Below are 223,652 nucleotides of genomic sequence, written 5' to 3' on the forward strand. Positions count from 1 at the left end.
GTGTCCACCGCCCACGATGCCCTCCTCGGCAAGGTTCGACTCCAGGAACGGCTGGACAGGACCACCCGTCTGAGCAAGTTCGCCCTGCTCGGCCTCCCCTTCGGTTTCGTCATGTACCACATGGGCGGGGCCGGTGAGTTCTTCGGCAACCTGGCGATGTGGGTGGGGCTGATCGCGGTCCCGGTCCTGCTCGGCGCCATCGCCACCAACGTGGTGATCTGCGGCCGGGCCGCCCGCCGACGTCAGCGGGCCATGGAACTGCACAACACCGTTCATCAGCTGCCGCAGCTCACCTCCGGAGTGAAACGCATCCGCGCGGACCTGGCCCAGGCGCGCAGACTCACCGCCGGCTGAGGTCAGCGCTCAGCTCCGGAACACGAAGACAAGAGAAGAAGGAAGGGTGGGCTCGTGGACGAGACCACGGACGTGGCCCCCTCCCCCCGGAGGGTCGGTCCGTACCGCCTGACGCGTTCGCTGGGCAAGGGCGGTTTCGGTGAGGTCTTCCTCGGTGAGGCCGAGGACGGGACCAGGGCGGCGGTCAAGATCCTGCACGCCACCTGGGCGCGTGACACGGACATGCGGCGGCGGTTCGCGGCGGAGGTCGAGCAGGCCCGGCGGGTGAGCGGCTTCTGTATCGCGGCGATCCTGGACGCCGAACCCGAGGCGGACGAACCCTGGATCGCCACCGAGTACATCGACGGCCCCACCCTCCAGCGCGCTGTCGCCGAGGACGGCCCCCGCACCGGCGCCGAGCTCCAGCGCCTCGCGGTTTCCACCGCGACCGCGTTGGCGGCCATCCACGCGGCGGAGGTGGTGCACCGGGATCTGAAGCCGGACAACATCATGCTGGCCCAGGACGGGCCGCGGGTGATCGACTTCGGGATCGCCCGTGCGGTGGAGTCCACCTCGGTGACGGCCAGCGGCATCGTGGGGACGGTCGGGTACATGGCCCCCGAGCAGCTGGAGGGCATGCGCCTGACCGCGGCGGTGGACGTGTTCGCCTGGGCTTCGGTGATGGTGTTCGCCGCGACTGGTCGGGAGGCCTTCCACGGCCCCACCCAGGCCTCCCGGATCGCCAGGGTACTGTCCGGGGAACCCGACACCGGGGACCTGGCCGGTCCGCTGCTGGAGAGTGTCCTGGCTTGCCTGGACAAGGACCCGAAGCGGCGTCCGGACGCCGCTTCGCTCTTGCACCATCTGGTCGCGGGCACCGCGGCGAAGCCTGTGGAGACCGCGGATCCGGATCCGGGTTCGTCGGTGGCGCCCACTCGGGTGGCGGGGGCACCGGTTCCGCCCACCCGCCAGCACACCAAGGTCGCTCCGAACCCCGCTCCGCGGCGCCCGGCTCCAGAACCCGCCCCACCGCCCACGCAGAGCTCCTACGCCGCCCCGCTCTCGCCCCCTGCCCGCACAAGCGGGGGAGGGGCTCCGCCGTACAGCTTCGTCGGGGTCCGCTTCACCCGGATCGAGGAGTTGGCCGCCGCCATGCAGCAGCACTGGCCGGCCGCGGTGATGGTCCTGGGCGACCCCGCCGAGCGCGCCATGCTCGGCTCCTGGGTCATGAACGACATCAACGACACCAAGGTGGACCGCTCGCTGTTCCGCCGGGAGGTCCGGGACGCGAACCTGGCGGTGGCCTCCTTTGTCGCGCAGGCCTGTCCGGAGCTGCCGCCCCGCTTCCGCGGCCACGAACTGACGGTCGAGGGACTTCGCCAGCTGTTCCGTGACCCCCGGCCGCTCATCACCGGCGGCCATCAGGCCAACGAACTCATGCTGCTGGCCCGGCCGCAGCTGCTGCGGCTGATGGCCCAGCACCGGAGCGACGACGCCCCGCGACTGCACCAGCTGGCCCAGGACATCGAGGAGGCCGAACGGGCCGGTGCCGCCTTCCACCGGGAACTCGCTCACCACCTGAACGGCTGGCGCGGGTTCGAGTGCAGGGTGGAGCCCGCCCTCGTACTGGCCTTCCTGCTCAACCCGGAACTCGTGGTGCCCCCGGACCCGGGCGGCCTGCCCGGGGTGGCGGACTGGACGGGGGCGCTCTGGCCGCGCGTGGACCTGTCCTCGGGAGCTCAGAAGGTGGGGTCGGCCGTGGTCGTCTACGCCTCCCTGCCCAACATCGTCACCCTGGTCCAGCAGCGCGACGCCTGGAAGCGACGGCACGAGGCGCTGCACAACGAGCACAACGCGCTGGTCGCCACGGCCAAAGCGGAAGGGGAGAACACGTCCCTGAGGGCGTGGCTCGGGAGCGGGGCGGTCTTCTGCTTCATCGCGTCTATTCCCGCCGCCGCGGCTGCGTCGGGCTCGGGTTTGGGCATGATGCTCTTCCTGATGTCCTGTGCTCTGGGCGCGGCCTGGCTGGCCGTGAGCCTTCAGGAGACCAACCGCTACGGGAACGCGCGCGTGCGCCATGCGCGGAACCACCGGATGCGGAATCTCCCTGACCAGGGATGGAATCTGATCCAGGTGCTCCGCAGGATGGACACCGACATGCAGAGGGCCCGCCAGATCTGTTCTCACCCGCCCCAGCAGCGGTACTGAACAGCTGAACCGCTGAAACGACGGAGCCGCCGTGGTCGGGTGACCACGGCGGCTCCGTGCGATCGGTCAACTGGCTAGTACGTGTACGGCGTCCCCGGGCCGAGGGGGATGCCCAGACCCCACCAGAGGAAGAAGAACAGCGTCCACGAGACGAACACGGTGATGCTGATCGGCAGCGTCAGCGAGATCATCGTGCCCACACCCGCGTCCTTGCGGTACTTCTGGAGCAGACCGAGCACCATGATGAAGTAGGCGCTCATCGGGCTGATGATGTTGGTCGCCGAGTCCGCGATGCGGTAGAGCGCCTGGGTGGTCTCGGGGCTGATACCCATCAGCATGAACATGGGGATGAAGACGGGCGCGATGAGGGCCCACTGGGCCGAGCCGCTGGTGATGAAGACGTTCAGGATCGCGGCGAGAACCAGGAAACCGACGAAGAGCAGCGCGGGGGGAACCCCCGTGGACTCCAGGAAGTTCGCTCCGCTGATCGCGATCACGTCGGCCATGCCGGACCAGGAGAAGTAGGCGATGAACTGGGCGGCGGCGAAGAAGAGCACCAGGACGGGGGCCAGCTCGCGGACACCGACGGCCATCGCGGGCGGCACCGAGGCCATGGTCGGCAGTGAGCCGGTGGTTCGTCCGTAGACGATGCCGACGAGGAGGAAGGCGATGGCCAGGACGAAGGCGACACCGCTCAGCAGCGGGGAGCTGAGGAGGCCGCCGTCCTCTCCGCGCAGCGGCGACGCCGGGGGAGCCAGCATGGCAGCGATCAGGCCGAAGTACACCAGCAGCGTCAGGCCCGCGCGGCGCATGCCCTTGCGCTCGCTGTCGGTCAGGAGCATCGACCCGAGGTCGCCGATCTCGGCGTCCTCGTCCTCCCGGGCGTTGCCGGACAGCTTCACCAGGACCAGTTCGGTCAGCAGGGTGATCACGATCGCGAGGAAGATCGCCGAGACGAAGGTGAAGAAGAAGTTCGCCAGCGGGTTGACCACGTAGCCGGGGTCGATGATCTGGGCGGCGCTGGTGCTCAGGCCTGACATGAGCGCGTCGGTCAGGGTGATGGTGAGGGCCGCGTTGTATCCGGCGCTGACCGATCCGAAGCCGACGACCAACCCGAGGATCGGGCTGCGCCCGACGGCCTTGAAGACCATGGCTGCCAGCGGGATGTACACCACGTAGGCGGCGTCCGAGGCAACACTGGCGCTGATACCGGTGAGGACGACGGCGAAGGTCAGCCACTTCTTCGGTACCCGGGTGACACTGCCACGCAGAGCCGCGGTGATCAGCCCGCTCTGCTCGGCGACCGAGACACCGATCATGACGGCCACGATCAGCGGAAGCGGCGGGAACGCCGCGAAGTTGCTGATCGCGTCGCCGATGATGAAGTGGATGCCCTCGGTGCTCAGGAGGCTGGTGACCGAGACGGTCTCACCGTCGGCCGGTGAGACGACCGAGACGTTCAGCGCGCTGAGCGCGGCACTGGCGAGGATCACCAGCCCGGCCATGATGACGAACAGCCAGAACGGGTGCGGCAGCTTGTTGCCGACGCGTTCGATGGCGGAGAGGGCGCCGATGGTCAGGCGCATCCTGCGGGTGGGGGTCTTCGCCGACCCGTCCTGCGTCGTAGTCAAGATGTACATCCTTGGAAAACCAGCGGCCCCGAAGGTCACGGGAGCGGGTTCAGGAGGGTGAGTGAACCCGACAAACAGCAGCTTTACGGTCAATTGGCTCAAAACTGCACTTGTGGTGCAGGTGACAGTGAACCATGACTCTCAGAGTGGTGTGACCATGACACGGCTCTGTGTCTGCGAGCGGTTTGTGGCCCCGCCTCAGCCGTTGTCCAACCGCAGGTCGGCGCGCTCGCGGGGCGGATCCACGGAGTGCAGGGCGTCCTCCTGACGGGCCCACCGATCCCGGTGGGGCGCGTACAGGGCGGCGTCCTCCCGTTGGTCCAGCCGCTCGGAACGCGTCTCCTCGGATACCTCCACCCACACCAGGAGGTCCACCAGGTCGCGTACCGGTGCGGCTCCCGAACCGCACCCCTCCACAATCAGCGTTCCGCCGCCTTCGACCAGTTCGGCGGGCAGGCCCTCCCACTCCGTTCCGAAGCAGCCGCGCTCCCAGTCGTAGCGGCGCCAGGCCGCCGCACCTCCCCGGGAAAGTGGAAGCAGCACCCACTCCGCGAGCAGCACCGAGGATTCGGCCAGACCGCCCCAGCCCGGGTAGAGATCCTCCATCGTCAGCAGTGCCACCGGTTCACCTCGCCCGGCCAGAGCCAGGCGCAGCTGCTCGGCCACCGTGCTCTTGCCCGAACCCGAACGCCCTTCCACCGCCACCACCCGCACCGCGGGGCCGCGCCGGGGCGCGGCCAGCACGGCCCCGGCCACGCGCTCCGCCCACCCGGGCCGGTCGGTACTCACCTCGGCATGCTCCCTTGACATGTCCGAGATCCTAGGGCGTGTTACCACGGGTACCGAGGTCCTGAACTCCGTTCAATGCTTGTAGCATTCCTCCAAACAAGGCCAGTGCGCGAAGAGCGAAGAACTGCGGACGAAGGGGAACGTGGTGACCGACACCGGCACGACCCCCGGGTCCCAGTCCGCGCTGCGGCAGGCCAACGAGCGGCGGGTCGTGGACGTGCTGCGCCAGGACGGCACCCAGACGCAGGCCGAACTGGCCCGTGCCACCGGCCTGTCCGCGGCCAGTGTCTCCAACATCGTGCGCGGTCTGCGCTCGGCCGGGACCGTGTCGGTCCGCAACACCTCCTCCAACGGGCGCCGGGCGCGGGCCGTCACTCTGCTGCGCCCGCCGGGAACGGTCGTGGCCGTCGACTTCGCGGTCGACCAGATCAGGGTGGCGGTCGGAGACAGCGACGGCAACATGCTGGCCCGCGAGAGCATCGCCTACGAGGTCACCGCCGATGCCGGACGCTCGATCCGCCGGGCCGCGTGGCTGACCGAGACGACCCTGCTGGGGGCCCGGATCGATCTGGGCACGGTGGCCTCTGTGGTGGCCTCCGTCCCCGGCCCCATCGCGCCCGATACCGGTGAGGTCGGTGCCATCTCCTGTCTGCCCCGCTGGGCGGGCTTCCGTCCGGCCGCGGCGCTGGAGCAGCGGCTGGGCCTGCCGGTGCTGGCCGAGAACGACGCCAACCTCGCGGTGGTGGCCGAACGCAGGGCGGGCGCCGCGCAGGGCGCCGAGCACGTCATCCAGGTGGTGCTGGGGGAGGGGGTCGGCTCGGGCATCGTGATGTCCGGTCAGCTCTTCCGGGGCGCGGGCGGTACCGCCGGCGAGATCGGGCACATCGGGCTCGACCCGCGCGGGCAGGTGTGCCGCTGCGGTAACCGCGGTTGCCTGGAGACCTTCGTCGGCACCGGTTACCTGCTGAACATGCTGCCCAGGAACTATGACCTGGCCCCCGGGACGGATCGGGCCCGGTTGAAGGGTGTGGTCGCCTCGGCCCTGGGGGAGGACCCGGGCAGCCGGCGCATCATCGCCGAGGCCGGGACGGCTCTGGGGCAGGGTGTGGCGATCATGGCCAACCTGTTCAACCCGGACCGCGTGGTGGTCAGCGGCGACCTGGCCGAGGCCGGTGCCCTCCTGCTGGAGCCCATGCGCCGTGCGATGGAGCTGGGGACCCTGGGCGGTGCCCTGGCCCAGCTCGAACTGGTGACCAGCGACCTGGGTGAGGACGCCGCGATCCGTGGCGCGCTGCTCACGGCCGCTCACAGTATGCGCTGAACCCGGTCCGCGGCGGGGTCGAGCCCGTGCTGAACGCGGAGTGAGCCGTCGGGTCGTGAAAGTAACACTGAACCTTTACCCGTGTGCTTCACACGAGGTCACATCCGCATGCAAGCGCTCTGACCTGCGGTTTTTATGTGTTTATGTTGTGAAGCTAACACTCGTGATGTTTCAGTTATGTGTTCATGAGTTGACGGCAAGGCGGCGTCGGGGTTCTACTTCACATCATCACTCGCGAGTTCCCACCCGCGCAGGTTCCGTAAGAGAGGTCCCCCGCGTTGACTACCAAGCGCCCCTACTCCCGACGTTCGGCCGCCTTCGGCATCGCCGCCGCCAGCACCGCGCTCGCGCTGTTCACCAGCGCCTGCGGTTCGCTCACCACCGGTACCGAGGACGGAGAAACCCAGACTCACAGCCTCGACGAGGGCTTCCACGTCGGTCTGCTGCTCCCCGAGCTCCAGACGGCCCGCTACGAGGCCTTCGACCGGCCCTACTTCGAAGAGGCCCTCGAGAACCTGTGCCCCGAGTGTGAGTTCTCGTACGCCAACGCCGACCAGGACGTCGACGAGCAGCAGACCCAGGCCCAGGCGATGCTGACCGACGGCGTCGACGTGCTCGTGCTCGGCGCGGTCGACTCCGAGGCCGCCGCCGGTACCGTGAACGAGGCGCGCAGCCAGGGCGTTCCGGTCGTGGCCTACGACCGTCTCGCCCAGGGCGGCGTGGACATGTACGTCTCCTTCGACAACCACCGGGTCGGCCAGGTCCAGGCCGAGGCGCTGCTGGGCGCCCTCGACCAGGCGGGCACCGCGGGCGACGGCCAGATCGTTATGATCAACGGCTCGCCCACCGACCCCAACGCGGGCAGCTTCAAGGCCGGCGCCCACGAGATCTTCGAGGGCCAGGTCGAGATCGGCCAGGAGTTCGACACCCCGGACTGGTCGCCGGACGAGGCCAACAGCCAGATGGAGGGCGCCATCACCTCTCTCGGCCTGGACGAGATCACCGGTGTCTACTCGGCCAACGACGGCATGGCCGCGGGTATCATCTCGGCGCTGCGCAGCGCCGGTCTCTCGGCGGAGGACCTCCCCCCGGTCACCGGTCAGGACGCCGAGCTCCACGGCATCCAGCGCATCGTCGCCGGTGAGCAGTACATGACCGTCTACAAGGCCATCCGCCCCCAGGCCGAGGTCGCCGCCGCCATGGCCGTCTCCCTGGCCACCGGCGAGGACCTGGACGCGGGCGAGTACTCCGTCACCGACGTCGAGGACGCCAACGGTGAGACGGTCAGCGCCGTCCTGCTCGACCCCATCGCGGTCACCGAGGACAACATCGGTGACACGGTGGTCTCCGACGGCTTCTACACCATCGAGCAGATCTGCACCGACGACTACGCCGACTTCGACTTCTGCCAGGAAGCCCTCTAACCAGGTCCGGTGTAGGGCGTGTGACACGGATGCTCTCGGTTGGTGGTCATCCGCGGAACACGCCCTAAGGGCCGCCCCGCCCGCTGGGGGCGGCCCGGGCGCGACGCCCCCTGGGGACGGGAGCGAGTCGGACCGTCCCCAAGGGACGAGAAAGAGAAACAAGCACATGAGCACACCCGTCCTGGAACTGTCCGGGATCTCCAAGACCTTCGGGGCCGTCAAGGCCCTCACCGAGGTCGACTTCCAGGTCGATCCTGGAGAGGTCGTCGCCCTGCTCGGTGACAACGGCGCGGGCAAGTCGACCCTCGTCAAGGTCATCGCCGGCGCCCACCCCGCGGACAGCGGCGGCGTCATCTACTGGGACGGCGAGCCGGTCACCATCGGAGCGCCCGCCGACGCCCAGCGCCTCGGGATCGCCACGATCTACCAGGACCTCGCGCTTTGCGACAACCTGGACATCGTCGGCAACCTCTTCCTGGGAAATGAGCGCCTGCACTTCCCTGGCACCCTCGACGAGGTCGAGATGGAGCGCCGGGCTGTGGAACTCCTCGACTCGCTGTCGGTGAGCATCCCCAGCCTGCGGGTCCCCGTCGCCGCCCTGTCCGGCGGTCAGCGCCAGATCATCGCGATCGCCCGGTCCCTGCTGGGACAGCCCCGCGTGGTCATGCTCGACGAGCCCACCGCCGCGCTGGGCGTCGCCCAGACCGCCCAGGTCCTGGACCTCATCGAGCGCCTGCGCGACCAAGGGCTGGGCGTGGTCCTGATCAGCCACAACATGGCCGATGTCCGTGCCGTCGCGGACCGGGCGGCCGTGCTCCGCCTGGGCCGCAACGCGGGGGACTTCCCCATCGCCTCGACCAGCTACGAGGAGATCGTGGCTGCCATCACCGGCGCCTCGGACAACCCGGTGACCCGTCGGTCCACCCGTACCGGCTCATCGGCCACGGCCACGAAGGACAAGGAATGAGCCAGCAGACACACGTTTCCCACGACGCCGACGGGGCCCAGCCGCAGAACGGCCCCCGGCGCGACCCCCGCCTGCTGGCCACCGCCGCCTCACCCAGCGGCTGGCTCCAGGCCCTGCGCCGCAACCTCAAGGGCGGCGAACTGGGCGCGGTGCCGGTCATCGTCGGCCTGCTGCTGATCGCCATCGTCTTCCAGTCGATGAACGACCGGTTCCTGTCCCCGCAGAACCTGTCGAACCTGACAGTGCAGATCGCCGCCGTCGGCCTGATGACCACCGGTGTCATCATGGTCCTGCTGCTCGGCGAGATCGACCTGTCCATCGGTTCGGTGGCCGGCCTGTCCGCCGGTGTCCTGGCGGTCCTCGCGGTCCGGCACGGCTGGTCCGAATGGGCCGCCATCGGTGCGGCCCTGACCATCGGGCTCCTGGTGGGCCTGATCCACGGCGTCATCTTCGCGAAGATGGGCGTACCGGCCTTCGTGGTCACCCTCGCCGGCCTGCTCGGCTGGCAGGGCGTGCACCTGTACCTCATGGGCGGCGACGGGAGCATCAACACCAGCGCCAACGGTCCGATCGCGATGCTCACCCAGACCTACTTCGTCCCGGTCGTGGGCTGGTTCCTGGTCGCGGTAGCCCTGGTTCTCTACCTGCTGTCGGTGCTGACGGCCGAGCGCAGGCGGCGCATCGCCGGTCTGCCCTACAAGCCGCTCAGTGAGGTGCTCTTCCGCACCTTCCTGCTGTCCCTGCCGCTGGTCGGCGGCGTGTGGATCCTCAACCAGTTCAAGGGTGTGCCGCTCGCCTTCCTGATCTTCGTGGGCTTCGTGGTCGTGCTGGACCTGGTACTGCGCAAGACCCGTTACGGCCGCATGGTCTACGCCGTGGGCGGCAGCTCCGAGGCTGCCCGGCGCGCCGGTATCAACGTGGACCTGATCCGGATCTCCGTCTTCGGTATCGCCTCCACGCTCGCGGCGCTGGGCGGCATCATGCTCGTCTCCCGTAACTTCGCGGCGAGCGTCTCCACCGGCGGCGGCGCCGAGCTGATGATGGCCATCGCGGCCGCGGTCATCGGCGGCACCAGCCTGTTCGGCGGTCGCGGCAACGCCTACTCCGCCCTGCTGGGCGGGCTGGTGCTGGGCGCCATCACCTCGGGCCTGCTGCTGCTCCAGATGGACACCTCCGTGCGGTTCATGATCACGGCGGCCGTCCTGCTGATCGCCGTCGTCCTGGACGCGGTCTCCCGCCGCGGTCGCAAGACCCACGCCAGAGGCGGTGCCTAGCACCTGACAGAGACGGTGCCCGGCACCCCTCCCTGTTCCCTCCCGGAGGAGAGCGGCGGTTCACCCCGGACCGTCGCTGGACCCGGGCCGGTTTCCACTCCCACCGGCCCGGGTCCTTTTCTTGTTCCTGTGTGAGGTGTGTCGCTTTCCCCGCGCCTTGAGTAAGGAGCACCGGCGTTCGGAACCCCGCCCTGGGGCGCATCGGGGTCCTTCGCGTCGCCCGGATTCTGGCCGAACCACCGGTCTCCGGGCTGACCTGGGCGGACGGTACCGAGGCTGCCGGAAGGTCGCCTTCGATGCCGAACGGTCGCTGTGAGCTGGGGCACTCGGCTGCGCCAGGGCCTTGGCCCCTGACCCCGTAGGGCCGAAAGTCCCAAGGTCAGGGGCGGAATCGGCGCTTTCGGGGGTGCTGTTAGTTTCGCCGCGTCACGACAGCCACCCCCTGTTAACGCAGCCAGGAGAACCATGCGCAAGATCCTCGTCGTCGGTGCTGGGCAGTCCGGACTCCAGCTCGCTCTCGGCCTGCTCGCGGAGGACTACGACGTCACCCTGATCAACCCGCAGGGGCCCGAGGAGATCCGTGCTGGACGGGTGCTGTCCACGCAGTGCCTGTTCGGTCCGGCCCTGCGCCGCGAACGCCGCCACGGCCTGGACCTGTGGGGTGAGCGGGCCCCGCGGATCACCGGGGTGGGCGTCCGTGTGGTCGGCCAGGGCGGGGGAGCGGCCCCGGACCTGGACTGGGTCGGGAGCCTTGACGAGCCCGCCCGGTCCGTGGACCAGCGGCTGAAACTGGCCGCCTGGATGGAGCTGTTCGTGCAGGGCGGTGGTCGCCTGCTGCGGCGCCGGGTCGCGGCCGGGGAACTGGCAGAGCTCGGCTCCGACCACGACCTGGTCATCGTCGCGGCCGGCCGTGGGGAGCTGGCCGAACTCTTCCCCCGGGACGAGAGCCGATCGCCCTTCAGGGAGCCCCAGCGCACCCTGTCCCTGGCCTACGTCGCCGGGGCCGAGCCGCACCCCGGCGGCGGTGTCCTGGGGCGCACGGCCGTTCCTGGGGCGGGCGAGCTGTTCACCCTGCCCACCCTGTCCCTGAACGGTGTCTGCCAGGCCCTGATGGTGGAGGCCGTGTCGGGCGGGCCGCTGGACCGGCCCCTGGGTCGCGGGGCGACCGGCGAGGACGTCCTGGCCGGGCTGCTCGACGTCCTGCGCGTACACGCTCCCTGGGAGTACGAGCGCTTCTCCCGGGCCCGGCTGGCCGACCCCATGGCCGCCCTGTACGGCGGTTACACGCCGGTGGTGCGCGAGCCCGTCGCCCGGCTGGCCGACGGCACCCTGGTCCTGGGCATGGCCGACTCGGTGGTCAGCAACGACCCCGTCACCGCGCAGGGCGCCAACATGGCCTCGCTGTGCGCCGACGTCTACCGGCGGGCCATCGTCGACCACGGCGGGCGCCCCTTCGATGAGAACTTCATGCGCGCGGCCTTCGCCGCCTACTGGCGGCACGCCCGCCAGGTCACCGCGTGGAGCAGGGTCATGCTCTCCGGTCCGCACCACGTGTGGGAGCTGTACCGGCTGGCGCAGCGGCACCAGCCCACCGCGGACCGGTTCGCCAACTCCTTCAGCGAGCCCACCGGGCTGATCGACTGGTTCCTGCACCCCGAGCGGGCGATGGAGTACGTCGACTCCGTCCGTCGCACCCTGCCGGACGGGTCATCCTATGTCCCTATCTCCTAATCCCGACCGGGGTCGGGGAGTTATAGCGTCGTGCTCCTCATGTTCGCTGATCTCCTCACACCCACCGCCCACGGACTGTTCGGCCAGATCGACGCGTGGGTCTTCCTCCTCGTCGCGGCGGCCGCGGTCCTTGCCGGGGCCGCCGTCCAGAGCATGGTCGGCCTCGGCCTCGGGCTCGTCGCCGCCCCGGTGATCTCCTTCCTCGACCCCACGCTCATGCCCGGATCACTGCTGATCGCCGTGATCATCCTCCCGATGCTCACGCTCCTCCAGGAGCGGCGGCACGTGGACTGGCGGGGCTTGGCCTGGGGGCTGCCCGCCCGCGTCCCCGGAACCGTGCTGGGGGTGTGGGTCGTGGCCGTCCTCGAACCCCGCGCCCTGGCCGGGGTCGTGGGGGTGATGGTCCTGCTGGCCGTCATCCTGTCCGTGTGGGCCTTCCGGGTGCGCATCACCCCCCTCTCGCTGGTCGCGGCGGGCTCCCTATCCGGCTTCGCGGGCACCGCCACCTCGGTGGGCGGTCCACCCATGGCCCTGCTCTACCAGTACGAACCCCCCGAGCGGGTGCGCGCCACCCTGGCCGCGTTCTTCCTGTTCGGAGGGGCCTTCTCACTGCTGGCCCTGGGGGTCGGCGGCCAGCTCGACGAACGCACGATCGCCGCCGGGGTGGCCGCGATCCCCTTCGTGGGCATCGGCTTCCTCGTCGGCAGCCGGGTCCGCCGCTGGGTCGACCCGGGCAAACTCCGGCTCGCGCTGCTGTGCGTGGTGACCGTCTCCGCGATCGGCCTACTGCTCCAGGCCGCCCTGGGATAGCCTCAGCAGCCGGGTGGCCAGCGGTAACCGCGCTCCCAAAAGGGAGTAACCTACGCCGAAACACCTGTGGCGGGAGGTGCCTCCCGTGGTTTTTGGCCCAGGAGGGTCAACCGCTTCTACCGGGGTACCGTCAAGGCCGTGGCCTCGGGGGCCATTCGGGTATGAACCGTGGACGCAGGCCCATAAAATCGGGTATGTATACCTGCCGGTAGCCAACACTGGCCCACGTCAGGGGCCGGGTACGGCAAACGTAAGCGGACACGCTGGACGAGGGGACTGACGAGACAGTGACACTGTTCGAGTCGATACACAATCCGGAAGCGCTCAAGAAGCTCCCGGCCGACCAGCTCCCTGCGCTGGCTCAGGAGATCAGGGACTTCCTGGTCGACTCCTGCTCCCAGACCGGTGGGCACCTGGGTCCCAGCCTCGGCGTCGTCGAGCTGAGCATCGCGCTGCACCGGGTCTTCGACTCACCGAAGGACCCGATCCTCTTCGACACCGGCCACCAGGCCTACGCGCACAAGGTCCTCACCGGCCGCCACGACTTCAGCAACCTGAAGTCCGAGGGCGGCCTGTCCGGCTACCCCTCCCGCGCCGAGTCCGAGCACGACTTCATCGAGAACTCTCACGCCTCCACCGCCCTGTCCTACGCCGACGGCATGGCCAAGGCCAACGAGGTCCAGCGGCGTACCGACCGGACCGTGGTCGCCGTCATCGGTGACGGCGCCCTCACCGGTGGTATGGCCTGGGAGGCCCTCAACAACATCGCCGAGAAGAAGAACCGGCGCCTGGTCGTGGTCGTCAACGACAACGGCCGCTCCTACTCGCCCACCATGGGCGGCCTGGCCGACCACCTGGCCTCGCTGCGCATGACCCCCGGCTACGAGCAGGCCCTGGACCTGGCCAAGACCACCCTCAACCGCACCCCCGTGGTCGGCCAGCCCCTCTACGAGGCCCTGCACGGCCTCAAGAAGGGCCTGAAGGACACCATCCAGCCGCAGATCATGTTCGAAGACCTGGGCCTGAAGTACCTCGGTCCCATCGACGGGCATGACGAGCCCGCGGTAGAGAAGGCACTGCGCCGCGCCCGCGACTTCGGCGGCCCGGCGATCGTCCACGTCATCACCCAGAAGGGCAAGGGCTACGCCCCGGCCGAGAACCACGACGAGGACCAGTTCCACGCCCCCGGCCCCTTCGACATCGACACCGGCAAGGCCAAGCCCGGCCCCAAGGTGGAGAAGTGGACCGGCGTGTTCGCCGACACCATGGTCGAGCTCGGCGCCGAGCGCGAGGACATCGTGGGCATCACCGCCGCGATGCTCCACCCCACCGGCCTGAACAAGTTCGCCGACGCCTACCCGGACCGGATCTTCGACGTCGGCATCGCCGAGCAGCACGCCGCCACCGCCGCCACCGGCATGGCGATGAACGGCCTGCACCCGGTGGTCGCCGTCTACGCGACCTTCCTCAACCGCTGTTTCGACCAGGTGCTCATGGACGCTGCCCTGCACCGCCAGGGCGTCACCTTCTGCCTGGACCGCGCGGGCGTCACCGGCAACGACGGCGCCAGCCACAACGGCATGTGGGACATGTCCATCCTCCAGGTCGTCCCCGGCCTGCGCCTGGCCGCTCCGCGTGACGCCGCCCGGCTGCGCACCCTGCTGCGCGAGGCCGTCGTCGTCGAGGACGCCCCCACCGTCGTGCGCTACCCCAAGGGCGCCGTCGCTGAGGAGCTGCCCGAGATCGGCAAGGTCGGCTCCATGGACCTGCTGCGCCGCGCCACCGACGGCGGCCACGCCAAGGACCTGCTCATCGTCGGCGTGGGCACCATGGCCCAGGTCGCCGTCGAGGTGGCCGACCGCATGGCCGACCAGGGCATCGGCGTCACCGTTATCGACCCGCGCTGGGTCAAGCCCCTGGACGAGGCCCTGGTGGCCGAGGCCGCCGAGCACTCGGTGGTCGCGGTCGTGGAGGACAACGGCCGCACCGGCGCCGTCGGCGACGCCGTGGCCCGCCTGCTGCGCGACCACGAGGTGGACGTGCCCGTGCGGACCTTCGGCATCGCCCAGGAGTTCCTTGACCACGCCAAACGCGACCGCATCCTCCAGCAGCAGGGCCTGACCCCGCAGGAGCTGTCCCGCAAGCTCACCGAGACGGTTTCCCGTCGTGGTGAGGGCGGCAAGGCCCACCGCGAACTGGCTGACGAAACCGCCTGACTCGGGCTTTTCGGTCATACTTCTGGCAGCACTGGGTCAGCCCCGGTGCTGCCAGAATGGGTTCATGGCCTCTCCCGAACCCGAGCACCCCAGTTCTAAGCAGCCCGCCGCCGAAGACGTGACTCCGCTCCGGGTGGCCGTGATCGGCTCCGGCCCGGCCGGGGTCTACGCCGCCGACGCCCTCATCCGCCAGCGCCGCGTGCCGGTCCGGGTGGACATCATGGACCGGCTGCCCACCCCCTACGGGCTGGTGCGTTACGGCGTCGCCCCCGACCACACCAAGATCAAGGGTGTGGCGCTCACTCTGCGCAGGATCCTGGAACACCCGCACGTGCGGTTCGTCGGCGGGGTCGAGTTCGGCACCGACCTGACCCGCGCGGACCTGGCCCGCACCCACCACGCCGTGGTCTACGCGACCGGTGCCAGTGTCGACCGGCGCATGGGGATCCCGGGAGAGGACCTGCCAGGCAGCCTCGCCGCCACGGACTTCGTCAACTGGTACTGCGGCCACCCCGACAACGAGTGGGATCGGTTCGCGCTGGACGCCGAGGAGGTCGCGGTGGTCGGGGCGGGCAACGTCGCCCTCGATGTCGTCCGGATCCTGGCCAAGACCGCCAACGAACTCCGGCACACCGACATCCCGCAGGCCGCCCTGGAGGTGCTTGCCGAGAGCCGGGTACGCACCGTTCACGTGCTGGCCCGCCGCGGCCCGCTCCAGGCCAAGTTCACCGCCCCCGAGCTGCGCGACCTGCTCGCCCTGCCCGGTGTAGACGTGGTCGTGCGCCCGGACCAGGTGGACATCGACCCCACCGTGGTGGGCACCGACAGCGCGGGCCGCCCCGAGCTGCGCGAGGTCTCCCGGGCGGCGCGCACCAACCTCAGACTTCTGCGCGAACAGGCCGAGCGGGCCCCCGAGGGGCGTCCCCGCCGGGTCGAACTGCACTTCTGGACCCGCCCCGAGGAGATCCTGGGCGGGGCCGCGGAGGGTGAGGCGGCACGGGTTGAGGGCCTGCGGGTGGAGCACACCCGGCTGGACGCCGACGGCCGTCTGAAGGGGACCGGCGAGCACAGCGTTCTGGACGTGGGCATGGTGTTGCGCTCGGTCGGCTACGCGGGGGTGCCGCTGGCCGGTGTGCCCTTCGACCGGGGCGGGCACACGGTTCCGCACGAGGCGGGCCGGGTCCTGGATGCCGAAGGCCGGGCGGTGCCCGGGGACTACGTGGCCGGGTGGATTAAGCGGGGCGCCACCGGCGTGATCGGCACCAACAAGTCCGACGCCGCCGGGACCGTCCGGGCCCTGCTGGAGGATGCTCCACGACTGCGCGAGGCGGTGCCGAAGCCCGTCGAGCTGGAACGGGTCCTGGACGAACGGGGACTGGCGCACAGCGACTACGAGGGCTGGCTGCGCATCGACACCGCCGAGGCCGGACACGCCGAAGATCTGGGCCGGGGTGAGCGGGTCAAGCTGCGCGGCTGGGACGCCTACCGGAAGGCCCTGGAAGAGGGCTGAGGGGACCAGGCAGGGGCGGGATGCGGGAGGTTGGTCAGGTGACCTCGTTCTCGTCGGCCCCGTAGGTGTTGCACCCGCCCACGGTCGGACTGGAGTAGCCCGACTCCAACCACAGGGCGCGGTTGGCCGCGGTGCCGTGGGTGTCTAGGTCACCGCCGCCGTTGAAGTGCAGGTTGACCACGTCCAGGGCGTCGCCGTCGGGGTCGGTCAGCCCGCGCAGCCCCACCCCCGCCATGCACTCGGCCTGGAGCTCGGTCCGGCGCAGGGTGTCCAGCTCGTCGTCCTCGCTGCCCGCGGTCCGGCGCAGGTCGTGGGAGACGCTCAGGATGCCGGTGGCGTACTGCACGTGGTGGGCGTACTCGTGGCCCATCAGCGCCAACCACACGTCCTCCTGGTGTGCGTCCGGGATCTGTTCACCGACCTGGCGCACGTTGGGCAGGACCACGGTGATCAGCCCCCGGTCGCTCTCGTAGTAGGCCAGTGTGAAGGAGTCCTCGGTGTCGGTGTCCAGGGGCTCGTCGGTGACCGTAATCTCGGGGAGGTCGGGGACCAGGCCGAGCTCGTCCATCACCGGCGCCCACAGCTCGTTCAGGCAGACCCCGGCCTCGTTGGCGAACGCCTCCCAGGAGTCGTCGGAGCCGGTCTGCAGTGCGGGCAGGGGGCAGTCGATCGGCTCGGGCATGGCGACGTCGTAGAGCGGGTGGTCGACGAGGTCGATCTCGGCCGGGTTGGGTCGGGCGTACAGGCCGCTGTCGTAGAAGGCGGACACGTCCGCGCCGCCGGTGGGCGCTTCCTGTTGCGGGGTGTTCACCACGATGGCGACGCTGGCGATGAGCGCGACCAGGGCGACGGAGGCGGCGGCCAACGCCCCAGCCAGCACGGCCCGGCCCTTGTTGCGCCGCGGCCGCGGAGCGGGGTACCAGGGCTGGTGTGCCCACTGCTGCCCCCACTGCTGGGGCGGTGGCCAATGGTACTGGCCCGGTTGCGGACCCCAGTGTTGTCGGGGAACCGGTTGCTGGGGAACGGGCTGCTGCGGAACGGGGCGCTGGTGCACCGGGTGCAGCGGCATCGGGTGCGGCTGTGGCTGTGGCTGCTGCCCCCACTGCTGGGACGGCGGAGGCCCCGGCTGCGGAGATGGCTGCTGTGGAGCGGGGGCGGGCCGCGGAGGTGCACCCGGAGCCACCCAGCCCTGCGACTCGGTGGGGTCGGGGTGTGCCGGAGTGCGCGGCGGTTGCGGAGCCTGTGCAGGATGCGGAGACTGCGGCGGCCAGCCGTGCGGGGGAGGGGAGCCGTGCCGGAAGGTTCCCGTGTGCTCTGGTGGTCGCTGGTGGGTGCCGGTCCGGTCCGGCCGGGGAGCGTTCTCCCCGGGCTGCTCAGCGCCGGTTCGGTTCGCCACGGGCTCGTCCTCGTCTTCGCGCCAACACGGGTACGGCATGCCGGATTCGTACCCACGAATCCGGCAAGTGCCGCAGACCTCCATTATGGGGCTTAAACGGTCAAGCCGGTGTTAGGCGCCCTCCACCTTCCGGGGCGGGGAGTAGCGCACCCCGAGGTCCTTCGCCATGTTCTGAAGCTCGGACTCGAAGAATGGTTCCATGTCACCCACGACAAAGTTCAGGTGTTGGAACACTTCCATGCAGACCACCCCGTAAAGGCGCACCCAGCAGGCGGTGAGCACCATCACGGCGCCCTCGGAGATGTCGGGCGAGGTGAAGCCGACGGTGTCCGCGAAGGAGCGCAGCTCGGGGCGGAGCGCCTGCGGGATGTCCTCGTCCACGGGGAGCGGGAAGCGCTCCTCGGAGACCAGGCGGTCGAAGAGCGTGAAGAACGTGGACCCGAACCGGCGTCCCGATTCCAGGGCGACGCCGATGTCGGCCGACGGGTCCAGCCGGGTGCGCGGCCCGAACATCACCGAGTACTCGGTCCGGTGGGTGATGGCCCAGTTCCGGAAGGCGCGCAACGACGCGAGGATGCGTCCGTCGGTGTCCTCCACAGGCATCCCGGCGTCGGCGGCAGCCACCGCGTCCGCCAGTTCTTCGTACATGTCCGCTGTGATCGCCACCAAGAGGGCGTCGATCCCCTCCACGTAGCGGTAGAGGCCCGGGGCGGTCATGCCCATCTCCCGGGCGATCGCGCGCAGGGAGACTCCGACGACCCCGTGTTCCACGAGGTGTCTGCGGGCGATCGCCTTGATCTCGGTGAGTGTGGCTTCGCGCACACGTTCGCGGCGGCTCAGGGTTCCCCCGGTCCGTTGGTCGCTTGTGACCGGCGGTTTCGTCATGTGCTGCGGTACACCCCGTCTCACGCGCCAGGGTCGTGGCGCTCTGGTTTCACTCGGCGATATTGACATCGTAACGCCTGCACGCTTAAGTAAACACCGTTAGCAAACAGTGTTCACGAATATGACGACCGTTCGCTTCAAGGGGGCGCCCATGCCGACACACACGGGGTTCTTCGGCCGACTCGGGCTCGGTGCCCACCGGGGCAGATGGTGGATCCTGGCCTTCACAGGGCTCTTCACCGCCTTCTCCGTGGTGTGGGGGCTCGGGGTCTTCTCGGACGTCAGCGAAAGCGGCTTCGAGGATCCGGAATCCGAGTCCTCCCAGGCCATGGGCGTGCTCCAGGATGGGCTCGGCCACTCCGACATCGACATCATCGCGGTCTACCGCAGCGACGAGATGCGGGTGGACAATCCGACCTTCGCCCAGGCCGTGCAGCGGATCGCCGACGACCTGCCTGAGGACCTGGTCGCCGACTACGACGTCTACCTCGACGAGGAACTCGAGGACATCGAGCGCGGCATCCTCGTCTCCGAGGACATGCACGCCACCTACATGCCGATCACCCTCACCGGGCAGACGCACGAGGAGCGCCTACACCAGTTCGAGGCGGCCGCCGAGGCCCTGGAGTCCGGCCCGCTGGAGAGCCACCTGGGCGGCCCGATCGCGGTCGAGCACGAACTCTCGGAGACCGCGGAGAGCGACATCATCCGCGCCGAGCTCATCACGCTCCCGCTCCTGCTCCTCCTCCTGGTCCTGATCTTCGGCGGTCTGATCGCCGGACTGGTCCCCCTCGCCGTCGGCGGCCTGGCCATCCTCGGTTCCCTCACCGTTCTGCGCGCCCTCACCTCAGTCACCGAGGTATCGGTCTTCGCCATCAACGTCGCCACCCTGCTGGGTCTGGGTTTGGCGATCGACTACGGCCTGTTTATGGTCAGCCGCTTCCGTGAGGAGCTGAACAAGGGCCGCGCGGTCCCCGACGCCGTCCGCCGCACCGTCGACACCGCCGGGCGCACCGTCGCCTTCTCCGGCGTCATCGTCGGCATCGCCTTCGCCGGTCTGCTGTTCTTCCCCCAGCCCATCCTGAAGTCCATCGGCTTCGGCGGCATCGCCGTGGTCGCCCTCGACCTCATCGCGGCCCTGGTCTTCCTGCCCGCCCTGATGTCGGTGGTGGGCCGCCGCATCGACCAGCTCAAGCTGCCCCTGCCGCGCCGGACCGTCACCGGCGCGATCGACGAGAACGCCGGGGCCTGGGCCAAAATGGCCCGCGCTGTGATGCGCGGACCCGCGGTCTCGCTGGTCGCGGTCGGCTGCGTCCTGGCGGCGTTCACCTCCGGCCTGGCCTCGACCGAGCTCGGCTCCACCGACCAGCGCTACCTGCCGGTCGACGCCTCCAGCCGGATCGGCACCGAGGCCATGGGCGACGACTTCCCCGCCGGTCAGGTCGGACGGCTGCACGTGGCGGTGGTCGGTGACAGCACCGAGGAACAGCTCGACGAGTACGTCGAACGCCTCGACGCGCTGCCCGGCGCGGTCCGCACCGAACTCGCCCGCACGGGGGAGGGCATCGCGCACGTGGAGGTGGTCTACCAGGGCGCCACCGACGACCCCGGGATCAAGGAGCTGGTGCGCGACGTGCGCGCCGAACCCGGGCCGGAGGGTTCGCAGGAGACCCTCGTGGGTGGGGCGGCCCCCATGCAGTTGGACAACCTGGACGCCATCGTCAAGGAGGCGCCCAAGACGGTCGGTTTCATCATCGGCTCCACGCTGCTGCTGCTCTTCCTCGCCTTCGGCTCCATCGTGCTGCCGATCAAGGCTGTGCTCATGGGCGCGCTGTCCCTGGGCGCGTCGCTGGGCGTGGTGATCTGGGGCTTCCAGGAGGGGCACTTCGCCGGTCTGCTCGGTTTCGAGGCGGTCGGCACGATCGACCCCACGTACCTGGTGCTGATCATGATCGTGTCCTTCGGTCTGGCGATGGACTACGAGTTGTTCCTGCTCAGCCGGGTGCGGGAGGAGTATCTGCGCAGCGGGGACAACACCCGTTCCGTGGCGCTGGGGTTGCAGCGCACCGGCCAGATCATCACCAGCGCCGCCCTGCTGCTGGGTGTGGTGCTGGTGGCGATGGGCACCTCGGGGCTGCTCTTCCTGAAGATCATCGGCATCGGGCTCGCGCTCGCGGTCCTGGTGGACGCCACCTTGGTCCGGGCGATCATGGTGCCCGCCACCATGCGCCTGCTCGGCGACTGGAATTGGTGGCTGCCGCGCCCGCTGCGCTGGGTACACGATCGGATCGGCATCTCCGAGGGCGGTGACGACGAGGAGGAGCCCCTTCCCGTCGCCAAGGAGAGCGAACAGCGGGAGAAGGTCCCCGCGGGGGTCTGACCGCTCTCCGGCCTCGCGCTGGCCCCACCGGTCTCCTGCCGGCCTCCCCCCCCGACCGAGTTCCAAGCCCTCCAGGCCCCGTCCGGCTACCCGCCGGGCGGGGCCTCTGTGATGGGTACCTCTCATTATCGATCTTCTTAATCATATGTAAAACATACGATATGTTGGCAGTATCGATTTGGGAACGGTGCACCTGCCCCGGCGCCACACGCACCCTCCAGGAGATGCCATGGCCACCACACCCACCACGACCCCGCCACCGGGCCGGCCGGGCCCCACGGCCCCCGAACCACCCCCGCCGCCCCTGCTGGCCCGGCTCGGCAGGGGAGTGGCCCGCCGCCCCGGCCGCATCCTCCTCCTCGCCGCGCTGGTCACCCTCACCGCCCTCGTCCTGGCCGCGGGCACCCTGGACCGGCTCCAGCTCAGCCGCTTCGAGAGCCCCGGATCGGAGTCTCTTCAGGTCGAGCAGGCCCTGGAAGAGAACTTCGGCACCGGAAAACACCACTTCCTGCTCCTGGTCACCGCACAGCAGGGCACCGTCGACGACCCCGGGGTGGTCGAGGCCGCCACCGACCTGGAACAGGAGCTGGCCGCCCGCGACGAGGTCGCCGAGACCGCCTCCTACTGGTCCCGTGAGGGCTCACCGGCCATGCGCTCCGACGACACCACCCAGGCCCTGATCACCGTGCGCATGGCGGGCACCGTCACCGAGGCCCGCACCGCCCTGGCCGAGATCTCCCCGGACTTCACCCGCGCCGACGGCGAGATCCGCGTGGAGGTCGGTGGCGGCGACGAGATCTTCCGCCAAGCGGCCGCGCAGGCCCAGAGCGACTTCGTGCGCGCCGAGGTCATCATCCTGCCGTTGGTCTTCGCCCTGCTCCTGCTGCTCTACCGGCGGGCGTCGATCGCCGGGCTGACACTGGCCATGGGCGTGTACTCGGTGATCACCACCCTGGCCATGCTGCGCGGGGCGGCCGCCCTCACCGAGGTCTCCACCTTCGCGGCCAACCTCACCCTGGTCATGGGCATCGGGCTCGGCGTGGACTACAGCTTGTTCGTGATCACCCGCTTCCGCGAGGAACTGGCCCGGGGCCTCAGCGTGCCCGAGGCGGTGGAGCTCGCGGTGGCCCGTGCGGGGCGCACGGTGGTCTTCAGCGGGCTCACCGTGGCCATCGCGCTGTCCTGCCTGATGCTCTTCCCGTTCCCGTTCCTGCAATCCTTCGCCTACGCCGGGGTGGGCGTGGTCCTGACCTCGGTGATCGCCGCCCTGGTGATCCTGCCCGCCGCGCTGGTCAAGGTGGGGCACCGCGTGCGTCCCCGCCGCGAACCCCGCGGGGACAGCGGCTGGTGGCACACCAACTCGCTGCGGATGATGCGCCGCCCGCTGCTGTACGGGGTGCCCGCCCTCGGCCTGGTCCTGGTTCTGGCCGCCCCGGTGGCCGGGCTCAACTTCGGCCTGCCCGACGCCCGCGTCCTGCCCGAGGGGCATTCCAGCCGCGACGTCCAGGAGAAGATCGAAGCGGGCTTCGGCCAGGAGGAGATGGACGCCGTCCACGTCCTGGTCTCCTCCGCCACCACACCGGACGAGACCGACGCCTACGCGGCCGCCCTGTCCCGTGTCTCCGGGGTCTCCCAGGTCGACGCGCACACCGGCACCTACCAGGACGGACAGCTCACGATCCCGCCCCGAGCCGCCGCGGAGCGCTACGTCGCCGACGAGGCCACCTGGTTCTCGGTGGTGCCCACCATGGCCGCCCTGGAGGACGCCTCGGGGCTCATCGACGACCTCCGCGACGTTCCGGCCCCCGCCGACACCGCCATCGGCGGCTACCCGGCCGACCTCACCGACTTCAGCGACGCGCTGCTGGACCGGGTGCCCCTGGTCTTCGGGATGGTCCTGGCGGTCACCTTCGTCCTGCTGTTCCTGATGACCGGGAGCCTGCTGCTGCCGCTCAAGGCGATCGTGCTCAACATGCTGAGCCTGGCGGTGATGTTCGGGGTGATCGTCTGGGTGTTCCAGGAGGGCAACCTGTCCGGTCTCCTCGGTTTCACCGCCAACGGCACCCTGGAGGTGACCTTCCCGATCCTGATGTTCTGCGTGGCCTTCGGGCTGTCCATGGACTACGAGGTGTTCATGCTGGCCCGGATCAAGGAGGAGTACGACCTGACCGGTGACACTGCCTCAGCCGTGGCCGCCGGACTCCAGCGCAGCGGGCCCCTGGTCACCGCGGCCGCAGTGGTGCTCGCGGCGTCCTTCGCGGTCTACGCGACCTCCAGTGTGTTCTACCTGATCATGCTGGCCGTCGGTATGGCCGCGGTCATCCTGGTCGACGCCACCCTGATCCGCGGCGTCCTGGTCCCGGTCACCATGCGCCTCGCGGGCCGCGCCAACTGGTGGGCGCCCCCGCCCCCTGCGCCGCGTGCACGCCAGGCTCGGCCTGACCCACTGACCTACTCGGTCTTGGTCACCCGGGGGTGCTGGCCGATCAACCGGCCGGACAGCTCGTGCAGGACCCGGCGTTCCTCCTCGGAGACCCCGGCGAAGAACTCCCGCTCGGTCCGCTCCACCGCAGAACGGGCCTCGGCCAGTACCTCCCGGGCCCGCGCCGTCGGCGTCACGATGTACCGCCGCCGGTCATTGGGGTTGCGCACCCGCTCCACCAGCTCCAGCCGTTCCAACTCGTCCACGACCCCCACCATGACGTTGGGATCGATCCCCAGAGCGCGGCTCAGCTCTCGCTGCGAGGGCTCGGCCATCGTCGCCGCGGTCGCCAACACGTGGAACTGCCGCGCGTTGAGCTCCATAGCCTCGAACACCGACGCCGTGGCCGCCTGCACCAGCTCACCCAACTTGATCAGCCGGAACCCGGTCAGGTGCCACAGGGGGGAGCCCCCCTCATTCGCCTCGCTCATACAGACATCCTACGTCCGGCCGACCATAGGTTCAGGGGATGGTCAGCCGGACGTAGGAATTCAGTCCTCGAAGAGCTCGTCAATGCGGGTGATGTTCTTGCTCCGGATCGCCCAGGTCTTGAGCTGGGTGGAATCGGTGCAGCCGAGGATGCGTTCACGAGCCTCTTCGGTCACCTCGATGTCTTGGACCTCCAGCATCAGCAAGAGCATGTTCGCCTCGCCCTCGGCCTTGCCTTCGGTCCTGCCCTCGGCCTTCAAGCTCTCGGTCCAGGCACTGGTGTACTCGTAGGTTTCCGTCATCATCAGCTCCTCCAGGGCTCGCTGGCCGTTGCTGTCGGTGAGCAGGTGTAGCGCGTATCCAATGTACTTCGTTGCCATTTCCTGGTCGATGGAATCCAGGCCGGTGTGCAGGGCCTTGACCACGTCCGGGTCGGCCGGGCCGTGGGCGGCGGCCGACAGTACACCCAGGGTCGGGTGCCGACCCACTTCGGCTGGGTCGGTGATGACCGGGATCCGTTCCAGGCCCAGCACGAGGGGATGGAGCACGAACCCCGGGTGCCCCAGTGGGATGGGCGCGTTGTACGCGTCGGCCACGTTCTGCCGGGGGCAGATGACCAACAGCGTCACCGGGCACTCGTGTTTTGAGCGCATCGCCGCGACGTACTCGGGCCAGGTGAAGCGTTTGCGTTCCTTATCGTCTCGTTGGACCTCCACGACGATGCCCATGAGCTTGCCGAGGGGGTCTTCGTGAACTTTGCCCCGCAGCATGATCGTCACGTCGGACCGGCGCTCCACCGGGTCGACGTGGCCGAGGTCGCAGGAGGTCAGTTCGCTGCGGTCGTAGTCCGGGACCTTCACCCCGAGGTCGCGCAGGAAGCCCACCGCCATGTCGGGTGCGTCGGCGAACAACTCGGAGTAGATCTGGTGTTCGGGAGAGATTGCCACGAGGCATAAGTTACACAGGGTTACTAGTAAGTATGTTCCCGTAGTCGGAATGCATGGATAAGTCGTTTACGTGGGGAAACGCGAAAAGGGCCCGAACTTCCTTCCCGGAAGTTCGGGCCCTCAAAGGGCTAGCTCGGGCCTAGAAGGCCTTCGGGTCGCCCTCGTGGAACGGCTTGCCGTTCACCGCGGTGGAGACGCCGACCTTGTCCAGGTACGGGGTGATACCACCGGTGTGGAAGGGCCAGCCGGCGCCCGTGATCAGGCACAGGTCGATGTCGGCGGCCTCGGCCACGACACCCTCGTCCAGCATGATCTGGATCTCCTTGGCCAGGGCGCGCAGGGCCCGGTCCAGGATCTCCTTCTCCTCGGACGGGCTGTCGCCGCCCTTGAGGAGCTCCTTGACCTCGGGGTCGATGGTCAGGTCCGGGGCGAAGATCGCCGTCTTGCCCGCCTTGACCACGGCCTCCAGCTGCGGCGAGACCGCGAAGCGCTCGGGGAACGCGCTGTTCAGGGTCTCGGCGACGTGCAGACCGACCGCCGGGCCGACCAGCTGGAGCAGCATGAGCGGCGACATCGGCAGACCCAGGGGCGCGACCGCGCGGTCGGCGACCTCGGGCTCGGTGCCCTCGCTCACGGCGCCCAGGACCTCACCCATGAACAGGGTGAGCAGGCGGTTGACGACGAACGCCGGAGCGTCCTTGCACAGCACCGAGGTCTTCTTCAGCTTCTTGGCGGTGGCGAAGGCCGTGGCCAGCGAAGCGTCGTCGGTCCTGTCGCCGCGGACGATCTCCAGCAGCGGCAGGACGGCGACCGGGTTGAAGAAGTGGAAGCCCACGACCCGCTCGGGGTGCTTCAGCTTCGACGCCATCTCGGTGATCGAGAGGGAGGAGGTGTTGGTCGCGAGGATCGCCTCGGGGGAGACCACGGCCTCCACCTCGGCGAACACCTGCTGCTTGACCTCCATCTTCTCGAAGACGGCCTCGATGACGAAGTCGGCGTCCGAGAAGGCGTCCTTGGTCAGCGAACCGGTGACCAGGGCCTTGAGGTGGTTGGCCTTGTCCTGGTTGACGCGCCCCTTCTTGAGGAGCTTGTCGATCTCACCGTGGACGTAGTCGACACCCTTGTTCAGGCGGTCCTGGTCCAGGTCGGTCATGACGACCGGCACGTCCAGGCGGCGCGCGAACAGCAGAGCCAGCTGACCGGCCATCAGACCGGCGCCGACGACGCCGACCTTGGTGACCTTGCGGGCCAGCGACTTGTCCGGGGCGCCGGCGGGGCGCTTGGCGCGCTTCTGCACGAGGTCGAAGGCGTACAGACCGGCCTTGAGCTCGTCGCTCATGATCAGGTCGGCGAGCGCCTGGTCCTCGGCGTCGAAGCCCTCGTCGCGGGTGGCGGTCTTGGCGGCCGCGACCAGCTCGACGGCGCGGGCCGGGGCCGGGGCGGCGCCGTGCAGCTTGCCCTCGACCACGAAGCGGGCCATGTTGACCGCGTTGTCCCAGGCCTCGCCCTTGTCGACCTCGGGGCGCTGCACCTGGATGTCACCCTTGACCACCTGGGCGGTCCAGCGCAGGGACTCCTCGACGAAGTCGGCGGGCTCGAAGATCGCGTCGGCGATCCCCATCTCGAAGACCTGCTTGCCCTTGATCATCTTGTTCTGGGCGAGCGGGTTGTCGACGATGAGCTTGAGGGCCTTCTCGGCGCCGATCAGGTTCGGCAGCAGGTAGGTGCCGCCCCAGCCGGGGACGAGCCCGAGGAAGGCCTCGGGGAGCGCGAAGGCCGGGACACCGGCGGAGACGGTGCGGTAGGTGCAGTGCAGCGCCACCTCGACGCCGCCGCCCATGGCCGCGCCGTTGACCAGCGCGAAGGTGGGTACGTCCAGCTCGCCGAGCTTGCGGAACACGTCGTGTCCCAGCTTGCCGATGGCCTCGGCCTGCTCGCGGTTCTGGAGCGCGGGGACGCCGGTCAGGTCGGCGCCGACCGCGAAGATGAACGGCTTGCCGGTGACGGCCACGGCCACGATGTCGGTGCGCGCCTTGGCGGCCTCGATCGCGGCGTCCAGGCTGAGCAGACCGCCGGGGCCGAAGGTGTTCGGCTTGGTGTGGTCGTGCCCGTTGTCCAGGGTGATCAGGACAGCGGTGCCCGCGCCGTAGGGGAGCTCGACATCGCGGGAGATCGCTTTGGTGACGACCTCGTCCTTGAACAGCTCTCGTGCCTGCTCGATGGCGGTGCTCACTTGCCCCCCTCGTAGTTGGTGTTCTCCCACAGGATGGTCCCGCCCATGCCCAGGCCCACGCACATGGTGGTGATGCCGTAACGGACGTCGGGACGCTCGGCGAACTGGCGCGCGAGCTGCATCATCAGACGACCGCCGGAGGAGGCCAGCGGGTGGCCGATGGCGATCGCGCCGCCCCACGGGTTGACGCGGGCGTCGTCGTCGGCGATGCCGAAGTGCTCCAGGAAGGCGAGCACCTGGACGGCGAAGGCCTCGTTGATCTCGATCAGACCGACGTCGTCGATCGTGATGCCCTGGCGGGCGAAGAGCTTCTCGGTGGCCGGGACCGGACCGACACCCATGACCTCGGGCTCGACACCGGTGAAGGAGAAGTCGACCAGGCGCATCTTGGCGTCCAGGCCCAGCTCCTCGGCGACCTCCTCGGCCATCAGCAGGGTGCCGGTGGCGCCGTCGTTGAGACCGGCGGCGTTACCGGGCGTCACGTTGCCGTGCGCGCGGAACGGGGTCTTGAGACCGGCGAGCGACTCCATGCTGGTGCCGGGGCGAGGCGGCTCGTCCTGGGTGGCCAGACCGAAGCCCTTCTCCGCGGAGCGGACCAGGGTCTCGACCAGGTCGGGCTGGATCTTGCCGTCGGCGTAGGCCTTGGCGACCTTCTCCTGGCTGCGCACCGCGTAGGCGTCGGCGCGCTCCTTGGTGATGGTTGGGTACCGGTCGTGCAGGTTCTCGGCGGTGTTGCCCATGACCAGCGCGGACGGGTCGACCAGCTTCTCGGAGATGATCCGGGGGTTGGGGTCGACGCCCTCACCCATGGGGTGGCGGCCCATGTGCTCGACGCCACCGGCGATCACGACGTCGTAGGCACCGAAGGAGATGCCCGCGCCCGCGGTGGTCGCGGCGGTGAGCGCGCCGGCGCACATGCGGTCGATGGAGTAACCGGGGACGCTCTTGGGCAGCCCGGCGAGGATCGCGGCGGTGCGCCCGAGGGTCAGGCCCTGGTCGCCGATCTGGGTGGTGGCGGCGATGGCGACCTCGTCGACGCGCTCCGGGGGCAGGCCCGGGTTACGGCGCATCAGTTCGCGGATGACGCGGACGATCAGGTCGTCGGCGCGCGTCTCGGCGTAGAGGCCCTTGCCTGACTTGCCGAACGGGGTGCGGACCCCATCGACAAACACGACATCGCGGGCAGTTCGCGACACGATGGCCCCTCCTTCTCCAAGCGTTGGTGGACTGTATGGGAACCATGCTACTCGCCAGTAACAAATAGTGCGAGCGGCGGGGCCGGTCACTTCCCAAGAAGGGGGCATCCCCTACTTTCGGCGGTTGTGGCCGCTACCACCAACACGGTTGGCTGAAGGGAGATTCCGTGCGTAGGAGATGAAAGAGGCCAAGATGCCGCGACCGGACCTGGAGCACGCAGCGCTGCTCAGACAGGCGCCCAAAGCACCACTGCGCCGCCTGTGGGAGTACGCCCGGGTGCACTGGCGGATGCTGGTCCTGGGCGGAGTGCTCACCTTCCTCGGCGGGATCACCGGCCTGGCGCAGCCGCTCATGGCGAAGTACGTCATCGACGCCCTGAGCGAGGGCGGTTCCGTCTCCGGCCCGATCTTGGCACTGCTGGCAGTGGTGCTCCTCGGCGCCGTCATCGGTGCCCTGGGCGCCTTCGTCCTGGAGCGCACCGGCCAGAGCGTCGTGCTCGGGGTCCGCCGCAACCTGGTCGGCAGACTGGTCCGGCTGCGCGTGGGAGAACTCGACCGGCTCAAACCGGGCGACCTGGTCTCCCGGCTGACCGCCGACACCACCCTGCTCCGCTCCGTCGCCACCAGCGGCATCACCAACCTCTTCACCAGCACGGTCCTGCTGGTCGGCGCCATCGTCATCATGGCGTTCCTGAGCCCGACGCTGCTCCTGATCACCCTGGGGATGATCGTCGTGGTCGGTGTCCTCATGGGGGTGATCCTGCCGAGGATCGGCCGGGCCACCCAGGCCGCCCAGGCCTCGCTCGGTGAGATGGGCTCGCTCCTGGAGCGGATCTTCGGCGCCTTCCGCACGGTCAAGGCCTCCTCGGCCGAGCGCGCCGAGATCGAACGCCTGGACACCGCCGCCGTGGAGTCCTGGCGCAAGGGCGTGGCCGTGGCCGGGTGGACCGCGCTCTCGGGCACCCTGGCCTCGCTCACCATCAACGTCTCGTTCCTCGTGGTCCTGGGCGTGGGCGGCGGCATGGTGGCCGCGGGGACGATGAACGTCTCCACCCTCATCGCCTTCCTGCTGCTCCTCTTCTACCTGATGGAACCCATCATCACCCTGGTGAACTCGGCCACCGAGCTCCAGACCGGCCTGGCCGCCGTCCGCCGCATCGACGAGGTCGCCGACCTGGACCAGGAGAACCCCGAAGGCAACCGCACCGAACCCCTCTCCGCCCGCCCGGCCGAGCTCTCCCTCACCGACGTCACCTTCCGTTACCACCCCGACCTGCCGCTGGTGCACCACGGAGTGAGCTTTGAGGCCTCGGGTGCGGGCCTGACCGCCCTGGTCGGACCCTCGGGTTCGGGCAAAACCACCGTCTTCTCGCTCATCGAGCGCTTCTACGACACCACCTCCGGCAGCGTGCGCCTGGACGGCACCGACGTCCGCGACTGGCCCCTGGAGGCGCTGCGCGCCCAGATCGGCTACGTCGAACAGGACGCCCCGGTCCTGGACGGGACCCTGCGCGCCAACCTCACCATGGCCGCGCCGCACGCCACCGAGGCCGAACTCCAGGAGGTCGTCCGAACGGCCCGTCTCACGGACCTGGTCGACCGCCTGCCCGAGGGCCTGGAGAACCCGATCGGCCACCGGGGCGTCACCATCTCTGGCGGCGAGCGTCAGCGCGTGGCCATCGCCCGGGCGCTGCTCCGCCGCCCCCGCCTGCTGCTGATGGACGAGGCCACCTCCCAGCTGGACGCCGCCAACGAGGGCGCCCTCAAGGCGGTCATGCTGGAGGCGGCCCGCAGCACCAACGTGATCGTGGTGGCGCACCGCCTGTCCACGGTCACCAGCGCCGACCGGATCGTGGTCATGGAGACCGGCACGGTCCGCGCGGTGGGCACCCACGCCGAACTGGTCGAGGGCGACAACCTCTACCGCGACCTCGCCGCCGGCCAGCTCCTCACCCCCGAAACCCCCGATACCCGGGAGGCCGCCGGGATCAGCCCTCGGGGCTGAGGCCTGGTCAGCTCTCGTGGCCCAGAAAGGTGGTCGCGAAGCGGTCGACGTTGATGCGCAGGCGCTGGATGCGCTCCTCGCGGGTGATGGTCTCCGCGGGCTGGATCAGCGGGGACTCGCGCTTGCCCCGCACATAGAGCGGGCAGGCGAGGTCGGCGCACACGTACAGGCCGACCGTGTCGCCCTGCTTCCCGGCCTTGCCGGGCTTGGGAGCGCTGAACAGCCGCACGCCCCCTGCGGGGTGCACGGTCACGCAGAACGAGCAGGTCATCGACTTAAAGAAGTTCGCCTTGCGGTTGCCCGTCGGCAGCCGCAGGGCGACCCCGAGCGGGTCCTCACCGGAGTCGATCACGAGGTAGGCACGGTTCGGAGCCTTGGGATCGGTCCAGCCGAGGAAGTCCATGTCTTCCCAGTCCAGCAGCGGCATGTTCGACGGGAAGTGCATCCGCTTGGTCTCGCCCTTGGGACAGTTGACGAACGAGGAGCGGATCTCCTCGGTACTGAGCTCGCGCATCGCTCTCTCCGGTCAATGTGTGCGACCAACGGACGGATCCTGCCAGGCCGGGGCGGCTCGCGCGAATGGTTTTCGCGCCTGGCCACCTTGTTCCCCCGAACCTTCCGTGCACACGCGTGAGGGCCGGGAACCCCGGTGGGGAGTCCCGGCCCTCAGCGCGCCTCGGGTGTGCCGCGCCTTGTCAGAGCAGCGCGTCGGCCTCGCGGTGGCGCCCGGCGGCGTTGTAGGCGCCCGCCAGGTCCCGACGCAGCCGCATGGTGAGCCGGCGCACCTCCGGATCTCCGGAGGAGTTCAGCGCCACGCGGTAGGCCTCGCGGAGGACCTCGACGGCCTCGTCGGCCCGGCCCGCCTGCGTGTAGGCGCGGCCCAGCCGGTGGTGCACCGCGAGGGTGTTCAGGTGCCCCTTGCCCAGGCGACGGCGGCGCCCGGCCAGCACCATCCGCAGCTGCGAGATGGCCTCCTCGTAGCGTCCGGCCATGCTCTGCGCCGCGCTCATGCCCAGCCGGAGCTCCTCGCGGCGCTCGGTGGAGGCAACGTCCTCGATGGCCCGCGCGTAGTGGGCCACCGCGGCGTCCACCCGGCCGCTGCGCCGGTAGCACACAGCCAGGCGCATGCGCGCCTCCACCGTGTCCTCGTCGGCCGGGCCGAACTGGTTTTCCCGCTGGCTGAGCAGGGTCTCCCACTGCGCGGCGGCGTCGGCGGGGCAGCCCACGTCCTCCAGCGCCCAGGCCAGGTTCTCCCGGATGATCTCGGTGCGGGGGTGATCCTCGCCGTAGACCGCCACGGCTTCGCCCAGGGCCAGCTCGAACTGCTGCACGGCGGCCTGGCGCCGACCCATCTGCGCGTACTTGGTGGCCAGGTTGTTGCGGGCGGTGATGGTGTCCGGGTGTTCGGTCCCCAGCCGCTCCACGAGCGACTGGAGGGTGCGCTCCAGGGCCGCCGCGCGCATCCCGGCGGTGGGGACCTTGGTTCCGGAGACCTTGGTGCCGGCGGCAGAGGACACGGGGCGCTGGGGCAGCGCCCGGTGCGAGGCGCCGGTGGGCACCCCGCCCGCGGCGGTCGGTACCTGCTGGGGCAGGGGCGCGGTCCGCTCCGCCAGGAGCTCTTCTCGCTCCTGGGGAGTGGGTATGGCGGCCTCGGTCGCCTTGACCTTGGCAGAACGCGTCAACCCCGTCTCACGCAGCAGCGCACGCCAGAACGACAAGCAGACTCACCACATTTCCCTGATCACACGTACCGGGGCCTTGTGGGCCCGCGGTTCGGTACATACCCGTAGAAGAAGCCGAACGGCCCCGAGATTCCAGGGCACGTTTCTATAACTTAATCGGACAACGGGCTACGGAACAGGCATGAACCGCCTCTGTGGGTGTGTGACTTCAGTCACCTTTGGATTCAAAATGACTGAAGGGGGTATTGATCAGCTTTTTTCCGCGTCCCGCAGGGCTGTGGCCAGCGGTTCCGCGGTCAACCCGACCTGCCAGTTCCGTGCGCCACGCGTGCGTAGGAAATCGCCCACGGAATCCGGGTCCACGGTCTTCGGGGGTGCCCACGCCAACCTTCTGACGGTGTCCGGCAGCAGAAGGTTCTCGGTCGGCATCACGACGTCCTCCGCGATACCCGTCACCGTCGCCCTGGCGGCCTCCAACCGGCGCGCCGCCTCAGGGGCGCGGTCGGCCCAGCGGTTGACCGGGGGCGGCCCGTCTCCGGGTGCGTTGGGCCGCGGCAGCTCGGCCTGGGCCATGTCGCGGGCCCGGTTCACCGCCTTGATCCACGTGGTCAGGTAACGGCGGGCCAGTTTGATCCCGTACTGCCGGATCTTGGCCAGCTCCGTGGTGCTGCGCGGCATCGCCGTCGCCGCCTCCACGATCGCCGCGTCCGGCAGCACCCGGCCCGGGGAGATATCCCGTTCCTGGGCGATGCGGTCGCGCTCGTACCAGAGCTCGCGGACGGCGGCCAGGGCGCGCTGGTTGCGGACCTTGTGGATGCCCGAGGTGCGCCGCCAGGGATCGGCGCGCGGCTCCTTGGGCGGGGCGGCCAGCACGGAGGAGAACTCCTCCTGGGCCCACTCCAGCTTGCCGGTCTCGGTGAGCTCGGTCTCCAGGGAATCGCGCAGCTCGATGAGGATCTCCACGTCCAGCGCTGCGTACCGCAGCCAGTCCTCGGGCAGTGGCCGCTGCGACCAGTCCACCGCCGAGTGCTCCTTGGCCAGGCGCACGTCCAGCAGCCGCTCCACCATGAACCCGAGCCCGACCCGCTGGTAGCCCAGCAGCCGCCCGGCGAGCTCGGTGTCGAACAGCAGGGACGGGCGCAGGTTGACCTCGGACAGGCACGGCAGGTCCTGGTGCGCGGCGTGCAGCACCACCTCGGCTCCGTCGACCACGGAGTTGAGGTCGCTCAGGTCGGGGCAGGCGATCGGATCGATCAGCGCCGATCCGGCACCCTCCCGCCGCAGCTGCACCAGGTACGCGCGCTGCCCGTACCGATAGCCCGAGGCGCGCTCGGCGTCCACGGCGACGGGGCCCGAGCCGGCGCTCAGGGCCGCGATGACACCGGCGAGGGCGTCGGCGTCCGCGGTGACCTCAGGCAGGCCCTCGCGTGGTTCCCGAAGTAGAGGCGCCCTCTCCGCGTCGTCGTTGTCTGGTTCGCGGGGTTCTGTCTTGGAGTTCAACGCGTTCGCCACACCACTACGGTATGCGCTGTCGCCACCGAACGCAGATACGGGCCGTTTCGGCATCGGTGGGCGTTACGGGTTCGCCGGGCCCCGAGCCGTCCCCGCGGGGCCGCCCGATCCCAGCTCAGAGGGTGTGGATTGGTACGACTCAAGGCACAATTCAACGCCCGCACCCTGGCTCAGGGTCGCGACCGCTGTCGGGCGATGTCGGTGACGTCCAGCGGGGGAAGCCCCGACGCCGAGGCCAGCAGCGCCAGCCAGGCGCTCATGTGTCCGGACAGGTCCGCCGACTCCGGGGTCCACGAGGCGCGCATCTCGACCTCGGTGGTGGCGCCCTCGTGCGCCTTGGTGCCGAACCCCTCGGTGGTGGCACGGGTGACCGTGCCGCTCAGCGTGTGGTGGGTGGCACCGTTGGTCTCCAGGGCGTCGGTGAGCCAGCTCCAGGCGACCGGGCCGAGCAGGGGATCGGTGGCGATCTCCGACTCCAGCTCGGAGTTGGCCTGGCAGACCACTCGGAAGGGGCCGGGCCAGTCACGGGTGCCCTCGGGGTCGTACAGGACGATCAGCCGGCCCCAGGCGATCTCCTCGCCCTGAACCGTGACCTCAGCCGACACGGCCGAGGAATGGGGAGCCAGCCGCTGGGGAGAGGGGATCTCCTGGACGGTGATCTCGGGGCGGATGTGAGGAGAGCGCAGGGCCTCGACCGCTCGCCGGAACGTTTCCTGAGCGTTCTCGGCGCTACCGACATCGGGCATGGTGGAAACGTCAGCCTTCATATTGTGGTGATCACGTCCTGGCGGGGGTCGCCGGGACGTGTCCCGCCGATGGTGTGATGGTGGGCACGGATTCGACCGTGGCACGAGTCACCGGCGGGCTGTCGTAGTTCCCCCGGCGTGTCGGGCTTTTGTGATGATCTTGGGACCGCGGAGCCGTCAGCGGCGCCGGTTCAGGGTCTGCGCGCCCCCGGCCAGCCCCGCCGGAAGGACCCCACTCTGGCGATCCGAGTGAGACCACCGGGATGGGCATGGCACGATTCAAGGGTGACGCTTCAAGACTCTCCATTCCTCCGCGCCTGCCGGCGCCTCCCGGTGTCCCACACACCGGTGTGGTTCATGCGCCAGGCCGGGCGTTCCCTGCCCGAGTACCGACGGGTCCGCGCTGACGTGCCGATGCTTGAGGCGTGTGCGCGACCCGACATGATCACCGAGATCACGATGCAGCCGGTCCGCCGGTACGACACCGACGCCGCGATCTTCTTCAGCGACATCGTTGTGCCGCTCAAAGCCATCGGGATCGACCTGGACATCAAGCCGGGTGTCGGCCCCGTGGTCGACGACCCGATCCGGGACGCCGACGGGATCAAGCGCCTGCGTGATCTCGAGCCCGGCGACATCCCGTACGTCACCGAGGCGGTCGGTCAGCTCGTGGGAGAGCTCGGCGACAAGCCGCTGATCGGTTTCGCGGGCGCTCCGTTCACGCTGGCCTCCTACCTCATCGAGGGAGGGCCGTCGAAGAACCACGAGCACACCAAGGCGCTGATGTACGGCGAGCCCGAGCTGTGGGACGAGCTCATGCGCCGCCTGGCCAACATCACCCTGGGCTTCCTGCGCACCCAGATCGAGGCGGGGGCCAGCGCGGTCCAGCTCTTCGACTCCTGGGTCGGCGCGCTGAGCGCTGAGGACTACCGCGCCTCAGTGCTGCCCTACACCTCGTGGATCTTCGGTCAGCTGACCGAGTACGAGGTGCCGCGCATCCACTTCGGTGTGGGCACCGGCGAGCTGCTGAGCCTGCTCAGCGAGGCCGGGGCCGACGTCGTGGGCGTGGACTGGCGGGTGCCGCTGGACAAGGCCGCTCAGCGGGTTCAGCCGGGCACGGCGCTCCAGGGCAACCTGGACCCCGCGACGCTGTTCGCGCCCTGGGAGGTCGTCGCTGACCGTACGCGCGACATCCTGTCGCGGGGTCGCGCCGCCGACGGCCACATCTTCAACCTTGGCCACGGTGTGCTGCCCAGCACCGACCCGACCATGCTCGAACGCCTCACCGCTTTCGTGCACGAGGAGACCGCCAACTAGGCGCTCCGAACGACAGGCACGACACACGACGCGCCGGTGCCCGGCCCCCGCAGCGGGAGCCGGGCACCGGCGCGTTCTGCCAACGCGGGTCGACGGTGTCGGCGGTGGTCAGCACTGGTCGCCGGGGCGGTCCTCGTCGGTGTACGGGGAACCGCTCTCGGAGCCTTCGGAACCCTCAGCCGTGGTGCCCTGAGCCGTGGCGCCCGCGGGCACGGCCATGGTCGCGTTCTGCTCCCGCTGCTTGCGGTGGGCCCTGCGGCGCTGACGCCACAGCCACAGCGGCCAGGCGCCGAGCACCACGGCCACCACGGCGAAGGGCAGCAGCCAGCCGACGATCACGGACAGTCCCTGACCCAGCGCGACCAGGGCCAGCCAGCCGCGCTCCAGCCCGCCGAGGAAGCCGACGGAGTCCTGGGAGGGCTCCTCGATGTAGGTCGCCGGGGGCATGAGCTGCAGGTGCACCGTCGAGTAACTGGTCTGGTTCTCCAGCGATTTCAGCCTGGCCTGGAACGCCTCCAGGTCCGCCTGCCGCCGCTGGATCTCGCCCTCCACGCGCAGCAGGTCGTCGACGTCCTGGGCCTCCTCCAGGTACCCGCGCAGGGTCTCCAGGGCGGCCTCGGAGGACTCGATCCGGCTCTCGACGTCGGCGACCTCCTCGGTGACGTCCTCCACCGACCGCTCCAGCGTGGAGCGGTCGCCCAGCTCGGCCAGCGCGTCCAGGGAGCTCTCGTAGTCCTCGTTGGGGATGCGCAGGGTCAGGTAGGCCTCGGGTGTGCCCGTCGCGGGCGTGGACAGGCTCTCGTCGGCCACGTAGCCGCCCACCTCGACCGCCAGGGCCTTGGCCAGGTCGGAGGCCTCGGCGACGTCCTCCACACGCACGGTCATGTCGGCGATGTGGATCAGCTGCCGGTCCGTGATCTCCACGTCCGAACCGACGTTGCCGTCCGCGCCGCGCTCGGCGCTCTCGGTGCCCTCCTCCGTGTACTCGGCCTCGGCGTCGGCCTGCTGCTCGGGCACGGCCATGTCGGCGGTCTCCGAGGAGCTTCCGGCGGAGCCGCTGTCCGTCATGTTGTGGGAGGCGCCGCAGGCAGCGAGCAACAGGGCGGCCAGGCCGGTGGCGACGGTCACGCGGGCCACACGGCCCGCACGGGGGAGGGCTGGAGTGTCCATGCTGCTTCGACGCGACCCTGAACCCGGGCGTTTCGTCCGGGCGGTAACGAGAGCGCAACGGATCGAACCTCTCCCGGATCCGCACCGCGCCCGGGCGCCGGACCTGGACCCTCGGGACCTCCGACCGAAACCTCACCGGCGGAGGTCCCGCTTCGGGTACGGCGGATCACTGTGACCCGCGGCATCTGGGAAGCTGGTGGCATGCCGCAAGCACCGCATGTCGTCGTGATCGGCGGCGGGGTCTCCGGACTCACCGCCGCGCACCGCCTCAACGGCCGGGGGGTCACCACCACGGTGGTCGAGGCCGCCGACGCCCCGGGAGGAAAGCTCCGCGCCTCGCCCGTGGCGGGTGTGTCCGTCGACGCCGGTGCCGAGGCGGTGCTCGCCCGCCGTCCCGAGGCCCTCGACCTCTTCGCCGAGCTCGGCCTGGACGACCAGGTGGTGCACCCGGGCCCGGGTGCCGCCGCCATCTACAGCCGGGGCCGGATCCGTCCCCTGCCCAAGGGCCAGCTCATGGGGGTGCCCGGCGACCTGCGCTCCCTGGCCCGCAGCGGGGTGCTCTCACCGGCCGGGACCCTGCGCGCCGCACTCGACCTGGTCTGGCCGCGCACACCGGTGCGCTCCGACGTGCCGGTGGCCGCCTACGTGGGCACCCGCATGGGGCGCGAGGTGGTGGAGCGGCTGGTCGAACCCCTGCTGGGCGGCGTGTACGCGGGCCGGGCCGACGAGCTCTCCCTGGACTCCACCCTGCCGCAGATCGCCCCGATGGCCCGGCGCGACCGCTCCCTGATGAACGCCGTGCACACCAGCCTGAGCGGCCGGGGCGCCACGCCCACCAAGGCAGGACCCGTCTTCGCCTCCCTGCGTGGCGGGGTCGCCTCGCTCGTGGACGCCCTGGCGTCCCGCCAGAAGGATCTGCGCACCGGTACCCGAGCCGAGGCCCTGGAGCGGCTCTCCGAGGGCTGGAGAGTACGCCTGGAGGGCGCACAGGGGGCCCGAGCGGAGACGCTCGACTGCGACGCAGTGCTGCTCGCATGCCCCGCCCCCGAGGCCGCCCGCCTGCTCGCCGACACCGAACCCGCCGCCGCGCGGGAGCTGCGCCGGACCGAGTACGCGAGCATGGCGCTGGTGACCTTCGCCCTGCCCGCCTCGGCCTTCCCCGCGACGCTCACCAGCACCGGCTTCCTGGTTCCGGCCGGAGAGGGCCTGACCATCAAGGCCGCCACCTTCTCCAGCAACAAGTGGCCCTGGCTGGCCCGGGAGCTGGATAGGGTCAACCCGGGGGAGGACCTGGTCGCCCTGCGCTGCTCCATCGGCCGGTTCCGGGACGAGAACGCCCTGCGCCGCTCCGATGAGGAGCTGGCCGAAGCGGCCCTGGCCGACCTCGCCCGCGTCACTGGACTGCGCGGATCCCCGGTCGAGACCCGCGTCACCCGGTGGACCGACGGGCTGCCCCAGTACGCCGTCGGCCACGCCGCCCGGGTGGAGCGCGTCCGCTCGGCCGTGGACGGCCACCCCGGACTCGGGGTGTGCGGCGCCGCCTACGGGGGAGTGGGCATCCCGGCCTGCATCGCCGACGCCGGGCGCGAGGCCGAGCGCTTGGCCGACGCGCTCACCGACCACAACCGCACCGACCGCGGCGCCCCGGGCGCCGCCGGACCGAACCAGCCCGGACCGAACCAGCAAGGAGTCAACCCGTGACGGGGCAGCAGAACAACGAGGCCGTCGCCCAGGACGGCACCGACCTCAACAAACTCATCCGCTACACCATGTGGTCGGTCTTCAAGGTCGACAGCCTGGAGGGTGTGGACCGCGGCGCGGCCGCCGAGGAGCTCCAGAGCCTGCTCGACAAAGCCGCCGAACAGGGCGTGACCACGCGCGGCAGCTACGACGTCCAGGGCTTCCGGGCCGACGCCGACATCATGTTCTGGTGGGTGGCTGACACCCCCGAGCAGGTCCAGGGCATCTACTCCGAGTTCCGCCGCACCCGCGTGGGCCGCGCCAGCACCCCGGTGTGGTCGGTCGTGGGCCTGCACCGCCCGGCCGAGTTCAACCGCGGCCACGTGCCCGCCTTCCTGGCCGGGGAGGAGCCGCGGGACAACATCTGCGTGTACCCGTTCGTTCGCTCCTACGAGTGGTACCTGCTGCCCGACGACGAGCGCCGCGCCATGCTCGCCGAGCACGGCCGCATGGCCGCCCCGTACCCGGACGTGCGCGCCAACACGGTCTCCTCGTTCGGTCTCAACGACTACGAGTGGCTGTTGGCCTTCGAGGCCGACGAGCTGCACCGCATCGTGGACCTGATGCGCCACCTGCGTGCCGCCAAGGCCCGCCTGCACACCCGTGAGGAGCTGCCCTTCTACACCGGGCGGCGCAAGAGCGTGGCCGAGCTGGTCGACTCCCTGCCGTAACCGGGCGCCTGCCAGAAGGGGCGGCCCCGCGCTCGGTTCGAGTGCGGGGCCGCCCCTTGTCCGTCCGGAGCTCCTACTCGGCGGGTCGCTCGACGGTCTGCCCGACGAGGGAGGTCGAGCGCCGGGTCGCGATCACGTAGAAGGGGAGCGAGAGGATCGTGAGCAGCACCAGGGCGCTCATCAGGTAGATGAGGGCCTCACCGGCGGGCAGTCCCAAGCCCCAGGCGGCGATGAAGGCCACGCCCGTGGCGAGCATGCCCAGCACGACGTAGGCCTTCTTGCCGCGCGGCTTGGGGTACTCCATCCGGCTCACCATCAGCCAGGCGACGAGCAGCACCGCGGCGACCCCGGCCAGAACCGGCGGGTCGAGCAGTACGATCGTCACCACCGCCATGGCCCCGAACGGGCACGGCAGACCGGTGAAGTAGTTGGAGTCCGGCGCCTGGCAGGAGAACCTGGCCAGTCGCACGATCACCGCGAGCAGCACCGCGCCGCCCGCCACTACCGGCAGCACCGAACCGCCCAATAGCACACCGGTACCGCCCGCGATGGTGCCCCACACCACGAAGAAGAACGCCGGGGCGAACCCGAAGCTGATCACGTCGGCGAGGTTGTCCAGCTCGGCACCCATCCCGCTGCCGCCCAGCTTGCGGGCGACCCGGCCGTCGAGCACGTCGAGGGCGGCCGCGACCATCATCAGTCCCACGGCCGTGGCCATGGCCGACTTCGGCAGCGCTCCGGCGGCGCCCCCGGCCATGTGAGCGGCCTGGGCCGTGGCCAGCGCCCACACGGCGAGGAAGCCGCACAGGGCGTTGCCCAGGGTCAGGTAGTCGGCCACGCCCAGACGGAGCCTGGGCGCCTCCCCGGGGGCGAAGGGGGCGGACCGCTCGGCGGCGGGGGCCACCTCAGTCGGCGTCAAGACGGGTTTCTCCGGCGCGGACCTTCTGGCCGACCTCCACCGCCGGGGTGACCCCGAGCGGAAGGTAGACGTCGACACGTGACCCGAACCGGATGAGGCCGATCCTCTCGCCTTGTTCGACCTTCTGCCCCGCAGCGAGATACGGGACGATACGCCGGACCAACGCGCCGGCGATTTGAACGACCGTGATCTCACCGATCTCGGTTTCAAGGGTCCAGATGACGCGCTCATTACGCTCGCTGTCCTTGTCGAATGCGGGGCGGAAACCCCCGGGGCGGTGTTCGACGCCGGTCACCACACCGGCGAGGGGGGCACGGTTAACGTGCACGTTGAGGGGGTTCATGAACACCGCGACCCGGATCCGCCCGTCGGGCTGGGGGTCGAGGCTCTGTACGACGCCGTCGGCCGCGGACAGCACCCGTCCGGTCGCCGGTCCCCGGTTCGGGTCCCGGAAGAACCAGGTCATTCCCGCCGCGAGGGCGATCACCGGGGCGGCCGTGACGGCCCCGACCGGGGAGCGCCGGGCCAGGAACGCGGCGGCTCCGGCCGCGCCGAGCGCCGGTACCAGCCAAGGGGCCGATCCCTGGGCCATGCCGAAGCGCGGTCTGGCCGCGGGCCGCGGGGAGACGGAGGAGGAAGGTGAGTCGTCGGTCATCGAGCGCTTTCGTTGCGGGTCGGTCTGGTCGCCCGCACATCGGTTACCGCTGTGAGGGGTGAACTCGGCGCTGGCCGGGTTCTCTTGTGCGCGGTCACCGGGTGGGGCACCCTCGCCGCGCGCGCCCGTCCGGTCGGCACTGGGGCCGAACTTCGGTGCGCTGGTGAGATTATCCCTGATCCCGCGGGCACGGGGGTCAGGCTGGCTCCGGATATGGCCCGTTCGGGTGGAACGGCGGGGACCCGGAACCAGGATGCTATGCCACCTACTCCCCGGGCTCCAGGGTGAGAGCGACCGAGTTGATGCAGTAACGGGCGTCTGTAGGGGTGTTGTACCCCTCTCCGTAGAAGACGTGACCCAGGTGGGAGTGGCAGGTGGCGCATCGCACCTCGGTTCGCACCATTCCGAGCGATGCGTCCTCGTGCAGAGTGACCGCGTCGGAGTCGGCCGGGTCGAAGAAACTCGGCCACCCGCAGTGGGAATCGAACTTCTCGTCGGAGCGGAACAGCTCGGTGTCGCATCCCCGGCAACGGTAGACGCCGGTGGTCTTGGTGTCGACATACGCCCCGGACCAGGGGCGTTCCGTGCCTGCCTGGCGGAGCACCGCGTACTCCTGCTCGTCGAGGCGCTCGCGCCACTCCTGGTCGGTCCGGGGAAGGCCCTTGGGCGCCCCGGCGTTGCTCTTCGGGGTCTGGTCCGCTGCGTCAGCCATGGTGACGACGCTACCTGGAAACGTGCTCGGATGCTGACCGGGGGCCACAAGGCCAGGAAAGCTCCTTATCCGCCTTGGTTAGGTAAATCCTCCCTAAAGGCCACATACGCCTAACTTCACTCTTGATGACGTTCGGTGCACAGATGTGCGGGTACGGGCACTGACAGGGGTCAGTGGTCGAAGTGCACTGAGGCAGGTGGCATGGCTGTTACAGCTCAACAGGCACTCGGAGTGAGCAGGCGACCTCTGCGCGTGGGCAGAATTCGATACGGACTGTGGTGGCTCGACCAGGCCACTGCGGGGGCCCGTTCGCGGGCCCGCGCCGTCACCGGCGGCGCGGCCACTGTGGGCCGGGAGCTGCGTTGGGCCGTGGAGCTCAGCGCCCGATCCACTCTGGCCGGGATCGACCACGCGCGGCCGGAGCCCTGGAACGACCGCAAACTGCTGGTGTTCGTCACGGTGATCGCCGTCGGCGCGCTGGCAGTGGCGCTCGTCCTGGGGGTGGGGATGGCGCACTGGGCGATGACCTCGTCCAACGCCATGCTCTTCGCGGCGGCCGGGGCCGTGGCGGTGGGACTCGCCTTCCTGCCGCTGGCGTACCTGGTCTTCGCCTCCAAACAGAGGCGTCGCCTGAGCACGGTCAGCCCGAGTGCGGACGATCGGTAGGAAACAGCCGGACGACGAGTCCGGACACGAGGGATACGAGAAGGAGGGGCGTCCCCCAGGGGCGCTCCTCCTTCTCGTGCGGCTGTGGAGCGGAGAGCGGTGCGGGGATCCGGGCTGGCTCAGGGCCCGGCGTCGGGGTGCGGGGCTCAGGCGTCGAAGTCGTACTGCAGCACGTAGGCGGAACCGTCCATGGTGATCTCGTTGAACTCCACGGGCCGGTGGTCGGCGGTGAGGGCGGTGCGGGCCACCTCCAGAACGGGTGTCCCCGGGGACAGAGCCAGCTCCTGCGTCTCCTCGGGGGTGGGCATGCGGACCCGGATCTCCTCGGTGAAGTGGGCCGGGGCGTGCCCGAGTTCGGCTAGTCGCGCGTAGATGCCTCCGGGGCCGCTGTCAGGGGCCCGGACTCGTTGGGCGGCGGGGGAGTCCTCCCGGCCCACCCACAGCTGCGGGGGCAGGTGGGAGACCGCGTTCTGCACCGGTCTGCCGTCCACGAGGTAGCGCCGGGAGCGGCGCACCACCGTGGCTCCCTCGTCTAACTCCAACGCCCGCAGGATGTGGCCCTCGGGGGCGATCTCATCGATGACCAGCCCCTCCACCTCGTATCCCCGGGTGTCGCTGTCGGTCTGCCAGATGGCCCGCCCGTTGCCCCACAGGTCGCGGGACAGGCGCCGGGCGCCGTGTCTTCGCAGGGGACGGAAGGCGCGTACGTAGATGCCCGAGCCGCGTACGGCCACGGCCAGGCCCTCGTTGATGAGCACGGACAGCGCCTGCCGGGCGGTCGCCCGCGCGACGCCGTGGCGCTCCATGAGGGTGTTCTCCCCGGGAAGGCGGTCGCCGTCGGCGTACCGTCCGGAGCGGATCTGTCCTCGTAGTTCCTCGGCTATCTCCCGGTAGACCGGAGGGGACCCGTTTTCGGACGTCGGCACTACGTTCATCCTCTCGCCCAGGGGACCACACCGGTGAGCCCCGTTGACACGGTGTGTCCAGTCACAGCGTTTTCCGTGGGTGACACACAACGGGTATGTCCGGTTGCGGGATGGTTCATGCGTCATTGTGGGGTGGCCGAAACCGACCGGTTATGGGTGCTGCCCGTGCGACGCCCTATTCCCTCAGGTAACGCGTGAACAGGTTGCCCTCCGCCTCTAGAAGGTGCGCCATCCGCACGGGTGTGCTCTTGGTCGAGACGTGTTCGGGCGTCCCGGGGGTCCCCGGGCTGCCGGTGACGATCCGGGGCGATCCGGAACCCAACAGGTGCGGACTCACCGTCAGGCACAGCTCGTCCAACAGGCCCGCCCCCACGAACTCGGCCAGCAGGTGCGGCCCTCCCTCGGTCAGCACCCGGTACAGACCTCTCTCGGACAGGGCGTTCACGATGTGCCCGGGGCCGACCGAGACCCCCTCGACCACCACCAGGTCGGCGTGCTCGGCCACGAACGCGCGACGTTCGGCGGGGGAGTCCGCCACGGTGAACACGATGGTGCGCGCCTCCTCGGGCGCCGTGGTGAGCAGTTCGTCGTCGATCTCCAGTGACCGCGAGACCACCGCGATCCGCGGTGTGGCCGGGCGCCCTTCGCGCAGCTTCGCCCACACCTCGCGCGGCCGCACCGGCCGGTAACCCTCCTGCCGGGCGGTGGCCGCGCCGACCACGACGACGTCGCACAGCCCGCGCAGCACGCCCATGACCCTGCGGTCGGGGTCCGAGGACAGGTCGCGGCTGCGTCCCGAGGGGCCGACCGCGCCGCCGTCGGCGCTGGCGACCATGTTGGCGCGCACCCAGGGCCGGTCCAGGGCCAGCGGGTAGGCGTAGGCCTCGGCCAGGTCCACGTCAGTGCGGCCGGGGACGGGAAGGAGTTCGCGGAAGTTCGACATGGTCACCCAGGTTAGGGCGTGTCCCGGGACACCGCGAAGGGCCGGGAACCCCGCGGGTCCCCGGCCCCCTCACGTCGGCTCGGCGCCCTCCCCGAACGCCTCCGCGGTCAGCCCCGTCAGCCGTCGGCGGTCAGCCGTCAGCTGCCAGGTCGTCAGCCGTGCCGGTGCGAGACGCGCCGCAGTAGCACCAGGGCGCGGTCGATCACCCGTACCGGGCCGCCCGCCGTCACGAACGGCCGACCTCTCACGTCGGGCTCGGCGGTGTCCAGCACGGTCTCCCAGGCCATGCCGCACTCGGTGCCCGGAAGCTTGAACTCCACCGACTCCGGGCCGCTGTTGAGCAGCAGCACGAAGGAGCTGTCGCGGATGCGGCGCCCGCGCGGATCGGGTTCGGTGATCGCGTCCCCGTTGAGGAACACCCCCAGCGCGCGGTCGCCGCTGTTCCAGTCGTCGCCCTCCATAGACGACCCGTCCCGGCGCAGCCACGAGATGTCGGGCAACCCGTCCGAACCGGACGTGCCTGTGCTTCCCGAGGCATTTCCCGCCGGGCTCTCCACCGGGCTGCCGTGGAAGAAGCGGCGGCGTCGGAAGACCGGGTGCTCGCGCCGTAGCCGGGCCAGCTCGCGCACGTAGTCCAGGAGGTCGTTGTCGGGGTAGTCGCCGGTGAGCCCCGCGCCCTCCCAGTCGATCCAGGCGATCTCGTTGTCCTGGCAGTAGGCGTTGTTGTTGCCGCCCTGGGTGCGTCCGATCTCGTCGCCGTGCGAGAGCATCACCACCCCCTGTGACAGGTACAGGGTGGTGAGGTAGTTCCGGATCTGTCTGCGGCGCAGGGTGAGGATCGCGGGGTCCTCGGTGGGGCCCTCCACCCCGTGGTTCCAGGAGCGGTTGTCGTCGGTGCCGTCCCGGTTGTTCTCGCCGTTGGCCTCGTTGTGCTTGTCGTTGTAGGAGACCAGGTCGGCCATGGTGAAGCCGTCGTGGCAGGTGATGAAGTTGATCGAGGCCACAGGGCGGCGCCCGTCGTTCTGGTACAGGTCGCTGGAGCCGGCCAGCCGCGAGGCCAGCTCGCCCTTGACCGGTTCCCCCCGCCAGAAGTCGCGTACGGTGTCGCGGTACTTGCCGTTCCACTCGGTCCACAACGGTGGGAAGTTGCCCACCTGGTAACCGCCCGGGCCCACGTCCCAGGGTTCGGCGATCAGTTTTACCTGGGAGATCACCGGGTCCTGCTGGACGATGTCGAAGAACGTGCTCAGCCGGTCCACGTCGTGGAACTCGCGGGCCAGTGCCGAGGCGAGGTCGAAGCGGAACCCGTCCACGTGCATCTCCAGGACCCAGTACCGCAGCGAGTCCATGATGAGCTGCAACGAGTGCGGGTGGCGCACGTTCAGGCTGTTGCCGCAGCCGGTGTAGTCGAGGTAGTAGCGCTGGTCCTCGTCGCTGACCCGGTAGTAGCCGAGGTTGTCGATGCCCCGCCAGGACAGGGTGGGGCCCATGTGGTCGCCCTCGGCGGTGTGGTTGTAGACCACGTCGAGGAGTACCTCGATGCCCGCCTCGTGCAGCGACTTCACCATCGCCTTGAACTCCTGCACCTGCTGGCCGCGCGAGCCGAGTGCGGCGTACCCGCTGTGCGGGGCCAGGAAGGCCAGGGTGTTGTACCCCCAGTAGTTGGTCAGCCCGCGCGCCACCATCGCGTGTTCGGGCACGAAGTGGTGCACCGGCATTAGCTCGACCGCGGTCACCCCCAGGGAGGTGAGGTAGTCGATCATCGCCGGGTGGGCCAGCCCCGAGTAGGTCCCTCTCTGGTGTTCGGGGATCTCCGGGTGGCGCATGGTCAGCCCGCGCACGTGGGTCTCGTAGATCACCGTCTGCGAGTAGGGCGTGCGGGGACGGGACTCGTTTCCCCAGTCGAAGAACGGGCTGACCACCACGCACTTGGGCACGTACTTCGCACTGTCGGCCGTGTTCTTGCGGTCCGGGTCGGCGAAGTGGTAGCTGAACAGCGACTCGTGCCAGGTGAGGTTGCCGTTGAGCGCCTTCGCGTAGGGGTCGGTGAGTAGTTTGTTCGGATTGCAGCGCAAGCCGTGCTCGGGAGCGTAGGGCCCGTGCACGCGGTACCCGTACTGCTGCCCCGGGCCGATCCCGGGCAGGTAACCGTGCCAGACGAAACCGTCGTATTCGGTCAGGGGTATTCGGGTCTCCTCGCCGTCGTCGTCGAACAGGCACAGGTCCACCTGTTCGGCCGCCTCCGAGAAGAGGGAGAAATTGGTGCCGGACCCGTCGTAGGTCGCACCGAGCGGATAGGAACTACCTGGCCAGACTTCCACCATAGGCGTCGTCAGTCTCTTGGTGTCGGGCCCAGTAGGGCGTTTTTGTTGGTGACGACTTCTTTCTTCCGCTTCGGTAGCAGAAGTATGCCGAACTGGGCCGATGATCATTCATCGGCCCAGTTTTCAGGGGGTTCTGATGCTGTTATCGCCAGAGTTGCGGATGTTGTTGTGATGTGGTGCGCAAAAGGATGGTTTCAACCGCGCGGTCGGGCCCGGTCCAGGATCAGTCCGGTGTCCACGCCCCTGGGCAGCGTTCCGAACACGTGGCCCCACTCCCCGCCCAGCCGCGAGGCCGTGAAGGCTTCGGCCACCGGGGTCGGCGCGTAGCGCAGCAGCACCGAGGCCTGGAGGACGAGCGCCATCAGCTCCACGACCGACCGCGCCCGGTACTGGACCTCGTCCAGATCGCCCAGGGCCTGCCCCAACCGCTTCAGCGCGGCGTCGTAGTGGTCGTCGGAGCCCGCCGCGGTGTTCAGCTCGCCCATGAAGGCCTCCACCGACTCCGGCGACTTCGCCATCGCCCGCAGCACATCCAGCGCCGCCACGTTGCCCGAGCCCTCCCAGATGGAGTTGAGCGGGGAGTCCCGGAACAGCCGGGGCATACCCGACTCCTCCACGTACCCGTTGCCGCCCAGGCACTCCAGCGCCTCGGCGGCGTGCACCGGCTGGCGCTTGGTCACCCAGAACTTGCCCACGGCCACGCCCAGGCGCCGGAAGGCGGCCTCGGCCTCGTCACCGCGCACCGCACGGTCCACCGCACCCGCTAGCCGCGTCATGAGCGCCGTGGCGGCCTCCGACTCCAGTGCGAGGTCGGCCAGGACGTTGCGCATCAGCGGCTGCTCCACGAGCGGCTTGCCGAACGCGCTGCGCGACCCGGCGTGGTTGAGCGCGTGCACCACGGCGGCGCGCATTCCCGCCGAGGAGCCGATCACGCAGTCCAGACGGGTGCTGTTGACCATCTCGATGATGGTGGGCACGCCCCGGCCCGGCTCGCCGACCATGTGCGCGACGGCGCCGTCGTACTCCAGCTCCCCGGAGGCGTTGGACTTGTTGCCGAGTTTGTCCTTGAGCCGCTGGATGTAGAGCCGGTTGCGACTGCCGTCGGGCAGGACCCGAGGCACCAGGAAGCAGGTCAGGCCCTCGGGCGCCTGCGCCAGGGTCAGGAAGACGTCGCTCATCGGGGCGGAGGTGAACCACTTGTGCCCGGTGAGCAGGTAGTGGCCCTCGCTGGTGGGCACGGCGCGCGTGGTGTTGGCGCGCACGTCCGAACCGCCCTGCTTCTCGGTCATCGACATGCCCGCGATCAGCCCGCGCTTGGTCAGCGGCGGACGCAGCCCGAAGTCGTAGGTGCGCGCGGTCAGCAGCGGCTCGTACTGTTCGGCCAGGCCGGGGGAGTGGCGCAGCGCGGGGACCGAGGCGTAGGTCATCGAGATCGGACAGCCGTGGCCGCTCTCGGCCTGCGACCACAGGAAGAACTTGGCCGCGCGGGCCACGTGGGCGCCCTCGCGTTCGTCGGCCCAGGGGGCGGCGTGCAGGCCGTGCTCCACCGCCTGGTCCATGAGCACGTGGTAGGCGGGCTGGAAGTCGATCTCGTCGACGCGGTGGCCGTAGCGGTCGTGGGTGCGCAGGACCGGGGGGTAGGTGTTGGCGGACTCACCCCAGGCGCGCACCCGCTCCGAGCCGGCGGCGTCGCCGATCTCGCGCACGTCGGCCTCGGCCCAGGCCGCTCCCTCGCGGCGCAGGCCCTCCAACAGGGCGGGGTCGTCGGCGGCGCTGTAGTCACCGAGCGGAGTGGCCTGGTTGAACACCTCGTGTGTGGCGGGCATACCGGCTCCGTTCCTGGGTCGGGGGCGTTGGTTGGAGGCCTGGTCGGCTGGCCGGCGGGTGCGGGAATCCTACCCCCGCCCCGCACACCGAACAGAACCAGATTCGGTAATGCCGACGCAAGAGCCAACTGTCGCTTAACGCCTGTTCAGGGCCGCAAGGGCCAGGGCCTGATTCAGGGCCACAGGAGTTCGCGTCCCCAGGGCGCGGCGGTGTCCTCGCGGCGGTAGCGCAGCCGGGTGTGCCGCCGGTCGGGGTCGGCCTGCCAGAACTCGATCTCGGTCGGCGCCAGCCGGTACAGGCCCCAGTTGTCGGGCACCAGGTCCGGCTCGGCCTCCAACCGGGCGCGGCTCTCCTCGGCCGTGGAGTGGATGCTCTCCAGGCTGTCCAGCGGCTGGCTCTGCCGCCCGTGAAACCCGGCCACCCGCCCCTCCAGCGGGCGCGCGGTGAAGTCGGCGGCGCGCTCCTCGGGCCCGGCCAGCTCGACCGGTCCCCGCAGCCGCACCTGACGGCCCTGCGGACCCCAGAAGAACAGCAGCGCGGCCTGCGGGTTCACCGCGAGCTCCAGCCCCTTCACCGACGTCGTGGTGGTCGCGAACCACCAGCCCTCGGGGGTGAGGTCCTTCAGGATGAGGATGCGCGCCGAGGGCATGCCGTCGGCGTCCGCCGTCGCCACCGTCATCGCGTGCGGCTCGTGCACCCCGGCCTCGATCGCCTCGCCCAGCCACTCCACGAACAGACCCACCGGGTCTTGCGGAGCCTTGGCCGGATCGAACTCGGCGATCGGCCCCGCGAACACCCGCAGCCCCCGCAACATGTCCCGGATCCCGCTCTGCTCGGTCATCACACACTCCCCGTCATGTCACAGCCAGTGCCCCGAACCTACCGACCGCGATCCCGGGCTCCCCGGCCCGGGCTCAATCTTCTGCTTTCGGAGCCTCGGACTTCCCGGTGGGCAGCCCTTTCCGACGCCGTCGGCGAGGCCACCGCAGGCGCAGCCGGGGCGCGTCCGGGGAGAAGGGCGGCGCGGGCGGGGCGGGGAGATCCAGACGCTGGGAGACGCCCTCGCCCACGGCGGAGCTGATCTGTCCGTCGAAGGGGATCCCCAGGCGCCGGGTGAGGTCACCCAGGTGAATCCGGACGCACGCCTCCAACAGCACGGCGTAGGTGCGGGTCGCGGTGCGGGTGCGCCACCAGCCGACCGCGCCCACCGCGACGGAGACGAGGGTGGCCGGCCACCACACCAGGCCGAGCAGCAGATAGAGCACCGCCCACGCTGACAGGACGGTGGCATGGGTGAGGTTCTCGCGGGCGGTCGCGACCTTTTTCTGCACGGTCTCCGGTAGTACCAGCCATAGGTGCGGCCACAGCCTCGGCAGCTCCAGCGAGTGCTCGCGACGCAACCGCTCGGTGACCGAACCGATCCGGTCACCGCACCAGGTCGGGCGGTGCGGCCACTCCTCGGAGATCCGGGACAGCCGAAGGTAGGCCTGGGTGGGGGAGGGCTGTTTCGGTCCGGTGGCCCCGACCCCAGTCTCAGCCTCACGGGTTCCGGTCGCTCCGTGCAGCCGTTTGTGGAGGGCCGCGGTCACGGCTCGCTCCTGGGCCTCGGCGAGCTCGGTGTACCGTTCGGACCACTCGGCCTGCCGTTCCCTGACCCTCCACTCGGCGAGGCCGTGGAAAGGGCCGGGCCAGGACTCCCAGGACTCGGCCAGCCACAGACGTTCGACGGCCCCTCCCAGGGTCCGCGCGGTCAGTCCCACCGCCACCCCCGTCAGAAGCACGGCCACCCCGACGAGTACCTGTCCGCCGAGCGACGTGAGGAAGGCCCCCTCCGCGGCATGGGAGGCGCGGTCCGCGAGGCCTTCGAAGTCCCAGGGGGCGCTGTGGTCCAGACCGAAGGCCACTGCGGCCACGGCCAGGTAGAGGACGCCGGACAGGGTGAGGAGCGCCAGCCACCGCTCCGCGACGTGTTTGCCCAGGTCGGTTACGAGGTCGTCCACGACTACACGCTCCGGTAGGCCAGGGGGTCGCCCTTGATGTGGCAGGTCGGCACGTCACGGTGACCGGGTCGGCCGGTCCACGCGCGGGCGCACTGGTCCTCCGGGCAGCCGTAGTAGCCCAGACGGGGGATGCTCGGCCCGGCCCCGGCAGGCTCCAACCCCCTGTCACCCGTGGGCGAATCAGGGTCCTTGGTGGCATACCTCGTGGCTTTTCGGAAGTCGTATCCGGAATTTCTCATAAACTTCCACAGGATTGACAGATCGGGTGATATGTCCTTTTTCTCGCGAGCCCCTTTGAGGACCTTCTCCAGTTGATCGGTCCCCCTTGTGTGGGGAAGCAGTGCCAGTCGGGAACGGATCGTTTCGTGGTCGGCGCACACCACCGCGAGGAGTTCGTGATCGGGCACGGGGGTCCTTCCCGAAAAGGGGGGGGCAGCGGGTTCGAATGATGTCAGCCTATCTCCGAAAACCCCGCGCATAGCGGTGATTCGACCTAGTATCGGCCTTGGTGGCAGGCACTCGAAGGGGCTGCGGATGCGGGAACAGTGGTGGTCGGACCTGGCCAGGTGGATCCGGGAGTGCACGGAAGAAGCGAACCCCTCCCTCCTCCTGCGGCCGGAGGTTCAGGAGACGGCCAGGCTGCTCACCGAGAACCCCACCGAGGAACAGAGCGACCAGAGGACCCCCTACCTTCTCGGATGGTTCCATTTCCTTCGGTCTGACGCCGTCTCCGACCTTCGGGAGCGGGAGGAGGAATGGCAGGCCGCCGTGGACCACTTCTCCCACATCCTCTTCTACTCCTCCGAGGAACACCCCCACCACCGGACCATCCCGGAGGAGGTGTTGCCGGAGGTCGCGGAAGCCACCGTCCCGGCCGCCGAGGACCTGTTGGAACGCGCCGCGGCCGGTGACGCCGCCCTTCTCGACCTCGCTGTCGGCCTCTGGGAACGCGTGGTCGAGGCTCTTCCCCCGGGGCGGTCCTCCCGTCTCCGTGCGCTGAGCAACCTGGGCGCCGCTCTGGGCACACGGTTCGGTCTCACCGCTGTCCGGAGCGACGCAGACCGGGGGATCGCCTCTCTGGAGGAGGCCCTGGGCGGGTTGGCCGCGCGGTCGGGGGACAGGCGCGCCCTGTACCTGAGGAACCTCGCCACCGCCTACCAGACGCGGTTCGAGGTGTTCGGTACGGAGGAGGACCTTCGGCGGGCGGTCACCGGGTTCGATGACGCGGTCAGCGCTGCGGAGGGGGACACCGAGCGGCTGAGCGCGCGGATCCGCCTCGGAGCCTCGCTCGGAGCACGTTTCTCCCTGCGGGGGGACCGGAACGACCTGGACCGGGCCCTTGCCGAGCTGGAGGAGGTGAATCGGGACATGCCCGGAGACCACCCGGAGCGGGACCTGGCGCTGAGCCACCTCGGCATCCTGCTGACCGGTCGCTTCGATCACCGGGGAGACATCGATGACCTGAACCGGGCCGTGCCCCTACTCGAGGAAGTCGCGGTGCTCTCCGCAGGGGCCGGGGGAGGGGCGGACGGTTCGATGCACCTGACCAACCTCGGGACGGCCTACCGGACGCGGGCTGACCGGTCCGGGTCGCTCACCGACCTCGACCGGGCGGTCGATGCCTACGAACGGGCTGTCCAGGGCCTGCCCCCGGGGCACCGCGGTCGGCCCTCCTGCCTGATCAACCTGGGAACCTGTCTCTTTTCCCGGTTCGAGCAGCGGGGCGGGCGGAGTGACCTGCGCCGGGCCGTGGACTTGCTGGAGGAGGCCGACCGAACCTGTCCCGAGGACCACCTGGACCGGATCGAGGCCACACTCAGTCTCGCTCTGGCCCGGTGGATCCGTTTCGAGGGACACCCCGACGACGCCGAGGAGCACACCGGGAACCCGGTCGACATGGACCTGGCCATCAGCGGCTGGGCGGAGGCGCTGGACTCCGGACAGCTGACCCCCGGAGCACGGATCATGTGCCTGAGCAACCTGGCCGGGGCCCTGGCCCGAAGAGCCGATCGTCCTGACACGCAGGACGCGGGCCTGGCGGACCTGCACCGGGCTGCCATGCTCGTCGAGGAGGTACTGGGGCTCCTTCCCCCGGACCACCCCGAACGAGCCCTCGACCTGGGAAACCTCGGCTCCCTGTTCCACGGCATCCACGAGAGGGGCGGAGAGAACGCGGGCCCGGAGTACCTGGGCCGGGCTGTCAGCGTGTACGAGAGCGCCTTGGGCGTGGCCGGATCCCCGGTCCTCCTCCGTCTGCGCGCCGGCCGGATTGCCGGTGAGCTTCTCTTCGACACCGATCCCGGGCGTGCCGCCCGGATCCTCTCCGACACGGTGGCCCTGCTGCCGCACGTCTCCCCCCGGGCCTTGGAGCGGACCGACCGCCAGCACGTGGTTGGGCAGTCCTTCGGCCTCGCCAGCCTGGCTGCCGCGGCGGCCCTGGCCGACCCCGGCCGGGACGAACAGGCGCGTGCACTGGCCGCGCTCCAGGTCCTGGAGACCGGGCGGGGGGTCCTGCTCAGCCAACGGATCTCCAACCACGGCGAACTGGCCGAGCTGCGTGAGGTCAGCCCCGAGCTCGCCGAGCGGTTCCTCACCCTGAGGGAGGAGCTGGACCGGGCCGATGCCGACCTGGAGACCGCGCCCCCTCGTGCCACCGCGGGCAACACGACCTCTCTCCTGAACGACTTGAACGCGCGGTGGGGCAAGAAGCGTGATAGCTCTGTGCGCGACCGGCACGCCCTGGCCCGGGCACTCGACGAGGTGACCGCGCTGATCCGCTCCGTCGACGGCTTCGCTTCCTTTGGTCGGGCCCCGAGCCCGGAGGAACTGACGGGGGCAGCGTCCGAGGGGCCGGTGGTGGTCTTCAGCACCAGCCCCAAGCGCTGCGACGCACTTCTTCTGACCGGGGACGGGATCACCCACTGCCCGCTTCCCCGCCTCGATTTCGACGATTTGATGGACCGGGCCGTCCGGCTGACCAATCTCCTGCACGGGCACGATGACCCCGACGCGGGCGAGGCCGAACAGAACCCCAACGACGTGCTGGTCGATGTCCAGGAGTGGCTGTGGGAGCGAGTCACCGAGCCCGTTCTCCTCGCTCTTGGGTTCGACCGGGAGCCCGCTCAGGGCCAGGCGCGACCCCGGGTGTGGTGGGTCCCGGACGGCCTGCTGGGGTTGCTGCCCCTGCACGCCTCGGGCCGCCACACCGAACGGGCCGGGCACACGGTGATGGACCGGGTCGTCTCCTCCTACACCCCCACGGTGCGGGCTCTGCGCCACACGCGCACACGGGCGGCGGGGCCGGGAGAGGACGTGGACACCGCCACCGGTGCGGACAGTACCCTGGTCGTGGCGATGCCCACCACACCCGGGGCCACCGACCTGGCCTATGTCCGGCCGGAGCGGGAGGCGCTGGAGAAACACCTGCCCGGAGCGGTCGTGCTCGCGACCCACGCCCCCGGCGGACGGCCGGAGGAACACACCGATCCGCTGCCGACCAGGGAAGCGGTCCTGCGCCACCTGGAAGGGGCCTCGATCGCGCACTTCGCCTGCCACGGGTACGACCACCGGCAGGACCCCGCACTGAGCGGCCTGCTCCTGCACGACCACGCGCGGGCCCCCTTCACCGCCGCCGTCCTGAGCGGAGCCAGTCTCGGCCGGGCCCGACTGGCTTACCTGTCGGCGTGCAACACCTCGCTGATCACGGCAGTCCCCTTGTTGGACGAGGTGCTCCACCTGGCCTCGGCCTTCCAGATCGCGGGCTTTCCCCAGGTGGTCGGCACGTTGTGGAGGGTTAACGACGAGGTCTCCGCCCAGGTCGCCGACCTGTTCTACGGGTACCTGCGCGATGAGGAAGGTCGCCTGGAACCCGAAGGCTCCGCACGAGCGCTGCACGCTGCCGTGCGGGACGTCCGGGATGGCAGGGGAGATCCGGAGGAGGACTTCGGTGACCTGGTACGGGCTCCGACACTGTGGGCTCCCTACCTCCACACGGGCTGCTGAGGGGCCTGAGCCCCGGCCCGTTGGTCCCGGGCACGAGGGAACGTCGTCACCGCACGCCAGGATGGTTCCGAACACCCGCCCTTCTCCAGACCCAAGGAGCCCCTGTGCCCGAGGCCACCGCCCGACTGGACGAGAGCGCACTGCTCTGTGAGATGTCCGCCGACCCCTACTTCCCCGACCACCTCGTGGCCAAGGGCAAAGCGATCCTGCTGCGGCTGAGCGCACGCATCGAGGCCGAGCGCCCCGCTGACCTCGCCGCGCTGTACCTCCTCACCCACGCGGCCACCGAGGAGTTCAACGCCTTGGGGGAGGAGTTCGACGCCGCGGGCAGCGAGATCGAGACCATGGCTCGGGACGACATCGGCGGGGGCTTCTGGATCGTGGCCACCGCCCACGGGTTCGACGACGCCGACCACGAGGAGCTCATCGCCACCCGCGAGTGGTGACACCACCGGCCCCGCCGTGCCCTCGTGACATGCCCCCTCGATACGATGCCCGACGCCGCACGGCAGTCGCGCACTCCAGTGATCCCGTCACCGGACCACCCACGGGCCGCCCGGCGGGACAGTTGCCCGATCGCCTGGCGACGCCACCCTGAGCGGCCCAAGAACGCGGGTCTGAGCTCGGGTCGCGGATCAGAGGCAGGGGATTCTTGGGCGAGGGGCCGGGCCGCTGAGGGGCCCGGGGCGAGTCCTCCGAGACTTCTCCCTCCCCGGTCGCGTATCCGCTGCCGCTGCGCTCCCCCTGCGCCTGTCCTGTGGCCATGAGGGCGGAACGATCCAGGAAAAGGGACGAGGGAGAGCATGACGGACGCGGAACCGGCCGCACGCGGGCGGTGGCTCTGGGCGCTGCTGGGCAGCGTGGTCCTCACCCACACCGCGCTCAACCTCATCCGGCCGCTCATCTCCTACCGCACCATCGCAGTGGGCGGTGACGCAGTCGAGGTCGGCCTGGTCACCGCCGCCTACGCCCTGCTGCCCCTGGTCATCGCGGTGTCCCTGGGCCGCTTCACCGACCGTGCGGCGCGCATCGCCTGGCTCGCCGGGCTGGGTTCGCTCATCCTGGCCGTCGGCAGCCTGGTCCTGGCCGCCTCCGGAGGACTGCTCGCTCTGGCCCTGGCCAGCACCGTCGTGGGCGTGGGCCACCTGTTGTGCATGGTCGCGGCGCAGGGCCTCATCGCCCGCTACTCGCGTCCCGAGCACCTGGACCGCGACTTCGGCTGGTTCACCGCCGCAGCCTCCCTGGGGCAGCTCATTGGACCGCTGATCTCCGGCGCGGTCCTCGCTGAAGCCTCGGGCCCGGCCCTGCTCTCGGCCACCTCCACCGCCCTGGTCGCCGCCGGGGTTATCGCAGCTCTGGGTGTGTTGCCCTTGCTGCCGCTGTTTCGGCTGAGCCCGTTGCGGCGCACCGCCGAGCAGAAGGCGGCGCCCCCGGTGCCCACCCGGGATCTGCTGCGCCGCCCCCGGATGCCCGCGGCCCTGCTCACCAGCCTGGCGTTGCTGACCGCTGTGGACATCCTCACCGCCTACCTACCGCTCATCGCCGAGAGCCGCGGCATCTCCCCGATGCTGGTCGGCGTCCTGCTGAGCCTGCGCGCCGGGGCCTCCCTGCTCTCCCGGCTGATCCTGCCGTGGATGCTGCGCCGCTGGTCCCGCAGGTCGCTGATCATCACCAGCACCGCGGTGGCCGCGGTCGCGCTCACCCTGGTGGCGCTGCCCCTGGGCGGTTTCACCGCCTTGGCGGCGGTCCTGGTCGTGGGGGGTTTCCTCCTCGGCATGGGCCAGCCCTTGACGATGGCCCAGGTGACCACCCTGGCCCCCGAGGGCGCCCGCGGCGCGGCCCTGGCCCTGCGCATCTGGGGCAACCGGCTGGGCCAGGTCGCCATCCCGGCCGCGGCGGCCGGGATGGCCGGAGCGGTCGGCGCCCCGGGCGCGCTGCTGTTCTCCGCGGCGGTCCTGCTCACCGCCGCCGTCACCAACGGCTGACCCCTCTTCGGCCGGTCCCAGGCGCGCGACCGGTTCCCGTGACATGAGGAAGGGCGCCCCGCGCGGGGCGCCCTCGAAGGTGACGGGTCAGGACCTGATCGCGCTCTTCTCCTGGTCGGGGATGACGGTCTGGCCCTGGTCAGGGGTGCTGTGGTCGACCGTGATCTTGCGGGCCTTGGACTGCTCCGCCACGGGGATGCGCAGAGTGAGGACCCCGTCGGCGTAGTTGGCCCGGATCCGTTCGGTGTCCAGGGTCTCGCCGAGGAACACCTGTCGGGTGAAGGACCCGGTCTGGCGCTCGTTGACCAGCAGCTCCAGGTCCTCCTTCCGCAGTTCCGCGCGCTCGGCCCGAACCGTCAGCACGTTGCGCTCGACCTCCAGGTCGATGCTCTCGCGGTTGACGCCGGGCAGATCGAAGTGGATCACGAACTCGTCGCCGTCGCGGTAGGCGTCCATCGCCACCGCGGTCGGGCGGCTGTTCTCCATCAGCCGCTGGGCGATCCGGTCGAATTCACGGAAGTGGTCGTTGCGCATCAACATCACTGTCGTCACCTCCACCTGTCTACTTCAGAGCCAATGACTTGATGCGAGTACGCTCAATTTTATTGCCCCTCATTCGTGTGGTCAAGCCGATCCTCAACAGTGCCCGGGAGTGACAGCTGGTGCTGTCTTGTGCCCTCGGCCCGGCCAGTCGGATCGTGTGCGCGCTCCGGAACAGGGTGGTCATCTGAACCCCCAAATCCCCGATGATCTTGCTACCAGGAGCAAGTTCGGCGCCGAACTTGCTCCTGGTAGCAAGATCATCCCTGGACAGGGGGCCTTCGCTGGGTCTCCGGGCCCGGACACACGAAGAGGCGGCCCCGGGGGAGGGCCGCCTCTTCGTGTTCTGCCGTTGCCGTTGTCCGCTACACGGCGGCGTGCCGGGCCGCGACCGCCGCGTCGTAGCGCTCCAGGACCACACGGGCGAGCTCGGGTACGTCCCCGAGCGCGTCGGCGACCACCCAAGCGCCCGCGGCCGTCGACTGCTCGCGCACCCGGTCGGAGAAGAACCCGGGCGCCAGCAGATAGCCGCTGACCGCCACCCGGGCGTGGCCGCGCTCCAGCAGGGACCGCACCGCCTCGCCGGGGGTCGGCTCGGCAGCCGAGGCGTAGGCTGCCACGACCTCACCCCACGGACCCCGCTCGGCCAGCTGGCGGGCCATCGACTCGATCACCGCGTTGGCCTCGGCGTCACTGGACCCCGCCGACACCAGCACCAGCGCGGTCCCCGCTTCGGCGTGCGCTCCGGCCTCGGCCAGGCGCCGCTCCACCGCGTCCAGCAGCAGCGGGTGCGGGCCCAGTGTGGCGGCGTAGTGCACCCGCAGCCACGGGCTGCGCTCACGGGCCCCGGTGAGCACCGCGGGCAGGTCCACCTTGCTGTGGAAGGCCGCGGTCAGCAGCGTCGGCAGCACCACGACCTCACCGGCGCCGCCCGCAGCCAGTTCTTCCAGGGCGTCCTCGGCGCTGGGCGCCACGTGGTCCAGGTAGGACAGCCGCACGTCCATTTCGGGGCGTAGCGCGCGCACCCGATCGAAGACCGCCGAGACCGCCTCGGCCGACCTCGGGTCCCGGCTTCCATGAGCCACCGCGAGGAGCGGGACCGACGGACGCCCTCCCGGCGCCCGCACGCCCGCGTGCACGGCGCTCATGTGTGAATTCCGCACTCGGTCTTGCCACTGCCCGCCCAACGGCCGCTGCGGGGGTCCTCGCCCGGCGCCACCCGGCGGGTGCACGGCTCGCAGCCGATCGAGGGGTAGCCGTCGTACTGGAGCGGGTTCACGATCACGCCGTTCTCGGTCATGTAGGTGTCCACCTCCTGCTGGGTCCACCGGGCGATCGGGTTGATCTTGGTCATCTGACGCCGCCGGTCCCACTGCACGATCGGGGTGTCGCGGCGGGTCACCGAGTCCTCGCGGCGCAGCCCGGTCAGCCACGCCGAGTACGGCTCCAGCGCCCGCTGGAGGGGCTCCACCTTGCGCAGGTGGCAGCAGATGCCGGGGTCGCGGCCGTGCAGCCGCGGGCCCAGGGCCAGGTCCTGCTCGACCACGGTGCGCTTGGGCTCCACGGTGATCAGGTTGATGTCGTAAATCGAGGCCACGGCGTCGCGGGTGCCGATGGTCTCGGGGAAGTGGTAGCCGGTGTCCAGGAAGATCACGTCGATCCCCGGAGCGGTCTTCGAGGCCAGATCCACCATGAGCGCGTCCGCCATGGAGGAGGTCATGCACAGTTCGGAACCGAAGGTCTCTGCCGCCCAGGCGATGATCTCCTGGGCCGAGGCCTCCTCCAGCTCCAAGGCGGCTCGCTCGGCCAGCTCGGGGCCGCCGGTCTGGGTGATCGTGGCGTTCATTCGTTGCCTTCCGTCGGTCTGGAGGGGGCGCCGCCCGCGGAGAACGAGGCGGAGCGCAGGCCCACGTACTTGACCCGGAACACCCGGGCGCAGGACAGGCAGGCCCAGGGGTAGCCCTCACCCTTGACGGCGGCGCCCTCCTCGGGCATCAGGTCCTCGTCGCCGCAGTAGGGGCAGTAGTAAGGCGCGGCCCTTTCGGACATGGCGCACCGCTTTCTTCAGGTAGGGGCCCGGCCCCCGTGGCGCCGGGGGCCGGGCGGACTTCACGGGCCCTGGGTTCGGGTCGTCACTTCAGGTCGGCGTCGTCGGCGCGGCCGACCCAGGCGGCGAAGTTCTCGCCTTCCTCACGCTGTTCCTGGAAGCGCAGGAGCACCCGTTCGACGTAGTCCGGCAGGTCGTCGGCGGTGGTCTTGAGCCCGCGGATCTTCTTGCCGAAGGCCTGGGTCAGACCCATTCCGCCGCCCAGGTGGATCTGGTAGCCCTCCACCTGCTCGCCCTGGTCGTTCATGACCAGCTGGCCCTTGAGCCCGATGTCGGCGACCTGGATGCGCGCGCAGGAGTTCGGGCAACCGTTGACGTTGATGGTCACCGGCTCCTCGAAGTCGGGGAGCCGCTTCTCCAGCTCGTCGATGAGGGTGGCGGCCCGGCCCTTGGTCTCCACGATCGCCAGCTTGCAGAACTCGATGCCGGTGCAGGCCATCGTCTGGCGGCGGAAGACACTCGGGTTGACCTGGAAGTCCTCGGATTCCAGCGCCGCTGTGATCGACGGGACCCGGTCCTCCTCGATGTCGAGGATGACCAGCTTCTGGTCGGCGGTGGTGCGGATGCGGTCCGAACCGTGCTCCTCGGCGATCTCGGCGATCCTCAGCAGGGAGGTGCCCGAGACGCGGCCCACCTTGGGCGCGAAGCCGACGTAGAACTTCCCGTCCCGCTGGCGGTGCACGCCCACGTGGTCGCGGCGCACCCCCGGGTCCAGCACCGGAGCGGGGCCGTCGGGCAGCGCGTAGCCGAGGTACTTCTCCTCGAGGACCTCGCGGAACTTCTCCGGACCCCACTCCTTGATCAGGAACTTGATCCGGGCGCGGGTGCGCAGCCGGCGGAAGCCGTAATCGCGGAAGATCGAGCAGACCCCGGCCCAGACCTCGCTCACCTGGTCGGGGCGCACGAACGTGCCCAGACGCTTGGCGAACATCGGGTTGGTGGACAGGCCACCGCCCACGAACAGGTCGTACCCGGCCTCACCGGCCTCGTTGTGCACACCCACGAAGGCCACGTCGTTGATCTCGTGGTTGACGCAGTGCACGGAGCAGCCGGACATCGACGACTTGAACTTGCGCGGCAGGTTCGAGTACAGCGGGCTGCCGATGTGCTCCTCGTAGACCTGCTCGATCTGCGCAGTGGGGTCCAGGACCTCTTCCTCGGCGACCCCGGCCAGCGGGCAGCCCAGGATCACGCGCGGGGTGTCACCGCAGGCCTCCATGGTGGACAGCCCCACCGACTCCAGCTTGTCCCAGATCGCAGGCACGTCCTCGACCCGGATCCAGTGGTACTGCACGTTCTGCCGGTCGGTGATGTCGGCGGTGTCGCGCCCGTAGTCACGGGAGATCTCCGCGACGGCGCGCAGCTGGGCGGCCGTGAGCTGGCCGCCGTCGATGCGCACGCGCAGCATGAAGTAGCGGTCGTCGAGCTCCTCGGGCTCCAGCACGGCGGTCTTGCCGCCGTCGATGCCCGGGGCGCGCTGGGTGTAGAGGCCGAACCAGCGGAAGCGTCCACGGAGATCGGCGGGGTCGATCGAGTCGAACCCGGCCTTCGAGTAGACGTTGACGATCCGATCGCGGACGTTGAGTCCGTCGTCGTTCTTCTTGTTCTCCTCGTTCTTGTTCAGCGGCTCACGGTAGCCGAGGGCCCATTGGCCCTCGCCACGGCGTCGCCGTGGCTTGGCTGCCGTCGCGGCCTTGCCGGGCTGCGCGGAAGAGGGAGGCATCGCGGGTGTCTCCGATGGGGTCGCGGGGTGCTCACGGTCCCGGCGCCCGCACCGCTGGCCCGTATGCACCGCACGTCATCGTGGCTGGTGATACGGGTGAAGTCCGCGTGTGTGGGAGTTCAGAAGAGGGAGAGCGCCGGGGCCGCGCGCACCCCTGTGTCACGGGTGCGTCATAAAGGCGGCGAGGAGTTATCCGACGCTGCAACAGATGGCGCTGCTGACCCGAAGAAAGTCCACGTGGCGGCGCACGCGGAGCATGGGGTCAAGAACAGCGGTCATGTTTCGAGAATGGCACGGGGATCCGGTCCTTGTCCAGGTGTGCCCATCCAGGCGAGATGTGAGTCACGTCATGCTCGGGGCGTGCCCGCTGCTCACCGGACCGATAACGTTCTCCTGTGGTGGGTTTCTGGGAGGGCCTGTGGCGGATGTGCGACGCCTGGCTCCGTCGTCATCCCGTTTTCCACAACGGGATGCTCCTCGTGCTGCGCACCACCAGGGCGTTCTCCCGTGACCGGGTGATCGGCCTGGCCGCCGAATCGGCCTTCTTCGCCCTGATCTCCCTGCCCGCGCTGCTGCTCTGCCTCCTGGGCGCCCTGGGGCCGCTGGCCATGGTGTTCGGCGAGGAGCTCGTGGTGGAGATCCGCGAGTGGATGCTGGACCTGGCGGCGCGCGTGCTCACCCCCGCCACGGTCGAGAGCGTGGTGGAGCCCCTGGTGGACGACTTCCTCGGCGGTGTGCCGGGCGGGGTCCTGTCAGTGACCTTCCTGGTGTCACTATGGTCGGGTTCGCGGGCGATGAACGTCTTCATCCGCTCCATCACCATCTCCTACGGCCTGGACGAGCTGCGCACCTGGCTGGGCCAGCGGGTGCTCGCCTTCTTCGCCTACCTCGGCGGGCTGCTGTTCGCCGTCCTGGTACTGCCGGTGATGGTGGCCGGGCCCAACATCATCCACGAACTCCTGCCGCTCACGGTGGGCCGTCTCAACCTCTTCTACTGGCCGATCGTGGGCCTGCTGGTGATCGCGGCGGTCACGCTGCTCTACGCGCTCAGCATCCCGGTGCGCACCCCGCTCTGGCGCCACCTGCCCGGCGCCGTGCTGGCCACCCTGGTGCTCCTGGCCGGCTCGGCGGGTCTGCGCGCCTACCTGGACGCCTCCTTCGGCCAGGTCACCATCTACGGATCCTTGGCCGCGCCGATCGCCATCCTGGCCTGGCTTTACGTCATGGCGATCGCCGTGCTGGCGGGTTCGTCCCTCAACTCCGAGATCGACGCCATGTGGCCCACCGTGCGCACCGCGGCGGCCCGCGCCGAACTCGCCAACCGCCGCTTCGAACGCGCCGACCGGATCGCCCAGCGCCGCGAGCAGGCGGTCATCGAAACCCTCAACGGCCGCTGACCGCAAACGGCCAGAGTCCCTGCTGTGTCGGTTTTGTCGGTATTTTTGCGGTGTCCGGCGGGAAGCCGCGAACCCGCGGCCCCGAGCCCGGACCGCCCCCTGAAAGGCCCCCGTGCGCTCCCCCTCCGGGCCCCCGATCCACCCGCCGACACTCCTCGGCGTCTGCTCCGTGACGGCCGCCTGCCTCGGCACGCTGCTGCTGGTCACCCTCACCGCGGGCCACCCTTTGCTCGGCGGGTTCCCCTATGCCTTCCTCGGCCTGGCTCTCACCACCCTGAGCACCGTCTACCTCGCGGCCCTGCCCCGCCGCCCGGGCCCGCCTCCGCCTGCCCCCGCGCACACCGGGCGCCTGCTCTGGATGTCCTGGCTGTTAGCGGCGGTGGTCCTGCTGGGCGTCGCCACCGAGCTGCGTTCCACACCACGACTGTGGCCGCTCCTGCTGTTGCCTCTGGCCGGGCTGTTCTTCGCCTACCTGGCCACCCGAGCCCACCGCTGTCCGGCCCGGGGAGAGCACCGCCTGGACCCGCCCCCGGACGAGCCGCGGCGCTACCCGGCCAGCGTCTCCCAACGCTTCGGCACGGCCGTCCTGACGATCACCGCCCTGAGCCACATGCTCTTCTACCTCCTCCACACCGGGCACCTGCCCCAGGTTCGTCCCGGTTCCACCCTGATGCTCCTTGTTCTGGTGGGCATGCTGGTGATCCTCGTCATTCAGACAGCCGAGCCAGCACTGCCACCACGTTTCAGCGGATCGACCGAACCTCCGATAGCCAACAGCATCTTCGCGTGGCTGGCCTGGTTCATGGCCCTGGCCTCGGTCATGCCCAGCACCGTGACTCTGATCGAGTCCCAGTTGGTCTCATCGTTTTGGCCCTTCGCCCTGTTCCCGGCGGCGGCCCTGGTCCTAGCCGTCTTGACCACCCATGCCCATCTCCAGGAGCGCGCCCAACAGCGCCAGGAAGAGGAAGCCCGGTGAGGCCGTCATTCGACAGTGGCTCCGTGAACAGTTGGCGTTGAGCTCGGAGCCGGGGTGAGGGATGGGTGGTTGTGGGGCTCCTGAAAGTACTTGTGGCCGGATCCGGCCATTTTGGGCGTGAACCAAGTCGCATTCTGGAGTGTCCATACCGACGTCTGCGTATCGAGCTGGACGCCTTCCGCGGCCCGGTTTTGGAATCGCAGCAGGTCAGCGGAGGTGGGGTGAGAAGCCGGGTAGAAGCGGCTCGACCGGTGTCCGAATCCTTAGTGAAGGTACAGAGTGAACATCCTTTGGGACGGTCAGTATCATCACGTGCAGCATTGACTACTCGTGTGCTGTTACCCCCTGCTTGGTCACCTCGCCCGAGCCGCGAACGACCGTCACCGCTGATCTTCCCCTGCAGTCGTACACGAACAGGTTCACGTTCCCCATGCCTTCGGAGGCACCATGAGCCGGGCGTCCCGTCCGGGGCACTCCCGGCCCACCGCAGTCATCGTCATCGCGCCCGATGAGAGCAGCGCCGAGATCGTCATCGAGGGGCACCGCCAGGTCGTGTCCGGGCTCGCACCCCACGAGACCAGACGCGCGGCCCTGGACGTGGCCACCGGTTACGCCGCCCACATCGGGCAGCCGGTGCTCGTCGACGCCCGTGACGCCAACGGCTACTGGCGCCTGATCGCGACTCCGGACGGGGTCGTGCAGCCCGCGGAGCCCACCGCCCCCGCTCAGCCGCGACCGCAGCCTCCGGTACCGGGACAGGTGCCCGCTCCGCAGAACCAGGTGAAGGGGAAGAAGAGCGGAAAGCTCCTGGTGGTGGGTGGCGCCATCGCGCTCGTCGTGCTGCTCCTTGTCGGAGCCGGTCTGGCGATCCCGCGGTTCCTTCCGGGCTCTTCGGACGCCGCGGAGGAGGGAGAGGCCGACGAGAACGCCATTCCGCTGGAATACCCGGCCCCGCCGGGGTTCGTACCGGTGGTGGAGCTGACTGAGGAACTCGCCCCGGACACCCAGCCCGCGGTCAGCCGGGACGGCTCGGTACTGGTCTACGTCGACCCCGAGGAACGCCTCAACCTGATCGGCGCCGACGGCTCACGCCTGTGGTCGGTGGACCTGCCCTTCGACGCGGCCGCCGGGCTCGGCGCGCCCCGCTTCGTGGACTACGGCGGCGAGAGCACCATCGTGATGGAGACCGCCGACACCCTGTGGTTCTGGCCCGAGTCGGGCGGCACGGCTTCCAACGTCGAACTCCCCGAGTCCGGCTCCGCCCGGTACGCGGGCGAGTCGGTCCTGGTCCGTGACGACGAAGACACCTACGTGGTCATCGACGGCGAGCTGGAGGAGGTTGAGGTCCCCAGAGGCTCCGCACCGATGCTCGCGTCGGACGAGCGCGTCCTGACCGCCGTCGTCAACGGCCCCTGGAACTGGATCGAGCCCGGCGGCGGGGACGACGCCGAAAACGTCCACGCCCAGCGTCCCGGCGAGGCCGGTGAGATGGAGGCCGTGGTCACCGCGCTGCGGGAGTACATCATCGTCCGCTGGGAGCCGCTCCAGGGCGACGGTTCGATCCTGGCCTTCCACGACCGCGAGGACGGCTCTGTGCTCGGCTCCGCGGCGATCGAAGAGGACGCTCTGGAGGACGTCAGCCACCTCTCCGCACCGATCGGCCTGGACCTAGTGGTCTACGGTCCGGTGCTGTTCGACCCCGATTCCGGTGAGACCACCGTCGTTCCGGGTTTCACACCCGAGATCACGGTCGGCGACCAGGTCTTCGGAGAACTGGACGGGAACCGGGTGGCGCTGAACGCCTCCGGCGAGCCCTCCGAGGTTCCCGAGGACGCAGAGACTCCGCGCGGCCTTCTCGGCGACCGCGCGGTGGTGGTCCACGACGGCCACCTGTATGCCATCCCCTCTGAGTAGATAACTACACGAGAAAAGAAAGGAGTGGGATGTCCCCCAAGAAGCGGGTACTTACCGTAACCGCGGCCAGCCTGCTCATGGCTGGCTTCTCCGTTGCTCCGGCGTTCGCGACCGAGGCTGTGGACGAGACCGTCTCCGATAATGCCAACGAGTCGGTCGAGGCGGCGCCCCCGGTTCCGGAGCTCGCACTGCCGTCGGCAGTCGAGAACGCCGTTCAGGAAGTCGTCACGTTCGATCTGTCCGATGCCGGCGGTAACGGCGATGGCGAGACCCCCGGTGACGGCGGCAACGGTGGTGACACCGGCGGCGGTGACGGTGGTGACACCGGCGGCGGCGATGGCGAGACCCCCGGTGACGGCGGCAACGGTGGTGACACTGGCGGCGGTGACGGTGGTGACACCGGTGGCGGCGATGGCGAGACCCCCGGTGACGGCGGCGATGGTGGTGACACTGGCGGCGGTGACGGTGGTGACACTGGCGGCGGCGATGGTGGTGACACTGGCGGCGGCGATGGTGGTGACACCGGTGGCGGCGATGGTGGTGACACTGGCGGCGGCGATGGTGGTGACACCGGTGGCGGCGACAGCGGCGACGAAGGCCAGACTCCTGGCACCACCGCCCCTGGCACCACCGCTCCCGGCACCACCGCTCCCGAGTCCTCCACGCCGAGCGCTCCGGCGCCTGCTACGGGGAACACCTCGGGTTCCAGCGAGAACCTCGCTGCGACCGGTGTCGACATGTCGGGCTTCGTGCTCGGCGGCGCCGTCGTGACCGGTATCGGCGCTCTGGCCCTGTGGGCCGGCAGCCGTCGTCCGGGCATGGCTGAGTAACACCGCGTCCTGTCCCACACCCCCGTGGGGCTGACGTGTGGAGGGGCCCCGTCCACCAGAGGAATCTGGCGGGCGGGGCCCCTTCGTCGTCTGCGCCGCGAGAGGCAGCCTGGTAGTCGCGAGCCCGGAATGATCCGCGGAACACGCCCTAGGTCCCGGTCCCGGCGTCCTTCTCCGTCAGGTTCTCGGCCGCAGAGCCGAGGCGAGGAGGAAGGCCGCCACCCCCGCGCCCGCGATCGCCCACAGCGCGCTGCCGAGGGTCACCGAGTCGGCGAGGAAGCCCACCAGCGGCGGGAAGGCCAGGAAGCCGGCCCGGCCCAGCCAGCCCACCACCGTCACCCCGTCCCCGGTGCGCACTCCGGGGACGTTCCCGGCGGCGGCCAGGGTGAGCGGGAACAGCGTGGACACACCCAGGCCCATCACCCCGAAGCCGATGATCGTGGTCGCCGGGTGCGGTAGGAGCAGGGCGAAGGCCAACCCACCCGCGGCCAGTAGACCGCATGTGTGCCCCACCGTCGCGGCGCCGAACCGGTCGGTCACCCGGTCGCCGAGCAGTCGGCCGACGGTCATCATCGCCTGGCAGGCCACGAACGGCATCGCGGCCAGGAACAGCGGCGCGCCCAGTTCGCCGGTCATGTACACCGCGCCCCAGGACGCTGCGGAGTCCTCGATACCCCCGGCCATCATGAGCAGCGCACCCAGCATCAGGAGCAGGACGAATCCCTTGGCGGGGATGCGCGAGCGGCTGCCGTCGTGGCCGTTGACCCCGTCCTCGCGCTCGCTGTTCTCGGGGCCGGGCAGCAGCATGCGGCTCACGGTGAGGTTGACGGCCACCAGCAGAACCGTCACCCCGCCCAGGTGCCACAGGATGGGTACCCCGGCCCCGGCCATCGCCGCGCCGAGCAGTCCGCCGCAGACCGCGGCCAGGCTCCACACCGCGTGGAAGGTGTTGATGATGCTGCGCCGGTAGCGCCGCTGCACGCGCAGACCGTGGGAGTTCTGAGCCGAGTCGGTCCAGGCGTCCGCGGAGCCCAGCACGAACAGCGCCCCGGCGAGCATCCACCAGTTCTGCGCCAACGCGATGAAGGGAAGCGCGCCCAAGGAGACCAGGCTGGTCCCCACCGCGGTTCTCCCGCTGCCGAACCAGTGGATCAGCGGACCCGCGAGCATCCCGGTCAGGATCGCCCCGAAGGGCATCGCGGCGATCGCCAGCCCCAGCTCCGCGTTGGTCAGGCCCAGGCTGTTCTTGATCACGGGCAGCCAGGGCACGGCGTTCGTGTAGGTGAAACCGTTGACGAAGAACAGGGTGGAGACCGCGATCCTGGCGCGCCTGGCCTCGCGAGGGGGTGCGGTGTAGGTGTCGGTCGGCGCGTTCACGGTCGGCTCCCGGAGTCGTTTCGATGCGTGCGGATGTTATCGGGCCCCACGAGGGGACGACCAGTGTTTTCCAGGGGTTCTGCGCGCCCGGGCTTGCCTTTGGCGACGGAGCCGTTTTACATAGGGGTTCTGCCCTCGTCACAGTGAAGCCCCGAGCCCCCTCCCGTACTCCGACACGGCCCTTGCACACGGTCGGCCCCGCGGCCCGCTCCCGCGTAGGCACCCCCTGCCCGCCGACTCCCTCACACCGGGACGCGCCGTGCCCCGACGGTCCCGGTCGGAACCGGAAGATCACATGATCAGAACGAGCGCGCTGCGAGAAACTCCGACTCTCACCGGGAAGAGCGTACGACTGGTCCCCTTGGGCCCCGAGCACACGGACGCCTATTTCGCCGCGGGACTGGACGAGGAGGTCCGCAGGCTCACGGGTACCCACGGCCACCTCACCTACGAACGGGCACGCGAGTGGTGCGAGAGCCGCGAGGGCCGCAGCGACCGGCTGGACCTGGCCATCATCGCCCCCGCCGATGGTCGTTACCTCGGTGAGCTGTCCATCTACGCCGTCTCGCCCGAGAACGAGACCGCCGGGTACCGCATCGCCCTGTCGGCGATTGAGTTCACCGGCCAGGGGTTGGGTAAGGAGGCCACCCAGCTGGTCCTGGAGTACGCCTTCGAACAGATCGGCCTGCACCGGGTCTGGCTGTACGTGTATGCCTTCAACATGCGCGCTATCGCCGTCTACCGCTCCTGCGGCTTCTACGTGGAGGGCCGCCTGCGGGATTCTCTACTCTGGGAGGGCCGCCGACACGACGCTCTGCTGATGGCCGTCCTCCGCACAGGGTTCAGGGGGCGTTGAGGCGGTGCTGAGGCGGCGTTGCCGGAGCGCTGAGGGAGCACGAGCGGGCGGGGCCGGGGCGGCCGGGGACAGCGGCCCCGGGTGGTTTTTGCCACCGCGCGGGGTTGTAACCCGCGTACGGCGGGGTATGCCGGTACCACTTTTCCAGCGGCTCACTTCAGACAGCCGGAAGGAGCGGTGCCGGGCTCCGCGGCCCTGGCGCCGGTGCGGACATGAACCCGGTACCCGTTTCCCTGCCCTTCACCGACCGGTCCGAGGCGGGACGACGCCTCGCAGAGCGGGTGCGTCCCCACGCCGTCAACGACCCGCTCGTGCTCGCGCTGCCCCGCGGCGGGGTTCCGGTCGGTGCGGAGCTGGCTGAGCGCCTGGCTGCCGATTTCGACGTGCTCCTGGTCCGCAAGATTGGTCTGCCCGGACAACCGGAGACGGGTGTGGGCGCGATCGCTGAGGACGGGCACGTGTTCTACGACGACCGTGCCCTGGCCCGGATGCGGGTGCCCCGCCAGGCCCTGTCCGACACCGTGGCCTCCGAGCGTGACGAACTCGACCGTAGGAAGCGCGCCTACCGTGGGGGGCGCCCGGCCCCCAGGATCGCCGGACGCGACTGCGTGGTCGTCGACGACGGTGTCGCCACCGGGGGAACCGCCCGGGCGGCCCTGCGGATGGTGCGCCAGGCGGGCCCGGCGCGCCTGGTCCTGGCCGTACCGGTCGCTGCGCCCGAGGCGTTGGAGGCGTTGCGCGAGGAGGCCGACGCACTGGTCGTGCTCACTGCCCCGGACAACTTCCGGGCGGTAGGGGAGTGGTACCGCGACTTCGGCCAGCTCTCGGACGGTGAGGTGATCGCGGTCCTGTCCGAGCGCGAGCGCCTCCATCGGCGGCCCGATGTCGCCAGGGCGGTGCGGATCCGGGCGGGACAGGTCTACCTCGACGGGGACCTGACCATGCCGACGGCGCTGCGCGGTGTGGTGGTGATGGCGTTCGGCCAGGGGCAGAGCGACCCCCGTTGGCGGGCGACCGCCTCGGCGATGCAGCGCGCGGGCTACGCCACCCTGCTGCTGGACCTGCTCACCGCGGACGAACAGGGCGCCGACGGCGCCGCGGGCGGTGAGACGGACACCCGGGTCCTGGGTGAGCGGTTGGGCGCCGCGGTGAACTGGTTGCGGCGCGCCACCGACGCGGCCAGCGAACCGTTGGGGGTACTGGGTTCGGGCGCCGCGGCCCCGGCCGCGCTGCTGACCGCCGCCGAACGGCCCCAGGACGTGGCGTCGGTGGTGGTCCACGGTGGGCGCATCGACCAGGCCGAGCCGAGCCTGGCCGAGGTTCGGGCACCGACCCTGGTCCTGTTGGAGAGCGCCGACTCGTTCGTCCGGGAGCTGGGTGAGTGGACCCGGGGCCGGCTGGGCGGCCCCTCGGAGCTGAGGGTGGTCTCCGGGGCCGAACGGCTGCTCCGGGGCGACCTGGGCTGGCGCCAGGTGGCGGTGGAGACGCTGGGCTGGTTCGACCGCACCCTGTCCCAGCGGCCGGAGTGAACCGTCAGTGCTGTTCGGGGTGATTCACGGCCCGGATGATTCGGAGCCGGGAAATCTACTGCCCAGGTGATCCTTCAGCGGACATTCGGGACATCGGGCATGAGAAAACCCGCGGCGCCCTCGACGTACTACGTCGGGGCGCCACGGGTTATCGGGGCCGGGGCCACCGGGAGAGATCCGCTCGGCGGAATCGTCAGGCGGCGTTGGCGCGGCGCATCCGGCGACGGCGCTCGGAGGCGCGCTCGTCCTCGTTCAGTCCGCCCCAGGTTCCGTACTTTTCCGGACGCGAGATCGCGTAGTCCAGGCAGTCGGTCCGAACCGGGCAAGCCGCACAGATCTCTTTGGCCTTGCGCTCCCGAATCTCCCGCTCCGGCTGGCGTTCGCCATCGGGGCCGAAGAAGAGCACAAGGTCCTCGCCCCGGCACGCGGCGGCATCCTGCCACCCCCAGCTCGGGCGGGGGCGCAGCGCGGCCTGCCGACGTACCTGAGACATGCTTGAACCACCTCTACTGAAATCACTAGTAAGCTGTCTGAAAAAGCTTCAGTCACCAAAAGTTGGTCATGCGGCGTGAGTCACCCCGCACGACGCAAACGTCGAGCGGTGTTGACGTTGTTCCCCGGTGTGGCTGAGACCACGAGAAGCGCCATCACAGAGGCGATGCCTGCGGATGATGGGGTGCTCTCACGCGAACGGCCGCGGAGGCGGTGACAGCCTCCGTCTGAGCCGGTACGTAATCATGCCATCCCCACTCCCGATCCTGCACGGGGGGTGGGGAAATTACTCATCCAACCGTTACCGAAACCTGATGCTTGGCGTCCGGTCTCTGGTTGTCTGTTGGATTTTGTCGCACTTCGCCAGATCTTCCGTCTTGCGAAGGACACAGCACATCGTATGGTGCGATGTCCCTCCTGCCTAGGGGGTCCTCCTGATACGCCGATCACATTGCGGTCTAACCATGCTCTCGAGATTGGGTGTGACCGAATGTCCTCACTCAGGGCGACCGCGGCCCGGTGCTCCACCGGCTTCCCCCGCTAGGCTCGGCGTGTCGCCTGAGCCCTTCGCGACACGCCGGTTCCCCGCGGCCCCCGAGTTCCCGCGGAGTCCCCCGTACCCCCTCCTTCCGTCCCGAATGGCACACCGCCGCCGCGAGCCCCCGCCGCGGCCGCTCCGTACCGTCCCCTAGGGGAAGGACCAGGGGGCAGGGAAAGGAACAGGGCATGGTGCGCGAGCGTCCCAGACGATAGAAAACAGGGTGCGCTCGACCATCCGCACCATGCGGAGGAGGCGCACGCCGTCCCGATCCTGAGCGGGACCGAACCAAGGAGACGAACACCGTGGCCCTCTTGCGGCTCATCCTGAACATCATCTGGTTTTTCGTCGCTGGATTCTGGCTGGCTTTCGGCTACGTCATCGCCGGGATCATCTGCTGCATCCTCATCGTGACGATTCCCTTCGGCGTCGCCTCCTTCCGGATGGCCAGCTACGCCATCTGGCCCTTCGGCCGCGACCTCGTGCGCAGGTCCGGCTCCGGTGGCGGCGCCACCTTCATGAACGTCATCTGGCTGATCGTCGCCGGCTGGTGGCTGACCATCGGGCACATTGCCACCGCGCTGGCCCTGGCGGTCACCATCATCGGCATTCCGCTGGCATGGGCCTCGCTCAAGATGATCCCGGTTGCGCTGGCGCCCTTCGGCAACGAGATCGTCCGTAGCGGTCACCCCCGGGAACCGTGGCAGTTCTGACGTAGTTGATCTCTCCCGACTGATATCTCACGATTGATCTCTCGCGGGGTCCGGTAGAACCAGCGGACCCCGCAGCGCATCCCCCAGACATCCCCGCAACACAGACATCCCCCGGAACAGTGTCGACACGTGGCCGCCGCCGGACCGGCCACCGCGCAACAACCAGAGAATGGAGTCCATGTGCAAGCCCAACGGCCGGGAGTGTGGGCGCTCCTGAACAAATGGCTCGTCGCCCGCAGAGCCCGCGCCGAGCGTCTCGCCCAACTCGAGGCGCAGGAGGAGGCCAGATCCGCGGCCCAACCTCCGGTCGAGGAACAGGCCGCCGAGCAGGAGGACGTCGGCGCCGGCGACCTGCTTCGAGTGGTCAGCGACGTCGCCTGGCGGATGCTGATCATCGGTGTCGTGGCGGGCCTGCTCGTCTACGCCGTCATATACCTGCGGATCATCACCCTGCCGGTCGTCATCGCGGTGTTCGTCACCGCGCTGCTCATGCCGATGGCCACGTGGCTCCGGTCCAAGGGCCTGGGGCGCGGGACCTCCACCGCGGCCTCGATCCTCACCGCGCTGGTCGTGCTCGGCGGGGTGATCACCCTGATCATCCAACCCGCCATCCAGGGCATCGACGGGCTGATCGCCAGCGTTTCCAGCGCGTTCATCGGACTCCAGGAGTTCCAGCTCGACCTCCCCTTCGGGTTGGAAGCCGACCCGGCGCTGCTGGCCAACATGTTCACCAACGCCTGGGACCAGATCCAGGGCATGATCACCGAGAACACCCAGGAGCTGGTCAGCGGCGCCTGGACCGCCGGTGCGGCCGTGGTCCAGGTGCTCATCAGCCTGGTGCTGATCATCGCCCTGACCGTGTACTTCATCCACTCCGGCGACAAGCTGATGGACTGGTTCGTCACTCTGTTGCCGCCCAAGTCCCGCCCGGGCATGCGCCACGCCGGCGGTGTCGCCTACGGGGTGATGGGCCGCTACGTGCGCGGAGTAGCGACGGTGGGTGTCGTCGACGCCGTCGGTATCGGCATCGTCCTGGTCATCGTCCTGGACATGAACCTCGCCATCCCGCTGATCGTGCTGACCTTCGTCGGCGCCTTCCTCCCGGTCATCGGCGCCTTCCTCACCGGGATCCTGGCCGCCCTGGTGGGCCTGGTCGCCGAGGGGTGGCCGACAGCCCTGATCATCGCCGTGGCGGTCATCGTGGTCCAGCAGGCGGAGAGCAGTGTCTTCGCGCCCCGGATCTACGGTCAGGCGCTGGAACTGCCCGCCCCCATCGTCCTGATCGCCATCACCGCGGGCGGCATCCTGGGCGGTGTCCCGGGCATGTTCCTGGCCACCCCGGTGGCGGCCGTGCTCGCCGCGCTGCTGCGCAACCGTCCGCCCTCCCATCACGAGGACGGGGAGAACTCCGGCGAGGAGGACGGGGACGGGAAGAATCCCCCCGCCAAGGAAGCGGCCGCCGTCGTGGTGGTCGCCCCGGCCTCGGACCAGCCGGAGAAGAAGGACGACCCCGCCAAGGAGTGACCGTTCCCGGGGAGTGAGTTCGCCCCCGTTCGCACCTCCACGGGAATGCTTCGCGCCCCCGACCCCGTTGTGCGGTCGGGGGCGCGACCGTGTTCCCGGCCCTCCCGTACGGACCCGCACCTAAAAACCCTCGCGCCGCCCCTCGCCCCAGCCGTTAGTCTGGGGCGGTCGGTCCGAGGACACGTGTCCATGCGCGGCCCCTGCCGCGAGACCACCGCTGAGCCGCCCTTGCGGGGCGGCGCCATGCGGATCCCGACCGCCCCGAACCGCCACACCACTGTTGAGGATGCCCCACCCATGTTGATCGCCACCGACCTCGAACTGCGCGTCGGACCTCGTCTCCTGCTGGAGCCGACGACCTTCCGTGTCGCCGCGGGGGACCGGATCGGACTGGTCGGCCGCAACGGTGCGGGCAAGACCACCATGACCAAGGTGCTCGCGGGGGATGGCCTGCCCACCGGCGGCAAGGTCACCAGTTCGGGCAGTATCGGCTACCTGCCGCAGGACCCGCGCACCGGCGACCTCGACGTCATCGCCAGAGACCGGGTGCTGTCCGCGCGCGGGATCGACGAGGCCCTCAACGGTCTGCGCGAGGCCGAGAAGAAGATGGCCAGCGACCACGAGAAGACCCGGAACAAGGGCGTGCGCCAGTACGCCCGCTGGGAGGAGCGCCTCCATGTGCTGGGCGGTTACGCCGCCGAGTCCGAGGCCGCCGCCATCGCCTCCAGTCTGGGCCTGCCCGACAAGGTGCTGTCCCAGCCGCTGCACACGCTCTCCGGTGGTCAGCGCCGCCGGATCGAGCTGGCGCGCATCCTGTTCAGCGGGGCGGACACCCTGCTGCTGGACGAGCCCACCAACCACCTGGACGCCGACTCCATCGTCTGGCTGCGTGACTTCCTCAGGCACCACCAGGGCGGGCTCATCGTGATCAGCCACGACGTGGAACTGGTCGAGCACGTGGTCAACAAGGTGTTCTACCTGGACGCCAACCGCAGCACCATCGACATCTACAACATGGGCTGGAAGCTGTACCTGTCCCAGCGCGAGGCCGACGAGCGCCGTCGCCGCCGCGAGCTGGCCAACGCCGAGAAGCAGGCCGACACCCTGCGCAAGCAGGCGGACAAGTTCAGGGCCAAGGCCTCCAAGGCGCGCGCCGCGCAGCAGATGCTCAACCGCGCCGACAAGCTCCTGGACGGGGTCGCGGGGGTGCGCAAGTCCGACAAGGTCGCCAAGCTGCGCTTCCCCGACCCGGCACCGAGCGGCCGCACGCCGCTGATGGCCGAGGGGCTGTCCAAGTCCTACGGGTCGCTGGAGATCTTCGCCGGGGTGGACCTGGCCATCGACCGCGGCAGTCGCGTGGTCATCCTCGGCCTGAACGGCGCGGGCAAGACGACCCTGCTGCGGTTGCTGGGCGGGGTGGAGGAGCCCGACTTCGGACAGGTTGTCCCCGGGCACGGGCTCAAACTCGGCTACTACGCCCAGGAGCACGAGACCTTGGACGTGGAGCGGAGCGTGCTCGAGAACATGATGAGCGCGGCCCCGAACCTGCCCGAGGTGGAGGCGCGCAAGACCCTGGGTTCGTTCCTGTTCACCGGCGACGACGTGAGCAAGCCCGCGGGTGTGCTCTCCGGTGGTGAGAAGACCCGGCTGGCCCTGGCCACCCTGGTGGTCTCCAGCGCCAACGTGCTGCTGCTCGACGAGCCCACGAACAACCTGGACCCGGCCAGCCGCGAGGAGATCCTGGCGGCGCTGCGCAACTACAAGGGTGCGATCGTCCTGGTGACACACGACGAGGGCGCTGTGGAGGCGTTGCAACCCGAGCGCGTCATCATGCTGCCCGACGGTGTCGAGGACGTGTGGAACGCCGAGTTCGAGGACCTCATCGCACTGGCTTGATTCTCCGGGCCTGATTCTCTTGACCTGATCCGGGCCTGACCACAGCGGCCTGATGGGGATGGTCCGTGTGACCATGGGGACGGGGTGGACGCTCAGAGCACTGGGAGGTTCACCCCTCTTCTTTTCGGGCGTGGTTAGTGGTTTTCCGAAACCCGCTGTTTTCGGCGTGGCGCCCGATGAATGTGGCGGCCCGTGAGCGGGATGTCCGATCATGGCTGTGGTTCCGGACCGGTGGAAACCCCACCGCCGTCGAAGGGGAGAGAACTGTGACTGACGCGTTGAGAAAGGGCACCCGAGTGTCGGGGGCGGACCGTTCCGAGCTGGCCTCCCAGCTCAGGCGCCGTTATGACGAGGGCGAGAGCATCCGCAGCCTGGCGGCGGCGACCGGTCGCTCCTACGGGTTCGTGCACCGGCTGCTCAGTGAGGCCGGGGTGGAGCTGCGCGGACGCGGCGGTGCGACACGCAAAGCCTGATCCCCCTGCACAACCAGGGTTACTGGCGAGTAGGGTCGGCTTGTTGTCAACCGACGTGACGGAGGAACCCATGGCACAGGACGCACGGGAGCCCGGGAAGCAGGAGCTGCCCACCGAGGAGGAGCTCACCCGGGCCGGGCTCAGGCTCGCGGTGGAGGGGGCGGTCGCCCGCATCACGATCAGCCGTCCCGAGCGCCGTAACGCGATGACCGGACGCACCTGGACGACTCTGGCCCACATCGGCCAGGCACTTCCGGGTGATGTCCGAATCGTCGTCATCGCCGGAGAGGGTGACATCTTCTCCGCTGGGATCGACCTCAACATGTTCACTCCCGAGGGGGTGGACGGTGAGCGCTCCATCGTCGCCGGGCTGGCCGACGGCTCGGCCGACGAGGCCGACCTGGACGCCTATATCTCCGAGCTCCAGCAGGGCTTCCTCTGGCTGCGCCGCCCCGACCTCGTGACGATCGCCGCGGTGCGCGGCCATGCCATCGGCGCCGGGTTCCAGCTCGCCCTCGCCTGTGACCTGCGCATCCTCGCCGACGACGCCAAGTTCTGCATGAAGGAGCCCGCCCTGGGCCTGGTGCCGGACCTCACCGGCACCAAGCCCCTGGTGGACATCGTCGGCGTCCACCGCGCCACCGAGATCTGCCTGACCGCCCGCAAGGTCGGTGCGGAGGAGTCCCGCGAACTCGGCCTGGCCACCCTGGTCGTCGGTGTCGACGAGCTCGAGGGCGCCGTGGACGACGCCGTCGCCGGGCTGATGGCGACCAACCCCGACGCGGCCGTCGCCACCAAGGCCCTGCTGCAGCAGGCGGCGGGCAACACGCTCGAGGAGCAGTGCGCCGCCGAGCGCAAGGCTCAGGTGGGCCGTCTCACCGCCCTGGCCAAGGCCATGGCGCCCGGCACCTGACTGAGCGGCCCATCTGCTCGTGAGGGTGGTCTGACCTCGGCCGGGGCCTGCCCCGGACCTCGGGGGCGGGGTCGGAGGAGACCGGTATCACCGGTGAAAACCCCCCATCCCGTCCCCGCTCCAGCATGATCTCTAGTACGCTGCTCCAAGCGGTCGATGAATGCCGCGCGCATCCGAGCGCGCCGGGCCGCCAAGACGCGGAGAGCGTGTCGACCCGCTCGACATCACTCTTGACCCGAAGAGCACACGAGCCCCACTTTCGTAGGGGCCGCTTCCGCGTGTGATCAGGCGCGTTTGTGTGATTTCTTCGCTGGGTCCGGCTGTGACCGTGTGGAGCCTTCCTCGAAACGCTGCCAAACGATGAGGAAGGTACACGTCACTTGACGACGGACACTGCCGTAATGCCCGCTTTCGACTCTTTGGGTCTTCCCCAGGACATCGTCGACGAGCTGGCCAAGAACGGTGTGACCAACCCGTTCCCGATCCAGGCCGCGACCATCCCCGACGCCATCGAGGGCCGTGACGTCCTCGGCTGCGGGCGCACCGGTTCGGGCAAGACCCTGGCCTTCGGCCTGCCGGTCCTGATGCGTTGCGCCGAGCGCCGCGCCGCCGCCAACCGCCCCCGGGCCCTGATCCTGGTCCCCACCCGCGAGCTCGCGCACCAGGTGCGCGACGCCCTGCGCATCTACGCCCGCGTTCTGGGCGTCAAGGTCGGCGACGTGGTGGGCGGCAGCTCCTACACCCGACAGATCAACGAACTGCGCCGTGGCGTCGACCTGCTGGTCGCCACCCCGGGCCGCCTCACCGACCTCATCGACCAGGGCGCGTGCGACCTGGGCGACGTCGAGATGTCGGTGCTGGACGAGGCCGACCAGATGTGCGACATGGGATTCATGCCGCAGGTCAGCGAGCTCCTCGACATGGTGCGCCCCGACGGCCAGACCCTGCTGTTCTCGGCCACGCTCGACGGTGACGTCGACAAGCTCGTGCGCCGGTACATGAACGACCCGCAGACCCACTCCGTGGACCCGCCTGTCTCCCAGGTCACCACCATGGAGCACCACCTGCTCAAGGTGCTGCCCCGCGACAAGAACAAGATCGTCGCCCAGATCGCCGCGCGCGAGGGCCGTACCATCATGTTCGTGCGCAGCAAGTACCGCGCCGACACCATCAGCGAGCAGCTGGCGGAGGCGGGCGTGCCCAGCGCTTCCCTGCACGGCGGCAAGACCCAGAGCGTGCGCACCCGCACCCTGGCCAAGTTCCGTGAGGGCAAGATCCAGACCCTGGTCGCCACCGACGTCGCCGCCCGCGGCATCCACGTCGACGGCATCGACATGGTGGTCAACATCGACCTGCCCACCGGCCACAAGGACTACCTGCACCGCGGCGGCCGTACCGCCCGCGCCGGTTCCTCGGGCGCCGTGGTCTCCCTGGTCGCGCCCAACCAGCGCCGCATGGCCCGCCGTCTGATCAGCGATGCGGGCGTCGACGCCAAGCAGCACCTGGTCAACCCCGGTGACGAGCTCCTCTCCGAGGTGACCGGAGCCAAGGAGCCCAGCTGGGAGCCGTGGATCGAGCCGCCGGAGCCTGTCCGCGAGCGTCGCGGCCGCGGCGGCCCCCGTCGCGGGGGTTACCGCGGCGGTGGCGGTGGCGGCTACCGCGGTGGCGGTGGCGGGGGTTACCGCGGCGGTGGCGGCGGCTACCGCGGCGGCGAGCGCAGTGAAGGCGGTTACCGCGGCGGCGACCGTCGCGAGGGTGGCGGCGGCTACCGTGACGACCGTCCCCGTGACGACCGCCCCCGTGGTGAAGGCGGTTACCGTGGCGGCGAGAGCCGTGGCGAAGGCGGCTACCGCGGTGGTGGCGGCTACCGGGGTGGCGGTTACCGTGGCGGGGACTCCCGCGGCGGCTACCGCGGCGGCCCCCGGCGCAACGACCGCTACGACTCCGCTCCGCAGCGCTAGCCAACGAGCGGTGGCCTAGCCACCAGCGGTAACGCAGTACCGGAAACACCCCGAGGCGGGTCCGACCACAGGTCGGGCCCGCCTCGTCATCGTTTACGGTCCTTTACCGCCCCGTCGCGTGTTCCAGATGACCAAAATCCCTTCTGACGAGGACAGTTGTCCGCAAACCCCGATCCCGCACGCGGGACCACACGCCGCCTGAAGGGGAACGCGTGACCGTCCTCAACGACATCCTGGTCGCCCTCAACGACTTCTTCTGGACCTTCTTCCTCATCCCGCTCCTGGTCATCCTGGCCATCTACTTCACCGTGCGGTCGGGGTTCGTCCAGATCCGTCTGCTCCCGGAGATGTTCCGCGTCCTGCGCAGCAGCCCCGGACTGGCGCCCGACGGCAAGAAGGAGATCTCCGCCTTCCAGGCCTTCGCGCTCTCTGCGGCCTCCCGGGTGGGGACGGGCAACATCGTCGGCGTGACCCTGGCGATCATGCTGGGCGGCCCCGGGGCGGTGTTCTGGATGTGGCTGATGGCGGCAGTGCTGGGCGCCGCGTCGTTCGTCGAGTCCACTCTCGCCCAGCTCTACAAGGTGCGCACCAGCAGCGGTTTCCGCGGCGGCCCCGCCTACTACATGCTCTACGGTCTCGAACGCCGGTGGATGGGCGTGCTCTTCGCTGTCATCATCACGGTGACCTTCAGCCTCATCTTCAACTCCGTACAGGCCAACAGCATCACCGGTGCGATCGGGACCACCCTCGGGGAGTTCGACGGGCCCAGCGGGCTGTGGGTCAACGCGTTGATCGGCCTCGGCCTGGTGGGTCTGACCGCCACGGTCATCTTTGGTGGCGTGCGGCGTATCGCGACGGTCGCGCAGGGCCTGGTCCCGCTGATGGCCATCCTCTACATCCTGCTCGGCGTCGCCGTGGTCATCATCAATATCGAAGCGGTCCCGGGGGTCTTCGGCAGCATCTTCGCGCACGCCTTCGGGTTCCGTGAGGTCGCCGCTGGCGGTGTGGGCACGGCGATCCTGTGGGGCCTGCGGCGCGGCATGTTCTCCAACGAGGCCGGTCTGGGATCGGCGCCCAACGCCGGTGCCACCGCCTCGGTCTCCCACCCGGCCAAGCAGGGCCTGGTGCAGAGTCTGGGCGTGTACTTCGACACCTGGCTGGTCTGCTCGGTGACCGCGTTCATCGTGCTCCTGTACGGCACCGAGTTCGACACGGAGCTGGCACCGATCGTGGTCACCCAGATGGCGCTCCAGAGCTCGCTGGGCGCCTGGGCGATCCACGCCCTGACGGTCATCCTGTTCCTGCTGGCCTGGACCTCGGTGCTGGGCAACTACTACTACGGCGAGTCCAACCTCCAGTTCCTGGACGCCACACACCGGCACATGACCTACTTCCGCGGCGCGGTCCTGGCCGCCGTCTTCCTGGGCTCCATCGCTCCGCTGACCGTGGTCTGGAACTTCGCCGACGTCTCCATGGGTGTCATGGCCGCCGTCAACCTGGTGGCCATCGCTCCGCTGTCCACGATCGCCTTCCGCCTGCTGGCCGACTACACCCGACAGTTGCGCAACGGCCTGGACCCGCAGTTCACCCTGGCCAAGATGCCGGACCTGAAGAACGTCCACTGCTGGGGCGAGGCCACCGGTCCGCTGCCCGAGGCGGTGGACCGGTCCGAGGGCCTCGCAGCCGGTGACCCCGCACCGCAGGAGGATCCGGTGGTGGACGGCGGCGAGGGCATGCACGACGCGGATTGGGACCACACCGCCACCGGTGCCTCGAGTGACGAGGGCCCGGCCCCCGAACCCGGCCGGGGCCCGGGCCGGGACGACTAGGAACGCGGCCGGGGCGGGGCGGTCAGGAGCGCGGCTCGGCCGGGACCCCGCCCTTGGGAACGGCGGCCAGGTCGGTACCCCTGGTACACCACCGCCACGAGGGTCTTGCGCCAGTGGTGGCGGAGCACCTCCAGGACGGGTGCCCGCTCGGTCCCCTGGGTCGCGGCGGCCTCCTGGGAGGCCCTCTCGAAGACCTTGGACCCGCTCACCGCCAGGCGGATCCACAGGCGGACGAAGACTAAGATCCCGGACAGCAGGAACTGGATGCGCCAGCCCTGGTCGAGCAAGGCGCCATCGGTCATCGTCACGGCCAGGATCGCCGGGACGGAAGAAGTCGTACCACTCGATGGTTGTTTCGTTGAGGCCGGCCGCGACCACGCGGTGGAAGGGGCCCGGGGAGCGTCTCCACCGGCGGCGGCGGTGGTGGCGTCGTTCTCGGTTCCGTGCCCGCACACGCCAGGGACACCGGTGGCCGCTGCCTGAGGTGGCTTGAATCACGCTTGGCCGCCGTCTCATGTGCGGATCCACCCCTGGTTGTCCCCAGGTCGGCTGCTCACGACCCAAGCGAAAATCATTTTCGGTTACTATGCGAAAAGTCCCCAACCGAACCCGACGGAGTGCCCCTGTGTCCGAACGGACCGCATCGGAGCGTGGATCCACGCCTGATCCCGACGCCTCGCTCGGTGACTCGATCGCCGGCGGCTGGGACAACCGAGCAGACGAACTACCCCCCGCGGAGTGGGGGCGGGAGAAGAGCTCTCGCAGAACCGGAACGGTCTGGCTGTTCGCCCTCTTCATCACGGCGATGGCCATGGCTCACGCCTGGCTCAGCGACGAACTGACCAGCCAGGCCTTCCTCGCCTGGATGACCATCTTCACCGCGATCAGTTTCCAGGCTCTGCCCTTCCTCGTCTTCGGGGTGGCCTTCTCCGCCGGGCTCACCGCGTTCGTGCCAGCCTCGTTCTACCGCAGGTTCCTTCCCGACAACCCCCGTCGCGCCGTGCCTGTGGCGGGTGCCGCAGGTGTGTTGCTTCCAGGGTGTGAATGCGCTTCCGTGCCCATCGCGGGAAGCCTCATCAAGCGGGGTGTGGCACCAGCCGTAGCGCTGACCTTCCTGCTTGCCGCACCCTCCATCAATCCGATCGTCATGATCGCCACCGCGGTGGCCTTCGCCGGACAACCTGAGATGGTGCTGGCCCGGTTCGTGGCCTCTCTGCTGGCGTGCGTGGTGGTCGGGTGGATCTGGGTGCGGTTCGGTCGTACGGAGTGGCTGCGGCTGCCCGCGCGCACGCATGCCCCCGGGGCCTCGAAGTTGAAGGTCTTCCGCGAGTCGATGCTGCACGACATGATGCACGCCGGCGGCTACCTGGTGGTGGGTGCCGCCGCCGCTGCGACCCTCAACGTGATCGTGCCCCGCGCCTGGCTGATGGCTGTGGCCGATGCGCCCGTGATCTCGGTTCTGGTGCTCGCGCTGCTGGCGATCATCCTGTCGATCTGTTCCGAGGCCGACGCCTTCGTCGCGGCCAGCCTCACCGATTTCTCCCCCACCGCGCAGCTCGCCTTCATGGTGGTCGGACCCATGGTGGACCTCAAGCTCATCGCCTTGCAGGCTGGAGTGTTCGGGTGGCGGTTCGTCATCCGGTTCGCACCGATTTGCCTGGTGGTCGGTCTGCTCTGCACGTTCCTGATCGGAGGTCTTCTGTTTTGAATCGCATCGCTCAGGGGCTCACGCTCGTGTTGCTCGGTGCCGCCGCGTTGACCAGCACGATCCCCACCGACCTGTACCTGAACTGGGTCAAGGCGGGTTTCGGTCCGTTCCTGATCGCCACCGGTGTCATCATGGTCCTGCTCGGCGTCCTGGTCATCACGGCCGAGGTGCGCGGCGAGAGCCAGGCCTTGGACGAGGAGCCCGCGGTCCCGGAGAGAGCCATCCAAGGGGAAGCCCTCGTCATCGGGGCGCACGAGAACGGATCGGAGCGCTCCGAGCTGGAGCGGGCCGCCGAGGAGTACGGCGGCGGTGGCTCCGGGCACGACCACGGCCACGACCACTCGCGGGCACCGGCCGTGGCCTGGCTGCTCCTGCTGCCGGTGATCGCGGTGTTCGTGATTGCTCCGCCCGCGCTGGGCTCGTACACGGTCGAGAGCACAGGGGGGTCGTCCGGCCCGCCGCCCCGGGACGAGCGCGGTGCCTCCCGGTTCAGCGACAACCTCAGCGATGCCGCCCCTGGTGACGTGGTCGAGCTGGACATCCAGCAGTTCGTGCTGCGGGCCTGGGTGGACGAGGACCGGGAGATGTCCGGGCGTGAGATCGAACTGACCGGGTTCGCCGTCCCCAACCAGGACGGGGAGGGCTGGTACCTGGCCCGGCTCCAGATGGCGTGCTGCGCCGCGGACGCGGTGGTCAACAAGATCCTGATCACCGACCACCCGGCGCCGGAGGCCGACACCTGGTGGAAGGTGCGCGGCACCTGGGTGGAGCCGGAGGGTGATTTGTACGAGGTCGCCCAGCACGAGATGGAGACCATTTCGGTCACCGAGGTCACCAACCCGCCGGACCCGTACGAATAAAACCGACTCGGGCGAGGGCCGTACGGAACAGTCCGTACGGCCCTCGCCTGCTCGGAAGAGGTAAATCGTCCGGATCGGGATCTTGCCCCCCTTCACGTACTTCGGTCGCCACACCGGAGGTAATTCGACAGTTTTTTATTGCCCTGAGTAACAATGGTGGAGTGGCAGAACGGCAGGAACACCCCCGGGGACCATGGCGCGCCCTGCGTCCGCGCACTATTCGTGCTCGGGTCACCGCCGGAGCCGTCGCCATGCTCACTCTGGTCCTCTGCGTGGTCCTCGCAGGTTCGGCACTGCTCATCCGTGAGCTCACTCTGAGCCAACTGCGGGACCAGTCCGCCGAAGGCGCTCGGCACGTGGTCGAGCACATCATGACGGAACGTTACGACGGTCCGATCCCCGCCTCAGAACCCATCCTGCGCTTGCAAGTGGTCGACTGGCAGACCGACGAGGTCCTGGCCGCCAGCGATGCCCTCCGCGGCGTCCCGCCCCTGACCGACCATGATCCGGGGCCCGGCGATTTCCGGATCGACCATGTCTCCTGCGGTGTGGTCCCCGGTGACGACACCGGAGACTGCTTTCAGGTAGTGGGGTACTCGGTCACCGGTTCCGCCTACGGGGACGACGTCATGGTGCTCGCGGCCACCCGTACACCGCTGATCCTGGCCGGGAACATCCTGGAGTTGGTACTGCTGGGGACCTCGGTGGCCCTGCTGATCGGCACCGGGCTCATCATCTGGTACGGGGTGGGGCGTGCGCTGCGCCCGGTGGAACAGATCAGCGCCGAGATGGACCGGCTTTCCGTCAGCGATCTGCACCGGAGGCTGCCCGTGCCCAAGAGCGACGACGAGATCGCCCACCTGGCCCGCACCGCCAACTCCAGTCTGGCCCGGTTGGAGGAGGCGGTCACCCGTCAGCACCGCTTCGTTTCCGACGCCTCCCACGAGCTGCGCAACCCCATCGCGGGCATGCGCACCAAACTGGAGGTCGAACTCTCCGACCCCGAGCCCGACCAGCGCGCGCGGGAGCGGCTCCTGACCGGGCTGCTGTCTGACACCGAACGGTTGGAGAACATCGTCTCCGACCTCCTGGAGCTGGCCCGTCTGGACACCGACATTGCGATGAAGCGCGAGAAGATCGACCTGTCCGCCTTGGTGGAGCGGGAGTTCTCCGGCAGGTGTGGGTCGGACGAGGTGCTCGTGCACGCTTCCGGGCCGGTGTACACGTACGTCAACCGGCTCCGTGTGGTCCGAGTGCTGACCAACCTGGTGGCCAACGCCGAACGCCACGCCCGAAGCCGCATCGACATCATCGTCCAGCACCACCAGGGGGCCGCCGTGGTGGAGGTCCACGACGACGGTTCGGGTATCCCGGTCAAGGACCGCGAGCGAGTCTTCGAACGCTTCTCGCGGCTCCCGGAATCCAGGGAGCGCGACCCGGGCGGCAGCGGACTGGGGCTGCCCATCTCCCGGGAGATCGCGCAGGCCTACGGGGGCACCCTGACCGCCGGGCACAGCGACCTGCTCGGCGGTGCGCTGTTCGTCCTGCGCCTCCCCGACCAGCCGATCCCGCCGTCCGACCAGAAACGGGAAGGGTGATGGTCGGGGAGGACACGGCTGACGCAGGGACCCCGGGGATACCAAGCCCGCCGCGCACCCCCCGCGCAGGGCTCTAACCTGGGGCGAATGGGAAAGAAGTGGGGTTGGGTGTGGCGCGGTGCGCTGCTCGCGGGCTGGGTCGGTCTGCTGGTCTGGGCGATCCTGCACGGGCCCGACCTGGAGACTGTGCGGGCCTGGACCGCCGACGCTGGGGTCCTGGGCGCCGTGGTCTACCTGGCCGCCTACACCCTGGCCGTGCAGGCGCTGGTACCGCGTCCGGCGCTGAACATCGCCGGCGGGTTGCTGTTCGGTCTGGCCGCGGGGGTGGTCCTGGCCCTGGCCGGTGGTGTGCTGGCCGCGTTCGTGCAGTTCGCGGTTGCCCGGTATGTGGCCGGTGACGTGCTCGCCCGCAGACTCCCCGAAGCGGTGCGGACCCGGTTGGAGGGGCTGGTCGGCGGCCGGGCCCTGCTGGCGGTGGTGCAGCTGCGGCTGATCCCGGTGATCCCGTACCAGATGGTTAACTACGGTTTCGGGCTGACCGGGTTGCCGGTCGTCCCGTTCGTGTTGGGGACCGCCATCGGGTCGCTGCCCGCCACGGTCGCGCTGGTCCTGGTCGGCACGGGCGGGATCGACCTGGGCCTGCCGGTCGCCGTGGCCACCGGGGCCGCCGCCGCGCTCATCGCGCTGGTCTGGTGGTTGCGTTCGCGCAAGAGGCGGAAAAGCGCGACGGGCGCGGATCCGAACTGACCCGCGCCCGTCTCACCGGGAGCGTTCCGGGCTCACCCGGTGCGTGCACTGCGCTTGCTGAAGCTCAGCTACTCGCTTCCGCCGCCGAACAGCGGGACCTCGTCCGGGGTGGGCCGGTCCAGCTCGAAGGGTTCGATCTCCCCGCCGTCGCTGTCGGTGATTCGGGGCTCCTGGAGGATCTCGGGCTCCTCGCCGGCATTATTCTGGACCACCATCACACCCGAGTAGCCGCTGTGGTCGTCCTCGGTGGCCACGAAGGGCACCATGCCCGGTCCGCTCCATTCCTGGGCGTTCAGGGTCTTTAGGAGGGTCTCGCGGTCCAGGTCCGGACCGACCTCCATCAGGAGCTGGGCGAACAGGGTCGCCTGCACCATGCCGTACACCGTGGTGTCGGTGAAGGGGGCGCCATCGTTGTACTCGTCGTGGATCTCGCGGTAGAACGCGGTCCAGGGGTCGTCGGTCTGGGCGGCCATCGGCAGGAACGCGGTGACGATGAGGCCGTCGGTGAAGGCCTCCGGCGGCACGTCCTCGGCGGGGGTGCCCTCGGCGTGTTCGGCGATGAGCTCGGAGATGATCTTCACGTCGCCGCCGAAACTGGGCGCCACCCACTGCGGCTCGTAGCCGATGGCCTGGGCGTTGAGGATGGCCAGGCCGAGGAAAGCGGGAATGCAGTAGCAGACCGCGACGTCGGCGCCGGATTCCTTCAGCGCGGCGATCTGCCCCTGGAGTTCGGGGACGCCGGGGTCGTAGGACTCCCAGGCAACGATGCTGTCGATGAGGTACTGCTCGATCCCCGAGTGCGAGGCGGGGCCGACGTCGTCGTTCTGGTAGAGCAGGCCGACGTCCTCACCGGGGAAGTTCTCCGCGATGTAGGCGCCCTGGACCTTGGCCTCCTTGGAGTAGTCCACCTGGAAGCCGTAGCTGTAGGGGTACTCCTCGGGTTGGTCCCAGGCCAGGGCCCCGGAGGAGACGAACAGGTCGGGGATGCCCTCGGCGTTGAGGTCGTCGATGACGGCCTCGTGGGTGGGCGTGCCCAGACCGCCCAGCATCGCGAAGATCTCGTCGTCGTTGATCAGGCTGCGCGTGACGTCCATGGTCTGCGCGGGGTCGAAGGCGTCGTCCTCGACCCGGTAATCGATCTGCCGGCCGTGGATGCCGCCGTTGTCGTTGATGTAGTCGAAGACGGCGCGCGCCCCCGTGGAGACGTGCACGAAACCGGGCGAGGCCGCTCCGGTGAGTGGCTGGTGGGTGCCGATGACGACGCTGTCATCGGTGACCCCCATGGTGACGTCGTCCGCGGCGGTGGCTTCATCAGCTGACTCGGGGTCGCCGCACGAGGCGGCGAGAAGGGCGACGGCCAGAGCCGCCGCCGCTGTTCCCAGTGATCGCATGGTGTTTTCCTGAACTCGGTTGTGCCTTCGCAGCGGGAGGCCTGTCGGCCCGTGGAGGAAAGCGGCTTCGTAGCTCGGGAGAGGTTCGAGGGACGGATATTCCTACTCGCCAGTACGTTACCGACTGGTAAACATCATACGAACGTGATTCACCACTGCAACCGTCGGTAACCCCAAAGGCTCTCGCGGACCGTCGGCATCCCCTGTCCCATCGCCCATGCCGGGCCTTTGACGAGGGAAGACGAACGGGGCGCCACCCGCGTGGGTGACGCCCCGTCCGGGGGTGCTGTCTGTGTCAGGCCTCAGGGCGGCCGCGCACCTCCATGTGGATGCCCGTGTACTGCCTGATGGTCTGGTCCACGGGCGAACCCGTATCGACTACTACCGTGCGGCGCGCTGACCCCACCCCCCCGCAACACCTCAGGCGGCGGGCCCTCCCTCCGACGGAGTGGGGGCCTCCTTCACTTCGTTCCGGTTGAGGAGCTCGCGGGCCAGCTTGGCGATACGGTCGGAAGCCTGGTGCACGGTGCTGTCGCGCCTCCAGACCAACAAATGGCGGAGCTGTAGCGGCGCCCCGTCGAGTGGGCGGACCACCACGCCGTTGCCGGCGTCGAAGTCAGCCTGGCAGGGGGCGATCGCTCGGCGATCAGCAATGAGATCGCGGATCTCCGAGCGCTCATACAGCCGATAGGGCACCTGTGGACTGAACCCCGCCCTTTGGCAGGCCAGGTAGAAGCACTCGGGCCATCCGGTCCCGTCGGGCGGGGTCAGCGCCCAGGGGCACTCGGCCAGGTCCTCCAACCGGATGAACGGCTTCTCCGCCATCGGATGCTCTTCCCATAGCGCCACGTGCAGGGGATCCACCGCGAGCATCGCCCAGGCCAACGGTCCATCGGAGGGCAGGTCACGGTCCACGTAGTCCATGGTCGTGCCCAGGTCCAACCTTCCCGCCCGGACCAGGTCGGTGACCAGTTTGGGTGAGTACTCGGTGCGCACGTGGACCGGCACGTTCGGGAAGACCTCCGGCAGGCGCGCGGACAGCTCCACGGTGAGGGGGCCGACCCCGCCCACGCGCAGGATGCTGGGAGAGGCCCCGCGCGCGGTGATGTCGTTCAGCAGGTCGTCCATCGACAGCAGGACTCCGCGCGCCCGCACCAGGACGAACTCGCCGAGCTCGGTCGGCCGCACCCCCGAGCGACCCCGATGGAACAGCGGCCCGCCCACCTCGCGCTCGATCCGCTGCAGCTGGGTCGTCAGCGCGGGCTGCGACGTGGACAGCGCGGCGGCCGCCTTGGTCACGCTGCCAGTGTCGGCCAGGAGGCAGATCGTGCGGAGGTGGCGGAGTTCGAGGTCCATGCGTGGAATCTAAGGCGCGGAGGGCCTCCGTGTACAGATGTGCTGGCCATAAGCGTCGAGTCGCACATCCCGTGCAGTGGCCGGGGCCCGATCGCTTCCGCCCGTCCAGGCGTACCTGCTTTTCACCCGGTATGGCTTGTTGGGATAAGGTGCCGTGCGTCACCATATAGTTGGACGACCTACTAAATTCGCGGCGATCCCGTGATGTCAGTCGGTCCAAGGCGCACCTGGGCGCGCAACCGTGGGAGAGTTCATGGCGGTCGAACGCACGCTGCACACACCCGAGGCCGAACAGCTCCTGGAGCTGACCCGGGAGATCGTGGACAAGGAGATCGCCCCGCGCGCGGCCGGGGACGAGGAGAACGCCGTCTTCCCCCGCGACGTGTTCGCCACCCTGGGCGAGACCGGACTGCTCGGACTGCCCTACCCGGGCGAGTACGGCGGCGGCGAACAGCCCTACGAGGTCTACCTCCAGGTCGTGGAGGAGCTCGCCCGTGGCTGGCTCGCGGTGGGCCTGGGCGTCAGCGTCCACACCCTCTCCTGCTACCCGCTGGCCGCCTTCGGCACCGCCGAGCAGAAGGCCGCCCACCTTCCCGCCATGGTCGGCGGCGAACTCCTGGGCGCCTACTGCCTGTCCGAGGCCGCCTCGGGCTCCGACGCCGCCGCCCTGGCCACCCGCGCCGAGCGCACCGACTCCGGCTACCGGATCAACGGTGCCAAAGCGTGGATCACCCACGGCGGCCGGGCCGACTACTACGCGCTCTTCGCCCGGACCGGCGCTCCGGACTCGGGCGCCCGCGGCATCAGCTGCTTCCACGTCCCGGCGGACACACCGGGCCTGGGCTCGGCCGCCCCCGAACACAAGATGGGCATGCGCTCCTCACCCACCGCCGGGGTGCTCTTCGACGACGTCGAACTCGGTGCGGACGCCCTGGTGGGGGAGGAGGGTCGGGGCTTCGGGATCGCCCTGTCCGCCCTGGACTCCGGTCGCTTGGGTATCGCCGCCTGCGCCGTGGGCCTGGCCCAGGCCGCCCTGGACGCTGCCCTCGCCTACTCCCGCGAACGCCGCCAGTTCGGCAGCGCCATCGGTGACTTCCAGGGGCTGGGCTTCATGCTCGCCGACATGGCCACCCAGATCGCGGCCTCCCGCGAGCTCTACCTGTCCGCCGCCCGCCTGCGCGATGCCGGGCGCCCCTTCAGCAAGCAGGCCGCCATGGCCAAGCTCCTGGCCACCGACACCGCCATGAAGGTCACCACTGACGCCGTCCAGGTCTTCGGTGGCTACGGCTACACCCGGGACTTCCCTGTCGAGCGCTACATGCGCGAGGCCAAGGTCCTGCAGATCGTGGAGGGTACCAACCAGGTGCAGCGCCTGGTCATCAGCCGCCACCTGGCCAAGGAGGGCTAGCCGCGCAGGAGGTCGGCGGTGCGCTCGGGGGAGTGCACCGCCAGCTCCACCGGGCGGTCGGTCAGCACCGCCAGCGCCGAACGGTACTTCTCGCCCCGGTCCAGGTCCGACAGCCACGCGGTCTCGGGTCCGCCGCCGCCCTCCCAGGACAGCAGCCGCGCCTCGGTGTGCGGGGGACTGACCGAGACCCTGCGCAGCCCCCCGGACAGGCCCAGACCGGTCGCCTTGAGCAAGGCCTCCTTGCGCGCCCAGTAGCCGAAGAATGCTCCGGCCCGGCCCTGCTCGGGCAGGGCGCGCCACTGCTCGTGCTCGGCGTCGGCCAGCGTGTACCCGGCCAGACCGTCCAGGTCACGGGCGTCGGAGATCCGCTCCACGTCCACACCAACCGGCACCTCGCGGGCCAGCGCCAGGGCCACCCACTCACCGGAGTGGCTCACCGAGATCTCCCACCCCCGGGCGGCCCCGGTGGGTACCGGCTTTCCGTGGGGTGCCTGCTCAGCCGTCCCCGAACCCTGCTCCGGGTGCCCGTCCGCGCCGGTCCGCGACTTCTCCTCGCACGAACGGCAGCGCAGGTCGAAGGTGACCTTCTCCGGAGCGCAGCCGGTGCGTTCGGCCAGTGCCAGGCGGGCCAGCGAACGCCCCAGGAGGTGGCGGTCGCGGTCGGCCTGGAGCCGGAACCGGGACTGGCGGGCGAGTTCCTCGCTGTCCAGCAGGCGCAGCAGACGTTCGCTCGCGGCGGAGGTGTGGGCCCACCACACCGTGGACTCGAGGGGTGCGGAGCTGAGGGTCATGCCCCCATTGTGGCTGATCTTTCGGGGATCGGTGGTGTGAGCCGCGGTGAAACGGGGCATTCGGTAAGTGGCAGGTCAGCCCGCCCCCTTGGAGGCTCAGATGTCTGTCGTCATGTTGTTCGGCGCCGGAGCGCTCATCGGCCTCGTGGCCCTCACCGTGGTCATCCTGGTGACCCTTCTGACGGAGAAACCGCAGGCCGACGCACCGTCCACCGAGGACCGGTCCGTACTCTAGGACGGCGCGGTTCCCCTGCCGTGCATCACACACGGAAAGGGTGGGCCTGTACCCATGGCCGAGGAGAGCCGTCCGGCGTTCGCCGCCGAGCGCCGGGAGCGCATCCTGGAACTGGTGCGGGCCAACGGCAGCATGTCCCTGCGGGACATCGCCGCCAAGGTGCGCGCCTCGGAGGTCACGGTCCGCCGTGACGTGCGCGCGATGGAGGCCGAAGGGCTGCTGGACCGCCGTCGGGGTGGTGCCGCACTGCCCGGCCGGATCGGCCACGAACAGAGCTACACCGGCAAGAGCGGCCAGTGCGCCGCGGAGAAAGCCGCGATCGCCGCCACCGCCGCCCGCCTGGTCCGCCCCGGAGACGCCGTCACCATCGGCCCCGGCAGCACCGCCGAGGCCTTCGCCCGGGCGCTCCTGGGCCACGGCGACCTCACCGTGGTCACCAACTCCCTGCGGGTGGCCGACGTCCTGGCCGGGGCCGCGGGGGTCGAGGTCATGATGACCGGCGGCACCCTGCACGCGCCCATGCGGGCCCTGGTCGGAGCGGCCGCCGAAGCCTCTCTGACGGGGCTGCGGGTCAACCGCGCCTTCCTGTCCGGCAATGGCGTCAGCGCCGACCGCGGCCTGAGCACCCCCAACCCCGCGGTGGCCGGTGTCGACCGGGCCCTGTCCGCCTGCGCCGAGGAGACCATCGTGCTGGCCGACCACACCAAGGTCGGCGCCGACACCATGGTGCCCACCGTCGCCCCCGAGGAGATCGCCCACCTGGTCACCGACAGCAGCGCCGACCCCGAGGTCCTGATGACCCTGGAGGAGACCGGCGCCCTGGTCCACGTCGCCGTGGTCGCCGACGCACGCGGCCAGTGACCGGTGCGGGTCGGTCCGGCAGGCGCGTTCCGCCGCTTGGCTGGGGAAGAAGCGCGTACCCTACCGTTCACGCCTATTGTGCGGTGAGCGCCTTATGCGTGATCCTGTACACACCCCCTACTCGCCAGTACCGAACCCCCGTACTTCTTTACCGCAATCCAGCACCGACGTCCACGTACTCAGGAGCCGCCGCGCATGCCCTCCCAACCGACGCCCCCGGAGCACGCCTCCGCCACCCCGGTGCGGGTCAACCCCGAGCCGGTGGCGCTGCCCGAGCCCTGGCGGAGCTCGGCGCTGACCGTGGTGGTGCCCACCTACGACGAGGCCGGGAACCTGCCCGTCCTGGTGGCCCAGCTCATGGCGTTGGACCTGCCGCGGCTGCGGATCGTGGTGGTGGACGACAACTCACCGGACGGCACCGGGGAGATCGCCGACAAGCTCGCCGTGGAATACCTCGGACGGCTCTCGGTGGTCCACCGCACCCGCAAGGACGGCCTCGGCCGCGCCTACGTGGAGGGCATGACCCGGGCCCTGGCCGACGGCGCCGACTACGTGGTGCAGATGGACGCCGACCTCAGCCATCCGGTGGGCTACGTCCCCCAGCTGCTGGGCACCCTGCACTCCACCAACGCCGGCGTGGTCATCGGCAGCCGCTACGTGCCCGGCGGCAGCCTCTCCGCGGCGTGGGGACTGCGCCGCCGGCTGCTGAGCGGGTGGGCCAATACCTACGTCAAGACGGTCCTGTCCATCCCGGTCCAGGACGTCACCGCCGGTTTTAAGATCTGGCGGGCCTCGGCCCTGGACGTGCTGGACCTGGCCAGTATCGAGAGCACCGGCTACGCCTTCCAGGTCGAGATGCACTACCGGGCCTTCCGCCGCGGCCAGAAGATCATGGAGATCCCCATCCACTTCGAGGACCGGGTGGTCGGCCAGAGCAAACTCGACGGCGCGGTCGCCCTGGAGGCGGCGCTGCGCCCGCTGCGCCTGCGACACGCGGAGAACGCCCGCCGCTGACCCGGACCTGCCCCGGAGCCGTGTCCCCTTTCGTCCACCGCCCCTGAACTGCGACCATACGAGTGTCAGGACGGTGAGCAAGGGGGAGCGCATGTCCGAACAGCCCTACGACGTCGACGCCGACATGGGGGAGGACCCCGAGGAGAGCGAGATCGCCCTGGCGGAGAGCCGCCAGAACCCGGACGCGCCGGTCTACGGCTACACCTTCGAGGACGAGAGCGCCGCCACCGAGCGGGGCATCGACCAGGAGGTCCGAGAGGAACGCGACGATGTCATCCCGCGTGAGGACTTCGACATTGACGCACCCGGCGCGGAGGAGGCGGCCATCCACGAGGTCGACGAGTCCGACCAACCCTGAACCGAGCACCGCAAGGACCTCGAGGCACCCGCCCCGGGGTCCTTTTCCCGTGTTCGGACCCGACATTCCTCACCCAGGCACATGTTTCTTCGCCGGAGCGCAGAATTGAGTGATCATCGAGGTCAAAGCGGGGAAGACCCTGGGAAAGGAGGCGGACACAGTGACCGAACAGCCCTACGAGGTGGACCTGGACCTGGGGGACGACCCCCAGGTGAGTGAGGTCGCCCAACGAGAGCGGGTCCTTGACCCCGACCACAACATCCTCAGCTACGACTTCGTCGACGAGGACAGCCGCGGACGGCTCGGCATCAACGACGGAGTGCGCGCCGAGCGCCTGGGCAGCGCCATCCCCCGGCAACGCTGGGGTGGTGACCGCAGCGCTGAGGAGGAGGCGCTGAACGTGGTCTCCGACCCCAACGCCGTCAACGATCGCCCCCCGGAGGGCTACGAGAACTGACCGGGCCCCTACCCGCTCAAAGGGCCGTCGGCGCCACTTCCGGCGGTTGAGCCGGGGCAGGAGCGCAGCGGAGGACCGGACACACCGCAGAACCGCGGCGGCTGCTCCCGGCCGAGCGGCTCCGGGGAGCTGGCCCCCTCCGGCGGGGAACCACGGTCGGCCGCTTCGGCAGCCTCGGGCATCCGGCCGCGCGGCAGCAGCAATGCGCACAGCGACGCGAGCACGCACAGCACCACCAGGATCAGCATCGCCGTGCCGAAACCGTCGGCGAGCGCCGAGGCGTCCCCGTGCGCCCCCGAAGCCTCACCGCTCGAACCGCCGATCCCGGCCAGCACCGGCACCGCTGCCACACCGATCAGCTGCGCGCCACGAGCGAACGTGTTGTTCACGCCCGAAGCCAGCCCGGCGTGCCGCTCCGAGGCCGAGGCGAGCACCGTCGCGGTCAGCGGGGCCACGGTCGTGGCCAGGCCCAGCGCAACCAGCAGGACCCCCGGCAGCACCCCGGTCAGGTAGTGGGCCTCCGCCGTCAGCCGGGACAGCAGCCAGAACCCGGCGGCCAGCAGCAGCGGGCCCACCACCAGCTGGAGCCTCGGCCCGATTCGCGCGGCCAGCTTGCCCGAGCGGGCCGACAGCAGCAGCATCAGGACGGTGATCGGCAGAGAGGCTGCCCCGGCGGCGATCGGGGAATAGCCCGACACATCCTGGAGGTAGATCACCAGCAGGAACAGCAGCGGCCCGAGCGAACCGTAGATCAGCACGGTGGCCGCGTTGGTCACGCTGAACGGCAGTGACCGGAAGATGCCCAGCGGCAGCATCGGGCTGGAGCTGCGCGCCTCGGTGAACAGGAACGCGGCCAGAGCCAGCACACCCACGGCCACGGCGGTCCACACCGCGGGGGTGCCGCCCACCGCGCCCCACTGGATCAGCGCGTAGGTAATCCCGGCCAGCGCCACCACACCTAGCAGAGCCCCGCTGTAGTCCAACCGCTGGGCCGCCGTGACATCCCGGGATTCGGGCACCTTGAACCAGGAGATCAACAGCACCACGGCCGCGATCGGCAGGTTGATCAGGAAGATCAGCCGCCAGTCGCCGATCTGCACCAGCCAGCCGCCCACGAAGGGCCCCACCGCCGCGGCCACACCGGTCAGCCCCGACCAGGCGCCGATCGCCCGCGCCCGGTCATCCTGACGGAAACCCGCCTGCAGGATGGCCAGGCTGCCCGGGGTCAGTAGCGCGCCGCCCACCCCCTGGAGCACCCGCCCGGCGACCAGCCACTCCAGCGTCGGCGCGAACGTGCACAGCGCGGAGGCCAGCGCGAACACCGCCACACCGACCATGAACAACCGCACCCGGCCGAACCGGTCGGAGAGCGAACCGCTGAGCAGGATCAGCGCGGACAGCGTCACCATGTAGCCGTTGACGATCCATTGGAGCCCGGCCAGACCGGTGTCCAGGTCGCCCTGGATGGCGGGCAGCGCCACCGTCACGACGGTCGAGTCCAGGAACGCCATCCCCGAACCCAGCACCGTGGCGGTCAGCATCCACCGGGCGGCGGGCGTCCCCCACGCCACCTGCCCGGTGGTGACCGGTACCGACGCCGAACCACTCATACGACAACCTCCCCAGGACTACGGACACAGTAGGCGCGGGCCCCCACCCGTAGGTGAGGGCCCGCGCCGATTTTCCGTCGCTCTGTTCGGTTTTGACCCCGGGTTGCGGACCGGGTCTACTCGCTGGCGAGCGCCCCGGTGATCGAGGTTCCGGCGGCCCGGCGGGCGGGCAGCACCGCGGCCAGCAGACCGGCCAGGACCGCGATCGCGATGAACACCGTGATCTGGGCGGTCGGGATACTGAACACCAGGCCCGGCAGGATCGCGGCACCGGCCGCCCAGCCGAACAGCACACCCAGGGCAATACCGATACCCGCACCGATCAGGCACAGCAGCACGGCCTCGACACTGAGCATCCGGCGCAGCTGCCCCTTGGCCAGCCCCAGCGCCCGCAGCAGCGCGGATTCACGGGTGCGCTCCAGGACCGACAGCGCCATTGTGTTGGAGATACCGAACACCGCGATGATGATCGCCAGGCCCAGCATCGCCGCGATCGTGTAGAAGGCGATGTTCATCATCTCGGAGAACTGGTTCTTCATCTCCGCGACCGACATGACCTGGACCATCGGGTAGTCGTCGACCGCCGCGTAGACGGCCTCGCGAACCTCGGCCGGGTCGGTGCCTTCAGCGGCCCGGATGTGGAGGTAACGGCCCTCCTCGACGGAGGGGAAAGCCGCGGTGAAGTCCTCCGGGGTGATGACCGCGCCCCAGAAGGCCGCACCGTTCTCCAGGACCGCGGCAACCTCCAGATCGAGATCGCCTCCCGGAGAGGGCAGGGTGATCGTGTCGCCGACCTCCGTGCCGTCCGCGTAGCTCTCGGTGAGTAGAACCTTGCCGGTCCCGAAGTCGTCCAGATCACCCTCGACGGTCTCGGCCCGCATGTCGACGCCCATCTCGGCGCCGAAGTACGCGGACACAGGCAGCCCCATGCTGTCGAGATCCGTGTAGTCGTCGAGGTAGGCGGCGCGCTCGGACATCACCTTGTCCAGGAGGGGGCTGGCGGACAGCTTCTCCTCGACCTCCTTCGGAACCAGGGGGGCTCCGCTCTCCTCGTCGACGGCTTCGTCCTCGATGGTTCCACCCTCGGCGACGGCCCCTTCCTCGCTGCCCGGGCCCTCGGTGGCCCCGTCCTCGGGAGCGCCCTGCGCGGTGACACCCTCTTCAGGGGCGTCCTGTTCTGGTGTCTCCTCTTCGGTGCCCGCGGTGGTCGCCGGGCCGTCGGGCGCGTACTGGGCGCTCACCTGGTAGTCCACCGGGAAGCTCTCGTCCAGCTGCTTGGTCATGGTGCTCTCGAATGACGCGCTGATCACCGAGTATCCGGTGATGAGCGTGGCGCCCACGGTAAGGGCGATCATCGCGGTGGCGGCACGGCGCGGGCTCCGGGTGGAGTTGTCCACCGCCAGCATGCTGGGCACACCCACACGGCGCAAAGGGATACCGATGACACGCACGATCCCGCGCACCAGTAGCGGGCCGAGGATCACCACACCGACGAAGGCGACCAAGGCGGCACCGGTCACGATGAACAGTCCGTTGGGGTCGGGGCTCATCGACTGGGACAGACCGACCAGAGCGGCGGAGACAGCGAAGGCCACCAGACCGAACACCACACGCATCCAACCGGTGCCCTTCTCCAGGCCGGCGGCGGTGGCGCTGGTGCGCAGGGCCGCCAGCGGGGCCACACGGGTGGCGCGGGTGGCCGGAACCAGAGCGGAGAACACCGTCATCAGGGTGCCGACGAGCAGGCCGACGATCACCGCGGTGGGGCTGACCACCAAGGAGGCGGTGGCGTCGGTGCCTATCAACTGGCCGCCGAACCGGGCCCCGAGCGCGCCGATTCCGGTGCCGGCGAGCACCCCGAGCGCGGAGGCGAACAGGCCGACCACGAACGACTCGGTGAGTACGGAACGGAAGATCTGGCCGCGTTTGGCACCCACACAGCGCAGCAGGGCGAGTTCGCGCTGGCGCTGGGCGATGAGGATCGCGAAGGTGTTGTAGATGACGATCCCGGCGACGAACATCGCGATGACGCCGAAGAGGAGCAGCGCGATACGCAGGATCGCGGTCTCGGACCCGGACGCCTCCGCCATCGCCTCGCCGAACTCCGCACCGGTCTGCACGTCGGTACCGGTGACTGTGGAGACCGCGGCGGCGGCCTCCTCGTCGGTGGTGCCCTCGGCGGACAGCACGTTGATCTCGGAGTAGCCGCTGGCTCCGGTCATCTCCTCGACGGTGTCCGGGGCGAAGACGACGGCGCCGCCGAAGCTGTAGCTGGGGTCGACACCGAAGTTGACCAGACCGGTGACGGTGAACTCGCGGTTGTCCTGGTCAGGGTCGAGCACGGTGACGGTGTCGCCGACCTCGAAACCGGTCTGGCTGGAGGTGGAGGTGGCCAGGGCGATCTCGTCGTCGGCGGCGGGAAGCTCTCCCTCGCTCGCGGAGAACCGGCTGGTCTCACCGAGCCCGATGGCGGAGGGCGGAGTGAAACCGAAGGCACGGCCCTCGGCGTCCAGGAGCACGGCCTGGCCCCGGACCAGCCCGTCGGCCTCGGCGACCTCGGGCAGGGCGCGGATGTCGTCGAGCACGGCGTCGTTGAAGGGGACGGGGTCCAGCGGGAAGCCGTCCTCGTCCTCGCCCTCCTCCGCCTCGGGAACAGCGATGGCGTCGACGCTGGTCGCCGACCCCATCACCGACTCCTCGTAGCTGGCCTCGAGGGTGTCGGCGAAGACCAGGGTGCCCGAGACGAACATGACGCCGAGCAGGATGGCCAGGACGGTGGTGACGTACCGGGACTTGTGGAGTCTGAGCCCGGCGAGTGTGGTGCGCAGCATGGGGGCTCAGGCCTCCAGCTTCAGCAGGTGCTCGGAGACGGTCTCGGCGGTCGGGTTGAGCACCTCGTCCACCAGGCTCCCGTCACGCAGGAACACCACGCGGTCGGCGTAGGAGGCGGCGACCGGGTCGTGGGTGACCATGACGATCGTCTGGTTCAGGTCCTTGGCCGAGTCGCGGAGGAAGGCCAGCACCTCGGCGCCCGAACGGGAGTCCAGGTTGCCGGTGGGCTCGTCGGCGTAGACCACCTCGGGCGCGTTGAGCAGGGCGCGGGCGACCGCCACGCGCTGCTGCTGACCGCCGGAGAGCTTGGCGGGCAGGTGGTCGAGCCGGTCACGCAGGCCCACGACGTCGACGATGTGGTCGAAGCGGGCCTGGTCGACCTTGCGCTTGGCGATCTGCGAGGGGAGCAGGATGTTCTGCTCGGCGGTGAGCATCGGCAGCAGGTTGAAGGACTGGAAGATGAAGCCGATGCGGTCGCGGCGCAGCAGAGTGAGGTCCCCGTCGCGCATCCCGGTGATCTGGGTGCGGCCCAGGTGGACGGTGCCGGAGGTGGGTACGTCCAGACCGGCCAGGCAGTGCATGAGGGTCGACTTGCCCGACCCGGAGGGGCCCATGATGGCGGTGAACGCGCCCCGGTGGAACTCCACGTCCACCCCGGCCAGGGCGTGCACCTGGCTGCCGCCGGTGTCGTAGATCTTGGTGAGTCCTCTCGCCACCACCACCGGCGGGGCTTGGACCGGGGCGGCGGGCTTGAATACGGACTCGGTCACGGGAGAACTCCAGAAGTCGGGTGGTGCGGGAAGCGATGGTGCCGGCGGGGCGTGTGAACCCCGGTCTCTTCGGCGTGTTCTCCACGCTAGTTGCGGGACGGCTCGCGGCACCTCAGCCCCGGGGCTGATCCTGATACCGGCCAAAGGCATGACGAGGGCGGGGTTGCGGACTCCTTCGTCAGGGCACACCCCCCACTTTCGTAGGGGGTCCCCGCGGCTGCTTCCGGTGCCCCGGCCCGCGAAACCCCTCCTGGCCTGGGGCGGTGCGGCGGGCCGACGATCGTACGGGTGCCGGGGGAGTGTCCGTCGAAGGTACGAGGCGGGCGGCGGCCCCGGCCTAGACTCGGGCGGGTGAGAACCTGGCTGAACGATCGGCTTACCGGCCTGAGGGACCTGCTCCAGCACAACGGCACGTGGTGGTGGGAGCGCCGGCTGCGCATCGCCGACTGGTTCTACGCGATCTTCACCCTGCCCTTGACCGGCCTCGGGATGCTGGCGGGGCTGGGGGCCAACCTCGGCTCCATCACCTTCCTCTTCCCGGTGGAGTCCCGTCTCCTCGAGAACCAGTGGATCATCCTGCTGTGGGGTTTCCTGGTCTTCGTGGTGCCCGGGGTCCTGGCCTCGGCGACGATGCTGTGGCGCCGTACCGCCCCCAAATGGCTCATGCTGACCGGTCTGGCACTCCTGTTCCTGTACGGGAACCCGGTCCCGCTCATGGTGGGCCTGTACTCCTACCCGGCGCACTTCAGCGAACGCAAACCCCTCGTCGGCTGGTTCGCACTGGGCTGCCTGGGGGTCGCGGTCCCCTTCAGCCCCACGGTGTTCGCCTTCGTCATGAGCGCGATCCTGTTCCTGGTGGTCCCGACCATCGCCGGACTGTGGATCGGCACCCGCCGCCAGCTCATCGACCGCCTCCAGGAACGGGCCGAACGCCTGGAGCGCGAACAGCACATGATGGCCGAGCAAGCCATCGGCGCCGAACGCACCCGCATCGCCCGCGAGATGCACGACGTGGTCGCCCACCGGGTCAGCCTGATGGTGCTGCACGCGGGCGGCCTGGAGGTGTCGGCCACCGAACCGCGCACCGTCGAGGCCGCCGGGCTCATCCGCACCACCGGACGCGAGGCCCTGGCGGAGCTGCGCGGCATCCTGGGGGTCCTGCGCGACGACGGTACGGACGCCGCGCCCACCGCGCCCCAGCCCGTCCTGGACGACCTCGAACGCCTGATCAACGAGTGGCGCGGGGCCGGGATGCGGGTCGACCGTGAGGAGACCGGTACGGTCAGGCCGCTGCCGACCGCGGTCCAGCGCACCGCCTTCCGGATCGTGCAGGAGGGTTTGACCAACGCCGCCAAACACGCCACCGGCGCCGCCGTCCAGGTGTGGCTGCACCACGGTGAGGACCGCCTGGAGGTCGAGGTGGTGAACGACCCCGTCACCGGACCGGTGCACGCCCCGCCGCGTAGCGGGTACGGCCTCACCGGGCTGCGCGAGCGCGTCGTGCTGGCCGGGGGTGAGCTCAGTGCCGGGGCGTGTCCGGACGGCGGGTGGCGGATGCGCGCTATCTTGCCGGTGGGGGAAGAGGACCCGGACGAGGTTCCCACTCCCGAACCGCACACCACCGAGGTTGAGGAAGAAGAGGGCGCCGAAGGTGATCCGCACACTCCTGGTCGATGACGAACTCCTGGTCAGGTCCGGGCTGCGAATGATCCTGGAGGCCGACCCCGACATCGAGGTGGTCGGTGAGGGCAGCGACGGGGACGAGGCCGTGCGTCTGGCCGAGGAGCTCACCCCGGACGTCGTGCTGCTGGACATCCGCATGCCCGGTACCGACGGACTGGCAGCGGCCGCCCGGCTGAGCGAACTGCCCGACGCGCCCAGGGTCGTCCTGCTCACCACCTTCGACCTGGACGAGTACGTGCACGGCGCGCTGCGCGCCGGAGCGGTCGGTTTCCTGCTCAAGGACACCCCTCCGCGCGAGCTGATCAACGCCGTGCGCACCGTGCACGAGGGGCACGCCATGCTCGCGCCCAGCGTCACCAAGCGCATGCTCGAACGCTTCGCCTCGCCCGCTCCCACTGACTCCGCGGCCGGGCGCACCGAGGCGCTGCGCCGCCTGTCGGTGCTGAGCGAGCGCGAACGCCACGTGCTGGTGGCGGTGGCCGAGGGCAAGTCCAACGCCGAGGTGGGACGGGCCCTGGGCATGCGGGAGACCACGGTGAAGGCCCACGTCAGCCGCATCCTGGCCAAGTTGGAGATGTCCAACCGGGTACAGGCCGCGATTCTCGCCCACGACGCGGGCTGGGCCTGAACGGCTCCTCCTTGTGCGATGTGCCTCTTTTGCTTGCTGTGTCCGCTGGATAGTCTCGGGGCAAGCCGTCCCCCGGCCCGAGAGCAGGGCCGCCAGAAGGGCGTACGCCATGCGACCACCGTCGGAGTGGACCGAGCGGGTGAGCCACGCAGCCGCCGCGCTGGCCCTGTTCGTGATCGGGACGGCGGCGGGCGTGGCCGCGGCCGAGACCGGGTCGCCGACCCTTTTCATCGGGTACGCCCTCGCCCTGGCCGCCGGTTTCGTCGCGCTGGGCGCGCAGGGGATCGTCTTCACCGGGGCCTTCGACTGGCGGGCGCACGACGGCGCGGCCAGTCTCAAGGCCCTCCTGCTCGCGGCGGCCGAACCCTACTCCGGACTGCGCGCCGCCCTGGGCGTCCTGGCACTGGTGGGGGCGCTCGCGCTCCTGGGCGGGCAGTGGCCCGGCTGGGTGGTGCCGCCCGTGCTGGTGCTGCTGTGGCTGGTCGTGGGCCTGCCCCTCAACGGCGGCGCCCAGAACGGTCCGGCCGGGGCCGCTGACCAGCCCGGGTGACCGGGTTCACTCCGCGTCCATCTCCGCGCTGGACCCCCGCCCCACCGGGCCCTGTCGGCCGCGTGTGATCTCCCGGAACGCACCGATCGGTCCCGTTGCGCACCTCGGTTGCGTCTACTGGCGGGTAGCTCGGTAACCTGCAAGGCGATCCGCACCCAGAACACCCACCCCTCGAGTACCCCTGAAACTGCGTACCCCTGAAACCCGAACACGTCGCGGCTGCTGAGCAGCCGCAGAGAAGAGGAGCCCCTATGTCGCGCTCGGTACTGGTCACCGGTGGCAACCGAGGGATCGGTCTGGCCATCGCCCGTGAGCTCGCGGCTGGTGGGGACAACGTGGCGGTCACCTACCGGTCCGGCGAGCCCCCGGAGGGCCTGCTCGGCGTGCGCTGCGACATCACCGACTCCGCCCAGGTCGACGCCGCCTTCAAGGAGGTCGAGGAGGCCCAGGGGCCGGTCGAGGTGCTCGTCGCCAACGCCGGTGTCACTAAGGACCAGCTCCTCGCCCTGATGAGCGAGGACGACTTCTCCTCCGTCCTGGACACCAACCTCACCGGCTCCTTCCGGGTGGCCAAGCGCGCCGTGCGCGGCATGATGCGCAAGCGCTTCGGCCGCATCGTGCTGATCTCCTCCGTCGTGGGCCTGCTCGGCTCCGGCGGCCAGGCCAACTACGCCGCCTCCAAGGCCGGGCTGGTCGGTTTCGGCCGCTCCCTGGCCCGCGAACTGGGTTCGCGCAACATCACCGTGAACGTCGTCGCCCCCGGTTTCATCGAGACCGACATGACCGCCGCCCTGCCCGAGGACCGCCAAGCGGAGATCAAGAAGAACGTCCCGCTGGGCCGCCTCGGCTCCACCGACGACATCGCCAAGACCGTCAGCTTCCTCACCGGCCCCGGCGGCGGTTACGTCACCGGCGCCGTCATCCCGGTCGACGGCGGCCTGGGCATGGGCCACTGAGCCGGCCGAAGCAATCACCCCACTCGCCCTAGCCACAGACAGGACGGACCACCCGAACATGGGAATCCTCGAAGGTAAGCGCATCCTCGTCACCGGTGTGCTCACCGACTCCTCCATCGCCTTCCACGTCGCCCGCCTCGCCCAGGAGCAGGGTGCCACGGTCGTGCTCACCGGCTACGGCCGCATGGGTCTGGTGCAGCGCATCGCCAAGCGCCTGCCCGAGACGCCCCCCGTCCTGGAGCTGGACGTCACCGACGACGAGCACCTCGCCAGCCTGGCCGAGCGGGTCGGCGAGCACGTGGACGGGCTCGACGGCATCGTCCACTCCATCGGCTTCACCCCGCAGGACGCCCTGGGCGGTAACTTCCTCAACACCGAGTGGAGCGACGTCGCCCAGGCGATGCACACCTCCACCTTCTCGCTGAAGTCGCTCACCACCTCCCTGCTGCCGCTCATGGGTAACGGTGGCTCGGTGGTCGCCATGGACTTCGACAACAGCGTCTCCTACCCCATCTACGACTGGATGGGCGTGGCCAAGTCCGCGCTGACCTCCACCGCCCGCTACCTGGCCCGTTACGTGGGGGACAAGAACGTGCGGGTCAACCTGGTCTCGGCGGGTCCGCTGAGCACCATGGCCGCCCGCAGCATCCCCGGTTTCGAGGAGCTGGCCAAGCACTGGCCCGAGCGCGCCCCGCTGGGCTGGGACGTCACCGACCCCGAGCCCGCCGCCAAAGCGGTCGTGGCCCTGTTGTCGGACTGGTTCCCGGCCACCACCGGCGAGATCGTGCACGTCGACGGCGGGTTCCACTCCACCGGAGCCTGATCCGGCTTAGGCCGACCCACCTGTGGGCGGTGTCCCCGCAGGGGAGCCGCCCACACGTGTGTCCAGGGCGCCGCTACCTCCCGGGCACCGGTACGATCTGCCCGCCGGTACCCGCGCGGGGACCGGCCGCACGTGAGAGTTCGGAAGGTGGACGCAATGGATCTGGGACTGTCGGGGGCCAAGGTCGTGGTGACCGGGGCCAGCAGGGGGATCGGCCGCGCCATCGCCCAGGTGTTCGCTGAGGAGGGCGCCGACCTCGCGATCTGCGCACGCACCCCCGAACCCCTGGCCCGGGCGGCCCGCGAGCTCTCCGAGACCGGCGCCAAGGTCTTCACCCGGGACCTGGACGTCACCGACCACACCGCGCTGCCGTCCTTCGTCGACGACGCGGCCACGGCGCTGGGCGGCCTGGACGTGCTCGTCTCCAACGTCTCCGGCGGCAGCGCGCCCACCCCCGACCAGTGGGAGCGTGGCTTCAACGCCGACCTCATGCCGTTCGTGCGCCTGGCCGAGGCGGCCAAGCCCTACCTGTTCGGCTCCGACCACGGGGGGTCGGTGGTGCTGGTCTCCACCACCTCGGCCCTGCACGTGACCCGGCCCGCGGGGGCCCGTTCCTACGGTGCGGTCAAGGCGGCGCTGAACCACCACGCGTCCTCGCTGGCCCGCGAGTGGGCGCCCGACGGCGTGCGGGTCAACACCGTCTCGCCCGGCCCCATCGAGTTCCCCGGCGGCGGCTGGGAGCGGCGCAAGGACAGCGACCCGGAGTTCTACGAGAGCATCCGCGAACGCATCCCCCACGGCCGTCTGGGCCGTCCGGAGGAGGTCGCCCGCTCGGTGGCCTTCCTGGCCAGCCCGGCCGCCACCTTCGTCACCGGCCAGAACCTGGTCGTGGACGGCGGCTTCCTCGACCGGGTCTGACCGCTCGGGGGAGCGGTGCGTCGGCTCAGGTCTCCTCGGCGGAGACGGTCCGGCCGTCCTGTGCGTAGACGACCCTGAGCTCCGTGCCGTCTCGGTGCCGCTGGGAGCGCCCCTGCGCCCCGATGGCGAAGTCGGACTCCTCCGCCACCGCGCCGGGCGGCACGTAGGTGAGGATGTCGGGGTGGTGCCCGGTCACCACCCACCCCTCCGTGGTGTCAGGGTGGATTACACCGAAGTCCCCGGCCGGGGTGCCCGCCCGGACCGGGCCGTACTCACGCAGGAGCTCGAGGGCCTGGGCGTGCAGGTCCTCCCCGGGCTCGGTCAGGACCACGCAGGTGCCGTGCTCGAACAGCACCCAGGCGGCATGCGGATTGATGAGCAGTCGACGCCAGGCATCGACGAGTGCACTGGTCTCCATGCCGTCGAGCCTGGCACGGAGGTCAGACATTCCGGGGCCGAGGGGGACACCGTGTTCACCGGTCAGTACCGCCAGTACCGCAGCTGAACTGGTCCTTTGTCATCAGTCGGACAGCCAGGGCACCGGCTGGGCCACCGGCACATCCACGCCCGCCGCGCGCAGGCGGCGGGCCACGTAGTGGTCGCCCAGCCCGGAGGCTCGGTAGCTCCCCTGATCGATCTCCTCCACCGCGTCAAGGGAGACCAGCACCTCCAGCGCCCGCCGCACGTGTTCCTCGGATACCTCCGGCACCGCTCCGGGACCGCAGGCGCGGACCAGCTCCTCGGGCGTCCGCGCCTGGCCGGACAGGAACAGTTCGGCCAGCACCAGGAACGGGACGGGGCCGGGCAGCGCGGCCATGGCGGCCAGCCCGTCAGCCCAGGCGTCGGCCGCGGCGCCGGGCAGCTCCCACGCCCAGGCGTGCGCCGCGGGGCCCGGCATCGCGTGCAGATAGGTCGTGCGCACCAGGCCCGCCGACCGGGCCACGGTGAACAGGAAGGACACCTCCTCGGGGGCGGTGTCCAGGGCCTCGGCTGCCCGGGCGGTGTCCTCCTCGCACAGGGCGTCGTGATCGCTCTCCGGGCACAGGAGCCGGTTCGGTTCCACCCAGGCGGCCAGCCGAGCGGCCCAGTGCAGGGTCGGGCAGGCCCCGGCCCGCGCGTCGAGTTCGCTCATGGGAGCGGGAACGTAGGCGGGCAGCGGGACGGGTTCCTGGTCCTCCTGGTAACCCAGGCGGTCCAGGAGAGGGCCGGCGGCCGCGGCCAGGGGGTCGGGCCCGGATTGCACCGGGCTGCCGGGGCTCAGATCGACCCGCTCGACGGCGGCGCGCAGCCGACGAGGGCTCTCCGCGGACTGCAACCTGCCGGAGAGGACCAGGTGGTCGCACCAGGCCAGCCAGGTCTCCCGGAGGCTTTCCGGAAGTTCGCCCCCTTCGCGCAGCAGGGCGGCGACCTCGTGCACGTCGTCCACGGTCCAGTCACCGGGATCGTGCGCCCCGGAATCGTGGTGGACCCCGAGGAGGAGGGCCAGGTCGTCCACCTCCAGCACGGGCGGAGGCTCGGCCTCTCTGGCCCAGTCGACACAGGCGGAAATGGCGGGCAGGAGTCGCTCAGTCATGGAGATGCCACCGAACGTGATCTGGAGGCCGAATCCGGATCAGGCTAACCCTGTTGGCTGCTCCCGCATGGGAAAACGTCGAAATCCGTCATCATCCGGCCCCGGCCCGGAGGCCGTGCCGGGGCGTTGTCACTCGATGGTGCCGAAGTCCGGATCCTCACTCACACCGAGGCCGTCGACGTGGTCCATGATGCGGTCGTGGGCGGCCTGGTAGACCTCGCGGTCGCTCTCGGGCAGGGACTCGTCGGCCAGCGCGTCGGCCAGGTTGACCAGGTGCAGCCCGGGGCTGAGCTCGACCCAGGTCGGGATGGCCTCCAACAGGCCGCTCTCCCACTCGCCCGGGGCCGTCTCGACGAACTGAACTCGGGCCATGACCCCCTCGCGGCGGGAGTCGATGGGCGGGGTCTTCTGCCCGGCGACCTGGTTGCCCATCCCGTAGACCACCCAGTCGTCCCCGATCCGCTCCATGGGCTGCACCACGTGCGCGTGGGTGCCCAGGATCAGGTCGATGTCGTCGGAGGTGACCAGGTCGGACAGTTCCCGCTGGTGCTCGTCGGTCTCGTGCGAGTACTCGGTGCCCCAGTGCATCGACAGCACCACGATCTCGGCCCCGGCCTCGCGGGCGCGTGCCGCTTCATCGAGGATCGCTGTTTCGTCGATGAGGTTGCCCATCCACTCCTTGCCCTCGGGCGGAAGGAAGCCGTTGAAACCGTAGGTGTAGGACAGGTGCGCGACCGGTACCGGTTTCCCGCCGTCGGCCGGTGCCACCTCGTAGACCTGCGGGGCGAGGGCCTCATCCTCGGTGCGGGCGCTGCCCGCGGCGCCGAGGCCGGCCGCCTCCAGACCCTCCAGGGTGCGCACGACACCGCCCTCGCCCATGTCCAGGGTGTGGTTGGAGGCGGTGGAGCAGCCGTTGTACCCGGCCGCGGCGAGCCCGTCCGCCACCTGGGGCGGGGCGCTGAACACCGGGTAGCCGGTGAAGGGACCCTCCGCCGGGGCGAGCGGGACCTCCAGGTGACACAGGGCCAGGTCGGTGCCGGTCAGGGCGGGGGAGATCCCCTCGAACATCGGTGCGAAGTCGAACTCCCCGCCTCCGTCGCGTTTGGCCTGTTCCCAGACCGAGCTGTGCACGAGGATGTCGCCCGCGCCCAGGATGCTCAGGGTCCGGGGCAGTAGTTCTTCCCCTTCGGCCTCCTCGCCGGGGGCTGCGCCCACGGCGGTGTGCTCGGGCTCGGGAACGTTGCAGGAGGTGGCCACCAGGGTCAGTGCGGTGATCGCGGCCAGGGCGGGTCCGGGAGGACGGCGGTGCTGGTTCGCGGCCCTACGGCCAGGGTAGGAATGGTGCCGCTTTTCCCCGGGATTGCTGAGCGCACGGTGCCGCGGGGTGAGAATGCGGAAAGGAAGTGACGGAATCGTGAGTGGTGTACGTCGAAACAAGGTCCGGCTACCTCTCTCGGGGCAGGGAACATCGCCGTTCCGCCGGCCGAAACGGTCACTTCCTCGACGGATGTGCCGTTTGGGTCTCGTGGGACGGGAAGAATTCCCGGTGCTGGCCGACACGCCCTGCCCCCTGGGGGAGCAGGTCTTCGGGTCAGCCCTTCCGCGCCGTCGCGCGGGGCTTCAATACCCGTGAGTGAGGTTTGTGGATGTCCAAGGGGAGTGCAGAGTTCGGTAAATGCGGGAATGCGTTCGGATTTCGCGCCCGTTGGTCAGGAGTGGCGATTCCACTCCTCGCGGCGGTGTCGCACCCGGCTCAGAGCAGGGGCGGGTCGAAGTCAGCGACCAGCCTGCGGCCCTCGGCCATGGCTCCGGCGAACGGGTGCTCCCGGCCCAGCGTGCGCAGGTAGCCGTTGAAGGTGCGCTCGGCCAGTTCCTCGGCCTCCTCGGTCTCCTGCTCGCCGCGCAGGTCCAGGACCAGGTTGGCGGCGCAGGCCAGGGTGCTCGGGTGCTCCTCGCCCAGCAGGGCACGGTAGCGGCGCAGGGTGCCGCGGCCCAGTCGGATGGCGTTCTTGCCCTCGCCGAGGGCGGCCAGATCGCCGACCAGGTTGGTGGCGGCCGCCAGTGTGTAGTGGTGGTTGCGGCCGAGTCGGGCCTCCAGCGCGGTCAGCGCCGACTCGTTCATCGAACGGGAACGCTCGGGATCGCCGGTCAACCGGTACAACAGGGCCACGTTGCTCGTGCAGCCGTGCTTGTAGGGGTGGTCGGTTCCGTAGGCCTGGGTGTAGCGCATGTCGGTGTCTTCGGCCAGTTCCAGGGCACCGGCCAGCTCACCGGTCATCCGCCACAGGTTGGCCAGGCACATCGCCGCGGCCAGGGTGCTCGGGTGGTTGATGCCGTGCAGGCTCAGGCAGCGCGCGTGGGCGTCCTGGCCGAGTTCGAGCGCCTCATCCAACTGTCCGGACAGCCGTCGGGCGATCGCCAGGTCCACTTGGGCGCGCAGTGTTCGGGGGTCCTCCATCCCCAACTGCCCGCGGCCGTAGGCGAGAGCGTCCTCGCCCAGGTCACAGGCCTCGGTGTAGTCCCCGATCAGCCGGACGGCCTGGGCCAGCCCGGTCCAGAACCACAGCAGTGTGGGCGATCCGCCGGTGGGGGCGCTGCGTTTGAACATCATGTAGGCGCGCTCGTGCCTGCTCCGGGCCTCGGCGAAGTCACTGGTGAGCGCGTAGCCAAGGGCCAGGTTGTTCATGGCGAGCAGGGTGGCGGGGTCGCTCGGACCGAAGACCTCCTGGTGCTGGCGCAGCACCTCCTCGTCGTGCTCGCGCGCCTGCCAGAAGTCACCCCGGGCCCGGTAGTCGGCGCCCAGCCCGGAGAGTACCGACAGCGTCTCCGGGTGCGCGTGGCCCAGCGTGCGCCGCATCCGGGGCAGGATGGCCCGGTTGAGGTCGTGGGCCTCGACGTAGCGCCCCAGGTCACGGAGCCGGTTCGCGTACTGGGCCTGGGCCTCCAGTACGAACGGGTCGTCCCCGCCCGAGACCGCGGACCACTGCTCGATGAGGTCGCGGGCGTGGCGGCTGGCGGTCTCGTAGTTGCCGGACACGTACAGGAACCTCAGCATGTCGAGCGCGAAGCGCCGCACCTCGGGCAGGTCGGACTCGGCCACCCTGGCCGGACGCATGTGGGAGAGCAGTTCGAAGTAGCGCGTCTGGGCGGGGGCGTCGGTGAAGTTCGCCGGGGCCGCCGCGCTGAGCAACGACCACACCTCGAGCCGGATCTCCTGCTGGGTCCGCTCATCCAGCTCCTCGCGCAGCAACGCCTGGACCAGCCGGTGCACCTGAAGGGTGCGATTGGCCCCGTCGAGTCGGATCAGGGCGTAGCGGCCCAGCTGGCCGATGGCCTTGCTGAGCCGGATCGGGTCGGCCAGGAGTTCTGCCATCTCCGGGCGGATGCGGCCGTTCTCCACCGGGAAGAACAGATCGCGGGGGATCGGCTCCGGGCCGAAGAAGGCGCAGCAGCGCAGCAGTTCCATCGCCTCGGGCAGGTTCTCGTTGAGCTTCTCCACGGACAGCTGCCAGGCCGCGGTCATCGGTTTGGGGTACTCCGGCGGTTTGCCCTCGCGCAGCAGCAGACCGGTGCGCTCGGCCAGTAGGCGCAGGTACTCCTGGGTGGACATGCCCGTCTCGGCCTGGAGGGCGCCGGCCTGTTCCAGGGCCAGGGGGAGGTGTCCCAGGGCCTCGGACAAGTCGACGGCCTCCTCGGCGGTGATGCCCCGGGGGATGCGCTTGCTGAGGAACTCCACGCTCTCCCGCTCGCTGAACACGTTGACCGGGATGGTCTCGGCCACTCCCGCCCACCGGTGGTTGCGGGTGGTGATCAGTACGTGTCCGGGCCCCTGCGGGATGACGTCGGTGAGTTCTTCGGGTTCGTCGGCGTTGTCGAAGACGAGCAGCCAGCGCGAGTACGGCTCGCCCCTGCGCAGGGCCTCCAGCACCCCGTTGGCGGCGTCCTCGACCCCGGTCACCGCCGGGCCGGGCAGACCCAGGTGCGGTGCCAGATGGGCCAGGGCGGAGTGCACCAGCCCCGGCTGGTCGGCGAGGACCCACCAGACCAGGTCGTACTCGCCGCGGTAACGGTGTGCGTACTCCACGGCCATCAGGGTCTTGCCGACGCCCCCGTAGCCCTGGAGCGTGTGGGGCACGATCGGGTCGGCCTGGGCATGCGGCACCACAGCGGTGACCTGGTTGAGCAGGCCCGCGTGCAGTGCGCGGATCTGTTCGTCGCGTCCGGTGAAGTTCTTGTGGCGTGGGGGGACCCTTCCCCACACCTCCGGGTACCTGCCCGCGGCCGTTTCGGCCCCCTCCGGGAATCGGTTCTCGCCCTGACCGGGAAGGTTCCCTTTGGTAACCGTCACGCGATGTCCTCCGGTTTCACATAGGCCCCATCAGAAATTCTGGTAATCAGCGGCCTTAAAGTCCCTGGTGTTGTGTTGTATCAGCGGATGTCGCTCTGAGTGGTCGTGTGACTAATCAGCGTAGGCGAAGATGTTGGAGAGGGACAGGTGCGTGGTGGAAACTTCCTACGACAAACCGAAAAGCGTATCCGTGAAAAGGCAGCCCTCGCTGTCCTTGCCTGACCGATTGTCGAGGATCGGGCAAAAGGCCTGAACACGGAGGGAAGCTGAAGGGGGAAGTTCGATCCCGCCGCTACGGCGGTGCTGGTGGGCGCGGGTCAGATACCGCCGAGCGGTCGTGCGGGCGCGCCGAAGGTACAGCGAGAAGGACACAGAAATGTCGCCGGGTCTCGAAAGGGGCCCTGTTTCATGGCACCATGGACAGCGCTGTTTCGAGCCAGGACAGTCCCCATTCTCGCTGGCCGGGAGCTGCTTCATGATACGAGCCGCCGTCGGGCGCGCGCCCGGACCTTTCGTCGGGGCGCGGCCTTTCCTCGCCCAGGATCGAGATTTCTTTCTCGGCCGTGGGGCGGAAACCGAGGAACTCGTGCGTTCCTGGTCCCGGTACCGGCTCACCGTGCTCCACGGCGACAACGGGGTAGGCAAGACCTCCCTGGTCAACGCCGGGGCCTTCCCCGCCCTCACCGATCGCGGCAGCGCCGTCCTGCCCCCGGGCGAGCTCTGCTTCGACCCGGCCTTCCCCGCCGCGGTCCTGCCCGGCCAGAACCCCTACACCCGAGCCCTGCTGGCGCTGTGGAGCCCGTCGGAGTTCCCCACCCGCACCCCGGGGACCTCGATCACCGACTTCCTGCGCACCCACGAGAGCACCGACCGGCAGGGCCTGCCCCGCCCGGTCTTCGCCGCCCTGGACCAGACCGAACTCCTCCTGCGCCGCTCGACCGCGCCCGAGCAGCCGCGCAAGGACTTCCTGGACGAGCTCTTCACCGCCCTGGAGCACCGAACCGAGCTGCGCCTGCTGCTGACCGTGCGCACCGAACACCTCGACGAACTCCGCCGCCTGGTGGAGAAACGCGAGGTCGAGCACGCCGAGGTCGGACTGGTCCCGTTCGGCCCCGGCACCGCCGCCGACGTGGTCGCGCGCTGCCTGGGTCTGGTCGGTTCACGCCTGGCCCCCACTGAGCCCGGGCGCCTGGTCGAGGAGGCCCGCACGGTCCGCGACCCGCGCGGGCGCCACCCCGCCCGCTCAGACACGGTCGACCCGTCCCTGCTCCAGTTCCTGGGGCTGGCCCTGTGGGAGGGGGCAGCCGGGTCCGGCACCACCCTGGTTCCGGACTCTGGCACCGAGGTCGACCACGCCCTCACCGAACGCCTGGCCGCGGTCCTGGAGGAGGTGGCCGCCGAGCACCTCGTACCGCCTGACGTCCCGCACGCCTGGCTGCGCAGGGTGGTGGTCGCGGGGGAGAAGGGCGTGGGCCGCCCGGCCTGTGAGGACACCGGCAGTGCGCTCACCCCCGGTGTCGTGCACGCTCTGGAGGACCGCCACCTGGTCACCCCCAACCGGGACGGATCCGCCTATCTGTTACGTCACCCGCGGCTGGCCCGACCCCTGATGGCGCTGGCCCTGGCGCCCTACGCGCGGGGGTTGTCCCCGTGGACCGAGCGGGACCGGCTGGACATCGCCCGCGCCGCCCACACTCGGGGACAGGCGGAGCTGGCCGCCCAACATGCGCGGCGGGCGCTGAGCGCCGAACCCGTTCCGGGGCCGAGGACGCGCGCGCTGCTCACCGCGCTCCTGGGCGACCTCGCCTTCGAACGGGGCGACCACGCGGCCGCGGCCGGGCACTACGCGGACGCTGCACGGGAGCGGGAGTCGGTCGGTGACGGGGCCGCGGTCTCCCGGCTGCTGGTCGCCGAAGCGCGCAACCGTCTGCTGTCGGGGGAGCGTGCGGCGGGTCTGACCCGGCTGGGCGCGGCGGAGCAACGGGTGCACGCCGACCCGAGCCTGCGCACCGGGATCGGTCAGGTGCTCTGGCTGGCGGGGCAGGCTCAGTCGGCCTTGGACGTGCTGGAGGGGGCCATGGTGGGCGGCGGCGGGATCACCGAGGCGCGGCGCACCCGGGGGGAGATCCGTGCCGAACAGCGTGGGTCGGCCGGTCAGGGGAGGGCCTGAGACAGGGGATGAAGGGAGTACCCGAGAAGGGAGTACCCGACTTTGGACACCACCGTCCTGGTGGCACTGATCACCGGTCTGATCACCGCGGTCAGCACGTTGGGGGCGACGGCGCTGACCGCCTACCGGAACGCGAAGGTCGAGCGCTGGCGGGCCGAGCACACCCTGGTGCGGGAACGGGAACGGCGCGAGTACGAGCGGGACCGGACCCGGGCCCGGGAGGTACGCGACCGTCTCGAAGCGGTGCGCGGCAGTGTGCTGCGGCTCGACCTCAGCATGCGCTACATCGCCCAGATCCGTGCGCACGGGCCGCCCAAACAGGGCGGCAACGACCTGCCTGAGCAGGTGCGTCAGGCCCGCACCCACCTCTATGAGGCGGTGATCGCGGTGGAACGGATGCGCGATGTCCTGCCCCCGGACCGCCAGGACCGGGTCGACGACCTGCGCGACGCGGTGGACCAGGTGTTCCACCACGTCCAGGCGCGGACGGGACGGAGCGTCGAGCCGGTGCACCGCAAGCTCATGACGGGTCTTCGGGCCCTGGCGGCGGGTGTTCCCGCCGAGGGGGCCGCGGTCGAGTCCGGTGCGGAAGGCGACTGATCGACCTGCTCCGTGTTCTCCCGGTTGACCTCAACCGCGGTTGAGGTCGCATCATCGCAGGGGACCAAACCGAACCGAGGAGAGCCGTGCCCGAGCCCGACAGCGTTCCCACCGCCCTGCCCGCACCCGAACACCTGCGCCGGCGCCTGGCCGACGACCGCAACGTCTGGTTGTGCACCCTGCGCGCCGACGGCTCGCCCCACGTGGTCCCGGTGTGGTTCGTCCACCTGCGCGAACGCTGGTGGATCGGGGTCTCCACCGCCTCGGTCAAGGCCCGCAACGCCCTCCGGGACCCCCGGGTGTCCCTGGCGCTGGAGGACGGTGACGCGCCTGTCGTCGCCCAGGGGCTGGTGACCGTGCACGACCGCTTCCCCGGCGACGTGCTCGCCGCCTTCCGCGACCGCTACGACTGGGATCCACGCACCCCCTACGGTGCGGATCCCCGCCGGTCCCTGCTGGAAGTCGGCGTCACCCGCTGGCTGATGGCCGGGACCGCACCCGACACCGTCCCGAACCAGGAGGGGCTGGAGTCCTAGCCGGTCACGGTCCGGGACAGGCGGTGGGCCTCGGTGGGGTCGGGGCACTCCCAGCGACGCACCAGCCGCTCCACCGCAGCGGCCGGTACCGGCGCCCGCCGCCACCTGGGAGTCCGACAGGTGGAGGTCCCCACCAGGTCGGTGAGTTCCCTGATCGAGGCCAGCGGACCCTCATGCAGCACGGGCACCGACACCACGGGTGTCCCGGCCAGCAGTTCCCGCCTGCGCGCGGTGGACAGGAACACCCCGTCCCGGGTGTCCAAGACGTCGAACTCGCAGAAGTAGTGCGGCAGCGCGTCGTAGAACACCGTGTGCCTGGCGTACAGCCACTCGCCGTAGAGCACGTACCGCTCACCCAGCCGCGGCCACAGGCTCGGCGCGACCGCCGCGGCCCAGGCCTTGAACGGCGCGAACTGCCGCTCCCGGGGACCACCGGTCAGGTAGTGCCCCCGGCTCTGCAGCCGCAGCTTCCCATCGGGCCCGAAACTGATCCCGGCGTTGGCGCCGTCCAGTTTCTCCTCCACGACCAGGTGCCTCCTGGCCAGCCGTTCGAACGGCGCGGCCGACAGGTCGTGGTCACCGGGCTGCAGCCGCGATCCGCGGATGTGCCGGGTGCGGGGATACTTGCGAAGCATGTGTCGGTTCTACACAGCTCGCGCACGCCGCGGCCACTGGTTTTCCCGAACTCGGGGCGCCGGGCCTCAGGTCAGCCGGGCACGGGTGGTGCCCAGGGACGCGGCGTCGGCCGCCGCGCGGCCCTCATACCAGCCCTCGGAACTGGAAGGGCCGCGGACCCGGGACGTGGTCAGGGCGCCGAACGCCTCGTCCACGGCGGCCTCCACCGCCTTCTCCCGGGCGGCGAACACCGGCACCAGGTCCGTGCCGGTCTCGGCGGTGACCGCCTCCTCGGCGGAGCGTGCCGATGCGTTCAGCCGTTCACCGACCCGCACCGCGAACGCGGACATGAATGAGGACCGGAAGTCCTTGCGCGCCCCGCGCCCGGACCGGTCCCGCTTCGCACCGCTCACCCGCATCGCCGCCTCGGCCTGCACCAGCAGGGACGTGTACAGCAGATCCACCGCCTCCACGTCACCGGGGAAACCCATCACGGTGCTCAGGCCCAGCTCCCGGTGCCACACGGCCCGGCAGTGGTTGGCCTCGGCGACCTCGTTGAGCAGTACCGCCCGGTGCTCGTCGTAGGGGGAGTCCACCGGGAGCCGACGGGCTGCGGCGGCCTCGGGCTCCTCGGGATCCTGCTCCAGCAGGGCGAGGTCGATGCTGTGCCGCGCCATCATCTCCTGAGCGCGGGCGGTCAGCGCCTCGGCCTCCTGCGGGAACTCGGTGGACTCGGCCTTGGCCAGCAGCGCGCGCACGCGCTGCAGGCGTCCCCGGTCCACCGGCGCGGCGCTGCGTCCGCCCGGCCGGAAGGTGCCGGGCGGCGGACCCAGCCGTCGCATCGGCGGTAGCACGCGCAGCAGTGCCAGCAGCCGGAGCACCACCTCGACCGCCTCGAACCTCAGCAGTCCGTGCTCGCCGCTCAGCCGGGTCAGGTGTGCCTCGGCCGCGGCCGGGCCGCTCACGCCCAGGGAGCGCACCTGCTCGGTCCAGCGCGGGTCCACCGAGGCCGCGGAGTGTCGCTCCAGGTCGGCGGTGACGGCGTCCGCGCACACGGCCGCGGCCAGCGGACCGGACTCACGGGTCACGTGCCGGACGGTCTCCACAGGCTGCCAGCCGCGCGCCCACGCGTCGGCCACCGAGAACAGCAGGGTGTCGAAGAGCGCACGCCCCGCCGCCCCGGCCCAGGCGGGGTCCTCCACATCGGCCAGCCGGGCCGCGGCCAGGTCCACACCGCCGCCCTCCTGCCCGCGCACGAGAGCGTCGACGGCGCCGGTGACCACCTCCACGGGAGTGTCCGATGGGCCGGGTCCGGCCCATTCGGCTGTCGCCGTCCGCGCGTCGCCGCGTCTGCGGCTTTTCCTGCTCACGGTGGTTCTCCCCGGTCGAAAGCTGTTGGGCCCGCAGGCTTGGTGAGCCCCTGTGGAGCCGACTGGCCATCCTACCGGCCGGTCACTCTTGGCCCCGAACCGGGAAGAGCCGATGTCCGCACAGGTCAGGGCTTACGTGCCACACCGCCGTACTGGGCGGCCTCGCGGATGTCACCGACCTCGGAGGACTCCGGGCGCCAGAACGGGAGGGAGACCACACCGGGCTCCAGCAGCTCCAGTCCCTCGAAGTAGGCCTCGACCTGTTTCGGGCTGCGCAGGTGGATGGGCAGCGCCGCGTTCTCGTTCCAGGCCACGGCCGCGTCGATGATCTGCTGACTGGTGTCGGTGCTGTCGTTCAGGGCCAGGAAGCTGCCGGAGGGCAGGGCTTCCATGTAGGTGCGCACTAGGGCGTAGATGCTCTCATCGACCGGGTAGTGCACGAGCGTGCCCATGAAGGTCAGCGCGATCGGCTGGGTGAAGTCCAGGTGTTCGCGGGCCTGGGCCAGCAGGGGTTCGGGGTTCAGGAGATCGGCGTCGATGTAGTGGGTACTGCCTTCGGGCGTGCTGGTCAGCAGAGCGCGGGCGTGGGTGAGCACCATCGGGTCGTTGTCGACGTAGACCACCTTGGCGTCCGGGGCGGCGGCCTGGGCGACCTCGTGGGTGTTGTTGGCGGTGGGAAGTCCGGTGCCGATGTCCAGGAACTGCCTGATGCCCTCCTCCTTTGCCAGGTGGGTGACCGACCGGATGATGAACTGGCGGTCGGCGCGGGCGATGTCGGCGATCTCGGGGAAGGCCTGTTCGATCTGTTCGCCCAGCTCACGGTCGACCGGGTAGTGGTCCTTGCCACCGAGCCAGTAGTTCCACACCCGGGCGGAGTGGGGGACGGTCGTGTCCAGCGGGGTGGAGGGGGTGGTGTCCGTCATGGGGGCCTTCCGGCTCGGCGTCGCATCCTGGAATCAGCGGAAGTATCCACCTTGCCGGAATGCCCGGGCAAGCGGGATCCCTTCGCCCACAGGGGTTTTCGTGTTCTGGTTCGGGTGCTTTTCGTGCACTGTGCCGTCTTGGCCCGTCTTGACCTGTGGTGGAACCCGGTGCCCGACACCGAAAGGTGCGCCTTTCCTCACGGAAGCACTCCGGAAACATCGGGGACATAGCGTCGCCCCAACCGGGCAACGTACCAACTTACGGAGTCTCCATGAGCCAGGGAACCGGGTCCACCGGCAGCAGCGACGCCGCCATTGGCGGATCGGAGGGAGCTGAGCGCTGTCCCTTCACCGGGGAGGGGACGCTGCCCCTGCACCGGGGGCCGGACCGGGGGGAGGCTTCCGCCGCGGAACTGCCCTGGGAGCAGCTGCGCTCACAGTACGGCGGGCTGGTCCCGGTGGAGATCACCCCCGGGGTGCCCGGCTGGCTGCTGCTCGGATACAAGGAGAACCTCCAGGTCCTGCGGGACCAGACCTACTTCTCCGCCGACCCGCGCCCCTGGAGCCCCAGCGGAGTTCCGCCCGCCCGCAGCGGGGCGCTCAACCGCGACGGCGACGAACACCAGCGGCTGCGCCTGCCCATCGTGGACGCGCTGGCCTCGGTCGGGACCCCGCAGCTGGTCCCGGCGGTGGAGCGCGCGGCGGTGCACCTGATCGGCCTGGTCGAGTCGGCGGGCTCGGCCGACCTCATCGGTGACTACGCCGCCCCGCTGCCCGCGCTCATCCTCAACGAGCTCTTCGGCCTGCCCGACTCCTACGGGCACCTCCTGGCCGACCTCACCGCCCGGCTGTGGAGCGGTGACCCGGCCCGAGCCGAACCCGCCGCCCTGGCCGTGCGCTCCTACTTCGAGGGATTGGTCGCCCGTAAACGCGCCGAACCGGGACAGGACATCACCAGCCTGATTCTGGAGCACCCGCACGGCCTCACCGACGACGAGGCGGTCGAGGCGCTGTCCCTGCTGTGGGAGACCGGGCACGAGCCCACCACTCACCTCATCGGCAACGCCCTGCTCAAGCTGCTCGAAGACCCGAACGTGTGGACCGCCTACCTGGGCGGTACGCTCACCCCGGAGGACTTCGTCGACTACGTCATGTGGACGGACTCTCCGATCCGCATGCTCGCCGGGCGCTACTCGACCATGGACATCAGGTTCGCCGGGGCCCGGATCCGCCAGGGCGAGCCGCTGCTCTTCGGGTTCGCCTCCGCGCACACCGACCCCTCGGTGTCCCGGGGCGCCGACGACGCCATAGCCCTGGCCGGAAACCGCTCCCATCTCTCCTGGGGCGCCGGGGCCCACCGCTGCCCGGCCACCGCCTTCACCCGGGAGCTGGTGCGCACCGCCATCGACACCGTCGTGGACCGGATGCGCGGCATGGTGATGGCGGTCGAATCCGCCGATCTGCGCTGGCGCGCCTCGCTGAGCGTGCACGGCCTGGAGGAGCTGCCGGTGTGGTTCACCCCGACCGGGGAGCGCGACCAGCGCGGGGAGCGGCCCGAGGAGTCCAGGCCCGAACCCGTGGTCACGCGCTGGGTCCGCCGCAGGAAGCGCAAGCCCGCCGGTCAGGGCGCCCGCTACCAGGCTCCGCTGCCCAGGGGTGGCCAGCCCGAGGACGGCGCGGCCAAGAACGGGACGCCCGCACCGGCTGCTCCCGCGCGGACCGCCAAACCCAGGCCGCGCCGGGCCGCGCCCCGGGGGACCGGGGCGCGCTACCAGGCGCCCTTCGCCGAGGAGACGCACACCCCCGATCCCCTGGAACAGCTCCTGCACACCTGGCGCCCGCGGGGGTGACCCCGGAAGCCTCACTACGCCTCGGGGTCCACCACGACCAGCTCGGGGTGGACACCCTCCGGGTCGTCCAGGAGTGGCTGCTCACCGCCGCGCAGGTGGTGGTCGAAGTAGGCGGTGGCGTAGGCGCGCACCAGGTCCAGGCCGTGCTCGACCGGAAGGTCGCCGAACTGCGCCCGCCACTGCTCCGGGGTCAGGGTGCCCCGCAGCCCGAACTGCTCCATGAGCACCCCGCGGTCCACGGCGTTGGAATGCCCGGAGCCGGTGACCTCGATCCACTGGCGCCAGCCGGTCAGGCCCGCCCAGCGCTCGCCCCAGCCCTCCCATGGCTGGCCCTGGCCGTTGGCGAGCAGCGCCAGGGGCTTGTCGGTCTCGCCTTCCAGCTGCGCCGGGTAGTAGGGACCGTCCAGATTCAGCCCGGCGTACACGCGGTCCTCGGTGAGCAGGGCCTGCGCGGTCGCGGCCCCGCCCCAGGAGTGCCCGGCCATCCCGGCCCGCTCGGTGTCGAGGAGGTCGGACCACCGCCAGGTCTCACCCCGCTCCAGTTCGTCCAGGAGGAAGGTGACGTCGTCGGCCCGGTTGACGGCGCCGTCCTCCCACCGCTGGGTTTCGCAGGCCCCGCACCGCTCCACGAGCCCGTCGGGGAACTCCACTGCCGCGGCCTCGTGGCGGTGGTCGACCCCGGCCACCGCGAAGCCGTGGCTGGCTAGCTCCTCGGCGAACGCGGACGTCCAGGTCCGGGACATTCCCGCGCCGGGGGAGAACACCACCAGCGGCAGGCCACCGTCGGCGCGCAGGGGAGGCACGTCGGCGACGGCGTTGGTGCGCACCCGGGTCAGGGTGTCGGCGGGCAGGTGGTCGTACCCCTCCTGGGCCAGGACCGCCTCGGACTCGGCCTCGGTCAGGTAGGGGGCCGCACGTCCGGCGTCGGTCCGGGCCGGGTACCAGAGGGTCACCATGAGCTCCCGGTCGCCGCCGAACCAGATGTCCTCGCGGTCGGTGTCCACCAGGTGCAGCTCGGTGGTGCCCACGGGGGAGGGGCCGGTGGGCTCGGGCAGCGCCGCCGCCGGGGGGACAGCGATGCTCTCGGCGGCCGCGGCGGGCTGGGCGGCGACCGTGCAACCGGCCACGACGGTGACCGCCGCCGTGGCCAGCGCCGTGATCAGCACCGGGGGAGTGGGACGAGCCGGGTGGCGCATCGGGGAGCCTTCCTGCCGTGGTCGGTCTGCGTTCCCCTCAAACGCTAGGAACCGGGCCCGGTCCGCACGAGGGTGTGCGCCGTAGACACCGCTGAGCGCAGACCGGAACCCGCACGGTGGGGCAGGCCGCACCCGGCCCCACCTCACCTGTACGTTTGCCCGGATCGCACCGCCAGTGCGCCTTCCACGACCTCACTCGGCGGACTGCACGATGAGCACCTCCAGGGTGCGCGGCCCGTGCACGCCCTCCACCCGGTTGAGTTCGATGTCGCTGGTGGCCGAAGGTCCACTGATCCACGTGAGGGGGCGCTCCGGGGCCAGCAGTCGCACGGCCTGGGGCACCCCGTCCACCACCTGCTCGGCGCGCACCACGCACAGGTGGTAGTCGGGGACCAGGGTGACCGCCCGGCGGCCCTGGTCCGGGCCGGCGTCCAGCACGATGGTGCCCGTCTCGGCCACCGCCACCGCGCACCCGGTCACCACCCCATCGCAGCCGTCCAGCTCGGCCACCGACAGCGGAGCCCCCGGGGCGTCGACGATCCGCCGCGCGGACACCGAGGCGAACCATTCCTCGGGAACCCCCTCGGGGACCGCCACCCGCTCCGCCCCGTGCCGCTCCAGCGCGGCCGCGATCCGCCCCGGCAGCTCGGCCGCCGAGACCCTTTCCACCAGCGCCTTGTAGTCCAGCAACCGGTCCACCAGCACGTCCAGGGTGGGGCCCTCGGCGTGGCTGTCGGCGTAGTCGCGCTCCAGCGCACGCTCTACCGGTTCGTCGGCGGGCACGTCCGCCAGCGCCTCCCGCACCCGGGCCAGCACCCTTTCCCGTGATCCGCTCAACGGTCCTCCTCCTGCTGGTCGCGCTTGTTCCACCACTGCCGGAACGACTGCCCCGGCAGGTCCGGGAGGTCCCGGGTGTCCGTCCACTTCCCGGCCATCCCCGGCAGGTGCCGCGGAAGGTTCCCGCCCACCACCCCGGCCGCGCGCTGCACCGCGTCCAGTGCCTTGGCCGAGCCGAACACCGCGTCGGCACCGGCCATCACTGCCTTCTCGCCCGTGTGCCCCGGACCCTGCGCCACCTGTTCGCGCAGGTGCACCAGGACCTCGGGGATGTCGATGGCCACCGGGCAGACGTCGTAGCAGGCCCCGCAGAGCGAGGACGCGTACGGCAGCGCCTTGTCGACCTCCGAGGACATGCCCTGGAGCTGCGGGGTGAGGATCGCGCCGATCGGACCCGGGTAGACCGAACCGTAGGCGTGGCCGCCGGTGCGCTCGTAGACCGGGCAGATGTTCAGACAGGCCGAGCAGCGGATGCAGCGCAGGGCTTGGCGCCCCACGGTGTCGGCGAGCACGTCGGTGCGCCCGTTGTCGAGCAGCACCAGGTGGAAGTTCTGCGGGCCGTCGCCCGGGGTCACCCCGGTCCAGGTGGAGGTGTAGGGGTTCATCCGCTCACCCGTGGAGGAGCGGGGCAGTAGCTGCATGAACACCTCGAGGTCGGACCACGTGGGCACGATCTTCTCGATGCCCACCACCGAGATCAGCGTTTCGGGCAGGGTCAGGCACATGCGCCCGTTGCCCTCGGACTCCAGCACCACCAGCGTTCCGGAGTCGGCCACCGCGAAGTTGGCCCCCGAGACCGCCACCTTGGCGCGCAGGAACAGTTCGCGCAGGTGGACGCGGGCGGCCTCGGCCAGTGCCTTGGGATCGTCGGTGAGCCCGGGCGGGGCGGGCACCCCCCACTCGGCCATCTGCTTCAGGAAGATCTCCCGGATCTGCGCGCGGCCCAGGTGGATGGCGGGCACCAGGATGTGGGAGGGCAGGTCCTCGCCCAGCTGCACGATCAGCTCGGCCAGGTCGGTCTCGTAGGCGGTGATCCCGGCGGCCTCCAGGGCGTTGTTCAGCTCGATCTCCTGGGTGGCCATCGACTTGACCTTGACCACCTCGCGCTCGCCGGTCTCGCGCACCAGGCGGGTGACGATCGCGTTGGCCTCGGCTGCGTCGGCGGCCCAGTGGACGGTCCCGCCCGCCCGCTGGACCGACTCCTCCAACTGCTCCAGGTAGTGGTCCAGGTGGCGCAGGGTGTGCGTCTTGACCCGCTCGCCCTCCGAACGCAGCCGCTGCCAGTCCTCGCCCAGTTCTCCGACGACCGCGTCGCGTTTGCCGCGGATGGTGTGGGTGGCCTTGTGCAGGTTCTGCCGGGTGCGGGAGTCGCCGACCGCCGCGCGGGCGGCCTCGGGAAAGGGCGGAAGGCCCAGGAACGTGGCGCTCATACGTGCGCGTACTCCTTCTCGGTACTGGCCAGGATCTCGGCGATGTGCGCGATGCGCATGCCGGAGCGCTGACGGGACAGGGTGCCGCCGATGTGCATCAGGCAGGAGTTGTCCACCGCGCACAGGACCTCGGCGCCGGTCCCGACCGCGTGCCGGGCCTTGTCGAAGCCCATCGCCGCGGAGACGTCGCCGTTCTTGACCGAGAACGTGCCGCCGAACCCGCAGCACTCGGCGGCGCCGGGCAGTTCGAGCAGCTCCAGGCCGCGGACCGCGCGCAGCAGTCGGTAGGGGCGGTCGCCCAGGCCGAGGAACCGCAGGCCGTGGCAGGTGGGGTGGTAGACGACCTTGTGCGGGAAGTAGGCGCCCACGTCGGTCACCTCCAGCACGTCCACGAGGAACTCGGTGAGGTCGTACACGCGCGGTCCCAGTTGGGCCATCTTGTGGGAGAGCCTGCTCCCGCTCCCGCCCAGCTTGGGGTAGTTGTCGCGGACCATCGCGGCGCAGGACGCCGAGGGGACCACGACCGCGTCGGCGTTGCCGAAGGTCTTGGCGAAGCGCACCGCGAGCTTGGCCGCGGGGCGCCGGTAGCCGGTGTTGTAGTGCATCTGCCCGCAGCAGGTCTGGTCGGGGGGAAAGACCACCTCGTGCCCGAGCCGTTCCAGGAGGCGCACCACCGCGCGTCCGGTGTCGGGGAAGAGCGTGTCGTTGACACAGGTGATGAACAGCGCGATCCGCATGGGCCTCCTTCGCGACCCGGCCGGTCTGCGCTCAGTCCAATGGAGCCCAGCCGGGATCAAGTGGTCCGACCACTTTTGCATGATCATCGAGAAGGAGGCAAGGGGGCATGAGTGGAAGGAGCCGGTAGAATCCCGGTGTGATCAGTCCAGGCTTTGGAGGAGAAGGTGGTTGACGGCGTGCGGACCCCGGTCGCCCAGCGGACTGTCGAGCAGATCAAGGCGATGATCTCCGACGGAGAGGTAGGACCAGAGCAGCGTCTGCCCACCGAACGTGAACTCTCCGCCCGGCTCGGGGTTTCCCGCGGGAGCGTGCGCGAGGCGATCCGCTCCCTCACCACCCTCGGTGTTCTGGAGGTCCGTCACGGCGCGGGCGTCTACGTCACCGCGCTGCGCCCGGCCGACCTGCTGGAGGCCTTCTCCGTGCTGGCCGAGGTCTCCCGCGACGAGACCCTGCTGGAGGTCCTCCAGGTCCGCCGGATGATCGAACCCGCCGCCACGGCCATCGCCGCCGCACGTGCCACCCCCGACGACCTGGCCCGGATCGGCGCACTCCTCAACCGTATGGAGGAGGACTTCCCCGCCTGCGCACCCGCCGAGCACGGTGCTGCCGACCTCGGTTTCCACCAGGCGATCGTGGCCTGTGCGGGTAACGCCACCCTTTCGGCCATCCACGCCGGGCTGTCCTCGCGCACCTTCAATGAACGGGTCTGGGCCGGCCACGGCGAGGCCGGGCTGGTCGAGACCCTGCACGAGGACCACCGGCGCATCCACGAGGCCCTCCTGGCCCGTGACCCCGAAGCGGCCCGCGCGGCCGCGGCCGCGCACGTCCTGCGCGTGGAGCGCTGGCTCAGCCTTCGAGCCGCCGGTTGATCCGCTCGGCGTAGTCCTCCGCCCTGAGTAGCCGGGCCAGCTCCTCGCGTCCGGGCACGGGGGCGGATTCCCCGTCGGATTCGGGTGCCTGCTCGGGAACCTCCTGACGGAGTTCGGCGTCTATACCGAGTGCCTCCCGATCCTCGATCTCCTCGATTCGGTAGTCCTCGGGATGCTCCTCCAGGTACTCCGCCACGGCGGAGTCCTGGTCCGGGGCGCCCACGTCCATCTCGGCGTCCACGTCGTCGATGTCCTCGGCGTCCCTGTCGAAATCTGCGGATTCCGTCACCGGCGGCCCCCTCGCCTCGGTTCCCTTATCTCGATCATGCCTGGTCGGGGCAGGAGGCGCCAGTAGGGAACACACTCGGGGCGACGAGTGCGAAACGGGGTGCGATTCCCGGCGATAGGCTTTTGCGCTGTTATCCGACACAACGAACGGAGTTCCTTCCACCGTGACCGTGCGTGAACGGGTCCGCAAGCTCGTCGACTCGTCCTGGTTCCAAGGCAGTGTCGTCACCCTCATCCTCGTCAACGCGGTGATCCTGGGGGTCGAGACATCGCCCCGGCTCATGGCCGAACACGGCGACCTGCTGCACGGGACCGACATGGTGATCCTGGCGCTCTTCGTGGTCGAACTGTCCTTGAGGGCCTACGCGCACAGGGGAGCCTTCCTGCGCGACCCGTGGAGCTGGTTCGACATGGTCATCGTGGGTCTGGCCCTAATGCCGTCCTCCGGCCCGTTCGCGGTCCTGCGCGTCCTGCGGGTCCTGCGGGTCCTGCGGCTGCTTTCGGTGATACCGACCCTGAGGCATGTCGTGGCGGGGCTGTTCCGGGCCCTGCCCGGAATGGCCGCCATCCTCTTCCTGGTCGTCCTGCTGCTCTACGTCTCCGGCGTGATGGCCACCAAACTCTTCCAGGACGTCTCACCGGAGTACTTCGGAGACCTGCCCACTTCGCTGTTCACGCTCTTCCAGATCTCCACGGCCGACAGCTGGTCCGCCATCGCTAAGGACGTGATGGAGCACCAGCCGCTCGCCTGGATCTTCTTCGTCACCTTCGTCCTCGTCTCCACCTTCGTGGCGCTGAACCTGTTCGTGGCTGTCGCGGTGGAGGCCTTGGAGAAGGACACGGACAGCGAGGGAGGGGGCAGGGCCGGAACCGGTACGGGGCCGGAACCGGGGTACGGACCCGTGGGAGGGAACGGCCAGGAACAGATCCTCGCCGAACTCCGCGCCCTGCGCGAGGAGGTCTCCGCCCTGCGCGAGGAGCGTGAGCGACGGTGCACGGCCGACCCCGCGCCCTGAGTATTCTGCGCCCCGTACCCCCAAAGCTCTGACGTGCACGGAAAGGCCCATGGTTGGCGGCTTTCATGGGAGGGTAGAGACTCAGCCGCACACGGCGGACGCGGCGTTCGGACCGAGCACTCCGGCGCCGCGCCGACCGACCATGGACGACGAGGAGCGACCGGATGTCTGCGAGTACACCCCTCCCTCGAACCGAGGACATCGGAAGCCGGTCCGGCATCCCCCTGGACCGCCGCAAGGAGTGGGCCGGGCTGGCCGAGCACCGTGACCGGTTCGGTGCCACCCACCTACGGAGCCTGTTCGCCGACGACCCCGCGCGGGCCGACCGGTACACGCTCGGCGTCGGAGGACTGCACGTCGACTACGCGAAGAACCTCGTCACCGACGAGACCATGCGCCTGCTCGCCGAACTGGCCGACGCCACCGGGGTGGCCGCCCTGCGCGACGCCATGCTGCGCGGCGACCACATCAACCTCACCGAGGACCGCGCCGTCCTGCACACCGCCCTGCGCGCCCCGCGTTCCGCGGTGATCAGGGAGAACGGCCACGACGTGGTGCCCGAGGTGCACCGGGTCCTGGAGCGGATGGCCGTCTTCGCCGAACGCGTGCGCGCCCGCACCTGGCTGGGTCACACCGGCAAGCCGGTGACCCGGGTGGTCAACATCGGGATCGGCGGCTCCGACCTGGGCCCCGCCATGGCCTACGAGGCGCTGCGCCCCCACACCGACCGGGGGCTGGAGTTCCGCTTCGTCTCCAACGTCGACGGCACCGACCTGCACGAGGCCCTGGTGGACGCCGACCCCGAGCGCACGCTGTTCGTGGTCGCCTCCAAGACCTTCACCACGATCGAGACCGTCACCAACGCCAAGGCGGCCCGGGACTGGCTCCTGAGCGGGCTGGGAGTGGAGTCCGGCTCCGACGCCATCGCCAAACACTTCGTGGCGGTCTCCACCAACGCCGACGAGGTCGCGGAGTTCGGCATCGACACCGCCAACATGTTCGAGTTCTGGGACTGGGTGGGCGGCCGCTACTCCTACGACTCGGCGATCGGGCTGTCCCTCATGGTGGCCCTGGGCCCGGAGCGGTTCCGGGAGATGCTCGCCGGCTTCCACCTCATGGACACCCACTTCGCCACCGCGCCGGCCGAACGCAACCTGCCGTTCCTGCTGGGCCTGCTCGGCGTCTGGTACGGCGGATTCTTCGACGCCCAGTCCCACGCGGTGCTGCCCTACAGCCACTACATGTCGAAGTTCACCGCCTACCTCCAGCAGCTCGACATGGAGTCCAACGGCAAGTCCGTCCAGCGCGACGGCCGCCCGGTCAACTGGCAGACCGGCCCGGTGGTGTGGGGCACGCCCGGAACCAACGGCCAGCACGCCTACTTCCAGCTGCTGCACCAGGGCACCCGGTTCGTGCCCGCCGACCTCATCGGCTTCGCCCGGCCCGCCCCGGACCTGCCCGAGGGGCTGGTGCCCCAGCACGACCTGCTGATGGCCAATCTGTTCGCCCAGGGGCAGGCCCTGGCCTTCGGCCGCACCTCCGCAGAGGTCGCCGCCGAGGGGGTGCCCGCGGACCTGGTCCCGCACCGCACGTTCCCGGGCAACCGGCCCACCACCACGATCCTGGCCGACCGGCTCGACCCGTCGGTGCTCGGCCAGCTCGTCGCCCTCTACGAGCACAAGGTGTTCGTGCAGGGCGCGGTGTGGAACATCAATTCCTTCGACCAGTGGGGCGTGCAGCTCGGCAAGGTCCTGGCCAAGAAGGTCGAACCCGCCCTGACCGAGGGCGCCGAGGTACCCGGCCTGGACCCCTCCACCGCGGGGCTGGTCCGCCGCTACCGGGACCTGCGCGACCGCTGACCCAGGCGTTGGGCGCGTGCACGGACGTGGCACGCGCCCTTTCTGTGTGTCCGGGGTGCCTTTCGCGCGCGAGGATAACCGTTAGATGAAAGGGGAGAAGGCCTTTCCCGGCAGGCGCGTGGGTTCTGTCCGCATGTGGCCGGTGCCGGTGGCCGCATGTGGCCCAGATGGTGTCGAGGGTCCCTTTTTCGGTTATCGTCACTATGGATTCAGTGGAAAGTCAAAGAATGAATTGTCGCTGACATCCGCCCTCGGCCGAGGTGCCCACGCAACCGAATGACCGGAGGAACATCCCTTGCGAACCAAGAAGCCCGGACGTGTGTCCCGAGCCACCGCGACCCTGGCTCTGGCCGCGGCCGCAGTGTTCGGCGGAACCCTGCTGACGGCAGTCCCCGCCCAGGCCCAGCAGCAGCAGGAGGCTGTGGCCCAGAGCGTCTTCTGCCCGTACCGAGTGACCGTGAATGTGGCCAACGTCCGTTCCGGTGCCGGTACCAGTCACCTCGTGAGGTACCACCTGTACAGGGGCGACACGGTCCTGGCGACCCAGTCGCAGACCAACGGCTTCCGGATGATCAGGCCCGGGGAGTGGACCGCCTCCTCCAACCTGACCAGAACCGGCGGTAACTGTCTGACGTCCTAGAGACTGCAGGCGCGCCCTGGCTGATAATGGCCTTCCAGGGTGGGGCGGGCTTTTCCCGGGATAAGTCCGCCTGTGCCTCTTTTTTGTTTCTCATTCGATCTTTGATCCAATCCATGATTGGTTCTCTGTGCCACAGTGGTTGATTATGGGATTTTCCCGGCCCCTCTCTCCCGGAGGGAAGGGCCGTGCCCGACCTCTGCGTGTGCGATGGCGGTCGTCCCGGCGGTCGGGCCTTTCTCGTCCCGGCTTGCGCGGCGGATCTCCTTGAGCGGCCCACTGGGTCCGGGCCGTCCGACGCACCCGCTTCTCCCGCCGCGCGAAGCGGGACTTCGGTCGTCGGCGCGGAAGCTGGAAAACCGCCACGCCACTCGTGCAAACTCTGCGTAGTGAGTTGGGCACACGCAGAGACAGTGGGGGGCAGTGGCACATGACCGCGCCGATGGACGTGCCTGAGTCTTCCCAGCACGCCGAGCCAGAAGCGGTCGTGGCGGGGGCCAGGGACGCCGCCAGCCGCTCCCTGCGCCAGATCGCCTGGCAGCGCTTCCGCAAGGACAAGGTCGGCATGACCGGCGGTGTCGTGGTCATCCTGCTCATCCTGACCGCGCTCTTCGCACCCGTGCTCACGGCCCTGTTCGGGTACCCGCCGAACCAGTTCAACCAGGGTCTGGTCGACCCGCTCACCGGAGGGGTCCTGCGCGATCCCGACGATCCGGCCCAGGGCCTGGACCCGTGGGGCGGTATCAGCGCGCAACACCTGCTGGGCGTGGAACCGGTCAACGGCCGCGACCTGTTCAGCCGCATCGTCTACGGCGCCCGGACCTCGCTGCTCGTGGCCACCGTCGCCACCGTGGTGTGCGTGGTCATCGGCACCGTCCTGGGCATCCTCGCCGGTTACTTCGGCGGCTGGGTGGACGTGGTCATCAGCCGGACCATGGACATCTTCCTGGCCTTCCCGCTGCTGCTCTTCGCGATCGCCCTGGTCGGCGTCATCCCCGACGGCGCCTTCGGCCTGGCCGGGAACAACCTGCGCATCGGCGTCCTGGTGTTCATCATCGGCTTCTTCAACTGGCCCTACATCGGGCGCATCGTGCGCGGACAGACCCTCACCCTCAAGGAACGCGAGTTCGTCGAGGCCGCGCGCAGCCTCGGCGCGGGCAGCACCCACATCGTCTTCCGAGAGATCCTGCCCAACCTGGTCACCCCCATCCTGGTCTACTCCACCCTGCTCATCCCCACGAACATCCTCTTCGAGGCGGCGCTGAGCTTCCTGGGCGTGGGCATCAACCCGCCCATGGCCACCTGGGGCGGCATGTTGGAGAACGCGCTGCGCTTCTACACCACCTCGCCGCACTTCGTGATCATCCCCGGCCTGGCCATCTTCATCACCGTGCTGGCCTTCAACCTCTTCGGCGACGGACTGCGCGACGCCTTCGACCCGCGCTCCTCCGACTGACGCACCCACTCCGGGGCCGTGTGCCGCACGGCCCCACCCCAGAACCCGACCAGGAGGCTTCAGGTGACCACCCATCACTCCACGTGCCAGGGGCCGCCCAGGCGGCGGCGCGGCGCGCTCCGCCGCGCCACCGCGCCGGTGGCCGCGGGAACCGCCATGGCACTGCTGCTGGCCGCCTGCGGCGGCGGGGGCGGAGGCGGCGGCGGGGTCTCCGACGCCGAGTTCAACGAGGGCGAGACCGCGGTGGTCAACCCCTCCGACGAGACCGGCGGAACCCTGCGCTACGCCATCTCCGCCGACTTCGACTCACCCGACCCGGGCAACACCTACTACGCGTTCAGCTGGAACTTCTCCCGCTACTACGCGCGCACCCTGCTCACCTACACCGAGGCGCCCGGCGAACAGGGCATCGAGCTCCAGCCCGACCTGGCCGAGGACCTGCCCGAGGGCAACGACGACTCCACCGAGTGGACCCTGCGCCTCAAGGAGGGCCTGCGCTACGAGGACGGCTCGGAGATCACGGCCGAGGACATCAAGTACGCCATCGCGCGCAGCAACTTCGGTGACCAGGCGCTGCCGAACGGCCCCAAGTACTTCGTGGACCTGCTGGCCGACAGTGACGACTACGAAGGCCCCTACGCCAACGACGACGATCCGCTGGTCGGATTCGACGGTATCGAGACGCCCGACGACCACACCCTGATCTTCCACCTGAACAAGAGCTTCGCCGAGTTCCCGTACGTGCTCATCCAGCCGCAGACCGCACCGGTGCCGGCCGACGCCGACCGCGGCGAGCAGTACCAGAGCCAGGTGGTCTCCTCGGGGCCCTACAAGTTCGACGGCGAGTACCGCCCCGGCGTCTCCCTGCACCTGGAGCGCAACGAGGAGTGGGACGCCTCGACCGACCCCGTCCGCCGTGCGCTGCCCGACCGTATCGAGGTGGAGCTGGGCGTCGACCAGAACGAGATCGACCAGCGCCTGGTCAACGGCGAGCTCGACGTCGACCTCGGCGGCACCGGTGTGGGCCCGGCGATGAAGGGCACCGTCATTACCGACGAGGACCAGCGCCACAACGTCGACAACCCGCAGACCAGCACCCTGCGCTACCTCAACATCAACACCGTCATGGAGCCGCTCGACGACGTGGCCTGCCGCCAGGCCATTATGTACGCGGCCGACCGGGATGCGCTCCAGCGCGCCTGGGGCGGCGACACCGGCGGTGACATCGCCACCCAGATCATGCCCGGTTCACTGCCCGGCGCCGACCCGAGCATGGACCTGTACCCGTCCGAGGACAACAAGGGTGACCTGGAGATGGCGCAGGAGAAGTTGGAGGAGTGCGGGCAGCCGGACGGCTTCTCCACCGCGATCGGCGCCCGAGCCGACCGCCCCGCCGACGTCAGCACCGCCGAGGCACTCCAGCAGGCCCTGGCCCGGGTGAACATCGAGACGGAGATCAAGCAGTACCCGTCCGACACCTACACCAACACCCAGGCCGGTTCGCCGTCCTTTGTGGCCGACAACGACCTGGGCCTGACCGTGTACGGCTGGGCGCCCGACTGGGCCAGCGGATACGGCTTCATGAGCAAGATCCTGGACGGCGGCGCCATTCAGGACGCCGGTAACTCCAACATCTCCGAGCTCGACGACGACCAGATCAACGAGTGGTTCGACGAGGTCGTGAGCGTGGAGGACGTCGACGAGCGCGCCTCGATCTATACCCAGATCGACGAGCGCGCGATGGAGGAGGCCGCGATCCTGCCGGTCGTCTTCGAACGCACGGTGCTCTACCGCCCGGCCAACCTGACCAACGTCTACTACCACGCCGGGTATTCGATGTATGACTACATGAGCCTGGGCACCACCAACACCGACTGATCTGGGCAGCCGACCGACCCGGCCACCGGCACGAGAGCGGCGGTCCTTCCGCAGGGGAGGGCCGCCGCTTCGACGTGCGGTGGCGGGAAGCCTCCGGGTCGGCGTTCCCCCGCACACGCCGAACGCAAGACGTGATCGATTGATTGCGATGGGTTACGGTTTGGGTTTGGGGTGGACTCTGCTCCGCTCCGAACCCGGGCCCCAGGCCTTGGCTTCGACAGAGAAAGCACGCGCCTTGTTGACCTACATCCTGCGCCGTCTCGGAGCCGGTCTGCTCCTCCTGGCCGTGGTCACCATGGTCACCTTCGCCATCTTCTACGTGGTGCCCAGATGGGCGGGTCGGACCACCGAGCAGCTCGCCACGATGTACGTGGGCCGGGCGCCCACCCCCGAGGCGATCCAGGCCACCATCGAACGCCTGGGCCTGGACCAGCCGATCGCGGTCCAGTTCTGGGAGTTCGTCCGGGGCATCTTCTTCGGCGCGCAGTACCAGTTCGGCCGGGACACCATCGAGTGCGCCGCACCCTGCTTCGGCTACTCGTTCCAGACCTACCAGGAGGTCTTCCCCGAGATCATCTCCCGGCTGCCGGTGACCGCCTCCCTGGCGATCGGCGCGGGTGTGATCTGGCTGGTCGGCGGGGTCGCGGTGGGCGTGGTCTCCGCCGTGTGGAAGGGCAGTTTCTTCGACCGCCTGGCGATGGGCGTGGCCCTGGCCGGGGTCTCCCTGCCGATCTTCTTCACCGGTCTGTTGGCCCTGGCCTTCCTGGTGCACTCCTGGGGGCTGTTCGCCACCCCGCGCTACGTGCCCTTCACCGACGACCCGCTGGCCTGGGCCCAGGGCATGATCCTGCCGTGGCTGACCCTGGCCTTCCTGCACGCGGCCATGTACGCCCGCCAGACCCGGGCGGGCATGTTGGAGACCCTCAACGAGGACTACATCCGCACCGCGCGCGCCAAGGGCCTGAGCGAGCGCAAGGTGGTGCTCAAGCACGCGCTGCGCCCCACCCTGACTCCCATCGTCACCATCTTCGGCCTGGACCTGGGCCTGGTGCTGGGCGGCGCGGTCCTGACCGAGCAGGTCTTCTCACTCAACGGGATCGGCCGCTACGCCGTCCAGGCCATCACCCAGAGCGACCTGCCGGTGATCCTGGGCGTGACCCTCTTCGGCGCGTTCTTCATCGTCATCTGCAACCTGATCGTCGACCTGGTGTACCCGCTCATCGACCCGCGCGTGCGCATCCACGACTGAGAGAGGCGTTCTTTCGATGACCGAAACCCCCGCGGGGTCCCCGTCCGCTTCCTCCGCCGACCCCGTCGTACGCGTGCACGACCTGCGGGTCACCTTCCCGACCCTGGACGGGGAGGTCCGCGCGGTGGACGGCCTGTCCTTCGAGGTGGCCGCGGGCGGTGCCCTGGGCATCGTGGGTGAGTCGGGTTCGGGCAAGAGCGTGACCTCGCTGGCCCTGATGGGCCTGCACCGCGGCAGCCGCGCCCAAATCGCCGGCTCCATCGAGGTGGCCGGGCAGGACGTGGTGACCGCCAGCGACAAGAAGCTGCGTTCCATGCGCGGCAACGACATCGCGATGGTCTTCCAGGACCCCATGCAGTCCCTGCACCCGCAGTACACGATCGGCAACCAGCTGATCGAGGCGCTGCGTGTGCACCGCCCCCAGGTGTCCCGGTCCCAGGCCCGCAACCGGGCGGTCGAGTCGCTGGAGCGGGTGGGCATCCCCGAGGCCGCCAAGCGGATCAACTCCTACCCGCACGAGTTCTCCGGCGGTATGCGCCAACGGGTGCTGATCGCGATGGGTCTGATGTGCGACCCCAAGGTGCTGCTGGCCGACGAGCCCACCACCGCCCTGGACGTCACCGTGCAGGCCCAGATCCTGGACCTGCTGGACGAGCTGCGCCGCGATCTCGACATGGCGCTGATTCTGGTCTCGCACGACCTGGCCGTGGTGGCCGGTTCGGTGGACGAGGTCGTGGTCATGCGCAAGGGCCAGGCCGTGGAGCGCGGCGACGTGCGCAAGGTGCTGTCCGAGCCCGAGCACCCCTACACCCAGGCGCTGCTGGCCGCGGTGCCGCGCGTGGAGGTCTCCCGGGCCGAGCGCCGCGCCCAGGACCGCGCCGACCGGGCGGAGAAGGCCCGACAGGAGGACCGCCGCGCCGCAGGCCGGGCCGAGGACAGGAAGAAGGAGAAGCCCACCGGGACCACGGAAGGGGACCGGGGCGAACCGCTGCTGCGCGTGCAGGACGTCGCGCAGAGCTTCAAGGTCCGCGGCGGCCTCTGGGGCCGCGCCACGGACTTCTGGGCGGTCAAGGGGGTCACCTTCGACCTGTTCAAGGGCGAGACCCTGGGTATCGTGGGCGAGTCCGGTTCGGGCAAGAGCACCCTGTCCCGCATGATCATGCGGCTGCTGGAGCCCACCGAGGGCACCGTGGAGTTCGAGGGCCAGGACATCACCCACCTGTCCGAACGCCGGATGCGCCCGCTGCGCCGCGAGGTCCAGATGGTCTTCCAGAACCCCTACTCCTCGCTGAACCCGCGCCTGACCATCGGCGAGAGCATCGGCACCGCCCTCCGGGTCCAGGGCGGCAAGAACACCAGGAAGATCCGCGGCCAGGTCCAGGACCTGCTGGAACGGGTCGGCCTGGAACCCAGCCACTACAGCCGGTTCCCGCACGCCTTCTCCGGCGGGCAGCGCCAGCGCATCGCCATCGCCCGCGCCCTGATCCTCAAACCGAGGCTGATCGTGTGCGACGAACCCGTCTCGGCACTGGACGTGTCCACCCAGGACCAGGTGCTGCGCCTGCTCTCAGAGCTGCAGGACGACTTCGGTCTCACCTACATTTTCGTCGCCCACGACCTCGCGGTCGTGCGCCAGGTCAGCGACCGCGTGGCCGTCATGCGCAAGGGCGAGGTGGTCGAGCTCGGGGACAGCGACAGCATCTACGAGAACCCGCGGAGCGACTACACCAAACAGCTGCTGACCGCCGCCCCGGTCCTGGACCCGGACGAAGCCCGCGAACTGCGCGCCGAGCGGGTACGCGTACGCGCCCAGGGCGGCGGCTGAGCAGCTGTCCGGTGCGGCTCAGGCAGAAAGACCGCGCAGGAGGGCCCGCAGACCGAACCGGAATCGGGCCAGGGCCTCGGCCTCCTCCGGGGCGTCCTCCCGCCCCTCGTGCCGGACCTGGTGGGCCACCGCCCCCAGGCAGTAGGCGTTCAGCGCGTCACAGGCCGGGGACACGTCCGCCTCGGCCAGCCCGGCCTCGGTGAAGGCCGTGTGCAGCAGCGCCCGGGTGTCCTCTTCGCCCAGGGTGTGCGGGGCGCGGTGCATCAGCAGGGAGAGCGCGCCGGAGTAGGCGAGCAGTCGGGCCCGGTAGGCCTCCGCCCAGCCGGTCAGCCGCTGGTCCCAGGGCCGGTCGTCCACCTCGGCGGTTCCGACGGTCTCCGCCAGGCTCCCCTCGGCCGCGTCTTCGGCCTCCGGCGAACCGGCCACCCCTTCGGTGGCCAGCTCCTCGGCGGCGACCTCCTCCGGCGGACCCTCGCCTTCCCTCAACCCGCTGACCACCCGCGCCGTGGTGACGTAGGCGGCGATCGCGTTGAACAGCTGCTCCTTGCCCTTGGGGAAGTGGTGGTAGATCGCCATCGCCTCCACGTCCAGGGCGTCACCCAGGCGGCGCATGGACAGACCGCCCAGGCCGCGCCCGGCGATGATGTGGAGGGCCTCCACGATGATGCGCTCACGGCTGAGACCGGCGTAGTTCCTGCTCACTCTGGTGCCTTCCGGGGGACAAGGGGGACCGACTGTGCAAAGTTGGCAGCTCCGGCGCCGTGACGCCAGTACCGACGCACAGCCCGGCTCGCCAGATGATCTTCGTCACCCATAGGGTTGCCTCGACACGGCTGACGGTACTCCCACGGAGAGCGGACATGCGACTTGCCAAGCAGGACATGACGAAGGCGCGGGAACACCTCGCCCAGGACGAGGAGCGGGCCGAGCGTCTGCCCGACCTCCTGAGGTCGGTGGTCGAGGCCGAGCGGGCGCTGGACAGTGCCCGTGAAGAGGGCGCCCCGGTCGAGGAGGTCCACGAACGCGGCGTGGAGCTGGACACCGCGCTCACCGAGGCGATGCGGGCCGCCTACGCGCAGGAGCGGGTGCTGGTCGGTGTGAAGGGCTACGACGACCGCATCAAGCGCCGTAAGCGCCTGGCCCGGCCCGAGATCAAGCAGGCCACCCAGGTAGCCGAGCGGCTGCTCACCGCCCGGGAGGCCCACCGGCTGCACGGCATCCCGCGGGTGCCCCGGTCGCCGGTGGCCTGACCCCGGCCCGTCGGACGCGGTCGCCCGGCAGTCCTGACAGCCCCACGGCTCACCCCGTGGGGTTCTTCATGCCGGTTCCTTACCTGTTCTGCGCCTGTTTCCCGGCGGGGGGTTGTGGATGGAAAGCAGGTGGGGGATAGGTTGGGGGAACGCCCGGCCCGCACCGGGTGCGCAGTCGGCAAGCCAGGTGGGGAGCGAAGAAGGGCATGGCGGATTTCATCCGCATTGATCCGGCGTCGAAAGTTCCGCCCTACGAACAGATCCGGGCCGTCGTCGCGATCGCGGCGGCCAACGGCGAGCTCCCGGTCGGCTACCGGTTGCCGACCGTCCGCGCACTGGCCGGTCAGCTCTCGGTCGCGGTGAACACCGTCGCCCGGGCCTATCGGGAACTCGAACAGGCCGGAGTGGTGGAGACCCGGGGCCGTTCCGGCACCTTCGTGGCCGCCGCCGGTGACGACCAGCGGGCCGAGGCCCTCGCCGCGGCCAGGGCCTACGCCGAGGTCATCAACCGGGTCGGCCTGGAGCACGACGAGGCCGTGGAGATCCTGCGCGCCGCCCTGGAGGGCTGAGACCCGGCCCGGTACGTCACGACGCGCGAGGGGCCCCTGTGGTTCCGTCCCTGCCCGGGATGACCGTAACCGGACGAAAACCCGCCCAACGCACCTGAACGGCGTTACCGAACGCTACTGTTCTAGTGCGTCGCCTTCCCCCGGTGGCGTCGAACGACTACCCCCAAGGAGGCGCCGATGAGCAGGAGATCTGGCGGCGGACGGTCATCTGGCGGCGGACGTTCGGGCGGAGGACGTTCCGGCGGCGGTCGCTCGGGCGGCGGTCGCTCCGGTGGCTCCAGCAGCGGTGGCGGCAGCTCGCGCGGCGGTGCCGCACGGCGCGGCGGCGGCTTCAACTCCCGTGGCGGGAGCAGCAGCGGTGGTGCGAGCCGTTCCGGCGGTGGTTTCAACTCGCGCGGCGGCAGCAGCAGCGGCGGTGCCGCGCGCGCCGGCGGTGGTTTCAACTCCCGTGGCGGCGGCTCCGCACGGCCCGCACGAACCCCCAAGCCCAGGCGTGCCTCGCGCGCGAGCCGGACCAACCCCGCGTACGTGGCCGGTGCCGCCCACAGCACGCGGCCGCGGCGCCGCTGGTACGGCGGTCGGAACCGCCACTACTACAACGACGGTCCGGACTTCGTCCCGCGCCGCAGCGGCGGCCTCGCCGGTCTGGTCGGATGCCTGGTGGCCGTGGTCGGCCTGCTGATCATCCTGGTGATCGTCGCCCTGCTCTGATCCTATCCCCGGCTGATCCCCCGCCCGCGGTCCCCGCTCGCATCCGTGTGGCCCCCTCACAAGAACCCCCGAGAAGGAAACGAGCAGTACCCGTGTCCCACCCCCGAACACTCACCCGTGCCCTCCCCCTCGCCGCCACCGCCCTGGCCGCCACGCTGGCGCTGACCGCCTGCTCCGGGAACCGCGCCGACATCGACGCCGCCTGCGACAGCATCCACAGCCAGATGCCCGCCGTGGACCTGGCGGCCGCGGGCATCGACCAGGACGTCCTGGTCGACGACATCCCTTACAACGACGAACACCGCGCCGTGCTTGAAGACCACCGGGATGATGTCAGGCTTCTCGAAGAGGCGGCCAGGGGCTTGCTCCGCGAGGACGCGGCCGAGCGCTTCGATGCTGTTGACGCCGTCATCTGGGAGCTGGACCACGGTGACGAAGTGGGCCTCGCGGACGCCTTGGACCGGGAGGCCGACACCCAGGATCTCATCCTCGTGGCCTGTGACTGACGCCGTGGCGCTCTGAGGCGGAGGCGCACACGAAACCGGGGGCGGGGACCGACGCGGTTCCCGCCCCCGCTTCGCTTGCTCGACCGGACGGTGGGTGCGCGCGAGGAGCCCTCAGCGGCGCAGGCCGGTCACGGAGATCAGGTAGAAGGCGATCAGGCCCGCCCACACGAGGAAGATCCCGGCCGCACCGGCCATCCCCGCAGCGATGGCGGTCGTCGGGATGCTGATGCCCAGGCACACCAGGGACAGGACCATTCGCACGTTGTTGGCGGGCAGCCCCCGGCGGCCCTCGTTGGCGCCCATCTGGCGCGCCACGTGGTGCTTGACGCGTTCCTCGATGGTGTCGTCGACGCGCTCGACGAGGGAGGCGGCCACCGCCTCGTCGTATTCGGGGCCCAGCTCGCGGCTGGCGCGCAGCGCGGCGGCGATCTCGTCCTGTTGCCGCTGGGGGTTGTTCGTCATCTGGCCATGCTCGCACCGGCGGCCGCGGGCGAACAGCGGGTGAACGCGGATTTCAGGGGACCCCAGGGGAAAACCGGGGTTGTCCCTGAGCCCGGACGGGACCGGACACAGCGGTGGAGCCGCCCCCCGTGAGGGGGACGGCTCCACGGTCGTCTTCGCTGTTTCCCTAGCTGGCGAAGTCCAGCAGCTGCTGGGCCCGGCTCGGGTGGCGCAGCTTGGACAGCGACTGCTTCTCCAGCTGCCGGATCCGCTCCCGGGTCAGCCCCAGGTGCTTGCCGATCTCGTCGAGGGTGCGCGGTCGGCCGTCCATCAGACCGAAGCGCAGGGACATGATGGTCGCCTCGCGCGGCTCCAGGTCCGAGAGCGCATTGCGCAGCTGGTCGGCCATGAGCTGGCGGTCGACCACCTCGGAGGCCTCCGAGGCGTCCACGTCCTCGATCAGGTCACCGATGCGGGTCTCGCCGTCCTCACCGATGGTGGAGTCGAGGCTGATCGGCTGGCGGGTGACCCGCAGCAGCTCCTCGATCTGGGTCGGGGTCTTGTCCAGCTCCAGCGCCAGCTCCTCGGGCGTGGGCTCGCGGCCCAGCGCCTGGTGCATGTCGCGCTCCAGCCGGCTCACCTTGCTGAGCAGCTCCAGAACGTGCACGGGCAGGCGGATGGTGCGCGCGGAGTCGGCGAACCCGCGCTGGATGGCCTGGCGGATCCACCACATGGCGTAGGTGGAGAACTTGAAGCCCTTGGTGTAGTCGAACTTCTCCACGGCGCGGATGAGGCCGAGGTTGCCCTCCTGGACCACGTCCAGCAGCGACATTCCCCGGTCGCTGTACTTCTTGGCTACGGAGACGACCAGGCGCAGGTTGGCCTCGAGCATGTGGGACTTGGCCTTGCGGCCGTCCTCGGCCACCCACTCGAGCTCCTCGCGCTCGACGTCGGCCATCTTGGCGGTCTCGTCGATCTCGCCGTGCAGCCCGAGCCGGTACTCGGCGTAGAGTCCGGCCTCGACCCGCTTGGCGAGGTCCACCTCCTGCTCGGCGGTGAGCAGCTGGCGCCGCCCGATCGCCTTGAGGTAGGTGTGGACCGAGTCGCCCATGGCCGGTGACTGGTCGTCGAGGTCGGCCTCACCGGTTTCCGGATCGGTGGTGGCCTGGGTGGTCTCGGTCTTCTTGGTGCGCCGCGTTGTGCGGGCCTTCCTCCGGGTGGAGGGGGCCTTGCGCGGAGCGCCCTTGCCGGATGCGGCCTTGGGTGCCTCGTCGGTGTCGGGCACCGTCGCGATGAGAGTGTTTTCCAGCACGTCGTCCTCGGCGTCAGGGTCGGCCACCAGTGCGGAGTCCTTGCCGTTCTCGCCCCCGTTGGCGAGTCGGACCCCGTTCTCGGTGAGTTCACGCAGGATGGAGCGGCCGTCACTGGAGGTGACTCCGGCCGCGGAGAAAGCGGTACGTAGTTCAGAGAGGGACAGGTGTCCCTGAGCGCGCCCCTGGGTGAGCAGGTCGGTCAGCGCCGTGTGGGCGGCGCGGCCCTCGGTCGGAGCGTGGTCACCGGGGACTTCGGCCTCGGGGCTCGAAGCGGCTAGGGCAGTGCTCGTCATGTGGGCACCTCCCTCCCTTCCAGGACGTGTGGCACGTGGCGGAGGGTTACCGCCGACTGGACGCGCCAATATGTCCAACGTGTCGGCGAGTCAAATGTTCCCTGTCTCGATTGGATATCGGCGATGGTGGCATAGATCACTGTGTCATGAGTGGCGGAATGCGAACCCATGCGGGTAAAGGAACACGCTTGGCTTCGGCGCTCGGACCGCCGCGCACCAGGGGTTCCGAGCACGGGGGAGGGCGCAGGGGAGCGGACGAGTGGACCGATGGCTGCCGCCAACCGCGGACCTCCTTGGAAGAGGGGCCGAAGAAACCGGATACTCAAGTAGACGCCAGGGAGCTTTCGGAAGTTCCCCGCCTTCCGGACAAGGTCTTCCAGGGGCCAGGGTCCCACGTGTACGGACCGCACCGGTAAACGCCGGTTTGCGACCGCCCCCTTCACCGTGATCTTGCTACCAGGAGCGCGGTACCACCGAAACCCAAGGCGCCGAACTTGCTTCTGGTAGCAAGATCACCGGGGTGAGAAGCCCCTGGTTCGTGCCGGTGTCTAGGAATGGGGCCGGCGGAGCGCGACCAGATCCGGTTTGCCCGAGGCCAGCATCGGCAGAGCGGGGCGCAAGTCCAGCTCCCTGGGGGCGGCGTAGGCGGGCAGCCGTTCACGCACCCAGGCGCGCAGTGCCGCCAGCGTCGGCGGGGCCTTGGGGTCGGCCGGCACCACCACCGCGCTCACCCGCTCGCCCCACTCGGGGTCGGGGCGGCCCACCACCACCGACTCGGCCACCTCAGGGTGCGCCGCCAGGATCGCGTTCACCTGGCCGGGGACCACCTTGTGGCCACCGGTGTTGACCACCTCGTCCATTCGGCCCAGAACGTGCAGTCGGCCCTCGGCGTCCACACGCCCCAGGTCGTTGGTGTGCAGCCAGCGGTTTCCGTCGGAGTCCACGGCCAGCCCGGCCTCGTTTTCGGATGTGGCCCGGATACCTTCCAAGGATGCGCCTGGCGGCAGCCGGTAGTCGGTGAGCAGGCCGGGACCGCCGAGCAGGATGCGGCCGGGTTCTTCGGGGTCTTCGGCACCAGTGGGCCGGGCGATCCGGACCAGGGTCCCGTCCAGGGGCGCGCCGTCATAGACACACCCGCCGCAGGTCTCGCTCATCCCGTAGGTGGTCACCACGCGCCCGCCCGCAGCTCGGGCCTCCTCCAGCAGCGAGGGCTCTGCGGCCGCCCCGCCCAACAGGATCGTGCCGAACACCTTCAGGTCCGCGCCGGCGGCCAGCAGGCGGCGCAGCTGCGTGGGCACCAGGGACACGTGCGGGCGCAGCCCGTGCGCCAGTTCCAGCACCGCGTCGACGTCGAAGGCGGCGTGCACCGCCTCGGTCCCGGTGACGATCGCGCGCATCATCACCTGCATACCGGAGATGTGCCCGGCGGGCAGTACGCACAGCCAGCTGTCACCGGGAGCGGAGCCGATCCGGGCCACTGAGGCGCGCGCCGAGGCCAGCAGGGCGGCCGCGGACAGCTCCACGCCCTTGGGTTGGCCGGTCGATCCGGAGGTGGTGATCAGCAGCGCCGCGTCCGACCCCACGGGGGCGCCCCCGGCCAGGTCGGTGATGCCGTCCGGGGTGCGCAGCGACGACGGGCGCATGGCGGCCAGCAGCGCGTCCACGCGGGCGTCGGGGGTGCCGTCGGGGACGGGCAGCAGAGCGGGGCCGGTACCGTCCAACGCCTCGGAGAGCAGCCGGTTCAGGTCTTCGGGGGAGAGCCCGCGTACCGCCTGGAGGGCGCGACCTGCCGGGAGAGCGCGATCGCCCTCGCGGTCGGGAAACGGGGACCGGGGTTCGCTTGCTTGTGCCACGGTGCCCCAGCGTACGCCCGTTCGCACGACGCGCCGTCCGGCGGGCCCAGGTCGTAGCCCACCGCCGGGGGCGTGCCTGTCCGTCCCGGCTCGCCTGGCAGAATGCGTAGGGTTGACGCTTGGGTAGCCCGGTCGCACGACGGCCGGCACCCACACCGTCCCCATCCCCGTGAGGAGAAGCAGAAGCCGTGAGCAGCGTGATCGACTGGCAGCGGTCGGGCGAGTATTCCGACATCATCTACGAGACCGCGGAGGGCATCGCCAAGATCACGATCAACCGCCCAGAGCGGCACAACGCCTTCCGTCCCCAGACGCTCTTCGAGCTCCAGACAGCGTTCAACATCGCCCGGGACGACTCCAGCGTCGGTGTGATCATCTTCACCGGCGCCGGCGACCAGGCGTTCTGCTCCGGCGGCGACCAGAAGATCCGGGGCGACGACGGCTACATCGGCGACGACGCCGTGGCCCAGCAGGGCATCGGCCGCCTCAACGTACTCGACCTCCAGGTGCAGATCCGCCGCCTGCCCAAGCCCGTGATCTGCATGGTCGCCGGCTGGTCCATCGGCGGCGGCAACGTCCTCCAGGTCTGCTGCGACCTGACCATCGCGGCCGACAACGCCAAGTTCGGGCAGACCGGCCCCCAGGTCGGCTCCTTCGACGGCGGCTACGGCTCCTGGCTGCTGGCCGAGACCGTGGGCCTGAAGAAGGCCCGCGAGATCTGGTACCTGTGCCGCCAGTACAGCGCCCAGGAAGCGCTGGACATGGGCATGGTCAACACCGTCGTGCCGCTCGCGGATCTGGAGAAGGAGACCGTGCAGTGGGCCCGCGAGATGCTGGAGAAGTCCCCGCTGGCGCTGCGCATGCTCAAGGGCGCGATCAACGCCGTGAGCGACGGTGCCGCCGGGATGCAGCAGTTCGCCGGTGACGCCACGATGCTCTACTACATGAGCGAGGAGGCCCAGGAGGGCCGGGACGCCTTCAAGGAGAAGCGCCGTCCGGAGTTCGACAAGTTCCCGCGCCGCCCGTGACCGCGGCCTCGGAGCCTGCCCCGGCGGGGACCCCCGCCGGGGGGCGGGCCTTCGCGATCGGCCTGCGCAACCGCTTCCGGGGCATCACGGTCCGTGAGGGAATGCTGGTGCGCGGCCCCGCCGGGTGGGGCGAGTTCTCGCCCTTCGCCGAGTACGGGCCGCTCGAAGCCTCCCGCTGGTGGGCCGCCTGTCACGAGGCGGCCCACCGGGGCTGGCCCGAACCGCTGCGCGAGCGGGTGCCGGTCAACGTCACCGTGCCTGCCGTGGACCCCGAACGCGCCGCGGAGATCGTGGCCGCGGGCGGCTGCGCCACGGCCAAGGTCAAGGTGGCGGAGAGGGGCCAGGACTGGCGCGAGGACGTGGCCCGAGTCGAGGCCGTGCGCGCTGCGATCGGACCCTCGGGCCGGGTCCGGGTGGACGCCAACGGCGCCTGGGACGTGGACACCGCGGTGCGGATGACCCGCGAACTAGACCGGTTCGACCTGGAGTACGTGGAGCAGCCCTGCGCGGACCTGGAGGGACTCGCCGCGGTCCGCCGCCGGGTGGACGTTCCGGTCGCCGCCGACGAGTCCGTCCGCCGCGCGGAGGACCCGCTCAAGGTGCGCGCCGCCGACGCCGCGGACATCGTGGTGCTCAAGGTCCAGCCCCTGGGCGGCGTGCGCGCCGCACTGCGGGTGGCCGAGGCCTGCGGTCTGCCGGTGGTGGTCTCCAGCGCCGTGGAGACGTCCGTGGGACTGGCCGCCGGGGTGGCCCTGGCGGCCGCCCTTCCCGAACTGCCCTACGCCTGCGGACTGGCGACCATGCAGATGCTGACCGCCGACGTCACCGCCGATCCACTGCTGCCCGAGGACGGGGTCCTGCCGGTCCGACCGGTGGCCGTGGACGAGGGGGCGCTGGCGGCGGTCGAGACCGACCCCGCCGCCTGGCGGGCGCGGGCGGCCGAGGCCCTGACAGCGGGGTCGAGGAACGCCTGACCCCGCAACGCGGTGACACGGGATGAGAGGCGGCCGACCCGGCGGTCAGAGGATCTGGGCAAGAGATCACAGCCGGGTTGGTTCGCCTCTCGCCACCGGAGGGGGTTCACTGGAAGGGCCGGGGGTCGTACGGTCGGGTCGGACCGCGCGGTGATACTGGTACACACCTTGACGAACGAAAGACTTTGATGAATCCGTCTACCGCCCTGGCGCGGGTCCTCGTCGACGAGCTCGCCCGCTGCGGGCTGGCCGAGGCCGTCGTCGCGCCCGGGTCGCGCTCGACGCCCCTGGCTCTGGCCCTGGTCGCCCACCCCGGTATCCGGGTTCATGTGCGGGTGGACGAGCGCTCCGCGTCCTTCCTGGCCCTGGGACTGGCCCGCGCCTCGCGCCGGCCGGTGGCGGTGGTGTGTACCTCCGGTACGGCGGCCGCCAACTTCCATCCGGCGGTGATGGAGGCCGACGAGAGCGGGGTTCCGCTGCTGGTGCTCACCGCGGACCGGCCGCCGGAGCTGCGCGGTACCGGAGCCAACCAGACGGTGGACCAGATCGGTCTGTACGGCGGTGCCGTGCGCATGTTCGCCGAGGTCGGCACCCCCGACCCGGCCCCCGGCATGGTGGCGTACTGGCGTTCGCTGTGCTGTCGCGCCTGGGGCGCGGCGATCGGCGGCCGCCCCGGCCCGGTCCACCTCAACGTGGCCTTCCGTGAGCCGCTCACCCCGGACGAGCCCGCCGTCGCCCCGACTTGGACGGCCCCTCTGGACGGGCGTGGGGACAACAGCCCGTGGATCTCCCGGCCGGGCCCCCTGACCGAACCCGCGCCGCTGGTCCTGCCGGACGTGGAACGCGGTGTGATCGTCTGCGGTGACGGTGACTACGACCCGGTGCCGTTCCTGGCGCTGTCCGAGGTGACCGGTTGGCCGCTGCTGGCCGAGCCCACCTCCAACGCCCGCCGGGTCGGGGCCGTGTCCACCTACCGCCAGCTGCTGGCCTCGCCCGGTTTCGCCGCCGAGCACACCCCTGAGCTGGTCGTGAGCGTGGGACGGCCGAACCTGTCCCGGCAGATCCTGGCCTACCTGCGCCGCGCCGAACGCCACGTGGTGGTCACCGCCGGAGTGCTCGGCGACCCGGCCGCGAGTTTGGTTAACGCCTTCTCCGACCCCGCGCGCACCGCCACCGACGTGGTCGCGGCCGTCGCCCCGCCCGCCGACCTCAGCTGGGAGGAGCCCCGCCGCACCGACTGGTCACGTTCGTGGGAAAGGGCCGAGGCCACCGCCCGCGAGGCCGTCGACGGGGTCCTGGACGCCGACGAGGCACTCTCCGAACCCCGCCTGGCCCGCGACCTGGTCTCCCAGCTGTCCGCCGGATCCTTGCTTTTCGCCGGTTCGAGCATGCCCATCCGCGACCTCGACGCCACCATGCGCGCCCGCTGCGGCGTGCGCCTGGTCGGCAACCGCGGGGTGAGCGGGATCGACGGCACGGTCTCCACGGCTATCGGCGCCGCCCTGGCCCATCAGTCTGAGGGCGACGGGCAGGCCTACGCCCTCCTGGGCGACCTGGCGATGCTGCACGACCAGAACGGCCTGATCATCGGTCCGGGCGAACCGCGCCCCGACCTGGTGATCATCGTGGTCAACAACGACGGCGGCGGCATCTTCTCCGGCCTGGAACAGGCGGGCCACCCCGACTTCGAGCGAGTGTTCGGCACCCCGCACGGCGTCTCCATGGAAAAGGTCGCCGCCGTGGCGGACCTGCCCTACACCAAGGTCGAATGGGCCACCGACCTGCCCAAGGCCCTCCTCGGCGAGGGCCTGCGCATCGTCGAGGTCTGCACCACCCGAGCCGGCAGCGCGGCCCTGCGCCGCCGCATCCAGGACGCCGTGGACGCGGCGGTGGCCGGTCCGGCCTGAGGTTGTGCCGGGCCGGGCCGGGACCGGTGGCCCGGCCCGGGGCCAGGCGGGGTCAGGCTACGGCTGAGGGGGAGCCGTCCAGGACCTCCAGCAGGACATCGACGTAGTCGGTGATGATGCCGTCCACACCCCAGTCGATCGCCCGCTGCATGTCCTCGCGGTTGTTGATTGTGTAGGTGTGGACCTCCATGCCCGCGTCATGCACGGCTTGGACGTAGTCGCCGTCGATCCGGTTGTGGTTCGGGTTGACCTGGTCGGCCCACGAGTAGTCCTCGAGCTCGTCCACGGGCACGACCCCCAGCAGCCCGTGCGGGATGTGGCGCGGGTAGAGCTCGCGCGAACTCTCCACGACCTCCCAGTTGAAGTCCTGGATCGCCAGGCGGTCATATCCGGGCTTCCCGGGCAGCGACCCCGGCGAGAGGAACCACGGGTTCCTGTGGAGGACCTCGGCGATGTCCGCCTCGATGCCGGGGTGGTTCGCGGACGCCTTGATCTCCAGGAGGAAACCGAGCTTCAGTTCCTTCATGAGGTCCAGCCCCTCTTGAAGGGTGGGCACCGGCTCGCCCTCGAACTCCGCACCGAACCATGACCCGGCGTCGAGCTGGCGGATCTCCGCCAGGGTGAAGTCGCCGACGGCGTAGGAGTCCCGGTCCGGGAAGACCTCCTCGACGTTGGTGGTCCGGGTCAGGGTCACGTCGTGCATGAAGACGAGCTCACCGTCCGCGGTGCGCTGCACGTCGGTCTCGACGGTGCTCGCGCCGAGTTCGGCGGCTACCTCGATGGCCGCGAGGGTGTTCTCCGGGGCGTAACCGGAGGCTCCGCGGTGGGCGACGTCGAGGACGTCCGGGCCGTGCGGCGGCCCGGGGGGACCGGCGGTCGCGGAGTCAGCGCTCGCTACACCCGCGAATCCGAGAACGGCCGTCGCGGATCCGGCCGCCAGGACCGCGGCGCAACGCAGCGCGGTCCGGCGCATCACACCGCTGCTGGGGCGGGGATAGACAGGAATAATCCGGGGGTTGTCGGGCACAGTGCTCCTCTGATCACGGCAGGACGGAATGACCCGAAGCTCTTCGCTCGGATTCACCTTCGCTGCCAATGCCGATTTCTCTCGTCCGGGCGACCCGCCAAGAAGCGAACAACCCAGACGCGGTATCAGATTGTCCGGGCATTCACGAATCACTACCCGGAACGCACTTCTCACCGTTGCGCCATTGATTGACACCGGCATGTCCTGTGGGCGAACTCCGTTTGGAGGAGCGAAGAATGCCTGGTCGTCCCGGCTCTCCGGGGAGCGCCTTCACGGAGAAGGCAGCGGCTGTGGTCGGGCCGGCCACAAACGACCGCCGCGTGTAGGGGTGAAGCACGAGGAGGGGGAGGCACCGGACGCCAGTGCCTCCCCCTCGTCTGTCAGCTCAGCGGTTCAGGATGTCCGTCAGATCGAATTCCAGCTCCAGGGGTGCGGAGGTCCTGAGCGTCTTCCGGTGGACGTTCGGTTTGCCGTAGTCACCGGAAGGGCTAGCCGGGTCGTTCTCGTACTCGTAGACCACCGCGTCGTTCCCGTCCTGCTCGATCCGCCAGTAGAAGCGCACTCCGGCACGGGCATAGAGCTCGGGCTTGCGTTCCCGGTCCCTGACCTCAGACTCCTTGGAGACCACCTCGACCGCCAGTTCCACCGCTTCGGGCGGGAACCAGGTCTGTTCCAGTTCCCGGAACGCCTCCGCACGTACCAGCAGCAGATCCGGCTCCGGCCGCTGCCGCTCGGCGAGCTTGACGGAGAACTCCCTTGCTACCCGAAGACCGTCGGGAACATGCTGGTCGAGTTCACGCTCCAGAATTTTGAGGACCAGCATGTGGAACAGCTTCTGCGGGCTCACCAATACCAGGTTTCCGTCGATGAGTTCGGTATGAGGCGGAAGATCCGGGATGCGGTCGAGGTCATCGGCGGTGAAACCGTCCTGCGGCGGCATGGGGAGGACTACGTGGCCGTCGAACTCTGACGCCTGTTGCTCGGCCACTGTCGGAGCGGACATGTGACTGCCTTCGGTTGTCGGATCGTTCTTGTCGCTCACCGTAGTCGTCTCCGTTGCCCCTGGTGGTGCTTTCGCGGATTGTCCTACCCCGAGCATGCACCAGGACCCGAAGGTGTTCACCACCCACGGTCCCGGAGAGTTAAACAAAGCCCGTTCCGAACTACCGCTGGGGGTCGACGTCGAAGATCTCGGCGATGTCGTCGAGAACCGTGTGGGCGGAGATCAGGCCGACAGTCGATCGGAGGATGGAGGCGGCCGAGGTCAAGTGGCGGAGGAAACCCCCTTCCGGTGAATGAGCTCCGCCTTCGGGACGGGCGGGTACCCGGCACGGTGGTGGAAGTCCGGGCGCGAACACGCGGGGCTCACCCGGGCGAGGCTCGTGGACGTTCGTGAGCGGGTAGGCGAGGATCACCACAAGGTCCGACGGTGAGTGTTCATATGACTGCTCATAGTGATTACCTCCGCCATGCGGGGGGAGTTGTAAGTGCGTTCACCCGGGTTTCACCGGAGAGTGTGAAACCTCGGCCAGGGTCGTGAGCGACCAGGCAGGACCTCCTGCACGATCGCTTCCGTGCCCCTGAGCGGAGCCCCGCAGCTCGTCTCCGGGCGCGTGAGCGGTCACGATCCCCAAGGAGTAACGCGTGCCCGAATCCGCGACCCCGCGCCGTCGGCTTCCCCTCCTCGACCCCGTGGGCGGCGGCAGATCCCGCGCGACGTGCCACTACCGCTGTGGTGAAGCCTGTTTCCAGCCTGCTCCCAACACCAGCTCCAACTCCTACTTTGGCGATATCTTCCAGGGTGTCCTGTCCCGCCGGTCGGCTCTGCGCGCCGGCGCGGTGACCGCGGGGGCCGGCGCCCTCGGGCTCGCCGCCCTCTCCCCGGCCGCGGCTGAGCGCGGGCCGAACCGTCCCCATCCCTCGCCCCGCCTCACCTTCCAGAACGTGCTGCCCAACAACGACGACGCCCTCACCGTGCCCAAGCACTACGAGCAGCACGTCATCATCCGCTGGGGCGACCCCGTCCTGCCAGGCGCCCCCGAGTTCGACGTCAACGCCCAGACCGCCGAGGCCCAGGCCCAGCAGTTCGGCTACAACTGCGACTACGTCGCCTTTCACCAGCTCGATGACGACCACGGCCTGCTCTGGGTGAACCACGAGTACACCAACGAGGGCATCATGTTCGCGGGCTGGAACGGCGGAGCCAGCGCCGACCTCGAGCAGCTCCGCGTCGTCATGGCCGCGCACGGCGGTTCCCTGGTCGAGCTCGAGCGAGTCGGCGGTACCGGCCAGTGGAAGCTGTCAGAGGGCGAGCGCTCCTTCAACCGGCGCGTCCACACCGACACCCCGCTCGTCATCTCGGGTCCCGCCGCGGGCAGTGACTTGCTCAAGACGGAGGCCGACCCCACGGGCACCGAGGTCCTGGGCATGCTCAACAACTGCGCGGGCGGGATGACTCCCTGGGGTACCTTCCTCAGCTGCGAGGAGAACTTCCACCAGTACTTCAGCAACGCGCCCGGCACCCCCGAGTCCAACCGCTACGGCCTGCGCACTGGAACCTCCAGCCGCCGGTGGGACCGGGTCGACGAGCGCTTCGACCTGTCCAAGCACCCCAACGAGGCCAACCGCTTCGGCTACGTCGTCGAGATCGATCCACTCGACCCCCAGGCCAAACCGGTCAAGCGCACCATGCTGGGCCGATTCAAGCACGAGGGCGCCAACACCATCCTGGCCGCCGACGGGCGGGTCGTGGTGTACATGGGCGATGACGAGCGCTTCGACTACATGTACAAGTTCGTCAGCGACGGGCGCTTCGTCGAGGGATCGCGCCGCCAGAACATGACGCTGCTGGACGCGGGCACGCTCTACGTCGCCAAGCTCACCGGTAACAGTCCTCCCGAGGAGATCGACGGCTCCGGCACCCTTCCCTCTGACGGGGAGTTTGACGGTACCGGTGAGTGGATCGCCCTGTGCGACTCCACCCAGAGCTTCATCGAAGGGTTCAGCGTCGAGGAGGTACTGGTCCACACCCGCCTGGCGGCCGACGCCGCGGGCGCCACCAAGATGGACCGCCCCGAGGACTTCGAGCCCAGCCCGGTCACCGGCAAGGTCTACTGCGCCCTGACCAACAACTCCGCCCGCGAGCCGGGCCAGGCCGACGAGCCCAACCCGCGCGGCCCCAACCGCTACGGCCACATCCTGGAGATCATCGAGGACGGCGATGACAACGCCGCCACCACCTTCGGCTGGAACGTGCCGCTGGTCTGCGGCGACCCGGAGGACGACGACTCCTACTACGCGGGTTTCGACAAGTCCAAGGTGATGGCGATCTCGGCGCCGGACAACGTGGCCTTCGACAAGCACGGCAACCTGTGGATCTCCACCGACGGCCAGCCCGGCTCGATGGGCACGGCCGACGCCCTGCACGTCATGCCGGTCGAGGGCCGCTTCCGCGGCGAGCTCAAGACCTTCGCCACGGTGCCGGTGAGCGCGGAGGCCTGCGGTCCCTTCATCAGTAAGGACAACAAGACCGTCTTCCTCGCGCCGCAGCACCCGGGCGACAACGGCACCTTCGAGTCGCCGACCAGTACCTGGCCCGACGGTGACTTCCCCCGCCCGTCGGTTGCGTGCATCTGGCACCAGGCCGGCCGTGACGTCGGTCAGTAACCGGTCGCACAGCGGCGACTGAGTCGGCTCGGGCCCTTCGGCCCGGGACAGATCACCGGCCCCGGTTCTCTCCGTCGTGGGGGAGGAACCGGGGCCGGTTTCCTGCGTACCCCGCCTGGACCGGGCCCGCTAGAGCACCCGCTCGAAGCACAGTGAGCTGGGCTCGTCCGCGTAGGCCCCGAAGGGCGCGATCGGCGTGTAACCCGACCTTGTGTAGAAGCGCACCGCGTCCGGCTGGCGGTCGCCGGTCTCCAGCCGCAGGCACTTCCAGTCCCGGCCGCGCGCCCACTCCTCCAGGGCGTGCAGCAGTGCGGCAGCTGCACCCGAGCCGCGGCTCTCCGGCAGTACGTACATCCTTTTGACCTCGCCGAACCCTTCGCCAAGGTCGCGCAGGCCACCGCAGCCCACGGCAGTTCCGGAGTCGTCGCGCACCACCGCGAACACCGCGATGTCTCCGGCGGAGGGCGGTGTACCGGGTTCGGAGTCGGGGGTGCCGTAGCGCTCGGCGATCTCCCGACGCTGGCCGGCACGTAGTTCGGCGGCCTCGGGTTGGTCCCAGGGGACCAGCTCAACGTTCATGCGCACGAGCATGCCGCAGTGATGTTTCCGGAACGTGAAAAGTTACGCACGGTCCTCGGGCCTCAGCCCTCGGGGTCGGTGAGGGCTTCGCGCATCACCCGGAACTTGGACTCGGCCTCGGCGACCTCCGAGGCGGGGTCCGAACCCGCCACGATCCCGCCGCCCGCGTACAGCCGCGCGCGTGAACCGTCTACGTGGGCACAGCGCAGCGCGATCCCCCACTCGGAGTTGCCCGCGCCGTCGAGCCACCCCACCGGCCCGGCATACCCGCCCCGGTCCATGCCCTCGACCTCGGCGATCAGCCGCATCGCGGTGTCGGTCGGGGTCCCGCCCACGGCAGCTGTGGGGTGCAGCGCGGCCACCGCGTCTAGCGCCGAGACCCCGGGAGCGAGCCGGGCGTGCGCGCGGGTGGCCAGGTGCTGGACGTTGGCGAGCTTGAGCAGGTGCGGCCAGGCAGGCACCACGAGCTCCTCGGCGAGCGGCTCCAACGCGGTGCGCAGCGAGTCCACCGCCAGTCCGTGTTCCTCGATGTCTTTGGCCGAGGCCAGCATCTCCTGGCCCAGCTGGTGGTCGGCCCCGGCGTCCTCGCCCCGGGGGCGGGTCCCGGCCAGGACCAGGGAGGTGAGCTGGTCGCCCTCGCGGCGCAGCAGCAGCTCGGGTGTGGCCCCGACCATGCCGCCGATGGAGAAGGTGAAGCAGGCGGGGAAGCGCGTGCGCAGCCGCTCCAGCAGCACGCGGACGTCGATGGGGGAGTCCGCCTCGGCGAAGGAGTCCCGGGCCAGCACGGCCTTCTCCAACTCCCCGGCACGAATGCGCTCGACCGTTCCGGCCACCGCGCCCATCCACTCCTCGCGGGTGAGTGACCCGGGCCGCCACTCCACAGCCCCGACCGGTCGGGGCGCCGGGTGGGGGCGCAGCAGCTCCTCGGGGTGTGCGCCGGGTTCGTCGGTGACGGTGGTCAGCCAGGTACGTCCCTCCCGGCGGCCCACGATCACGCGCGGCACGATGAGCGCCGAACCTCGCGAGGTGGGCGTGAACGTGAACGTGCCGAAGGTGACCAGGCCGGTGCCGGGCAGGTTCACCTCGTCCTCGATCTCGGCGTGCTCCAGCAAGCCGTGTACCCAGGCGGTCGCCTCGACGAACCGAGTGGTGTCGGTGAGCGGGGTGCCCTCGGGCTGCGGCGCCGGGTCCAAACGGGCGGCCTCACCCCAGCCCACTATGCCGTCGTCGCCGGTCAGCCAGGCCAGGGGGGTGCCGGCGGGCAGGCGTCGGACGAGGCTGTCGGCCCGGTCGCGCAGGGGGACGGTACGGACGAACAGCTTCGGTGGGCTCAGCTCGGTGTTCACGGGACCCGATTCTAGGACCCGGGGTACGGGCCCCGGACATGTCCTTGGAGGTCCCCCTCCGCACGGTTCCCTTCGTCGTGGCCCGGTGTGTGCCCTCCTCCACGCTCTGTTTCCGGCGCGGATCGCCGGGGAAGGGGATTCTTTGCTCTCCGGAGGGTGTAGGGAGCCCGAAGCCCCTGGCCAACGGTGCTTCGTTGACCTGCGGAAACATTCCCGCGGGCCATGATGTGCGACGTTGTCCACACATTGGCCGAATCGTGTCTGAAAATTGACATCTTGGTCTACTCTGGGTCGCGGCGTGGCGCCAGGGGGACGGCGGTGCGCGAACTTCTCAGAGGAGAACTGTTGATGCGTTCCATGGCACGGGCCGTGACCACGCCGCGCGCCGGGGCCCGGTGGGCGGCGGCGGCCGCCGCGACCACTGTGCTGTTGGCCGGATGCTCCACCAAGGAGAGCGACTCCGAGGCCGACGCCCCCGCACCCGCACCCGGCGGAGAGGGCATCGCGGCCCCCGCCATCTGCGGTACCGACAGCGACAAGCGCGAGATGCGCGGCGCCTGGCTCACCACCGTCCGCAACATCGACTGGCCCTCCGAGCCGGGCCTGTCCGCCGACGAGCAGAAGGCCGAACTCGACCAGTGGCTCGACGAGTCCGTCGAGATGGGTCTGAACGCCGTCTTCCTGCACGCGCGGCCCACCGCCGACGCCGTGTACGACTCCGAGCTGGAGCCCTGGGCCCGCTACCTCACCGGTGAGCAGGGCGGGGACCCCGGCTACGACCCGCTCGAGTACGCGGTCGAGGAAGCGCACAAGCGCGGCCTGGAAATGCACGCCTGGTTCAACCCGTACCGCGTGGGCCTGCAGGACCCGGACATCGAGAACCTCGCCGACGACCACCCCGTCAAGCAGAACCCCGACTGGCTGGTCGACTTCGGCAAGGAGGCCTACGTCGACCCGGGCAACCCCGAGGTCCGCGAGTGGGTCACCGCCGTCATCATGGACGTGGTCGAGCGCTACGACATCGACGGCATGCACTTCGACGACTTCTTCTACCCCTACCCGCAGGACGGCGCGACCTTCGACGACGACGCCAGCTGGGAGGCGCACGGCGGCGGTTTCGACGACCGCGGCGACTGGCGCCGGGACAACGTCGATCAGCTCATGCGCGACGTGCACGGCCAGATCCAGGAGACCAAGCCCTGGGTGAGCTTCGGCGTCTCCCCGTTCGGCATCTGGCGCAACGACGCCACCGACCCCAGCGGCTCGCCCAGCTCTGGTCTGCAGTCCTACGACGCCCAGTACGCGGACACCCGTACCTGGATCGAGGAAGGCACCGTCGACTACGTCGCTCCCCAGCTGTACTGGGAGCGGGGCTTCTCCACCGCCGACTACGAGGCCCTGACCGACTGGTGGGCCAACGAGGTCGAGGGCACCGACGTCGACCTGTACGTGGGCCAGGGTGCCTACCGCCTGGGTGAGAGCGGCTGGACCGGCGATGACGCGCTGAGCACCCAGCTCGACTACTCGAGCGAGAACGAGCAGGTCATGGGGGACATCTACTTCTCCATCAAGAGCATGCGGGACAACCCCGACGCGGTGAACCACCTGCTGGAGAACCACTACGCCCAGCCCGCGCTGCCCCCGGTGATCGAGTCGCCCGAGGGCGAGGGACCCCGGGTCGGCGCGCCCACCGAGGTCACCGCCCAGGCCGAGGACGAGACGGTCGAGGTCGAGTGGCAGACCATCGAGGACGCTCGCTTCTACGCGGTCTACCGCCTGCCAGCCGAGGCCGCCCAGGCCCTGGAAGGCGGCGATGACGAGGCCTACTGCGCAGCGCTGGCCCCGGAGAACCTGGTCGGCATGACAGGTGAGTCTGCCCTGACCGACAGCGCTCCCCTGGAGGACGGCGCCGGTTACGTGGTCACCGCCCTGGACGACTACCGTGCCGAGGGGCCGGTCAGCGAGATCGCGGACCCGCGCAGCTGACCGACAGACCGCACAGAGCCACGCGGCACAACCGATCACAGAGCCACGCGGCACAACCGAACAGAACAGCAGGCCGAACGGGCCCGCTCCCGCACCGGGGGCGGGCCCGTTTCCGTGCGTCTGTCTGTCAGATCAGCACTGTCACATCCACCAAATGACCGGTGAAAAAGTTATGATTTGCTAGGCCAAAGTGCGTAACAAACTTGTATTTGCGAGTAGTAGGTTCTCCACATGCCGACCTTCCAGATCAGCGAGGCCGCCGAGCTGCTCGGTGTCAGCGCCGATACCGTACGCCGCTGGGTCGACTCCGGCCGTCTGGCCGCCACCCGCGACGCCTCCGGACGCCGTCAGCTGGACGGCGCCGAACTCGCGGCGTTCATGCGGGCCGGGGCCGACGACGACCCCGGCCGTCGGGTCTCCTCCGCCCGCAACCGCTTCCAGGGCCTGGTCACCAACGTGATCCGCGACCACGTCATGGCCGCTGTCGAGATCCAGGCCGGACCGCACCGGGTGGTCTCCCTGATGAGCCGCGAGGCCGCAGACGAGCTCGGACTGGAGGTCGGAAGCCTGGCCACGGCCGTGGTCAAGTCCACGAACGTCATCATCGAGACCACCGGAGAACACCATGCGTGACATCGCCCCCCGCCGTCCCGCACACCGCTTCACCGGTCGCCGCCACGGATCGGCCACCGAGTTCGCCGCCGCCAGTGCCCTCATCGTCGTCCTCACTGCCTGCGGCGCCGAGGACACCGGGCCCGACGAGGCCACCGAGGAGAACGGAGACGGCGGCGCCCTCAGCGGTGAGCTCACCGTCATGGCCGCCGCCTCCCTCACCGACGTCTTCGCCGAGATCGCCGAGGACTTCCAGGAGCAGCACCCCAGCGTCGAGATCACCTTCAACTTCGCGGGCAGCAGCGAACTGGCCCAGCAGATCAACTCCGGCGCACCCGCTGACGTGTTCGCCGCCGCCAACACCTCCACCATGGAGCAGGTCGTGGATGGCGAGGGCCTGGACGCCCGCTGGGCCGCCGAACACGGCGAGGACGGACTGGTCTTCGCCACCAACACCCTCCAGATCGCCGTACCGCCGGCAAACCCCGCCGGGATCGAGAGCCTGTCGGACCTGGCCGGGGGCGACGTGCAGGTGGCCTTCTGCGCCGAGGAGGTGCCCTGTGGCTCCGCCACGGCGACCGCCCTGGAGGCATCCGGCCTGGACATCACCCCGGTCACCTACGAGGAGGACGTCCGCTCGGTGCTGACCAAGGTCGAGATGGACGAGGTCGACGCCGGTCTGATCTACGCCACGGACGTCATCTCCGCCGAGGGCCGGGTCGAGGGCCTGGACTTCCCCGAGGCACGGGAAGCGATCAACGACTACCCGATCGGAGTGCTCGCCAACTCCGCCGCCCCCGAACTCGCCGCCGCCTGGGTCGAGGCGGTCTCCTCCGCCAAGGGTGTGGCCGTCCTCGACGACGCGGGGTTCGGCACCCCGTGACCACCACCGCATCCGGACGGTCCGGGAACGACGGGGGCGCGCGTACACCGCGCACGCGCGCCTCGCGGGCCCGGGCCGGCCGGACCCCCTGGATCCTCGTCCTCCCCGCGGTCATCGGTGTCCTCTTCCTGGTCCTGCCCTTCGCGGGGATGCTCATCCGCGCGCCCTGGACCACCATGGGCGCCCGCATCACCGATCCCGACGTGCTCGCCGCCCTGTGGCTGTCACTGTCCACCGCCACCGCGGCCACCGTCGTCTCGCTGATTCTCGGCGTCCCCTTGGCCTGGCTGCTGGCCCGCACCGAGTTCCCCGGCCGCCGGTTCGTGCGCGCCCTGGTCACTGTCCCCCTGGTGATCCCGCCTGTGGTGGGTGGTGTGGCCCTGCTGATCGTGCTGGGCCGCAACGGGCTGGTCGGCCAGTACCTGGACGCCTGGTTCGGGCTGACCCTGCCCTTCACCTCCGCCGCCGTGATCATCGCCCAGGTGTTCGTGGCGATGCCCTTCCTGGTGATCAGTGTGGAGGGCGCCCTGCGCGGGGCCGACCGCCGTTACGAGGAGGCCGCGGCTACCCTTGGCGCCAGCCGCGTCACGATCTTCACCCGCGTCACCCTTCCCATGGTCCTGCCTGGTATCGGCGCCGGAGCGGTGCTGTGCTGGGCGCGCGCCCTCGGTGAGTTCGGGGCAACCATTACCTTCGCCGGGAACTTCCCCGGCACCACCCAGACCATGCCGCTGGCGGTGTACATGGCCATGCAGCGCGACCCCGAGGCGGCGATCGTGCTCAGCCTGGTCCTGCTCCTAGTGACCCTGGTGGTTCTAGCCACCCTGCGCGAGAGGTGGATGAACACCGCATGAGGCCGACGGACCAGACCGCTACCCCCGCCGAGGGTCCGGTCCCCACCGTTCCCGCCCTCGACGCCGAGCTGCGCGTTCGGCGCGGCGACTTCACCCTCGACGTGAACCTGACCGCTGAGCCGGGGGAGATCCTCGCCCTTTTGGGTCCCAACGGCGCGGGCAAATCCTCGGCGCTACGCGCCCTGGCCGGGCTGGTCCCGCTGACGGGCGGGCACGTGCTGGTGGACGGCGCGGACGAGACCACCACCGCCGTCGAGTGCCGCCCCATCGGCATGGTTTTCCAGGACTACCTGCTCTTCGAGCACATGAGCGCCCTGGAGAACGTCGCCTTCGGTCCCCGCTGCCAGGGCGCGGGCAAGGCCGAGGCGCGTGCCCGGGCCGCCGAACTGCTCGAACACATGGACCTGGGCGCGCACGCCCAGTCGAAACCCCGGCAGCTCTCCGGCGGGCAGGCCCAGCGGGTCGCCCTGGCCCGCGCGCTGGCGGTCCGCCCGCGGCTACTCCTGTTGGACGAGCCGATGGCGGCGCTGGACGCTAGCACCCGCATCGACGTCCGGTCTCGCCTGCGCCATCTGCTGGAGGACTTCGACGGGGTGACGGTGCTGGTCACCCACGACCCGCTGGACGCGATGGTGCTGGCCGACCGCATCGCGGTGATCGAGTCGGGGCGGGTTGTGCAGCGGGGCGAGCCCGCCGAGGTGGCGCGGCGGCCACGGACCTCCTATGTCGCCCGTCTGGTCGGGCTCAACCTCTTCCAGGGGCGGGGCGAAGGGGAGAAGGTGGTCCTGGGCGGTCAGGCCCCCGGGGGAAGCGCAGAGGAGGGGGTCTCCGAAGGCCTCACCCTGGTGACGGTGCGCGAGCCGCACCATGGCCCTGTCCTGGTGGCCTTCCCGCCGCGCGCGGTGGCTCTGTACCCGGAGCACCCGCACGGCAGCACGCGCAACGTGTGGCGGCTGACCGTGGACGGGATCGAACGCTTCGGCGACCAGGTCCGGGTGCACCTAGACGGGCCGCCGTCCCTGGTCGCGGACATCACCCCCGCGGCCCTGGCCGAACTCGGACTTTCTCGTGGCGACACGGTCTGGGCGGGGGTCAAGGCCTCCGAGGTCGAGTGCTATCCGGGCTGATTCGCTTGAACTGGGATGACCCGGGTGTCGAGGCCCTCGTCCCGCCCTCTGGTGACATGGGGCTCTCGCATGCTGGAAAAACGGGGCTTTTCGGTCCCAACCGCGAAAAACAGGTACGGAAATCCTGTGGACACTTGGATATCCGACCCTCACCTGGGGGAGACTGTAGGACACCCGGTGACGACAGTCCTTCCCCCTGCGGTCGAGGAGGGTTCCATGTCCCTGAGAGAGCACGAGCGCAGAATCCTCGCGCAGATAGAGAAGCAGCTCAGCGAGGATGCTCCTGAGCTTGCCGGACGCCTGGAGGCCTTCGGAACCGAGGACCCCGACGCCCCAGCCGACCCGGGGCTGCGGAGCTGGAAACCGTGGGTCGCCTGCGGGCTGATCGCGGCGATCACCGCGGGGTTGCTCGTCCTGCTGTTCGTGCTTACACCGAGCGCACCGCAGCCGGAGAACCCGCGGCCCGTCGAGACCTCGCAGAACACCGTGCCCGACCCCGTGCCGGAGGGCGACGCGGTCGACGGCCCACCCGAACCCGCCGAACCCGTCGGCTGACCCGGGCCCCCGGGCCCCCGGGCCCCCGGGGCTCGGCGGGAGCCTCGACGTGATCCGCGCGCGCGGTGGGCCCTGTGAAGGCTGCTGGCGGTCCGTCGGCTGGTCCAGCACGGATCCGACCCGTCATCGCCGGGCTGTGCGATCGACGCGCTGAGGCCACGGATCCGAGTTCGCGGATGTGACCGCAAGGGGAAGGCTCCGCTCGGAGCACCGGTGAATCCGGGTGCTCCGAGCGGAGCCTTCGCTGACTCTTCGGTCCCTCAGAGGGCGTTTAACCTCGAGCCCGTGACCGGATACCGTCCCGGTCACAGGCTCGGCCTACGCCGTCCTGAACCAGGGCGGTCGTTCAGCTCCCCGAGACGGGGTGTCCAAGAAGAACAAAATGGGCACTACGCGGCACCCCGGAGCCGAACAAGCAGCTTTAACGTCGAGCTAGCTCTCGCCGCGGAAACCCGGCCACCCCTGATAAACCCCCCCGTCAGGGGCCAGGGACACGAGCTCCCTCCACGCGGAGCGCCACCCCTGACGGATCCGGGAGGGCGGCCAGGGGGTCGGGCGCAACTCGGGCGGGATGAGCGGATCCCGCCGCATCGCCGTCTCCAGAGCGTCCGCGAGTCGCAGTTGCAGGATCCGGACCCGGGTCGCGTCCGCTTCGTTTGAGGCCGCGGTGAGGCGGTCGACCGTCTCCTCAAGAGCGAGGTAGCCGTCGATGACGGGGGCCGCGGGCCACAGCAGTTCGGTGACTTCGAGGGGGTCGGTGACACCGCGTACCTCCACCCGGCCCGCTTCGGCGTGAACGAGGTGGTCCGTGGCGTCGCGGTCGAGCATGGCCAGTAGGTCATGGGGGCTCAGGTACAGGCCCGTGGACACGGGTGCGGCCCCCAGTTCGGTGAGGCGGCGCCGGAGGGCGTCGCGCCGCGAACGCTGCGACTCCGGCAGGCTGACCGCTGTCAGCCGCCATAGCCCGTCCCAGGAGGTCCGGCCCCTGTCCTGGGCCTCGGCAAGCACGAGAGCCGCTCTGTCCCGTTCCAGCCGAGCCCGCCCCGTCTCGGTGAGTCTCACGGCTCCGCGCCGTCCCCGCCCGGTCTGGAGGACCTCACCGGCACCGACCATCCGGCGCAGGGCCAGTCGTACCGGCTGGTCGGCCAGCGCTGCCGCGTTCGCGGTATCCAGAACGACGTCGAGCCCCACCTCTCCCCTCATGGGGAGACAGGCCTCGATGACGGTGCGTGGTGCCAGGTCCTCGTTCATGCCGCACGCCCTCCGCCGATCCGACGCCGCAGAGTGGTGTAGGCGGCGAACCCGTAGAGACCGCTCAGGAGCCCCAGCGCCCCTGTGTCCACGGGCTCGAAACCGAGGCGCCGGTACAGGGCCTCGGCGCGGGGGTTGGTGTCCACCACCGACAGCTCGACGGTGTGGAGGCCGTGGCGAGAAGCGTAGGCGTCGACGGCGTCCATCAGACGTGAACCGATTCCCCGCCCCCGGTGGCTTGGCGAGACACAGATCCCGTCGAGCACGAGCACCCCTTCCTCCGCGCGGTGTTCCAACAGGCTGAGGGCGAGGAGGGCCCGTGCTCCGGACCACGGGCCGAGTCGCTTTCTCGTCGCGGGCCACGCGGGGTCGAACGCGCCCCGACCTTCGTGGTGGACGCCGCACACGCCGATCACAGCACCGACGAGCCTTGCCGTGATCACGCGATCAGGTCGCATCGCGGCGGTGACGAACTCCTCGCCCGTCCTGTCGTCGGCGAACGCGGGTTTCAGCTTCCGCTGGAACGCCTCCCAGTACAGCCCGCCCACGCGAGTGCGCTCGTCCTCGTCGAAGCCCGTGCGTACGTCCGTCTCTCTTCCCATGAGCCAAAAGTATCATGTAATCTACGAACGTGAACTGGAAGAAATATTTGATAGGGCGGCGTGGCCTCCTCGGCCCCTCAGCGCTTCTTCTCGTCGTACTTCTCCTGGCTGGCACGTGCACCGCCGTCATGGGCAACCACTACCGAATCGATGAGCGAACGGTGAGCATCCCGGTGCCCGGAGGAGAAGTCGAGGCGGTCATCGCCTCACCGGACTCCGGAGCGGTCCGGGGCACGGTGGTGTTCGTGCACGGAGACGGACCCGTCGACGCCACCCACGACGGCCTCTACCGCCCGTGGTGGGAGGCGGCCGCCGAAGCCGGGTACGCCACGGTCTCCTGGAGCAAGCCGGGCATCGGGGGCTCCAGCGGTGACTGGCTGGAACAGGACATGGACGACCGGGCCGACGAGGTCTCAGCGGTGATCGACTGGCTCTCCGAACAGTCGCCACCGCCGCACGGAAGCATCGGGCTCTGGGGGGCCAGCCAGGCCGGATGGGTGGTACCGAAGGTCGTCGCGGCACGCGACGACGTCGACTTCGTCGTCGCTGTCTCCCCGGCCGTCAACTGGCTGCGCCAGGGCCGCCACCACCTTCTGTCCGAACTCGGCCACTCCGGTGCGGACGAGGCCGAACGGGACCGGGCCATCCAGGACAGCGACCGGACCAGGGAACTCCTGGAAGCGGGTGCCGGGTATGAGACCTACCGCGCGGGCACGACTGATCCCCGGCCCATGGAGCCCGCACGCTGGGGCTTCGCCCTTCGCAACTTCCGTGCTGACGCGACCGCCGACCTGGAGGCCATGTCCGTCCGCGGGGTCCCCGTCCTCCTCATGCTCGGAGACCACGACCTCAACGTCGACGCCGACGAGACCGCACGTGTCTACACGCGGATACTCGGCCCGGACGTGCGCGTCGAGCGATTCGATGCCGCACATTCCATGGCCCGACCGGCAGTGGGGGAGTCCGCGCCTTTGGGCCTGTTGACCGCGGTCCTCTGGCCCCGTGCGCTTCTCGCGCCCGACGTACTCGACACCTACCGTGCCTTCGTCGAACAGCGGTGACGTCGGTAGACCACCGTTGAGCAGGAACTGGAGCCCGTGTGACCGGCGGCCGGTGGTCAGGGGGCCAGCCGTCAGGAACCAGGCGCACCCGGGCCGGGGGCCTGCCCTGCCGGGCTGCGCGCTCCCAGGGGCGGCGCAGGCAGGGGTGCAGGCCGGTCCGGTACCGGAACAAGGCGGACAACGACTCGGCGCGGACGGTGTCATCGGCAGGACCCGTCATAGCGGCCATCTCCTGTTGTTTCGTCACCCGACATCTCGAAGCACGCGGGGCGGCCGTTGCCGTTGTCGGGGCAACGACGAAACCCGTGGCCGGAGAAGTCTCCGGGCCACGGGCCTGGGTTGAACGACAAGCTCAGAGGGCGTTGGTGAACTTGGCAGCCAGCGGACCGGCCACGGACCCGCCGCCTCCTCCGCCCTCCACCACGATCGCGAAGGCGACGTCGCCCTTGTAGCCGACCATCCAGGCGTGGGTGGGCAGCTCGTCGTCCTCATCCGGGGTGCCGTACTCGGCACTGCCCGTCTTGCCGTACACCTCGCCCTGGAAACCGGCATCCTTGGCGGTGCCTTCGGTGATCACGGCGCGCATCATAGGCCGGATGGCCTCCGCGTTGGCGATCGGGTTGGGCTCGGGCAGGTCCTCCCTGGCGGGTTCGGTGACCAGTACGGGGTGGCGCCAGGAACCGTCGGCGATCGCCGACGGCACCGTCGCCATGTGCAGCGGTGAGGTGAGGACCTGGCCTTGGCCGATGCCCTGTGCGCCCATCATGACGACACCCTCCGCAACTGGGAAACTCGGTTCGAGCGTGTTCACACCGAGGTCCAGAGGGGAGTTCATGCCGAACTGCTCGGCGCTCGCCTGGAGGTTGTCCGCGCTCAACCGCTGGCCGATCTCGTGCACCAGGGCGGTGTTGCAGGAGGTCGCGAACGCCTCGGTCACCGACTGATCACCGTACTCGGCGCCACCGGCGTTGACGAACGTCCAGCCGCCCGGATCGTACTCCTCGGGGCAGTTCATGGTGGCGTCCGCGGACAGGCCGTTGTCCAGCAGAGCGCTGTAGGTGACGATCTTGAAAGACGAACCCGGCGCGTACTGGCCCTCGAAGGCCCGGTTGAACCCGCCGGGCACGTTCACCACCGCCAGGACCTCACCGGTGGAGGGGCGGATCGCCACCAGACCGGCGGGGTCGCCGGCGTCGATGATGGCGCTGGCTGCGGCGCTCTGGACGGTCATGTCGATGCTGGTGGTGATGGGCTCGCCGTCGGACCCGTCCAGGGTCGCGACGGTGTTCTCCTCGGTGGCCTCCAGGGAGTCGCCGTCCTCGGCCTCGGCGGCGTCCACCATCACGATGGTGGTCGCGGCCTCACCGGCCAGCTGCTCCTCGTAGCTGCGCTGGAGCCCGCTCTTGCCGATGGTGTCGCCGACGCTGTAGGCCGGGCCGAGCCGCTCGACGTCGTCCTCGTCGGCCTCGCCCAGCTCACCCACGATCATCTGCAGGGAACCGGAGATGTCCGGGCTGTCCAGCCGGGTGCCGTCGGCGGCCTGGATCTGGCCGCGCTCGCCCCATACGGCGGTACGGGCCAGGATCTGGCCCTCGCCGAGCCCGGGGTAGGCGACCTCGGGCGAGAACTCGACCAGCCACTCGCCGTCCTCCCGCACCAGCGGGAGCTCACCCTCCCAACCCCAGTCGTCGGCGTTGGTCAGCGACACGGTCACCTCGTAGGGGGCGCTGCCGGTGCTGCCCTCCGTGGTGGGTGCGCCGACCTCGACCGCGACCCCGTCCACGCCCAGTCCGGTGTCGATCCCGGCGAGGGTCTGCTCGGCGTCGCCACCGGTGGTCACTGCTGCCAGGCGCGCGTAGTCCTGGCCCTCCCAGGCAGCCTTGTACTCGGCCGTAGCCTCCTCCGGCTGGGGCAGCGTGTACACGTACCACCCGGCGGCGCCGCCGGCCAGCGCCAGCACGAGCACGGTCGCGACCACACCGATGATCAGCCCGCGGCGGGACTTCTTCCGGGGCGGCGGCGGACCGGGGTCGTAGTCGTCGTAGTCATCGTCGTAGGGGTCGTCCGGGCCCTGGGGGCCACCGGGGCCGCCCTGGCCGCCGGAGGCCGTGCCACCCGGACCGCTGTAGAGGAACTCGTAGCTGTCGCTGCGGTTCTCACCCTCGCCTGGGGCGGGCCCGGCGGGCGGCTCCGGAGCGGAACCGGGGTAGGGGGTGTCGCCCGCATAGGCGGGCTGACCCCCGTACGGGGTCTCCCAGGCCTCGGGGGAGGTCCCGGCGCTCTGGTTCCCCTGCTCCTCGTAGCCGTGCTGCCCGTAGCCCTGAGCGGCCTGGGCCCAGTCCTGCTGCTGCCCGGCACCGTGGTCGTTCCAGCTCTCCTGGGCTGGCCTGGGCTCGACGGGGGCGCCCCACTGTTCCGGCGAAGGCTGTGCCCCGGCCGGTTCGTTCCAGCTCTCCTGGGACCCGGAGGGGTGCCCCCAGGACTCCTGGGCGGAGCGCGGTTCCACGGGGGTTCCCCAAGGCTCGGGGGAGGTCTGCGGTTCCGCCGCCGCCGGCGGCGTGCCCCAGGACTCCTGGGTGCTTTCGGGTTCCGCGGGGACGTCCCAGCGATCCTGGGACCCTGCCGAAGCACCCCAGCTCTCCTGGGCGGGCCTGGGCTCCACCGGGGTGCCCCAGGGCTCGCGGGGTTCTTCGGCGGGCCGCTCCCAGGGTTCGGGGGAGGTCTGCGGTTCCGCCGCCGGCGGCGTGCCCCAGGACCCCGGCGAAGGCTGTGCCCCGGCCGGTTCGTTCCAGCTCTCCTTGGACCCGGAGGGCTGCCCCCAAGACTCCTGGGAGGCCTGCGGCTCTACGGGGGTGCCCCAGCTCTCCTGGGCGGGTTTTGGCTCGACGGGGGTACCCCAGGGCTCCTGCGGAGTCTGCGGTTCCGCCGCCGCCGCCGGCGGCGTGCCCCAGGACTCGTGGGACTGGGACCCCTGGGACTGGGTCGGTTCGTTCCAGCTCTCCTGGGCGGGCCTAGGCTCCACCGGAGTGCCCCACGGCTCGCGGGGCTCTTCGGCGGGTGTGCTCGGCCCGGACGCGGGAGGGGCTTCGGGCTCCGCCGGGCGCGGGCGGTCGAAGCCGAAGTTCCCGGTCTCCGTGGGGCGGGCCCCGGGAGGCCGCTGGGGGATTCGGTAGGGGTTCTCCGGGCGCGACTGATGCGCCTGTGTACCGTCCGAATCCTCGGGCGGCCCGGAGGAATCCGGCTGCCGGGGGGACCGTTCGTCCACGCCTGACCGTCCTTCGTTACGTTTCCTGGGGATACCACGATGCCCCGCTCCCACCTCGGTGGGAGCGGGGCACGAGGATGATGGTCGGCATGGCGGTCGCCTCTCGGCGCGGCGCACAACGGGGCTCCTGGCCGCCCGGTCTGCCCGCCCACCTGGGGCGGGTGCCGGACGCGGTATTCCGCGAAGGCAATAGTTGAGGCCCGGGGGACACTTGCTACCACACCGACCAACAGTGACTCTAACCCATACGTCCGGGGAGTTGTTCCACGAACTATGAGAGAGTCACATGCGCAATCTCACGGTGCAAGACAGCGCGAATCGGGTAAAGACAAAGGGCCGGTCCCGCAAAGGGGTACGGGACCGGCCGGGAAGCTCACACGAGGCCGTCAGGCCTGGCGTGCGATGCTGGTCTGTTCTTCACGGGTGAGCAGCTTGAGGCGCTTGCGGCCGCGTTCGGCGCCCAGCTCCTCCTCCTTGGCCTCGATCAGCTTCCAGCCCTCCCAGGTGGTGTACTGGACACCGCGCTCGGTGAGCAGAGCCTGGAAGGCCACCGGGTCCGGCTCGACAGCCGGGGTGAAGGAGTCGCGGTCGGCGACCAGATTGGTCACGGTCTCCAGGGCGTCGCCCTTGGTGTGACCGATGAGGCCGACCGGGCCGCGCTTGATCCAGCCTGTGGCGTAGACGCCGTCCACGTGCTCCTCGTCCAGGTCCAGGACCCGGCCCCCGGAGTTGGGGACGACGCCGCGTTCTTCGTCGAAGGGCAGGTCGGCCAGGGGCGACCCCAGGTAACCGATGGCGCGGTAGACGGCCTGGACCTCGGTCTCGACGAACTCACCGGTGCCCTTGACGTTGCCGTCGCCGGTCAGCTCCATGCGCTCGGTGCGGATCGCGGTGACCTTGTCCTCGCCCAGGAGTGCCACGGGCGAGTGCAGAAAGTGCAGGTGCAGGCGGCGCTCGGCGCCGCGCTCGTCCCGGATCGCCCAATTCTGCAAGACCTTGACGTTGGTCTTGACCTGGTTGGACTCCTCGCAGGCCTTGAGGCTGCCCTCGTCCATCTCGAAGTCCTCGGCGTAGACCAGGACCTCGACGCCGGGCTGCTTGTCCAACTCGCGCAGCTCCATCGGGGTGGCCTTGCACTGGGCGATGCCGCGGCGGGCGAACACGTGCACGTCGGTGATCTGCTTGGCGCGCAGACCCTCGTAGACGTTGTCGGTGATGTCGGTGGTCAGCAGGTCGTCGGCGTCCTTGGCCAGGATGCGCGCGACATCCACGGCCACGTTGCCCGCGCCGATCACGGCGACGCTGGTGCCGTCCACGTGCCAGGACGGGTTGACGTCCGGGTGGGAGTCGTACCAGAAGACGAAGTCGGCGGCGCCGTGGCTGCCGGGCAGGTCGACGCCGGGGATGTCCAGCGGGCGGTCGCGGTCGCTGCCGGTGGCGAAAATGACCGCGTCGTAGTGGCGGCGCAGGTCCTCCAGCTTGAGGTCCACGCCGTACTCGATGTTGCCGTAGAAGGTGATCTCCGGCTTGTCGAGGATCTTGTGCAGCGCACCCTGGATCTGCTTGATCCGGGGGTGGTCGGGGGCTACGCCGTAGCGGACCAGGCCGTAGGGCGAGGGCAGTTTGTCGAGGATGTCGATGCTGACGGACGTGCCGCACGCGGACAGGGTCTCGTCCTTGGTGAGCAGGTCCGCGGCGTAGATTCCCGCCGGGCCCGCACCCACGATTCCCACTCGCAGTGGTCGCGTCATCGCACAGCTCCAAGTCTTCGCGCCAGGGTCGGACGCCATAGGTAAGGCTTGCCTAATGTAACCGATGTGGCCACCGGAAAACCCCACTATAAGGGTAGGGAATTCTGCTCGCCCCGCCGGGTAAGCAAAAAGTCTGCGGATCGCCGCTCGGGGACTGCGATCCAGGCAGGAGGCCGGGTTCGGGCTCGCCGAAAGGGCCTTCAGTGTGGGGTCAACGCCCCGTCAGGGCTGAATCAGCCCCGAGGCAGCTGTGGGGAAAGTCACTACTGCCCGAGCTCGGCCTTGACCGAGGCAGCGTATCGGGCGATCTGCTCCTGTCCGGACAGTTTGGCGATCGCGTCCATGATGGCGTCGGTCGCCTCCCGCCGTGGTTTGGCCTTGTCCGCCCTGCCCTCCCAAGGGGAGAGGTCCACCGGCTCGCCGAAGCGCACGCCCACGCGGTTGAACGAGGGGATCTTGCGGCCGGGCGGCAGGATGCGCTGGGTGCCGGTGAGGGCGACCGGGACCACCGGGGCTCCCGTGCTCAGTGCCAGCCAGGCCAGGCCGGTCTGACCCTTGTAGAGCCGGCCGTCGGGGGAGCGGGTGCCCTCGGGGAAGATTCCGAAGACCTCGCCGCCGTTGATCACGTCCAGGCTGTTGTTCATCGCCTCCTGGGAGCTCTGTCCCGGTCGGCGGTCCACCGAGACCGGGCCCAGTGCCTTCAGGGCTCGCGCCATGATCCTCTTCGCGAACGTGCTCTCGTCGAAGAGCTCCTTCTTGGCGATGAAGCGCACCGGCCGGGGGCAGGCCACCCCGATGAAGAGGGGGTCGATGATCGACAGGTGGTTGGCGGCCAGGATCACCGGACCCTGATCGGGGACGTGCTGGGCGCCCTCCACCTTCTGTGGCCACACCACGCGGCTGGCGGGTGCGACGACGGCCTTGGCCGCTCCGTACAGTGACACTATGAAGTCGCCCCTTCTCGGTGGGTGGCGGATTCGCGCGGGGTCTGCGGGATGTGCGGGGTGCACCGGCGCGACGCGGGGATTCAGGGGGTCCCGGTCGTGCCACCAGAGCTTATCCGGGTCCGACAGGAGGTCGCGGGGTCGAGGTCCCCCAAGATCAGGACCCCGTACCACTGCCGTGACCTACGCCACGCGCGCTAGGGTGATGGTCTAGACCTCTGATCCAGGTCAGGGGCAGGGAGTGTTCGGTGGATGCTGCCCGTCCGCGAGCGGTGCACCCGTGCCACTGGAGCGACGCGCAGCAGGGCAAGTGTCCACCGAACACTCCCTGAGCCGGACGCGAGTGAGGAAGACAGCCATGCCGAAACTGGTCGATGTCAGCCACCAGATCACCGACGGGATGACCACCTGTCCGGGCCTGCCCGAACCGGTGATCGAGGAGAGCACCACCGTCGCAGGAGGTGTACCCGGACACGGGAACAGCAGTGGCCGAGTCACGATGGTCGGGGCGACCGGAACCTACGTCGAGATGCCCGCCCACCGCTACCGGGACGGGGCCGACCCGGCCGACCTGGACCTGGAACGCGTGGCCGACCTGCCAGGCGTGGTGGTGACTGCCACCGGCGACCGCCAGATCGGCCCCGAGGCCTTCGCCGGGCTCGACCTGCGCGGCCGCGCCGTCCTGGTGCGCACCGGCTGGGACCGCCACTGGCGCACCGAGGCCTACGGGCAGTTTGATCACCCCCACATCACCGAGACCGCCGCGAAGGCCCTCGTCGAGGCCGGGGCCACCCTGGTCGGCATCGACTCGGTCAGCGTCGACGACACCTCACCCGCCGCCGAGGGCGCTCGCCCCGCCCAGGCCGCCCTGCTCGCCGCGGGCATCCCGATCGTCACGCACCTGTGCCTGCTCGACCAACTCCCCGCGGACGGCTTCTCCTTCTACGCGGTCCCGGCCAAGGTCCGCGGCCTGGCGGCCTTCCCTGTGCGGGCTTTCGCCCTCACCGACTGACCCAGCCTCCGCCCACCCCCGGTGATCTTGCTACCAGAAGCAAGTTCGGCGCCTTGGGTTTCAGCGGATTCTGGCTTCTGGTAGCAAGATCACGGACTGAAGATGTGGCCGGGGATCACAGGTCGGCGTCGACGTCCTTCTGGGCTCGGCGCCGTTCGCGTTGGGCGCGGCGTTCGGCCTCCTGCTGGGCGGAACGCTCGTCCTGGGCGACGGCACTGGTCATCGAGTTGGCCAGCGCCCGCAGCTCCATGTTGATCCGGGGGTAGGCGGGCAGCCGCGGCAGGGCGCCCAGGCGCGGGGTACGGCGCTCCTCCATCGAGGCGATGAGTTCGTGGAAGGCCAGGTCCACCCGTTGGAGGGTGATCGTGCCCGCGTGGTCCGGGCTGCGGTCCTGGGTCAGTGCCGCCAGCGCCAGGTAGCCGATGCGCTGGGTGGCCACCACCACCGGCCACAGCGGGCGGGTGGAGGCGGCGCGGGGTACGTCGCCGATGGCGCTCTCGTACACACCGCGCAGGTTCACCAGGGCGGCCCGCATGTCCCGGCGCAGCTGGTAGCGGCGCTTCTCGGTGATCTCCACGTCCTGGTCCAGCACGGCCATCATGCACTGGCGGGTGCTCTCCAGGACGCCCGAGATGGCCTGGGGCAGGCGGGCCGCCGAGGCCTTACGCCACAGCAACAGCGCGCCCAGCATGCCGAAGGCCGAACCCACCAGGGTGTCGATGATCCTGGACCCGGCTAGTTCGGCTACGGGGTAGGGGTTGGCGGTGTAGGACAGCATCAGCGCCATCGGGGTGAGCAGCACCGAGCCGTAGAAGAAGTTGCGGCCCACGACCAGCTGGGTGGCGCCCTGGAACAGCCCGGCCAGGAGGATCACCGCGGCCAGCGGCAGGTCGAGCGTGAGTAGCGCGACCCCGCCCAGCACACCGAGCAGGGTGCCCAGCGAACGCTGCACCGAGCGGTTCATCGTCAGCACCACGTTGCCGCCCTGCAGGACCGCGGTGGTGGTCAGGGCCACCCAGTAGTAGTGGTCCAGGCCCATCGACAGACCGAACGCGCCCGCGAGGGTCACCGTCAGCCACATGCGCAGCGCGGTCGGGCGGATCAGGGAATCGCTGCTGGTCAGGCTGGAGCGCAGCGAGCTCCACAGGGCGGGGTAGCGGTCGTCGTGCAGGTTGGCGGTGCGCTTGTTGTCCTCTTCCTCCTCGTCGTGGCCGCGGCGGGCGGCCTGGGCGGCCCTTGAGAGCAGGTTGTACAGGCGCGCCTCCAGCGAGCGCGGCCGCATGCCCCGGCGCAGCTCGTCCAGGGAGTCCGGGTCGGGCGCGCTGCCGGGGTCGGCGACGGCCAGCGCCATCTGGTCGGCGAACTCCGCTGCCTCCTCGGGCAGCGTGGTGGGCCGGGCCATGCACACCTGGGTTGCGGCCAGGTGGATGTCGGAGACCCAGCGCAGCAGGGCGCGCAGCCGGGCCGCCTCGGGTGTGGTGCGGTAACCGCGGGTCTGGCCGAGCAGCACGATCCGCCAGGCTTCGGCCAGGGCCACCGAGGCCGAGTGCTGTGCGTGGTCGAGCTCGGGTGTACCGACCGATCGCAGCAGTGTGGCCAGCGCCCGGTAGGCCCCGGCCACCGCCTGGTACTCGGGGTGGCGGGCGCGCAGCGGGGCGCCCGACATCGACACCGCCCAGCCCACGGCCGCGCCCAACGCGGCGACCAGCGCGTGCAGCGGCACCTCGGCCAGTCCGCCGGGGGCGATCGTGGAGATGGTGGCGACCAGGACGAAGAACATCGTGCCGGGCTTGTCCACCCGCCAGGCGGCACACACCCAGGTGGCGATCCCGGCGGTCAAGCCGATGGAGACCACCGCCGCCCACGGCGAGAGCGAGGCCGCGAGTGAGTTGAGGGTCACCGCCGCGACGAAGCCCAGCCCCACCAGGCCCAGGGCGGCGGCGCGGTAGGCGTAGGGGGTCTTCTTCTCGTACAGGACGGTCATGGATCCCAGGGCGGCGAGGGTGCCGATCTGGGGGCCGAAGATCAGCGAGGCGAGGGCGAAGGAGACCGTCATCGCGATGGTCGCCTGCACAGCGGTGGTCCAGGCCCAGGGGCCCGCCTCCAGACCGAACACCGCTTTGAGGTCGACGCGTGGTCGCGGCCGCTCACCCACTGTGACGCGCTCCGGGGCCTTGGCGGCGTCGTCCCCGCCCAGGTTCATCGGACCGGTCTCACCAGTGGTTCCCAGATCTCGCACGAGGCCATCCTAAGCCGAAATACCGGGACGAAAGGGCACGTAGGTCACGTGTATGCCGGCTCAGGAGCTTTTGGCGACGGCTTCCGCACGGTCTCCGCTCGCACGCTCCAGCTCGGTCTCGGCCCGCTCGGCGCGCTCCAGGGCACGGTCACGGGCCTCCTCGGCCACCGAAAGGCGTGCGGCGGCGGCCTCGCGGGCCTCGGTGAGCGTGAGTTCGGCGTTACGGCGCTGGGTGTCCAGCTCGGCGGTCAGACGTTCGCGGTCGGCCGTCAGCCGGTCCAGCTCGGCGGTCAGGCGGGCGCGCTCTGCCTCGGCGGCGGCACGGTCGGACTCCAACCGCTGGTGGGCGCGTTCCAGTTCGGCACCGAACCGGGTGCGCTCCTGCGCCAGGACCTGGGCGTCGCGGGCGGCCTGCTCCTCGGCGCGCTCGGCCCGGGCCAGGGCACCGCGTTCGGCCAGCTCCGCCTCGTCCCGGCGGCGGGACTGCTCGGCCGCTTCCGTGCGTAGGCGCTCGGCCTCGGTCCGGGCGCGCTCCAGGATCCGGGCGGCCTCGGCGCGCTCGCGTTCCAGTTCGGCGCGGGCGCGTTCGGTGGTCTCGGCGATCCGGTGTTCGGCGGCGGCCAGCCCGGAGTTGGCCTCTGCCACGGCCGCGTCGCGTTCTGCGGTGGCGGTGCGGGCCAGTTCGGTCTGCTTGTGGCGCTCGGCCTCGGCGGCGTCCCGGCGGCTCAGGGCCTCCTCGGCCATGCGCTCGGCGTCCTGGGTGGCGCTCACCGCGGCGGCTGTGGTCTCCTCCGCGGAACGCCGGGCCGCCTCGGCCTCGCGGCGGCGGTTCTCCGCCTCCAACCGGGCGGAATCGGCCTCCGACACCTGGCGGGCGGCGGCCAGCCGGGCGGCCTCGACCTGTGCCTCGGCGGCGGCCGGGTCGGACATGGTGGCGAAGGCCTGGGTGGCCGAGTCCAGGGTGGCGCCGAGCTGTTCGGCCTGCACGGCGAAGCGGGTCAGGAGGTCGTCGGCGCGCAGCCGGGCCGCGGTGACGGGCTCGGCGCCCTGGGCGGGCTTGGCGGCGGTGCCCTCCTCCTGTTCGGAGCGGACCGCCTCCTCCGCGTTCTCCGCCTCCTGGGCCAGGCGCTGGCGTTCCTTCCACGCCCGCCAGCGGGTGTGTTCGGGCAGGTCGCAGTATTGCGGCGGCCGTCCGGGGGAGGAACCGCGAGGGACCGGGCGGGTACAGCCGGGGAAGATGCAGGTGCTGGAGTCGGAGGAGGCCACGGGCCGAGCGTAGCGCTTCGGGCCTGGGCCTTGCCGAGCTGCGCAGAGCGGGTGTGTCGCTCGGGGCCGTCTCTGCCCGGGTACGGAGAAGCCCCCGCGCGGGACGTGGGTATGACCGCGCGGGGGCTCGTTCTGGGCGGCGTCACCGGACACCGGTACGCCGGGAAACGCCCGGGAGAGTGGTCAGTCGTGGGCGCCGAAGCCGTCCACGCGGCAGACCATCGTGGTGACGAAGGGGCGGAAGCCCTCTTGCTCCAGGAAGCTGATGTCCTCCGAGGCGGTGGCCAGCGCGGAGAACTCGATGTCCCGGATGCCCATGGCGGCGAGCTGGCGGCGCACCTCCTCCAGGAGCTTGGAGCCGACGCCGGCACCGGTGTACTCGGGGTCGATGGCGAAGGTCTGCACGACGGCGACCCGCTCACCGCGGTCCCAGCTGCCCTGGGCGTTCTCACGGATGGTGACCATCGCGTACCCGGCCAGATCGCCTTCGTGCTCGGCGAGGATCGCCATGGTGTCGGGGTCGCGCAGCCAGTTCAGGTACTGGGCGCGACGGCGCCGCCAGGACTCGTCCAGGCCCACCGCGCTGATGATGTCCTCGAGGTGCGGGGCGGTCACCGTGTGCTGCTGGTGCAGGGCACCCCACAGGTCGGCGAGCTCCTCCACCTCGTGTGCTCCGAGGTAGCGGAAGCCAAGGACACCGACGTTCGTCGAACGAGGTTTGGTCATCAGCGAAGTTTGCATGTTCTTCTCACCCGTTCCACCAGCATTGGGTGCTGATCCCCTGGGGGTCGCATTCTGCGTCCCCGTGGTTGAGCTGCTGGGTCTGACTGTACGTGCCGGTATCGGCCGGAACAGGTGCGACACGAAGAAAAAGCGCACGCGACATCACTAGAGAGAAAGAATCTTGAATCTTTCTTTTGCGGGCTTCGTAGTGAGGGTGGCGGAGGAGGGGTGGACGGTGTGTACGGAATCACCTCCTGAGAGTGGGTTATCTGTCCGAAACTCCGTCGAAACCTGGCCGTTCTGTCATAAATTGGAGGACATGATCGACGTTCGGCGGTTGCAGCTCCTTCAAGCCCTTGACCACCACCGCACGGTGGCAGCCACGGCGGAGGCGCTCAACGTCACCCCGTCGGCGGTCTCCCAACAGCTCGCCGCCCTGGCCAAGGAGGCCGGGGTTCCCCTCGTCGAACGCCAAGGCCGTCGTTTCCTGCTCACCGGTGCCGCCCGGGTCCTGCTCAAGCGCGCGCACGTCATCTTCGCGGAGATGGAGCGCGCCACCGCCGACCTGGCCGAGTACGCCGACGGCGACCGCGGGGTCGTCCGGGTGGGCTCCTTCTCCACCGGCATCAGCGACCTGGTCGCCCCTGCCCTGGCCCGCCTGCGCGGCAGCCACCCCGGGTGGCACTTCGAGGTCGTGCAGGCCGAGCCCGAGGACAGCGCCGAGATGGTGCGCTCCGGCCGCCTGGACGTGGCCGTCACCATGTCCAGCAGCCACCTCCCGGCCGCGGGTGACCCGGACTTCCGCAGCGACCCGGTCATGGTCGAGCTCTTCGACGCGATCCTGCCCTACCAGCACCCCCTGGCCACCCGCACCAGCCTCCACCTGGCCGACGACCTGGCCGAGGAGGACTGGATCATGTCCGCGCCCGGCACCGCCTGGCACGCGTGCGTGACCGCCGCCGCCAACCAGGCGGGGTTCCAGCCGCGGGTCGTGCACACCGTCGACGACTTCAGCGCCGTGTTCTCCATGGTCCAGGCGGGTCTGGGGGTCGCCCTGATGCCGCGCCTGGCCTGGACCGGGCTCAACCACCCGCAAATTGTCGTGCGCGGGGTACGCGAGACCGCTCGCCGCCACATCGTCGTCCTCTCCCGGGCCGGGGCCACCCCCGAGCCCCTGCTCACCGCGATCCGCGAGGCCGCCAGCAAGGTCCCGGTCCCCTCGGTCGGTCCCTTCGCCATCGCGGGCTGAGCCCTTACCTCCTCTCGCCGAGCCCCGCCTGGGCAGGTTCCGGCGGTCAGAACGGCAGCGGCGGGACGTCGTTGAGCACGTCCTCCGCGGCCTGGTGCAGATAGGCGGCGACCACCCGGATCGGCCGCCAGGCCCAGCCGCCGGTGCGCCCGGCCAGGTACACCTGGCGCACCCCGCCCAGCTCGCCCAGCGGTGCGTGCGCGACCCCGCGCCGGGTGGTGCTCGACAGCCGGGGTACCACGCCCACCCCCACCCCGGTGGCCACCAGTTCCTCGAACAGCTCCAGGGTGTCCACGCGGTGCCGGATCCGGGGGGTGAACCCGGCGTCGGCGCACATGCGCTGCAGCAGGGCCTCCTCGTCACCCCGGTAGGGGCTGGCGATCCAGGAGGCGTCCGCGAGCTCGCGCAGGCGGCGCCGGGTCAGCGTCCGGCTGTCCGCGCCCTCGGAGGGTTGGGAGAGCAGCAGACCCTCCGTTCCCACCGGGTACACCGTCAGCGTGCCCGGGAATTCTCGGGGGAGAAGGCTGTACTGGTACACCACCCCCAGATCCGCCCCGCCGTCCTGGAGCAGACCCAGAGCCTGGTCCGACTCGTACTCGGTCAGGCGGATGTCTATACCGGGGTGGTCGCGCCGCAGTCGGCGTACCGCCGGGAGCACGATCGGCGCCGCTGACGTGTACATCACCAGGTCGACGCGGCCCACCGGCTCGGTGTCGCCGTCGAACTCGGCCTGGGCCGTCTCGACCCGCGCGAGGATGTCCACGGCGTGCTCGGCCAGTCGCCGGCCAGCCGGGGTGAGCCGTACCCGCCGCCCGTCCGGGACGAGGAGCGGGACACCCGCCTCCTTCTCCAGAACGGCGAAGTGTTTGGACACCGCGGAGGTGCTCATGCCTGTGACCTCGGACACAGCGGCCATCGTGCCGAATCGTTCCAGTTCGACGAGCAGGCGGAGGCGCGTGAAATCCATCAACCAAAACTACATGCTTCATCAACCATCAGTTCGTGGACAGAAACGAACGATATCGGTGCAATAGTCGGGTGATCCCCTCATTCCTCTCTTCGTCCCGTCGTGCCCGGATTCAGGTCCCGGCGCCGCTGATGCTGCTCATCGCCATGTTCACGCTGCACACCGGCAGTGCCCTGGCCGTGATCGCCTTCGATCAGGCGAGCCCGGCCACGATCACCTGGCTGCGGCTGACGTGGGCGGCGCTGCTGCTCCTGATGCTCGGCGGTCCCTCTCTGTGGCGGGCCGTGCGCGCGGCGACCGCCCGTGAGCTGGGGGCTGTGGTGATCCTGGGCACAGCGAGCGCGGGGATGATGCTGTTCTACTCCGAGGCGACGGCGCGGATCGAACTGGGCACCGCCACCTCCATCGAGTTCCTGGGCACCCTCGTGGTTGCCGTGGCGGCCATGCGCCGCCGCCGCGAACTCGTGTGGATCGTCGCCGCCGTAGTCGGCGTGGTCTGCCTGACCCGCCCCTGGATGGGCGATCTCGACCTGGTCGGCGTCGGCTTCGCGCTGGCCGGAGCGGTCTGCGTGGTCGGCTACATCGTGCTCACCCAGCGGGTCGGCTCCGGTTTCAAGGCCGTGCACGGCCTGGCCCTGGCGATGACCGTCGGCGCGCTGGTCACCGCGCCGCTGGGCGCCCCGGCCGCGATCGCCGAGCCCGACCTCGGGCTGATCATGTTCACGCTGCTCATTGCGCTGCTCTTCCCAATGGTGCCGTTCCTGCTGGAGATGATCGCCCTCCAGCGGATGAGCCGGACCGCCTACAGCACCTTCTCCAGCCTGGAGCCCGCCGTGGCCCTGGTGATGGGTCTGATCATCATTGGTCAGGCGCCGGTCGCCGTGCAGCTGGTCGGGATGGGTCTCGTGGTGGTTGCTGGGATCGGCGCCGCCCGAGGCGACCGGAGCGCTAAACCCGCCGTGCCCGGGCGCAGGTCCGCGAAGGCCGCAAGGTCCGCGAAGGCCGCAAGGTCCGTGAAGGCGGTACGCGCGCGGCACACCAAGACCGGCTCGGGGACGAAGGACGGCGTCCCCGGGTCACCTGACCAGGAGGCCTGCCTACCAGAGCGGGTCGCCTGAGACCGGTCCTTCGCCGCGCGCCCCCGCGGGGGCGGACGCAGCGCGGCGGAGGACCGTCAAACCTTCACCCGGTCCCTGGCCGGGGTCGACCTGACCCGCGCACCACGCTGTGCGCGGGTTCACTCTTGCCCTTTTTGTTCCGGTGGTGTCACCATTGGAACGAAAAGACGACGCGGAGACTGCGAGAAGGGTGAGCGATGGAATCGAGCCGATCCCGATCGATCAGGAGCCTGGCGACAGTGGCGGCCGCCACCGGGCTGGGCGCGGGCCTGGGTGCCGGAGCGATGTGGCTGTGGCGCAACCAGGCCGAGATCGCCACCCGGCGCCCGATCAACGAGTGGACGTTCACGCACATGGACGCGCTCATGCCCACCCAGGAGGTGCCCCGCTCCGGTGCACCGCGCCCCCTGCCCCGCACTGCCCGCCCGCTTCCGGTGGTCTACGAGTACCAGGGCCGCCGGCGCACCCTGGGCGAACTGCACGACGCCACCAACACCACCGGTTTCGCGGTCGTGCACAGGGGCGTTCTCGTCCACGAGACCTATCCCGGGCGCTTCGCCGGACCCCACACCCGATTCCAGCTCTTCTCCCTCACCAAGTCCGTGACCTCGATCCTGGTCGGGATGGCCCTGGCCGAGGGCGACATCGGCTCCCTGGAGGACCGGGTCGCGGACCACCGCCCGGACCTGGCGGGCACCGCCTACGCCGAGGCGACCGTCGAGGACCTGCTCAGGATGAGCAGCGGCGCCGGGGACGAGTACCTGGAGGACTATCCGGACCCCTCGGCCACCATCAACGACTTCGAACGGGCGGTGACCGGCGGCGGCTCCCTGCTGGCCGTGCTCAAGCGGGTTCCGACCACGGTGCCGCCGGGCACCCGCTTCAACTATTCGACGCTGGACACCCAGGTGCTGGGATGGGTACTCGAAGCCGCGGTCGGCATGCCCATCGCCGAGTACGCCGCCGACCGCCTCTGGGACCGGATCGGGGCGGAGGACGACGCCTACTACTTCCTGACCCGTGAGCGTCCGCGCACCGCGCTGGCGGGAGGTTCCCTCAACGCCACCGTCCGGGACCTGGCCAAGGTCGGCCTGCTCATGTCCCGGGGCGGGGTCCACGACGGCGAACAGCTCCTCCCCGAGGGGTGGGTCGAACGCGCGCGCGGGGCCGGGGTCCCCCACCTGGAGGTAGGCAAGCTCGGGCCGACCGGTATGCCGCACTACGGCTACTCCGACCTGTGGTGGACCCTGGGCGGTGAGCGGCGAGGCTTCACCGGTCTGGGCATTCACGGCCAGTTCCTGTGGGTCGACCCCGAGGCCGACGTGGTCATCGTCAAGACCAGCGCCTGGCCCACCGCCGACGATCACGAACGCGACGCCGAGACCGTGGCCGCCCTGCATGCGGTGGTCGCCTACCTGGAGGAGAGCCGATGAGCGGAGGAAGTGAAGGAGAGGGGTCGGGTACCGATCCCGACGCCGATCCCGCTCACGGGGCCCCTGCGACAGGGCGGCCCGCCGCGCGGCGCGGTCGCCCACCGTCGGCCGGGCTCACCCCGGACGGCATCCTGGACGCGGCCCGCACCGTCATCGAGAACGACGGCCCGGACGCCCTGACCCTGCGGCGGCTGGGCAAGGAGCTGGGCTCCAACCACACGGCGGTGCTCCGGCACTTCTCCGGCAAGGACGCCATCCTGCTGGGGCTGGCCGAGCGCCTGCTCGATGAGGCGCTGCGGGACTTCACCGCGGCGGACACCTGGCGGGAGACCCTGGCCGACCTGGCCCGACGCATCCGGCGGGCCAGCCTGGCACATCCCAGGGTGGCGGCCCTGGTCTCCACCCGGGTCACCCGCGGCCCGGCGGAGCTGCGGGGCAGCGACGCGGTCGTCGGCGCGCTCCGCCAGGCAGGGTTCGTCGAACGGGACGCCGCGACGTACTACCGGGCGCTCACGGAGACGGCCTTCGCCCTGAGCTCCTATGAGGCGGGCCTCCACACCCTGGACCGGGAACAGCAGGAGGAGGAGCAGTCCGCCTGGCGCCGCTCCTATCTCACCGCCTCCGCACGGGAGCACCCGAACCTGGCCGCCGTCTCGCCCTTCCTCCCGGAGGTCGACGAAGGGGACCACTTCGAGGTCGTGTTGGAGCTCCTCCTGGACGCACTAGAGACACGCGCGGCCACTTCCAGGAAGTCCAGTGCCCGCAAGTCCAGTGCTCAAAAGTGAGGAACGAGGGCGGGGCCCGACCCCGCCCGGTTCAGTCGGAGCCGGGCAGGGGTAGCTCCACACCGTCGGCGATGTCGCGCAGCGCCTGGACGTGCTGCTTGAAGGCTTTGCGGCCCTGCGGGGTGAGGACCAGCGAGGTCCGGGTGCGGCGGCCCACCCGGAACTTGGTCACGCCCACGTACTCGGCCTCCTCCAAGGTCGCGATCTGCTTGGACAGCGAGGAGTCACTGATCTCCACCAGGTCCCGCAGGATCCGGAACTCGATCTCGTTGGCCGAGGCCAGCGCGGCCACGATGGAGAACCGGACGGGGGAGTGGATGACCTCGTCCAGTCGACTGCGGGGGTGGCTCACTGCGCGCTCCCACTGCGGCGCAGCACGATCAGCCCGGCGACCGAGGTCGGCAGCGCGGTCAGCACAGCCATGGGAACCCACCAGAGCAGCTCGCCCCGGAAGAAGATCGCTCCCGCCCCCACAGCGACGCAGTAGAGCGGGGTCCACACGGCCATGCTCCAGTTGTGCAGCTTGTCGAGGCCGAGGGGCTTCACCGGCCGGGTCACGTTGTAGGTGATGAGCGCGGTCAGCGAGATCCCGTAGAACACCGTGCCCACGACCACACCCGTGGTTGAAGCGGAGATGCCGATGATTAGCAGCAGGACCATACTGGTCAGGCCGAACCCGATCCCGTAGAGCGTGTACCAGCGGCCCATCGGGCGCACCTTCGCACCCATGGCCTCGGCTTGCTCCAGGGCGTCCCAGGCCTCTTCCCTGCGCATCCGCATCCCCTCCGCCATCGTCATATTTCCATCGTTTCACTCACTTTCCATGGTGGCAATTTATGATTCCGGGGAAGTTCCCGAATCGGGCGGCTGCACGGCATGACAGGTCCTACCACCGAACCACGGCACTCCGGCGCGCGCCCGCACCGGCCGATGTACTAACTTGGTCCGAATCATGGCGGCCAAATCTGACCTCGAACTTCTGCGTGCCCACGAACCGGTGCTCATGTGCACCAAGGGGGAGCTCTTCTTCCCCACCGACGTGGACGCCTACGTACGCAATTGCAGTCTCTGGATCGAGGAACCCGGCGGACGGGAGAGCGTCATCGTCCCCGCCGGTGAACTCACCCTCGACCGCCTCTCCCGGGCCGAGGAGGAGTGGCCCGGGCGCCACAAGCACCTGCGTTTCGTGCAGGAGGAGACCCTGCGCGAGGAAGCCCGCCGCTTCAAGGGCATCGCCCGCTCGGTCATCCCCAAGAGCGGCCGCCTGGCCGCCGTGGGCGTGCTCGGCCGCGTCCTCGACATCCTCATGAAGCTCTCGCTGCTCATCCGCGGCGCGGTTCCCGGCGGTGTCACCTTCGCCTCGGTCACCCGCTACCGCGAGCGTGTGGACAACGGCGGCGCCACCTACTATGGGCGCGTCACCCGCGAGGGCGGCTACATCATCCTGCAGTACTGGTTCTTCTACGCGATGAACGACTGGCGTACGATCTACGGCGGGGTCAACGACCACGAGGCCGACTGGGAACGCGTCACTGTCTACGTGGTGGAGAACCCCGACGGCACCACCCGCCCGGTCTGGGTCGGCGCCTCCTCGCACGAGTACCACGGCGACGACCTGCGCCGCTCCTGGGCCGACCCCGAACTGCACAGGGACGGCGTCCACCCGAAGATCTACGTCGGCGCGGGCTCGCACTCGCACCAGATGCTCCCCGGCGACTACCTCATCCAGGTCGACCCCGCCTTCCTGCGCGGCCTGGTCCGCGGCTGGCGACGCTTCACCCAGCGCTTCTCCCGCGGGGGCAACGGCAACAACCAGCACGGCATCGGCGTGCCCTTCGTCGACTACGCGCGCGGCGACGGCGAGCGCCTGGGCCCCGGCGGCGACCGCGAGTGGAACGCCGTCCTCATCGACGACGACACCCCCTGGGTGCGCGGATTCCGCGGCCTATGGGGCCGCGATACCCGCGACTTCTTCGACGGCGAGCGCGCGCCCAGCGGCCCCCGCTACGAGCGCGACGGCACCATCCGCCGCTCCTGGGCCGACCCGCTGGCCTGGGTCGGTCTGCAGAAGGTGGCGCCCAGCGAGAGCGCCGCCCGCGCCGAACTGCGCTCCCACGTAAGCGGCCTCCAGGCGCGCCTGCGCGACATCGACAGCGACATCGTCAGCCGCCGCGACCGCCTCCGCCAACTCGACTCGGCCCGCATGGTCCTGGACCGCGAGGCCGCTTCCCGACCGCGTGCCCGCGAGTACTCCCAGCGGATCGAGAAGCTGGAGAAGGAGCTCGCAGGGGTCTACGAGAAGCGAGTCTTGCTCGCCGACGAACGCGACACCCTGCTGCGCTCCCTAGAGAGCGACACCCCGCTGGTGCCCTCCCCGACCGGGCACCTCAAGGCACCGCACATGCCCTATGCCTCGGGTGAGCAGCGCGCCAACCGCTTCCTGCACCTGTGGGTTGCCCTGAGCACCCCGCTGCTGCTGACCTCCCTGGCGCTGACCCTGTTCTTGCTCGACGGGCAGATGACCTTGTGGGCCATGCTCGGGGTGGTACTGGCCTTCGCCGCGATCGACTCCCTCGCCCGCCGCAAGTTCGTCCAGTACCTGACCGGGATCGCGATCGCCGCGGTGATCATCGGGTTGTTCGTGGGGGTGGTGGCCGCCTTCATCGCGGACTGGCGCATTGCCATCACCGTGCCCATCGTGCTCATCGTGGTCGTGCTCCTCGTGGTCAACATCCGCGACCTCACGCGCCGCTGAGTTTCGCGGAGCCGAACCGAACCCACCGCTGCCCCGCACGGAAGTGTCATCCGCGCGGGGCAGGATGGGCTTATGGACGAAGCGCTGTTCGGACCGCCGACCGTCACCGTCGCCCCGGGCGCTGTCCACCTGCCCGGCTGGCTGAGTGCCCAAGCCCAGGCCGACCTGGTCCGACGCTGCCGTGAGTGGGCCCGCGGACTCGCCGGGACCCGCCGCCACCCCATGCCGCGCGGCGGGGTCATGAGCGTCTCGATGACCTCGTTGGGCTGGCACTGGCGCCCGTACTCCTATGCGCGCACCCTGCCCGACGGCACCCCGGTCCAGCCTTTTCCCGAACTGCTCGACGCCCTGGCCGCGCGCGCCGTCGAGGCCGCCTACGGCACCCCGCACGAGGGCGACCCCTACGACGTCGCCCTGGTCAACTTCTACGACGCCGACGCCCGCATGGGCATGCACCAGGACCGCGACGAACTCTCCCGGGCCCCGGTGGTCTCGCTCAGCCTCGGCGACAGCTGCGTCTTCAGGTTCGGCAACACCGAGACCCGTACTCGCCCCTACACCGACGTCGAACTCCGCAGTGGCGACCTGTTCGTCTTCGGCGGCCCCTCCCGCATGGCCTACCACGGGGTGCCCCGCACTCGCCCAGGCACCGCCGACCCCGCCCTGGGCCTGAACGGCCGCCTCAACATCACCATCCGCGCCTCTGGTCTGCACGACTGACTCCCAATACACACGCGGTTCACTCGGAGACGGGGGCCGTCCGCGCACACGTGAGTGTGGGCCGGGAACGGGGCCGCACCCAACCAGGAGGAGCGGCCGAGCCCGGCGTGTCGGCGCGCGCCCGCGCCGGCGCCGGGCCACGATCGGCAGGTCAGGCTAGGTCAGACATAGGTCAGGCTCGGCAGAGGAGGGCAGCCGTGACCGAATCCGCGCCCGAACGCACCATGGCTCTGGGGCGGGCGGGCGCTGCCCTGTCCGCCAACGCCCCGCCGGGAGACGTTTGGACTGTCCTCTACCGCGACGGGCACCGGGAGTGCGAGGTCGACTCCCTCAGCGAGGCGGCCCAGGCTGTCCAGGCGGACCAGAACCTGGTGGCGTGGGTCAGCATGAGTGATCCCAACCGGAACCAGCTACTGGAGGCCGCCGACCGCTTCGACCTGCCCCGGCTGGCCATGGAGGACGCGATCGTCGCCCACCAGCGGCCCAAGGTCGAGAACTACGGCGAGGTGCTGTTCGTCGTCCTGCGCCCGGCCCGCTATGACGAGGACACGGAGACCGTGGAGGTCGGGGAGATCCACGTCTTCGGGGCGCGGAACTTCGTGATCACCATCCGGCACACTCGGCAGATCGACTTCATGGCGGTCCGGGATCGCCTGGAGGCCGAACCGGCCATGCTCGCGCACGGCACGCTGGCCGTGGTCTACGGGGTCCTGGACCAGGTCGTGGACGCCTACGCCCCTTCCATCTCAGCGCTTCAGGACGACATCGACGAGGTGGAGGGCCAGGTCTTCGACGGCCACCGTGACGCCTCTCGGCGTACGTACCGCCTCGCCCGCCAGGCCATTCGGCTCCAACGCGCCATCGACCCCCTGGCCGAGGTCCTCGACCGCCTCATGTCCCCTCTGGACCGCCCCGAACGCCTCGGTCCCCACCTGCCCGGCCCGGGTCTGAAACACCGCGGCGAGCTGCGCAACTACCTGCGCGACGTCGCCGACCACGTCTCCGCGACCCGCGAACACGTCGACGGCTTCCGCCAGCTGCTCGAGAAGATCACCGAGGTGCACAGCGCCCTCATCGGCCAGGCCCAGAACGAGGCGATGAAGAAGGTCTCCTCCTGGGGCGGCATCCTGGTCGTCCCCACTCTGATCGCCTCGGTCTTTGGTATGAACATCGCTCCCCAGCCCGGCTTTCACTGGGTGTTCAGCTGGCCGCTGGTGCTGGCCTTCATGGCCTGTTCGTCGCTGGTGCTCTACCTGCTTTTTCGCCGCAACGGCTGGCTGTAGGCGACACCCGGGGCGGGCAGGAAGCGGGAGCGCCGCTCACATGTGCCAGGGCAGGTTGAGCCAGGGGCTCCGCGGGTCCGTGGTCAGGAGCCGGTGGGCCGCCACGGAGTCGGTGTAGTACGGCCCGAAGGCGCCGTCGTCGAATCCCAAGGCGCGGCCCAGGACGAACCCCGCCGACATCTCCGCCCACGACCCGTGGTGGCGCATCGAGGCGGCACCGGCCCGGACGATGTGCTCACCGGCCGTGCGCAGGTCGGCGTAACCGGCGTGGAATCCCCACCGGGCCAGATTGACCGCGCGGCCGAAGTCGTAGGCGCGCACGGTACGGACCTGCGCGCCCCGCGGCAGTACCCCGTCCTCGACCATCCGCTCCTCGTACTCCCACACCCGCGCGGCCGCCAGAACCAGCGCTTCGTACACCGACGGGTCCGTGCCCGTGCTCTGGCACCACCGGACGATCAGGTCCGGCCAGCTCCCGGCGTCGAAGGGCTGCTGCGGGGCGCTCGCGCAGGCCTCGTTCCGAAGACCGAGAACCACGGAGAGCTCCGGGGAGGTGCGGTCCCCCGACACCAGCTCGCGCAGGGCGCGATCCCATCCCTCGGTGTCGGTGATCCCCCACGAGTCGCGGAGCTTGGTCCGCTCTTCCTCGGGAGAGCAGCACGAACAGGACCCCGGGACGGCGTTCCAGACCCCGCCCCCTGCGATGGGCATGTGCGCGCCACTGGCCAGGGCGTGGGCGAACGGCCCTTGGAAGACTCCCTGCGGGTCACTGCGGAGCTGGAGCTTCCTGCGGCCGAACAGGCCCATGGCGGGCCTCCCTCCGTGCGGTTGACCAAAAGGTCAGTTTCTCAGGGATTGAGCAGCTTGTGGACCTCGGCCAGGTCGCTCCGGGCAGCGGCCGCGTACTCCTCGGCCTCGGTTCTGACCCTGCGCCAGTCCTGCACGGCCTGGTCGACCTGCTGGTCGAGCTTGCGGCTCTGGTTCCGGAACATAGCCTCGGCGTCGTCGCGCTCCCGCTCGGCGGCGAAGAAGGTGACACCCGAGGCCACCGCGGTGCACACGGTCAGGAACCACAGGACGCCGTTCATGGTCAGCAGGGACAGTACGAAGAGCCCCGCCCCGACGGACACATACACCCAGAAGGCGCTCCGCTTGCCCTGCTCGGGGCCGGAACGGTCGCGCAGGCGCTGGTGGGACCGCTCCACGTCCCGGCGTTCGGCGCCGGAAGCGGTGATGTTCACCTTCACCCCGTGGAAGTTCGCCTCCGCCTTCTCGGGGAGCGGCGCGCCGGCCCGGGTCATGAGGTCCTCGGCGGTCTCCAGGACGGCGGTGCGCTGGAGCATGAGCGAGAAGGTGCGGCGGTGCGGGGGTGCGCTCTCGCTGGTCAGATCCCTGCGCAGGAGGGCGCCGACGCTGTCGACGGTGTCGGTCCAGGCGGGGAGGGCACCCTCCTGGCCGCTGTTCTCGATGACCGCGCGCAGCCGGTTGGCCTGGGCCAGCAGGGGAGCCTCCTCCTGGCTGCCCTCCTCCACGAGCAGGCGCAGGGTGTCCCGGAGGAAGTCGGAGCTGGCCTCGTCGGGGCTCAGCGTCTCCAGCGGGGTGTCCTCACTGCCCAGGGCGGTGACCTTGGCGACCTGTTCGCGCAGGTGGGCGATGGCGGCGGCGGCCTGGCGCTGGGTGGTCGCGCCGGTGCTGAGCTTGCCGGTGCCGAGTGAGGGCTTTCGACCGCCCGAACGGCCGGAGGAGGAACCGGGGGAGGCGGACCACTCGTCGACCGGGGGGACCTGGACGCCCTCGGCGGACCACAGCTGCAGGGTGGACAGCAGCAGGTGTTCGCGGGCGTCGTCGCCGAAGGAGCCGTCGGCGGTCAGGATCCACAGCGCGCGCTGGCCGCGGTTCAGCTGGACCCCGGGCTCGGGCAGGTGGGGGAGCAGGTCCGCGGACACGCTCTCGCCCAGGGTGCGCGCGTACTCGGAGCGGGTGAGCGCGCAGGCCAGTGCGGTGAAGTAGCGGGCCCTCTCCAGGTCGATCCCGGCCGCCTCGTCGAAGCGCAGCCGGGCCTGGTTGATGTCGTCGCGCAGCAGGGCGTGCAGGCCGCGGGCGGCGGGCACCAGCCAGTACCCGTGCACGTCCTCGAGGTCCAGGGAGGGCAGGGCGGCGCCGTCCAGCATCTGGAGGGTGCGGTGCCGGGTGATCGCGGCGTTGTCGAACATCGCCAGGGTGGCGCGCACGTCACTGAGCTCGATGAAGGCGTCCAGGGTGGCCGAGACCCGGTCCAGCCGCTGCTCCAGTGTGCCCCGGATCCGGCCCAGTTCCGAGCGCATGCGGCTGCGGTCGCGGGCCATCTGCGAGTACGCGCCGCTCAGGTCCTCCTGGAGTTCCCTGATGCGCACGTTCTGCGAGTAGTCGGTCCAACTCATGCCTGGTTACCTTTCCCTGCGCGCCCGGGGGTGGGACGGGGTGAGGGGGACGCGCTGGGGGTTTGGACGGTCACGGGGACGATCTGGTTCGGGGGGTTGCCCGTACTGCGCTTTTCGACCATTCTGGGAGCGCTCCCAATCTGAAAGGTCCCCATGCACGAGCCCCTACTGCCACCCAGCTTGCTGTTCGGCACCGCCACCGCCGCCTACCAGGTCGAGGGTGCGGCCACCGAGGGCGGCCGGGGGCCGTCGATCTGGGACACCTACTGCCGCACCCCCGGCCGCGTGGCCCGCGGCGAGAGCGGCGACGTGGCCTGCGACCACTACCACCGCTACACCGAGGACGTCGCCCTACTCGCCGACCTCGGCGTGGACCTGTACCGCTTCTCCGTCTCCTGGCCGCGCGTCCAGCCCGAGGGGAAGGGCAAGGTCAACCCCGAGGGCCTGGCCTTCTACGACCGCTTGGTCGACGCCCTCCTCGGCGCGGGGATCGAACCGGTCCTGACCCTCTACCACTGGGACCTGCCCCAGGCCCTGGAGGACGAGGGCGGCTGGCGGGTGCGCGAGACCGCGTGCCGCTTCGGCGACTACACGCGGATCGTCGCCGACCGCCTCGGCGACCGGGTGAACCGCTGGATCACCTTGAACGAACCCTTCTGCTCCGCCTTCGTGGGGCACGCGGTCGGCCGCCACGCCCCCGGAACCCGTGAGGGCACCCCGGCCCTGGCCGCCGCCCACCACCTGCTGCTGGCCCACGGCACGGCCGTCAAGGAGCTGCGCGCCGCCGGGGCCGGAGAGGTCGGCATCACGCTCAACCCCGACCATCTGCTGCCCGCCACGAAATCCGAGGCCGACCGCGCCGCGGTGGAACGCGCCCGCACCCTGCACAACCGCACCTGGTTCGACCCGCTGTTCACCGGCGCCTACCCGGACAACGAGAAGGAGACCTGGGGCGGGCTGGCCGACGGTTCCTACCGGCGCGAGGGCGACCTGGAGACCATCGGCCAGCCCCTGGACTTCCTCGGCGTCAACTTCTACCGGCCGATCATGCTCCGGGACGCCCCGCACACCGAGCCTGACCCGGCCCTGCGCACGGCCGTGGACATCGGCGCCGAACAGGTCTCCTTCGACGGGGTCCGGCACACCACCATGGGCTGGCCGGTGGTCCCGCGGAGCTTCGAGGACCTGCTGGTGGACCTGGACCGCCGCTACCCGGGGCTGCCGCCGATCCTGATCACCGAGAACGGCTCGGCCGAACCGGACGAGCCCGACTCCGCCGGCCGGGTGCACGACCGGGACCGTGTCGACTACCTGCGCGACCACCTTTCCGCCCTGGCCCGCGCGATCGAAGCCGGGGTGGACGTGCGGGGCTACTTCGTGTGGTCGCTGCTGGACAACTTCGAGTGGGCCTACGGATACGAGCGCAGGTTCGGCCTGGTCCGCGTGGACTACCGGACCCTGGAACGCCACCCCAAGGACAGCTACCACTGGTACCGGGACCACCTGAAAGCCCACCGGTCCCGCCGGACCCAGGAGGGATGACCGGAACGGAAGCGCAGTTGCTTCAGCTCTGGATCGACTCGCCAGACCAATGAACCAGGGCCGGATCGGGGGAGCCGTGTGATTCGTTCTGAGCTCTCCATTCGTGGTGCCTCGGGGAGGAACCGACCATTGCTCGCGGGTCGGACCCCGCCGGAACCCTTTTCGGAGGCTCAGCCGGAGGTGATGTGCGCAGGCGTGCCGTCGCCGTGGAGGCGCGCCTGGGTACGGTGGCCGACACGGGGCCGCCTGAGCATATATTTCAGGTCTCAAGGAGGTGGTGGAGCCGAGGCCGGTTCGGCTGGTGCTCCTCCGCGTTGACGCCCCACGGACGGAAGGGACCGCGCGATGACCAACCCAGAGGCCGATCCGGACACCCATGTGTGCGTTGATGGCGGCCTTCCCGGTCCGCGGGCCGAGTGCGCGGACGGGGTTCCGGTCGAGATCATCACCGCCCGGGCAGTCCCCCTGGGCGGGCCGCGCGCGATGAACGTGCGCCGCACCCTGCCGCAGCGGCAGCGTTCGCTGATCGGCGCGTGGTGCTTCGTCGACCACTACGGACCCGACGACGTGGCGGCCACCCGCGGCATGGACGTGGCACCGCATCCGCACACGGGGCTGCAGACGGTGAGTTGGCTGTTCGAAGGGGCCATCGCCCACATCGACTCCGGGGGCAACAGCGCGGACGTCCTCCCCGGCGAGATGAACCTGATGACGGCCGGTGCGGGCATCTGCCACTCCGAGACCTCCACCGCGGACACCGGCCGACTCCACGGTGTGCAGCTCTGGGTCGCTCTGCCGGAGGAGGCCCGGCACAGCCCGGAGCGCGGGTTCGAGCACTTCGTTCCCGAACCCGTCGAGTTCGCGGGCGGCTCCGCGCTGGTCTTCGTCGGTTCGCTGCTGGGTTCACGGTCGCCGGTGAGCATGTACACGCCACTGGTGGGGGCCGAGCTCAGGCTCGCTCCCGGCGCCGAACTCGCCCTCCCGGTCGATCCCGGATTCGAACACGGCCTCCTGGTGGACACCGGCGGGAGCGTCACGCTCGAGGGCGTACATGTGCCCAAGGACGCCGTGGGATACACGGGTGTCGGGGCCCGGGCGCTGCGGATCGCGAACGAAGGCACCGAACCGGTCAGGCTTGTGCTCCTGGGCGGCGCTCCCTTCGGCGAGGAGGTCGTCATGTGGTGGAACTTCCTGGCCCGCTCCACGGAGGAGATCAGCCGCTACCGCGAGGAGTGGCAGCGGCACGGCGAACGGTTCGGGCGGGTCGAGGGCTACGTGGGGCACGGCGGGCCGGGCCGCAATCGTGAGGGGATGGAGAGGATCCCCGCCCCGGAACTGCCACAGGTCCGGATGCGGCCGAGGAAGAACCCGCCACCACACGCGCAGGGGTAGATCGGAGATGAGCCGACCCCCATAGCTGAAGCCCGTCTCCTTGCGGCCGCGCGCCGGGGGTCAGCCCTCGCGGAGGACGAGGGCCAGACGGGTGGTGCGGTCCGGGGCGAGGGTCTCGCGTACCCCGGTCTCCAGGGCGCCTTCGGTGGCGTCGACCACGGAGACGTGGCGGGTGGTTCTGGTCAGGGCCGTGTACACCTGGGGGCGGGACACCGGGACCTGGGGCGGGAAGACCGCCACCACGGCGGGCCAGCGGCTGCCGTGGGCGACGGCCACGCTGACCGCCCAGCCAGGGCGCAGCGCGGACGGATCGGTGACGGTCACCCGGGCGCCGCCGGTCAGTTCGATCACCGCTCCCTCGGACACCTCGCGCAGGAAACCGGTGTCGCCCGGGCCGTAGCCGGTGCCCTCGGCGGTCAGGACCACGCGGTCGCCCACGTCGAAACCGCCGTGCGCACCGGGGCCGGGGTTGAGCTTCTCCTTGCAGGCGGTGTTGAGCGCGCGGGCTCCGGCCGGGCCGTCCTCGCGGGCGGTGACGATCTGCACCTGGTCGGCGTCGATCCCCAGCGCTCGGGGGATGGAGTCAGTGACCAGCTGCACCACGCGGTGCGCGGCCTCCTCGGCGGAGGCAGCCGGGACCTGGACGACCTCGCGGCCGGGCGCCTCGACCCGCGGCCAACCGCCCTCGGCGACCGCACCGGCGAGCACGGAAACAGGGGAGGGGGCGGCGTCATCGGCGAGGGCCGCCACGTGCGCGGTGCGGGAGGTGGCCACGTCCGTCACGACGCGGCCCGGGGTGGCCGACGGGGCCTGGTCCGGATCGGCCAGCAGGACCAGGTGAGCGTCGTCGGTGCAGGAGGAGACCAGGTCGGCCGTCCGGGCCACACCCAGGGACATCGACTCGCACAGCACCACGATCCCCGCCGGAGCCGGCTCCGCGGCCAGGAAAGCGGGCAGGGAGACTGCGCGCAGCGGGGAGTGGTGTGCGTCCGGCTCGGCCTCGCCCGCTGACGCCGTGTCACCCGGTTCGCCCTCCTGGCCGCCGCCCTCGCCCGAGCCCAGCAGTTGGTCCAGGTCGGCGTTGACGGCGGCGGCGGTCTGCGCGGTGGGGGCGACCACCGCGATGCCCACCTGGCTCTCCGTGGCGATCGCGGCCAGGCACAGCAGCGCCCGGGCGGTCTCGGCCTGGTCGCCGGGGCCGTGGTGCACCACCGTGACCGGGCGCATGGTCGCGGTGAGCAGCGCCTCCCGGGTCGTGTCGGAGATCTCGAAGCCGCCGCCGGAGGTGGCGGCCTCCAGGGTCTCGGCGGCGGTCACCGGGTCCATGATCGGTTCGCTGCCGCCGATCAGCCGGAGCAGCTGCTCGCCCAGCCGCTGCTCGGCGTGGCCGACATCATGGGGGGCGTAGAAGCGTTCGGGGTCGGGCAGGTCCGGTACCTCGGGCGCGCCGCCCTCCTCGAAGTCGAAGTCGTCGTCGGGTTCGTCCGTGCTCTCGAACAGCGCCACCTCCTCGGCGGCGACCGCGGCCTCGATCGCCGTTCGGGGGTCGTTGATTCCGAGCTGGCCGACCACCGTGGCCAGCCGTTTCTCCTCGATCGCGGTGTGCCCGCGGCGGGCGGCGGTGCGCATGGCATGCCCGACCATCGAACCCAGGCGGCGGGGATCGTCGGGGCGAGCGGCATCGCCCAGGTGCTTGCGGGCGCAGTAGTCGGCCTGATCCATGGTCACGCCCGGCAGACGCAGCAGCAGCCAGGGGTTGGCGTCCAGTTCGGCGGCGGGTTGGGGGCCCAGCGCGGACACCAGGCGCGGCGCGAGGGCGCGCGGGGCGCCCATCCGGTCAAGGACGGCACTGACCTTCTCGACAGCCTCGGACACCGGTTCCCCTCGTCAGGTGGTACATGCACTCGCTGGGAGCTTATCGACTCCCGGTGACATCCCGACCGTTGTCCACAGGACCGCTTCCCCGGGGCCCGCGTGGCTGCTCGGCGCAGCTAGACACCGCTCTTGCCGGTCACCTGGATGACGGCGGCGCAGGGGTCGGTGTCGGGGGAGGACTCCTGAACGGCGGTGGCGGCCCGTGCCGCGGCGGCGTGGAAGAGGGCTCGGGTGTCGGGGTCCAACCCGCCCAGAACGCGCTCCTCGATGTGCTCGACCATGGTGTTCGCTCTGGCCAGGACCTCGTTGCCGTGCTCGGTGGGGCAGACCCTGCGCACTCGCCGGTCGCCCGGGTCGGGCCGGCGCCGGACCAGGTCGGCCGACTCCAGGTCGTCGATGAGGTAGGTCATCACGCTGCGGTCGATGAGCAGCCGCTCGGCCAGGGCCGCTTGGGTGGGCGCGTCGCCCCTGGCGGCCGCCGCGAGCACGTGGTAGCCGCGGCTGCCGTGCGGGAGGTCGGCCAGGGCCGCCTCCGTGTGCTCGTGCCAGCGGCGCAGCAGCACGGCCAGGGACCAGCCCAGGTTGCTGGCCCCGGTGCCGCCCCCGCCGTTCTTGCCGAGGGTTCCGCCCGGCCCCGGCCGCTCCGGCGTGGTGGGTGTCATGGCCCGAGATTACCAGGAATAGGTGTTCAGCAAGATAAGTTGTGCAAAACATCATTTGCTGAACAAACGATCTACCCCGGGAGAGCCAGCCATGCCCGACTACGGACACCGCCTGGAGTTCGGCACCTTCCTCACGCCGAGCGCCCAGGACCCCGACCGGGTGGTCGGGCTCGCCGAGCTCACCGAGGCCGCCGGGCTGGACCTGGCCACCTTCCAGGACCACCCCTACAACCCCGACTTCCTCGACACCTGGACCCTGCTGAGCTGGGTCGCCTCCCGCACCGAGCGCCTGCGTGTCTCGGGCAACGTGATCAACCTGCCGCTGCGTCCGCCCGCCGTCCTGGCCCGCGCCGCCGCCAGCCTCGACCGCCTCTCCAGGGGCCGCTTCAAACTCGGCCTCGGCGCCGGGGGCTTCTGGGACGCCATCAACGCCATGGGCGGCGGCCGTCGTACCCCAGGCGAGTCCGTGACCGCCCTCTCCGAGGCCATCGACATCATCCGGGCCGCCTGGGACACCGACGCCCGCGGCGGGGTGCGCCTCCAGGGCGAGCACTACTCCGTGAACGGCATGAAGCGCGGCCCCGAACCCGCCCACGACATCGGCATCTGGCTGGGCGCCTACAAGCCCCGCATGCTCCGCCTGACCGGCGCCAAGGCCGACGGCTGGCTGCCCAGTCTGGGCTACGCCAAGGCCGAGGACCTGCCCGAGCTCAACGGCATCATCGACGACTCCGCGCTCGAACACGGCCGCGACCCCCGGCAGATCCGCCGCCTGGTCAACCTCATGGGCGCGTCCTTCTCCCCGGCCGGTGGCGGTTTCCTCCAGGGCCCGCCCGAGCAGTGGGTCGAACAGCTGCTGCCCCTGACCCTGGAACACGGGTTCGGCACGTTCATCCTGCCCACCGACGACCCCCGCACTATCCAGACCTTCGGCCAGGAGGTCGCCCCGGCCCTGCGCGAGGCCGTCGAACGCGAACGCGCCGACTCAGGCACCCCGACCGGCCCGGTCCGCCCCGCCGCCGCCCTGGCCGCCCGCCGCCCCGGCATCGACTACGACGCCGTCCCCGAAGCCCTGCGCAGGGGCGTGGTCGAACCCGGCGACAAGGGCTACGCCAAGGTCCGGCACGGCTACATGCAGCAGGGCCGCCCCGGCCTGGTCCTGCGCCCCACCGACCCCGACCAGGTCGCCGAGGCCCTCGCCTACGCCCTCGACCAGGACGCGCCGCTCAACGTGCGCAGCGGCGGCCACGGCATCAGCGGCCGCTCCACCAACGACGGCGGGGTCATCCTCGACCTCGGCCGGATGAACGGGATCGAGGTCCTGGACCCCGAAACCGGTCGGGTCCGCCTCGGCGCGGGCGCCCGCTGGGGCGACATCGGCGCCGCCCTGCACCAGCACGGCCTCGCGATCAGCTCGGGCGACCACGGGGGAGTGGGCGTGGGCGGGATCGCCACCACCGGCGGCCTGGGCTACATGTCGCGCGCCCATGGGCTGGCCATCGACCGCCTGACCGCGGTCGAACTGGTCACCGCCGACGGCGCCGTGCGGCGGGTGGACGCCGAGAACGACCCCGACCTGTTCTGGGCGGTGCGCGGCGCGGGCGCCAACTTCGGGGTGGTCACCTCGGTGGAGGCCACGGCCTCCCCGGTGGGCGACATCGTGCTGGGCCGGTTCGTCTACGACGCCTCCGACACCGAGGCCTTCCTCCAGGTCTGGGGGAGCACCGCCGAGGCCGCCCCGCGCGAGGTCACCGCGTTCCTGACCACGGGACCGGGCCGCGGCGGCCAGGGGCCCGTCGCCCAGGCGATGGTGGTCTACGCGGGCGACGACACCGACGCCGCGGTCCAGGCCCTGGAGCCCTTCCTGCAGGTGGGGCCGGTTCTGGACCAGCGTGCCCAGGTCGCCCCCTACCCGGCGATCCTGGTCGGTCACGACGGTCCGCACGGCGGGAACCCGACCCCGGCCGCGCGTTCGGCGCTGCTGGAGCATATCGACCCGGTCTCCGCCAAGGCCATGGCCCGGATGCTCGCCACCGGTGACGCGTACTTCATGCAGCTGCGCCAGGTGGGCGGAGCGGTCAACGACGTCGCCGCCGACGCCACCGCCTATGCCCACCGTTCGGCCAACTTCTCCCTGGCCGCCATGGGCAGCCGGGCCGCTCTCCTGGACCGCCGCTGGGCGGAGCTGGGCGACACGGTGCGGGGGCTCTACCTGAGCTTCGACACCCGTACCGGGCCCGAGGTTCTGGCCCAGGCCTTCCCCGAACCCGCGTTGGGTCGCCTGCGCGAGCTCAAGGCCAAGTACGACCCGGACCACGTCTTCGACCAGAACTTCCCGATCGATCCCGCGGCCGGAGCCTAACGGTCAGCTCTCAGGTCCGATGCTCAGCGCTCGGGGCCGGCCGTGGCGTCGTCCAGGGCGTCCCGGATCTTGGGCGGAAGCTCCACCGTCTCCACGGACAGGATCTCCTCCAACTGGGAGAGCGTGCGCGGCCCCACCACGGCGGCCGCCACGCCCTCCTGGTCCCGGGCCCAGCTCAGCGCGACCGCCAGCGGTGATACGCCCAGCCCTTCCGCCGCCGTGCACACCGACTCCACCACCCGGCGGCTGCGCTCGTCCAGGTAGGGCTCCACGTAGGGCGCCATGTGCGCAAAGGCGGCGCGGGAGTCCGCCGGTACCCCGTTGCGGTACTTGGCGCTGAGCACGCCCCGACCCAGCGGCGACCAGGCGATCACGTGCGCGTCGTTGGCCGCCGCGGCGGGCCGCAGCGCGTGGTCGACGCCCCGGTTGAGCAGCGAGTACTCGCTGCCCGCGCTCACCAGCGGTACCCGCCCGGGCTGGGCGCGCTGCCAGGTCGCCAACGTGGCGAACTGCCAGGCTTTGAGGTCCCCGGTCCCTACGTAGCGGGCCTTGCCCGAGCCGACCGCCGTCTCCATCGCGGACAGCATCTCCTCCGGCGGTGTGTGCGGGTCGTACACGTGCAGCTGCCACAGATCCACGTAGTCCGTCTGCAGGCGCCGCAGAGATGCGTCCAGCGAGGCCAGCAGGTGGCGCCGGGACCCGTCCACCGGCCGGTAGCCCTCGGGGGTGTGCCCGCTCTTGGTGCCCACCACCACGTCCTCGCGGCGCACCGTCCCGCGCAGCAGCCGTCCCAGGATCCGCTCGCTCTGTCCGCCCGTGTAGATGTCCGCGGTGTCCACGAAAGTGCCACCGGCGTCCACGAACGCGGTGAGCTGCTGTCCGGCCTCCTCCTCGGAGGTGTCGTTTCCCCAGCTCATCGTGCCGAGGGCGGTACGAGACACCCAGAGCCCTGATCTGCCCACCTGTCGCTGTTCCATGCCGCGGAGATTACCGTGTTCACCGGAAACAGGCCTGGGGTACATCTTCGCCGCGTACAGTCATCGCAGTCCGGACCTGGGCCGACACGCGGTATTCGTCACGCGGGCCTTTCCGTGCCGTCACCCCAACTGGTTCTTGTCCGTGCCCCCTGGCGCGGACCCGTCACGAAAGTCCGTACCGAGTGTCCATCTTCGAGGCGGTCGTTCTCGGCCTCATCCAAGGGCTCACCGAGTTCCTGCCCGTATCCTCCAGCGCCCACCTGCGCGTCTTCGCGGCCTTCTTCGGCTGGCGCGACCCAGGAGCGGCCTTCACCGCGGTCACGCAGATCGGCACCGAACTGGCGGTGGTGATCTACTTCCGCAAACGGATCTGGGCGATCGTCTCCACGTGGTGCCGTTCCCTCGTGGACCGTGACCTGCGTGGTGACATCAACGCCCGCCTGGGCTGGTACATCATCCTGGCCACCATCCCCATCGGTGTCCTGGGACTGCTCTTCGAGGACCAGATCGACGGAGCCTTCCGCGACCTGCGGCTCATCGCCATGACCCTCATCGTCTTCGGCATCATCCTCGGCGTGGTCGACTACCTCGCCCGCAAGGAGAGGGAGATCGAGGACCTCACTCTCAAGCGGGGCATGATCTTCGGTCTCTTCCAGACCCTCGCGCTGATCCCCGGCGTCTCCCGCTCGGGCGCCACCATCACCGGTGGCCGTCTGCTCGGTTTCTCCCGACCGGCCGCGGCCGAGTTCGCGTTCCTGCTGGCCATGCCCGCGGTGTTCGCCTCCGGCCTGTACAAGATGCTCGACATCGGCGGCAACGAGTACGCGGGCTGGGGCGCCACCGTCGTCGGCACCCTGGTCGCCTTCGTGATCGGCTACGTCGTCATCGCCTGGCTGATGAAGTTCATCACCACGCACAGCTTCATGCCGTTCGTCTACTACCGCATCGCCCTGGGCATCCTCATCATCGTGCTGGTCTCCACCGGCGTCCTCGCCCCGGAGGGCGGAGCCGGGGTCGGATAGCCGCACCGACCCGTCTCCCCGCACTCCCTTCCCTGTCCCTCCCCTCCCCGGGTCCGTTCCGAGGCGGGTCGCCGGTCGAGGCGGCCCGCCTTCACCTCGGCGGCGGCCTACCCTGGTGGCATGGCGACACCTGCTGACATCCCTGCTGACGCTGACGCCCCGGTCGAGACCCCGGCTGACCCCCCGTCCTCGCCCGAGGCTGTCACGCTCCTGCTGGTCCGGCACGGCATGACCGACGCCACCGGGCCCCGACTGGCCGGTCGCGCGCCCAACGTGCACCTCAACGACAACGGCCGGGGCCAGGCCGCCCACCTGGCCAGCCGGTTGGAGGGCATCGTCCCCGCCGCGCTCGTGTCCAGCCCGCTCGAACGCTGCCAGGAAACCGCCGAGGCGATCTCCGAACGGCTCGGCGCGCCCGTGATCACCGACGAACGCTTCGTCGAGTGCGACTACGGGAGCTGGACCGGACGCTCCCTCACCGACCTGGCCGCCGAACCCCTGTGGCGGGTCGTGCAGGACCACCCCAGCGCCGCCCGGTTCCCCGGCGGCGAGGCCCTGGCCACCACCTCGGCCCGGGCCGTGGAGGCGGTACGGGACTGGAACGGGCGGCTCCTCCAGCAGGCCTCCGCCGGCGACCCTCCGCCGCTGTACGTGGTGTGCAGCCACGGCGACGTGATCAAGGCGATCATCGCCGACGCCCTGGGCCTGCACCTGGACCTCTTCCAGCGCCTGCGCGTGGACCCCTGTTCGGTCACCTCCATCACCTACACGCGGACCCGGCCCTTCCTGAACAAGCTCAACGACACCGGAGAACCCCTCTCCGGCGCCCTGCCCACGGCGGCCGAGGCCAAGGGCGACGCGGCGGTCGGCGGCGGCGCGGGCCAGGGGAACCGAACCGAACGAGCACCGGGTACATCCCACCTTCCGTAACCCGCTGAGCCCCTGCCCGCACCCTGGACAGCGAGCGCGGCGCCGCCGCCAACGCCGAGACCACCGCACTCACCGCAGAACTCCTCCAGCAGCGCCTTTAACTGGCCCACGAGGAAGCGACCACCGTCACCCGGGTCGGCGACGACCTGATCGAGGTGCGGGCGGGTCGGGCCGTGGACCTCGAGGCCCTGGCCGACTCACTCACCGACCGGGAGTCGATCGCCTTCCACCCGGTGCTCGCAGCGGACTCCGGCGCCCCCGCCGCCGACAACCCCTGGGATGACGCACCGGTCCCGGCGGAACGGACGGGTGACGATGGGCCGGAGCTGACCACGGAGGAGCTGGAGGAGTTGCTCGGCAGGGAGCTCCCGGACCTGGACCTCGACCTGGTGGAACTGACCGTGACCGACGAGAGCGGGCAGGAACTCCAGCTCGGCGCCGCCGAACTGCGCGGCGAGGCGGTGCTGGACGCGCAGCCCGGGCAGCAGGGGACGTCCTGGACGCTCGACATCACCTTCATTCCGGAGGGCGCCCAGGGCTGGCGTCGGCTGACCGGGAACGCGGCCTGTCACGATATGGAGGAACCGCAGCGCAGGGTCGCCATCGTGCTGGGGGAGGAGCTCCTGTCCGCTCCGGCAGTGAACCCCGACGTGCTCGGCGGGGTGGGGATCAGCGGGGACACCACCAGCATCGCCGGGCCCGCCGGGAGCTTCGACCCGGAGGGCACGTGCGGGATGGCGGACCGGATCCTGCTGGGCGAGCTGCACCTGCCGGTCGAGGTGGTCGAGATCTCCTGAACCCGGGCGCTCCCGCACCCCGTGATCGCCGGTGCGGGTACCGCGGCGCGGGTGAATCGCACCGTGTCACCCACATCCCTTAAGGTTCTAGGCATGCCCGTTTTTCAGTTCAATCCGCCGGAGCGGTTCGTCGCCGGAACCGTGGGCCAGCCTGGGGACCGTACCTTCTTCCTCCAGGCCGTCGGCGAGGGCCGTATCACCAGTGTCGTACTGGAGAAGGCCCAGGTGGAGGCCCTGGCCGCCCGTATCGAGGAGTTGCTGGAAGAGGTGCACCGCCGTTTCGGGGCGCCGCCGGACGACGTGGCCCCGCCCGAGGACGACGGGCCTCTGGAGCAGCCCATCGAACAGGACTTCCGTGTGGGCACCCTGGCCCTGGCGTGGGACGCCGAGGCGGCCCGCGTGATCATCGAGGCCCAGGAGATCGACGAGACCGCCACCGAGGAACTGGTCGAGGACGACGAGGAGGAGCTGGAGGTCTTCGCCGAGGAGGCCCCCGCCCACCGCGACGTCCTGCGCGTCTACCTCACCCCCGGTGAGGCGCGCGCCTTCGCCGGGCGCGCCCTGAAGGTCGTCTCCGCGGGCCGCCCCGACTGCCCGCTGTGCGGCCGCCCGCTCGACCCGAACGGCCACATCTGCGCGCGTCAGAACGGGTACCGCCCGGACCGTCTCGTTTGAGGCCCCTTCCCGTGGACGACGACACCACCAGCCACCCGGGCCCGACCGCCGCAGACCCGCTGCCGTCGGGCACCACGGCCTTCGGGGGGCTCACCCCCGCCGAGGGCCTGGACCTGTTGCGCCGGGGTGAGATCACCGTGGAGGGCCGCCTGGCCGCGGCCTCCAACGCCACCCTGTACTGCACGGTCTCCAACGGCGTCCGCTCGGCCGTGTGCGTGTACAAGCCGGTGGCGGGGGAGCGGCCCCTGTGGGACTTCCCCGACGGAACCCTGGCCGGGCGCGAGGTGTCGGCCTACGCCGTCTCCGAGGCGCTGGGCTGGTCCGTGGTACCGCCCACGGTTCACCGCGATGGCCCCTACGGCGAGGGCATGGTCCAGCTGTGGGTGCACGGCGACACCACGGTGGATCTGGTCGCCCTCTCCCGGGAGACCGAGCACCGGGGACTGCGCCGGATGGCCGTCCTGGACGCGGTCATCAACAACTCCGACCGCAAGATCGGCCACCTGCTCCCCACTCCCGAGGGGCACCTGTACGGCTGCGACCACGGGGTGTCCTTCGCCGAGGACTACAAACTGCGCACGGTTCTGTGGCAGTGGCAGGGCCAGCCCCTCAGTGAGGAGGCCCTGACCGCCCTGACCGAGGTACGCACGCGCCTGCGCCAGCCCGAGGACCCGCTCTCCGCGGAACTGACCACCCACCTGACCGGCCCCGAGGTCTACGCGGTGCGGGCCCGGGTGGACCTGCTCATCCACCACGGCATCCACCCCTACCCGGCCCCCGACTGGCCCTCCGTCCCCTGGCCCCCGGTGTAGATCCCCTGACGGCCGCACCTGGCCGGTGTGAGCAGCGTCAACCTCGCAACACGCGGCTACCGGCTGGTAGGAATAGCGCCCGTGTCCCGAATACCTGCACAATGGGGCATGTGAGCAACGAGTGGAACTACCTTTTCGACATGGATGGCGTGCTCGTACGCGAGGAGCACCTGATCCCCGGAGCGGACACGCTCATCGCGGAGCTGCGCGAGCAGGGGACCCCGTTCATGGTGTTGACGAACAACTCCATCTACACCCCGCGTGACCTACGAGCGCGGCTGCTCAACACGGGACTGGACATCCCCGAGGAGGCGATCTGGACCTCCGCGCTGGCCACCGCCCAGTTCCTCCAGACCCAGCGCCCCGGCGGCTCGGCCTACGTGGTCGGTGAGTCCGGCCTGACCACCGCCCTGCACAACGTGGGCTACGTGATGACCGAGCGCAACCCGGACTACGTGGTGCTCGGGGAGACCCGCACCTACAGCTTCGAGGCCATCACCCGCGCGATCCGGCTGGTGCGCAACGGCGCCCGGTTCATCGCCACCAACCCCGACGAGACCGGGCCCAGCGCCGAAGGGCCGCTGCCCGCGACCGGTGCCGTCGCCGCGCTGATCGAGAAGGCCACCGGCCGCCGCCCCTACTTCGTGGGCAAGCCGAACCCGCTCATGATGCGCTCGGCGCTGCGCCGGATCGGCGCCCACTCGGAGAACACCATCATGGTCGGTGACCGGATGGACACCGACGTGCTCAGCGGCCTGGAGGCCGGTCTGCAGACCCTGCTCGTACTGTCGGGGATCTCCGATCGCGACACCGCCGAGCAGTTCCCCTACCGGCCCACCCGGGTCATCGAGTCGGTCAAGGAACTCGTGGGCAACACCCAGAACCCCTTTGGTGACCAGGACTGACCGGACATGACGACGGGGGCGGTGGATCATGTCCACCGCCCCCGTATCCGTCGTCGGCCGGGTGCCTGAGTCAGGCGCTCTGCCGTTGCTTGGCGATCTCCTCGACCTTCGCCGCCTCCTCGCGGCGGCGGGCGCGGAGCAGCTCCAGCCGTTCGGCCAGGACCTCCTCGAGGTCCTCCATGCTTCGGCGTTCCAGCAGCATGTCCCAGTGGGTGCGCACTGGTTTGGTGTTCTTGGGCTCCTCGCCGCCGCCGTCACGGCGCAGCGCCCGGTCGCCGCAGAATCGGCATTCCCATTCTGCGGGGATCTCGGCCTCGGTCGCGAAGGTGACCGAGAAGCGGTGCCCCCGGGTGCAGTCGTAGGTGACTTCCTGCCGGGGAGCCAGGTCGGTGTTGCGGTCGTTCTCGTAGCTCGTCGCCCCGAGCCGTGTGCCGCGAAGTGCTCGCTCGGCCATCGTGTGGGTGCCTCCAGGCGCTTGTGCGGTCTCGCGGGGTGTAACGCGTCGGTCCACGTCAAGATTCCCCGCTGACCTGAGGTCGAACCACTCCGGCGGGCGCGGGACCCCGTCTGTCCCACGAGAGCCTGCGTCACCGAGCCCCCCGGCGCTTGTGACCTGCACCACTCTAGGGGGCCGTTCCCGAAAGTCCCGGCATCGCCCCCGACACACCGGTCTCACGGTCCCTCGCTTGCCTCCGAGGGGATTTTCGGGTCGTGCGACTTTTCTGTGTCAGTGCAGTTCACGATATGAATCCGAGGATTCGGACAAAGTCCTTCACCGCCATTGCGGCTGCTTCTGGCTTTGGCCGGTGCGGCGCCGGATCGCCTGTCACCGAGGTCCTGTGGTGCCGTCTCGATGAAGAATCGATTGTTCATTGTTCGGACATAGGCGACAGGTGTACTTGATGGTATGTTGACTCGCTGTGTGAAGAAAAAGGCTGGTTGAGGCCAATTTGACCGCCTATTCGACACGCTCTCGCACGTGGATTGCCGGTGCCCGTTCGGCGCGCCCTTCAGCGTGTACAAGGAGTGACGACGTGGCCGGACATGGAGCACCATGACTGACGAAACCCCCCGTCCCGGCGGAGCACTGCCGCCGGGATCGACCACCCCACGATGGCTGCTCCTTCTGGTTCCGCTGCTTCCGGTCTGGGGCTGGGCGCTCTGGGCCACCTACCCCGACGGGCTGGCGCCGGTCCTGGTCAGCGGCGGCGTCGCCCTCCTGCTGATCCTGGTCGCGACCCTCCTCCTCGGACGCCGGGACCGCCTGATCGCCGAACACCGGGTCCAGGCCGAGGGGGCCCGCGCCGCCACCGAGGCCTTCGCCAAGGAACACCTGCCCCGCCTGGTCGAACAGCTGCGCGCGGGTGACTCCGCGGATACCGTCCTGCACCGGATGTCGTCCGTGGACGACCCGGCCAACGCCGCCGTCCTGCGCGCCGTCGCCGAGGAGATCTCCGCCGCCGAACGCCGCCGCGCCGCCGCCATGGCCGCCTGTGCCACTGCCGCGGGCCGGGTCCAGGCGCTGACCACCACCATGCTCGCCGACCTGCGCCAGATGCAGGAGCGCTACGGCGACGGCAGCGCCGGGTCCGACATCCTCGGCGACCTCATGCAGCTGGACCACACCACAGCCCAGACCGGCCGGATCGCCGACAGCATCGCCATCCTCACCGGGGCCCGTTCAGGTCGCCGCTGGGGCCGCGCCATCCCCATGGAGAGCATCCTGCGCGGGGCCATGAGTCGGATCGGCGCCTACCAGCGGGTGCGCACCCACAACGTCTCCAGCCTCGCAGTGGCCGGTTTCGCGGCCGAGGGCGTCATCCACGCGCTGGCCGAGATCCTCGACAACGCCGCCAAGTTCTCCCCGCCCACCGCCGAGGTCCACGTCCACGTGGAGGAGGTTCAGGCCGGGATCGCCGTCATGGTCGAGGACGGCGGCCTCGTCATGGGCGAGGAGGCGCTGCGCCGGGCCCGCCTCGCGGTGCGGAGCGGTCTCGACATCACCACCATCTCCGGGACGCGCCTGGGTCTGTCGGTCGTCGGTCAGCTCGCCCGCCGCTACGGTCTCGAAGTCTCCTTCCGCTCCTCCTCCAGGGGCGGTACGGCTGTGGTCCTGCTGCTGCCCCAGCGCATCATCAAACCGCTGCCCGCACCCACCGCACCCCAGCCGATCACCGTCCCCGAGAGCTCCGCTCCGGTCCCGGCGGCCTCTCCCAACGGCCCGGCTCCCACCGCTGTGCCCCCCACCACTGTGTCCGCCAACACTGTGTCCGCCAACACTGTGTCTCCCACCACTGTGTCCGCCAACGATGTGGCACCCCTGCCCAGGTCGGAGAACGGCCTGCCGATGCGGCGCCGGGGGCGGACCCTCGCCGCGGCGGAGCGCACCCGGCCCGTCCCCGAGAACACCAGTCCCCCCACCTCGGCGAAGGGGTTCGGCGCGTTCCGCTCTGCGGTGCGCGGCGAGGGGCCCACCGACTCACCGAAGGAAACATGATGGACCTCAAGACGCTGACCTGGCTGCTCGAAGGCCTCCTGGAACGCACACCGGGCACCCGGCACGCGCTGGTGCTCTCCCGCGACGGCCTCAAGCTGTGCCACAGCGCGGGACTGGGCACCGACAGCGCCGACCACCTCTCGGCCATCGCGGCAGGGGTGCAGAGTCTGGCCCACAGCGCGTCGGTGGAGTTCGGGGACGGCCGGGGCGGGGTTCGCCAGGCGATGGCCGAGTTCTACGGCGGTCTGCTGTTCATCGTCGAAGCCGGTCACGGCACCCACCTGGCGGTCATCACCAGTGCGGAGGCCGAGCCGGGGCTGGTCGGCCACAACATGAACGAACTGGTCGAGCAGATGGGTGAGTACCTGACCACGCCGCCCCGAGCCGGGGCCGAGCTGGCATGAGCCCACACCGCAGGGAGAGCCCGGACCGGCTCTACGTCATCACCTCGGGCCGCAGCAGCGGAGCCGACGACTCCCTGGACGCCGTGACACTCATCGTCGCGGAGAGCGCGCCCGCGCCCGGGATGCAGTCCGAGCACGCTGACATCCTGCGCCTGTGCGTGAGTCCCATGGCGGTGGTGGAGATCGCCGCCCACCTGCGTCTGCCGGTGACGGTCGTGCGCATCCTGCTCACCGACCTCATCGACACCGGCCGGGTGACCGCGCGTCACCCGGCCCCCGCGCCCTCGCCGGCGCATCCGCTCGCCTCACCGGACGTGTTGGAGAAGGTGCTCGTTGCACTCCACAAGCTCTGAACCCGCTCATGCCCCGGCGCCGGTCACCCCGCTGGCCGCCAGCACCGAACAGGCTCTGAAGATCGCCGTCGTCGGCGGTTTCGGTGTCGGCAAGACCACCATGGTCCGCTCGGTCAGCGAGATCCGCCCGCTGAACACCGAGGAGACCATGACCCGGGCCGGTGCGGGCGTCGACGACCTCCACGGGGTCGAGGGCAAACGCACCACCACCGTCGCCTTCGACTTCGGCCGCATCACCCTGGACGAGAGCTCTGTGCTCTACCTCTTCGGGGCACCGGGCCAGGAACGCTTCTGGTTCCTGTGGGACCGGCTGTTCACCGGGGCCCTGGGCGCCGTCGTGCTCGTCGACACCCGCCGCCTGGAGGACTCCTTCTACGCCATCGACCGCCTGGAAGCGCAGGGGACCCCCTTCGTGGTGGCGCACAACGACTTCGGTGAGACCACGCACTCACTGGACGAGGTGCGCGCCGCCCTCGACCTGGACCCGGCCATCCCGCTGCTGCACTGTGACGCCCGCGAGCGCGGATCCGCCAAACAGGTCCTCATCGCGCTCGTCCACCACGTCCGTTCCCTGATCACGAAAGGCGCCCGATGAGCGGTTGCCCGGTCCGGCTGCACGGCCCGGACTTCCAAGCCGATCCAGGGAGCCTCTACGAGAAGATGCGGGCCGAGCACGGTCCGGTCGTCCCGGTGACCATGGAGGGCGACGTCCCCGCGTGGCTGGTGGTCGGCTACCGGGAACTGCACCACGTCCTGAACACCCCCGGCGTGTTCGCGCGCAGCTCCAGCCGCTGGAACGCCTGGCACCTGGTCCCCCAGGACTGGCCGATGCTGCCCATGGTCATGCAGCTGCCCACGGTGCTCTACTCCGAGGGAGCCGACCACCGCCGCCGCGCCGGTGCGGTGAGCGACGCCCTGTCCGGGACCGATCTCCACGAGCTGCGCACGACCACCGCACGGATGGCCGACCGGCTCATCGACTCCTTCTGCGCCACCACCGGCACGGACCTGCGCACCTCCTACACCGCACGGCTGCCCGCCCTCGTGCTCAGCTGGCTGTACGGACTGGACGACGTGCGCGGCGACCACCTCGCCGACAACATGAACACGATGATCGACGGCGGCCCCGACGCCATGGCGGCCCAGCAGGCCCTGATGGCCGCCATGGCCGAGCTCGTCGCCGAACGCCGCCTCAGGCCCGGCCCCGACGTCGTCTCCCGCCTGCTCGGCCACCCGGCCGGGTACACCGACGAGGAGGCGGTGCCCGAACTCATCGTGCTGCTGGGCGGTGGGAACCAGCCGACCGCCGAGTGGCTGGGCAACGCGCTGCGGCTGATGTTCACCGACGAACGGTTCGGCGCCTCCATCGCCGGAGCCCGCAGCAGCGTGCAGGAGGCCCTCAACGAGGTTCTGTGGGAGGACACCCCCACCCAGATCCACGCCGGACGCTACGCCGCGCACGACGTGGAGCTGGGCGGACAGTTCATCCGCCAGGGAGACCTGCTGCTCCTGGGGCTCTCCGGCGCCAACCGGGACCCCCTCGTGCGCTCCGCCGCCGACCGGGGCGGCCACGGCAGCCAGGCCCACCTCTCCTTCTCCCACGGTGCCCACCAGTGCCCGTACCCCGCCAGGGAGATCGCCGAGATCATCGCTGTCACGGGGGTGGAGGTCCTGGTGGACCGGCTCCCCGACATCGAATTGGCCATCCCCGAGTCCGAACTCCGCTGGCGCCCCTCCCCGTGGGTACGCGGGGTGGCCTCCCTGCCCGTCACGTTCACCCCGGCCGAGCCGTACGGAGCCCGCTGACCACCAGACCAGAAACACCAGGCCGGACACCGGTGGCCGTCCCGTCCGGCCTCCCCCAAATCCCCGCACCCCGCATCTCTATCCCGACCCCCGAGGAGTTCACTGATGCCCTGCCCCGTTGAGCACGGTTCCGGCGGAACCGTCACTCTGGACCCCTACGTCAAGAACTTGCGCGCCGAGCGCGAGGCCCTGTACGCGGCCGGTCCGATCACCCGCGTCGAACTCCCTGGCGGCGTGACTGCCTGGGCCGCCACCCGCCACGAGGTCGCCCGCGCCACCCTCACCGATCCCCGCCTGGTCAAGGACGTCGCCCACTGGGACGACCTCCAGCAGGGGCGCATCCCCGAGGGCTGGCCGCTGCTCAGCACCATCCCGCCCACCCCCACCAACCTCCTGGGCACCGACGGCGCCGAGCACAAGCGCCTGCGCCTGCTCACCGCCAAGGCCTTCTCCGCGCGCAGCGTCGAGCGCCTGCGGCCGCGCATCCACGACCTCACCAACGAACTCCTGGACTCCCTGGAGCCCAAGGCTGGCGAGCCCTTGGACCTCAAGGGCGAGTTCGCCTTCAAGCTGCCGATGAGCGTGATCGGTGAGCTCTACGGCGTGGACGAGGCCGAACACGGCTACCTGCGCGACATGTACGTGAAGTTCTTCAGCGCGGTCACCTCGCCCGAGGAGTTCATGGAGACGTACGCGGTCCTGGAGCGCTACTACGAGGACATGATCGCGGCCAAGCGCGCCAACCCGGGTGATGACCTGACCACCGAGCTCCTCAACGCAGGGGAGGACGGGGACGCCCTCACCGACCTCGAGGTGCGCGGCACCCTCCAGGTCGTCGTGGCCGCCGGGCACGAGACCACCGTCAACCTGCTGTGCAACGCGGTGCGTGCCCTGCTGGCCCACCCCGAGCAGTTCGACCTGGTCAAGCAGGGCAAGGTCGGTTGGGATGTCGTGGTCGAGGAGACCCTGCGCTTCGACCCGCCCACCTCCAACATGGTCTTCCGCTTCGCCACCGAGGACATCGAGGTCGGCGGGCAGACCATCCGCAAGGGTGAGGCGCTGATGACCTCCTACGGCGCGATCAGCCGCGACCGCGACGAACACGGCGAGGAGCCGCACCCGGACACCTTCGACCTCACCCGTCAGAAGGGCCGCCACATCTCCTTCGGCTACGGCCCGCACGTGTGCCCGGGCTCCCACCTGGCCCGCATGGAGGGACAGATCGCCCTGCCCCTGTTGTTCGAGCGCTTCCCGGACCTGAAGCTGGCCGTTCCGGACGACGAGTTGGAGAACCACCCCTCCATCGTGGTCAACAGCCTCAAGGATCTCCCGGTCCTCCTGCGCCCGTAGGCGTCGCCGGACACCCCTGGAGACGCCGGGCCCCGCATCCCAGGCATCTGCTGACCGGGCCCCGACTCGTCGAAACGAGTGGGGCCCTCACCTGACCCGACCCCCCCAGGCGACGGAGAAGCTACTTATGCCCAACGAACCGGTCCGGTTGCACGATCCGCGGTTCAGCACCGACCGCGGCGGTTTTCACGAGTGGATGCGCGCCGAGCACGGCCCGGTCGTCCCGATCCTGTTGGAGGGGGACATCGCCGCCTGGCTGGTGATCGGCTACACAGAGCTGCACTACGTGCTCAGCGCCCCGGAGCTGTTCGCGCGCAGCTCCTCGCGGTGGAACGGCTGGGACCGTCTACCACCGGAATCACCGCTGCAGACGGTCCTGGCTCCGCTGCCCAACCTCCTCTTCGCCGAAGGGGAGGACCACCGGCGCCGCTCCAAGGCGGTCAACGACACGCTCGACGCCGTCGACCCGCACGAGCTCAGACGAGTGACCGACCGGTTCGCGGACCGGCTCGTCGACGGGTTCTGCGGTGACAGCCGGGCCGAACTGCGCACCCAGTACGCCGGCCCGCTGCCCAGCCTGGTCCTGGGCTGGCTCTACGGCTTCGACGACGCGGAGATCGACGTCCTTGCCAAGGCGATGAGCGTACTTTTCGACTCCTCCGGCGCGGGAGTGTTCGAGGCCTACACCGAGCTCGTCAGCCGTTTCGGTGCCGCGATCACCGAACGCCGCTCCCGACCCGGACCGGACGTGATTTCCCGGCTGGTGACCGACCCGATCGGATACACCGACGAACAGCTCACAGCCGAGCTCATCGCGATCCTGGGCGGCGGTGACCAGACCACCACCGAATGGCTCGGGAACGCGTTGCGGTTGATGCTGACCGACGAACGCTTCTCCGCCTCGATGTCCGGCGCCCGCAGCAGTGTGCGCGACGCTCTCACCGAGGTGCTGTGGGAGGACTCGCCGTCCCAGATCAACGCGGGCCGCTTCGCCGCCTTGGACCTGGAACTGGCCGGAAAACTCATCCGCAAGGGCGACCTGGTCATGCTCGCCTATGGCGCCGCCAACCACGACCCCCGGGTCCGGGGCGCCGGACCCGGCCAGGTGGGCGCCAATCACGCCCACATGTCCTTCTCCCACGGAAAACACGCCTGCCCGCACGCGGCCCAGGGCATCGCTGAACTCATCGCGACCACCGGCATCGAGGTCTTGCTCGACCGGTTGCCCGACCTCGAACTGGCGATTCCCCCGGAGGACCTGCGCTGGCGCCCGTCCCCCTGGGCGCGGGGAGTCGTCTCCCTGCCCGTCACCTTTTCCCCAGCGACGCCTCTTGGAGAGTTCTGATGCCCTGCCCGGTGACCGGAGCCAACGACGCCGAAGTCCCCTTCCTCGACCCCTACCCGGACGACCTCCAGGCCCACCGCGAGGAGCTCTATCAGCAGGGCCCGGTCACCCCGGTCGAGCTGCCGGGCGGCGTGCGGGCCTGGGCCACCACCCACCACGCCGCGGCCAAGGCCACCCTCAACGACCCGCGCTTCGTCAAGGATCCCCACCAATGGGCCGACTTCCAGAATGGGAAGGTCTCCCAGGACTGGCCGTACATGGGTGTGCTCACCTTCGACGGCATCAACATGCTCGGCCTGGACGGTGCCCCGCACCGGCGGATGCGCCGACTCACCGCCCACCCCTTCTCGGCCCGCCGGGTGGAGCGGCTGCGCCCGCACATCGAGCGGATCACCGACGAGTACCTGGACGCCCTCGAGAAGCGTGCCCACGAGCCCCTGGACCTGAAGAAGGAGTTCTCCTTCCGGGTGCCGATCACCGTCATCGGCGAGCTCTACGGGGTGCCGGAGGAGGAGTACGACAAGCTCGGCGACCTGTACGCCCCGTTGTTCTTCGTCGACACCGACCCGGGGGAGCACCTCGACCTCTATACGCAGATCTACCAGTACTTCACCGATCTGGTCGCCCGTAAGAAGGCCGATCTGGACGCGCACGACGACTTCACCACCGACCTGCTCAGGTCCACCGGGGAGGGCGAGGAGTCGCTCACCGAGGGGGAGGTCATCGTGACCCTGCTGATGGTGGTGGCCGCCGGGCACGAGACCACGGTCAACCTCATCAACAACGTGATCCGAGCCCTGCTCAACCACTCTGAGGAGTACGCCCGGCTCCGCGCGGGCGAGCTCACCTGGGAGCAGGTGATCGAGGAGACCCTGCGGTACAACCCGCCCAACAACGCGATCCTCTTCCGGTTCGCCACCGAGGACGTGCCCATGGGCGACGTGACCATCAGCAAAGGCGACGCCCTGGTCACGCACTACGGCGCCATCACCAAGGACCGCGAGGAGTACGGCGAGGACGTGCACGTCTTCGACCCGAGCCGTACCAAGGGCCGTCACATCAGCTTCGGCTACGGCCCGCACATGTGCCCGGGGGCTCCGCTGGCACGCCTGGAGGCGGGCATTGTGCTCCGCAAGCTCTTTGACCGCTTCCCCGACCTGCGACTGGCCGTCCCGGACCAGGAACTGGAGAACGAGGCGGCGCTCATCGTCAACAGCCTCAAGGAGTTCCCCATCCTCCTACGCCCGTAGACATCCACCGGTCGCGGCCCGCCCTGGGACGGGCTCCGCGCAACCGCCCCAAGCCCTCGCCCCCAGGTGACGGAGTAACCACCGATGTCCCATGAACCGGTCCGGCTATACGGTCCGGACTTCCAGTCCGACCCCGCCGGACTCTTCGAGAGCATGCGCTCGGCCCACGGCCCGGTCGTGCCCGTGCACCTGGACGGTGATGTCCCCGCCTGGCTGGTCCTGGGCTACCGGGAGCTCCACCGCGTGCTGAGCACCCCGAAGACCTTCGGCAGCGACTCCCGCAGGTGGAACGGCTGGGCAGGGGTGCCCCAGGACTGGCCGCTCATGCCCCTGGTGTTCCCGGTCCCGAATATTCAGCACGCGGAGGGGGACCAGCACCGGCGGCACGCCCGGGTGATCGACGACGCCCTGAACGGGGTGGAACCCTACGAGCTGCGACAGGTGACCACCCGGATCGCGGACCGTCTCATCGACTCCTTCTGCGCCTCAGGCCAGGCGGACCTGAGATCGATGTACGCCCACCGGCTCCCGGCCCTGGTCCTGTGCTGGACGTATGGTCTGGACGACGACCGGGGTGACGCTCTCACCACCATGATCACCACCATGCTCGACGCCGGAGCCGACTCCCAGCAGGCCTACACGGAGCTCAGCGCGGCGCTCCATCAGGTGGGACAGGAGCGTCGGGCCGAACCCGGGGCCGACGTGGTGTCCCGGATGATCGCGCACCCGGCCGGGTACAGCGACGAGGAGCTCGTTGTCGACCTGCTGGCCATCGTCGCCGCCGGTCAGCAGACCACCGCCGACTGGATCGGCAACGCGCTGCGGCTGATGCTCACCGACAGCCGTTTCTCCGCCTCCATGGCCGGGGCACGCAGCAGTGCGGGGGAGGCGCTGTCCCAGGTGCTCTGGGAGGACAGCCCGTGCCAGATCCACGCGGGCCGGTACGCCGTGCAAGACGTGGAGCTGGCCGGCCAGATCATCCGCCGGGGCGACCTGGTGCTTCTCAGCCTGGCCGCCGGCAACCGCGACCCGCGGATGCGCCCGGACGGGGGCTCCTCCGGGGAACGCGGTAACAAGGCCCACCTGTCCTTCTCCCACGGCGAGCACCGGTGTCCCTACCCGGCCCAGGACATCGGGGAGACCATCGCCAACACGGGGATCGAGGTCCTGCTGGACCGCCTCCCCGACATCGAACTGGCCCTCCCCGCCTCCGAACTGCGCTGGCGCCCCTCCCCGTGGGTCCGGGGCGTCGCCTCCCTGCCGGTCACCTTCACCCCCGCTCTACCCCGAGGAGCACACTGATGCCCTGCCCCGTCTCCCACCCCGACAGCTCAGGTGACGTCACGGTCATCAACCCCGTGATCGACGACCTGCCCGCCGAGCGTGAACGCCTCTACCAGGCCGGACCCATCGCCCGGATCGAGCTGCCCGGAGGAGTGAAGGCCTGGGCCACCACCCACCACGACGTCACCCGGGCCAGCCTCAACGACCCCCGCCTGGTTAAGGACGCCGCGCACTGGGCCGACTTCCAGGCCGGGCGGATCCCGGAGGGGTGGCCGCTGCTGCTGACCATCCCCATGGGCACCGACGACATGCTCGGCCTGGACGGCGCACCGCACAAGAGACTGCGCGACCACATCGCCAAGCCGTTCTCGGCGCGCCGGGTGGAGCGGCTGCGCCCGAGGATCGAGCAGCTCGCCGCCGAGGCGCTCGACCGCCTGGAAGCCAAGGCGGACCAACCCCTGGACCTGAAGTCGGAGTTCACCTTCCCCCTCCCGATCGGGGTCGTCGGCGAGCTCTACGGGGTGGACCCGAGCCACTTCCCCTACCTCGGCGGCCTGTGCACCTCGCTCTTCGACTCCACCAACACCGCGCAGCAGTTCCTGGAGACCTACACGGCCCTGCAGAAATTCTTCACCGACGTGGTCGCCGCCAAGAAGGCCGAACCGGGCGACGACATGACCAGCGACCTGTTCGGCGAGGGGCCGGGCGGAGACCGGCTCACCGACGGTGAGGTCCAGAAGATCCTCCTCAGCGTCATCGTGGCCGGGCACGAGACCACCGTGAACCTGCTCAACAGCGCGGTGCGCGCCCTGCTCAAGCACCCCGAGGTGCTCGACCGGGTCAAGAAGGGCGAGATCGGTTGGGACGCGGTGGTCGAGGAGACCCTGCGCTACGACCCGCCCAACATCTCGATGCTGTTCCGCTTCGCCACCGAGGACATCGAGATCGGCGGGATGACCCTCCGCAAGGGTGAGGCACTCATGACCCACTACGCCGCGGCGACCCTGGACCGGGGCCAGTACGGCGAGGACGTGCACGCCTTCGACCCGACCCGGACCAAGGGCCGCCACATCTCCTTCGGCTACGGCCCGCACGTGTGCCCGGGCGCGCCCCTGTCCCGCCTGGAGGCGGGCGTCATCCTGCCGATGCTCTTCGAACGCTTCCCCGACATGACCCTGGCGGTCGACGACGAGGACCTGGAGCTCAACCCCTCGCTCCTGGTCAACAGCCTCAAGGGACTCCCGGTCCACCTGCGTCCGCAGAGCTAGTCGAGGGGGTTTGGGGGCCGCTTCCGAAGCCGGGGTTCCGGAAGCGGCCCCGAAACCGTGTGCGGGTCAAGTGGTGACAAGGGGATCCCAGGAAATCCTCAAAATCATCTGAAATCGGACTATTGGCCTTATTACGCCCTAAAATCGGCAGTCTGGGTGTCGTGCCGAGGGGGTGTCAGGGCATGCCGAAACCGCCCGCGGTTGCCGCCGCTGTCCTGCTGTTCCTCGTGAGCGCCTGCGGCCTGCCCGAGCCGGGGGAGACCGTCCCCACCGCCGACGAGCAGCAGACCTCCGAGCAGCAGGAGCAGAACGAAGACGGTCCTGTCCCCGGCGCGGAGGAACCCGTTAGCAGCCCGGAACCGGAGCCCGTGGCACCCGGGGAGCCCGGCGGGCCAGGGGAGCCGGAGCCGGCTGGCGAACCGGGAGAAGCCGGGGAGGCCGAGCCCCCGGAGCTCGCCGCCGAAGACGAGGTGCCCGACGAGGCAGCTGAGTACATGGCCGCCCTCGCCGCCGCCGACGACCCCGAGCGGATGCGCGAAGGGCTGAGTCTGACCGCCGAGGACTCCACCGCCCACACCTACCTGCGCCACTTCGTCCAGGTGTTCAGTGCCTGGGACAGCGCCGGGCACACCTATCCCGGCTCCTCACTGACCCCCACCGAAGAGGGCTTCGAACTCTGCCAGGAGGAAGCCGAAGGCCCGGCCTGCACCGACTTCACCCGTTTCACCGCCGAAGACGGCCTGATCACCGGCTTCCTGGTCAACGGTGCGGACCCGGGCAAACGCCTGGTCTCCGGAAGCGGGGTCGCGGCCAGCTCCGAGGGCGTGGACGTCCACCTACTCACCGCCTACCAGGGCGTCACCGACGACGTCCTGGTCGTCACCGCCGAGTTCACCACGGTCGACAACGTCGACCTCGACCTGTTCGGCGCCACCTACACCGCCCCGGACGGCCGTGAGTACCGGGCCGAGGAGGCGGTGGGGGAGTACGACCTGGATGCCGGAGCCGCCACCCAGACCGCCCTGTTCTTCACCGGCCCCGAGGTCGGCGGGGACCTGTCCGTGACCGGCTGCCTCGAGGAGTGCTTCGCTCTGGTCGACCTGGACTTCCCCGTGAAGTAGGCCGGGCCCCACTCGCAGGAGGTATGAATCGGAGCATTTCCAAAAATTGTGGGCGGATCCCGCGTCATGACCCGGGCGCGGGCCCGTACCCCAGGTGAAAGGCCTGGTCCCGCCACTGAGGGCGGACGCTGAGCACCCTCGTAGACAAGGAGATCCGGACATGATGGCACCCGCTTCCGAGGCTTTCGAGCAGAGCCCCGCCCCCACCACCGGTTCGGCGACCGGACCCGCGCGGCCCGCGGGCACGGCGAAGAGCTCGACCACGCAGCCCTTCGCCCGCACCGACTACGCACGGCTCAGACTCACCTTCTCCCACCTGCGCCGCCTCACCGACTTCAGAGACGAGACCATCCACGACCGCTCCGAACAGTCCTAATAGTGCGCGCTGCGGCGGGCCGCCCCCACCACGAGAACCCAGGCCCACCGGTGGCCCGCCCACTGTGCCGCGACCCGGGTGGGTGGACACGGTCCTGCCCGTCCACCAGTGCGATGTGAACGAACTGGGTGTCCACAACGCGCTGCCCCGCCCGAGGACGCCGACCTGCTGCTGGCCGTTGCCCTTCGTCGAGATCGCTTCCAGGAGAACCGAGACCTGAGTGACCTCCACGGGCTGCGTGACTCCGGGCTCGTTCGCGGTGACACAAGACCGGCCTCAGGCAGGAGAGGGGAGGGGCGCCTGCGATACCCCTCCGTGCGTCTTCTCAGTCTCTAGGCCCGCAGCCACACCGTGGTAGCACCGGGCAAGAGCCCGCCCGTCAACGGCGCGCTCGACAGCAGGACCTCGCCCTCCGGCAGATCGACCGGCAGGTCGCCGAAGTTGGTCACGCACAGCCACCCGCCCGGGCGGCGGAACGCCAGCACCTGCCCGGTCCCGGTCTCCACCCACTCCAGGGAACCCTCGTTCCGAAGGCCGCGCCGCAGCTCCAGCGCCCTCCGGTACAGGTTCAGCGTGGACCCCTGGTCCTCCTCCTGCACCGAAACCGCGTAGTCGGCGAACCACGAGGGCTGAGGCAGGTGCGCCTGCCCCGGCCCGAACCCCAAGGACGGTCCCTCCGCGGTCCACGGAATCGGCACCCGACAGCCGTCCCGGCCCACCGAGACCTCGCGGCCGCGGAAGAAGGCGGGATCCTGGCGGGCCTCGTCCGGGATCTCGGCCACCTCGTGCAGCCCCAGCTCCTCACCCTGGTACAGATAGGCGCTGCCGGGCAGGGCCAGCTTGAACAGCGTGGCCGCGCGTGCCCGCCGCAGCCCCGCCTCGGCGTCCAGCACCGGCTCACGCCCGCCGTTCAACAGCCACCGGACCCCAATCCGGCCCTCGCCCCCCACCGCGTGCGGAAGCCCGTAGCGCGTGGCGTGGCGCACGACGTCGTGGTTGGAGAGGACCCAGGTGGACGAGGACCCGACCTTTCGAGCCGACTCGAGGTTGAAGGTGACGATCTCCCTGAACTCCCCAGCGTCGAAGTTCGCCTCCAGCAGGTCGAAGTTGAACGCCTGCCCCAAACCACGCGGGCTGGCATAGCGCGCCCGCCGCTCCGGTGCCACCCACGCCTCGGCGATACCGAAACGCGGTGGGTCGTACTCGTCGAAGACCTCGCGCCAGGCCTCGTAGACCTCGTGCACCTCGTCCCGGTCCAGGAGGGGATGGTGTCCGTCCTGGGGCGTCGCGTCCAGTTCGGCCTGGGTGGGCAGCTTCTCCGGCAGGTTCTTGACGAGCCCGTTGGCGACGTCGACCCGGAAACCGTGCACCCCGCGGTCGGACCAGAACCGCAGCGTCCGCAGGAAGTCCTCGCGCACCTGCGGATGGTCCCAGTTCAGGTCCGGTTGCTCCCTGGCGAAGGTGTGCAGGTACCACTGACCGTCGGGGACCCGGGTCCAGGCAGGCCCCCCGAAGGCCGACGTCCAGTCCGCCGGAGGCAGGGAACCGTCGGGCCCGTTGCCCTCCCGGAAGATGTAGCGGTCCCGCGCGGGGGAGCCCGGTGGCGCGGCCAACGCCTCACGGAACCACATGTGCCGGTCCGAGGAGTGGTTGGGCACGATGTCCACGACGAGCTTGATCCCAGCGGCGGAGAGTGTTGCCGCCATGGCGTCGAAGTCGTCCAGGGTGCCGATCTTGGGGTCCACGTCGCGGTAGTCGTCCACGTCATAGCCCCCGTCGGCCAGCGCCGAGGGGTAGAACGGGCTCAGCCAGACCGCGTCCACACCCAGGTCCCGCAGATAGGGCACCCGCGAGGTGATCCCCCGCAGGTCCCCGATCCCGTTGCCGTCGGCGTCAGCGAACGAGCGCGGATAGATCTGGTAGACGACGGCCTGGCGCCACCAGTCGGGATCGACGGCGAGCTCCGCCGGCAGACCGCTCTCACCGGGGGTGGTACGGAAGGTCAAGGGGCCCCCTTCGGGTCGGTGTTCGGAAAACCTGGATGGTCCCTCCGGAGTTGTTCCATCCGGCGCACCGCCGAACACCCGAACCCGTTGGTCAATCAGGGGAACAAGAGGACCATCGCGACGGCTGTGCGCTCCCGTTCCGGGGCCCCAGGACCTCAGCGGTCGAAGAGCGTCTCGCCCACGAACCCCCCTTCGGCACATCCCGGCGGGATGGCGAAGACCGCCGAGCCGATGTGGGTGATCCACTCGTTGAGCAGGTCGAGCCGGTCCAGACGGCGCTGGATCGGCACGAACTGGCGGTCCGGGTCTCGCTGGTAACAGACGAACAGCAGCCCCGCGTCATCTCCATCCGCGCCCCCGACCGCCGACTCGTAGTTGTAGGCGCGGCGGAAGATCCGTTCGTCCGGGTCCTCCGAACGAGCGCGGCGGATGTGGGCGTACTCGGCGATCACCGGGAAGCCGAGCGGGGTCACCGCGTCGAGATCAGGTTCGTCGTGCTCCTCCGCGCCGGTGAGCGGGGCGCCGTTGTCCAGGCGGCGCCCCACCGAGTCCTCCCTGCCCGGCCGGTCCAGCCGGTCCCACCCGTCCAGGTCCATGGAGATCCGACGCAGCACCATGGCGGTACCGCCCCGGAGCCAGCCGGGGCCGTCAGTGTCACACCACACCAGCGGATCGAAGTCCGGGTCATCCGCCTCCGGGTTGACGGTGCCGTCGACCTGGCCCATGAGGTTGCGCATGGTGGTCCCCACCGGCTCCGTGCCGTGGGAGCGCCGGAAGCCCTCCTGGGACCAGCGCACGGAACCGAAGGCCCGCACGTCCTTGAGCAGCATGCGCGCCGCGTGCGAGAGCGTTACCGGGTCGTCGCAGCACACCTGGAGCAGGAGGTCGCCGTGGGACCAGCGGTCCTCCAACCGGTCGGTGTCGAAGGCGGGCAGTGGACCCAGCCACGCGGGGACCGCCTCCGGGTCCACCCGTTCGACCAGGCCGGGGCCGAACCCCAGGGTGACGGTCAGCCCGGCGGGGGCGAGGGCGAGTTCGGGTTCGGTGTCGGCCAGCGCCGCTCTGCCCTGGGTCAGTCGGGCGGCGTCGTCGGAGAGCAGGGACAGCAGCCGCCGCACCCCGTCGGCGTCGACCTCCTCGTGCAGGTCGACGCCGATGAACCGGGCGTTGGCCTGGGGCGGGGTCGCGATCCCCGCCTGGTGAGCACCGTGGAAAGGGTGGGTGCGCCCGCCGTGCACCGGGTCCGCGCCCGGTGCTTCCCCGGCCGCGGAACGCAGCGACCGGACCAGGGCGTCGCTACCGGTCAGGGCCACCGCACCAGCCCCGGCCGCGGCCGCACCGCCCAGGAGCACGCGCCTGCGGGAGGGCCCGGGGCGCTGTTCGTCGGGGCTCATCAGTGGTCCCCGTGGTAGCTCTCGTTGGCCCCCTCGAAGTCCTTCACCGGGGCGGTGAACTCGTGCGTGGAGCCGTCGTCGAACTCCAGGGTCACGGTCACCTCCGCGCCGGGTTCCAGGTCCTGGTCGAGCCCCATGAACATGATGTGGTCGGCACCCGGAGAGAGTTCGTGCTCGCTTCCCGCGGGCACGGTGAACCCGCCGTCCTTCTCCCGCATGAGCGTGTTGCCATCGTCGCCGCTGACCACCTCGTGGAGTTCGATCAGTTCGGAGACCCCGTCGGCCCGGGCAGCGACCAGGACGGCGTCCTGGTCGCCCCCGTTGCTGAGGATGCCGAAGGCGGCGGTCATCCCGTCGTCGGCGTCAGCGGCCTTGACCCAGGGGTCGGTGACGGTGACCAGGTCGGCCTGGAGCGCGGCCTGTTCGATCTCGGTGTCGTCACCGCCCGCCACGGGCTCGGCCGAAGCACAGCCGCTGAGGGCCAGGGCGGCAGCAGCGGCCAACGGAAGGAGACGCAGCGGAAGAAGGTACGAACGCGCGGAAGTGGTCATCACTGGGAGTCCTTGTCGATAGTGGTGGCGACTGCGCTGGTGCTGCCAGCCGTGTGTTGTCGACGCCGCAGGTACAGCGCGGCGAGGTAGAGGAGGAGACCGCCCAGGGCCCCGACCAGGGCCAGAACAGCGGTCCGCGGAACAGGGTCCGCGACCGGCCCGGAGGCGACCGGTTCCTGTGCGGGGGAGCTCTCTCCCGGCTCCTCTTCGGGGACCGCGTCCAGGAGCGGAGGCGGCGGCCCGCCCTCGCCCACCTCGAACGTGAACGCTCCGCTGATCGGGTGGCCGTCACTGGAGACCACCCGCCAGCGCACCGCGTAGCCGCCCTCAGCGATCTCCCCGGGCAGTTCGACGCTGACGTCATGGCCCCGCACGAGCGGTTCGGTGGTGTGGACGGTCTCGGCCCGGGAGTCCAGGACCAGCACGGCCGTGGACACGTCCATCACCTCGCCGCTGAAGGTGAGCACGACCTCCTCGGGTGCGGACCGCAGGCTCTGGCCGTCCTCGGGGGCCGAGGCGACCAGGGCGTCGTGGGCCGAGGCCGGTACCGGAACCAGGACCGCGGCCAGGGTCGGGATCAGGATCGCGGCGGTGGCTGACAGGGCGCGGGCGAACACACCCATGAACCCCCTCCTCGCTGTGGTGACGCAACGGTGGTCACCATGAGAAGTCGTTCACCGGGCCCTGAGGGTTCCCACGGTTTCTGATTTTTCTCCCTACGAAAGAGGGGGCCGCCGACGCGGGTCGGCGGCCCCCTCCAACGCGGTTCATACCTGGCCTGAGGCCAGCGTGTAGTCCGCACCCTCCAACCCGATCTCGACGCTGTCGATCCGCTCCAACGGCAGGGCGGAGGAGGCGCCCAACCCGGTGGAGGTCTCGCTGTCGGTCCAGGACCACGTCGCGGCGACCGACCGTTGCCCGTCATCGTCGATGAGCACGAGTGTGTAGACGTCCTCCTCCTGCCAACCCCGCCCGTCCCCGTCCTCTTCGGCCACGGGGTAGTCACAGCTCCAGTCGAACCGGGTGCCCCAGGCCGTGGGGGTGATGACCAACGACGCCCGGATCTCGGCCTGACCGGTCGGCAGCAGCTCGACGGAGGCCGGGGCGCTGATCGCCTGCAGGGTGTCGGCGCCCCCTGGACCGGCCGGGGCTGCTGCCCGACCCACCGCCCATCCGCCCGCTCCGGCCACGAGAACGACCCCGGCGGCCACGGTGGCGAACAGCGCACGAACGCGGGACCGGCGGCGCCGCGCCGCGTCGGCGACCCGCGAGAGTGATGGCACCGGCGTACCGGGAGCGCCGTGCTGCCCGCCCGGTTCAGTGTCCCCGTCCCCGGTACCCCTGCTCTCCCCGGCATCCGCGGTGATGGATACGGCCTGCTCGAACGGGACCGTGCCCAGCAGGCCGGGCATTCCGGCCATTTCAGTCACCGCGCTCCGGCACTCGGCGCAGACCGCCAGATGTCGCTCGAACTCACGTCGCTCCTCCGGGTCCAGCACCCCCAGCACATAGGCGGCGTCCCACTCGCGGTACCGGTCCTCGGAGGTCATGACGTGACTCCCTTCTCCTGTAGGGCCAGGCGCATGGCCCGCAGCGCGTAGTGCAGCCGGGACTTCACCGTTCCGGCGGGTATCCCCAGCTCCGCGGCGAGTTCGCGCACCGACCGGCCACGGTAGTAGGCACCCACCACCACGGCCCGGTGTTCGTCGGACAGACCCGTGAGCGCGTCCGCGACCAGCCACGAGTCCAGTACCGACCGGCTGCCGTCGGCCTGCGCGCCCTCGGGCGGATCACCGGTCGTGAGTTCACGGGACCGGCGGGCGCTGCGCATCTCGTCGATGACGAGGTTGCGGGCGACCGTGTACAGCCACCGGCGGACCTGGTCCTCGCCTCGCGCCATGATCTCCGGGTGGCGCCAGGCGCGCAGCAGGGTCTCCTGGGCCACGTCCTGGGCCAGGGGGAGGTCGCCGGACAACCGCAGCACGAAACGGTACAGCCGGTCGGCGTACCTCGAGTGCAGGGCGCACAGCAGGTCGTCGGAGGGGGCGACGCCCAGACCTCGAAGGTGGTCGTCGGTCATTGTTCTCGGACGAGGTCGAGAAGGAACTCGACCGCACCCTCGTCCTCAACGGTCACGAAACCGAGGTCGGGGGCCTCGACACCGAAGTCCGCGAAGGTGATGGGGATGCTTCCGGCGACCTGGGCCCCGGCGTCGGTGACGCCTACCCGCGCTTCGAGCGTCACCGGCTGGGCGACGCCACGGATCGTGAGGTCCCCGGACAGCGCCACACTGTCGTCCCCGGGCGTGAGCTCCACCGGGTCGGTCAGAGCGAACTCCGAGGTCGGGTATGTCCCGACGTCCAACGCCCTGTCGCGGAAGTAGCCGTCCCTGGCCGACTCGTCCGTGGTGACACTCGCCATGTCCACGGTGATCGTCGCCGCGGTGATCGAGCCTTCGGTCACGGTCACCGCGCCCTGGACCTGGGGGGTGCGTCCGGTCACGGTCACCTCCTGGCCGTTCAGGATCTCGTCCACGCGGTACCCGGCGTAGGAGTCACCTTCCGCCACCGTCCACGTGCCCTCGAAGTCCGCCACGTCGAGGTCTGCGGTGTCCCCCGAACCCTCGATGACGGGCGCGTCCTGAACCCGTTGTTCGGCGCGCTCCGCGTACAGGCGCGGGCCGAGGGCGAAGGCGGCCCCCGTCAGCACCACCACCGCCGCCCCCGATCCCAGCGCGATCTTCGCTCCGGTTCGCATGTGTCCCTCACCTTCGTCGTTCACCGGCCGCCGCGGAACCGGGCGGCCTCTCTACCCCAAGGAACGGGACAGGGGGCCGAGCGGTTCAACGGTTTCGGCAGACAAAAAAGGGGCGCTCCCGGCCGGGCGATCGGCCAGGGGCGCCCCCGGGACTCCGCGGTCTCCTAACTCCGGAGCTCACCCCGCAGGATCCGGGCGGCCAGGTCCGGAGCCAGCGTCCCGTACCCGGTCGCCGCCCACACGCTCCGCTCCGCGGGCACCGCGAAGTACGGCATCGGCCGCGGCCCGGAGGCGTCCATGACCGCCTCCGGGTTCCGGTGCTCACGGATCGCACGCCGACAGGTACGGCAGGCCAGGAGCCTGACCGAGGCGAACGAGGCGGGTGCCCGCCAGCGCACGTGGGCCGTGCCCTCGACGTGCCGTGGGTCGAAGAAGCAGTGGCCGGGGCTGGCCTTCCCGTCCAGGGCGGCCTCACACTGGTCCAACAGCACCTTCACCCCCACCAGGTCAGACATGTCGTCGACGCTGTCCATGACCTTGGCGGCGGCCTCATAGGCCTCCAGTGCGACCTGAACCCGTTCACCACCGCCGTGTTGTTCCGCCACCCGCCGCCCGCAGTTGGTGAGGCGCACGGTCAGCTCGTCGCGCTTGACCTCGCGCTGCGTGGTGTCGACGGTGTCGAGCACCGCCTCACTGAGCGGCACGACCCGGATCGGTCGCCGCGACCGGCGGCGCACCCCCCACACGACCAGTGTGGTCAGAGCCAGTACCCCGACGATCCCCGCACCCCAGAGCACGACCGTGACCGCGGCCGCTGACGGCTCCGAGGAGGCTTCCGGCATGGCTCGGTAGGCCTCGGCGGTCGCCCCGTCCTCCTTGAGCAGGTCGATGGCGAAGCGCAGGCGTTCGGACAGGGTGGACTGGGCCAGTTCGGGGTGGTCGTTGGCTACCGCGGCGGCCATCCGGGCGACGCCCAGACCGTCCACCGTCTCGGGGTCCATACCGCTCTGTACACCGTGGACGGTGGACATGTCGGTGCCCACCACCAGGTAGTAGCCCTCCTGGTCCCGGTGGTCGGCCAGACCCTGAGCCTTGGCCTGGATGTCCACCTCCCAGGGCTCGATGACCAGGAAGACGGGGACCCTGGGACGTTTGAGGGTCATGCCCAGGTCGCGCTCCTCCCTGATGGAGAACTCGCTCCGGAGTTCGGGGCTGACATAGGTCGGCCCCGTGGCCAGGACGTGCACGATCCGCTCGGACTGTTCCCCGTTCCAGGCGCTGTCGGCCGCGGCGGGTGCAGTCCAGGACATCAGGGCGAGGAGTGCCAGCGTCACCGCCGCCACCAGGGTGCGCGTCATGTTCAGACTCCGATCTCGCGGCGGGCCCGGTCGAAGGGCTCACTGATGCTGAAGGTGTGCTTGGCCCAAACGCCGTCGTAGTCGCGGAAGTAGGTGTAGCGCGGGCCGAAGAAGTCGAGGGTGAACCGCGGGCCGACACGGACCATGAGGATCTCGCCCATCACCGACTCTCGCCGTTCACAGCGGTCGCAGAGCTCCCAGACCCTGAGGCGCCCGCCCAGAGCGAGGCGGGTGCGATGCGAGGCCGTCCCGTGCAGTGGGTTGACCTGGCAGGGGCGCAGGTGGGGCTGGTCGGGGTGTTCCAGGGCCCGCTCCCCGTGCCGGGCCAGGACGACCGCGCAGACCAGCGCGCTGGGCGGCAATACAGGGGAGAGGGCGATCAGCCCGGCCGCGTCGTAGGCCTCGCGTGCCAGGCCCAGCCCGGGGTGGTCGACGGGGGCGCTCTCGATCCGGTGCCGGAGAATTCTCAGCTCACGCGCCAGGAGCGGACGCAGCCGCCACGGCCGCAGCCGGTTGGGGACCCGCGCCGCGGTGCCGCTGGAGCTGGAGTGGGTCTGCGCGCCGAACCTCCTGCGCAGGGACTCGACGGGTCGGGGGACATACCTTGCCCACAGCCGTGCGATCGCCTTACGCACCTCGCGCGGGACGCAGAGGAAGATCAACGCGGTGACCAGGCCCACCACCAGTCCGAAGGTGGCATCGCTCCACCATCGGTCCCCCGGCCTGGGAGGCGTGACCGTCGTGAAGCCGTGGTCGGGTTCTGGATCGCGGACGAGTGCGGTGGCGCTCACGTGGACCCGCGGTGACTCCCTCAGCTGTTCGACGAGGGTCTCCACCGCGCGCTCGGGCCCCAGGCGTAGGAAGGGGATCGCCTGATCCATGTCGATCCGCGGGGTGAGGGCGCTGTCGAAGGCCGCCGTGGCCACGCGGTGGTCGTCGGTGACCGCGACGTACACCCCGTCGGCCCCGGACAGCTCGTGGAGGGCGTGCAGGAAGAGGGTGGGCTGACCCCCCGTTTCGTCGGAGGCCACCGAAGGCTGGAAGACCACGTACAGCGGTGTGTCCTCGGGTAGTCCCTCGGCGACCAGTGAGCTCAGTTCCTCGCGTTCGTCCGGGACCGGCTGCCTGGGGGTGGCGGGGTGGATGTACAACGGGTCGTCCGCAAGGGCCTCGGCCACTCGTGCCACCCGGGACCAGTCGTCGATGTCCTGGACACGCTCGGGGGCATCGGCCGGCGCCGGGGCGGCGGAGGAGCACAGGATCGCGGCGGCCGCCAGCAGGATGACCGACGTGCGCTTGGGAGCCCTCACGAGTCCGCCTTCCCCACGCGGGCGCGTCGGCGTCGCAGGAACCCCGCGGTGAGGGCCACCGCCGCCCATGCCGTCAGGACACCTGTGGCCGCCGCCGCGGTGGACGTCCAGCTCACGGCCAGCCAGCGCTGGGTGGGCAAGCCCGGGGTGGCGTCGTTGCGTGGATCCGCCCGGTACCGGCCCTCCGTGATCACCTCGTATTCGACCTCGGCGATCGCCGTGCGCTTCTCCAGGTGTCGGTACTGGGTGGCACGCAGTACGCGGGCGAGCTGGTCGCGCGGGTCCGCTGGGTGGGAGCCGGTGTAGTAGGCGTACCGAACGGCGTCCTCGGGGATCTCGCCGAGCCTTCCGCGGCTCATCCCCACGTGGTTGCTGTTGGGCGAGAGGACCAGGACCGGGGCCTGGAGGTAGTGGGAGACCGCGTGGGCCAACACGTCCAAGTGCACTTCGTGGCCGGGGTCGCCGACCACCAGGACGTTGTTCCGGTATTCGTGTTCGGCCAGCTGGGCGCGCAGGTCCTCGGCAACCTCGTGCCGGTCGAGAACATCAGCGAGCTCCTCCTCGATGAACACGCCCTCGTGTTCCTCCAGCATGCGGGCGTAGAAGTTTTCCAGCGCACCGCTTTCGTCGCGCGGCGCGCTGGCGTTGGCGGCCGTGGGGGACAGCAACGGGGAGACCAGCAGCGCCCCGGCCAGCAGGAACAGCAGAGTCACGGTGCCCAGGACAGTTGGGGGATGTCGCATAGGGGGCTTCCAAGGTCCTTTGTGATTTTTGTGGTTACCAATCTAAGCCCAGGTTCGGGCGTCGCGTTTGAGGGGCGGGCCGGACTGGCCTGAACCGGCCACCGGTTCTTACCGGCCCAACCCCGTGGCAGCAGGGGATTCGGGCCGGTTTCTGCTAAAAATGAGGCGACTCCACCCCGCGCCCGTGGAGTCCCTTCAGTGGTGTTCGGGGGTGTGTTCCCTCGCGGCATCTCCATTCCCCCGAAGTAGAAGATCTGTTGATGACCTGTTCCAGACTGACCCTCGGAGCCCTGGCCCTGGCGCTCCTCATCCCCCTCACCTCCTGCGGACTCGTGCGTGACGCCGGAGACTCCGCACAGACCCAGACGGATGCCACGGACGTGTCGGAGGAAACCCCCGAGAGCGCGGACGAACCCGATCTCGAGGACCTGCTCCCGTTCATGGAAGCGGCGATGGTCTCCGACACGCCCGAAGGCATCGAGTCCGGGCTCCAGTACGCCCAGCCGGGATCAGCCGCCCACGAGTACCTCCTGTTCCAGGCGGACCACCTGCGCGCCAACATCTACGAAGGTGGTGACCGGTCCGGCAACGACGTGGAACTGAGCGGCGACCACTTCCGGGTCTGCAGCAGCCAGGGCTGTTCGACCTTCGACGGTTTCGTCTTCGAGGGCGACCTGGTCAGCGACTTCGAGGTCAACAGCAACGCCGTCAGCGACTACATGTACCCCGGTGGCAGCGAGTTCTCGCAGGACGGAGCGAGCATCACGGTTGCCAGGAGCTACTACTCGGTGGAGAGCAACCTGCTGGCCGTCATCCTGCACGGGGAGGCGGATCCCGGCGTTTCGTTCGAGGTGATGCTGCCCAACTACTACGCCCCGGACGGTGAGCGTGCGCTCACCTTCTACCCCGAGCAGACCACGGGCCAGGAGAGCTACGGTTCCGGTGAGTCCGGGGTGCTGGTCTACAGGTACCCCGACGTCGAACCCGGGGGACACATGTCCATGTATGTGAGCTGCGACGAGGGCTGTGACTTCCTTGAGGACATCGAACTCCAGCTGAGCTGAGTCCGGGCCCGGTGCCGGGCCCCGCGCGCCTCAGCGGGCACGCTGGACCCGGCCCTCGTCCCACACCGGCTCGTCCGTCTCATACACACGACCGTCCGCGCCGAACACCACGAACCGGTCGAAGCCCCGGGCGAACCAGCGGTCGTGGGTGACCGCCACAATCGTGCCCTGGTAGGCGTCCAGCGCCGACTCCAGGGCCTCGGCCGAGACCACGTCCAGGTTGTCGGTGGGCTCGTCGAGCAGCAGCATCGTGGTCCCCGACAGCTCCAGCAACAGCACCTGGAACCGGGCCTGCTGGCCCCCAGAGAGGGTGTCGAACGTCTGCTCGGCGCAGAGCGCGAGCTCGTAGCGGTCCAGTGCCCGGCCGGACTCGTCCCGGGGCAGGCCCCTGCGGGTTCCCTGCCCGTTGTGCAGGATGTCCAGCAGGGTGCGGCCGGTGAACTCCGGGTGCTCGTGTGTCTGCGCGAACCACCCCGGCAGTACCCGGGCGCCCAGGCGGGCCCGTCCGGTGTGCGGTACGGGTTCGACGTTGGCCCGTTCCTCCCCCGGCACCAGCGAGGACTCGGGATCGTCGCCGCCACCAGCCAACAGCCGCAGGAAGTGCGACTTGCCCGAACCGTTGGAGCCCAGCACCGCGACCCGGTCGCCGTACCAGACCTCCAGGTCGAAGGGGCGCATCAGCCCGGTCAGCTCCAGATTCTGACAGACCAGGGCCCGCTTGCCGGTGCGGCCGCCGCGCAACCGCATCCGCAGGTTCTGCTCCCGGGGCTGCTGCTGGGGCGGGCCTGCCTCCTCGAACCGGTGCAGTCGGGTCTGCGCGGACTGGTACCGCGTGGCCATGTCCGAGTTGTAGGCCGCCTTCTGCTTGTACATGGACACGAGCGCCTTGAGTTTGGCGTGCTCCTCGTCCCAGCGTTTGCGCAGCTCGTCCAGGCGGGCGAACCGTTCCCGCCGGGCCTCGTGGTAGGTGTCGAAGGTACCCCCGTGCACCCACAGGCTGTTGCCCGCCGCGCCCAGCTCCACCGTGACGATCCGGTCAGGAACCCGGCTGAGGAGCTCGCGGTCGTGTGAGACGAACAGGACCGTCTTCGGGGTGGCCAGCAGCGCCTCCTCCAACCAGCGTTTGCCGGGCACGTCCAGGTAGTTGTCCGGCTCGTCCAACAACAACACCGGCGCTGGTCCGCGCAGCAACGCCTCGATGACCAGCCGTTTCTGCTCACCGCCGGAGAGCGTGCGCACCTCGCGCCACCGGCAGCGCTCGTAGGGCGTACCCAGGGCCGCCATACAGCACTGGTCCCACACCACTTCGGCCTCGTAACCGCCCGCGTCGCCGTACCGCGAGATCGCCTCGGCGTAGCGCATCTGGGTCTTCTCGTCCTCGGAGAGCATCATGGCCGTCTCGGCCGCCTCCAGGTCCGCGTGGGCTTTGCGCACCGGGCCGGGGGAGACCGAGACCAGCAGCTCGTGCACCGTGGTGGCGTCCCGCACGTGTCCCACGAACTGCGGCATCACGCCCAGCTCGCCGTCCACGGTGACCGCGCCCGACTGGGGCGGGAACTCACCGCGCACCAGGCGCAGCAGGGTGCTCTTGCCCGCGCCGTTGGCACCCACCAGAGCGGTCTTGGACCCTTCACCGACCCGGAACGACACCCCGTCCAGCAGTACCCTCCCGTCGGGCAGGGTGTGTGTGACCTGGTTGACGTCGACGTAACCCACGACCGCTCTTCTCCACTGCTCAGAACCTCCGCACGGATTCGCACGGCACGTCCGGGCAGGTTTCCACAGGCCTTTCCGGCCGGGCAACGGGTTTTCCGGCCGCTGCCACGTCGTCACCCTTAAGACTTCCTTAGCTGACACCTAAGGTCCGATGAAGCACGGTGTGCTCTGTTTCACCCCTGTTCTACCGTTTTCCCACTGGTCACAGACCACACACTCGGGGTGCCGGGGTCGACACGAACCCCGGGCCCGCCGGAATCGGAGAAAGGTGGCGGGGTGACTCTCACACAGGGGGTAGCGGGGTTCGACGCGAAGCGGGAGACCTGTTGCTCCGATGCCGTGGGCCAGGGCGAGCGCCCGGTCCCGATCGAGCGCATGTCCATGCTGTCCAACCAGGCCTCCGTGGCGCTGGTCGGCCCGGACGCGCGCCTGCTGTGGTTCTGTCACCCCGAGCCGGACTCCAACGCCCTGTTCGCCGAGGTCCTCGGCGGCCGCCAGGCGGGTGTTTTCGCGATCGCCCCCGCCCACGGCAAGATGCCGCTGGGCCAGCGCTACCTGCCGGACACCATGACCGTGCGCACCCGCTGGTCCCGGCTGGAGGTCACCGACTACCTCGCCCACGACACCGCCCCGGGCCGCACCGACCTGGTCCGAGTGATCGGCGGCGTCACCCCCGCGACCATCGAGTTCGCCCCGCGCCCGGACTTCGGCCGCGCCCCGGTCCGGATCACCGCCGAGGACGACGGGCTCCGGATCCGTGGCGCCGACTTCCCGATGGTGCTGCGCTCCCCGGGCGTGGAGTGGCACATCGAGACCGAGAACGGTCAGGACACCGCCCGAGCCACCGTCCACCCGGCCGAGAGCGAGCCGGTGGTGCTGGAACTGCGCTGCGGAGCGGACTCGCTGAACTCACACCCCGCACCGGAAAGCGACCGCCGCGAGCACGCCGAAAACAGCTGGACCACCTGGGTCGACACCCTGGGACTGCCCCATACCCAACAGGAGCTGGCCGCCCGTTCGGCGTTGACGCTGCGGGGGTTGTGCACCCCCACCGG

Annotated in this window: 191 protein-coding genes and 2 pseudogenes (1 of these 193 only partly in view); 107 read left to right on the plus strand and 86 right to left on the minus strand. The window is 70.1% G+C overall.

Annotation, left to right across the window (positions count from 1 at the left end; genetic code table 11):
• Both D457_RS0112710 and D457_RS32455 read left to right on the plus strand, forming a co-directional pair.
• A protein-coding gene (locus D457_RS0112710; RefSeq protein WP_026116591.1) for a serine/threonine protein kinase crosses the window boundary here: on the plus strand, positions 1–354 show its final stretch. Its footprint begins 1,938 nt before the window's first position; 354 of the gene's 2,292 nt are visible here — the last part of the coding sequence; its start codon lies off the left edge, out of view; it ends in the stop codon at positions 352–354.
• Between the two features lie 54 nt (positions 355–408).
• The gene (locus tag D457_RS32455) at positions 409–2,541 is read left to right on the plus strand and encodes a serine/threonine protein kinase (RefSeq protein WP_017581048.1); all 2,133 of its coding nucleotides are present in this window, start codon (positions 409–411) and stop codon (positions 2,539–2,541) included.
• Positions 2,542–2,615: 74 nt separating this feature from the next.
• Here D457_RS32455 and D457_RS0112720 read toward each other — a convergent pair whose 3' ends face one another.
• Positions 2,616–4,127: an AbgT family transporter gene (locus tag D457_RS0112720; protein ID WP_017581049.1), complete on the minus strand. Its 1,512-nt coding sequence runs from the start codon at positions 4,125–4,127 to the stop codon at positions 2,616–2,618.
• 243 nt (positions 4,128–4,370) lie between these two features.
• Complete coding sequence (locus D457_RS0112725) at positions 4,371–4,982, minus strand: uridine kinase family protein (RefSeq protein ID WP_039831244.1); 612 nt, start codon at positions 4,980–4,982, stop codon at positions 4,371–4,373.
• Between the two features lie 124 nt (positions 4,983–5,106).
• On the opposite strand from D457_RS0112725, the gene D457_RS0112730 reads away from it, so the two are divergent.
• The 8 genes from D457_RS0112730 (at position 5,107) to D457_RS0112770 (ending at position 16,214) form a co-directional block, all read left to right on the plus strand.
• On the plus strand, positions 5,107–6,282 hold the full coding sequence (locus D457_RS0112730; protein ID WP_017581051.1) for an ROK family transcriptional regulator: 1,176 nt from the start codon (positions 5,107–5,109) through the stop codon (positions 6,280–6,282).
• A 278-nt stretch (positions 6,283–6,560) separates the two neighbouring features.
• A complete protein-coding gene (locus tag D457_RS0112735; protein ID WP_017581052.1) occupies positions 6,561–7,706 on the plus strand; it encodes a sugar ABC transporter substrate-binding protein in 1,146 nt (381 codons plus the stop codon).
• A gap of 166 nt (positions 7,707–7,872) precedes the next feature.
• Positions 7,873–8,673 carry an ATP-binding cassette domain-containing protein gene (locus tag D457_RS0112740; RefSeq protein WP_017581053.1) on the plus strand — a complete coding sequence of 267 codons (801 nt, stop codon included), beginning with the start codon at positions 7,873–7,875 and terminating at the stop codon, positions 8,671–8,673.
• Entirely contained in the window at positions 8,670–9,947 is a 1,278-nt protein-coding gene (locus tag D457_RS0112745) for a sugar ABC transporter permease (protein WP_017581054.1), read from the plus strand. Before D457_RS0112740 ends, D457_RS0112745 begins: the two co-directional genes overlap by 4 nt.
• A gap of 465 nt (positions 9,948–10,412) precedes the next feature.
• Positions 10,413–11,678 carry a styrene monooxygenase/indole monooxygenase family protein gene (locus tag D457_RS0112755; RefSeq protein ID WP_017581055.1) on the plus strand — a complete coding sequence of 422 codons (1,266 nt, stop codon included), beginning with the start codon at positions 10,413–10,415 and terminating at the stop codon, positions 11,676–11,678.
• Positions 11,679–11,717: 39 nt separating this feature from the next.
• On the plus strand, positions 11,718–12,488 hold the full coding sequence (locus D457_RS0112760) for a sulfite exporter TauE/SafE family protein (RefSeq protein WP_026116592.1): 771 nt from the start codon (positions 11,718–11,720) through the stop codon (positions 12,486–12,488).
• Between the two features lie 287 nt (positions 12,489–12,775).
• Positions 12,776–14,704, plus strand: coding sequence for a 1-deoxy-D-xylulose-5-phosphate synthase (gene dxs / locus D457_RS0112765; RefSeq protein ID WP_017581057.1), 1,929 nt, complete (start codon positions 12,776–12,778; stop codon positions 14,702–14,704).
• Between the two features lie 64 nt (positions 14,705–14,768).
• Positions 14,769–16,214 carry an FAD-dependent oxidoreductase gene (locus tag D457_RS0112770; protein ID WP_026116593.1) on the plus strand — a complete coding sequence of 482 codons (1,446 nt, stop codon included), beginning with the start codon at positions 14,769–14,771 and terminating at the stop codon, positions 16,212–16,214.
• A gap of 34 nt (positions 16,215–16,248) precedes the next feature.
• Here the strand turns inward: D457_RS0112770 and D457_RS36650 are convergent, their stop codons facing one another.
• Both D457_RS36650 and D457_RS0112780 read right to left on the minus strand, forming a co-directional pair.
• The gene (locus tag D457_RS36650; RefSeq protein WP_017581059.1) at positions 16,249–17,094 is read right to left on the minus strand and encodes a neutral zinc metallopeptidase; all 846 of its coding nucleotides are present in this window, start codon (positions 17,092–17,094) and stop codon (positions 16,249–16,251) included.
• A gap of 627 nt (positions 17,095–17,721) precedes the next feature.
• Positions 17,722–18,495 carry a TetR/AcrR family transcriptional regulator gene (locus D457_RS0112780; RefSeq protein ID WP_017581060.1) on the minus strand — a complete coding sequence of 258 codons (774 nt, stop codon included), beginning with the start codon at positions 18,493–18,495 and terminating at the stop codon, positions 17,722–17,724.
• 151 nt (positions 18,496–18,646) lie between these two features.
• On the opposite strand from D457_RS0112780, the gene D457_RS0112785 reads away from it, so the two are divergent.
• Together D457_RS0112785 and D457_RS32470 are read left to right on the plus strand one after the other, a co-directional pair.
• Entirely contained in the window at positions 18,647–20,875 is a 2,229-nt protein-coding gene (locus tag D457_RS0112785; protein WP_017581061.1) for an MMPL family transporter, read from the plus strand.
• 229 nt (positions 20,876–21,104) lie between these two features.
• A pseudogene (locus tag D457_RS32470) lies at positions 21,105–23,219 on the plus strand (MMPL family transporter); the annotation flags it as partial.
• Positions 23,220–23,326: 107 nt separating this feature from the next.
• Here the strand turns inward: D457_RS32470 and D457_RS0112795 are convergent.
• The 4 genes from D457_RS0112795 to D457_RS0112810 form a co-directional block, all read right to left on the minus strand.
• The gene (locus D457_RS0112795) at positions 23,327–23,788 is read right to left on the minus strand and encodes a MarR family transcriptional regulator (RefSeq protein WP_026116594.1); all 462 of its coding nucleotides are present in this window, start codon (positions 23,786–23,788) and stop codon (positions 23,327–23,329) included.
• 60 nt (positions 23,789–23,848) lie between these two features.
• On the minus strand, positions 23,849–24,733 hold the full coding sequence (locus tag D457_RS0112800) for a hypothetical protein (RefSeq protein ID WP_026116595.1): 885 nt from the start codon (positions 24,731–24,733) through the stop codon (positions 23,849–23,851).
• A gap of 139 nt (positions 24,734–24,872) precedes the next feature.
• A complete protein-coding gene (locus D457_RS0112805; RefSeq protein WP_017581064.1) occupies positions 24,873–26,966 on the minus strand; it encodes a 3-hydroxyacyl-CoA dehydrogenase NAD-binding domain-containing protein in 2,094 nt (697 codons plus the stop codon).
• Entirely contained in the window at positions 26,963–28,138 is a 1,176-nt protein-coding gene (locus D457_RS0112810; RefSeq protein WP_017581065.1) for a thiolase family protein, read from the minus strand. Before D457_RS0112810 ends, D457_RS0112805 begins: the two co-directional genes overlap by 4 nt.
• Positions 28,139–28,355: 217 nt before the next feature.
• Between D457_RS0112810 and D457_RS0112815 the strand changes: the two genes are divergently transcribed.
• A complete protein-coding gene (locus tag D457_RS0112815) occupies positions 28,356–30,167 on the plus strand; it encodes an ABC transporter ATP-binding protein (protein WP_169542739.1) in 1,812 nt (603 codons plus the stop codon).
• Between the two features lie 7 nt (positions 30,168–30,174).
• On the opposite strand, the gene D457_RS0112820 is transcribed toward D457_RS0112815, so the two are convergent.
• The 4 genes from D457_RS0112820 to D457_RS0112835 all read right to left on the minus strand — a co-directional run bounded on the left by D457_RS0112820 (position 30,175) and on the right by D457_RS0112835 (position 34,107).
• Positions 30,175–30,681, minus strand: coding sequence for an FBP domain-containing protein (locus D457_RS0112820; RefSeq protein ID WP_017581067.1), 507 nt, complete (start codon positions 30,679–30,681; stop codon positions 30,175–30,177).
• 181 nt (positions 30,682–30,862) lie between these two features.
• Positions 30,863–31,885, minus strand: a complete 1,023-nt coding sequence (locus tag D457_RS0112825) for a tetratricopeptide repeat protein (protein ID WP_017581068.1) — start codon at positions 31,883–31,885, stop codon at positions 30,863–30,865.
• 213 nt (positions 31,886–32,098) lie between these two features.
• On the minus strand, positions 32,099–33,349 hold the full coding sequence (locus D457_RS0112830) for a ribonuclease D (RefSeq protein WP_017581069.1): 1,251 nt from the start codon (positions 33,347–33,349) through the stop codon (positions 32,099–32,101).
• A gap of 182 nt (positions 33,350–33,531) precedes the next feature.
• Positions 33,532–34,107, minus strand: coding sequence for a DUF3000 domain-containing protein (locus D457_RS0112835; protein WP_026116596.1), 576 nt, complete (start codon positions 34,105–34,107; stop codon positions 33,532–33,534).
• Between the two features lie 348 nt (positions 34,108–34,455).
• Here D457_RS0112835 and hemE point away from each other — a divergent pair, with 348 nt between their 5' ends.
• The gene (gene hemE, locus D457_RS0112840) at positions 34,456–35,424 is read left to right on the plus strand and encodes a uroporphyrinogen decarboxylase (protein WP_239646093.1); all 969 of its coding nucleotides are present in this window, start codon (positions 34,456–34,458) and stop codon (positions 35,422–35,424) included.
• Positions 35,425–35,532: 108 nt separating this feature from the next.
• Here the strand turns inward: hemE and D457_RS0112845 are convergent, their stop codons facing one another.
• The gene (locus D457_RS0112845) at positions 35,533–36,594 is read right to left on the minus strand and encodes a DUF4349 domain-containing protein (RefSeq protein ID WP_017581072.1); all 1,062 of its coding nucleotides are present in this window, start codon (positions 36,592–36,594) and stop codon (positions 35,533–35,535) included.
• Between the two features lie 201 nt (positions 36,595–36,795).
• Between D457_RS0112845 and hemG the strand changes: the two genes are divergently transcribed.
• On the plus strand, positions 36,796–38,295 hold the full coding sequence (hemG, locus tag D457_RS0112850) for a protoporphyrinogen oxidase (protein WP_026116597.1): 1,500 nt from the start codon (positions 36,796–36,798) through the stop codon (positions 38,293–38,295).
• Complete coding sequence (gene hemQ, locus D457_RS0112855; protein ID WP_017581074.1) at positions 38,292–39,005, plus strand: hydrogen peroxide-dependent heme synthase; 714 nt, start codon at positions 38,292–38,294, stop codon at positions 39,003–39,005. The genes hemG and hemQ overlap by 4 nt, the downstream gene beginning before the upstream one ends.
• 73 nt (positions 39,006–39,078) lie before the next feature.
• On the opposite strand, the gene D457_RS0112860 is transcribed toward hemQ, so the two are convergent.
• From D457_RS0112860 to msrB, 3 genes are all read right to left on the minus strand, one after another.
• Positions 39,079–39,924 carry a CDP-alcohol phosphatidyltransferase family protein gene (locus tag D457_RS0112860; protein ID WP_017581075.1) on the minus strand — a complete coding sequence of 282 codons (846 nt, stop codon included), beginning with the start codon at positions 39,922–39,924 and terminating at the stop codon, positions 39,079–39,081.
• Entirely contained in the window at positions 39,911–40,579 is a 669-nt protein-coding gene (locus D457_RS0112865; protein WP_017581076.1) for a phosphatidylserine decarboxylase, read from the minus strand. The genes D457_RS0112860 and D457_RS0112865 overlap by 14 nt, the downstream gene beginning before the upstream one ends.
• Before the next feature lie 265 nt (positions 40,580–40,844).
• Complete coding sequence (msrB, locus tag D457_RS0112870; RefSeq protein ID WP_017581077.1) at positions 40,845–41,291, minus strand: peptide-methionine (R)-S-oxide reductase MsrB; 447 nt, start codon at positions 41,289–41,291, stop codon at positions 40,845–40,847.
• 252 nt (positions 41,292–41,543) lie between these two features.
• On the opposite strand from msrB, the gene D457_RS32475 reads away from it, so the two are divergent.
• Complete coding sequence (locus D457_RS32475; protein WP_017581078.1) at positions 41,544–41,957, plus strand: hypothetical protein; 414 nt, start codon at positions 41,544–41,546, stop codon at positions 41,955–41,957.
• Between the two features lie 146 nt (positions 41,958–42,103).
• Here the strand turns inward: D457_RS32475 and D457_RS0112880 are convergent, their stop codons facing one another.
• From D457_RS0112880 to D457_RS36165, 7 genes are all read right to left on the minus strand, one after another.
• Positions 42,104–42,892, minus strand: coding sequence for a GntR family transcriptional regulator (locus D457_RS0112880; protein ID WP_039831248.1), 789 nt, complete (start codon positions 42,890–42,892; stop codon positions 42,104–42,106).
• Positions 42,893–43,058: 166 nt separating this feature from the next.
• The gene (locus tag D457_RS0112885; RefSeq protein WP_051072926.1) at positions 43,059–43,826 is read right to left on the minus strand and encodes a pyrimidine reductase family protein; all 768 of its coding nucleotides are present in this window, start codon (positions 43,824–43,826) and stop codon (positions 43,059–43,061) included.
• Positions 43,827–43,978: 152 nt separating this feature from the next.
• Positions 43,979–46,150 (minus strand): glycogen debranching protein GlgX, encoded by a 2,172-nt coding sequence (glgX, locus tag D457_RS0112890; RefSeq protein WP_017581081.1) that lies wholly within the window; start codon positions 46,148–46,150, stop codon positions 43,979–43,981.
• Between the two features lie 194 nt (positions 46,151–46,344).
• Entirely contained in the window at positions 46,345–47,976 is a 1,632-nt protein-coding gene (locus D457_RS0112895; protein ID WP_017581082.1) for an acyl-CoA dehydrogenase family protein, read from the minus strand.
• 173 nt (positions 47,977–48,149) lie between these two features.
• Positions 48,150–48,818 carry a pyridoxine/pyridoxamine 5'-phosphate oxidase gene (locus tag D457_RS0112900; protein WP_017581083.1) on the minus strand — a complete coding sequence of 223 codons (669 nt, stop codon included), beginning with the start codon at positions 48,816–48,818 and terminating at the stop codon, positions 48,150–48,152.
• Between the two features lie 73 nt (positions 48,819–48,891).
• The gene (locus D457_RS32480) at positions 48,892–49,977 is read right to left on the minus strand and encodes a hypothetical protein (RefSeq protein ID WP_017581084.1); all 1,086 of its coding nucleotides are present in this window, start codon (positions 49,975–49,977) and stop codon (positions 48,892–48,894) included.
• Between the two features lie 2 nt (positions 49,978–49,979).
• On the minus strand, positions 49,980–50,135 hold the full coding sequence (locus tag D457_RS36165; protein ID WP_160167402.1) for a hypothetical protein: 156 nt from the start codon (positions 50,133–50,135) through the stop codon (positions 49,980–49,982).
• A 376-nt stretch (positions 50,136–50,511) separates the two neighbouring features.
• Between D457_RS36165 and D457_RS0112910 the strand changes: the two genes are divergently transcribed.
• The 3 genes from D457_RS0112910 (at position 50,512) to D457_RS0112920 (ending at position 55,964) form a co-directional block, all read left to right on the plus strand.
• Complete coding sequence (locus D457_RS0112910; RefSeq protein WP_017581085.1) at positions 50,512–53,979, plus strand: CHAT domain-containing protein; 3,468 nt, start codon at positions 50,512–50,514, stop codon at positions 53,977–53,979.
• Between the two features lie 104 nt (positions 53,980–54,083).
• A complete protein-coding gene (locus D457_RS0112915) occupies positions 54,084–54,425 on the plus strand; it encodes a DUF5713 family protein (RefSeq protein WP_017581086.1) in 342 nt (113 codons plus the stop codon).
• A 357-nt stretch (positions 54,426–54,782) separates the two neighbouring features.
• Positions 54,783–55,964: an MFS transporter gene (locus D457_RS0112920; RefSeq protein WP_017581087.1), complete on the plus strand. Its 1,182-nt coding sequence runs from the start codon at positions 54,783–54,785 to the stop codon at positions 55,962–55,964.
• Positions 55,965–56,051: 87 nt separating this feature from the next.
• Here D457_RS0112920 and D457_RS0112925 read toward each other — a convergent pair whose 3' ends face one another.
• The 6 genes from D457_RS0112925 to D457_RS37800 all read right to left on the minus strand — a co-directional run bounded on the left by D457_RS0112925 (position 56,052) and on the right by D457_RS37800 (position 60,613).
• Positions 56,052–56,504, minus strand: coding sequence for an Hsp20/alpha crystallin family protein (locus tag D457_RS0112925; RefSeq protein ID WP_017581088.1), 453 nt, complete (start codon positions 56,502–56,504; stop codon positions 56,052–56,054).
• Positions 56,505–56,869: 365 nt separating this feature from the next.
• Positions 56,870–57,652, minus strand: coding sequence for a sirohydrochlorin chelatase (locus D457_RS0112930; RefSeq protein ID WP_026116599.1), 783 nt, complete (start codon positions 57,650–57,652; stop codon positions 56,870–56,872).
• On the minus strand, positions 57,649–58,350 hold the full coding sequence (locus D457_RS0112935; RefSeq protein WP_017581090.1) for a phosphoadenylyl-sulfate reductase: 702 nt from the start codon (positions 58,348–58,350) through the stop codon (positions 57,649–57,651). Before D457_RS0112935 ends, D457_RS0112930 begins: the two co-directional genes overlap by 4 nt.
• On the minus strand, positions 58,347–58,553 hold the full coding sequence (locus tag D457_RS0112940; protein ID WP_017545529.1) for a hypothetical protein: 207 nt from the start codon (positions 58,551–58,553) through the stop codon (positions 58,347–58,349). Before D457_RS0112940 ends, D457_RS0112935 begins: the two co-directional genes overlap by 4 nt.
• Positions 58,554–58,636: 83 nt before the next feature.
• Complete coding sequence (locus D457_RS0112945) at positions 58,637–60,334, minus strand: nitrite/sulfite reductase (protein WP_017581091.1); 1,698 nt, start codon at positions 60,332–60,334, stop codon at positions 58,637–58,639.
• A 189-nt stretch (positions 60,335–60,523) separates the two neighbouring features.
• A complete protein-coding gene (locus tag D457_RS37800) occupies positions 60,524–60,613 on the minus strand; it encodes a putative leader peptide (protein ID WP_394296592.1) in 90 nt (29 codons plus the stop codon).
• Between the two features lie 116 nt (positions 60,614–60,729).
• Between D457_RS37800 and D457_RS0112950 the strand changes: the two genes are divergently transcribed.
• The 4 genes from D457_RS0112950 to D457_RS0112965 all read left to right on the plus strand — a co-directional run bounded on the left by D457_RS0112950 (position 60,730) and on the right by D457_RS0112965 (position 65,451).
• Positions 60,730–61,731, plus strand: coding sequence for a YihY/virulence factor BrkB family protein (locus D457_RS0112950; RefSeq protein ID WP_017581092.1), 1,002 nt, complete (start codon positions 60,730–60,732; stop codon positions 61,729–61,731).
• Between the two features lie 112 nt (positions 61,732–61,843).
• Positions 61,844–62,707, plus strand: coding sequence for a hypothetical protein (locus D457_RS0112955; protein ID WP_017581093.1), 864 nt, complete (start codon positions 61,844–61,846; stop codon positions 62,705–62,707).
• A gap of 447 nt (positions 62,708–63,154) precedes the next feature.
• Entirely contained in the window at positions 63,155–64,621 is a 1,467-nt protein-coding gene (locus D457_RS0112960; RefSeq protein WP_017581094.1) for a flagellar basal body-associated FliL family protein, read from the plus strand.
• Between the two features lie 29 nt (positions 64,622–64,650).
• The gene (locus tag D457_RS0112965) at positions 64,651–65,451 is read left to right on the plus strand and encodes a hypothetical protein (protein ID WP_026116600.1); all 801 of its coding nucleotides are present in this window, start codon (positions 64,651–64,653) and stop codon (positions 65,449–65,451) included.
• A 177-nt stretch (positions 65,452–65,628) separates the two neighbouring features.
• Here the strand turns inward: D457_RS0112965 and D457_RS0112970 are convergent, their stop codons facing one another.
• Positions 65,629–66,828 carry an MFS transporter gene (locus tag D457_RS0112970; protein WP_017581095.1) on the minus strand — a complete coding sequence of 400 codons (1,200 nt, stop codon included), beginning with the start codon at positions 66,826–66,828 and terminating at the stop codon, positions 65,629–65,631.
• Between the two features lie 295 nt (positions 66,829–67,123).
• On the opposite strand from D457_RS0112970, the gene D457_RS0112975 reads away from it, so the two are divergent.
• A complete protein-coding gene (locus tag D457_RS0112975; RefSeq protein WP_026116601.1) occupies positions 67,124–67,684 on the plus strand; it encodes a GNAT family N-acetyltransferase in 561 nt (186 codons plus the stop codon).
• Positions 67,685–67,896: 212 nt separating this feature from the next.
• Entirely contained in the window at positions 67,897–69,213 is a 1,317-nt protein-coding gene (locus tag D457_RS0112980; RefSeq protein WP_017581097.1) for a phosphoribosyltransferase, read from the plus strand.
• 193 nt (positions 69,214–69,406) lie between these two features.
• On the opposite strand, the gene D457_RS0112985 is transcribed toward D457_RS0112980, so the two are convergent.
• Positions 69,407–69,706, minus strand: a complete 300-nt coding sequence (locus D457_RS0112985) for a WhiB family transcriptional regulator (protein ID WP_017588640.1) — start codon at positions 69,704–69,706, stop codon at positions 69,407–69,409.
• An 842-nt stretch (positions 69,707–70,548) separates the two neighbouring features.
• Between D457_RS0112985 and D457_RS0112990 the strand changes: the two genes are divergently transcribed.
• The 7 genes from D457_RS0112990 to D457_RS0113020 all read left to right on the plus strand — a co-directional run bounded on the left by D457_RS0112990 (position 70,549) and on the right by D457_RS0113020 (position 79,552).
• The gene (locus D457_RS0112990) at positions 70,549–70,956 is read left to right on the plus strand and encodes a YccF domain-containing protein (RefSeq protein ID WP_017581098.1); all 408 of its coding nucleotides are present in this window, start codon (positions 70,549–70,551) and stop codon (positions 70,954–70,956) included.
• 201 nt (positions 70,957–71,157) lie between these two features.
• A complete protein-coding gene (locus D457_RS0112995) occupies positions 71,158–72,480 on the plus strand; it encodes an AI-2E family transporter (RefSeq protein ID WP_017581099.1) in 1,323 nt (440 codons plus the stop codon).
• 297 nt (positions 72,481–72,777) lie between these two features.
• Positions 72,778–74,376, plus strand: coding sequence for an ABC-F family ATP-binding cassette domain-containing protein (locus D457_RS0113000; protein WP_026116602.1), 1,599 nt, complete (start codon positions 72,778–72,780; stop codon positions 74,374–74,376).
• A gap of 266 nt (positions 74,377–74,642) precedes the next feature.
• Positions 74,643–74,849 carry a helix-turn-helix domain-containing protein gene (locus tag D457_RS35730; RefSeq protein ID WP_026116603.1) on the plus strand — a complete coding sequence of 69 codons (207 nt, stop codon included), beginning with the start codon at positions 74,643–74,645 and terminating at the stop codon, positions 74,847–74,849.
• A 70-nt stretch (positions 74,850–74,919) separates the two neighbouring features.
• Positions 74,920–75,762, plus strand: coding sequence for an enoyl-CoA hydratase/isomerase family protein (locus D457_RS0113010; RefSeq protein WP_017581102.1), 843 nt, complete (start codon positions 74,920–74,922; stop codon positions 75,760–75,762).
• A gap of 401 nt (positions 75,763–76,163) precedes the next feature.
• Entirely contained in the window at positions 76,164–77,723 is a 1,560-nt protein-coding gene (locus tag D457_RS0113015) for a DEAD/DEAH box helicase (RefSeq protein WP_017581103.1), read from the plus strand.
• A gap of 212 nt (positions 77,724–77,935) precedes the next feature.
• Positions 77,936–79,552, plus strand: a complete 1,617-nt coding sequence (locus tag D457_RS0113020) for an alanine/glycine:cation symporter family protein (RefSeq protein WP_017581104.1) — start codon at positions 77,936–77,938, stop codon at positions 79,550–79,552.
• Here D457_RS0113020 and D457_RS0113025 read toward each other — a convergent pair.
• Complete coding sequence (locus D457_RS0113025) at positions 79,549–79,854, minus strand: hypothetical protein (RefSeq protein ID WP_204367452.1); 306 nt, start codon at positions 79,852–79,854, stop codon at positions 79,549–79,551. The two genes, D457_RS0113020 and D457_RS0113025, sit on opposite strands and share 4 nt — an antisense overlap.
• A gap of 323 nt (positions 79,855–80,177) precedes the next feature.
• Between D457_RS0113025 and D457_RS0113030 the strand changes: the two genes are divergently transcribed.
• From D457_RS0113030 to D457_RS0113045, 4 genes are all read left to right on the plus strand, one after another.
• On the plus strand, positions 80,178–81,260 hold the full coding sequence (locus tag D457_RS0113030) for a permease (RefSeq protein ID WP_017581106.1): 1,083 nt from the start codon (positions 80,178–80,180) through the stop codon (positions 81,258–81,260).
• Positions 81,257–82,120 (plus strand): TIGR03943 family putative permease subunit, encoded by an 864-nt coding sequence (locus D457_RS0113035; protein ID WP_017581107.1) that lies wholly within the window; start codon positions 81,257–81,259, stop codon positions 82,118–82,120. The genes D457_RS0113030 and D457_RS0113035 overlap by 4 nt, the downstream gene beginning before the upstream one ends.
• Before the next feature lie 161 nt (positions 82,121–82,281).
• Positions 82,282–83,718, plus strand: coding sequence for a sensor histidine kinase (locus D457_RS0113040; RefSeq protein ID WP_026116605.1), 1,437 nt, complete (start codon positions 82,282–82,284; stop codon positions 83,716–83,718).
• Between the two features lie 87 nt (positions 83,719–83,805).
• Positions 83,806–84,465 (plus strand): TVP38/TMEM64 family protein, encoded by a 660-nt coding sequence (locus D457_RS0113045; protein WP_026116606.1) that lies wholly within the window; start codon positions 83,806–83,808, stop codon positions 84,463–84,465.
• 68 nt (positions 84,466–84,533) lie between these two features.
• On the opposite strand, the gene D457_RS0113050 is transcribed toward D457_RS0113045, so the two are convergent.
• Both D457_RS0113050 and D457_RS0113055 read right to left on the minus strand, forming a co-directional pair.
• The gene (locus tag D457_RS0113050; protein WP_017581110.1) at positions 84,534–85,856 is read right to left on the minus strand and encodes an ABC transporter substrate-binding protein; all 1,323 of its coding nucleotides are present in this window, start codon (positions 85,854–85,856) and stop codon (positions 84,534–84,536) included.
• Positions 85,857–86,276: 420 nt separating this feature from the next.
• Positions 86,277–87,212: a LysR family transcriptional regulator gene (locus D457_RS0113055; protein WP_017581111.1), complete on the minus strand. Its 936-nt coding sequence runs from the start codon at positions 87,210–87,212 to the stop codon at positions 86,277–86,279.
• A gap of 253 nt (positions 87,213–87,465) precedes the next feature.
• Between D457_RS0113055 and D457_RS0113060 the strand changes: the two genes are divergently transcribed.
• The gene (locus tag D457_RS0113060; protein ID WP_017581112.1) at positions 87,466–88,620 is read left to right on the plus strand and encodes an acyl-CoA dehydrogenase family protein; all 1,155 of its coding nucleotides are present in this window, start codon (positions 87,466–87,468) and stop codon (positions 88,618–88,620) included.
• Here D457_RS0113060 and D457_RS0113065 read toward each other — a convergent pair.
• Positions 88,617–89,411 carry a 4'-phosphopantetheinyl transferase family protein gene (locus D457_RS0113065; protein WP_017581113.1) on the minus strand — a complete coding sequence of 265 codons (795 nt, stop codon included), beginning with the start codon at positions 89,409–89,411 and terminating at the stop codon, positions 88,617–88,619. The two genes, D457_RS0113060 and D457_RS0113065, sit on opposite strands and share 4 nt — an antisense overlap.
• Before the next feature lie 100 nt (positions 89,412–89,511).
• On the opposite strand from D457_RS0113065, the gene D457_RS37490 reads away from it, so the two are divergent.
• The 5 genes from D457_RS37490 to D457_RS32485 all read left to right on the plus strand — a co-directional run bounded on the left by D457_RS37490 (position 89,512) and on the right by D457_RS32485 (position 92,336).
• Positions 89,512–89,646, plus strand: coding sequence for a hypothetical protein (locus tag D457_RS37490; protein ID WP_017581114.1), 135 nt, complete (start codon positions 89,512–89,514; stop codon positions 89,644–89,646).
• A gap of 54 nt (positions 89,647–89,700) precedes the next feature.
• Complete coding sequence (locus D457_RS0113075) at positions 89,701–90,507, plus strand: DeoR/GlpR family DNA-binding transcription regulator (RefSeq protein WP_017581115.1); 807 nt, start codon at positions 89,701–89,703, stop codon at positions 90,505–90,507.
• A gap of 195 nt (positions 90,508–90,702) precedes the next feature.
• Positions 90,703–91,521 carry a polyprenol monophosphomannose synthase gene (locus D457_RS0113080; protein ID WP_017581116.1) on the plus strand — a complete coding sequence of 273 codons (819 nt, stop codon included), beginning with the start codon at positions 90,703–90,705 and terminating at the stop codon, positions 91,519–91,521.
• A 91-nt stretch (positions 91,522–91,612) separates the two neighbouring features.
• The gene (locus tag D457_RS0113085) at positions 91,613–91,879 is read left to right on the plus strand and encodes a hypothetical protein (protein WP_017581117.1); all 267 of its coding nucleotides are present in this window, start codon (positions 91,613–91,615) and stop codon (positions 91,877–91,879) included.
• Positions 91,880–92,039: 160 nt separating this feature from the next.
• Positions 92,040–92,336, plus strand: a complete 297-nt coding sequence (locus D457_RS32485; protein ID WP_026116607.1) for a hypothetical protein — start codon at positions 92,040–92,042, stop codon at positions 92,334–92,336.
• 8 nt (positions 92,337–92,344) lie between these two features.
• On the opposite strand, the gene D457_RS0113095 is transcribed toward D457_RS32485, so the two are convergent.
• The 3 genes from D457_RS0113095 to D457_RS0113105 form a co-directional block, all read right to left on the minus strand.
• Positions 92,345–93,946: an MFS transporter gene (locus D457_RS0113095; RefSeq protein ID WP_017581119.1), complete on the minus strand. Its 1,602-nt coding sequence runs from the start codon at positions 93,944–93,946 to the stop codon at positions 92,345–92,347.
• 116 nt (positions 93,947–94,062) lie between these two features.
• Positions 94,063–96,777, minus strand: coding sequence for an ABC transporter permease (locus tag D457_RS0113100; protein ID WP_017581120.1), 2,715 nt, complete (start codon positions 96,775–96,777; stop codon positions 94,063–94,065).
• A gap of 6 nt (positions 96,778–96,783) precedes the next feature.
• Positions 96,784–97,548: an ABC transporter ATP-binding protein gene (locus D457_RS0113105; protein ID WP_017581121.1), complete on the minus strand. Its 765-nt coding sequence runs from the start codon at positions 97,546–97,548 to the stop codon at positions 96,784–96,786.
• A 351-nt stretch (positions 97,549–97,899) separates the two neighbouring features.
• Here D457_RS0113105 and D457_RS0113110 point away from each other — a divergent pair, with 351 nt between their 5' ends.
• The 6 genes from D457_RS0113110 to D457_RS0113135 all read left to right on the plus strand — a co-directional run bounded on the left by D457_RS0113110 (position 97,900) and on the right by D457_RS0113135 (position 103,106).
• A complete protein-coding gene (locus tag D457_RS0113110; protein WP_017581122.1) occupies positions 97,900–99,225 on the plus strand; it encodes a sensor histidine kinase in 1,326 nt (441 codons plus the stop codon).
• Positions 99,200–99,859 (plus strand): response regulator, encoded by a 660-nt coding sequence (locus D457_RS0113115; RefSeq protein WP_017581123.1) that lies wholly within the window; start codon positions 99,200–99,202, stop codon positions 99,857–99,859. Before D457_RS0113110 ends, D457_RS0113115 begins: the two co-directional genes overlap by 26 nt.
• A gap of 109 nt (positions 99,860–99,968) precedes the next feature.
• Positions 99,969–100,409, plus strand: coding sequence for a hypothetical protein (locus D457_RS0113120; RefSeq protein ID WP_017581124.1), 441 nt, complete (start codon positions 99,969–99,971; stop codon positions 100,407–100,409).
• Positions 100,410–100,660: 251 nt separating this feature from the next.
• Entirely contained in the window at positions 100,661–101,365 is a 705-nt protein-coding gene (fabG, locus tag D457_RS0113125) for a beta-ketoacyl-ACP reductase (RefSeq protein WP_017581125.1), read from the plus strand.
• A 58-nt stretch (positions 101,366–101,423) separates the two neighbouring features.
• Positions 101,424–102,188, plus strand: coding sequence for an enoyl-ACP reductase FabI (gene fabI / locus D457_RS0113130; RefSeq protein WP_017581126.1), 765 nt, complete (start codon positions 101,424–101,426; stop codon positions 102,186–102,188).
• 156 nt (positions 102,189–102,344) lie between these two features.
• Entirely contained in the window at positions 102,345–103,106 is a 762-nt protein-coding gene (locus D457_RS0113135; RefSeq protein WP_017581127.1) for an SDR family NAD(P)-dependent oxidoreductase, read from the plus strand.
• A gap of 25 nt (positions 103,107–103,131) precedes the next feature.
• Here the strand turns inward: D457_RS0113135 and D457_RS0113140 are convergent, their stop codons facing one another.
• The 4 genes from D457_RS0113140 to fxsT all read right to left on the minus strand — a co-directional run bounded on the left by D457_RS0113140 (position 103,132) and on the right by fxsT (position 109,027).
• Positions 103,132–103,524: a hypothetical protein gene (locus D457_RS0113140; RefSeq protein ID WP_026116608.1), complete on the minus strand. Its 393-nt coding sequence runs from the start codon at positions 103,522–103,524 to the stop codon at positions 103,132–103,134.
• Positions 103,525–103,626: 102 nt separating this feature from the next.
• Positions 103,627–104,679: a hypothetical protein gene (locus tag D457_RS0113145; protein ID WP_017581129.1), complete on the minus strand. Its 1,053-nt coding sequence runs from the start codon at positions 104,677–104,679 to the stop codon at positions 103,627–103,629.
• Positions 104,680–104,808: 129 nt separating this feature from the next.
• Positions 104,809–105,936, minus strand: coding sequence for a CapA family protein (locus tag D457_RS0113150; protein ID WP_017581130.1), 1,128 nt, complete (start codon positions 105,934–105,936; stop codon positions 104,809–104,811).
• A 496-nt stretch (positions 105,937–106,432) separates the two neighbouring features.
• Positions 106,433–109,027: an FxSxx-COOH system tetratricopeptide repeat protein gene (gene fxsT / locus D457_RS0113155; RefSeq protein ID WP_017581131.1), complete on the minus strand. Its 2,595-nt coding sequence runs from the start codon at positions 109,025–109,027 to the stop codon at positions 106,433–106,435.
• Between the two features lie 475 nt (positions 109,028–109,502).
• Between fxsT and D457_RS0113160 the strand changes: the two genes are divergently transcribed.
• From D457_RS0113160 to D457_RS0113170, 3 genes are all read left to right on the plus strand, one after another.
• Positions 109,503–111,197 carry an nSTAND1 domain-containing NTPase gene (locus D457_RS0113160; protein ID WP_026116610.1) on the plus strand — a complete coding sequence of 565 codons (1,695 nt, stop codon included), beginning with the start codon at positions 109,503–109,505 and terminating at the stop codon, positions 111,195–111,197.
• Positions 111,198–111,239: 42 nt separating this feature from the next.
• A complete protein-coding gene (locus D457_RS0113165) occupies positions 111,240–111,797 on the plus strand; it encodes a hypothetical protein (RefSeq protein WP_017581133.1) in 558 nt (185 codons plus the stop codon).
• 86 nt (positions 111,798–111,883) lie between these two features.
• On the plus strand, positions 111,884–112,333 hold the full coding sequence (locus D457_RS0113170; protein ID WP_017581134.1) for a pyridoxamine 5'-phosphate oxidase family protein: 450 nt from the start codon (positions 111,884–111,886) through the stop codon (positions 112,331–112,333).
• Positions 112,334–112,410: 77 nt separating this feature from the next.
• Here D457_RS0113170 and D457_RS32490 read toward each other — a convergent pair.
• From D457_RS32490 to D457_RS0113185, 3 genes and pseudogenes are all read right to left on the minus strand, one after another.
• Positions 112,411–112,968: pseudogene (locus tag D457_RS32490) on the minus strand (RNA ligase family protein); the annotation flags it as partial.
• A gap of 66 nt (positions 112,969–113,034) precedes the next feature.
• Entirely contained in the window at positions 113,035–114,318 is a 1,284-nt protein-coding gene (locus tag D457_RS0113180; RefSeq protein ID WP_051072924.1) for a DUF2786 domain-containing protein, read from the minus strand.
• Positions 114,319–114,443: 125 nt separating this feature from the next.
• Positions 114,444–115,241 carry an SAM-dependent methyltransferase gene (locus D457_RS0113185; RefSeq protein WP_017581137.1) on the minus strand — a complete coding sequence of 266 codons (798 nt, stop codon included), beginning with the start codon at positions 115,239–115,241 and terminating at the stop codon, positions 114,444–114,446.
• A gap of 272 nt (positions 115,242–115,513) precedes the next feature.
• Between D457_RS0113185 and D457_RS0113190 the strand changes: the two genes are divergently transcribed.
• Positions 115,514–117,091, plus strand: a complete 1,578-nt coding sequence (locus D457_RS0113190) for a cytochrome P450 family protein (RefSeq protein WP_017581138.1) — start codon at positions 115,514–115,516, stop codon at positions 117,089–117,091.
• Between the two features lie 14 nt (positions 117,092–117,105).
• Here D457_RS0113190 and D457_RS0113195 read toward each other — a convergent pair whose 3' ends face one another.
• The 4 genes from D457_RS0113195 to D457_RS0113210 all read right to left on the minus strand — a co-directional run bounded on the left by D457_RS0113195 (position 117,106) and on the right by D457_RS0113210 (position 121,291).
• Positions 117,106–118,287, minus strand: coding sequence for an alpha/beta hydrolase family protein (locus D457_RS0113195; protein ID WP_017581139.1), 1,182 nt, complete (start codon positions 118,285–118,287; stop codon positions 117,106–117,108).
• A gap of 192 nt (positions 118,288–118,479) precedes the next feature.
• Positions 118,480–119,124 carry a LutC/YkgG family protein gene (locus tag D457_RS0113200; RefSeq protein WP_039831253.1) on the minus strand — a complete coding sequence of 215 codons (645 nt, stop codon included), beginning with the start codon at positions 119,122–119,124 and terminating at the stop codon, positions 118,480–118,482.
• A complete protein-coding gene (locus D457_RS0113205) occupies positions 119,121–120,554 on the minus strand; it encodes a lactate utilization protein B (protein WP_017581141.1) in 1,434 nt (477 codons plus the stop codon). Before D457_RS0113205 ends, D457_RS0113200 begins: the two co-directional genes overlap by 4 nt.
• Positions 120,551–121,291 (minus strand): (Fe-S)-binding protein, encoded by a 741-nt coding sequence (locus tag D457_RS0113210; protein WP_017581142.1) that lies wholly within the window; start codon positions 121,289–121,291, stop codon positions 120,551–120,553. The genes D457_RS0113205 and D457_RS0113210 overlap by 4 nt, the downstream gene beginning before the upstream one ends.
• Before the next feature lie 177 nt (positions 121,292–121,468).
• On the opposite strand from D457_RS0113210, the gene D457_RS0113215 reads away from it, so the two are divergent.
• A complete protein-coding gene (locus D457_RS0113215; RefSeq protein WP_275041004.1) occupies positions 121,469–122,161 on the plus strand; it encodes a FadR/GntR family transcriptional regulator in 693 nt (230 codons plus the stop codon).
• On the opposite strand, the gene D457_RS0113220 is transcribed toward D457_RS0113215, so the two are convergent.
• A complete protein-coding gene (locus D457_RS0113220; protein ID WP_017581144.1) occupies positions 122,139–122,450 on the minus strand; it encodes a hypothetical protein in 312 nt (103 codons plus the stop codon). The two genes, D457_RS0113215 and D457_RS0113220, sit on opposite strands and share 23 nt — an antisense overlap.
• 163 nt (positions 122,451–122,613) lie before the next feature.
• Between D457_RS0113220 and D457_RS0113225 the strand changes: the two genes are divergently transcribed.
• The 7 genes from D457_RS0113225 to D457_RS0113255 all read left to right on the plus strand — a co-directional run bounded on the left by D457_RS0113225 (position 122,614) and on the right by D457_RS0113255 (position 132,369).
• On the plus strand, positions 122,614–123,465 hold the full coding sequence (locus D457_RS0113225; RefSeq protein WP_017581145.1) for an ion transporter: 852 nt from the start codon (positions 122,614–122,616) through the stop codon (positions 123,463–123,465).
• 164 nt (positions 123,466–123,629) lie between these two features.
• On the plus strand, positions 123,630–125,324 hold the full coding sequence (gene pgi, locus D457_RS0113230; RefSeq protein ID WP_017581146.1) for a glucose-6-phosphate isomerase: 1,695 nt from the start codon (positions 123,630–123,632) through the stop codon (positions 125,322–125,324).
• A 295-nt stretch (positions 125,325–125,619) separates the two neighbouring features.
• The gene (locus D457_RS32495) at positions 125,620–125,964 is read left to right on the plus strand and encodes an SH3 domain-containing protein (protein WP_017581147.1); all 345 of its coding nucleotides are present in this window, start codon (positions 125,620–125,622) and stop codon (positions 125,962–125,964) included.
• Positions 125,965–126,391: 427 nt separating this feature from the next.
• Positions 126,392–127,417 (plus strand): ABC transporter permease, encoded by a 1,026-nt coding sequence (locus D457_RS0113240; RefSeq protein WP_017581148.1) that lies wholly within the window; start codon positions 126,392–126,394, stop codon positions 127,415–127,417.
• Between the two features lie 63 nt (positions 127,418–127,480).
• Positions 127,481–129,295 carry an ABC transporter substrate-binding protein gene (locus D457_RS0113245; protein ID WP_026116612.1) on the plus strand — a complete coding sequence of 605 codons (1,815 nt, stop codon included), beginning with the start codon at positions 127,481–127,483 and terminating at the stop codon, positions 129,293–129,295.
• Positions 129,296–129,530: 235 nt separating this feature from the next.
• Positions 129,531–130,544 (plus strand): ABC transporter permease, encoded by a 1,014-nt coding sequence (locus D457_RS0113250; RefSeq protein WP_017581150.1) that lies wholly within the window; start codon positions 129,531–129,533, stop codon positions 130,542–130,544.
• A gap of 16 nt (positions 130,545–130,560) precedes the next feature.
• Positions 130,561–132,369 (plus strand): ABC transporter ATP-binding protein, encoded by a 1,809-nt coding sequence (locus D457_RS0113255; protein ID WP_017581151.1) that lies wholly within the window; start codon positions 130,561–130,563, stop codon positions 132,367–132,369.
• An 18-nt stretch (positions 132,370–132,387) separates the two neighbouring features.
• Here the strand turns inward: D457_RS0113255 and D457_RS0113260 are convergent, their stop codons facing one another.
• A complete protein-coding gene (locus D457_RS0113260) occupies positions 132,388–133,071 on the minus strand; it encodes a helix-turn-helix domain-containing protein (RefSeq protein WP_017581152.1) in 684 nt (227 codons plus the stop codon).
• Between the two features lie 158 nt (positions 133,072–133,229).
• On the opposite strand from D457_RS0113260, the gene D457_RS0113265 reads away from it, so the two are divergent.
• From D457_RS0113265 to D457_RS0113280, 4 genes are all read left to right on the plus strand, one after another.
• The gene (locus tag D457_RS0113265) at positions 133,230–133,619 is read left to right on the plus strand and encodes a hypothetical protein (RefSeq protein ID WP_017581153.1); all 390 of its coding nucleotides are present in this window, start codon (positions 133,230–133,232) and stop codon (positions 133,617–133,619) included.
• Between the two features lie 206 nt (positions 133,620–133,825).
• Positions 133,826–134,188 (plus strand): GntR family transcriptional regulator, encoded by a 363-nt coding sequence (locus D457_RS0113270; protein ID WP_017581154.1) that lies wholly within the window; start codon positions 133,826–133,828, stop codon positions 134,186–134,188.
• A 177-nt stretch (positions 134,189–134,365) separates the two neighbouring features.
• Positions 134,366–134,899, plus strand: coding sequence for a hypothetical protein (locus tag D457_RS37020; RefSeq protein WP_239646088.1), 534 nt, complete (start codon positions 134,366–134,368; stop codon positions 134,897–134,899).
• A 92-nt stretch (positions 134,900–134,991) separates the two neighbouring features.
• Entirely contained in the window at positions 134,992–135,405 is a 414-nt protein-coding gene (locus D457_RS0113280) for a hypothetical protein (protein ID WP_017581156.1), read from the plus strand.
• A gap of 111 nt (positions 135,406–135,516) precedes the next feature.
• On the opposite strand, the gene D457_RS0113285 is transcribed toward D457_RS0113280, so the two are convergent.
• The 3 genes from D457_RS0113285 to D457_RS0113295 all read right to left on the minus strand — a co-directional run bounded on the left by D457_RS0113285 (position 135,517) and on the right by D457_RS0113295 (position 139,305).
• Positions 135,517–135,867 carry a hypothetical protein gene (locus D457_RS0113285; protein WP_017581157.1) on the minus strand — a complete coding sequence of 117 codons (351 nt, stop codon included), beginning with the start codon at positions 135,865–135,867 and terminating at the stop codon, positions 135,517–135,519.
• Between the two features lie 166 nt (positions 135,868–136,033).
• Positions 136,034–137,452, minus strand: a complete 1,419-nt coding sequence (locus D457_RS0113290; RefSeq protein WP_017581158.1) for an RNA polymerase sigma factor — start codon at positions 137,450–137,452, stop codon at positions 136,034–136,036.
• A gap of 548 nt (positions 137,453–138,000) precedes the next feature.
• A complete protein-coding gene (locus tag D457_RS0113295) occupies positions 138,001–139,305 on the minus strand; it encodes an AMP-binding protein (protein WP_026116613.1) in 1,305 nt (434 codons plus the stop codon).
• Positions 139,306–139,493: 188 nt separating this feature from the next.
• Between D457_RS0113295 and menB the strand changes: the two genes are divergently transcribed.
• The 3 genes from menB to menD all read left to right on the plus strand — a co-directional run bounded on the left by menB (position 139,494) and on the right by menD (position 143,214).
• Entirely contained in the window at positions 139,494–140,333 is an 840-nt protein-coding gene (menB, locus tag D457_RS0113300) for a 1,4-dihydroxy-2-naphthoyl-CoA synthase (RefSeq protein WP_017581160.1), read from the plus strand.
• A complete protein-coding gene (locus D457_RS0113305; RefSeq protein WP_017581161.1) occupies positions 140,330–141,307 on the plus strand; it encodes an o-succinylbenzoate synthase in 978 nt (325 codons plus the stop codon). The genes menB and D457_RS0113305 overlap by 4 nt, the downstream gene beginning before the upstream one ends.
• A gap of 188 nt (positions 141,308–141,495) precedes the next feature.
• Entirely contained in the window at positions 141,496–143,214 is a 1,719-nt protein-coding gene (menD, locus tag D457_RS0113310; RefSeq protein WP_017581162.1) for a 2-succinyl-5-enolpyruvyl-6-hydroxy-3-cyclohexene-1-carboxylic-acid synthase, read from the plus strand.
• Positions 143,215–143,266: 52 nt separating this feature from the next.
• On the opposite strand, the gene D457_RS0113315 is transcribed toward menD, so the two are convergent.
• Both D457_RS0113315 and D457_RS0113320 read right to left on the minus strand, forming a co-directional pair.
• Positions 143,267–144,241, minus strand: coding sequence for a glycerophosphodiester phosphodiesterase (locus D457_RS0113315; protein WP_239646089.1), 975 nt, complete (start codon positions 144,239–144,241; stop codon positions 143,267–143,269).
• Between the two features lie 385 nt (positions 144,242–144,626).
• A complete protein-coding gene (locus D457_RS0113320) occupies positions 144,627–145,244 on the minus strand; it encodes a Uma2 family endonuclease (protein WP_017581164.1) in 618 nt (205 codons plus the stop codon).
• Positions 145,245–145,885: 641 nt separating this feature from the next.
• On the opposite strand from D457_RS0113320, the gene D457_RS0113330 reads away from it, so the two are divergent.
• Positions 145,886–147,907 (plus strand): PhoX family protein, encoded by a 2,022-nt coding sequence (locus D457_RS0113330; RefSeq protein ID WP_017581166.1) that lies wholly within the window; start codon positions 145,886–145,888, stop codon positions 147,905–147,907.
• 129 nt (positions 147,908–148,036) lie between these two features.
• Here the strand turns inward: D457_RS0113330 and D457_RS0113335 are convergent, their stop codons facing one another.
• Both D457_RS0113335 and D457_RS0113340 read right to left on the minus strand, forming a co-directional pair.
• On the minus strand, positions 148,037–148,486 hold the full coding sequence (locus tag D457_RS0113335) for a GNAT family N-acetyltransferase (RefSeq protein ID WP_026116615.1): 450 nt from the start codon (positions 148,484–148,486) through the stop codon (positions 148,037–148,039).
• 62 nt (positions 148,487–148,548) lie between these two features.
• Positions 148,549–149,832 (minus strand): isochorismate synthase, encoded by a 1,284-nt coding sequence (locus D457_RS0113340; protein ID WP_017581168.1) that lies wholly within the window; start codon positions 149,830–149,832, stop codon positions 148,549–148,551.
• 348 nt (positions 149,833–150,180) lie between these two features.
• Here D457_RS0113340 and D457_RS0113345 point away from each other — a divergent pair, with 348 nt between their 5' ends.
• From D457_RS0113345 to D457_RS0113370, 6 genes are all read left to right on the plus strand, one after another.
• Positions 150,181–151,818, plus strand: a complete 1,638-nt coding sequence (locus tag D457_RS0113345; protein ID WP_017581169.1) for a glycoside hydrolase family 10 protein — start codon at positions 150,181–150,183, stop codon at positions 151,816–151,818.
• A gap of 231 nt (positions 151,819–152,049) precedes the next feature.
• Complete coding sequence (locus D457_RS0113350; protein ID WP_017581170.1) at positions 152,050–152,451, plus strand: TOBE domain-containing protein; 402 nt, start codon at positions 152,050–152,052, stop codon at positions 152,449–152,451.
• On the plus strand, positions 152,444–153,313 hold the full coding sequence (gene modA, locus D457_RS0113355; RefSeq protein ID WP_017581171.1) for a molybdate ABC transporter substrate-binding protein: 870 nt from the start codon (positions 152,444–152,446) through the stop codon (positions 153,311–153,313). The genes D457_RS0113350 and modA overlap by 8 nt, the downstream gene beginning before the upstream one ends.
• A complete protein-coding gene (locus D457_RS0113360; protein ID WP_017581172.1) occupies positions 153,310–154,167 on the plus strand; it encodes an ABC transporter permease in 858 nt (285 codons plus the stop codon). The genes modA and D457_RS0113360 overlap by 4 nt, the downstream gene beginning before the upstream one ends.
• On the plus strand, positions 154,164–155,294 hold the full coding sequence (locus D457_RS0113365) for an ABC transporter ATP-binding protein (protein WP_017581173.1): 1,131 nt from the start codon (positions 154,164–154,166) through the stop codon (positions 155,292–155,294). Before D457_RS0113360 ends, D457_RS0113365 begins: the two co-directional genes overlap by 4 nt.
• A gap of 216 nt (positions 155,295–155,510) precedes the next feature.
• Complete coding sequence (locus D457_RS0113370) at positions 155,511–155,849, plus strand: DUF3040 domain-containing protein (RefSeq protein ID WP_017581174.1); 339 nt, start codon at positions 155,511–155,513, stop codon at positions 155,847–155,849.
• 432 nt (positions 155,850–156,281) lie between these two features.
• On the opposite strand, the gene D457_RS0113375 is transcribed toward D457_RS0113370, so the two are convergent.
• Together D457_RS0113375 and D457_RS0113380 are read right to left on the minus strand one after the other, a co-directional pair.
• A complete protein-coding gene (locus tag D457_RS0113375; protein WP_017581175.1) occupies positions 156,282–157,100 on the minus strand; it encodes a hypothetical protein in 819 nt (272 codons plus the stop codon).
• The gene (locus tag D457_RS0113380; protein WP_017581176.1) at positions 157,097–157,702 is read right to left on the minus strand and encodes a GNAT family N-acetyltransferase; all 606 of its coding nucleotides are present in this window, start codon (positions 157,700–157,702) and stop codon (positions 157,097–157,099) included. The genes D457_RS0113375 and D457_RS0113380 overlap by 4 nt, the downstream gene beginning before the upstream one ends.
• Positions 157,703–157,731: 29 nt before the next feature.
• On the opposite strand from D457_RS0113380, the gene D457_RS0113385 reads away from it, so the two are divergent.
• Positions 157,732–158,763, plus strand: a complete 1,032-nt coding sequence (locus D457_RS0113385; RefSeq protein WP_239646090.1) for an alpha/beta hydrolase family protein — start codon at positions 157,732–157,734, stop codon at positions 158,761–158,763.
• A gap of 352 nt (positions 158,764–159,115) precedes the next feature.
• On the opposite strand, the gene D457_RS0113390 is transcribed toward D457_RS0113385, so the two are convergent.
• The 3 genes from D457_RS0113390 to D457_RS0113400 form a co-directional block, all read right to left on the minus strand.
• A complete protein-coding gene (locus D457_RS0113390) occupies positions 159,116–162,028 on the minus strand; it encodes a penicillin-binding transpeptidase domain-containing protein (protein WP_026116617.1) in 2,913 nt (970 codons plus the stop codon).
• A 386-nt stretch (positions 162,029–162,414) separates the two neighbouring features.
• Positions 162,415–163,761, minus strand: a complete 1,347-nt coding sequence (locus D457_RS0113395) for an FAD-dependent oxidoreductase (protein ID WP_017581178.1) — start codon at positions 163,759–163,761, stop codon at positions 162,415–162,417.
• A gap of 281 nt (positions 163,762–164,042) precedes the next feature.
• Positions 164,043–164,723 (minus strand): lysophospholipid acyltransferase family protein, encoded by a 681-nt coding sequence (locus tag D457_RS0113400; RefSeq protein ID WP_017581179.1) that lies wholly within the window; start codon positions 164,721–164,723, stop codon positions 164,043–164,045.
• Between the two features lie 358 nt (positions 164,724–165,081).
• Here D457_RS0113400 and D457_RS0113405 point away from each other — a divergent pair, with 358 nt between their 5' ends.
• Positions 165,082–165,735 (plus strand): cyclase family protein, encoded by a 654-nt coding sequence (locus D457_RS0113405; RefSeq protein WP_017581180.1) that lies wholly within the window; start codon positions 165,082–165,084, stop codon positions 165,733–165,735.
• 115 nt (positions 165,736–165,850) lie between these two features.
• Here the strand turns inward: D457_RS0113405 and D457_RS0113410 are convergent, their stop codons facing one another.
• The 3 genes from D457_RS0113410 to D457_RS0113420 all read right to left on the minus strand — a co-directional run bounded on the left by D457_RS0113410 (position 165,851) and on the right by D457_RS0113420 (position 169,966).
• Entirely contained in the window at positions 165,851–167,938 is a 2,088-nt protein-coding gene (locus tag D457_RS0113410) for an FUSC family protein (RefSeq protein ID WP_017581181.1), read from the minus strand.
• 96 nt (positions 167,939–168,034) lie between these two features.
• Positions 168,035–169,240 (minus strand): coiled-coil domain-containing protein, encoded by a 1,206-nt coding sequence (locus D457_RS0113415; RefSeq protein ID WP_017581182.1) that lies wholly within the window; start codon positions 169,238–169,240, stop codon positions 168,035–168,037.
• 183 nt (positions 169,241–169,423) lie between these two features.
• Positions 169,424–169,966 carry a GNAT family N-acetyltransferase gene (locus D457_RS0113420; RefSeq protein ID WP_017581183.1) on the minus strand — a complete coding sequence of 181 codons (543 nt, stop codon included), beginning with the start codon at positions 169,964–169,966 and terminating at the stop codon, positions 169,424–169,426.
• Positions 169,967–170,282: 316 nt separating this feature from the next.
• Between D457_RS0113420 and D457_RS0113425 the strand changes: the two genes are divergently transcribed.
• A complete protein-coding gene (locus D457_RS0113425) occupies positions 170,283–171,212 on the plus strand; it encodes a LysR family transcriptional regulator (protein ID WP_017581184.1) in 930 nt (309 codons plus the stop codon).
• A 46-nt stretch (positions 171,213–171,258) separates the two neighbouring features.
• Here the strand turns inward: D457_RS0113425 and D457_RS0113430 are convergent, their stop codons facing one another.
• Complete coding sequence (locus tag D457_RS0113430) at positions 171,259–172,179, minus strand: LysR family transcriptional regulator (protein ID WP_017581185.1); 921 nt, start codon at positions 172,177–172,179, stop codon at positions 171,259–171,261.
• 71 nt (positions 172,180–172,250) lie between these two features.
• On the opposite strand from D457_RS0113430, the gene D457_RS0113435 reads away from it, so the two are divergent.
• The 3 genes from D457_RS0113435 to D457_RS32500 all read left to right on the plus strand — a co-directional run bounded on the left by D457_RS0113435 (position 172,251) and on the right by D457_RS32500 (position 175,515).
• On the plus strand, positions 172,251–173,297 hold the full coding sequence (locus tag D457_RS0113435) for an EamA family transporter (RefSeq protein WP_026116618.1): 1,047 nt from the start codon (positions 172,251–172,253) through the stop codon (positions 173,295–173,297).
• Positions 173,298–173,494: 197 nt separating this feature from the next.
• Positions 173,495–174,730, plus strand: a complete 1,236-nt coding sequence (locus tag D457_RS0113440; RefSeq protein ID WP_051072925.1) for a serine hydrolase domain-containing protein — start codon at positions 173,495–173,497, stop codon at positions 174,728–174,730.
• Positions 174,727–175,515, plus strand: a complete 789-nt coding sequence (locus D457_RS32500; protein WP_017581188.1) for a TetR/AcrR family transcriptional regulator — start codon at positions 174,727–174,729, stop codon at positions 175,513–175,515. The genes D457_RS0113440 and D457_RS32500 overlap by 4 nt, the downstream gene beginning before the upstream one ends.
• Before the next feature lie 31 nt (positions 175,516–175,546).
• Here the strand turns inward: D457_RS32500 and D457_RS0113450 are convergent, their stop codons facing one another.
• On the minus strand, positions 175,547–175,867 hold the full coding sequence (locus D457_RS0113450; RefSeq protein WP_017581189.1) for a winged helix-turn-helix domain-containing protein: 321 nt from the start codon (positions 175,865–175,867) through the stop codon (positions 175,547–175,549).
• A complete protein-coding gene (locus D457_RS0113455; protein WP_152514232.1) occupies positions 175,864–176,313 on the minus strand; it encodes a hypothetical protein in 450 nt (149 codons plus the stop codon). Before D457_RS0113455 ends, D457_RS0113450 begins: the two co-directional genes overlap by 4 nt.
• 154 nt (positions 176,314–176,467) lie before the next feature.
• Here D457_RS0113455 and D457_RS0113460 point away from each other — a divergent pair, with 154 nt between their 5' ends.
• From D457_RS0113460 to D457_RS0113470, 3 genes are all read left to right on the plus strand, one after another.
• Positions 176,468–178,270: an NPP1 family protein gene (locus D457_RS0113460; protein WP_017581191.1), complete on the plus strand. Its 1,803-nt coding sequence runs from the start codon at positions 176,468–176,470 to the stop codon at positions 178,268–178,270.
• A gap of 72 nt (positions 178,271–178,342) precedes the next feature.
• Positions 178,343–178,990, plus strand: coding sequence for an alpha-ketoglutarate-dependent dioxygenase AlkB (locus D457_RS0113465; RefSeq protein ID WP_017581192.1), 648 nt, complete (start codon positions 178,343–178,345; stop codon positions 178,988–178,990).
• Between the two features lie 197 nt (positions 178,991–179,187).
• Positions 179,188–180,273, plus strand: a complete 1,086-nt coding sequence (locus tag D457_RS0113470) for a magnesium and cobalt transport protein CorA (RefSeq protein ID WP_017581193.1) — start codon at positions 179,188–179,190, stop codon at positions 180,271–180,273.
• A 36-nt stretch (positions 180,274–180,309) separates the two neighbouring features.
• Here the strand turns inward: D457_RS0113470 and D457_RS0113475 are convergent, their stop codons facing one another.
• Positions 180,310–181,080: a DUF1266 domain-containing protein gene (locus D457_RS0113475; protein WP_017581194.1), complete on the minus strand. Its 771-nt coding sequence runs from the start codon at positions 181,078–181,080 to the stop codon at positions 180,310–180,312.
• A 41-nt stretch (positions 181,081–181,121) separates the two neighbouring features.
• Complete coding sequence (locus D457_RS0113480) at positions 181,122–182,693, minus strand: hypothetical protein (RefSeq protein WP_017581195.1); 1,572 nt, start codon at positions 182,691–182,693, stop codon at positions 181,122–181,124.
• 153 nt (positions 182,694–182,846) lie between these two features.
• Here D457_RS0113480 and D457_RS0113485 point away from each other — a divergent pair, with 153 nt between their 5' ends.
• Together D457_RS0113485 and D457_RS0113490 are read left to right on the plus strand one after the other, a co-directional pair.
• Complete coding sequence (locus D457_RS0113485; RefSeq protein ID WP_017581196.1) at positions 182,847–184,235, plus strand: GH1 family beta-glucosidase; 1,389 nt, start codon at positions 182,847–182,849, stop codon at positions 184,233–184,235.
• Positions 184,236–184,580: 345 nt separating this feature from the next.
• Positions 184,581–185,627: a pirin family protein gene (locus tag D457_RS0113490; protein WP_017581197.1), complete on the plus strand. Its 1,047-nt coding sequence runs from the start codon at positions 184,581–184,583 to the stop codon at positions 185,625–185,627.
• A gap of 60 nt (positions 185,628–185,687) precedes the next feature.
• Here the strand turns inward: D457_RS0113490 and D457_RS0113495 are convergent, their stop codons facing one another.
• A complete protein-coding gene (locus tag D457_RS0113495; protein ID WP_017581198.1) occupies positions 185,688–187,502 on the minus strand; it encodes a helix-hairpin-helix domain-containing protein in 1,815 nt (604 codons plus the stop codon).
• Between the two features lie 116 nt (positions 187,503–187,618).
• Entirely contained in the window at positions 187,619–188,164 is a 546-nt protein-coding gene (locus D457_RS0113500) for a MarR family winged helix-turn-helix transcriptional regulator (RefSeq protein ID WP_017581199.1), read from the minus strand.
• A gap of 91 nt (positions 188,165–188,255) precedes the next feature.
• Between D457_RS0113500 and D457_RS0113505 the strand changes: the two genes are divergently transcribed.
• Positions 188,256–190,526, plus strand: coding sequence for an LLM class flavin-dependent oxidoreductase (locus tag D457_RS0113505; protein ID WP_017581200.1), 2,271 nt, complete (start codon positions 188,256–188,258; stop codon positions 190,524–190,526).
• A gap of 23 nt (positions 190,527–190,549) precedes the next feature.
• On the opposite strand, the gene D457_RS0113510 is transcribed toward D457_RS0113505, so the two are convergent.
• Positions 190,550–191,503, minus strand: a complete 954-nt coding sequence (locus D457_RS0113510) for an aldo/keto reductase (protein WP_193374498.1) — start codon at positions 191,501–191,503, stop codon at positions 190,550–190,552.
• Between the two features lie 182 nt (positions 191,504–191,685).
• On the opposite strand from D457_RS0113510, the gene D457_RS0113515 reads away from it, so the two are divergent.
• From D457_RS0113515 to D457_RS0113540, 6 genes are all read left to right on the plus strand, one after another.
• Positions 191,686–192,525: an undecaprenyl-diphosphate phosphatase gene (locus tag D457_RS0113515; protein ID WP_017581202.1), complete on the plus strand. Its 840-nt coding sequence runs from the start codon at positions 191,686–191,688 to the stop codon at positions 192,523–192,525.
• A gap of 120 nt (positions 192,526–192,645) precedes the next feature.
• Positions 192,646–193,455 (plus strand): MSMEG_4193 family putative phosphomutase, encoded by an 810-nt coding sequence (locus D457_RS0113520; protein WP_017581203.1) that lies wholly within the window; start codon positions 192,646–192,648, stop codon positions 193,453–193,455.
• 173 nt (positions 193,456–193,628) lie between these two features.
• Complete coding sequence (locus tag D457_RS0113525) at positions 193,629–194,252, plus strand: SecDF P1 head subdomain-containing protein (RefSeq protein ID WP_017581204.1); 624 nt, start codon at positions 193,629–193,631, stop codon at positions 194,250–194,252.
• 93 nt (positions 194,253–194,345) lie between these two features.
• Positions 194,346–194,927: a DUF3090 domain-containing protein gene (locus D457_RS0113530; protein ID WP_017581205.1), complete on the plus strand. Its 582-nt coding sequence runs from the start codon at positions 194,346–194,348 to the stop codon at positions 194,925–194,927.
• 59 nt (positions 194,928–194,986) lie between these two features.
• Positions 194,987–195,739 carry an SCO1664 family protein gene (locus D457_RS0113535; protein ID WP_039831275.1) on the plus strand — a complete coding sequence of 251 codons (753 nt, stop codon included), beginning with the start codon at positions 194,987–194,989 and terminating at the stop codon, positions 195,737–195,739.
• Between the two features lie 101 nt (positions 195,740–195,840).
• Entirely contained in the window at positions 195,841–196,644 is an 804-nt protein-coding gene (locus tag D457_RS0113540) for an HAD-IIA family hydrolase (RefSeq protein WP_026116621.1), read from the plus strand.
• A 70-nt stretch (positions 196,645–196,714) separates the two neighbouring features.
• Here the strand turns inward: D457_RS0113540 and D457_RS0113545 are convergent, their stop codons facing one another.
• Positions 196,715–197,098 (minus strand): RNA polymerase-binding protein RbpA, encoded by a 384-nt coding sequence (locus D457_RS0113545; protein ID WP_017535724.1) that lies wholly within the window; start codon positions 197,096–197,098, stop codon positions 196,715–196,717.
• Between the two features lie 600 nt (positions 197,099–197,698).
• Between D457_RS0113545 and D457_RS0113550 the strand changes: the two genes are divergently transcribed.
• The 12 genes from D457_RS0113550 (at position 197,699) to D457_RS0113605 (ending at position 209,698) form a co-directional block, all read left to right on the plus strand.
• A complete protein-coding gene (locus tag D457_RS0113550; RefSeq protein WP_017581208.1) occupies positions 197,699–199,141 on the plus strand; it encodes an ATP-binding protein in 1,443 nt (480 codons plus the stop codon).
• Positions 199,141–199,545, plus strand: coding sequence for a roadblock/LC7 domain-containing protein (locus D457_RS0113555; protein WP_017581209.1), 405 nt, complete (start codon positions 199,141–199,143; stop codon positions 199,543–199,545). The genes D457_RS0113550 and D457_RS0113555 overlap by 1 nt, the downstream gene beginning before the upstream one ends.
• Positions 199,542–199,898: a DUF742 domain-containing protein gene (locus D457_RS0113560; protein ID WP_017581210.1), complete on the plus strand. Its 357-nt coding sequence runs from the start codon at positions 199,542–199,544 to the stop codon at positions 199,896–199,898. Before D457_RS0113555 ends, D457_RS0113560 begins: the two co-directional genes overlap by 4 nt.
• Positions 199,879–200,493, plus strand: coding sequence for a GTP-binding protein (locus tag D457_RS0113565; RefSeq protein WP_017581211.1), 615 nt, complete (start codon positions 199,879–199,881; stop codon positions 200,491–200,493). Before D457_RS0113560 ends, D457_RS0113565 begins: the two co-directional genes overlap by 20 nt.
• Complete coding sequence (locus D457_RS0113570; RefSeq protein WP_017581212.1) at positions 200,490–201,704, plus strand: cytochrome P450; 1,215 nt, start codon at positions 200,490–200,492, stop codon at positions 201,702–201,704. The genes D457_RS0113565 and D457_RS0113570 overlap by 4 nt, the downstream gene beginning before the upstream one ends.
• Before the next feature lie 105 nt (positions 201,705–201,809).
• A complete protein-coding gene (locus D457_RS0113575) occupies positions 201,810–203,054 on the plus strand; it encodes a cytochrome P450 family protein (RefSeq protein ID WP_017581213.1) in 1,245 nt (414 codons plus the stop codon).
• 127 nt (positions 203,055–203,181) lie between these two features.
• Positions 203,182–204,399: a cytochrome P450 gene (locus D457_RS0113580; RefSeq protein WP_017581214.1), complete on the plus strand. Its 1,218-nt coding sequence runs from the start codon at positions 203,182–203,184 to the stop codon at positions 204,397–204,399.
• A complete protein-coding gene (locus D457_RS0113585) occupies positions 204,399–205,649 on the plus strand; it encodes a cytochrome P450 family protein (protein ID WP_017581215.1) in 1,251 nt (416 codons plus the stop codon). Before D457_RS0113580 ends, D457_RS0113585 begins: the two co-directional genes overlap by 1 nt.
• An 84-nt stretch (positions 205,650–205,733) precedes the next feature.
• Complete coding sequence (locus tag D457_RS0113590; RefSeq protein ID WP_017581216.1) at positions 205,734–206,951, plus strand: cytochrome P450; 1,218 nt, start codon at positions 205,734–205,736, stop codon at positions 206,949–206,951.
• The gene (locus D457_RS0113595) at positions 206,951–208,201 is read left to right on the plus strand and encodes a cytochrome P450 family protein (RefSeq protein ID WP_017581217.1); all 1,251 of its coding nucleotides are present in this window, start codon (positions 206,951–206,953) and stop codon (positions 208,199–208,201) included. The genes D457_RS0113590 and D457_RS0113595 overlap by 1 nt, the downstream gene beginning before the upstream one ends.
• Positions 208,202–208,383: 182 nt before the next feature.
• The gene (locus D457_RS0113600; RefSeq protein WP_026116622.1) at positions 208,384–209,322 is read left to right on the plus strand and encodes a hypothetical protein; all 939 of its coding nucleotides are present in this window, start codon (positions 208,384–208,386) and stop codon (positions 209,320–209,322) included.
• A 160-nt stretch (positions 209,323–209,482) separates the two neighbouring features.
• On the plus strand, positions 209,483–209,698 hold the full coding sequence (locus D457_RS0113605; RefSeq protein WP_017581218.1) for a hypothetical protein: 216 nt from the start codon (positions 209,483–209,485) through the stop codon (positions 209,696–209,698).
• 332 nt (positions 209,699–210,030) lie between these two features.
• On the opposite strand, the gene D457_RS0113610 is transcribed toward D457_RS0113605, so the two are convergent.
• The 10 genes from D457_RS0113610 to D457_RS32510 all read right to left on the minus strand — a co-directional run bounded on the left by D457_RS0113610 (position 210,031) and on the right by D457_RS32510 (position 219,817).
• Positions 210,031–211,704: a glycoside hydrolase family 13 protein gene (locus D457_RS0113610; RefSeq protein WP_017581219.1), complete on the minus strand. Its 1,674-nt coding sequence runs from the start codon at positions 211,702–211,704 to the stop codon at positions 210,031–210,033.
• 155 nt (positions 211,705–211,859) lie between these two features.
• Entirely contained in the window at positions 211,860–213,098 is a 1,239-nt protein-coding gene (locus D457_RS0113615; RefSeq protein WP_017581220.1) for a Dyp-type peroxidase, read from the minus strand.
• Positions 213,098–213,649, minus strand: coding sequence for a copper chaperone PCu(A)C (locus D457_RS0113620; RefSeq protein ID WP_017581221.1), 552 nt, complete (start codon positions 213,647–213,649; stop codon positions 213,098–213,100). The genes D457_RS0113615 and D457_RS0113620 overlap by 1 nt, the downstream gene beginning before the upstream one ends.
• Positions 213,649–214,272: a copper resistance CopC family protein gene (locus D457_RS0113625; RefSeq protein WP_017581222.1), complete on the minus strand. Its 624-nt coding sequence runs from the start codon at positions 214,270–214,272 to the stop codon at positions 213,649–213,651. The genes D457_RS0113620 and D457_RS0113625 overlap by 1 nt, the downstream gene beginning before the upstream one ends.
• 144 nt (positions 214,273–214,416) lie before the next feature.
• Positions 214,417–215,199 (minus strand): anti-sigma factor family protein, encoded by a 783-nt coding sequence (locus tag D457_RS34095; protein WP_017581223.1) that lies wholly within the window; start codon positions 215,197–215,199, stop codon positions 214,417–214,419.
• Positions 215,196–215,729: a sigma-70 family RNA polymerase sigma factor gene (locus D457_RS0113635; RefSeq protein ID WP_017581224.1), complete on the minus strand. Its 534-nt coding sequence runs from the start codon at positions 215,727–215,729 to the stop codon at positions 215,196–215,198. The genes D457_RS34095 and D457_RS0113635 overlap by 4 nt, the downstream gene beginning before the upstream one ends.
• The gene (locus tag D457_RS0113640) at positions 215,726–216,406 is read right to left on the minus strand and encodes a YceI family protein (protein ID WP_039831255.1); all 681 of its coding nucleotides are present in this window, start codon (positions 216,404–216,406) and stop codon (positions 215,726–215,728) included. The genes D457_RS0113635 and D457_RS0113640 overlap by 4 nt, the downstream gene beginning before the upstream one ends.
• A 164-nt stretch (positions 216,407–216,570) precedes the next feature.
• Positions 216,571–217,764, minus strand: coding sequence for a hypothetical protein (locus tag D457_RS0113645; RefSeq protein ID WP_017581226.1), 1,194 nt, complete (start codon positions 217,762–217,764; stop codon positions 216,571–216,573).
• Between the two features lie 2 nt (positions 217,765–217,766).
• Positions 217,767–219,074, minus strand: a complete 1,308-nt coding sequence (locus D457_RS0113650; protein ID WP_017581227.1) for a hypothetical protein — start codon at positions 219,072–219,074, stop codon at positions 217,767–217,769.
• The gene (locus D457_RS32510; RefSeq protein WP_017581228.1) at positions 219,071–219,817 is read right to left on the minus strand and encodes a hypothetical protein; all 747 of its coding nucleotides are present in this window, start codon (positions 219,815–219,817) and stop codon (positions 219,071–219,073) included. The genes D457_RS0113650 and D457_RS32510 overlap by 4 nt, the downstream gene beginning before the upstream one ends.
• 260 nt (positions 219,818–220,077) lie before the next feature.
• Between D457_RS32510 and D457_RS0113660 the strand changes: the two genes are divergently transcribed.
• Entirely contained in the window at positions 220,078–220,881 is an 804-nt protein-coding gene (locus tag D457_RS0113660) for a hypothetical protein (RefSeq protein ID WP_017581229.1), read from the plus strand.
• 30 nt (positions 220,882–220,911) lie between these two features.
• Here the strand turns inward: D457_RS0113660 and D457_RS0113665 are convergent, their stop codons facing one another.
• On the minus strand, positions 220,912–222,597 hold the full coding sequence (locus tag D457_RS0113665) for an ABC-F family ATP-binding cassette domain-containing protein (protein WP_017581230.1): 1,686 nt from the start codon (positions 222,595–222,597) through the stop codon (positions 220,912–220,914).
• A gap of 276 nt (positions 222,598–222,873) precedes the next feature.
• Here D457_RS0113665 and D457_RS0113670 point away from each other — a divergent pair.
• Positions 222,874–223,652: trehalase-like domain-containing protein (locus D457_RS0113670; protein ID WP_239646091.1), on the plus strand; the 779-nt coding region annotated here is incomplete at its 3' end.

The organism is Nocardiopsis valliformis DSM 45023 (genome assembly GCF_000340985.1).
GTDB classification, from domain to species: Bacteria; Actinomycetota; Actinomycetes; order Streptosporangiales; family Streptosporangiaceae; genus Nocardiopsis; species Nocardiopsis exhalans.

Excerpts from the sequence above, each read along its gene's own strand:
- D457_RS0112720 (WP_017581049.1), bottom strand. The coding sequence starts at position 4,127 with ATGCGCCTGACCATCGGCGCCCTCTCCGCCATCGAACGCGTCGGCAAC.
- D457_RS0112725 (WP_039831244.1), bottom strand. The coding sequence starts at position 4,982 with ATGTCAAGGGAGCATGCCGAGGTGAGTACCGACCGGCCCGGGTGGGCG.
- D457_RS0112740 (WP_017581053.1), top strand. The coding sequence starts at position 7,873 with ATGAGCACACCCGTCCTGGAACTGTCCGGGATCTCCAAGACCTTCGGG.
- D457_RS0112745 (WP_017581054.1), top strand. The coding sequence starts at position 8,670 with ATGAGCCAGCAGACACACGTTTCCCACGACGCCGACGGGGCCCAGCCG.
- D457_RS0112755 (WP_017581055.1), top strand. The coding sequence starts at position 10,413 with ATGCGCAAGATCCTCGTCGTCGGTGCTGGGCAGTCCGGACTCCAGCTC.
- D457_RS0112760 (WP_026116592.1), top strand. The coding sequence starts at position 11,718 with ATGTTCGCTGATCTCCTCACACCCACCGCCCACGGACTGTTCGGCCAG.
- D457_RS0112770 (WP_026116593.1), top strand. The coding sequence starts at position 14,769 with ATGGCCTCTCCCGAACCCGAGCACCCCAGTTCTAAGCAGCCCGCCGCC.
- D457_RS0112780 (WP_017581060.1), bottom strand. The coding sequence starts at position 18,495 with ATGACGAAACCGCCGGTCACAAGCGACCAACGGACCGGGGGAACCCTG.
- D457_RS0112785 (WP_017581061.1), top strand. The coding sequence starts at position 18,647 with ATGCCGACACACACGGGGTTCTTCGGCCGACTCGGGCTCGGTGCCCAC.
- D457_RS0112795 (WP_026116594.1), bottom strand. The coding sequence starts at position 23,788 with ATGAGCGAGGCGAATGAGGGGGGCTCCCCCCTGTGGCACCTGACCGGG.
- D457_RS0112815 (WP_169542739.1), top strand. The coding sequence starts at position 28,356 with ATGCCGCGACCGGACCTGGAGCACGCAGCGCTGCTCAGACAGGCGCCC.
- D457_RS0112820 (WP_017581067.1), bottom strand. The coding sequence starts at position 30,681 with ATGCGCGAGCTCAGTACCGAGGAGATCCGCTCCTCGTTCGTCAACTGT.
- D457_RS0112835 (WP_026116596.1), bottom strand. The coding sequence starts at position 34,107 with ATGCCCGATGTCGGTAGCGCCGAGAACGCTCAGGAAACGTTCCGGCGA.
- D457_RS0112845 (WP_017581072.1), bottom strand. The coding sequence starts at position 36,594 with ATGGACACTCCAGCCCTCCCCCGTGCGGGCCGTGTGGCCCGCGTGACC.
- hemG (WP_026116597.1), top strand. The coding sequence starts at position 36,796 with ATGCCGCAAGCACCGCATGTCGTCGTGATCGGCGGCGGGGTCTCCGGA.
- D457_RS0112865 (WP_017581076.1), bottom strand. The coding sequence starts at position 40,579 with ATGACCGACGACTCACCTTCCTCCTCCGTCTCCCCGCGGCCCGCGGCC.
- msrB (WP_017581077.1), bottom strand. The coding sequence starts at position 41,291 with ATGGCTGACGCAGCGGACCAGACCCCGAAGAGCAACGCCGGGGCGCCC.
- D457_RS0112880 (WP_039831248.1), bottom strand. The coding sequence starts at position 42,892 with ATGAACGTAGTGCCGACGTCCGAAAACGGGTCCCCTCCGGTCTACCGG.
- D457_RS0112885 (WP_051072926.1), bottom strand. The coding sequence starts at position 43,826 with ATGTCGAACTTCCGCGAACTCCTTCCCGTCCCCGGCCGCACTGACGTG.
- glgX (WP_017581081.1), bottom strand. The coding sequence starts at position 46,150 with ATGGTGGAAGTCTGGCCAGGTAGTTCCTATCCGCTCGGTGCGACCTAC.
- D457_RS0112895 (WP_017581082.1), bottom strand. The coding sequence starts at position 47,976 with ATGCCCGCCACACACGAGGTGTTCAACCAGGCCACTCCGCTCGGTGAC.
- D457_RS0112900 (WP_017581083.1), bottom strand. The coding sequence starts at position 48,818 with ATGACCGAGCAGAGCGGGATCCGGGACATGTTGCGGGGGCTGCGGGTG.
- D457_RS0112910 (WP_017581085.1), top strand. The coding sequence starts at position 50,512 with ATGCGGGAACAGTGGTGGTCGGACCTGGCCAGGTGGATCCGGGAGTGC.
- D457_RS0112920 (WP_017581087.1), top strand. The coding sequence starts at position 54,783 with ATGACGGACGCGGAACCGGCCGCACGCGGGCGGTGGCTCTGGGCGCTG.
- D457_RS0112925 (WP_017581088.1), bottom strand. The coding sequence starts at position 56,504 with ATGTTGATGCGCAACGACCACTTCCGTGAATTCGACCGGATCGCCCAG.
- D457_RS0112930 (WP_026116599.1), bottom strand. The coding sequence starts at position 57,652 with ATGAGCGCCGTGCACGCGGGCGTGCGGGCGCCGGGAGGGCGTCCGTCG.
- D457_RS0112935 (WP_017581090.1), bottom strand. The coding sequence starts at position 58,350 with ATGAACGCCACGATCACCCAGACCGGCGGCCCCGAGCTGGCCGAGCGA.
- D457_RS0112940 (WP_017545529.1), bottom strand. The coding sequence starts at position 58,553 with ATGTCCGAAAGGGCCGCGCCTTACTACTGCCCCTACTGCGGCGACGAG.
- D457_RS0112945 (WP_017581091.1), bottom strand. The coding sequence starts at position 60,334 with ATGCCTCCCTCTTCCGCGCAGCCCGGCAAGGCCGCGACGGCAGCCAAG.
- D457_RS37800 (WP_394296592.1), bottom strand. The coding sequence starts at position 60,613 with ATGACCGCTGTTCTTGACCCCATGCTCCGCGTGCGCCGCCACGTGGAC.
- D457_RS0112960 (WP_017581094.1), top strand. The coding sequence starts at position 63,155 with ATGAGCCGGGCGTCCCGTCCGGGGCACTCCCGGCCCACCGCAGTCATC.
- D457_RS0112965 (WP_026116600.1), top strand. The coding sequence starts at position 64,651 with ATGTCCCCCAAGAAGCGGGTACTTACCGTAACCGCGGCCAGCCTGCTC.
- D457_RS0112975 (WP_026116601.1), top strand. The coding sequence starts at position 67,124 with ATGATCAGAACGAGCGCGCTGCGAGAAACTCCGACTCTCACCGGGAAG.
- D457_RS0112980 (WP_017581097.1), top strand. The coding sequence starts at position 67,897 with ATGAACCCGGTACCCGTTTCCCTGCCCTTCACCGACCGGTCCGAGGCG.
- D457_RS0112985 (WP_017588640.1), bottom strand. The coding sequence starts at position 69,706 with ATGTCTCAGGTACGTCGGCAGGCCGCGCTGCGCCCCCGCCCGAGCTGG.
- D457_RS0113000 (WP_026116602.1), top strand. The coding sequence starts at position 72,778 with ATGTTGATCGCCACCGACCTCGAACTGCGCGTCGGACCTCGTCTCCTG.
- D457_RS0113010 (WP_017581102.1), top strand. The coding sequence starts at position 74,920 with ATGGCACAGGACGCACGGGAGCCCGGGAAGCAGGAGCTGCCCACCGAG.
- D457_RS0113015 (WP_017581103.1), top strand. The coding sequence starts at position 76,164 with ATGCCCGCTTTCGACTCTTTGGGTCTTCCCCAGGACATCGTCGACGAG.
- D457_RS0113025 (WP_204367452.1), bottom strand. The coding sequence starts at position 79,854 with ATGACCGATGGCGCCTTGCTCGACCAGGGCTGGCGCATCCAGTTCCTG.
- D457_RS0113045 (WP_026116606.1), top strand. The coding sequence starts at position 83,806 with ATGGGAAAGAAGTGGGGTTGGGTGTGGCGCGGTGCGCTGCTCGCGGGC.
- D457_RS0113050 (WP_017581110.1), bottom strand. The coding sequence starts at position 85,856 with ATGCGATCACTGGGAACAGCGGCGGCGGCTCTGGCCGTCGCCCTTCTC.
- D457_RS0113055 (WP_017581111.1), bottom strand. The coding sequence starts at position 87,212 with ATGGACCTCGAACTCCGCCACCTCCGCACGATCTGCCTCCTGGCCGAC.
- D457_RS0113060 (WP_017581112.1), top strand. The coding sequence starts at position 87,466 with ATGGCGGTCGAACGCACGCTGCACACACCCGAGGCCGAACAGCTCCTG.
- D457_RS0113065 (WP_017581113.1), bottom strand. The coding sequence starts at position 89,411 with ATGACCCTCAGCTCCGCACCCCTCGAGTCCACGGTGTGGTGGGCCCAC.
- D457_RS37490 (WP_017581114.1), top strand. The coding sequence starts at position 89,512 with ATGTCTGTCGTCATGTTGTTCGGCGCCGGAGCGCTCATCGGCCTCGTG.
- D457_RS0113075 (WP_017581115.1), top strand. The coding sequence starts at position 89,701 with ATGGCCGAGGAGAGCCGTCCGGCGTTCGCCGCCGAGCGCCGGGAGCGC.
- D457_RS0113080 (WP_017581116.1), top strand. The coding sequence starts at position 90,703 with ATGCCCTCCCAACCGACGCCCCCGGAGCACGCCTCCGCCACCCCGGTG.
- D457_RS0113085 (WP_017581117.1), top strand. The coding sequence starts at position 91,613 with ATGTCCGAACAGCCCTACGACGTCGACGCCGACATGGGGGAGGACCCC.
- D457_RS0113095 (WP_017581119.1), bottom strand. The coding sequence starts at position 93,946 with ATGAGTGGTTCGGCGTCGGTACCGGTCACCACCGGGCAGGTGGCGTGG.
- D457_RS0113100 (WP_017581120.1), bottom strand. The coding sequence starts at position 96,777 with ATGCTGCGCACCACACTCGCCGGGCTCAGACTCCACAAGTCCCGGTAC.
- D457_RS0113120 (WP_017581124.1), top strand. The coding sequence starts at position 99,969 with ATGCGACCACCGTCGGAGTGGACCGAGCGGGTGAGCCACGCAGCCGCC.
- fabG (WP_017581125.1), top strand. The coding sequence starts at position 100,661 with ATGTCGCGCTCGGTACTGGTCACCGGTGGCAACCGAGGGATCGGTCTG.
- fabI (WP_017581126.1), top strand. The coding sequence starts at position 101,424 with ATGGGAATCCTCGAAGGTAAGCGCATCCTCGTCACCGGTGTGCTCACC.
- D457_RS0113135 (WP_017581127.1), top strand. The coding sequence starts at position 102,345 with ATGGATCTGGGACTGTCGGGGGCCAAGGTCGTGGTGACCGGGGCCAGC.
- D457_RS0113140 (WP_026116608.1), bottom strand. The coding sequence starts at position 103,524 with ATGGAGACCAGTGCACTCGTCGATGCCTGGCGTCGACTGCTCATCAAT.
- D457_RS0113145 (WP_017581129.1), bottom strand. The coding sequence starts at position 104,679 with ATGACTGAGCGACTCCTGCCCGCCATTTCCGCCTGTGTCGACTGGGCC.
- D457_RS0113160 (WP_026116610.1), top strand. The coding sequence starts at position 109,503 with ATGATACGAGCCGCCGTCGGGCGCGCGCCCGGACCTTTCGTCGGGGCG.
- D457_RS0113185 (WP_017581137.1), bottom strand. The coding sequence starts at position 115,241 with ATGACGGACACCACCCCCTCCACCCCGCTGGACACGACCGTCCCCCAC.
- D457_RS0113190 (WP_017581138.1), top strand. The coding sequence starts at position 115,514 with ATGAGCCAGGGAACCGGGTCCACCGGCAGCAGCGACGCCGCCATTGGC.
- D457_RS0113195 (WP_017581139.1), bottom strand. The coding sequence starts at position 118,287 with ATGCGCCACCCGGCTCGTCCCACTCCCCCGGTGCTGATCACGGCGCTG.
- D457_RS0113205 (WP_017581141.1), bottom strand. The coding sequence starts at position 120,554 with ATGAGCGCCACGTTCCTGGGCCTTCCGCCCTTTCCCGAGGCCGCCCGC.
- D457_RS0113210 (WP_017581142.1), bottom strand. The coding sequence starts at position 121,291 with ATGCGGATCGCGCTGTTCATCACCTGTGTCAACGACACGCTCTTCCCC.
- pgi (WP_017581146.1), top strand. The coding sequence starts at position 123,630 with ATGTCTGCGAGTACACCCCTCCCTCGAACCGAGGACATCGGAAGCCGG.
- D457_RS0113240 (WP_017581148.1), top strand. The coding sequence starts at position 126,392 with ATGACCGCGCCGATGGACGTGCCTGAGTCTTCCCAGCACGCCGAGCCA.
- D457_RS0113255 (WP_017581151.1), top strand. The coding sequence starts at position 130,561 with ATGACCGAAACCCCCGCGGGGTCCCCGTCCGCTTCCTCCGCCGACCCC.
- D457_RS0113265 (WP_017581153.1), top strand. The coding sequence starts at position 133,230 with ATGCGACTTGCCAAGCAGGACATGACGAAGGCGCGGGAACACCTCGCC.
- D457_RS0113270 (WP_017581154.1), top strand. The coding sequence starts at position 133,826 with ATGGCGGATTTCATCCGCATTGATCCGGCGTCGAAAGTTCCGCCCTAC.
- D457_RS37020 (WP_239646088.1), top strand. The coding sequence starts at position 134,366 with ATGAGCAGGAGATCTGGCGGCGGACGGTCATCTGGCGGCGGACGTTCG.
- D457_RS0113285 (WP_017581157.1), bottom strand. The coding sequence starts at position 135,867 with ATGACGAACAACCCCCAGCGGCAACAGGACGAGATCGCCGCCGCGCTG.
- D457_RS0113290 (WP_017581158.1), bottom strand. The coding sequence starts at position 137,452 with ATGACGAGCACTGCCCTAGCCGCTTCGAGCCCCGAGGCCGAAGTCCCC.
- menD (WP_017581162.1), top strand. The coding sequence starts at position 141,496 with ATGAATCCGTCTACCGCCCTGGCGCGGGTCCTCGTCGACGAGCTCGCC.
- D457_RS0113320 (WP_017581164.1), bottom strand. The coding sequence starts at position 145,244 with ATGTCCGCTCCGACAGTGGCCGAGCAACAGGCGTCAGAGTTCGACGGC.
- D457_RS0113335 (WP_026116615.1), bottom strand. The coding sequence starts at position 148,486 with ATGAACGTTGAGCTGGTCCCCTGGGACCAACCCGAGGCCGCCGAACTA.
- D457_RS0113345 (WP_017581169.1), top strand. The coding sequence starts at position 150,181 with ATGCGTTCCATGGCACGGGCCGTGACCACGCCGCGCGCCGGGGCCCGG.
- D457_RS0113350 (WP_017581170.1), top strand. The coding sequence starts at position 152,050 with ATGCCGACCTTCCAGATCAGCGAGGCCGCCGAGCTGCTCGGTGTCAGC.
- modA (WP_017581171.1), top strand. The coding sequence starts at position 152,444 with ATGCGTGACATCGCCCCCCGCCGTCCCGCACACCGCTTCACCGGTCGC.
- D457_RS0113365 (WP_017581173.1), top strand. The coding sequence starts at position 154,164 with ATGAGGCCGACGGACCAGACCGCTACCCCCGCCGAGGGTCCGGTCCCC.
- D457_RS0113370 (WP_017581174.1), top strand. The coding sequence starts at position 155,511 with ATGTCCCTGAGAGAGCACGAGCGCAGAATCCTCGCGCAGATAGAGAAG.
- D457_RS0113375 (WP_017581175.1), bottom strand. The coding sequence starts at position 157,100 with ATGAACGAGGACCTGGCACCACGCACCGTCATCGAGGCCTGTCTCCCC.
- D457_RS0113380 (WP_017581176.1), bottom strand. The coding sequence starts at position 157,702 with ATGGGAAGAGAGACGGACGTACGCACGGGCTTCGACGAGGACGAGCGC.
- D457_RS0113405 (WP_017581180.1), top strand. The coding sequence starts at position 165,082 with ATGCCGAAACTGGTCGATGTCAGCCACCAGATCACCGACGGGATGACC.
- D457_RS0113410 (WP_017581181.1), bottom strand. The coding sequence starts at position 167,938 with ATGAACCTGGGCGGGGACGACGCCGCCAAGGCCCCGGAGCGCGTCACA.
- D457_RS0113420 (WP_017581183.1), bottom strand. The coding sequence starts at position 169,966 with ATGACCAAACCTCGTTCGACGAACGTCGGTGTCCTTGGCTTCCGCTAC.
- D457_RS0113425 (WP_017581184.1), top strand. The coding sequence starts at position 170,283 with ATGATCGACGTTCGGCGGTTGCAGCTCCTTCAAGCCCTTGACCACCAC.
- D457_RS0113430 (WP_017581185.1), bottom strand. The coding sequence starts at position 172,179 with ATGGATTTCACGCGCCTCCGCCTGCTCGTCGAACTGGAACGATTCGGC.
- D457_RS0113440 (WP_051072925.1), top strand. The coding sequence starts at position 173,495 with ATGGAATCGAGCCGATCCCGATCGATCAGGAGCCTGGCGACAGTGGCG.
- D457_RS32500 (WP_017581188.1), top strand. The coding sequence starts at position 174,727 with ATGAGCGGAGGAAGTGAAGGAGAGGGGTCGGGTACCGATCCCGACGCC.
- D457_RS0113455 (WP_152514232.1), bottom strand. The coding sequence starts at position 176,313 with ATGACGATGGCGGAGGGGATGCGGATGCGCAGGGAAGAGGCCTGGGAC.
- D457_RS0113460 (WP_017581191.1), top strand. The coding sequence starts at position 176,468 with ATGGCGGCCAAATCTGACCTCGAACTTCTGCGTGCCCACGAACCGGTG.
- D457_RS0113465 (WP_017581192.1), top strand. The coding sequence starts at position 178,343 with ATGGACGAAGCGCTGTTCGGACCGCCGACCGTCACCGTCGCCCCGGGC.
- D457_RS0113475 (WP_017581194.1), bottom strand. The coding sequence starts at position 181,080 with ATGGGCCTGTTCGGCCGCAGGAAGCTCCAGCTCCGCAGTGACCCGCAG.
- D457_RS0113480 (WP_017581195.1), bottom strand. The coding sequence starts at position 182,693 with ATGAGTTGGACCGACTACTCGCAGAACGTGCGCATCAGGGAACTCCAG.
- D457_RS0113485 (WP_017581196.1), top strand. The coding sequence starts at position 182,847 with ATGCACGAGCCCCTACTGCCACCCAGCTTGCTGTTCGGCACCGCCACC.
- D457_RS0113490 (WP_017581197.1), top strand. The coding sequence starts at position 184,581 with ATGACCAACCCAGAGGCCGATCCGGACACCCATGTGTGCGTTGATGGC.
- D457_RS0113500 (WP_017581199.1), bottom strand. The coding sequence starts at position 188,164 with ATGACACCCACCACGCCGGAGCGGCCGGGGCCGGGCGGAACCCTCGGC.
- D457_RS0113505 (WP_017581200.1), top strand. The coding sequence starts at position 188,256 with ATGCCCGACTACGGACACCGCCTGGAGTTCGGCACCTTCCTCACGCCG.
- D457_RS0113510 (WP_193374498.1), bottom strand. The coding sequence starts at position 191,503 with ATGGAACAGCGACAGGTGGGCAGATCAGGGCTCTGGGTGTCTCGTACC.
- D457_RS0113520 (WP_017581203.1), top strand. The coding sequence starts at position 192,646 with ATGGCGACACCTGCTGACATCCCTGCTGACGCTGACGCCCCGGTCGAG.
- D457_RS0113530 (WP_017581205.1), top strand. The coding sequence starts at position 194,346 with ATGCCCGTTTTTCAGTTCAATCCGCCGGAGCGGTTCGTCGCCGGAACC.
- D457_RS0113540 (WP_026116621.1), top strand. The coding sequence starts at position 195,841 with ATGGGGCATGTGAGCAACGAGTGGAACTACCTTTTCGACATGGATGGC.
- D457_RS0113545 (WP_017535724.1), bottom strand. The coding sequence starts at position 197,098 with ATGGCCGAGCGAGCACTTCGCGGCACACGGCTCGGGGCGACGAGCTAC.
- D457_RS0113550 (WP_017581208.1), top strand. The coding sequence starts at position 197,699 with ATGACTGACGAAACCCCCCGTCCCGGCGGAGCACTGCCGCCGGGATCG.
- D457_RS0113555 (WP_017581209.1), top strand. The coding sequence starts at position 199,141 with ATGGACCTCAAGACGCTGACCTGGCTGCTCGAAGGCCTCCTGGAACGC.
- D457_RS0113560 (WP_017581210.1), top strand. The coding sequence starts at position 199,542 with ATGAGCCCACACCGCAGGGAGAGCCCGGACCGGCTCTACGTCATCACC.
- D457_RS0113570 (WP_017581212.1), top strand. The coding sequence starts at position 200,490 with ATGAGCGGTTGCCCGGTCCGGCTGCACGGCCCGGACTTCCAAGCCGAT.
- D457_RS0113575 (WP_017581213.1), top strand. The coding sequence starts at position 201,810 with ATGCCCTGCCCCGTTGAGCACGGTTCCGGCGGAACCGTCACTCTGGAC.
- D457_RS0113580 (WP_017581214.1), top strand. The coding sequence starts at position 203,182 with ATGCCCAACGAACCGGTCCGGTTGCACGATCCGCGGTTCAGCACCGAC.
- D457_RS0113585 (WP_017581215.1), top strand. The coding sequence starts at position 204,399 with ATGCCCTGCCCGGTGACCGGAGCCAACGACGCCGAAGTCCCCTTCCTC.
- D457_RS0113590 (WP_017581216.1), top strand. The coding sequence starts at position 205,734 with ATGTCCCATGAACCGGTCCGGCTATACGGTCCGGACTTCCAGTCCGAC.
- D457_RS0113595 (WP_017581217.1), top strand. The coding sequence starts at position 206,951 with ATGCCCTGCCCCGTCTCCCACCCCGACAGCTCAGGTGACGTCACGGTC.
- D457_RS0113600 (WP_026116622.1), top strand. The coding sequence starts at position 208,384 with ATGCCGAAACCGCCCGCGGTTGCCGCCGCTGTCCTGCTGTTCCTCGTG.
- D457_RS0113605 (WP_017581218.1), top strand. The coding sequence starts at position 209,483 with ATGATGGCACCCGCTTCCGAGGCTTTCGAGCAGAGCCCCGCCCCCACC.
- D457_RS0113615 (WP_017581220.1), bottom strand. The coding sequence starts at position 213,098 with ATGAGCCCCGACGAACAGCGCCCCGGGCCCTCCCGCAGGCGCGTGCTC.
- D457_RS0113620 (WP_017581221.1), bottom strand. The coding sequence starts at position 213,649 with ATGACCACTTCCGCGCGTTCGTACCTTCTTCCGCTGCGTCTCCTTCCG.
- D457_RS0113625 (WP_017581222.1), bottom strand. The coding sequence starts at position 214,272 with ATGGGTGTGTTCGCCCGCGCCCTGTCAGCCACCGCCGCGATCCTGATC.
- D457_RS34095 (WP_017581223.1), bottom strand. The coding sequence starts at position 215,199 with ATGACCTCCGAGGACCGGTACCGCGAGTGGGACGCCGCCTATGTGCTG.
- D457_RS0113635 (WP_017581224.1), bottom strand. The coding sequence starts at position 215,729 with ATGACCGACGACCACCTTCGAGGTCTGGGCGTCGCCCCCTCCGACGAC.
- D457_RS0113640 (WP_039831255.1), bottom strand. The coding sequence starts at position 216,406 with ATGCGAACCGGAGCGAAGATCGCGCTGGGATCGGGGGCGGCGGTGGTG.
- D457_RS0113645 (WP_017581226.1), bottom strand. The coding sequence starts at position 217,764 with ATGACGCGCACCCTGGTGGCGGCGGTGACGCTGGCACTCCTCGCCCTG.
- D457_RS32510 (WP_017581228.1), bottom strand. The coding sequence starts at position 219,817 with ATGCGACATCCCCCAACTGTCCTGGGCACCGTGACTCTGCTGTTCCTG.
- D457_RS0113660 (WP_017581229.1), top strand. The coding sequence starts at position 220,078 with ATGACCTGTTCCAGACTGACCCTCGGAGCCCTGGCCCTGGCGCTCCTC.